Origin of the sequence: [Clostridium] scindens (assembly GCF_019597925.1) — a bacterium.
Lineage (GTDB): Bacteria > Bacillota > Clostridia > Lachnospirales > Lachnospiraceae > Clostridium_AP.
Map to the genome: position 1 here is coordinate 799,387 of NZ_CP080442.1, position 230,686 is coordinate 1,030,072.

The window sequence follows — 230,686 nt, forward strand, 5'->3', positions numbered from 1 at the left end:
TTCCGGCTGCGGGGGCTGCGGCGTTACCCGGTATTCCTCCGGCACGTCGCGCCCGTCGTACCATTCTGTAAAGGTGTTGCGGTTGTTGTAGATATAGCCCTTTTCGGTAAACATACCGTCGTCGTTAATGGAAGCGTCCCGCCCGTATTCCTCATACATGAAATACTTTTTCGCTTCTTCGGGAAGTTCCGGTTCTTCCAGTTCATCAACCAGATAACGCCCGTATTCTTCTTCATTGTGGACGGACGGATAAATCCAGTAGCAGTCAAGGTTCTGTGCAAGGTTGATAATGTCCTGTAAGCTGTCGGCATGGTCGCCGTATTCAATGGCTGCAATGAATTTCTCCCGGTCGTCGTCAAACTGCATTTCCAAGAGCTTCCCTAAATAGTTCAGCTCGTCGGGGTGGGAATACTCGCTTAAATGCTCCGTCAAGCCGGGGATAGTGGATTGAAATTCTGTGAAATGCCATTCCTCATAGTGCTTGAAGTCAATCCCGATACGGTCAAAGACTTCTTTCAGATGTTCGGCAGTCGTGGGGAATGTCACCCATTCGCCCGCGGGTCTGCCCTCGGTGTACTTCCCAAGATTGGAAAGATAGCCGCTTAAAATCGGTTCTGCCATTTGTTCGCTCCTTTCTTTTTCAATCATGCGGTGCATAAGCTCAAAATCCTCAATGCTCATGCTCCCGTCAAATACATAGGGGTTAAAATCCTCCCCGTCCCGGTAGGGCTTTTCGGAAAAGGGAAGCCCCGCTTCATGGGCGGCTGCCCTCGCTTCCTCGATAACCTCCGGGGGAAGCCTGTCGTCATGCGCTCCGATAAAACCGTCAATGTCGTTCATGCTGTTTTCGTAGTGGTAACGCACTCCGGCGGTCAGCTCGTCAAGGCTCATGTCCTCGCCTAAATACCCGCAATAGTAGCCGTTTAAGATAACGGCGGCGGGGTCAATGCTTTTTATTTCCTCTAACCGGCTCCTGTCCTCCGGGTAGAGCGTATCGTCCATATCAAGATGAAAATATTCCGCGTTCCATGAACGCCCCTGTTTCCAGAACGCCACCCATGCGATACCGTCCCTAAGCTCGTCTTGATAGTCCTTTACGGTGTCCCGTAAACTTGCCATAGTGAAAAACCTCCTTTCTCTGCGGCAGCGTCATAAGCTGCATTTTTTGGCTGCATGGTCTACTACGGGTACGCCCGCATTTCTGCCAAATATTTTTGAAAATTTTTAGAGGGTGAAGCCCTCCGCAAAAGAGGGTTTGGGAAACTTCCCAACAAGCAAAATCCCCGTCCGGCGCGTCAGCGTCGCAACGGGGATTTACGGAAGTGGGTACCCGCTTCCTATGCTTGCTATTCAAGTTTTTAGTTCTTCTGCACTTCGATACGGTAGTTGACGTATTTCCCGCCAGTGTCAGCCAGAACGATAGTTCCGTCGTAGGTCTTGCCTGTTTTCGGGGAGTAGAGCTTCTTCACATTCGCCTTGCCGGATTTAAGGAGCGCGGCGGCAATCTTCGCGGAAAAAGCGGTCTTGCGTTCCTCGAAAAAGCGGTCATTCTTCCACATGACAAAGGCACATTCTTTGTTGCTGCAATAATAGTTTTTCTTCCCCTCATGGACGGGGGAACCGCAACGGGGGCATTTGCCGACAGAGGGCTTTTCCTCCCGGAACAAATCCTTTTTCCCGTCCAGTGCTGCGGCGTGTGTCTGCACAAGCTCCCGCGCCATAGCTTCAATGCCGGACAGAAATTCGCCGGGGTCTGCGGCTCCCTTTGCTATCTGCGTCAGATTGTTTTCCCATTCTGCGGTAAGCTGTGGGGAAGTGAGTATATCCGGCAGAATACAGATAAGGCTGTTCCCGTTTTTGGTAGGGATAAGCTGCTTCCCCTTGCGCTCCGCAAAGCCGCCCTTTACCAGTTTTTCAATGACGGCGGCGCGGGTGGCGGGAGTGCCAAGCCCCCGGCGTTCCGCGTCCGGGTCGGTGTCCCCGTTCCCGGCGCGTTCCATAGCCGACAAAAGGCTTGCTTCGCTGTGGGGCTTCGGCGGCGTTGTGGTATGCTCCGTTACTTTTGCGGCGGGGTTAGGAAAGCCCTGTCCCTCGGAAAGCTCCGGCAGCGTCACGTCTGCATTTTCCCCGTCCTCCGCTTCGGGCTTATCTTTCAGCGTCGCCCGGTATCTGCGTTGAAGCTCTTTCCAACCCTCCGCAAGTACGGTCTTTCCCCTTGCGGTGAAGTCTGTCCCGGCGCATGAGAAAACCGCCGTAACCGCTTCATAAATATGCGGCTCGGCGGTGGCAAAAAGCAGACGCGCCCCCGCAAGGGTAAGGATATTCTTCTCGCTTTCCGGCAGCGCGTCCGGGTCAGCCTTTGCAAGCTCCATAGTGGGAATGATTGCGTGGTGGTCTGATACTTTTTTACTGTCTAATACCTTTACAACCTCCGGCGTGAAGTCCGCGCCCGCCATAAAGGGGAGTTTTTCGCAAAGCAGCGCGATAATGCCCGCTGCGGTGCCGCCCATGTCGTCAGTAAGAAAGCTGCTGTCCGTCCTCGGATAAGTAAGGAGCCGCTTTTCATAAAGGGATTGTGCAAGGTCAAGGGTCTGCTTCGCGGTGTAGCCGAAAATGCGGTTCGCTTCCCGCTGCAAAGAGGTAAGGTCAAAGAGCTTCGGCGGGGCTGCGGTTTTCTTCTCTCTGGTGAGGGAAACGCATACCGCCGTTTCCGCTTCGCAAGCCCCTTTCAGCGCGTCGGCTTCTGCCTTGTCGGAAATCCTCCCGCTTGCCGCTTCCGCGCCGGATAAATCAAGGCGCACATGATAATATTTTTCTTTCTGGAAATGGGAGATAGCCGCGTCCCGGTCGGTGAGCATTTTTAAGGTCGGGGTCTGGACGCGCCCCACGTTCAAGGTCTTTCCATACAGGCAGGAGAAAAGCCGGGTGGCGTTAATGCCGATAAGCCAGTCAGCCTTTGCGCGGCAGAGGGCAGACGCAAAGAGCGCGTCGTATTCCTGCCCGTCTTTGAGGGAAGCAAAGCCCGCCTTGATTGCCCCGTCCTCCATTGAGGAAATCCACAAGCGGCGCATGGGCTTCTTGCAGCCCGCCGCTTCGTAGACAAAGCGGAAAATCAATTCTCCCTCGCGCCCCGCGTCACACGCATTTACCACTTCGGAAACGTCGGCGCGGTGCATAAGCTCTTTTAGGGTTTTGAATTGCTTCCCCTTGTCCGGGTCAACGGCGTACTGCCATTCCTCCGGCAGAATGGGTAAGCTCTCAAAACTCCATTTTTTATATTGCTCCCCGTAGGCGGCAGCTTCCGCAAGCTGTACCAAATGCCCGACGCACCATGAAATGAGGTAGCCGCCGCCCTCGATATATCCGTCTTTCTTTTCCTTAACGCCAAGCGCGGCGGCGATAGTCTGCGCCACGCTCGGCTTTTCTGCAATAATCAGTTTCATTTTCTGTTCTCCTTTCGGTTGTTTTAGGTTTGAAATTGGTTTATACTTTAAGCATTACTATAAGAAACAGGTGACAATATGAAATCAATACATACTTTCGATGTTTTTGCTCCTACTGATGAACAGGAAGAAGCAATGAATAAAAAACGTGGCGGGCATTACAGGCGCGGTAAAAACAAAGAAATGGATTACTTTATTGAGTGTGCTACTTCGCTATTTCCCAACAACCATTATTCAAGGTTCACACCTATATATGATACGACAAAAGAGTTTTATCAACTGATTACTTCTTCCGATACAACAGAAAGAGCTATACTAAATTGGATAGCTTCTAATCGTGCATGGAATTATTTGTTTGGCTTATTACGGCATTATTACAGAACAGGACACCATGACGATAATTATATCTTTCCAGAGTTCAAAATCGGGTCGGCTTATGTGGCTGATTATCTGCTCATAGGTAATAGTTCAGACGGTTATCAATTTGTCTTTGTGGAATTAGAAGCTCCCAACGGGCGGATAACAAAAGAAAAAGGTACTCGTTTCGGGGAAGTAATCAATAAAGGGATTGAACAGGTTAGGGATTGGCAAATGTATATTGCTGCAAATTGGAATGTAATTGTAGCAGAATTGGAAAAGCACTCATTCTCCAATACAAAGTTACCCAGACAATTATACAAATATTGCCCTTATCAAATCTACTATGCTGTGATAGCCGGACTCCGTAAAGATTTTGAGAATATTCGTGATAGAAAGCTCCAACTGCAAAATGAAAATAACATAACACTTTTGCATTACGAAAATCTCATAGATGTTGCAAACGAAAATTAAAAGTCCATTTTCAGCGTTCCGGCTCACTTGCCTTTTTCTCCTGTACCTGTTTCAGACAGTAGCCCACACAAGGGAGCTGCCCTTTGTACGGACAGGAAGCGCAAGCCGGGGAATGGGGAACGGGCGGCGCATTGTCACGCCGCCCGCCCGGTCTTTGTATCATCATCTTTTCAAAGGGATTGTCGGTAAACAGGGTCATGCTTCCTCGTCCTCCTGTTCTTCATCAGAAAGCCCGTCCCCCTCGTCCGGCTCGTCCTCGTCGTAGTCGTCAAAATCGAAATCTTCAAGGTCGGTGCCGCCCTTGACGTTTTGCTTCGGCTTCATAAACTTAAAATAATAGAACGCGCCCCCGCCGCCAAGAAGTGCCACGACAAGGAAAAGCACAAGCCCGCCCGCATTGCCTTTCTCTTTGGGCAGCTCCGGCGGTTCCTCGGTTTCCGGCTCTGCTTCCTTGCCGCTGCAAGCGGTCATGTTGTCCTTGCAGACGGGGCAGCTCACATTTACCTTTCCGGCTTCGCATTTTTCGGTGCAACTGCAAACGGCGGGCGGGGCTGCTTCGGTGCTTCCGTCCTCCATAAGTGCTAAGAGGTCGGCTTCGTCCACTTGATTAAGGAAATGTACGGTGTTCTCGCCCTCGTCGTCCCGGTCAATGAGGATATAAAAGTAATTGCCGTTTTTGGTCGTTACGGTGATAAGCTGCTTGTTGCCGCCGAAATCGTCTACAAGGGTCGCGTTCCCGTCCGGGGTAAGGGGTTCTTCCTTTTGGGGTTCCTCGTAGACAACGCCGCTGTCGTTGGTGTCGTCCTCTCCCTCCGGGGTCTGTGCAAAAGCGGTGACGGAAAAGCCGCCCGAAAGCATAAGGGCGGCGCAAAGTGCGGTCAGTGTTCTAAGGATTTTCTTATTCATTCTCGGTGTCCTCCATTTCTTCGGTGTCGTGGTCTGCGGGTTCTGCGGGGTAGCCCGGCGCGGCTTCCATGCCCGGAATACCGCCCCCGGAAAGCATAGCGGAAAGCTCATGCGGGGAAAGGCGCATGGAGCGCACAAGCTGTACGATTTGCAGGTTTTCCGCTTCGGTTTTCTGCGCTTCAAGCCCCCTTAATTTATTCTGGTACTCGGTGATTTTCTCGCGGGTCTTTGCAATCTCCTTGTCGATACGTTCAATTTTGTTCATAGCCATCAATAAATTTCTCCTTTCAGATTTTCATTTTTTTGTTGTCAGTTCCAATTCATTAAGCCGTAGCCCTTGATACAGGAGTAATTGACGGGGTAGCTCTTTATCTTGCAGGCGTCGCCGGAATTGCCCTCGACGGTATAGACGCGCTCCCCGTCCGTCCCGATAACAAGCCCTACATGGTCTGCGCTCCCGTCCCCGTCCCAGTCGAAAAAGATAGCGTCGCCGGGGGCGATATTCTCATAGCCCCTCGCGCCCCATTGCCCGCGTGACTGGAACCAGGGTACGCCCTGCGACTGGCACCCGGCAAAGCGCGGCTCGCTTTTCCCGGCTTGATTGTAGCACCATGAAACAAAACAGGCGCACCATTCCACGCGGCTGTTAAATCCGTACCAGCTCCAAAAGGGTCGCCCGCCTACGTTGCCGACTTGCCGCTTCGCAAGGTCTACAACGGCGGTGTTGCCGGGGCGTGTGCCGTTTACAAGCTGTACGCCGCTTAAATCCTCGGACGCGCCCATATCGGGGGAGCCGCCGCCGAAAATCAGCGGCTTGTTTCCGCTTGTTTCCAGATAGACGCGGTACATTTCAAGCTGCTGTGGCGTTAGAAGTTCCTCCGCAATCTCGGAAATGGGCTTGTTCGTCAGCTTCACGTTGAGGATATGGTACTCGTAGGGTACTTCCTCGCTGGTCGTTTCCCCTGTTTCCGGGTCTGTGCTTGTTTCTGTGCGGTAGCGGATTTCCGTTTCTTCCGTCAGCGTCAAAGTGTACTGCATGGCAAAGACGCGGTTTAGTTCTGCCTGTGCGCTCTGCGGGGTGTAGGTCTGTAAAAGGGCGGTGAGGTAGGACGCTAACTCATGGGGGTTATGCCCGATACTGTCAAGGTCATAGCGGTATTCGTCATAGCCGGGGTGGGTGCTTTCGATATTGTCAATCTGCTGCTGAAGCTCGTTTTCCTTTGCGGCGTAATTATTTTCCGTCGCCACAAGGTCGCTGTCCTCCGACGTGTAGGAAGTCCCAAGTATGCCGTTCATCAAGCCGGAGAACATGGAGCCGCAAGAGGAAAGCCCCGCCGATACCATGATGAATAAGAGCAGCGCGGCAACGGCGATACATACGCCCGCCGGGTGCCGCCCTACAAAAGCGATTGCCTTTTTTGTTTCCTCGGCGGTCTTTTTTGCCGCCTTGCGGGTGTTCTCTGCGGCTTTCTGCGCCGTTTTTGCGCCGCCTTTCCTTGCCGACTTTGCATACTGCCGCTTGATTTGCTGCTTCTGCATGAAGCGGGAAAGGGGATTGCCCGCAATCTGCGGATTGTCATGTAGGGATTTATGGTACTGGAAATCCACATTCGCCTTGAACGCCGCTTTCTCTGCCTTTGCCGCCGCCCGGTAGGGTTTGAGCTTGTGGCTGCGGTAGCCCTCCTTGACTTTCCGCGTCCCGTACTTTGCGCCGCGCTCTGCCAGTTCTTCGGATTTGTGCGCCCCCTCAACGCCGGAATTGTCCTTTTCAACGGAATGTATCTTGTTGTGGACGAAAATACCCGCTTCCTGTGCGGGGCGGGATAGCGGGTTATTGTGGGGCTTATTCCTTCCTATGGGCTTTTCCTGTTCCTCAAAATGTAGGCGGGTCTTGCCTTTCCCGGTGGCTTCATCAAAGGTGCGCTCCCGTACAAGTTTCTTTTCTTTGGGGATAGCCGCCTTTGCCGCGTCCAGACGGTCGGCTGCTTTGTCCGATTTTCGGATATACCTTTCAAGCTCCGGCGTTGCCCGTTCCTCGTCGGTAAACTGCAAGCGGGAAGATTTTTCTTTTGCTTTGGCTTCTGCCTGTGCTTTCCTCGCCGCCTTTTTGCTCGCCTTTCTGGTACGCGCCCCGTCGATACGCTCCAAGACGCGCTCGGCTGCGGCGGTGTCCTGTTCCCGTTCTGCCCCCGGCGCATGGGGAAGCGGCGGCGTGTCGGTTAAGGGCGGGGAAGTTGCGCCGCCCGGTAGGGGCTGCGCTGCCTGTTCCGGCTGCGGTGGGGCTTCGGTCTTTGCAAAGTCCGCGTCCCTTATCCGCTTGCTGATACGTTTCTTTTTCCCGGTAGCGGCGTTTACCTCGACAGCCCCCTCGCGGGTCATTTTCTGCGTGACTTTTTCACGCGCCTTATATTGTTTTATGTGTCTGTCCCTCCAATCCGCGCCCTTGCAAGGGCGCAATACTCGGCGTTTATCTCAATGCCTATATAATGCCTGTCAAGCTGCTTTGCGGCTGCCCCCGTCGTGCCGCTGCCGAAAAAGGGGTCAAGCACAACGCCGCCTTTCGGACAGCCCGCCTTGATACAGGTTTCGGCAAGTTTTGGCGGGAACGCGGCGAAATGCCCGCCCTTGTAGGGAACGGTATTGATAAGCCACACGTCCCGCCTGTTCCGCATGGTCGGCATGAGGGCTTCGTCGTAGTAGCTGCCGCTTCGCGCCCGGTTAAGCCCCTGTACGTTCCCCTGTCCGGGTACTTCGTCCGCATATTTCTGTCCCGCGCTGCGCCCGGTGCGGTACCGCGCCGCCGTTGTGGGGGCTAACGGCTCGGCTATGGCGGCTGCGTCATAAAAATACTTCTTTGACTTCGTAAGCAGAAAGATATGTTCATAGCAGCGGGTAGGGCGGTCTTTCACGCTCTCCGGCATGGGGTTTTCTTTCTGCCAGATAATGTCGCTCCGTAAATACCACCCGTCAGCGCGTAGGGCAAAGGCTAAAAGCCAAGGGATACCGATTAAGTCCTTTTGTTTGCAGCCGGAAACGCGGTTGTTTCTTGCAATCTGCTGTCCGTTTCTGCCTTTCGGGTTCTTCGGGTCTGCATGGTAGCCCTTGTTCCCTGTGCCGCAGTAGGTGTCCGCGATATTCAGCCAGAGCGTACCGTCAGAACGCAGTACCCGGCGCAGCTCGCGGAAAACCTCGGTCAGCCTGTCAATGTACTGCTCCGGCGTGTCCTCCCGCCCAATCTGCATATCAAGCCCGTAATCCCTAAGTGCATAGTAGGGCGGGCTTGTGACGCAACAGTGTACGCTTTCCTCTGGAAGCTCCCGCAAGGCATAGAGCGCGTCCCGGTTGATGATGGTGTCAGTTTTCAGCCCGTTCATGCTTCGCCCACTTCCTCCGGCTTCGTCGTCATTACCCGGTAAAGCTCGGTGTCTTTCGGGAAGCGGTCTACAAAGGGCAGCACCACGTTTCCGTAGAAGATAAGCCCCTCGCCCGCTTCGGTGTGGGTGACATACTTCATCTGCTGCGGGGAGATGTTGAGCTGCTTTGCAAGGATAGCCCGGTCGCCCGCCGCCTGATTGAGCATGAGGACAAAATCAGAGTTTTCAAAGATATTCTCCACTTCGCGGGAAGCAAGCAAATCCTTGACGTTCTGCGTAATGGCTGTGGGTATGCCGCCCCATTTTCTGAAACGCTTCCAGATTTCAACGGAATAGGCGGCGGTCTGTTCCTCTTTCAAGAGAAGATGAAATTCGTCCATAAAATACCGGGTGGATTTCCTTTCTGCCCGGTTGACGGTGACGCGGTTCCATACCTGGTCCTGCACAATGAGCATACCTAATTTTTTGAGCTGCTTCCCAAGCTGCTTGATGTCAAAGCAGACAAGGCGGTTTGAAAGCTCTACATTCGTCCTGTGGTTAAAGACGTTAAGGCTCCCGGAAACATAAAGCTCCAACGCCGCCGCGATACGCGCCGCTTCCGGCTCCGGCTGCTTCAAAAGCTCGTCGTAGAGGTCGCCCAAAATCGGCATTTTCTCCGGGTCGGGGTCTGCAAGGAAAGGGCGGTACACGTTCCTAACGGCGCGGTCAATGACGGTCTTATCGACGGGCTGCAAGCCCTCCTTGCCGCCTATGACAAGCTCGCAGAGGGAGAGGATAAAGTCGGATTTCAGCGCAAGGGGGCTGTCGTCCTCGCTGTAATTGAGGTTAATATCCATAGGGTTCACATACTGGAGCTTCCCGTCAATGCCCTTGCCCGTAGGCGACAAGCGTATCACTTGCCCGTCAAGCCGCTGCACAAGGGAAAAATACTCGGCTTCCGGGTCGCAGATGATAATATCGTCGTCTGTAATGAGGAAAGCGTTTGTCATTTCCCGTTTGGCGGCAAAGGATTTCCCGCTTCCCGGCGTTCCTAAGATTAAGCCGTTGGGGTTTTTAAGCTGCTTGCGGTCGCAGAGTATCATGTTGTTAGAAAGGGCGTTCAAGCCATAGTATAAAGCCGCGCCCGTCTGGAAAAGCTCCTGTGTGATAAAGGGGATAAAGATAGCGGTGCTTGACGTGGTAAGCCCCCGCTGTATGGCGATAAGGTTCTCCCCAAGCGGTACAGAGGACATAAGCCCCGCTTCCTGTTGGTAGTCAAGGCGGGTCAAGGCGCAGTTGTTCTTCTGTGCAATGCCCGCCGCCGCGAACACGTCATTTTCCAGTTTCCTTTTTGTGTCTGCCATGTTCACCACAAGGAACGTGAGCAGAAACATACGCTCGTTGCGGCTCTGCAAGTCCTGTAAGAGATTTTTCGCTTCGCTGCCGAACGTGGCAAGGTCGGACGGGATTATATCCATGTCATAGCCGCTGCGTACCGCCTTTTTCTGTTCCTCGATTTTCATTTTGTCAAGGTCGGTGATTTTCCGCTTGATTGTCTTTATGGCTTCGGTCTGGTCGATACTGTGGATATGCAGATTGACGATAACGCCCGTTTCCAAGTCCAGAATGTCGGATAAGATACGGTCGTTTAATTCCGGCGCAAGGATTTCAAGGAATGAAACCGCGCCGATTTTGCGCCCCATGCGGAAATACCGCCCCTCGCCAAAACGGAAAGAGGACGGGGCGATAAAGTCCTTTGTGGAAAGCCCGGACGGGGCAAGCCATGAAAAATCAAAGGCAAACTGCCCGCCCTCCGGGTGGAAAATGCCATGCAGCATTTTAAGGCGTTCATAGCCTGTCATGGGGCGGGCAGACACGCCCAAGAGCTTAAAGTTGTTGAGTACGTCCGTTTCGATACGGGCAAGGCGGGATTTCGCCGCGCCCAGACTGTCGGCTTCAATGGCAAAGGTGATGTATTTTGCCTTGACAAGCCCGTTGTTGCCCTTTGCAAGCTGGTTTTTCAGCATATCCCGGTATTCTGTGCGGATAGAATTGAAAGCGTCCTCCTGTGCCGGGATATTGACCGCTTTCTCCGCTTCGCCCCGCTGCGTCCCCTGATTGATGAAAGAGAGCTGCACCGAAACGGAAGCGTCAAAGTAGTTGAGGAAGTCGCACCAGTTCTCAAAAATGGCGGTCTTGTCGTCTGCCTGTGCAAGCTGATAGTTAATATCTTCAAAGGCGACGGTCTTTGAGTATTTCCGTCCCGTAACCTTGCAGATACCGTCCGGGTACATCTGGATATAGGGGATTGTCTGCTGCGCGGTGTGCGCTTTCCCGTCGCCCTTTGCCTGTCTGATGATTTCCGCAATCTGCTTTTTCTCGGCGCGGGTGAGCTTGCGGGGCGGGTTAGGCTTTGTGCTTCCCGCCGCGCTGTTTCTTCGTGTTTCCTTTTGCAATCGCTGATACCTCCTTTTCAAGTTTTCTCTGCCGTTCTAAGACGGAATAAAAGTTGTCTGTCCTGTATGGTCGTTCTTTGGGGGCTATGAATTTCGTCTGAATGATGTTCTTCACCACCACTTCAAGGGGCTGTCCATGCTTCTCATACATGGCAAAGAGGAAACAGGGCAGCATGACGGCAATCATAGCCATAGACGCAAGGCTTGTGCCTGTGCTGTCTTTGAGCAGAAAGAAAAGCGGCAAGCCGAACAGGAGAGCCGCCGCAAAACATACAATCTGCCGTTTGGTAAGGTTGAACGCTACTTTTGTCTTGACTTTGGATAAGTCTTTGGGTACGGGTACATACGCCAAGTGAAAACCTCCTTTCTCTGGGTTTGGTGTTGCTGTAACTTCCCATAAGGGTAATCAAGGCAAAGGTCAATCTATGCCCTTTGCCCGCCCGTATTATATGGGGTTATCCGCGTCAAGGTCGGGTAGTATTTTCGCCGCTTCGCTCTGAAAATCTCCACCCTGCCCTTGACACGCCGCTAATGCGCGGAGAATATCGACTTCGCCAGTGCGCCGGATTTGAACAGGGAGAAACAGAGGATAACGGTATAGGCTGCAAGGGAGAATATCGCACTGTGCAGATTGTCCGCTATTATCATGTTGTTTACCAGAACCGCGTAAATGCCGACGCATATCATAATGAGGAAGCCTTGAAAACCGATAGCGAACAGGGATTTGAGGTAGTTGTTTCCTATCTGCCCCCATTCCCGGTTCGTCATTGTTGCAAACGGGATAGGCGATACCGAACAGTAAAGGTAAATCTCTATCATGCGCCCGTAGAGGATAACGGTTATCAGTACGGACATGATTTTCATGCACAAGCTCACAAGGCTTGTTTCCATGACAAGTAAGAGCAGTTCGGGGATTTCCATAGCGTCAAGCCCGTCCTGCATGGAAGCAAGGGCGGCGGCAACATCAATCTCTGTGCTGCCGCCGATTACCCCCGCCGCGCCGGAAACAACGTGCTGCGCCATATCGAACACCGCCATAGTGATGTCAAAGGTGTGCGTCACAAGGTAGACTGCCACAAACGCCTTGAACACCCACTTGAAGAACATGGAAGTGTCAACGTCGTGCATATTGTTCTTTTCCGTTACCATGCTGATAAGCTCATAGCATAGGACGTAGGTAATGACAAGCCCCGCAATGGGTACGATTACATTCTCACTAAGGGTCTGTATCATGGAGAATATATTTGCGTTCCACCCTTGCGGGGTCTGCCCTACCTCTGCGGCGATAGTGCCGACTTTCTCGTTTACGTCCCCGAACATAGTTGACAGATTACCGTTTATGGCTCCTATGAGGATTTCCTTTATCCATTCGTTAATCGCGTCAAGTATGCTCTGCATAAGCCTTTACCCGCGCTTCTTAACCGAACAAGCTGGAAAGCAGCGGTACAAGGGTCATGCCGATAAGGGCAACGCCGCCGCCCGCCATAAGCTGCTTCATGCCCTGGCTCTTCGCGCCCGGATTGTCATTGCCGTAGCCCTCCATCAGATTGATTACGCCCCAGATACCAAGCCCGGCTCCAAGTGCTACAACAAGGGTCTGCAAAACGTCTACTGCGCTATTGAAAAATGCCATAAATATATCCTTTCTGCCGCGTCTGCGGCTGTCCGGCAAGCGGACAAAAGGCGGTCAGCGTATGGTCGCCGCCGCACAAAAAAACCGCCCTCTGGTAAAGGCGGCTGTCCCCGCGCTGCGTAAGTTCTGCGGCGCGGCGGTATTCAGTTGTAAGGGGTGCGGCTCCTGCCGCTGTGTACTGCGCCGGAAAGTGGGGGCGCGTATCATGTAGCCGGTATGGATAGATGTGATTGCTTCAATCGCTCCTTTCTGTGTCCCGCTGTGCTGCCGGACGTTTTTTTCAGACTTGCGGGAAGTGAATAGCTTGCGTAGCAAGGTGTTCGCTTCCCGCAAGTTCACAAAGGGGTAGCTGCCGCAAGGCAGCGTAGGGGAAGTGTAGCTTCCCCTGTCCCCCGGCGGTCTGCCATGCTGTCACTGTTGCGGGATAAGCCCCCGGCGCGTGACATACTCCGTTGCAAAACGGCGGTGTTCCGCTTCCTTTTCCCGCCAATACTCCCATAATGCAGCGTCGGCGGCTTCCGCAACATTCATTAAAAACCGTTCAAGCTGCTTTTGTTTTTCCTCTGCGCTACGTTTCCTCATGGTCTGCGTCCTCCTGTAAGTCTGCCGCGTCAATCTCGTAATAGTCAAAAACCTCGTCGGGCTTGACAATGGCGGGGCGGCGTTTAAGGTGCTTTTCCATGTCAAAGGCGTTCTTCGGGTCTGCGTCGGACAGGTACTTGTATTTCGGGTGCTTCGTTATGTCGAATTTGTCCGAAAAGAACGGGCGCACCCCTCGTAGCTGCAAGATACATTTCCCTCCGTCCATGACTGCAATTTCATCTTCCGTCATAAGCTGCTTTCCCAATTTCTGATAGTTCAGCCCATGCGAAAGCTCCCGCCCCCTTGTTTCGGAAGTGTTAAAGCTGTCTATCGTTTCTTTTCCTAAAATTTCCGATATTTCTTTAAGGGTGGTTTTCTCCTTGCCGCCCAAGAAAAGCGTGGTGTCGCAGTTGCCGACTATGGTATCGGCGTTGTCCTTGTAGATTGCCTTTAGCTGTGACTGGCTCTGCAAGATGATTGACGCGGATATTTCCCGGCTCCGTATCGTTGCAATGAGCTTTTCAAACTTTGGTATCTGCCCGATATTCGCAAATTCATCAAGTAAGCACCTAACATGGACGGGAAGCCGCCCGCCGTATTCATCATCTGCCTTGTCACAAAGCAAGTTGAATAGCTGTGTGTAAAGGATTGAAACGACAAAGTTAAAAGTGTCGTCGGTGTCGCTGATGATGACGAAAAGGGCGGTCTTTCTGTCGCCTATGGTGTCGAGCTCCATTTCGTCGGTTTCCATAAGCTCCCGCAGCTCCTTAATGTCGAATGGGGCTAACCTCGCGCCGCATGAGATAAGTATGCTTTTTGCGGTCTTGCCCGCCGCAAGTTTATATTTGCGGTACTGCTTGACAGCGAAATGCTCCGGGTCTTTTTCTTCCAGACGTTCAAACATGAGGTCAACCGGGTTCTGGAAATCCTCGTCGTCCTCGCGGGCTTCCGACGCATTTATCATCTCAAGCAGCGTCGTGAAGTTCTTCTCGTCCTCCGGGGCTTCATACCAGATGTAGCCGATTAGCGCGGTGTAGTAGAGCTTTTCCGCTTTCACCCAGAAATCCTCGCCGGATTTTTCCCCGTCGCCTTTGGTGTTGGCGATAATGGTATTGACTAACTTCAAAATGTCCTTTTCGCTCCGCAGATAGGCAAAGGGATTGTATTTCATGGATTTTTTGAAGTTAATCGTATTTAGCACTTTGATACGGTATTTGTACCGCTGTAACATTTTCCCGGTTTCCAAAATCAGTGTTCCTTTCGGGTCAGTGACGATATACGACGTTGGAAAATCCTTTGACGTACATTGCATGAGCGACGGTTTCACAAAGAACCGGGTCTTGCCGCTGCCGGAACCGCCGATTACAAGGATATTTTTGTTTCTTGCGTATTTCGGCTGCTTCGGGCGGCTGTTCATGGTGAGCCGTTCCGTCTGCGTAAGCGGGATATTGTTCTCAAATACCGGGTCGGTGTACGGCTTTATGTCGTCAGTCCCGCCCCAACGCGCCGAACCGTATTCTGTCCCGCGGCGGTATTTCTTCGCGTTCTTGCCTTTGGTGTAGATAATCAGCCGGACAATGACCGCCCCCGCAATGCCGATAAGTAAATCTATCGGGTGGAAGCTCGGCGCGATACTGGAAAAGGCGGCGGTAAAACCGTCCCCAAGATGTAGCAGCTTTGCGCTCGCGTCCGCGCCGGGGGAGAGCCGGACAGCCGCGCCCACTTTATCAAAGAGCCAGACAAAGAGCAGATACGGGAGATTTAAGATAAGCAGCTTCTTGATTTCCGGCTTCATAGCGATACCTCCCTGTCTTTGTTCTTGACCTTTGCCCGTTCCGCGTTCTTGCCCTGTGCAGCTTCTTTGAGGGTAGAGAGCAGCTTTCGGATTGAGGGCTTTTTCTCCTGTGTCAGCTTTTTTGCGGAAAATTCCTTAAAGGCTGCGGTCAGCACGTCCGCGTCCCGCCCCTTGAAGAAAACCAGATAGCGGGGCGGGCTTTCCGTCGCGTCCTTTTTCAGCGCAAAGTCGATACCGTACTTTTTCGCCGTACTCTCAAAGGCTTTGATATTGCCCTCGGTAATCTCAATGTTGGAAACGCCCGCGTTCTGCTTCATAAGCTGCTTTAAGCTCTGCTTGCCCTGTGGCGGTTTGGAAAGCTGCTTTTTTCCCTTTGACAGTATGGCTTTCATTGCCTTTTGGAGCGTCTGCGCGGTCAGCTTCCCGGTCTTGATGTAAAGGGCTATGGTCTTTTCGTTTACTTCGTCCTGCAATTTGTCGCGTCCTCCTTTCGCGTTTCTTTATGGGGCGGCGGTCAGATACGCACCCGCAGCCCGTTCAAGTCCTCGGCTCTGATACCCACAAGATACCAGTTGTCGCCGTACTCAATCCGGGTCGGCTTCCACTTGCCCCGCACGAATACGTCAAAGCACTCGCCGCAATGCAAGCCCCCGTAGTAGCTGTTTAAGTCAAAGCGGATGTCGTAACGGTCGGTGCGCTCGTCAAATACCAATGCTCCTGTCATTTTCTGTGCCATAATAAAATCCTCCTTTTGTTGTTTTACAGGCTTTCGCCCGGTTTGAATGAATAATAGTCCGGGTCGCCGTACTGCGGCTTCTTCGGTGACAGTGCGCCGCTTGCCATGTCATGGGCGACAAGGGAAGTGTAATAATTGCCGATAGTGGACGGGGCGTTGAAAAGGGCTGCTTTCAGATATTGCTTGATGTTGCGGATTTTCGTTGTGTTCTCCCGCATACAGTCAAGCACAAAGCGGATATGCTCGCCGTCCAGTTTCATAAACTTAGATTTCACAAGCTCTGCCGGGTAGTCGTCCCCCGCAATCCGTACCCGCTTTCTGGCGGTGCATACCGTTTCAAGCATGAGGTCTACAATCTCGTCAAGCCTGTCACTGTCAAACTTCATGTCCTGTTTGAGAATGTGGTAGTCGATATTGTCCTTGATGATTTCCCGGTATATATCAACTGCGCTCTGTGCTGTCGCTTCCGTTCCTTTCCGTTCCGGCGGCGTAGCCGCTTCTCTGCAAGGAGAGGGGTTAGGGGAAAGGATAGGAATGGAATGGGTACTTTGTTCATCAGTAATTATTTTTTCTTTTTTTGGTAAGTCAGTTCTTTGTATATCTTTATTTAATTGCGTTGGATTTTCCAACGTAGGTTTTTCCAATGTTGGTTTTTCCTGCGTTGGATTATCCAATGTTGGATTTTCCAATGTAGGTAAATCCGGCGTAGGCGGCTGCGGCTGCTCGAATATCACATAGTCTGCGCCACGCAAGCGTCCTTTCTCGTCGCGCTCCCTTGAACGGACGATATACCCGGCGCGTTCAAGCTCCTTAATGGCTTCGCGGATAGCGTCTATCTTCTCCCGGTTGATAAGGGATAAGCCTTTCAAGGTGTAGTCCCAATCTTCGGGGAGTGACAGCATTTGCGACAACAGCCCCTTTGCCTTTAGGGAAAGCTCCTTGTTGCGTAGGTGGTGGTTGCTCATTACGGTGTAGCCCTTGTTCCGTTCCACTCTGAAAACTGCCATAGTTCATAGCTCCTTTGCTTTGGATTTGTTACGCAGTAGAAGCGCAGTTTCGGGGGATAAGGTATAAATCCCTTGCCGCGCCAGATACACACCCGCAAAACCGCTTGTAGCAAGGCTTTTTCTGCCCCTACTGCGTAACAAGGGCATGAAAAAAGCGGCGTTCCTGTTCTCCCGTATAGAGAGTAAGAAACGCCGCTTCTGCGTCGTATTCAGTTTTTAGTACAATACCCTGCTTGTCCGTCGCTCGAAAAACCTTGATTTTCCAGTGTTTTCAAAAGTATCGTTATCTAACGTCAGCTTTTGACCGCCCCGGTTTCCAAGCCATGCTTGCGGACATAGAGGCCGGGAAAGTCGGCACCGTCATCGTAAAGGACATGAGCCGGTTAGGGCGAAACTACTTGCAAGTGGGATTTTATACGGAAATGCTGTTCCCTCAAAAGGGTGTGCGGTTTATCGCTGTCAATGACAACGTGGACAGTGAAAACGGCGGCATGGACAACGACTTTACCCCGCTGCGAAATCTGTTCAATGAATGGCTGGTGAGAGATACGAGCAAGAAAATCAAGGCTGTCAAGAGAGCCAAAGGCATGAGCGGCAAGCCCATTACCAGTAAGCCGGTATATGGCTACCTCATGGACGAGGACGAGAATTACATCATGGACGAGGAAACCGCCCCCATAGTGCAGAAGATTTACCAGCTTTGCCTTGCGGGGAACGGCCCGACCAAGATTGCCCGTATGCTTACGGAGCAGCAAATCCCCACGCCGGGGACGCTGGAATACCGCAGGACGGGCAGCACCCGCCGCTACCACCCCGGCTATGAATGTAAGTGGGCGACCAATACCGTCGTGCATATCCTTGAAAACCGGGAGTACACCGGCTGTCTGGTAAACTTCAAGACGGAAAAGCCCTCTTACAAGACCAAGCACAGCGTAGAGAACCCCATTGAAAAGCAGGCGATTTTCCCCGGCCACCATGAGCCGATTATCGACGCGGAAACATGGGAGCGTGTGCAGGAGTTACGCAAGCAGCGCAAACGCCCCAACCGCTATGATGAAGTGGGCTTGTTTTCCGGTATGCTGTTCTGCGCCGACTGCGGCAGCGTCCTCTATCAGCAGAGATACCAGACGGACAAGCGGAAACAGGACTGCTATATTTGCGGCAGCTACAAAAAGCGCACCCGCGACTGTACGGCGCACTTTATCCGCACCGACCTTTTGACCGCCGGTGTCCTCTCCAATCTCCGGCAAGTGACGGAATACGCCGCCAAGCATGAGAGCCGCTTTGTCAAGCTGCTTATCCAGCAGAACGAAATCGGCGGCAAGAGAAAGACCGCCGCAGCCACCAAGCAGCTTGAACAGGTACAGGAGCGCATTTCCGAAATCAGCCGCATTATCAAGCGTCTGTATGAGGACAACGTAAGCGGGAAAATCAGCGACGAGCGTTTCATGGAACTGTCCGCAGACTACGAGCAGGAACAGCGGGAACTGAAAGACCGCGCCGCCGGTTTGCAGGAAGAACTGGACAAGTCGCAGGCCGCTACCGTCAACGCGGAGAAATTCATGGGGATTGTGAAAAAGCACCTTGCCTTTGAGGAACTTACCCCCACCCTCTTGCGGGAAATGATTGAGAAAATCGTTGTCCATGAATCGGAATCCCTTGACGGGAAACGTCGGGGAAAACTCCGCAGACAGGAAATCGAAATCTATTATTCTTTTGTCGGCAAGATTGACTTGCCGGAATAAACGCCCGACCTATCCGACGTAATCGCGAAACGCCGGATAGGAACGGCAAAATTTTTTACACTTCTATTACTTCTTTATCGCACATCAGCAAATAGAACGGGAATCCAGCATCTGCAGCAGCATATTGCTGCCGTCTACGGTCAGCGAATAGGAGATGCCAGGATAAATACGGTGATAATCCGTAAGGATATGAGAAAGATTCAGATAGCTGGCAACCCATAAAAGCCCGATGCGGAGCGTTCCATTCTGAAGCTGGCTGTGCTTTTGCATCAGATCCGACAATTGATCGACTTCATTTACGATACGCCTGGCAGACAAATCTGTATGGAGCAGGGAGGATCGTTTCTTCAGAAGAAGCGGCATTTGCGGCAGTGCGCGTTATGGGTACCTGCTTTGCCACCGGACATGCAGCTGGCGTTGGAGCGGCAGTACAGGCCAGGACTGGGCAGGCAGATATCGAAGAGATACGCCGGGAACTAATGGAACAAAATGCATTGATATAGACAGATGGAGTAAGGAGGAAACAGTATGACGTTAGACGAGATCCGTGTACGGATAGATGCAATAGACACGCAGATGAAGCCATTATTTGTAAATCGTATGGAATGTGCGGCACAGGTAGCGGCAGCAAAGGCGAAGACGGGAGGAGACGTATTCGTATTAGAACGCGAGTTGGCGATTATCGAAAAACGCGCATCTGATATTGACGCTGATATCTACGATGAATATGTAGCATTTCTTAGACACATGATGAGCGTTAGCAGAAGATATCAATATGGGATACTTACGGATATGCAGGAGAGAGTCCTTAAGGACGCGCTTGAAGAGTCCGGGTTAGACGGGGCCAAACCTCATGATCAGGTAGAGATTTCATTTACCTGTAAAAAAGAAGCAAGCGATCTTAACCTGTTTATGAATATGATCAGATTGAATAAGGTTGAGATAGACGGTATGAATCTTACGTCAAAAGACGCCATTCAGACGATTGTTATGACACTTGACGGCAATATTCATGACGGCAATATGAAACGCCTGCTCTGCCAGATTGGAAAAGAGGCGGATGGATTCAAAATCCGGGATTTGAAGTAGTATCCTGCCGTATCTACGCAGCGTAGGTTGTAAGTAAATAACTCCTGAATTAAGATAAAGACAGCGAAAGAAAGGAGCGAATATATGAACTACGTTACAGGATATACCATCAGAAGGTTAAGAGAGAAAAAGGGAATTACCCAGAAGCAGCTGGCAGATATGCTGGCAGTCAGTGACAAGACAGTATCAAAATGGGAAACAGGTAAAGGCCTGCCTGATATTGGAATTATCAAGGAATTGGCCGAAGCGCTGCAGGTATCTATTGCAGAACTGCTGACAGGAGACGTGGTGAAAAACGAGAACACTTCAGGGAACATGAAGAAAATGAGTTTTTACGTGTGCCCCATCTGCGCGAATGTGATACAGTCGGTTGGCGAAGGCGCTTTCTGCTGCTGCGGGATCACGCTTCCCAGGCTTGAAGAGGAAGAAAAGGATGATATCCATATGCCGCAGGTGGAAGTTATGGACGGTGAATTCCATGTATTCCTGGAGCATGAGATGACCAAGGAGCACTACATCTCATTCTTTGCATATGTGACATCCAACTATGCCCAGTTTGTAAAACTGTATCCCGAGCAGAACGCAGAATGCCGCTTTACCAGACGGGGGCATGGCGCTGTCTATGCTTATTGCAACAGGCACGGGCTCTATAAAGTGCTGGTCTAATGTGTCTATAAGGCATCCGGAGGGACATTCCGGATGCCTTTTCGTTATAGATGGCTAATAGCAAAACTTATTTTTATACGAATCGTAAATTATGATAGAATAAAAGTAGAAATGATAGATTTTGCATCGTTTTCTGAACACTATTGGCAGTTAGGGATCTTAGAATGGAGATGCATCCTATGAAAAAGATGAAAATGGAATATAAGAAGGCTATGGCAAATGATACGGGAAGGATCGTAAGCCTGGTACATCATACGATCATGACGGTCTATCCCCAGTATTATCCGGAAAAAGTGGTGGATTTTTTCTGCGGCCTTCACTGTGAGAAAAACATCAGGCGAGATGTGGAAAAGGGCAATGTTGGCGTCGTATATTCCGAGGAACGGCTGGCGGGTACGGGCAGTTTTGATGGAAATCATATCACAAGGGTATATGTGGCTCCTGAATTTCAAAGACAGGGATACGGCAGTTTTATCATGGAGCAGCTGGAGGCGCGGATCGGCAAGTATCATGATGAGATTATTCTGGATGCCTCGCTTCCGGCAAGCACAATGTACGAAAGTCGCGGATATAAAACACTGAGGCATGAACGTATAGACGTTGGCGGCGGGGTTATGCTAGTCTATGAGGTTATGAAAAAAGAGCGCAAGGAAAGATGGCTTACATGGGCGGTCGAATTGCAAAGTCTTGCCCAGGCAGGCCTGTACTATGCGCAGGATCGGTTCGATGTGGAGCGTTATGAGAGAATCCGGGAGATCTCTGCGGAAATGGTTTCTTTTAAATCAGAAGTGGGTATAGAGAAGGTAAAGAATTTATTCTGCAGCGAGGCAGGCTACCAGACACCCAAGCTGGATACGCGCGCAGCGATATTCAAGGAGGATAAAATCCTGCTTGTCAAGGAAATGAATGGGACGTGGGCGCTGCCCGGCGGATGGGTGGATGTGGGGCTATCCGTGAAGGAAAATGTAATAAAAGAAGCAAAAGAAGAGGCCGGGCTTGATGTCACGGCGGATATGATCATTGCAGTACAGGATCGGGAGAAGCATAATCTTCCGGCATATACATACAAGATATGCAAGATATTTGTACTGTGTACCTCCATTGGAGGAACATTTAAGGAGAATAATGAGACGATAGACAGCGCCTGCTTTTCCTTGGATGAACTGCCGGAGCTGGCCATCGACAAGAATACGGAAGAGCAGATCGCCATGTGTTTTGAAGCATACCATTCAAAGAATTGGAAAACCTACCTGGACTAACGCCAGGATAAAAGCAAGGAGGAGACTAAAATGTCCCAGGATAGAACCTACATCTGCATAGATTTGAAATCTTTCTATGCTTCCGTGGAGTGTCGGGAGCGTGGGCTGGATCCGCTGACGACGAATCTTGTGGTCGCCGACCCTGAACGCACGGAGAAGACCATCTGCCTTGCGGTCTCTCCTGCGATGCGTGCCAGGGGCGTACCCGGGAGGTGCAGAGTATTCCAGATACCGCCGGACATCGATTATATGATGGCGCCTCCCAGAATGCAGCTTTATATTGACTATTCTGCCGACATTTACGCGATATACCTGCAATACATTTCCAAAGAAGACATCCATGTCTACTCCATTGACGAAGCCTTCATGGATGTCACGGACTATCTGCCTATGTACCGGATGTCTGCCAAAGAACTTAGCATGAAGATTATGGAAGATGTGTATGCAGCAACCGGAATCACAGCCGCATGCGGGATAGGAGCCAACCTGTATCTGGCCAAGATCGCGCTGGATATCACCGCAAAGCATGTGGAGGACCATATCGGAATCCTGGATGAAGAATCCTACAAAAGAACCTTGTGGAGCCATAAGCCGCTGACGGATTTTTGGAGAATCGGGTCCGGCATTGCCAAACGCCTGGAGGGGGCGGGAATCTACACGATGGAGGGCATTGCGAAAGCGGATGAGAATATGCTGTACCGGATGTTCGGCATAGACGCAGAATTGCTGATCGATCATGCCTGGGGAAGGGAAACGACCACCATAGCCGACATCAAAGCCTACAGGCCCAAGGAAAATTCTATCTCAAGCAGCCAGGTGCTGGGATGCGACTATGACTTTGAGGGCGGAAGGCTGATCGCAAAGGAAATGGCGGATCTGCTCTGCCTGGAACTGGTGGAGAAAGGGCTGGTTACAGACTCTATTTCTTTATATGTAGGATACTCCAGACGCCTGCAGAAGAAGTCCGCCCATGGGACTATCACTATGCCCGTAACTACAAGTTCCGCGAAAAAGATCATGGGCTATACCCAAGAACTATTCGAGCAGATCGTCGATAGGAATGCGCCAATCCACAGAGTGACGCTGGCATTCAACCGCGTGGTGGATGAGATGTACCAGCAGTATGATTTATTTACCGATCCTGCGGAGATAGAAAGAGAGCATAAGATACAGAAAACCATGCTTGAGATCAAAGAGAAGTTTGGGAAAAATGCTATCCTTAAGGGAATGAATCTGGAAAAAGGTGCAACCACGATAGAACGGAACAGGCAGATTGGAGGACATAAAAGTGGAGAATAAAATGAGCCGGGAAGATCGGGCAAAACAGTTTATGCCTTTTGCCGCATTAAAGGGATATCCGGAGGCGCTGCGCAAAAAGGAAAAGGTGGTTGTTCAGAAGGTAGAACTTTCCGAAGAATACCAGGAAGAATTAAACGTTAAGCTCTGCCAGGTGCGAAAAAATGACAGGGTGACGGTGGTCTATTTTTGCAAGGATGAATATTTGAAACTGACGGGAATGGTTACAAGGATAGATGAGACGGCCAGAGTGCTGAAGATTGTCAATACGAAGATTGCGTTTGAGGATATCTATGAACTGATCTGCGAGGAGAAAGCGTCCGAAATATAAGGCGGCATAAAATGGGAAGAATAAGAATATATGTTCGAAAAACAATTGAGTTGTTCCTGGTTCTATGGTATTCTAGGGATATGTAAAAGATTCTACATATACTGGGACTTGTAAAAGCGTGCAAAGAAATGATGAGGGATAATGAACAGTAGACTGTGGGGATTAAAGATAACAAGACTCCGCAGTCTTTTTATATTTATCGGAATAGGAATCTGCTAATAAAGGAGGCGGCATATGCATTTAAAGAAGTTGGAACAGAATTTTTCTGTCTGCAAGGTAGAGAATCTGTCAAAGGTGAATTTGGATAGCGAATTCTGTTTTATTGGAAAGACGGATGAGGAAAGATCGGTCGTATGCGTAACGACGGACGTCCCCTGTAATGTCGTAGAGAGGGAGTATGGCTGGAAAGCCTTTCGCATAGAGGGAACCAATACGGACTATATCCTGACTAAGTCAGATAATTATGACAGAGCCATAGAAGTGCTTGAACAGGCAGGATACCAGTTTATATAGACGGGAGAGACAGAATGATCAGGAACGGAGGTGATTTCCATGTCCATGTGGAATCCCTGGCGGGGCTGCCACAGGCATAGCGAAGGGTGCAGATATTGTTATATCCATAAGGGGGATAAGAGGAAAGGGATTGATACCGGGCAGGTGGTGCGTACGGAGCAATTCTATGCGCCTGTGGAAAAGACCAAGTCCGGCATCTATAAGATGAAACCTGGGCAGACGGTGTATCTGTGCTTTTCTTCGGACTTCCTGGTGGAGGACGCGGACCCCTGGCGCAAGGAGTGCTGGGAGATGATGCGGGAAAGGCAGGATCTGCAATTTCTCTTCCTGACAAAGCGGATCGAGCGGTTTGCCGCCTGTATGCCCGCTGACTGGGGCGACGGGTATGAGAATGTAACGGTGGGATGTACCGTTGAAAATCAGGAGATGGCAGACTACCGGCTTGCGATTTTCCAGGAACTGCCGATTAAGCATAAAAATATTATCTGCCAGCCTTTGATTGAGGCGATCGATATCAGGAAATATCTGGGCGGAGTGGAATTGACGGTGGTAGGAGGAGAATCCGACAAAAATGCCCGGCCCCTTTCCTATGAATGGGTACTATCCATCCGGCAGCAGTGTATCAGTCAGAACTGCGCATTTGAATTCCGGCAGTGCGGTACTCATTTTATAAAAGATGGAAAACAATATACGCTTAAGGTAAAGGATTTGGGAAGCCAGGCGAGGAAGGCGAATATTAATTGGAAGGGATGTTGAGATATGAGTAATAAGTATGAACTGATTGACGAAAAGAACTGGAAGCGCGCTATGCATTGCATGGTATTTAGGGATAGCGTTGAACCGGCATTCTGCGTCACGTTCGAATTGGACATCACGAAGTTTTTAAGGAAGATAAAAGAGAGCGGGTATTCATTTACCATGGCTATGATCTTTGTTGTGTCAAAGTGCGCCAATGAGATAGAAGAATTTCGCTACCGTTTTGTTGATGGCCAGGTAGCGCTGTTTGAGCGGATTGATACGGCGTTTACCTACCTTGATCAGGATACGGAATTATTTAAAGTAGTCAATGTGCCTATGCAGGATACCATGGAGGATTATGTAGAACTGGCAGCCAGTACGGCAAGAGAACAGAAGGAATATTTTACCGGACCGCTTGGGAATGATGTATTCCAATTCTCCCCAATGCCTTGGGTATCCTATACGCATATCTCTCATACGAATTCGGGAAAGAAAGATAATGCGACGCCCCTGTTTGACTGGGGAAAATATTTTGAACGGGATGGAAAGGTGCTTCTTCCATTCTCTGTACAGGCGCATCATTCTTTTGTGGACGGCCTGCATGTGGGACGGCTGGCAGAAGCAATCCAGGACTATCTGGATCAGTAGAAGGTAGAGAGGAGGTAAGAGGGATGTGTAGGGAGTGTTATGCAGATGACAACAGAGTCACGCCTCTATTGAATCCGCAGGATTGTCTCAGGAACCATACCCAGTATATCTGTGGATCCTGCGGCCGCTGTATCTGTATCGAGCAAGACGGCAAGCGAGGGCTTCGGAGGTGGAATTTTCCTTTTAAGACGCTGGATATTGCAAAACTTTATCTGCGCACTGCGGATTATACTATGAAAAAGCCCTGCGGGATTTATGAGATCACGAATGCAAAAGGCAGAGTCTCTTATAAGATATTTCCAGGGGAGGAAGAATTGCAGGCTTTTTTGAAAAAGAACAAGGATAAGTCCTGCAACGGCATGGCGCCGGTATTCCGACAGAAGGAGTATCACGAATTCCCGGGCACGCAGGTGCGCAAGATGACAGCGGAAGAGATCGAAAGGTATATGGATGAACGGCAGGCAGCTGGGACTTATATGCCAGGATTAGCAACACAAGAATAAAATGCAGACAGGAGGATCGCACAATGATGAAAGATCCGCAACAGACGATTGGCAATATGGCCGACAAATACAGCACTGCCCTGATTAGTTATATAGACGAAGAGGGGTACCCTGTCACAAAGGCAATGCTTAAGCCCAGAGAACGCCGGGGAATTAAGGAGTTCTGGTTCACCACCAATACTTCTTCCAACAAAGTCAAATGCTTTCGGAAGAATCCAAAGGCAAGTATTTATTTTGTAGATAAGCGGTACTTCCGCGGAGCCAGCCTGGCTGGCACGGTAGAAGTGCTGGGAACTCCGGAGGCAAAGGAAAGAATCTGGCGCGATGGGGATACCATGTATTACCCGGAAGGCGTGACGGATCCAGATTACTGCGTGCTCAAGTTCACAGCAGTGAAGGGCAGATACTATAGCAACTTTAATTCAGAGGACTTCGAAATACAATAACGATTACAGGAGAAACGGATAATATGGACAAGAAGATCGTATGTCTCGGAGACAGTCTGACATTTGGAAGCGTAGGATATTCTTACATACGTTTTCTCAGGCATCCCTTGGAGGTAATTAACAAAGGGGTGAATGGGGATACGACCTATGGTGCTTTGAAGCGGCTAAGGAGGATTGTCGCTTATCCAGAGTATGAAGCGGCAGACACCTATATTGTCGGCATTGGGACGAATGACGTATTGCTGCCATATCTGACCCGGATATCATGGCTGTGGAAACTACAGATGGGACCAAAGTGCAGGCGGCTTCAATGCAAGACGGATATGAAAGAGTTTGCCGTTGAATATGAAAAGTATCTGATACTTCTGGCTAAGAGGCAGAAAAAGGTAATATTGATAGGAATGCCTTATATTGAGTTGAAAGGTTATCCTCATGAATCGATAAGAATCAGAAATAAGATCATTGGGCGCCTGGCAAAAAAGTATGAGGTGCCATTTATTGATATTTATGCTTTGCAGATGGAATTAGCTTCGCAGCCAGGGGAGTATACGTGGAAGCATAGGAATCTGACCCGCTTGACCGAAGGTATATTTATGGCAGTACTTCCATTTACAAAGGACTGGTTTGGACGGATGCGAGGACTAAAACTTACGGTGGACGGCGTCCACTATAATACGGCATCAGCCAAGGCCCTGGCCGGGGAGGTACAAAGACGTTTGGACGAATTGGAGAAGGAGAGAAATCATTGATTAATCAGAAAGAAATGAACAATATTTATGATAACGAACAGTTCTTCGAGCAGTATGCGCAGATGTCGCGCAGCCGTCAGGGACTGTCCGGGGCAGGAGAATGGCATCAGTTTAAGGATATGTTTCCTGATTTGACGGGAAAGCAGGTGCTGGATCTGGGATGCGGATATGGATGGCACTGCAAGTATGCCGTAGAATGCGGCGCAAGCCAGGTACTGGGCATTGACCTGAGCGAAAAGATGATTCAGGAGGCGCAAGGAAAGAATGCAGACCCTAAGATTCAGTACGAAGTCTGCGGATTAGAAACGTATGGCTATCCGGCGGACTCCTTTGACTGCGTGATCTCTAATCTGGTCCTGCACTATGTCAGGGACCTGGATGAGATCTATGGAAGGGTCTATAGAACCCTGAAAGAAGACGGCGTATTCCTGGTGAACATCGAGCATCCGGCTTTTACGGCGGGGATCAATGAAGACTGGGAATATGATAAGAACGGAAATCCAACATGCTGGCCCATTGATAATTATTTTTATCCGGGAGAGCGTACGACCCACTTCCTGGGGCAGCATGTTGTGAAGCAGCACCATACGCTGGAGCAGATCTTAATGGGACTTTTGAATGCGGGATTTCAACTGGAGGCAGTCAAAGAGGCCTATCCTTCTGAAGATATGATGGAGATTCCCGGCATGAAGGATGAGATGCGAAGGCCAATGATGCTGCTGATCAAGGCGGTGAAATAAAGGCTGGATTCGATACGGGAGGTGTCATGAGATATAGTATAAGGCAAATGAAAACTTCGGAGTATCCGCTTCTTGCGGAGTTTTTATACGAAGCAATCTTCGTAAGAGAAGGAGAAGAGCCAGCTCCAAGGAATATCATAGAAAAGCCGGAACTTCAAGTATATATAAAGGACTTTGGCTCGGATAAGGACGATCACTGCTTCCTGGCACAAGCGGATGGAAAAGTGGTCGGCGCCGTCTGGGTAAGGAATGTAAAAGGGTATGGAAATATTGACAATTCGACGCCCGAGTTTGCAATTTCCTTATATAAGGAATACCGGGGATGCGGCATTGGAACGGCATTGATGGACAGGATGCTGCAACATCTGCGGGAAGTCGGTTATGAGAGGGCTTCCCTGGCAGTACAAAAGGATAATTATGCCTTAAAGATGTATCAGGCAGCGGGCTTTTATGTGGTAGGAGAGAACGAAGAGGAATATATTATGGTGAAGGATCTACAGGCTGATTATGAAGCGGATATCCGGGAGATATTGTCCCACAGGAAAGATAATGGCGCGGATCTTTGGACTACGCCGGACAAGAAACTCTTAAAAGGCGCGCCGTTTACCACGCTGGAGAGCGTGCTTTATCTGCGGGAACTGGGCGTTCCCGCAGATGATCCAGTGCTGGAAGATGCGGCGAACCTGATCTTTAGCACATGGAAAGAGGATGGAAGATTCAAGATCTCCCCAAACGGCGGGATCTATCCTTGCCAGACAGCGCTGGCAGCGGTGGCGCTTTGCCATATGGGGTATGCCGCCGACCCGAGGGTGCAGAAGACATTCCGGCATTTTCTTGATACGCAGCAGCCGGATGGCGGATGGAAGTGTAACAAGTATAGTTTTGGCAGAGGGCCTGAGACAGAGCATTCTACTCCCTATACCACGTTAGAGATACTGGACGCATTCCGCTTTACGGATAGAAAAGAAGCAGGTCCCGCGCTTGATCAGGCGGTAGAGTTTCTGTTAAAGCATTGGCAGATCCGAAAGCCCATAAGCCCCTGCCATTATGGCATAGGGACGCTGTTTATGCAGATCGAGTATCCGTTCCGCGGATATGGCCTCTTCCACTATGTCTATGTGCTGTCATTTTATGAATCTGCGAGAAAGGATGACAGATTTAAAGAAGCGCTGGGAGCATTGGAGTCCAAACTAGCGGGCGGGCAGATTGTCGTGGAGCGGGCAGTTCCTAAACTTGCGAAATTATCTTTTTGTAAGAAGAACAAGCCAAGCAAGCTTGCCACGTACCGGTATCAGGAAATATTAGAGAACCTTGAATAGCAAGATTGCAAGGGCCTATGGGAAACGGGAAGAAATAACGGGGGTGTTGAAAGTTGACGGAGAGAAAAGACGTTATCTCCCACTGTCTGACATATAAGAGCGTCTATGAGGATTATCCTTTCCGGGATAAGAATTGGTGCGTGATCCGCCACAGAGAGAATCGGAAGGTCTTTGCCTGGATATTTGACAGGGAGGGCTATGTGTGGGTCAATGTAAAATGTGATCCCCAGTGGAGAGACTTCTGGAGGACGGCCTACAATTCTGTGGTTCCGGCTTACCATTTAAATAAGGCGCACTGGAACTCGATCATTCTGGATGGAACGATTCCGGAAAAAGAGATCAGAAGGATGATCGGGGAGAGTTACGACCTGACAAAGAAAGAGAGGAAGGGATAAGAAGATGTATGAATCAAGATGCGGGATTAGATGCGAGAAGTGTGAGGGAAGAGAAGAAGTGTATTGTAACGGATGCCTGAATATGGAAAAGCCATTCTGGGGCGGCGAATGCAGTGTGAAGAGATGCTGCGAGGAGAGAGGATTAAACCATTGCGGCGAGTGCGAGGATTTCCCGTGCGAAGTTCTTTCATCGATGGGAGTGGAGAAAGGGTATGATCCAAAGCCGAGACTTAGGCAGTGCCGGGAATGGGCAGGCATCCTGGAAACCGAACGTCTATTCCTGCGGCCTTGGAGGGAGTCAGATGCGGAAGAATTATATAAATATGCGAAGGACCCCGAAGTGGGGCCTATCGCAGGGTGGCCGATACATACCAGCATAGAGGACAGCCGGGAGATCATCAGAACGGTGCTGTCTGCGCCCGGAATCTATGCTGTGGTATTAAAAGAAACGAACCTGCCGGTGGGAAGTATTGGACTGACGGCAGGGGCTGCCAGCAATATGGATCTGGGACCGGAAGAAGCCGAGATAGGATATTGGATTGGAGTACCCTACTGGGGACAGGGACTGATTCCAGAGGCTACGAAAGAAATCATGCGGCATGGATTTGAGGATCTAAGGCTTAAGACGATCTGGTGCGGATATTTTGAAGGCAATGAAAAGTCGAAGCGGGTACAGGAAAAATGCGGATTTCATTCCCATCATATGGAAAAGGACAAACTCTGGCCTCTGATGAATGACATTCGGACAGAGTATATTACTTATATAACCAGAGAAGAATGGGAAGAACAAAAAAGACAAGGAGGAGTGACAGGATGTTAGAACTGCCAGAGGTGATACATATTTCCAGACAGTTAGGCGAACAAGTGACCGGCAAAAAAGTCATCCGCGTACTGCCGCCTACGAAGAACCATAAGTTCTGCTGGTATAACGGCGCTCCGGAAGAATACGCAGAGATGATAGAAGGGGCGGCTATAGAAGGCGCGGAAGGCTTTGGGATATATGTGGAAATCAGATTTTCCAATGGCTGTAAATTGTGCTTTAATGATGGAGTAAATGTCCGTCTGATCAAAACCGAGGCGCTGCCAAAAGCCTATCAGCTGGCGATAGCCTTCGAGGATGGGGAGGCTCTTGTATTTACCGTGGCTATGTATGGCGGAATCATACTCCACCGAGGAGAGTATGATAATGAATACTATCAGAAGAGCCGGGAGGCACTGTCGCCATTTTCCGGAGAATTCCGTGCCTATTATGATAAAGGGATGGCTCAAAGCAAGCAGACACTGAGCGCCAAGGCATTCCTTGCTACCGAGCAGAGATTCCCCGGAATCGGGAACGGAGTGCTCCAGGATATCCTGCTGGAGGCGGGAATCCATCCGAAGCGCAAGATCAATACGCTTGAAGATACGGATAGAGAAAAGCTATTTTCCTGCACTTTATCCGTACTTCAGGAGATGATCGACCAGGGAGGAAGAGATACAGAGAAGGATATCTTCGGCAATCCTGGGGGATATAAGACGAGGCTGTCGAAGAATACCTATAAGTCCGGCTGTCCGCATTGCGGGGGAGAAATTGTAAAGGCGTCATATCTGGGAGGGTCCGTCTATTTTTGCCCGAAGTGCCAGCCCCTTTGATTGAAGGCTCTTAGCAGATATCCAACAAAATTTCAGTTGCTGTATTGCAGAATCGGGCAAGATAAATTACAATAAATATGATTATATAAGTTCATAATAAGGTTGAGCGTTTCTACCAGCTGCCGTAAATAGTTGATTATGATCCCAGCAGGATTGTAATTGGCTATTTACGGCAGATTTTATTTTAAGGAGGAGAAAAAATGGAATACAAGAGTCTGGATATGGAAGCCTATAATAGGAAAAGTCATTTTGAATACTTTAGCAGCCTTTCATACCCTTATGTAGGAACAACGGTAAATGTAGAGATTACCAATGCATTTGAGAAAATTAAGGAGAGAAGGCTGCCCTTTTTTCTTACATTTTGCTATTTGGTATCAAGGGCGGCAAATAGTGTAGTCCAGTTCCGGCAGCGTATAATGGACGGCGGTATTATTGAATTTAAAGACTGTATGACTTCTCATACGGTTGCATTAGAGGATGAGACCTACTGCTATTGCACCCTGGACAGTTCTATGCCGTTTTCTGATTATCTGCCTTATGCTGTCAGGGCGCAGGAAAGCGCAAAAATGCAAATGGGCATTAAGGAGGAAAAAGAAGAGACGCTGGATAAGATATTCATCACAACGCTGCCATGGATCTCCTATACATCCCTGCTACAGCCGGTCCCCATGCCGGCGGACAGCAATCCGAGAATATCCTGGGGAGGATACTTTAGGCAGGAAGAAAAGGTTATCATGCCAGTTTCCGTATTATGTAATCACGCTTTGGTGGACGGCAGGCATATGGCAAGATTTTATGAGTCTTTGAATGAACAAATTTTAATGTTTTGAATTTCTGGTTTTATGGCACACTAATCTGTACAAGCATTTCAAATTTGTATATAATAAGCACGGAGGAAGTATGATGGAAATAAGGGAAGGATATATGCCTTTCATGGGGTATCGGACATATTACCGCATGGTAGGAACGCAGACGGGGAATAAGAAGCCGCTGATTCTGCTTCATGGAGGTCCAGGCTCGACCCATAATTATTTTGAGGTTCTGGATCGGCTGGCAGAGGAAGATGGCCGCCAACTGGTGATGTATGACCAGATCGGATGCGGGGAGTCATATGTAGAGGACAGGCCGGATCTGTGGAATGCAGAAGTCTGGATACGGGAACTGGAAGAATTGAGAAGCCATTTGGGCCTTTCCCAGGCGCATCTGCTGGGACAATCCTGGGGTGGGATGCTTCTGCTGGAGTATCTATGCAATCATGAGCCGGAAGGAATTAAAAGCATCATTCTTTCCAGTACGCTGCCGGCATCCTGGATGTGGGGCCAGGAGCAGATGAGAATGGTCAGATACCTGCCGCAGGAAATGCAGGACGCTATTGAAAAGGCAACGGCATCCGGAGACTATAGTGATCCCGCATATGTTGAGGCAGAGGCAGAATATATGCGCCGCCATGCGGCGGAAACGCCCAAGGAGGATGCGCCGGATTGTCTGAGGCGTCCGGTCAGGAAAGGATTAGAGGCTTATATCACCGGGTGGGGGCCCAATGAATTTACGCCTCTTGGGACATTGAAAGATTATGACGTGACGGGACAGTTAAGGGATATCAAGGCGCCAGCGCTGATTGTAAGCGGCGGGGATGATCTTTGCACGCCATACATTGCCAAGTATATGTATGACAGAATCCCTGAATCCAGATGGGAGTTGTTCCGCACTTGCCGTCATATGTGCTTTGTAGAAGAAAATGAGCAGTACATCAAGCTGTTGAAAGATTGGCTGAATGCCAATGACGAATGAGAAAATAGTTAGAAAAAGGTTAGGGAATGAGACTATGGAAAGAAGAAAAGGCTTTATTGCCGCATTTATGGCGGGGCTTTTGTGGGGGGCGTCAAGCCCGATCGCCCAGTTTTTATTTGAGAGCAAAGGGGTCGTATCAGAATGGCTGGTGCCTTACCGCCTGGTAATGGCAGGCATCCTGCTGCTTTTGTATGCAGTCATAATTAAGAAGCAGAATCCGGTTGAGATATGGAAAGACAGAAATGAGGCAATCCGCCAGATCGCGTTTTCTGTTCTGGGAATGATGGGCATGCAGTACACGTTTTTTGCGGCCGTTCAGGAGACAAACGCAGGTACGGCAACCATCTTCCAGTATCTGAATCCGGCAATGCTGATCTTATATTTCGCGGTAATATACAGAGTCGCGCCGAAGGCAAAGGAGATCATCGCGGTTTTATGCTCTGTATCGGGAATCTTCCTGGTGGCGACTCATGGCAATATCCACGCGATGTCCATCTCGCCGAAGGGAATCATCATAGGGCTTCTGGTGGCACTTACCACTTGCTTCTATGGCGTGATTCCCGGCCCGCTTCTTAAGAAGCATCCGGCGGAGATGGTGTGCGCCTGGGCAATGGTGATTGGCGGTGCGGTCTTAATGGTCGTGACCAGGCCGTGGAGGATGACGGTCCAGATTGACTGGCAGGTAGCGGCAGCATTCCTGTCCATCGTAATCCTTGGAACCATCTTCCCATTCTGCTTCTACCTGGCAGCCCTAAAGAGCATAGGCTCGGTCTACGCGGGCCTGCTATCAAGCGTAGAGCCAGTAGCCGCGACGGTGCTGGCAGCCCTCTTCCTTGGGACTACCTTCCAGGCCATTGATGTGGTGGGATTCGTGCTGGTACTGTCCACCATGTTTATCTTGAATTATAAGAATACATAAGAAATTATAATACATTCCAAGGATTTGGCTTGCCCTGATCTACCAAAAGACAGCTTTCCAGGGAATGCTTTACCATATCGCTGATCGCCTGATCGGTATAGAAGGCCATGTGGGGAGTCACGATAACATTGGGGAATCCCCGGAGGATGTAGAGGTCGCGTTTGTCCAGGATGTCGGACTTTCGGTCAAAATAGTACATGCCGAATTCGTTTTCGATTACATCCAGGCCTGCAGCGCCTATTTTGCCAGATTCGATATTTTCGATCAGCGCCTTGGTATCAATCAGGCCTCCACGGGCGGTGTTGATCAGAACCACTTGATCTTTCATCTGCGAGATGGAAGATTCATTGATCATATGGAAATTGTCATCGGTCAGGGGCATATGAAGCGTGATCAGGTCAGATTGGGCATACAGAGTATCCAGATCCACATAAGTGGCGCAGGCCTTTGCTTCTTCATTTTCATGTAAGTCATAGGCAAGGATGCGGCAGCCAAATCCCGTAAGATTACGAATGACAGAACGTCCGATTCTTCCGGTGCCAACTACGCCTACCGTAAGGTTGGGCAATTCCCGGCCCTGGATTCCCTGTAGGGAGAAATCATTGAGTTCGGCCCTCTGCATGATGCGTTTCATTTTCCGTAAGGACATCAGCATAAGCATCAAGGTGTAGTCTGCCACGCAGTTGGGAGAATAGGTGGCGTTGCCAACCTGCATTCCAAGTTCTCTTGCCTTATCCAGATCGATATGATCATAGCCGACGGTGCGGGTAGAGATCATGCGGACGCCTAAGTCATGGAATCTCTGGACCAGCATGGCGTCAACCTTGGTGGTGATAATACTGATATATTCATAGCCTTTTGCAAGGCTGGCATTTTCAAGAGTCGGGGCGTCGGGGCTGGTACCCAGTTCGATGCCGTACTCATTGCTGAAATGGGTAAACCATTCGGCCTCGTCAAATTCTCTGTAACTATACACAAATACTTTCATAACGGTTGCTCCTTTTATCATATATTTCTTATGGACGGGCATATCGATACGCCGATCCACAACGCTATTATAGCACCAAATAAGAAAAGCGCGAAAATAAATTGACTTTCAATTCCTACAGTTGTAAGATGTATACAAATATGTATCTGAGTATAAGTGTTCTAAGGAGGTATCCATGAAACGTAAAAAGATTATAGGGACAATGGCCGCGATACTGATCCTGCTGATCGTAGGAGCCGTGGCAGTCGTGCTGGTAAGAAGGCCCTTTGATGCGGGAAAGCCAGATGAGTTGCTGGCTGATTATTTTGCATGTATTGAAAAAGGCGCTTATGACAAGATGTATGGCATGCTGGATGAAGAGAGCAAGGCCAATATCTCTAAAAAAGATTTTGTTACCCGGAATCAAAAAATATACGAAGGCATTGAAGCAAAGAATGTGAAGATCAGCGTAAAGGATGCCAAGAAGACGGATGGAGGTGAGAAGGTATCCTACCTTACATCCATGGACAGCGTGGCAGGAAAGATCGAGTTTGAAAATCAGGCGATGTGTACCAGAGACTCCTATTTTGATGAGTTCAAACTCTCCTGGGATGACAGCCTGATCTTCCCGGATATGAAGGATACGGATAAAGTGTCCGTATCCACCAGCCAGGCGGTCAGAGGCCAGATACTGGATCGTAATGGCAATATGCTGGCAGGTCCTGGTACAGCGCCGTCCGTCGGGCTGGTGCCAGGAAAGATGTCCGAGAACAAAGAAGCGGATATCGCCCAGCTGGCCGGCCTCCTGGGAATGACAGAAGAGGAGATTAACAGCCAGTTATCAGCAGCATGGGTTACGCCTGACTCTTTCGTGCCATTAAAAACCCTGAACAGCCAGCAAAGCCAGGAATTGACGGAACAGCTTCTGACGATTGCCGGGGTTCTGATCAATGATACGGAAGTAAGGACCTATCCTCTGGGAGAAAAGGCAGCACATCTGATCGGCTACGTGCAGAGCGTGACGGCAGAGGATCTGGAAGAACATAAAGGAGAAGGCTATACCAGTTCAAGCGTGATTGGCAAGAGCGGGATCGAAGGACTGTATGAGAAGGAACTCAAAGGCGAGAACGGCGTCAAGATCTCTATTATGACGGAGGATGGCGTGGAAAAGAACGTAGTTGCATCCGTGGATAAGCAGGATGGAGAGAATATCCGGCTGACCATTGATTCGGATCTGCAAGGGCTCGTCTATGACCAGTTCAGGGAAGATAAGAGCTGCTCGGTGGCCATAAACCCGTTTACCGGAGAAGTGCTTGCACTGGTCAGCACGCCTGCTTATGATGACAATGAATTTATTCTTGGCATGTCAGGCGAGCGTTGGGATCAGCTGAACAATGATGAGAATAAGCCTCTGTATAACCGGTTTCGGCAGGTATGGTGCCCAGGATCTTCCTTCAAGCCGATCACGGCGGGAATTGGCCTTACCACCGGAACCATCAATCCGGATGAGGACTATGGAAGCGAGGGGCTTAGCTGGCAGAAGGATGAGAGTTGGGGGGATTACCATGTAACGACGCTTCATGAGTATTCTCCTGTGAATCTGGAAAACGCGCTGATTTATTCAGACAACATCTATTTCGCTAAAGCGGCCTTAAATATCGGCGCGGACAATCTGATGAAGTCGCTGAAACTGCTGGGATTTGGTCAGGAACTGCCCTTTGAGATCAAGATGTCCCAATCCCAGTATGCCAATGACGGGGGAACCATCGATTCAGAGATACAGTTGGCGGACAGCGGCTACGGGCAGGGACAGATTCTTATCAATCCACTGCATCTTGCCACCTTATATACTTCCATCCTCAATGACGGCAATGTGATCCGGCCTTATCTCACCTACAGCGAGACGCCAAAGAGCGAAGTATGGATCGCCCAGGCGTTTTCATCCGATGCGGCCTCCAGAGTGAAGACTGCGCTTGAAAAAGTGGTCAATACCCCGGAAGGAACCGGGTATGGGGCACACCGGGAAGATATCGCATTGGCGGGCAAGACGGGAACTGCCGAGATCAAGGCAGACCAGAACGATACGACGGGCACGGAGCTTGGATGGTTCGGCGTATTTACAGAAGATGCTGCCGCACAGAAGCCAGTTCTTCTGATGAGCATGGTGGAGGATGTAAAGGACCGGGGCGGAAGCGGCTATGTAGTGGATAAAAGCGCGGCCGTCCTGCAGGGATATCTTCCATAATAAATATTTATTTATGAAGTAGGACGAAACTCCGGAACATATACTGTCAATAAAGGCATATGTTCTGGAGTTTTTCATATGAAGGAAGAGAAAAAAAGAAAATGGAAGAACCGAAGCGTTCTGGCATTGGTGCTGACGGTGGCCCTGGCAGGGTCGTACAAATATATATCCGGATATGTAACGGTCTCCAGCAATGTAAACGGAAGAGAATTGCCCATCTATTCGGTGGAGACAAAGGAGAAGAAGGTAGCCCTTTCATTCGATGCGGCCTGGGGCAATGATGATACGCAGAAAATTCTGGAAATATTGAAAAAGCATGGACTCCACGTGACCTTCTTCATGACCGGAGGCTGGGTGGAAAAGTATCCGGAGGATGTAAAGGCAATTCAGGCAGCAGGCCATGATCTTGGAAACCATAGCGAGAATCATAAGAACATGGCGCAGCTATCCACGGAGGAACAAAAGACAGAAATCATGACAGTCCATGAAAAGGTAAAGCAGCTGACCGGAGTAGATATGCAGCTGTTCCGCCCGCCTTATGGAGAATATAATGACAATCTGATCCTGACGGCAAAGGGCTGTGGATATTTTCCAGTAGAATGGTCGGTTGACAGTTTGGACTGGAAGGATTATGGTGTAGACAGCATCCTTGATATGGTACTTAAGAACAAGGAATTAAGGAACGGGGCTATCATCCTGTGCCATAACGGCGCAAAATACACTCCGGACGCGTTAGAGCAGCTGATTACCGGACTTGAAGACAAGGGCTATCAGATCGTTCCGGTATCCGAACTGATCTATAAGGATCATTACCATATGGATGTGACGGGACGACAGATCAAAGACTAGTGTACGGTATGCCCGGGCATACGGGAAGGAGAAACGATACATGGAGTATATGACTATCATAGCAATGATCCTGTTTGGTATCGCATATGGCTGCCTTAGGGAACGGGCAGGGAGACGGGCACTGGCCCTAAAGGCTCTTGCTACTTCCATGGCGGTTACCGCAGGCCTATACGGCGCAGTGCAAAGTCAGGATACCGCTGGATGGCTGATTGTGGCTGGGCTTGTACTATGCATGATTGCCGATGTGGTGCTGGAAATTAGGATGGTGGGAGGAATCGGCATATTCGGGGCAGGGCACCTGTGCTTTATCGCCGCTTTCTGGCTCATGTCTCCTCCCACCCCAGGCACGCTGCTGCTTTTCCTGGCCATATACGTCGCTGCCATAGGAATGTTCCGGCATGAGATCGCGGGGCTTGGCGGGCTTAAGGTTCCGGCGTTCCTCTACATGGCGGTTCTGGGATTCATGGTATCGATGGCTGTGACGTCGGGCTGGCACATAGGCGGCAGCGAGGGCATGCTTCTTGCGGCAGGGGCCTGCCTGTTCCTGGCATCGGACTGTATGATCGCGTGGCGCACGGTGAAGGATATCCGGCAGAATGCTTACGGAGCCATCCTGCTTATCCTTTATTACGCGGCCGTATATCTGATTGGAAGCGCATCCTGGATCTGATTGTGGATTATATGCAAAAAAATTGATGGTCAGCGACTGAATTTCTCTGATTATTGAAAATGAACTATGTTATAATAGAACTGCGCTGCCTGGATAGAAGGTAGCTGCATGACAGTATATGATAGACAAATATTGGTACAATATTACATGATAGGAGGATTATAGAGACATGCAGAGTACAAGAAAGGTAACTGAAGACATTAGGTGGGTAGGATGCAACGACAGAAGGCTTGCTCTTTTTGAGAACTTGTTCCCGATACCAAGAGGCGTATCCTATAATTCTTATCTGATTATGGATGAGAAGATTACTCTGATGGACACGGTTGACGCATCTGTAACCCATCAATTTATTGAGAATCTGGATTACGCGCTGGAGGGCAGAAGCATAGACTACCTCGTGATCCAGCATATGGAGCCGGACCACTGTGCCAACATCGAGGAACTGATGCGCAGATATCCGAATATGCAGGTGGTTGCAAACCAGAAGACAATGCAGATGATCGGCCAGTTCTTTGATATCAGCACGGAGGGAAGAACGGTTCTTGTGAAAGAAGGGGACGAGCTTAATACCGGAAGCCATACGCTGCGATTTTTGATGGCGCCTATGGTTCACTGGCCGGAAGTCATGGTGACTTATGATGAAAAGGACAAGGTATTATTTTCAGCAGATGCGTTTGGAACGTTCGGCGCATTGAACGGGAATATATTTAATGACGAGATAGATTTTGAAAAAGACTGGCTTTTGGATGCCAGAAGATACTATGCGAATATTGTTGGAAAATATGGAATGCAGGTTCAGGCGCTGCTTAAGAAAGCGGCTGCGCTGGATATCCGGATGATCTGCTCCCTTCACGGGCCGATCTGGAGGACCGATCTTTCCTACTTTATTGACAAGTATGACAAGTGGAGCAAGTATGAGCCGGAAGATCAGGCTGTGGCGATCATTTATGGGTCAATCTACGGGAATACAGAGCAGGCAGTCAATGCGCTGGCAATGCGCCTGGCTGAAAAAGGCGTTAAGAATATCTCGGTTTATGACGTATCCACTGTCCATGTCTCCGACCTGATCGCGGAGATATTCCGCTGCAGCCATCTTGTGCTGGCATGCTCTACCTATAACGGCGGAATCTATCCTCCAATGGAGAACCTGCTTGCGGATATGAAGGCCCTGTCTGTAAAGAAACGTACGATAGCGGTGATGGATAACGGGACTTGGGCGCCTTCGGCTGGAAAGCAGATGATTAAGATGCTGGAAGAAATGAAAGATATGACCATTCTGGACATGCAGCTGTCGATCAAGTCTACTCTGAAACAGGAACGGGCGGAGGAACTGGCAGCATTCGCGCAGCAGATCGTAGATGCCATGTAGCGGGCAGATGACAGAAGAGAAAGAAGGATGGCTATGGATAACAGAGTATCGGTAATCAGCATTATTATAAAAGAAGAGGAATCCATCGGGGCAGTCAATGAACTGCTCCATGAATTCCGTGAGTATATCGTGGGACGTATGGGAATTCCCTATAGGGACCGCGGCGTCTCCATTATCAGCGTCGTGCTGGACGCGCCAGGCGATGCCACCAGTTCCCTGTCCGGGAAGCTGGGCATGCTGGAAGGCGTAAGCGCAAAGACGCTGACTGCGAAACTATAGCCGATGGATGCCACTTTGCAGTTCCTCAGCCCATTTCTGAAGGTTATAGGTTCTGCCTCCGAAGAGTTTGAGAATAACGCCGGTGGGATGATTCTCATTGGCAAATGCATTGGCTTCGTCCGTATCCACATGCATGGCAAGCGCAAATTGGGGACTGACGCGGACGATGACATCCGCGAAAATGAGGGAGCGCTCATAACTTTCCATGATCACGAACACCTCGTCATTGTCTTTTACATTCATCTGGACAGCCTGTACAGGCGTCATATGGATGTGCCTTTTGGCCACGATGACGCCGTGATCCAGCTCGATGCTGCCCTTCGGGCCGATCAAGGTACAGCCAGGCGTGTCTTTCGTATCTCCGGACTGGCGTATGATTCCCGGAACCCCAAGTTTGCGGCTATCCGTCATAGATATCTCTAGCTGGGTCTCCTTGCGAAAAGGCCCCAGTATGGCAACATTCTCAAACAATCCTTTTGGCCCCCGGACGCTCAGCCGCTCCTTGGCCACGAACTGCCCAGGCTGGCTTAAGTCGGCTTTGTAGGTCAGTTCGCTGCCCTCACCGAACAGTGCTTCAAAGTCATTGCGGCACATATGGATATGCCGCGCGCTGGTTTCAATTGGTATTGCAACGCCCATATATGACAACTCCTTTCATTGCGCGATCCTAGTATTCCTATTTTAGCAAAGAGCGCGGGCTTTTTCAATCGAAAGGCTTTCCTTTCTTCCTCAAAAGTCATATAATGGGAACATGGAAACTATTAGGCGAGTATAGATTGCAAATAAGGAGGATGCGATTATGCGTGATATCTGGGAAAATATTAAGGATTTCTTTACAAGGGACTGGACGATGACGGAGAAGGTGCTGGTAATTCTGTGCTGCATACTGCTTGGCATGGTGAAGGGATTCTTACTGGCCCCCATCAAGAAAGGCATCAGCTGCGGCAACAATAGCGGAAATACTTATAACCAGCTGGACGATCAGTACTGGCTGGATGACGAAGAATAAGGCAAATTCTACAGGAATGTTTGGCATTTTGTCACGTTGACAAAGCGCCTTTTTCTATCTATAATTTAATATTGTAAAACAATGGCGTTTTCATCATGGCATGAGAACGCCCATTTTTATATGCGAAAGTAACTAATAAGGGTAGGCAGGTTCTGAAAAAGATACATATATCAGGAGGTTGAGGCAATGAATTATTATACGAGAGCAGATATTTTAAGAATAGTAGAGGAAGAAGATGTGGGCTTCATACGCCTTCAGTTTACCGATATCTTCGGAGTCATGAAGAACGTCGCGATCACTGCCAGCCAGCTGGAAAAGGCGCTGGATCATCAGATTATGTTTGACGGGGCTTCAATCGAAGGCTTTGCGAGGATTGAAGAGTCTGACATGTATCTATATCCGGATCTTGATACCTTTGAAATATTTCCATGGAGGCCTCAGCAAGGGAAGGTAGCCCGATTGATCTGTGATGTATATAAGCCGGATGGAACCATCTTTCAAAGCGATCCCAGATATGTGCTGAAAAAGGTAATGTCTCAGGCAAAGTCAATGGGACTCGAATTCGATGTGGGGCCGGAATGTGAATTCTTCCTGTTCCATACGGATGAAGATGGACTGCCAACGACTGTGACCCATGAAAGCGCGGGCTATTTCGATCTCGGGCCTCTGGACTTAGGAGAGAATGCGCGGCGTGATATGGTGCTGACACTGGAGGATATGGGATATGAGATTGAGGCATCCCATCATGAATCCGCGCCTGCGCAGCACGAGATCGATCTCCACTATGACGAGGCATTGGCTTCAGCGGACAGTATTATGACTTTTAAGCTGGTCGTAAAGACCATTGCCAAGCGCCATGGACTGCATGCAACATTTATGCCGAAGCCAAAGTCCGGTATAAATGGCTCAGGAATGCATATTAATATGTCTATGAGAAAAGACGGCATCAACATATTTCATGATTCAAAAGATCCTGCAGGATTAAGCAAGGAAGCCTATTGGTTCATTGGCGGACTTATGAAGCATATGAAGGCCATCTGCTTTATCACCAATCCGGTGGTCAATTCTTATAAACGTCTGGTTCCAGGCTATGAGGCTCCGGTATACATTGCCTGGTCAGCCAGGAACAGGACGCCGCTGATCCGGATCCCCGATACCAGGGGAGATGCCGTAAGAATCGAACTCAGAAGCCCTGACCCATCGGCCAATCCTTATCTGGCACTGGCAGTTTGCCTGGCGGCAGGACTTGAGGGAATCCAAAATGAGATCATGCCGCCCAAGAGCGTTGACTGCAACATCTATGAGATGTCCGAGGAAGAGAGGAAGGCTTCCGGGATAGAGATGCTTCCGGGAAGCCTTCTGGAAGCGGCCAGGGAATTTGAGAAGGATGCATTTATACAAAGCGTACTGGGAGAAGATCTGTCTAAGAAATATATCGAGGCGAAGACAAGAGAATATGCAGATTACCGCGCCCAGGTCACGGATTGGGAGATAAGCAGATACCTGCACCGCCTGTAGACATTCCTGCTGGAACACGTAGACAAGGAGCAAAACAGGAGGTATCAGCTTGGTAGGTATTATTGTCGTATTTCCCAATAAGGGCAATGCAGCCAATATTCGGAACCTGCTGGTTCGCGGCGGCATGGATGTGACAGGAGCATGTACCACAGGCGCCCAGGCACTGAACTATGCGGATGCCTTGGATGAAGGAATCGTGGTATGCGGTTATAAGTTAAAAGATATGATGTATACGGAACTGCGGGAATATCTTCCAGAGCAATTCGAGATGCTTCTGATCGCATCTGCGGATAAATGGAGCACAGGCCTGATCGACGGCATCGTGGGGCTGTCAATGCCTGTTAAGGCATATGATCTGATGAATACGATGGATATGATGCTTCGCAATATGGGGCAAAGGAGAAGAAAGCGAAGGCTGGATCGAAAAACCAGAGACTCCAGGCAGCAGGAAGTGATCAGTCAGGCGAAAGAACTGCTAATGGCGCGCAACAACATGTCGGAAGCCGAGGCCCACAGATATCTGCAAAAGAGTAGTATGGACAGCGGGACGAATATGGTAGAGACGGCCCAAATGGTGCTAAGCATCATGGCCGAATAAGAAGAGTAGTCATAAAGGAGAGTATTGGTATGAGATTTACAAAAATGCATGGTTTGGGGAACGATTATGTCTATGTGAATTGTTTCAAAGAGAAGGTGGAACATCCATCCGAGGTAGCCAGGTTCGTAAGCGACAGACACTTTGGGATTGGCTCGGATGGGTTGATCATGATCAATCCATCCAAAGTAGCGGATTTTGAGATGGAGATGTATAATGCGGATGGATCCAGGGGGGAGATGTGCGGCAACGGCATCCGCTGCGTGGCGAAGTATGTGTATGATTATGGGCTTACGGATAAGACCAGCATATCTGTGGAGACCCTGGGAGGCATCAAATATCTGGATCTTACCATTAAGGATGGCAAGGTCGCTCTTGTAAAAGTAGATATGGGAAAACCAGAGCTTAAGCCGGAGAGAATTCCTATCGTATCAGATGAAGAGCGCGTGGTGAACGAGCCGATCATCGTGGGAGGCATGGAATACCGGATGACCGGGGTTTCCATGGGCAATCCCCATGTAGTCGTCTATGTGAAGGATCTTGAAGGAGTGAAAATCGAACATGTAGGCCCCAAATTCGAGAATCATGAGAGGTTCCCAAAAAGAGTCAATACGGAGTTTGCCAAGGTTCTGGACCGCAAGACCGTAGAGATGCGCGTGTGGGAGAGAGGCTCCGGCGAGACTCTGGCCTGTGGAACCGGCGCCTGCGCAGTGGCGGTAGCCAGCATATTAAACGGGATGACGGAAGACCAGGTTACCGTGAAGCTGCTGGGCGGTGATCTCTTGATCGAGTGGGATCAGGAGGCTGACAGAGTCTATATGACCGGGCCCGCTACCGTTGTATACGATGGGGAGATTGCAATATAAACAGAAAACATTACAAAAAAGGAGACGGGAAGATGTTTAAAGTAAATGAAGATTACTTGAAGTTACCAGGAAGTTACCTCTTTTCCACGATTGGCAAAAAAGTGGCGGCTTTTCAGGAAGCCAATCCAAAACAGGACATTATCAGGCTTGGAATCGGCGATGTGACTCAGCCGCTGGCGCCGGCGATCATTGACGCCCTCCACGGCGCGGTAGATGAAATGGCCCATGCAGAGACCTTTCATGGATATGCCCCGGACTTGGGATACGAGTTCCTAAGAAGCGCCATGGCAAAGAATGATTACCAGGACAAAGGATGTGATATAAAGGCCGACGAGATATTCATCTCAGATGGAGCAAAGTGCGATTCCGGAAATATCCAGGAAATATTCGCGAAGGATAATAAGATTGCCGTATGCGACCCAGTCTATCCCGTCTATGTAGATACGAACGTAATGGCCGGGCGTACCGGGGTCTATGACCAGAAGTCGGAGACATGGAGCGATGTGATCTACATGCCTTGTACGAAAGAGACCGGATTCGCGCCCCAGCTGCCGAAAGAAACGCCGGATATCATCTATCTGTGTTTCCCGAATAACCCTACCGGATCTACTATTACCAAGTCTCAGTTGCAGGAATGGGTGGACTATGCCAATAAGGCGGGCGCGGTCATCATCTATGACGCAGCCTATGAAGCATACATTAGTGAAGTGGACGTGCCTCACACCATCTATGAGTGCGAAGGCGCAAGAACCTGCGCGATCGAGCTTCGAAGTTTCTCCAAGAATGCCGGATTTACAGGCGTAAGGCTTGGCGCCACCGTGATTCCCAAGGATCTGAAATGTGGAGACGTGATGCTGCATTCCCTGTGGGCGAGGCGGCACGGGACCAAGTATAACGGAGCCCCCTATATTGTCCAGAAGGCCGGGGAGGCAGTGTATTCCGAAGCTGGAAAGGCACAGTTAAAAGAGCAGGTTGCCTATTATATGAAGAATGCCTCCGTCATCTACGAAGGGCTGAAGGAGGCAGGCTACAACGTGTCGGGAGGCGTGAACGCGCCGTATATCTGGCTGGAGACGCCAAAAGGGATGACTTCCTGGGAATTCTTTGACTATCTGCTGGAAAAGGCCAATGTGGTGGGAACGCCCGGTTCAGGATTCGGGCCAAGCGGCGAGGGATATTTCCGTCTCACTGCCTTTGGATCTTATGAAAATACAGTCCGTGCGATTGAGCGGATCAAGAAGATATAGCGAGGATGAAAAAAGGGATGCCAGCATGTATCGCATGCGGGCATCCCTTTTTTACCCTTTTATGGAAGGTTCTCTTCGATATATTTGTAGTAATCTGTGCTCAAGACTTTCTCCGAAACGGTAAACCGGTTATAAATATCGGTGGACATGGAATCCAGGTACTCCTGGGATACGGATTCGTCCGCAAGAGGCGTGGCAGAGCCGGTGGAAGCATTGTAGATGCATTTGTCCGATATAAAGCTCCTGTCAGGGAAACAGACCAGCGAAGGGGCGTCTGAGAGGATATCCTGTCCAATCATAAGCCGGGAATCATAATCGAGCCCCAAAAGATTGGAGATGGTAGGAAGGATATCCACGTCGTAACAGTACTTGTCTACTTTCACGGGCTCCTCCATGCTGCCGGACCAGATGATCAAGTCATTCTGGTACCATTCTATAGATGGCTCCAGTTCATGTCCCGCCAACTCATCACAAACTGGCTTGTCATTGTAGGGGATATGGTCTGCTCCCAATACGATTACGGTATGATCGGCTATTCCACGCTCTTCCAGTTCCGAGACCAGTAATTTCATCCCCTTTTCCAGTTCCAGCTGGCAGGCCAGATAGCCTTTGGTGGTCTCCGAATAAGGAAGATCAGCCACTGCGTCATAGTTGCGGTACGCCATCTGGTTGCCGCTTACATCATACAGCATATGGCCGCTGACCGTCATGTAGTAGGTGTGGAATGGCTCGCTGTCCATATAATCGGGAATGCTCTGCTCCATAAGCTGAAGATCCGACTGGGGCCAGTAATCCTTTCCGCTGTCTGTTTTCTCCGGCTGGAACCAGTTTCCGGTGCCATGCCAGTCATAGCCCATATTCGGATGGGAGAGATCCCGGCCATAGTAGGTATAACTGTTATTGTGGTAGCCATTGACCGTGTAGCCAAGCCTCTTTAATTGCTGCCCAAGAGTAAAGCGCATATCATTGTTATGCTCTCCTGCGACCTTCATAGATACGATGCCATCCGTAGGAAGCAGGCCCGTCAGATTGGCATACTCCCCGTCGGAAGTACTGGCATACCAGCCGGGCGTATAATAATGCTCGAATACAAATCCCTCATTCTTAAGCCGGTACAAAGTGGGCGTACGCTCCTCATCAATCACGAACCGGGAGAATCCCTCCGCGGTGATAAAGATGACGTTATATCCCTTGAACATCCCGGTATACTCATTCTTGGAAGTGCCGGGACGTTCCTTGAAATACTGCGTCAGCTGGCGAACGTCGTCATCCGGGGCGGCATTAAGGATCGCGTCAAAATCAATGTCCAAGGCATTGGGCGAGGTATCCACGGAAGCCTTTGTCACGGAGGCTGCACCGGAGGAAGCCATATCCGCCAGCTGGAGCGTCTTCTCTGGCTTGCCGGCAATGGCATAGATTCCATCCAGGCGAGTCATGGAAAGCACGCCAAAATGCTCTACCGTCATATCAGTAGACACGTTATGATAATAGATGTCATAAGGACTGTAAGGCGCCTGGCTGCCCATATTCAACAGGAGAAATGCGATCAGGAAGCATTCGCAGGCGGCGCCCAGGCAGGCAAGGCCGCTTCGAAGCCTGACTTTTGAAAATGTAAGGCGTCTCTTACGATAACCGATGATAAGCAAGGGAATGGGAGCCAATAAGAGCAGAATCCCCAGAAGGCTGCCCAGCACGTTCTTGGATATGACTTCCATGAAGTCAAAGGCCTGATCCGCCACGCCCAGCATGCTGAAAAGGGCGAGGAACTTCTGGAAGACCGCATGGTAAACCAGTTGGGCGCAGAAGAATACACACAGAAGGACTGTTGCGGACAGGCTTAGAATGTAATTCGTCCCGGGGCTTAAGCGGCTGCACGCAAAGCCCAGAATAAGGGCGATGGACAAAGAGAATAATACAATGTACACAATATCCTTATTAAGGGAATGGAACATAACTACATGGAACGCCAGTTCCAGATATAGGACCAATGCCATAAAATAGCAGAAAGGCATAAAGGCGGATATTCTATCTTTCATAGCGCAAAACCTCGATCTATAATGATGTCTATATTCTACCACAAATCGACATCTTCCGACATAGGAATATATTTAAGGGATAGATTTTAGCACGCAAAAAAAGGAACTGCATTTTCATGCAATTCCTTTTTTAGCCTTGGCTTTAAGTCGGAGTGACAAGATTTGAACTTGCGACCTCTACGTCCCGAACGTAGCGCTCTACCAAACTGAGCCACACTCCGGAAATATAACCGGACATCTTGTCCTGCAAGATACCCGGCGCCCCTGCCAAGGAACTACGGATAGAGGACTCGAACCTCTACTAACAGAGTCAGAGTCTGCTGTGCTGCCATTACACCAATCCGCAATGTTTTTTCCAGCGAACATGTTATATTATACCAAATATTTATCAAAAATCAACCCCTTTTTTCAACTTTTTTTATTTTATTTTTTATCCTCAAGAGTATAGCCCCGTTTGATCTGATTTATGCTGTCTATAAGTACGTTTTTTTGTAGAAATTATTGATTAGGCATAAAAAGTGGGGCGTGATATTCTATTAACGAAATTATGGAAAAGAGGGAAATTATATGAAAAAAACACTATTAACGTCTTTATTGTGCGTAGCAATGGCCGTCACATTGATGGCAGGCTGCGGCAGCAAGGCCGAATCCAAGGACTCAAAAAAGCCTGAGAAAAAGAGCAGCGTCGAGACAACGGTGGATGTAGAATCTGCCACCGCTTCGCAGGTAGAGGAATTTTTGAGCGATTCTGATGAAAATACGATGCTTGTCGATGCACGTCCGCAGGAGGCTTATTCAGGCTGGGCGCTGGAGGGAGCGGCAAATGGCGGACATTTGAAGGACGCGGCTCTATTTTCAGCCCGCTGGCTTGACTGCGAGTATTCTGAGTCTGCCTCCCGCGAGGCTTATCTTGAAAGAGCGCTCAAGGATCAGGATATCACAGAAGATAAGGAAGTGATCGTTTACGATTATACCGGAGAACAGGCACCCGCTGTGGCTGGCTATCTAAAGGAGCAGGGAATCGAAAATGTATCCGTATTCAAGGCAAATGAACTGATTGATGCAGGAACGGATCTTGAATCCTACGAAAACTATGACAGATTCATCCCGACGGAAATCGTCAAGAGCATCTCCGATGTAAAGACGGGAAAAGAAGAGACTCTGAGCGATGAGGCAAAAGCGGTAGTTGGCGACGACGTCAGCAATGTCGTGCTGGTTGACGTAAGCTGGGGAAATGCGAAGCAGTCTACATATTTCTCAGTTGGCCATGTGCCGGGAGCAGTCCATATTAATACGGACTCCTATGAAAGGCCGCGCGTATATGTGCCGGAGAAGAGATCTGAATATGCAAAAGAATGGCGTCTGATCTCTTTGGAAGAATTCCGCGACGAAGTCTGCACGCAGTACGGAATCACGAAGGATTCCACGGTAATCTTAACAGGAACAGTAACGGATCCCCAGGGACGTCTTGGATTTATGCTGAGATCGCTGGGGGTTAAGGTCTATGCTATGAGCGGAAGCCTGACGGTTTGGAGTTATAATGGCTATGATCTGGATACAAAAGAGAGTACTCTGGTAACGCCGGAACCGGCAGACAGTTTTGGAGCGGATACGATCCAGAATCCGGATGAGATACTTTGGATGGATGACATCAAGGCTATTTTAAATGGAGAGGTGGAAGGACAGGTTGTAGACAACCGCGGAAAAGCGGAATGGAACGGCAAAGAAACCGGATATAGTTATCATGATCTGGCAGGACGTATCGATGGATCCATCTGGTGCGCGCAAGGCTCTGAAAAAGAAGGAGAATTTTTTGAGAACGTAGACCATACGCCGAGAACCCAGAGCGAGCTGAAATCCTACCTGGAGAGCAATGGCCTTGATGTTTCTAAGACGATGGCGTTCTTCTGCGGTGACAGCTGGGGCGCTGCTAAGATAGCCTACTGGTGCCAGTCCGCTGATCTTAATACGGTAAAGGAATGGGGCAATGGCTGGATCCCATGGTCAAATGAAGGAAACGAATTTATTGATCATAATGGAAATAAAGTACACTATGACAAATATCAGGATGCGCTTCTGGATAAAGATGAAAAGGATGTAAGCGACGGGACGAACATTCTTGACGATGCAACAGAAGAATAATATGACAATGTGCTCTTGTTTTTACAGGAGCACATTTGCTGATATAAAAAGGTGGGAAAGAACAGATGGACAAGAAACGAAGAAATAGATTTTTAATTGCCCTGGCCTGTATGGCTCTGGTGATCGGCGTGTTCGCGCTGATTACCGTAGTCGTAACGTCAACAACGATGGCGGAAGCGCAGACACAAGCAAATGGAGAAACACAGACAGACGGCGGCGAAAAGGAAGAAGCATCCTCCGATTCTTCAGAGAAAAAGGCTGCAAAAAAACTGATTGACAAAACCGTTTCAAGGGAAAAGGTAAAGAAAAACGTAGGCGAATGGGAGAAGTTCGAAATGAGCAGCGATGGATGCGAGCGGGGAGTTTACGCCGGAAAATTCTACTATAAAGATTTTACCATTTTTTCCAGAACCTATGATAAAGGAAAGACCTTCCATATCGTATCTGTAAATTAATGAAAGAAAGAGAGAAAATAGCATGAATAAATTATTAGGGAAGATTGGAGTCAGAGGCAAGCTTGCTGAAAATTTTGGCGCGATCGTTATCCTGGCGCTCAGTGGATCCGTAATCTTCGGACTTCCTTTCTTCCGATTCGACTATTATGACGCATATATCACGACGTACCATCTGACGAACACGCAGATGGGCGTATTTGGAACGGTAATCGGAGCCTTTGGCATCGTATCTTATCTATTCGGCGGAGTCGTCGCAGATGGCATGTCCGTTAGAAAAATAATCGTAATATCGCTGTTCGGCACAGGGATCGGAGGCCTCCTACACCTTCTGCCGCTGGGATTTGGAGGCCTTCTGTGCATCTATGCGCTTTGGGGAGTCTCCACGACATTTGCTTTCTGGCCAGCCTGTGTGAAAGCAGTGCGGGTAATGTCCGACAAGGACAGCCAGGGGAAAGCCTATGGGTTCTTTGAAGGAACGCAGAATATTGGCGGCGCCGTCGTCGCGCTGATTGCAGTCGCCTTTTTTAACTGGGGCGCAGGAAGGATGGAGAATGAGGTACTGGCAATGAAGTATGTCATCCTGTTCTATGCATTTGTAAATATCGCAATGGGCGTATTTGCATTTTTTGCGGTAAAGGATGAGAAGATGATACTAAATGCGGACCGGGTATCGTTCAAGGGACTTGCAAAAGTACTGAAGAATCCTGCCGTATGGATTATCTGCCTGGTATCGTTCTGCAACCACGTGTTCTGCCTGTCAATTTATTACTATATTCCATATGTGACGGATATCCTTGGAGCCAGCGTCGCGTTCGGAGCGATGCTCGGCGTCTTCCGTAAGTTTGGCTCCATCAGCGGCAACATTGTGGGCGGATATCTGGCAGATAAATTCGGCACAGCGCGCTTGATGCTGCTGGCTTTTATCGTAATGTTCGCAGGCCAGGGCATGATGCTTATGATGCCGGCAAAGCATTCCAGCGTCGTGGTTGTGGCAGTCTTGTTTGTCACGATCCTCATTTTTTTCCATATGAATTATGCAATGGCGTGGACTATGATGAGCGAGGGCGCGGTACCTGTGGAGTATTCCGGCACTGCGGCAGGACTGATCTGCACGGCTGGCGCGATTCCGGAGACGTTTGTGTCCATCCTTGCCGGGAATATGATCGATCATCATCCGGGCGTGACAGGATTCCGTTACTTCTTCTATTTCCTGACGGCAGTGATCGGGGCAGGATTTGTCCTGATCCTAATCTGGCGGAAATATCTGAAGCACGCCAAAATTGACAAGTCTAAATTTGACGACAAGGCTATGGAAGACCTGAAGCAATATGTATAGGCATTAAGAGCGGTATTTCTCTGTATAGACTTCCCAAAAGCAGCGCAGACTAAGAATAATAGTATGCGTGGACGCGGCATATTGCGCCCATGGCGGGAGGTATAGGAAAGTGAGCGATAGAATCATAGTAATCGGGGCGAACCATGCAGGTACGGCAGCTTTGAACACCATTCTGGACAATTATACGGATAAGGATGTGACTGCGTTTGACGCCAATTCCAATATCAGTTTTCTGGGATGCGGCATGGCATTGTGGATCGGGCGGCAGATCAGCGGGCCGGAAGGCCTGTTCTACTCGGACAAGGAGACACTGGAGGAAAAAGGGGCGAAAGTGTACCTGGAAACAAAGGTGTCCCGGATCGATTTTGAGAAAAAGACGGTATACGCAATGGATAAGGAAGGCAAGGAGATAGAGGCGAATTATGATAAGCTGATCCTTGCCACCGGTTCTCTTCCCATCCAGCCAAAGGTGAAGGGAATGGAACTAAAGAATGTCCAGTTCGTCAAACTGTACCAGAATGCGGCGGATGTAATTGAGAAACTGGAAGATCCGTCCATCCAAAGAGTCACGATTATCGGAGCCGGCTATATCGGCGTGGAACTGGCAGAGGCGTTTGCAAGAAACGGGCGCAAGACCACCCTGGTGGACTGTGCGGATACCTGCCTTTCTGCCTATTACGATCCGCAATTCTGTGAGATCATGGAAGAAAACTTAAGGGAAAACGGCGTAACAACAGCATTTGGAGAGATGGTCCAGGAAATACAAGGCCAGGGACGCGTGGAGCGGGTAGTGACGGACAAGAATTCTTATGATACGGACATGGCCGTTTTTTGCATCGGATTTCGTCCCAATACCCAATATGTGGATGGCAGCCTGGAACTTTTCCGTAATGGGGCATTTCTGGTAGATCTGCATCAGCAGACCAGCAGGCCGGAAGTATATGCCATCGGAGACTGCGCGACGGTGTTCAACAATGCAACCCAGAGAACGGACTACATTGCCCTTGCGACCAATGCCGTGCGCTCCGGCATCATCGCTGCCCACAATGCGTGCGGAACACCACTTGCATCAGCAGGGGTGCAGGGCTCCAACGCGATCTGCATCTGGGGGCTTAATATGGTGAGCACGGGAATATCTTTGAAAAGGGCGCTGGAACTTGGCTATGAGGCGGCTGCGGCCGACTATGAAGACTGGCAGAAGGCAGGGTTCATAGAAAGCGGCAACGAGAAGGTGCGGATCCGGATCGTCTATGACAAGAAGACGCGGATCATCCTGGGCGCCCAGATGTGCTCGAAATATGATATTTCCATGGGAATCCATATGTTCTCCCTTGCAATACAGGAACAGGTTACGATTGACAAGTTAAAACTTCTGGATTTGTTCTTTCTGCCTCATTTTAATCAGCCATATAATTATATTACGATGGCGGCGCTGAAGGCAGAATAGTGGATAAGCAAAATTTTTGAACTACAGCACTTCCCGTTATAAAATAGAATTTGTATAATTTTATGGCGGGGAGTATGGGGTTCATGCAATTGATAAAGGGAATCTATTTTGACATGGAAAAACAATGATAAGGTTAAAAAAAGTGATAAAAGCAGAAATGATAAGAAAAATTCCGAAAAATCAAATTGACAAACGATAATTATGATGCTAAAATCAAATTAAACCTACAGATGTACATCTATTTTTTTACCATTGCTGATATTATCAGAGATAATATCAAAAGGAATAATAGTAATAATGACAAGAAAGGAAGTAAGAGAGATGAATGGCAGAGAACGCGTGATAGCGGCGATTAGGAAAGAACCATTAACGGAAATTCCGTCAAGTTTTTCACTTCATTTCCCAGAAGGATGTGAAAATGGAGAAGAAAGCGTGAAAGCGCATCTGGAATTTTTTGAAAAGACAGGCACGGATATTTACAAGATAATGAACGAGAATCTTATGCCTGCATGTGACGGCGTAAGGTGCGGGGATGATTGGAAATTGATACCCAAGTTTTCCCGGAACGATGCGTGGCTAACAAAGCAGATCGATCTTACCAAGAGAATACTGGACCGGTGCGAGCCCGGACATTTTACCATGGGAACGCTGCACGGAGTCGTGGCATCCAGCCTTCATTTGATTGAGAAAAGATACGGTTATGACGGAGGGCGTCTGGCACAGCCAGAGCATCTCAGGCAGAATAAGGTGGCTGTGGCGGATGTATACAAGCGGATCGCGGATATCTTATGCGTGCTGGCGGAGGAATACATAAAGGCTGGATTGGATTCGGTTTACTACGCGGCTTTAGGCGGAGAATACCGCTACTATACGGATGAAGAATTTGAGACATTTATAGCGCCGCTGGACAAGCAGGTTATGACGGCGATAAGAGAGAGCGGCGGCTACTGCGTGTTACATATATGCAAGGACAGGCTGAACATGCGTCGGTATCAAAGTTACAACGACTACGCGGATATTGTGAACTGGGGAATCTACGAAGCGCCATTCTCTCTTGAAGAAGGAAAGAAATTGTTTCCTGGGACAGCTATCATGGGCGGGCTTGCGAATAGAAGCGGCGTGCTGGTAGAGGGAACGAAGGAAGAGATAGAAGACAGGGTAAGGCAGATCATAGAAGAGAATGGTAAGACAGGATTCATCTTAGGAGCAGACTGTACCATTCCTACGGAGATTGAATACTGGAGGGTAAGAGCAGCGGCAGAGGCAGCCAGGAAATAAGGAGGAACGTGTATGTCATACAGATTAGCAGCGGATGTGGGCGGAACCTTTACGGATATTGTTTTATTAAATGATGATACCGGCGTCTACGAGACGACCAAGGTGCTGACGACTCCTGAGGCGCTGGAAAAAGGAATACTAAAAGGCTTTGATGAATTGGCGGGAGATAAATATGATCAGATAGCCAGTATTGTCCATGGAACTACTTCTGGACTGAATTCCGTGATCGAACGAAGGGGAGCTCACTGCGCGCTCGTGACGACAAAAGGATTCCGCGACGTGTATGAGATTGCCAGAGCCAACCGTCCGGAGATTTATAATATCCACTATCACAAGCCAGAGCCACTGATTCCGAGAAAAGATATATATGAGATCGATGAGCGGGTTGCTTTTGATGGAACCATTGAAAAAAAGTCACAAAAGAAATGATGCAGGAAGTGACGGAGGCTTTAAAGGGAAAGTATGATTCCATAGCCGTATGCCTGATCAACAGTTATGCAAATACGGAGAATGAAAAGGAAGTATGCCGGATTCTGGAAGAGGAACTGGAAGAAGGGACGATCATCACTGCGTCCCATGAGATTGCGAAAGAATCCAGGGAATACGAAAGAGTGAGCACTTCCGTACTGAATGCATATGTAGCCCCAAGCACAAGAAGGCATGTATTTGCACTGTCGGAAGAACTTGAAAAAAGAGGCTTTACCGGCACGCTTTATATGATGCAGTCAAGCGGTGGCGTTATACGGGCAGAGATGGCGTCCTCTACCGCCGTATATACGCTGATGTCCGGCCCGGTCGGCGGAGCAATCGGTGCCAGCGTGATCAACCGGGATAATTTGATCGGATTTGACATAGGCGGTACGAGTTTTGACGTGAGCATCATCGTGAATAACCGGATGGAGACCACGGTAGAGGCTGAGATCGAGGGATTCCCGGTACTGGCGCCAACCGTCAATGTATTCAGCATTGGCGCGGGAGGCGGAAGCATCGCATGGAATGAAGCAGGGGGGATGCGTGTAGGCCCACAAAGCGCGGGCGCGATGCCAGGCCCGGTATGTTATGGAAGAGGCGGCGATAAGCCAGCACTTACGGATGCCAACCTGGTACTGGGACATATGTCCGCTAAGCATTTTCTGGGCGGCAGGATGGAGATGGATACGCAGAAGACTCTAGACGTATTTGAAGAGTACGGAAGGCAGTTCGGCCTGGATGCGGTCACTGCCGCGGAAGGCGTCTGCGAGATTGCCAACCACAAGATGGCGGATGCCATCCGGGAACTTACGGTAAAGCGGGGAATCGATCCAAGGAACTTCTCGATTCTCGCGTTTGGCGGAGCAGGCCCAATGCATGCGGCGCTGATCGCGGAGATGCTGGATATTAAGGAAGTCATCGTACCGGCTAATCCGGGAGTGTTTTCCGCGTGGGGCATGTTGCATGCGGACATCCGGCATGATACCGGCCGAACCAGGGTATGCCTGCTGTCTTCGCTGAATGAGGAGGAATTCCACAAGAACTTTGCCGAACTGAAGCAGGAACTGGACGAAGTACTGGAAAAAGAAGGAATCATAGATGATGAAAGAAAATATATCTGTGCTCTGGATATGCGTTACTTTGGCCAGGAGTACACCATTTCTGTGGATATTCCGGACGAGTCCGTGTTTGATAAGGATGAAATCGAGAAGTCTTACAGCGCCATTTATGAGAGGCTATACGGACACCATTCATCCGATAATGTGGTAGAACTGGTGAATTACCGCATGACAGTGCTGGTACCCGTGAACAAGGCGGCTTCGGGGAGCCGTGCCAGCGATAGCCAGGTTGAGCCTATTGAGAAGATTCAAGGCTACTTTGACGGCAGAAAATATGAGATTGATGTCTATTCCCGGGAATGTCTTGTAACCGGAAGCGAGATCTCAGGTCCGGCCATCGTGGTCGAACTTACGTCCACGACGATCGTTCCGCCGGGATGGAGGCTGACGGTAGATGAAGCCGATAGCATGATAATGAAAAGGATGAACGGAGGTGCGGCAAATGACTGATAGAGTGAATCCAATCGTGGTAGAGATTATTCGAAATGCGGTGAATTCTGCCGCAAGGGAAATGAACAGCTGCCTAATTAAGAGCGCATTTGGCCCGGGCATCTATGAGATGAAAGACTGCAGCGTCGGAATCTTCGACAGGGAGGCCCGGCTGTTGGGACAGTCTTCTGGACTGCCCATCTTCCTTGGGAATCTGGAGATCTGCATTCAGATCGTGACGGATAAGATCGGACTGGATGGATATCAGAAAGGCGATGTGTTCGTAATGAACGACCCATATCTTCAAGGAACTCACGCTGCTGATATTACCGTGTTTTCACCGATATTCTATGAAGGAAGGCTGGAAGGGTTCTCCGCGGTCCGCGCAGCAATGCAGGATATGGGCGGAAAGAATCCCATGGGATGCGCGGACAGCACAGAGGTCTATCAGGAGGGATTAAGGATACCGCCGGTCAGGCTATGCAGCGCAGGGACGATTTGTGAAGATGTTATGGACCTTCTCACGATTAATAGCAGATATCATGCAATGATGAGAGGGGACTTAAATGCCTGCATATCCGCCTGCTACACAGGAGAGACCAGAATGGGAGAACTGTTTGGGCGTTACGGTACAGAAACAGTCCATCAGGCGGCACTGGAGATATTCCGGCAGTCCGAGCAGCTTGACAGACAGGCGGTGGCGGAGATACCAGACGGAGAATACTATGCGGAGGGCTGTCTGGACAATGACGGAATCACGCCAGAAGAGCGGCCGCTTAAGGTAAAAGTGACGATCCGGGGAGAAGAGATGACGATTGATCTAAGCGGAAGCGCCAGAATGGGCGTAGGGCCGATCAACTGCGGAGAAGCACAGACGATCGCCGCATGCCGTGTAGGTTATAAAGAGGTGATCAATCCGGATAGCCAAGTGTCCGGAGGAACGTTCCGCAATCTCAATGTAATCGTAGAGAAAGGGAGTTTTCTGGCGGCAGAAGAGCCGGCGCCGTGCGGCTGGTACTTTACCGGACTGGGACTTTTGATCGACCTGATTATCAAAGCACTGGCTCCGGTCATTCCTAAGCAGGCCGCGGCAGCCCATTACGGAGACTCGAATGTCATCCTGTTCAGTGGCTACGACAGCATCCGGGAAAAGCAGTTTGCGATCTGCGAGGCCACGGCAGGAGGCTGGGGCGCGTATGACGGGGATGACGGACAGAATGGCATGATCAATGTAGTCAACGGAGATTTAAAGAACTGGGGAATTGAGTTTATTGAAAGCAAATATCCACTCAGAATCCTGTCTTATAAGGTACGGGAAGATTCCGAAGGCGCGGGACAGTTTAGAGGCGGCCTTGGGCTGGAACGCACCTATCGCGTAGAGACGGATGCGCAGTGTAATCTGATGCTCTGGGTGGAACGGTCTAAGACGACAGCTTGGGGGCTCTTGGGAGGACATGCTGCACAGGCGCCTGATGTGGTGGTCAATCCGGGCACTCCGGAAGAAAAGCATTATCTGAAGACCAATATGCTTCCTGTGAAGAAGGGAGATATTATAAGGATAAGTACAGGCGGAGGAGGTGGATACGGAGATCCCAAAGAAAGAAGCCGGGAAGCAATCGCGTCAGATATTGAGAATGGATACCTGACATTGGAACATGCCCAGAAATTGTATTGTTATCAGTAATAGGAGGAAAATTTATGAAAAAGAATTTAAAGAAAGCAGTTTCCCTGTTGATCGTATTTGCTATGATTATCAGCCTTGCTGCCTGCGGGAAGTCCGGGGATAAGAAGGAAGGTACCCAGAAGGCAGCCAGTGACGAGGATAAGACGTTTACCGCCGCATTGGGCGTCATGCCGTCTAATTTCGACCCGACGAATCTTGTAGGGGCCGGAGACATGAATGCATCCAGAACCTGTTATGAGCCGCTGGTGGAAGAGGTCCGCGGATCGACGGAACTGGAGCCTTGGCTGGCAGAAAGTTATGAGGTTCCCGATGCGAAGACCTATATCTTTAAACTGCGGGAAGGCGTGAAATTTGCCGACGGAACGGATTTGAACGCGGAGGCGGTGGTGTATTCCTATAACCGCGCCATGGCTTTTGTAAGTTCCATCTCCACGCTGGTACAGGAAATAGAGAGTGTGGAAGCTACAGATGAGATGACGGTAACGATTAAGTTAAAAAGCGATAATTCAGGATTCTTATACAATGTTGCAAAGATTGGAATCATCTCTCCAACTTGGTGCAAGGAGCATGAGGAGGATGGAGATTGGGCACAGGCATATTGCGCAAGACATTCCTGTGGAACCGGCGCTTATCAGATCTCCGGCTTTGAAGAAGACCAGTACTATACTATGGAAAAATTCGACGACTACTGGGGCGGATGGAAAGATAATCAGATTGATAAGATCCAGACACTGATCGTAAAAGACAATGCAACACAGATTCAGATGCTCAATTCCGGCGAAGTAGACAAACTTCAGATTCCAATTACTGAGAATCTGGATATTCTAGAGGCAAATGAGAATATCGACGTTCTGACGGAACAATCTCTGCAGACAAATATTTTTACCTTCAATACTAAGAAGGCTCCGTTCGATAACTTGCAGGTAAGGCAGGCGGTGACGCTGGCTATGAGCTATGAAGGAGTAAAAGATAATGTATATAACGGAAAGGCTACGATTCCAAGCGGATTTATGCCGGCAAAATTTGCGGAGCATGATGACAGTATTCCGGAACAGTCACAGAATCTTGAGAAGGCTAAGAAATTAATGGAACAGTCCGGCGTAGGCGAATGCAAAATCTCAGTTCACCTTTGCGAGGGAAGTGACGACCAAGTGCAGATGGCACAGATCCTTCAGGCTAATCTGGCAGAAATCGGCATCACGCTTGAAGTCAAAGTTATGCCTTGGCTCTCCATGGTAGAAGAGAATTCTTCACCAGATACCGCCCCGGAAATGTCAGCGCTTAATATGGGGGCATTTACAGGCGACTCCGTGTTCTTCCTGAAACAGAATTTCCACAGTATGTACAGCGGGCAGCCATACAACTGGAGTTTTTATGAGAACCCGGAATTTGACGAGGCGATTGACAAGGCAACGGCAACCGTAGATGAAAAAGAGAAGAAGGAGTATCTCAATACAGCGCAGAATATTCTCGTGGATGACTGTGCGGCACTTTATATAGCATCCCCGGATTCTGTGGAGGCGATCAATAACAAATATCAGGGATTTAAGATTCATCCGTTGGACTACTATTATTCCATCCGTTTCTATCAGTTGACAATTGGAGAATAAGAATCGTCCGGAAGATTAAGGGGGCAGGTTATGGTTAAATTTTTGGCGAAAAGAATATTATCTTTGATATTCGTCGTAATAGGGATCACGCTTGTCGTGTTCATAGCGACACACTGTCTTCCGGCTGATCCGGCGCGGGCGGCTGCGGGGCCGTCCGCCTCCAAGGAACAGGTCGAAGAAAAAAGGGTGGAACTGGGACTGGACCGGCCGCTGTATGTCCAATATCTGGATTATATGAAGGGGCTTGCGCATTTTGATATGGGAAAATCCTACAAAAGCAGGCAGCCGGTGACACAGGAGATTTCTTCAAGGCTGGCAGCCACGATGGAACTTACAGTCCTGTCTCTTGTGGTATTTTTCATTATTGCGCTGCTGATGGGAAGCATTGCGGCGCTGAAGAGGAATAAGATCATCGACCATGTCATCCGGTTCTTTTCGGTGGGAAGCATGGCAGTACCGCCTTACTGGCTGGCTCTTCTGCTGCAGTATTTTCTGTTCTATAAAGCGCAGCTGCTGCCGTCAGGCTACCGGCTACCGGCGGGCGTGACCGGCCCGGATACCGTGACCGGATTCTATCTGCTGGACAGCGCTATTCAAGGGGACTGGGCCTTGTTCGCGCTGTGCGCGAAACATTTGCTGCTGCCGGTATTGAGCCTGGTTATCGGGTATTGCGGAATCACGACAAGGATGATGCGCACACAGCTTTTGCAGGAACTGCGGCAGGATTATATCCGCACAGCCAGATCCAAAGGCCTGCCTGAGCATACGGTAATAAGACGCCATGCAATGAAAAACGCCATTTCCCCCATATTGACTATGCTGGGGATGCAGGCCGGCGGCATGATCGGAGGAACCGTTTTGATCGAGAAGATATTTAGTTGGCCGGGACTGGGCTCCTATGCGCTGGAGGCGATCATGTCGATGGACCTTTTAGTGATCGCCGGAATCACGACGGTGATGGCTGTCATTTTCATACTTATTAACCTGATTGTTGATATTTCCTATGTACTCATAGATCCGAGAGTGAGGTTATCATGATGAAGACGATAAAAAAATACTTTTTCCGGGACATTCCATCCACCATAGGAACCGTGATCTCTCTGGGAATTCTTCTATTTATGATTATAGGCCCCTTTGCCACGAAGTATGACCCTCTTACGGTGGATATGGGCGCAAAACTTGTGAAGCCGGGAAGCATACATATCTTTGGAACAGACGAGATGGGGCGGGATATTTTTTCCAGGCTTGCGTATGGCTCATGGTATTCAATGGGGACGGCGCTGGCGGTGGTTCTTCTTGCAGCCATAGTGGGAATCATCGTGGGCGGAATCGCCGGATATGTGGGCGGCTGGTTCGATAACCTGGTTATGCGGATATGCGACGTATTCCTGTCTTTCCCGCAGGTATTCCTGGCTATGATCATCGCTGCAGCCATCGGTGCAGGGATCGGACCGACGATATTCGCGCTGGCAGTCTCGTGGTGGCCGAATTATGCCAGGATGGTGCGGGGGATGGTAATCGTGATCAAAGAAAAACTTTATGTAGAGTCGGCGAAGGCGATAGGAATGCATCCTCTGCGTATTATCTTCACCATCATCATCCCGCAGACTATGTCAATGGTAATCCCCCAGATTACAATGGGAATTGGAAACGCGTTGATCGCGGCATCCGGATTCTCGTTTATCGGCCTTGGCGCGCAGATGCCGACGCCGGAATGGGGGGCGATGATATCCCAGGGCAGCAGATTCATCTTCAATGCGCCATATTATGTTATCATTCCGGGTATATTTATTTTTCTTGCAGTGCTGGGATTCAGCCTGCTTGGCGATTCGCTGCAGGAGGCAACCAACCCGGAACTTAAAAATTTGTAAACGTTCGTTAGGAGAGCAATTATGGATATCAGCAGAAAATTTGAAGAAGCAAGAAGCGTGATGAAAAGTTATGGGAAGGACTGCATGATACTGGCGCCTTCTACGGATCTTCGCTACCTGAGCGGATTTCATGGGATTTCCATGGAACGCCCGATTTTACTGATATTAACGCTGAAAAAGGCGTTTTTCGTCCTGCCGGAGTTTGAGCTGGACAACCTGAGAGAGGAATTGAAGGCTGCCGTTACCTGCATTTCGTGGAAGGAACAGGAGGACCCCTATGCAAAGGCGGCGCAGGCTTTGGAACAGGAGAATATTTGCCACGCGGTTTTTGGAAACCAGATGCAGGCGGTGATGTTCTACCGCCTGAAGGAGGCATTTACAAACTGGCGGTGGGAGCCGGCAGGGCCGCTGATGGCAAAACTCCGCTCAAGAAAAGAGGAAGAAGAATACCAATGCCTCAAAATGGCCCAGAGGCTGTCTGGCGAGGCGCTTTTAAGACTTCTTAAGGAAGGCCTGTCCGGCCGGACCGAACTGGAGGCGGCTGTAAGGCTCAATGAGTATATGCGCGAAGCGGGGCTGGAATGTATGGGTACGCCGCTGGTGGCAGCCGGGGCGAACGGCGCGCTTGCACATCATGGCGCCGATGATACCGTTATTCGGAGAGGAGATCCTGTCATCATTGATTTTGGAGGATGCTGCAAGGGATACTATGCGGACATTACCCGAACCGTGGCGGTGGGAGACATATCGGAAGAGTTTGCCAATGTCTTCCGGATTGTACGAAAAGCAAATGAAGCCGCTGCTGCTGCTGCGAGGCCTGGCATGACCGGGGAAGAACTGGATGCAGTGGCGCGGAAGATCATAGATGAGGCAGGATACGGCCATATTTTACACATAGGCTTGGCCACGGGGTTGGACTTGACGTGCATGAGGAGCCTTACATCGTAGCAGGAAACGAAGCGCCTCTTTTGGCAGGAAACGTCTTTTCCAATGAGCCGGGGATCTACTTGCCGGGACGGTTTGGAGTCCGACTTGAGGATGTGCTTTATCTGAAGGAAGATGGGGCAGAGTGCCTGACTGGCCTTACGCATGATATCCTGACGACGGAATAAGGAAGAGGTGGGGATATGGCAAAGGAAATATTAAGAGTGGAGAATCTGGTCACGGAATTCTGGGGTGAAGATCACCCTACAAAGGCAGTGGACGGAGTATCCTTCCACGTGAATGAAGGCGAGATACTGGGAATCGTAGGCGAATCGGGCTGCGGCAAAAGCGTGACCTCCATGTCCGTTATGCGGCTCATTCCGGAACAGGCCGGAGGCGTTACCAGCGGCACAATTACATTTGACGGCAGGGATACGCTGTCCATGGAGAAGAAGGAATTCTCGAAGATTGAAGGAAAAGATCTGACGATGATCTTCCAGGAGCCTCTTTCCTCTCTGAATCCGCTGCTGACCTGCGGCTACCAGATTGTGGAAACCTTGCGGTACCATGAAAAGATAAGTAAAAAAGAAGCCTGGGCAAAAGCAGAGGAACTACTGGAGATGGTAGGGATTCCGATGCCTGCAAAGAGGGCCAGGGAATATCCGCATCAGCTGTCCGGCGGGATGCGCCAGAGAGTCATGATTGCAATGGCCATAGCATGCAACCCCAAACTTCTGATTGCGGACGAGCCTACGACAGCCCTGGATGTAACGATTCAGGCGCAGATTCTGGACATCCTAAAAAGACTTAGGCAGGAGCGCAATATGGCAGTAATGTTCATCACCCATGATATGGGCGTGATCGCGGATGTCTCTGACCGGGTCATCGTAATGTATGCGGGAAATGTGGTAGAGGAAGCGCCAGTTACGCAGTTTTTTAAGAATCCCCTTCATCCATACACAAAGGGGCTTCTAAAAGCGATTCCAAGACCCGATATGAAGAATGAAAGGCTGTATATGATCAAAGGCACCGTGCCGGGACCGGAGGAACAGTATGCGATGAAGGGCTGCAAATTCTGCGACAGATGCGAGCACGCCCTCCCAAAATGCAGGGAGGAAAGGCCGGCTATGAAAGACATGGGCAATGGCCAGAAAACCGCGTGCTGGCTATATGACGACGGCGAAGGACCTGCAAAGGCACGGCAGTAATCTGCGGCACCCCAAATCAGGAGAGGAGAAAGAGAGAATGGAACCACTTTTTGATATCCGTCATGTTTCAAAATATTATTCGGCAAAGTCCGGAGCATTTTCCCTGGACAAGCGTATGGTCAAGGCCGTGGATGATATCAGTTTTCAGATACATAAGGGTGAGACGATCGGCATTGTAGGAGAATCAGGCTGTGGGAAAACCACTCTTGGTAAATTAATCCTGCATTTGTTCGAGCCGACAGCGGGAGAAATTATATTTCGGGGACAGGACATCCTGAAACTAGAACGAAGAGAACTGAGGCAGTTTCGAAAACACGCCCAGATCGTCTATCAGGATCCGTATACGTCGCTGAATCCCAGAATGCCAATAGGAGAGATCATAGGAGAACCGTTGAAGATTCAAAAACTGGGAAATAAAGACGAGATAAAGGAAAAAGTCCTTAATATACTGGACGTTGTAGGTTTGGTAAGAGATTTCTATGACAAGTACCCTTTTGAATGCTCAGGAGGCCAGAGGCAGAGAGTGGGGATTGCTAGGGCGCTGATCTTAAGACCGGAACTGATCGTGTGCGATGAGGCGGTATCCGCGCTGGATGTCTCCACACAGTCGCAGATCATCAATCTTCTGGAAGATATCCAGAAAGAGTTCGGCCTGACTTACTTATTCATTTCCCATGGCCTGTCTGTAGTGCGCCATATCTGCAGCAGGGTGATCGTTATGTACCTGGGGCAGGTCGTAGAGATGGCGGAATGCGAGGAACTGTATGAAAATCCTCTTCATCCATATACGAAGGCCTTATTTTCCGCAATTCCGCTGCCGGATCCAGAGCAGGAGAAGAACCGGATCATGCTGGAGGGTGATGTGCCAAATCCGGTGAACATCCCACAAGGATGTGCCTTCCACACAAGATGCAGATATGCCACGCAGCGGTGCAGGACAATGCGCCCAATACTTAGCGACGTTAAGGATGGGCATCAGGTATCCTGCCATCTGTACAGTAAAGAGGCATCCGGGAATAAGGAAGAGAATCCTGCGCCAGCGGAGGTATGAGTATGGACAGAAAGAAAATAAGAGAGGATACGCCCTGTGGAAACATCTATATGAATCACGCCTCTACTTCAGTTCCGCCATTGCCGGTGATAGAAGCGGCACAAGACTATTATCGCATGATCATGCAATATGGAGCCACAAGCAGGAAAGCGGAAGAGATAACGATCCGTACCTGCAGGCAGGCTGCGGAAAATATGGCAGCCTTTCTGAACGCGGATGCCGGGGAGATAATGTTCGTGCCCAATGGTACGGTGGGGATTGGCATGGTAGCGCAGGGAATGCCATGGAAGCCAGGCCAGAATATATTAATAGATTCTATGAGTTTTATCAGCAATGTCGCGCCTTTTATAGAGGCGGCTAAGTCACATGGGCTTGAGATCCGCTATATACCGGCCAGGCTGCCAGGCTTTCTCGACTTAGAGAAACTGGAGGAGCTGATCGATGAGAATACGGCGCTGATCAGCGTGACGCATGCGGCCAACAGCCTGGGCGTGCTCCAGGATATTGAGCGGATCGGAAGTCTGGCAGGGAAGTACAAGATCCCCTATCTTGTTGATGCTGCGGGGACATTGGGCGCAGTATCGCTGGACGTACAGAAAATCGGCTGCGATTTCTTAAGCGCATCCGGCCGAAAGTATTTAAGAGGCCCATCAGGCACAGGCATTCTCTATGTCAGACAAGAAAGGATCGGGATGCTAAAAGGGTATATGCCAGCCTGGAACAGCGGTACCTGGGATTATGGGACTGAGGAGTTTACGTATCACAATGATATCCGCAGGCTGGAATTCGGAGAGAAAAACTATCCGGGGATATTCGGCCTTTCTAAGGCTGTTGAATATATCAGCGAAATCGGCGGAATGCGCAGGATAGAGGCCAGGATCAGAGAACTGACAGGCTATCTGCTTGACAGGCTGGAAGCCGTTGACGGCATCCGGATATTAGGACCTGGGGAGGCCGCCTGCCGGTGCGGCACAACCGGATTCATAGTAGAAGGAAAAGGATGTGAAGAGATTGCCGGATATCTGAATAAGAACGGCGTCGGGATGATGGCACATCATTTCTTCTGCCCTGGAGTCAGCGAACTGTTCGAAATAGAAGGAACAGCCAGACTGTCCGTACATTATTGGAATACAGAGGAAGAGATTGATGCAGTAATAAATCTTTTGAAGAAGATGCAGGGTGAATAGTTATGGAAAGATATTATCAGCAATATATCAAGCTGCTTGAGAAAGAACTGGTTCCGGCTTTTGGCTGTACGGAGCCGATTGCGATCGCCTATGCGGCGGCGTATGCGAGGAATATTTTGGATGCAATGCCTGAGGAAGTCGATATCAAAGTCAGCAGCAATATTATAAAGAATGTAAAGAGCGTCACCATACCGAATACCGGAGGCCTGAAAGGAATAGAGGCCGCCGTGGCGGCAGGGATTGTCGTAGGAAACCCGGAAAAGGAACTGGAAGTTATCGCCGGGGTATCTAAGGAGCAGATCCCGATGATCAAAGAATATCTAGAGAGGGTACCGATAAAAGTCTCTGCCAGCGAAAGCGATGAAGTCTTTGATATCAGGATCATGGTGAAGTGTAAAAAGCAGTATGCGCTGGTGAGGATTGTGAAAGAGCACCTGAATATCGTGTACGTTGAGAAAAACGGGAAGGAGATCTTTGAAAAGGATGAAGAGGACCGGCAGGAGCAGCCGGAGGCCTCTTTGACGATTCAAAGAATCGTGGAATTTGCAGATCTGGCAGCCATTGAAGATATCCGGGGACCAGTCCGCAGGCAGGTGGATTATAATATGGCGATTGCCAGGGACGGACTTGCCAAAGAATATGGAGGCGCAGTGGGACGAACCATCCTGTCTCATTCACAGCAAACTGCCGCTGACAAGGCCAGAGCCTATGCGGCAGCAGGTTCAGATGCCCGCATGAGTGGATGCACGCTTCCTGTCATTATTGTATCCGGAAGCGGAAACCAGGGTATCACGGCCTCGGTTCCGATTGCCGTATATGCAGAGGAAAAGGGCTATGGAGAAGAGAAGATGCTCCGTGCGGTAGCGCTGTCAGACCTTCTTACCATTTATCAGAGGCAGTTCATTGGCAGGCTGTCTGCCTATTGCGGGGCAGTAAATGCAGGGTGCGCAAGCGCAGCTGGAATTGCTTATCTGGAAGGAGGAGGCTTTGAAGAAGTAGCACATACTCTAATCAATTCGCTGGCGGCTATTTCTGGCGTGATCTGTGATGGGGCGAAGCCTTCTTGTGCGGCGAAGATTGCTGCGTCTGTGGAGGCGGGCCTTCTGGGATATGATATGTTTATAGATAAGAAAGAATTTGTCGGAGGCGATGGAATCGTTACCTGTGATGCGGATGAAACAATTAAAAACGTAGGAATCCTGGGAAAAGAGGGAATGAAGCAGACGGATCGAAAGATTGTAGAAATTATGCTTAAGAGAACCGCATGCAGAAATAAGATGTAGCCGTATGGTAAAATATGGTATAATAAAAGTGCCTTAAGCCCGGTCTGTCTGGCAATATACTTATACAGCATGGAACGGGCTAATAATTAAGAAAGAGCAGGGGGGATAGGTATGTCTGAAACGATGAAACTGAAAGACCAGATATATGAGAAGGTCCTGAATGAAATTACGGAAGGCCGCTATCTGCAGAATGAAATTATTACGGAAAGAGAATTGATAGAAAAATATGGAGTCAGCAAATCCCCTGTCAGAGAGGCGCTCATTGAACTTTGTAATGAAAATGTGCTGGTAAGCCGTCCAAGAATGGGATATCAGATACGCCCTATATCTATGAAGGAAATTTCAGATATTGTAGAACTGCGGGTAATTCTGGAGCTGGCTGCGCTTAGAAAGACGTTTACAATTTTGGATGATCATCATATACAGCTGCTAAAGGAAAATCTATCAAGGGCTTCAGAAATCCATGAAGGGAAAAATATGATGAAGCATTGGAAGAGCAATATCAGTTTTCATCTGCTGCTGTGCAGTTTCTGCGGCAATTCCCAAATATATTCTGAAACGGAGAGGGCATTAAAGTTCTCGTATAGAGGCGCTATTCAGTATTTTTCTGTCTCATGGAACCGCCGTCATGATACAAAGGCTCAGAGGCATAAAAAATTGATCGAGGCTATGGAGATGAGGGATCTGGAAAAATCGTTGGAGATATTAAAGGAAGATATAGAAAATCTGAAGCAGGAGATATTAGAAGAGTTTTGTTAGGATTTTAGCAAGGAACTGCCCCGGCAGTTCCTTGTTTCATTTTATGCCTGCATATGATATAGTTGTCATAGATTATAAAAAGGAGAGCAAAGAGGGGATATGAAAAAGAAAGGGAAAATTATTTTATCAGCGGTGCTGATACTTCTAATTATCCTGATCGTGGGAATGTCATACTTTATAGGCACCCAGGTGTTCGAAGGATCCACGCAGCTGGTGACGAATGAGGACACTAAGGGGGTAAAGGATTCTTTTTGGAAGAAGTACGGAATAGATTACCAGGCATTTCAGCGCACATACAAGATAGAGGATCTGGAGTTGAAATCCACGTTCGACGGCCATAAGATTCCGGCAGACTATATCTATGCACCGGGGATGGAGGGAAACAAAGAGAATCAAACGGTTATACTGGTCCATGGGCTGGGAGGAAACCGGTACTCCAATTACCCATTGGCGGAATTCTTCCTGGAAGAGGGATACAATGTAATTACTTACGACCAGAGAAGTTCCAATGAAAATACGGCCCGGTATACGACCTTTGGATATTGGGAAAAATATGACCTGATTGATTGGATCGCATATGCCAAAGAGCAGGCCAATGAACAGACGCTGGGAGTATGGGGCACGTCCTTTGGAGGGGCAACGGCCGGACTGGCGGCAGGATATGAGGATACTGCTAAGATGATTGACTTTCTGATTCTGGACTGCCCGGTAAGCAGTATGGAATATATGATAGAGCAGGAAATGAAGAGCATGGATACAGGCATTCCGGTGTCCTATATGACTTGGTGCGGCAATATTGCCAATAAGCTGAAACTGGGATTTTCGTACAAGGATGCCGATGTAAGCAAAGCGGTAACAGATGTGGAGACTCCGATTTTAGTCATTAACAGCAAAAAGGATGAGTTGACGCCGTATTTTATGGGGAAGGATATCTATGACGCGATAGAAGGAGGCAATAAGAAGATATGGACCGTGAAAGACAGCAAGCATGCGGAGGTATGGCTGGATCATAATCCGGAGTACCGCAGCGTGGTGAAGGAATGGATAGAGTTTGAATAAGCAATGCAGTCAGTTCGCCACCGGGTGAACTTTAAAGTGTCTGGCAGTCCGTTAGGTCTTAGAAGGAGTGCCATGGCACTTTTTATTATGCAATAGGAGGAGCAGACAATTATTATGGAATTAAGGAGAGACTTTTTGAAATATGTAAGCCTGAATGTGATCGGGATGATCGGAATATCCTGCTATATTCTGGCGGATACATTCTTTGTAGCCAAAGCTCTGGGGGCTACGGGACTGGCAGCCCTGAATTTCTCCATCTCATTTTTCAGCGTGATGCAGGGCTGTGGGCTGATGATCGGAATTGGCGGCGCTACGGACTTTTCACTTCGCAGGCAGGAGGCAGATGGGAAGAATGGGGATATTTCCTTTGTCCATACCGTAATGCTGGGGAGCATTGCAGCAGCCCTCTTCTTGCTGATCGGGATATTCCTGGCAGAGCCGCTGGGACGGGTCTTAGGTGCGGATGCGACGACGCTGCCCTATACGAAAGTGTATTTGCAGACGATCTTATGTTTTGCGCCGGCGTTCCTCCTGAATAATATTCTTCTGGCATTTGTCCGCAATGACAATGGACCCCGGCTATCAATGACGGCTATGCTGGTGAGCAGTTTTTCCAATATTATTCTGGATTATATATTCATGTTCCCGCTCTCTATGGGAATCTTCGGGGCCGCCTTTGCAACCGGGCTATCCCCGGTGATAAGTATTGCGATCCTTCTGCTGCATTTTAAGGGGAGAAATCAGGGTTTCCATCTGATGCGGTGCAAATTGGAGATCAGAAGGCTTGGAAGAATTATGGCACTTGGCTTTTCTTCCCTGATTGGGGAACTGGCTTCTGCCATCTCCCTTCTTACGTTTAATTTGATCATACTGGGAATCTCAGGCAATATCGGGGTAGCAGCCTATGGCATCATTGCCAACATCGCGCTGGTTGCCACCTCGGTATTTACAGGAACTGCACAGGGATTGCAGCCACTGGCAAGCAGATGCTATGGGCAGGGAGAACGTGAGGGAGTAGGCAGGCTTTCCGGCTATGCGGTAAAGACGGCTGTTTTTTTCGCAGTGGCCATTTATGCCGTCATCTGCATCTTTGCACCAGCGATCGCATCCATCTTCAACAGCGAGGGGAACCGGAGGCTGTCGGAACTGGCAGTCGAAGGAATGAGAATCTATTTTGCAGGATATTTCTTTGCCGGGATCAGCATTGTGACCACCGCCCTGTTAAGCGCTACCGCCCATGTGAATAAAGCGATGGCCATCGCCTTATGCAGAAGCTGCGTGATTCTGGTGCCATGCGTGTTCTTGCTAAGCAGGCTGTTTAAGATGACGGGAGTATGGCTGTCATTTGTCGTGGCGGAAGGGCTGGTATTTGTGCTCACGGTAGTTTTTCTGGCTAGATTCCGCCGCCGCTAGTACGGGCATATGCCGGAAGTATTAAATTTTGCGTTTTAGAAGGCCCTATGCTACACTAGAGGCAATGAAACGGCAGGAAGGTTGAAAGCATATGCTGCAGATTGCGATTTGCGATGATGAAAAGTATTACAGGGAAGAGATACGGAGACTGGTGGAAGACTGGCTGGAAGAAAAAGGGATGGAATATGCCATCCATTTATTTGCTTCGGGAGAAGAATTCCTGATACAGAATGAGAATCTGGTAAGATACGATTGTATCTTCATGGATATCAATATGAACGAAATAGATGGTATTGAGGCGGCCATGCAGATCCGCTCTTATCATTCCAAGACCCAGATTGTATTCGTGACCGCTTTTATCCAATATGTGCTGGAGGGATATAAGGTAGATGCAGTCCGGTATATCATGAAGGATACGTTAAAGACAGCAGTGCCGGAATGTATGGACGCAGTGTGGAAGAGACTGAAGCTTGCCCAGGTGACATTTCACTTTGTCGAAGGGGAGAAGACGCTTTACACGGATAATATCCTCTATGTGGAGAGCCGCAGGCATAAATCGATCTTTCACTATATGGAATCCAGCATGACGGAGTATCAGATATATAGCAAGCTGGATGAGATCGAGCAGAAGTTATACGAGCATGGATTCCTTCGGATTCATAAGAGTTATCTTGTGAATATGAAGCATATGCGAAGAGTCAGTAATTATGAAGCCATGCTGGATAACGGAGAATGCCTTTCTGTCCCGCGCCTGCGGTTTCAGAAAGTGAAAGAGGCATACGTAGGGTACAAAGGAGCGTTGTAATGAGTGTCATATTAAAATGCCTGGCGCTATCGTTTATGACGGGGATCGCCTGTAAGATATTTTTTGAAACGCTGATACCAAGGCGTAAGATGAGATATGGCTGGATGGAAAATACCTTTCTTCTGACGTTTGCCCTTGGATTTATGATCATCAGCATGACCCCGGTTCCCCCTTATATGCTCAGGCCGGTAAGGGTGGTTATCGTCATCTTCATTGTAGTACAGATTTATTTTAAGATCAGGCCTTTGCATAATCTGATTTTGTCCATACTGGTATGCAGTTTGATGTGGCTAATGGAAATGCTTGTTCTTTGGGCGATTTTTGCACTGCCCGTCAGATACAGGACGCTTGTATATCTTGAGGAAGAGATCGCATACAGCCTGCTCTTTGGCTTGATGTTCCTATTTTCTGTCTGCTATAAAGGGAAAAAGAATATGCTGTCTGGCACAAACTGGATTCGTTATGGGTATGTTCCTATCGTAGTAATGGTCATGATTATGGTTTTGAGCAGTATTCCCTGGAATGAGCAGGAACCTGACGGAAAAGCAGGATTTCTGCTCTTTGCCATGTTTGGGATCATGATGATGTTTATCTTTTACTTTATCTGGAACATTCTGCAAAAGGAAAGAGAATTGCAGGAACTGCGGATGATTCAGGAGCAGACGCAGAATCAGATGGCGATGTACCAGAATATGCAGAGAAATTATGAACAGCAGAGGCGCTATCTGCATGATTACAAGAACCAGCTGGCCTGCATCCAGGGGATGCTGGCAGAAGGCGAAGTAGAAAGAACAGCAGGATATGTGGCTGAATTGACGGGGAATATCCATAAAAGCGCAGACTATGTAGATGCCAATCATATGGTGGTGAACGTGGTCCTGAACCAGAAGTACAGGGAAGCCATGGAGAAAGGGATTACCATGCTCATTACCATAGGCGATCTGTCAAAACTTGCGCTGAAGGAGGAAGATACCGTCACGCTTCTGGTCAATCTGCTGGATAACGCCATAGAAGCATGTGAGAAACAAAAGACTGGTAAAATGATCCACTTTAAAATGGTACTGGAAGACGGGCAGCTGGTTCTATCCGTGCGCAATCCTGTGGAAGAGCCGGTCAAGATAAGGGGAAATACGGTAATTACCACGAAGAAGGATAAGTCTGCCCATGGAATCGGGTTGAAAAACGTTGATTCCGTTATCCAAAGAAATAACGGAACCAGCGTGATTCAGTGTAAGGACGGAATGTTCAGTTTTTCTGCCATTCTATCATCTTAAGGTTTTGGTGTTCCGGCATACATAAGATAGCCGCCCTTTTCCCCGCCGACTGGCCCAAGATCGATCATCCAGTCGCTATGTGAAATGAACTGCTGGTTATGCTCCGCCGCGACGATGGTATTGCCAGCATCAGCCAAACGGTCAAGTAGCGCCAGGAAATGCCGGATATCACTGGGGTGAAGGCCCGCTGTGGGCTCATCCATCAGGTAGAGGCATTCTTTATTGGAAGCGGTCTGGATCAATTCCTTGGCCAGCCGAAGCCGCTGGCATTCGCCGCCGGACAAGGTGGTAAGGGACTGCCCCAGCTGAAGGTAGCTAAGACCTACATCCATAAGAAGGTTCAAGATCCTTAAAATCTTGGGGACGTCGGCAAAGAGTTCTGCTGCCTCCTCAATGGAGAGGTTCAGAACGTCTTTGATGGAAGCTCCTTTATAGGTGACTTCCAGAACTTCAGGGCGGAACTGGCTTCCATTGCAGACAGGGCAGACGATCTCGGTATTGGCAAAGAATAGCATGTTGTTGTCGATGTATCCCAGCCCTTCGCAGTTTTCGCATCTGCCTCCTGAAGAGTTAAAGGAAAAATGCCGCGCACAAAGGCCATTCTTTTTTGCGGTTCCGGTTTTGCCGAAGACAGACCGGATATCGGTGTAGACATCGGCGTAGGTAGCCACATTGGAACGTTTCATCCGGGGAATTGCCGCCTGCTCGATCCTGACAATCTTATCAAATCGCTCAAGGCCGGCCACACGGCCATTCTTTGATGACCCGCCTGTAGACAAAACCTCGAAAAGCAGGGTTGACTTCCCAGAGCCGGAAGGACCGGTAACAGAAGTAAGGCATCCAACGGGGATATCGACGGCAAGGTCCTTAAGATTGAACGCATTTGCATGTTCTATGCGAATCATAGCTGTAGGCTCCCGGAAAACGGATTTGCCGGGATCAGGGTTCTTAAGATACAAGCCGGTTACGGAAGCAGGATTTCGCATTAGTTCCTTTAACGTGCCGGAGGCAATAATCTCGCCGCCAACTCTGCCGGCTCCAGGCCCCATGTCAATAATGTGGTCCGCAGATTCCATGATGTCCGTGTCATGCTCTATGACAAGTACTGTATTTCCCAGATCCCTAAGTTTCTTAAGAATTGCCACCAGCCCGGGCGTATCTTTGGAGTGCAGCCCGGCGGTCGGCTCATCCAGAATATAGATGATGCCGGTAAGTTCGCTGTCCAGGGCGGCGGCCAGCCGGAGCCGCTTGAGTTCTCCGCCTGACAAAGTGATGATCTGCCGGTCCAGGCAGAGATAGCCAAGACCGACTTTTTGATAACGGTCAAGCTTCGTTTCTATGTCAAGCAGATAGGACTCTGTCATATCCAGATGCTTGGGGGAGAGGGAGGCGCGTAATTCCTTGATCCATTGCCAGAGATGTTCCAGAGAATAAAGATTAAGTTCGGGAAGCCGGGTGCCATGAACGGTTACGCTGCGGCTTAATGTGCCAAGCCTTTCTCCGCCGCAGTTGGGACAGGCTTCGGTAGTGAAATAGGGAGTCAACGAACCGGCATCCCCGAATCTTTCGGACAGTCTTCTCCAAAGAATCGGAAATACGCCTTCGAATCTTCCGGAAGCCGTTGTCTCAGGCGGTTTTAGGCCTGGAAATGCCTCTCTTGCCTGGGCGCATTGTGTTCCTTCGTATAGGATTGCTTTCTGTAGGTCCGTGAAATCCTTTACCGGCATACTGGCCTCGTATGGAATCCGGTAATACTGGAAGGCTTTAAAAAGGAGCGAAATCTGATACTGCCCATATCGTTTCTCCCAATAGCGCACGGCGCCATCTTCTAGAGAGAGGTTCTCGTCTATCACCTGCGACTTGTCGATGGCATGGATATGTCCAAGCCCCTCGCAGGCCGGGCAGGCTCCTTCCCTGGTATTGAAGGAAAAGAAGGTGCGGGTGATCTTGTCCATTCTTTGGCCGCATTCACTGCAATACATATATACATGAAAATCAGTTCCTTCTTTCCTGGTCTCTTCCCGGCAGTCGGCCGCGCAGATCTGATGCCCGCAATAAGGGCATGTCCGCATGCCTAGTTTTTCGTATATCATCCGCAGATCCGTATAGATATCCGACAAAGTCCCGACTGTGGAACGGGGGTTTCGATTGGCGTCTGTCTGGGTGATGACGATGGCCGGAGAGGCCCCTCTGATCCGGTCTACTTTCGGCTTGCGGATTCCCTGGAAAGACATCGCCTCCAAGTATTGCCGCTGGCATTCGTTGAAGAGGACGTCAATAAGCAGCGTAGATTTTCCGCAGCCGGACAGGCCGGTGAATACGACCAGCTGATTCTTTGGAATCTCTAATGATACGTTCTTTAAACAGCCTTCCCGTGCATTGCTGATTTTTATATAATCCATAGGCATCTCCTTTGGGCGGATGACTTTGCTTTGTCTTTCTATTATAGCCAGATGAGCATGCTGTGGCAACCGTGTGTTTATACTGGTCTTTTTTTGCCGGGCCACCATATGTTGGTGCTCTCCTTCTTGTGTAAAATACATGACTTTCATAGAATGAAGGGGAAGCTAGTTAATTATGTCAGAACCTATTCGAATTGGCTTGGGCTTCCTAAGGGCAGAGAGTATCGAGTGTTTGGCGAACTTTTGCAGCCAGGAGTGATTAAAGGAAAGCGGTATGAGGATAACAGGAAGTTTGCCGAAGCAATCGTCAAGAACCTGTCTTGGGACATCGAGGATGTACACATCAAAGGAGATAAGGCAGAAATAGATCTGAAGGTTACGAACACGGATATGTCTGATGTGACAGGATATTATATGATCCAGGTAATGGAGGATATGGCTGGCAATGATGACACAGGCATTTCAGGGACGATTTCGGATATTCTTGAAAGCGCATATGAAAGCGAGAGCCTCCTTCCGTATATGGAGAAGGCAGACGGCATTATTACGATGAATGTGACCGTTGCCGCAAGCAGAAGAAAGGGAGCGTGGAAGGTACACGTAAGCGATGAATTCGTCAATGCGTTCATGGGAAATTTAGATTCTGAGGACTATTCGCAGGAGGTAGAGGAACGCCTGGACGAACTGGAGGCGGAGATGGAATCAAAGGCAGAATACAAAATTTCCTTGACATCTTTGGCAGAATTATACAGAATGATAGAGTAAATGGTTATGATGTATCATACAGAAAAAAGGAAATGATGATGGCAAGTAAGAAGAAAAAGATGATCCCGCCAGTTCTGCCGGAGGAGTTTCGAAGAGTCGAGAGTACCGGACGGATACTCAAGGAGTTTAAGTACAGGGAAGAAAGAGTGACGGAAACCGTGCTGGAAGAGATAGCGGCAGAAGAGGAGGACTATTCCCATCTGGTCTTTTCGGCGGTGAAGTTCGTAAACTGCCGGTTCTGGAACTGCTCATTCGAGCGCTGCGAGTTTACGGATGTGATATTCGAATCTTGCGATTTTTCCGGCTGCAATCTGTCGAATACATATTTTAACAGGGCAGAATACCTATCCTGCAAGGGAGTGGGCACGAAGTTTGCTGGAAGCGTATGCAAGAATATGGTATTGCGGGAATGTAATTTGAATTATGCGAATTTCGATGCATGCAAGCTGGAGAATCTGCTGGTTGATAAGACAGAACTGAACAGCAGCAATCTTACCCAGTGCAAATGCAAGGATATACAGTGGAGGCAGGCGGCACTTACGAATGCCAGTTTCTTCAAGACTCCGATGCGGGGCATGGACTTTTCAGACAGCGAGATCAAGGGACTTGTGCTATCCGATGACAATCAGGAATTAAAAGGCGCAGTGGTGGATTTGTACCAGGCCGCGCAGCTGTCCAAAAGACTGGGAATTATTATAAAAGATATAGAAGGGATATAAGGAGGAATTATGGAAGAAGTTACGTTTAGAAAGGCGGTCAGAGAGGATGTGCCGCTTATTTTGGAATTTATCAAAGGACTGGCGGAATACGAGAAGATGTCGGATGAAGTAGTCGCCACGGAAGAGATACTGGATGAGTGGCTGTTTGACAAAGAAAAGGCAGAAGTTATATTTGCGATAGCAGAAGGGGAAGAAGTAGGATTCGCCCTGTTCTTCCACAATTTTTCCACCTTCCTTGGCCGTGCGGGCATTTATCTGGAAGACTTGTTCGTGAAGCCAAAGTACAGGGGAAATGGATACGGGAAGGCAATCTTGAAGCGTCTGGCCCAGATCGCGGTGGAGCGGGGCTGCGGGCGGCTGGAATGGTCCTGCCTGGACTGGAATCAGCCAAGCATTGATTTCTATCTGTCTCTGGGCGCAACGCCGATGAGCGGATGGACGGGCTATAGGCTGACAGGAAAGACATTGGCCGATGCAGCTGGCGTGCAGGATTGATGGATTTTGTCAGCAGGACGAAGGGAAGGGGCCTTAAGAAGGGCGCCTTCCCTTCATTCTGTCAGGAATAATCTTTGCTATTTCTTCGCCAGAATACACAAAGTCTGCTCCCCTTTATCATAAGGCTTACCCATGACATTTCCATATACGGCAATCTCGCTGAAGCCAGCGTCCTCTAAGTCTCTTTTTATCTCTGGAAACGTAAAGACATGTTCCCAGACATTATAGAAAGAAATGGTATCTTCGCTGGCAATTACATAGCGGTTCAGAAAGGTACTGTCCTCGTCATAACGATAGAAAGAATGGAGCAGCAGGTGAGGCTCTTCTTTCCAGAAGCCGTTCTCGCAGACATCCCAATGCCTGAATTCCCTGGCGCCTTCATATCTCAAAGGCGTAAAGACATCAAATAAGAATACGCCTTGCGGCAGCAAAGAATCGTGTATTTTTAACAGAAGTTCTTTGCGGTCGTCATATGGAAGAACTCCAAAATCACAATAGATAAGCGTGACTAAGTTATACTGGGAGTCAAAAGCCATCTTTGTATAATCGCCTTGCTTATATTGGATTTTCAAACCGAGGTCATTTGCCGAATTACGGGCGTATGCGATAGACCGGCGTGACAGGTCAAGGCCGGTGACGCGGTATCCTTTGCCGTAGAAACGTTCTGCATATATGCCGGGCCCGCATCCAAGATCCAGGAGTAGAGGATAGTCATGAGGAGGAAGGGTGGATGCTATCCATTCGACAGATTCCTTCACGGTCGCCAGTTTTCTTGTAGCGGACTCCAGGTCTTCATCCAGATGGGCTTTCAGCATATTTTTGGAAATATACGGTTCATCCCACATGTTTTGGGGGCCTTGTTCATATAATTCCGGCTTTTTACTTGCAATCTTTATTAAATCTTTCATGCGTGTTCTCCTTTTGATTTGTTATGGGTACGGCAACTGGCTGATTTATATACGCCTTGGCGGCATTCTATTATTTGAAAAAAACTAAACCGTGGATTTCTCCACGGTTAGAAATCCACGGTTCACTCATGTTGCCGATTATACAGCATCAAGTGCGCCGGATCTTACCATCTCCTTTGCAGTTACCGTAACCTCATTATAGGGCGGACTGGATCAAATATCAATCATAAAACAGCGTGTCACGCAATGCATTGCATACGCAGAAATAATCTGCTAGAATCAGGGGATGGGAAACAGAGGATTCCACTGTTGGATAAGGAGCATGAATTTGAAGAACAAAACATTTTACAGGAATTTCTTTTCTATTTACATAGCCCTGGTATTGCAGAATGTGGTGACGCTGAGCGTCAATCTTGCGGACAATATGATGCTGGGCGCATACAGCGAGACTTCTCTGGCAGGCGTTGCGGCGGTCAACCAGATACAATTCGTCTATCAGCAGTTCCTGCTGGCCTTAGGAGACGGGCTTGTAATCTTTTGCAGCCAGTATTGGGGCAAGAGGCAGACCGCTCCGGTGAAGAAGATTGCCGCGACGGCTATGCATGCCGGACTTTTGATTGCCATTGCGCTGTTTGTCCTGGTCAGCCTGTTTTCCCGGCAGGCGGTTGGAATCTTTACGACGGACGGCCCGATCATTGGGGAAGGGGTAAGGTATCTTCGGATTATCCGTTTTACCTACCTGTTCTTTGCGGTGACCCAGCTCCTTCTGGCGGCATTAAGAAGCACCGAGACCGTCAGGATCGCGTTCCAGCTCTCCATCCTTACATTTTTTATAAATTGCGGCATTAATTATGTACTCATATTCGGGAATTTCGGAGCGCCGAGAATGGGCGTATGCGGGGCGGCCGTGGGGACGCTTATCGCAAGAATGATAGAATGCGCCGTGCTGATCGCATATATCGCAAAGAAGGATAAGAACCTGAACCTTAAGCTGAAAGATTACCTTCAGTTTGACCGGGTGCTGGCAAAGGATTATTTCAAGGTGACAGCCCCGATGCTGTTCGTCCAGGGACTCTGGGGCGTCAATACGGCATTGCAGACGGTGATTCTGGGACATATGAAGGCAACAGCCATTGCGGCAAACAGCGTGGCATCCACTTTGTTTTTGATGGTGAAGTCAACGGCGGTAGGCGCATCCTCGGCAGCATCGGTAATCATTGGAAAGACGATAGGCACGGGGGACATCGCAAGGGTCAAGGAGTACTCCGGCCGTCTTCAGAAGATGTTTATCGTAATCGGCGTGCTATCCGGCATCTTCCTGTTCTTTATCCGGATTCCGGTCCTGGGGCTGTATGATCTCCAGCCTGCCACCAAAGAGATGGCCAACGCCTTTCTCATAATTCTAAGCGTCGTCTGCGTCGGCATGTCCTACCAGATGCCGACCAACAACGGGATCATCCGGGGTGGCGGCAATGCTATGTTCGTGGTCAAGATGGACCTTGTCAGCATCTGGATGATCGTATTGCCATTGTCGTTTATTATGGCATTCGTGGTAAAGGCATCGCCAATCGTGGTAGTATGCTGCCTGAACGCAGACCAGATATTCAAATGCGTGCCAGCCTTCCTGGAATCCCATTATGGAAACTGGATCCGCAAACTGACCCGGGAGGCTTAATGCACTATAGGCTTTCAACAAAATGCCTTAGTTCCGGCGTCAGTTCTCCCTGTTTCCAAACGGCGATGATTTCCTCGGCTTCTTCCTCGCCGATTAGTGGTATGAAGACCAGGTTGTCCGCGTTGGTCAATTTATTAGTAATGTAGGAAGGCATGACGGAGATGCCTTCTTCTGCCGCTACCATCATCAGAATACTCTCCACATCGTTGGAGCGGAACAGGATGTTAGGCTGGTAGCCGGCCTCTTTATACAGGTCCATAAAATGGCTGTCTCCGAAGGAGTCGCCGGTGCTGGATGGAGTCATATATAAGATGGCTTCATTTTTTAATTCCCTGCGGTTAAGGGCAGAGCGCTGGGCGAAGGGATGTCCGCTGTAGAGGGCCACCACCAGAGGGGCGCGCTCGATGATCTTATGGCTGATGGCATGTTCTTGCAGAATATTGGTACTGTCCCAGGTGAAGATGATGTCATATTCATCGTTAAACAGGCCTGCCGCCAGCCGGTCGGTATCACAGCGATAGCAAGTAAGAAGAATATTGGGATATTCCAGATGAAAGGCCCGCAGCTTATTGGAGAGATCGCTTCGCTCGTAGCCTTTGGTATAGCCGATGCGAAGGGTTCCTACCAGGCCGGTAGAAGCATCCTTGACTTTGCTGACCGCAGTCTCCATCCGCTCCAGAATGGCTTTTGCCTCCAGGAAGAATATCCTTCCGGCAGGGGTAAGCGCTACCGGGCGGCTGGAACGGTTGAACAGCTGGACGTTCATCGATTCCTCTAAAGCGTGAATCTGCTGGGTGATGGCGGTCTGGGATATGTAATACTGGTTTGCGGCCTTGGTAAAACTTCGGTATTCCGCGACTGCTACAAAGTATTTTAATTGATTGGTATTCATAAAGGGCTCCTGCTGAAATTATTTGATTGTTTTTTTGTATTATAACTATATCTTATATTAATATGAGAAATAAGAATTTGCAATCCTGATAAGATGTAATTATAATAATAAATTGTTATGGTACAAAGGAGAGGTGTAAAATGAAGAGAGAAAAATTTGGTTCGCGTCTGGGATTCATCCTGGTGTCTGCCGGATGCGCCATCGGAATCGGGAACGTATGGAAATTCCCTTATATGTGCGGTGAATTCGGAGGGGCCGCATTCATATTGATTTACTTATTATTCCTGGTTATTCTGGGAATCCCAGTGCTGGTGTGCGAGTTCGCGGTAGGACGCGGCAGCCGTCACAGCGTGGCGGCGAGCTTCGAGGCATTGGAGCCGGAAGGAACCCGCTGGCATATGACAAAGTGGATCGGAGTGATCGGAAGTTATCTGCTGATGATGTTCTATACCACTGTAGGCGGATGGATGATGTATTATTGCTACCGGAGCATACGGGGAGAATTTGCCGGCGCTACTACGGACGAAGTTACGGCAGGATTTTCGAATATGCTGGGCAATGTGCCGGTGATGATTTTCTGGACGGTACTCATATGCATAATTGGATTTGCGGTATGCCTGTTTGGAATCCAGAAAGGAATCGAGCGGGTATCCAAGATTATGATGTCCGCGCTTTTGATCATCATGGTAGTCTTGGCGATTCATTCCTTCTTTATGGAGGGAGCCGGGGAAGGCATCCGCTTCTACCTGATTCCGGATTTTGGAAAGATGCTGGATCAGGGAATCGGAAATGTGATCTTCGGAGCATTGAGCCAGGCATTCTTTACGCTGTCCATTGGTATCGGCGCGATGTTGATCTTTGGAAGCTACATGGATAAGGAAAGAAGTCTTACTGGAGAAGCGGTGAGCATCACGGCCCTGGATACGTTTGTCGCGCTGATGGCAGGGTTCATTATCATACCGGCATGCTTTTCCTTCGGGATCGAGCCGGGATCAGGACCGAGCCTGGTATTTATCACGATTCCGAATATATTTGCCCAGATGACAGGCGGACAGCTATGGAGCGCCTTGTTCTTCCTGTTTCTGACGTTTGCGGCATTTTCAACGATTGTTGCCGTGTTCGAGAATATCATATCCTTCGATATGGATTTATTTGACTGGTCAAGGAATAAGAGCGTCCTGGTCAGCGCCGTGCTGATCATTCTGCTCAGCATGCCCTGCGTCCTGGGATTCAATATCCTTGCGGGATTCGAGCCATTAGGAAGCGGAACCAACATCATGGATCTGGAAGACTTTATCGTCTCCAACAACCTTCTTCCACTTGGAAGTCTGGGATACGTGCTGTTCTGCACCAGAAAGAACGGATGGGGATGGGATAATTTCCTTTCGGAAGTCAATACCGGAAAAGGATTCCATTTCCCAAAAGGCCTGAAGAATTATGTGGGCTATGGAATACCGCTGATCATCATTATCATCTACCTGAAAGGCTATTATGATAAGTTCATAAGCCAGGGAACGACGGTACTGCTGGTGTGGATGGCGATCGCGATCCTTCTGCTTGGATTCGTGCTGTATTGCTCCGGGTCAAAAAAGAAGCAGTCATAAACTAAAATAGTACAAGAAAACGTGATAATTCTACAGGAGTCTGTGGCAATGTAATCCTTAAGATTACGACGCAGGCTCCTGCTTGATTTTTCATAGTCTGTTTGCTATACTGGCACTATATCATATCAAGGACAGAACCTTATCGAAAATTCTTAACTGTCCTATCTATCCGTTTTTCAGGGCGAGTCAGCCAGGAAATTCAAGTTGATGGCAACAAAATAAGTCTTATATTCATTGAAAGCACACTGGGAAAATATTATAATGAAAGGAAGAAAGTGTATGAGGGAAATGGAAAAACTGAATATGCAGATGCCGGAAGCGCCACAGGATATTATAGCACCATTAAAGAGGCTGAATCTTATGGATGATTTCCTGTTTGATGTGACTACGGTAAGCCTTGAGGCTTGTAAGATCATTCTGGAATTGTCTATACGCAATGTAGGAAATATCCCAAAGCGAACCCGCTTTTATCAGGCTTTGGTTGATGCCCCGCTGCTTAAGAGTGGAGAACAGAAGTTTGATAATCTGAATACCACATATATAGTGGTGATCTGCGGTTTTGATCTCTTCGGCTTGGGGAAATATAAGTATACATTTGAGAATCGATGCGAAGAAGTGCCGGAACTTGTGCTAGGGGATGAATGCAAAAAAATCATCCTGAATACAAAGGGAAGAAATGATGAAGAAGTAGATTCATCGCTGGTAGATTTCCTTCATTATGTGGAAAACAGCACGACTGAAAATGTACCCGAAGAGTGTGATGACCGATTGAAACGTCTGCATATGATGGTTGAAGAGATCAAGGCCAGCGAGCAGATGGGAGTGACATATATGAAGATGGAAGAAAGAGATCGGCTTCTTAGAGAAGAGGGAAGAGAAGCCGGGAGAGAGGAAGGAGAAATGCGAGTTTTAACTACACAGGTGTGCAAAAAACTTGGAAAGGGCCTTGAGGTTCAGGCAATTGCCGAGATGCTTGAGGAGGAAGAGCCTGTGATTCGAAGGATTTATGAGGCTGCGATTCCGTATGGGCCGGAATATGATGTAGATAAGATTCTGGAAAGATTAAATAACGAGAAATAAAAAACAGGAATATAAACTCCACTGTACATTCATTTGGCGTACAGTGGAGTTTTTGCTTAGTCTAATTCATGGCTCCAGTCTTTGACATAATCCAGGAACTTAAGGATGGCCAGAGAAGGAGGCGCGTCCTTGGAGTATGCGACGCCCAGGACGCGGGAGTAATGCTCGGTAAAGGAGCGGATGCATACATCAAAAGGCGCATTATATAATAAAAGTCTCGGGAGGATCGTGACGCCGAATCCCTTTTCCACCATTTTCAATGTGGCAAAGTCTTCATTCAGGCGATAGCGTATCCTGGGTTTGATATTGTTAAGCTCGAAGATCTTTCCGGTTTCATAATCCAGTCCGTCGGAAGACAGCACGAAGTCTTCATTATTAATATCGGACAGTGATACGGCCACCTTTTCGGACAAAGGGTGGTCTTTGGGAGTCGCCAGCATCAGTTCGTCTTTGCCGATGGGGACAAAAGGAAGCCCCGGCACCGAGTAGCGGGATACAAAGATGCAGTCCAATTTCCCTGCGCGTATTTTTTCTCTTAGCGCGCTGAATCCGTCAACCGTCATTTCGAAGCGGATATTAGGGTAGGCCTTTGAAAAGTTTTTCAGGATATCCGGCAGCCAGTGGTAGGAGATGCTCTGTATGGTGCCAATTCGTATGTAGCCGCTGTCCAGACTGGTAAGATTTGTGGCGATCTGGGTGATTCTATTTTCTTCCCGGCAGATAATCTTAAGCGCTTCGATAATTTCTTCCGTGTTGGGCATCAGTTCCATTCCATGCTTGGAGCGTTTGAACAGCTGCAGGCCCAGATCTTTTTCAAATCCTTTGATTGCCTGGCTGATTGCAGATTGGGTATAGCATAGTTTTTCGGCTGTTTTAGATATACTGTGAGTCTCGCAGACGCTTAGGATGATTTCATATTTGTTCATGGCAACTCCTTTACATTAGAAAAATTAATGCCTTCGTTAAGTAAAACTGAATTAAAGGACCAAAATCGGGCTTTTCCTCAAAACATAAGTAAAACTGAACATTTCCTTCAGTAAAACGCTCTTTTGAAATTCCTTCGGATTCTATATTATAAACACAAGTGATAAATTTTTGTCAAGGTGATAAAGGGAAGAACCGGACAAATCAAGAAAAAGGAGGAAACAAAAGTATGGGTACAGAATATTGGAACGGAGCAGAAGCAGCGCACAGGCGGGTTATGATGAAGGCAGCCGGGTATTCGGATGAGGATATCCGCAGGAAGCCGCACATTGGCGTGCCTAATTCATTTATGGAGGGATCACCGGGAACGGCGCATCTTAGACGCATCTGCGATGCGGTGAAGGAAGGAATCTGGGCAGCAGGCGGCGTTCCGGTGGAATTCGGAATTCCGGCGACCTGCGGAAACGTGGCCAATGGAAGCGATGAGATGAAATATGAGCAGGTTGGAAGAGACATTGTGGCGATGTCTGTGGAATTCGTCTCCCGCGTGCATCATTTCGACGGGCTGGCTATGATCGCATCCTGCGACCTTATTATTGCCGGGTGCTACATGGCGGCAATGCGGCTGGATATTCCATCCATGGTCGTAACAGGAGGCTCCATGACGGCAGGCCAGCACTGTGGCAAGACGGTGGTAGAGGCAGACCTGGACGCCGCACGCTTTACAGGCGCGGACGAAAAGGAACTCTTTGAATTAGAAGAATCCGTATGCCCTTCTTACGGTGCTTGTCCTTCCATGGGGACGGCCAATACGATGCAGATGCTGGGAGAGGTGATGAACCTGGTGCTTCCTGGGACGGCGACGACTCCGGCCAGCGATAACGCAAAGATCCGCCTGGCAAGGAGCGCGGGCAAGTATATCGTAGAAATGGTTAGGACCAATAGAAAGCCTTCCGAATTGATTACAAAGGAAGTACTCTTGAATGCGATTATGTTTGATATGGCAGTTGCAGGATCGACCAACGCAGTGCTGCATCTTCTGGCATATGCTTATGAATTGGGAATCAAGCTGACATATGAAGATTTTGATAAATATGCAGAAGAAATAAAATGCATCAACGCCGTTATTCCAAGCGGGCCTTACACCGTGGTAGACTTCCACTACGCAGGCGGCGTTATGAATGTAATGAAGCAGCTGGAAGGCAAGCTATTTACGGATGCCCCAAGCATCTATGGTACCACTTGGGGAGAAATGCTCTCCAAGATAGAGGCGAAAGAGAATAAGGTTATTCACTCTCTTGAAAATCCAGTGTCTACCCTTCCGGGCCTGAAGATCATGCGGGGCAATATTACTCCGAATGGGGCAATCGTGCGCCCGACAGCCGTATACGAGGAAGTAAAATATATCAAAGGAAAAGCCAAGGTATTTGAAGGAGATTATCCGGCCTTCGAGGCCATTCAGAACGGGGAGATCGTTCCTGGCGATATTATTGTCATCCGCTACGAAGGATGCAAGGGAGCGCCGGGCATGAAGGAATTGATGCTCAGCATCGACGCCCTCATCGGCAAAGGGCTTGACAAGAGCGTTGGCCTTGTGACGGACGCAAGATTCTCAGGATTCAATTATGGAGCCATTATCGGCCATGTATCGCCCGAGGCATATGACGGCGGCGTGATCGCGCTGGTAGAAAATGGAGATGAGATTGAGATCGACATTCCAAAAGGAACGGTTGACCTTCTGGTATCCGATGAGGAACTGGCGGAAAGAAGAAAGAACTGGGTATGCCCTCCGTTAAAGCAGCAGAAGGGATGTCTCAACATCTATGCCCAGATGTGCCGTCCGGCAGAAGAAGGCGGAGCAATGCAGCCGTGGCCGCTGGATGCCAAGTATTACGTGTAATCGGAGAGAGGAGGATATGACATGGTACTATTTTTCAGGGTTGTTACAATTACTATTTTAATTGCATATGCAATCTATATGTATCGCGATATCATTAAGCACAAAGAAAAAGACTCCTTTTTTCATATGATACTGTACGGAATTATGGGATTTGTCCTGAATCTTCTGGATACACTTGGCGTTGGAAGCAATGCAACACAAATGGCATTTTTCAAACTGACCAAGCTTAGCCCGGACGATCACCTTCCCGCGAATGGAAATGTTATATTTGCAATTCCAGTCGGAGTAGAATTCCTGCTATTCCTTGATATTGTAGAGGTAGATACAGTCACATTAATAACCATGCTGGTTTCATCCGTGCTGGGCGCGATTGTAGGGGCGAGGATTGTCAGCAGGCTGCCGGTGAATACCTTGAGAAAGATCCTGGCTGTCATACTGCCTTGCGTAGCGGTGATTCTGATCTGCAAGTTAAACGGATTCGGTCCTTTTGGCATGATGGGGGAAGAAATAGGACTTACGGGAGGCAAGCTCGTTATAGGCATTGTAGTCAATTTTGTATTAGGAGCATTGATGACCTGCGGAGTAGGGCTATATGCACCATGCATGGCGCTATGCGCGCTCCTTGGAATGAACATTTCCGTTGCATTTCCGATTATGATGGGCTCCTGCGCGTTTCTGATGCCGCCCGCCAGCGTGGAATTTGTTAAAAGCGGGAAATATAACAGGCCTGCAGCGGCAATTGCGACGATCACGGGAATCTTTGGAGTATTAGCGGCGTACTATATCGTAAAATCCATGCCAATAACGCTTCTTACATGGATTGTCGCGGCTGTGCTGATTTATATGTCCATTTCATTTGTATTGACTTTGAAAAAAGAGAAGTAATGATCAAGAACAAGTTGAATCGTACATATAAGTAAGGTATTATAAAATATAAGGATATTAAAGAGGAGGATAATGGTATGTTACTATTGTCAAGAGAGGACATTAAAAAAGTATTTACAATCAAAGATGCCATTGAGGCAGACAAAAAAGCATTTCAACTGGTAGTAGAAGGAAAATGCGACGCGCCGCTTCGGACGAACATCCAGGCGCCAAAGCATGACGGATGCTTCCTGTTCATGCCTGCATACGTAGAGGACATGGAGACCGCATCCTTAAAGATCATCAACATTTTCCCGCACAATATCGATAACGGGATTCCGTCATCTCCTGCACAGGTACTGCTGATTGACGGAAAGACAGGAATCGTGATAGCGGTTCTGGACGGTACCTATGTTACCCAGCTTCGTACAGGGGCAGCATCGGGGGCTGCCTTTGACGTGCTGGCGAAGAAGGACTGCAGGATTGGAGCATTGATCGGAACTGGCGGACAGGCAGCAACCCAGCTTGAGGCAATGATCGCTGCAAGAAAACTGGAAGAAGTCAGAGTATACGATCTCAACTTTGAAAGGACAAAAGATTTTGCAGCCCGCATGCAGGAAGAATTAAAGGATTACGGAACCAGGATTGTCGCAGTAGAAACTTCTGACGCGGCCATTGACGATGCAGACCTTCTGATTACGGTTACGCCGTCATCCAAGCCTGTATTCGATGGAACCAAGATTAAGAAAGGCGCTACCATCAGCTGCGTGGGGGCTTACCAGCATCACATGCAGGAGATGGACCCAGCCATCCTTCCAAGAGCATCCAAGATCTACTTTGATTCCGAGGACGCAGTATTGTCCGAGTCAGGAGACATCCTGATCCCACTGGAAGAAGGAATCATTACAAAAGATGATTTTACAGGAGACCTGGGCAATGTCATCAAGGGCGAGCTGGTAGGACGCGAGAATGACGACGAGATCATCGTATTCGAGACCGTAGGCGTAGCCACGCAGGACCTTGTGGCAGCAAGAGAAATCTACGACAAGGCAGTCAAGGCCGGAGTCGGCACAGAGTGGAACTAGAAGTTCATTAAAACTATATTTATAATAGGAGGAAGCCATTATGCCACATATTTCAATTAAAATGTATCCGGGAAGAACGGAAGAAGTAAAGAAGGATCTCGCAGAAAAGACAAAAGATTTTATCTGCCAGGAAATGAATATGGAAGAAAAGTACATATCCGTCTCTGTGGAAGAGATTGAAAAAGATAAATGGAATGAAGAAGTTGTAGATAAAATCAATCCAGACGATCTGTATGTAAAAGCCAACTTCTAACACGTAACATTTTTCACTTTGACACGTAACAAAATGCAAAAATGTTACGTGTCAAACCTACACAACTGGTGTGCCAAACTGGCAAAAGCCATGTGTAAAATTGAAAAACTGGTGTGCAGAATTAAAAATCACCTTAATAAAAGACAACTTATCAGGTAAAATATATACTAAAGGCCTTGATAAGTTGTTTTTTTGCTGCATTAGGTTCCTATGCCTCATTTTGAGACGGGATTTTTTCATTTTGACGCGGGGGTTTTGTTAGTTCAACGCACCAGTTGTGTAGGGATAGCACGTAACAAAATGCAAAAGTGTTACGTGTCAAAGTGAAAAATGTTACGTGTCAGGTTAAAAAAATAACACTTCGCGCAGTCAAACCAACGTTTTGAACAAAAACCATTGAAACATTGTTAAAAAAGTATAAAATATAGACAAACATTTGAAATGGCCATTTCAAAACCGGAACGAAAATCTAAAATGGAAAAGGTGAAGAGAATGGAGAAGAAGAAGGGACTGTCAATATCGCTTACGACCCAGATTCTGATAGCGACAGTTGGCGGAATTATATTTGGCTCGATTGTAGGGCCATGGGCTGCAAATTTAAAATTTATTGGGGATATTTTTATCCGACTGATTCAGATGTCCGTAGTGCTTCTGGTAATGTCTGCGGTAGCGGCAGCAGTAGGAAGCGGAGACAGCCAGGATGTTGGAAAGATGGGATTCCATACGTTTAAATGGATCATATTTTTTACCGTAATATCAGCCGGACTGGGCGTTTTACTGGCCATGCTGATACAGCCAGGCGTAGGCATTGAGATAGCAAGCGCCGAAGAAGTGGCAAATGCAACGGTTGAGTCAACCTCGCTCCAGGAGACAATACTTGGATTCGTGCCGACGAATATCATCGGCTCTATGGCTGACAGCGCTATGGTGCCATGCATCGTCTTCGCGTTATTCTTCGGAATCGCGATGGGCGCATATACCAGACAGAGCGGCAACCGCAATATGGTGGAATGGGTTACCGGACTCAATACGATCATTACCAACATCATTAAGACGGTCATGCACATCGCACCAATCGGAATCTTCTGCCTGCTTGCAAATGTTGCAGGCTCGACAGGACTGAAAGTAATCATTCCGATGATGAAATTCCTGGGCGTGCTTCTGATTGGAGATTTGATACAGTTCTTGATCTATGGTCCGCTCACAGCAGCGCTTTGCAAGGTCAATCCGGCCAAGATGCCGAAGAAGTTTGCCAAGATGTCTATGATGGCCGTAACGACTACTTCAGGAGCAATCTGCCTTCCTACAAAGATGGAAGATGCAGTGACGAAGTTCGGTATCAGCCGCAAGGTAGCAGATTTTACTGGACCGATTACTATGTCCATGAATAGTTGCGGCGCAGCGCAGTGCTACGTAGTTGCGATCTTCTTTATGGCCCAGTCTACCGGCATCAACATGACGGTATATCAGATGGGAATGGCAATCCTGCTGTCCTGCCTGATGTGCATGGGAACCATTGCAGTACCGGGAGGCTCCGTAATCGTATATACATTCCTTGCTTCATCTTTGGGACTTCCACTGGAAAGCATTGCTGTCCTGATTGGAATCGACTGGTTCGCCGGCATGTTCCGTACGCTGATGAATGTGGATGTAGACGTTATGGTCGGCATGCTTGTGGCGAATAAGCTGGGAGAACTGGACCGGGATGTATACAACGACAAGAAGGCAGTTACATACTAGGCATAAGCATAGTTCAATAAGTAAATGAGATTACACATGACATTTCCCAACTATTAATCATACATTATTTTCAAGGACCCCTGGCATATTTTAAATATGCCGGGGGCTTTTGAGGCTATATTTGGAAACCATTTGAATCCTGTAATGGATTGCAATGGGATAAGCGACGCTACGTATTCGCAGGAGGCGCAAGAGAAGAGGTGCAAGCGGGCCTATGCCCGTTCTTGTAACCTTCCCCAGGCTGTGATAAGATAAGGATACGAGAGAAAAAGGAGAAGGGATATGCAGACGAATCAGCTGGTATTTGAGTTAATTATGAACATTGGGCTTATGGTACTCGTGGCAAGCCTGCTGTCGAAGCTGCAGCTGGTCCAGGATATCATCCTGCAGGAGAAGAGGAATTGGAAGAGCCAGGCGCTTCTGTCGGTGATGTTTGGGGCCATCATTATTCTGTCTACGTATACCGGAATCGATATCGGCTCTTACAGCCTGAATACCCGGGTGATCGGCGCTATGGCGGCGGGCCTTCTGGGCGGGCCGCTGGTAGGCCTGTATGCCTCCATGATAGGAGCGGTCTATGTCTACCTCTTTTCCGCTCCCCAGGCATTTGCCATGGCATCCGCTTTCTCCACAGTGCTGTTCGGCCTTCTGGGCGGAGGCTTCTATCCATATTTCCAGAGAGGGAAATGGAAGTACAAGGATCTGTTTTTGCTGGCTTGCTTTGCGGAAGTCTGCGATATGGTATCCCTTCTTCGCTTTACGGTTCCGGTACAGATGGCGCTCAAGACCATATTGGAGATCTCAGGGCCGATGATTCTTCTGAATGCCGGCGGAATCCTGATCTTTATCTCCAGCTTCAACAATATTTTCATCAGGCAGGATTTGGAAAGCAGCCGCCAGCTGCAGCGGGCGTCAGATTTGTCGAAACGGTGTCTGCCCCTGCTGGTGGAGGGACTGCACAAAGGGGAAAATATGGAGGAACTGGCTTCTGTCCTGCTGGAAGGGACGGACTGGGCAGGGGTAATGGTGACAGACGCCACATCCATTCTGGAGTGGAAGGCCAAGGAGGTGGATTACCAGCCCGAAGATGATGCCATTCCGCCGGTGGGCAAGGAAGCCCTTAAGACGGGACAGGTGGCTGCCGTATATCAGGCATCCAGGGATAGTTCCGACTATGAATGGCTGAAGAATTATTCCATGATAGCGGCGCCGTTTATCATAAAAGAGCAGCCCATCGGCTGCCTGATCGTGTGGGTCAAGAAGAAGTGGGTGCTGCGCCAAAGCGAGATGGAACTGCTGCAGCATCTGGTAACCATTGCATCTTTCCAGATTGCCATGGCGGAGCTGGAGCACCAGAAGACGATGCGCCAGAAGGCAGAATTCAAAGCGCTGCAGTTCCAGGTGAATCCGCATTTCCTGTTCAATGCGCTGAATACCATATCCTGCGTATGCAGGGAGAACCCGGAGAGGGCAAGAGAGCTGCTGGTCACGCTGGCCAGCTATTTCCGCTATAATCTGGATTATGAAGCATACATGGTTCCCATGGAAGAGGAACTGGATCATGTAAGGGACTATCTGGAACTGGAAAAGGCAAGATTCGAGGACAAGCTTCTGGTGACCTATGACCTTCCGGAATGTATGGACATACAGATTCCGACCCTTATACTGCAGCCCATCGTGGAAAATGCGGTGCGCCATGGAATCGACCGGAAGGGAAAACGCATCGTACATATAAGGATAGAAGAAGCAGAAGACGCGTTTATCGTGCAGGTCTGCGACCAGGGGCAGGGCTTTAAGCCGGAGGTTCTGGAGAAATTAGAAAATGGAGAGCCTATCGGCAAGAGTATTGGATTAAGCAACGTGCACAAGCGGATGAAGAGTACCTATGGCGAGGATGGAGGACTGAAGATTGAAAGTTCGCCGGAAGGCTCCTGCGTGGAACTTCAGTTCCGGAAGGAAAGAGTGAAGGAGAATATTTATGAGGATCGCGGTAATTGATGATGAGAGACCGGCAAGAAGCGAATTAAGGCACCAGCTTCTGGAACTTCTTCCGGATGCGGTGATCGAAGAAGGAGACTGCGGGGCAAAGGCCCTGGAGATTGCCGGGGAAGAGAAGTACGATATCTGCTTCCTGGATATCAATCTGGGTGATATCAATGGCACAGTCCTGGTCAATGCGCTGCGGACCATGCAGCCGGAGATGGAGATCGTCTTTGTGACTGCCTATTCGGAGTATGCGGTACAGGCATTCGAACTGGGAGTGGAAGACTATATTATGAAACCCTTTGACAGGAAGCGCCTGGAGAAAGTGCTCCGCAGATGCATGGCCCAGCCGGATGCTGCAGCCCGTACTGAAGCGCCATCGGATCGGGCGGCTGTAAAAAGGCTGGCTATCAGCAGCAATGGGAAGACTGTCTTTGAAGATATCAAGGATATCGTCTATATCGAGACGTACAACAGAGGCTGCCTGATTCATACAGTAGGCAATGAGTACCGGGAGAATAAGCCCATCGGCGAGTATGAAAAGAAGCTGGAAGACATGGGGTTTTTCAGGATCCATAAAAGTTATCTCATCAATCTGGACAAGGTAAAGGAAGTCTTTCCATGGGGAAATAACAGCTTCAGCCTGAAAATGAAGGGGTACGAGGAGAATATTCTTCCAATCGGGAGAGACAAGACAAAGATCCTGCGGCAGAAACTGGGATATTAAGGGAGCAAATTGACAGGCGCACGCTTACCCTTTATGATTGGAAATAAGAAAAGACAGGAGGTACTAAGAAAATGAGATATCAGATACAAGGCGAGACGCTTCCGGTAGTAATCTGCGAGCTGGAAGGCGGAGAGAAGATGATCACCGAAGGCGGAGGCATGGCATGGATGTCCCCCAACATGCTGATGGAGACCACCACCAATGGCGGCATCGGCAAGGCGTTTGGGCGGATGTTTTCCGGTGAGCGTATGTTCCAGAATATCTATACTGCGCAAGGAGGGCCGGGAATGATTGCGTTTGCGTCCAGTTTTCCAGGATCTGTCCGTGCATTCCAAATTGCTCCTGGGCAGGAGATGATTCTTCAGAAGAGCGCGTTCCTGGCAGGAGAGATGGGAATCGAACTGTCCGTATTCTTTAATAAGAAGTTTAGTTCCGGCCTGTTCGGCGGAGAAGGATTCATTATGCAGAAGGTAAGCGGCCATGGGATCGTGTTTACGGAGTTTGACGGCCATGTGATAGAATACGAGCTTCAGCCCGGGCAGCAGATCGTGGTGGATACGGGCCATCTGGCAGCTATGACGGCCACCTGCAGCATGGAGATCAAGAGCGTGCCGGGCGTAAAGAATATGCTGTTCGGCGGAGAGGGAATCTTCAACACGGTAATCACAGGGCCGGGAAGAGTATGGCTCCAGACCATGCCAATCAGCAACGTGGCCGGAGCATTAAGGCCATATATTCCAACCGGTGCATAATCCGGCCAGGAGAAGGAATGGGGCTACAGATTTTCATCCATATGCTGCCTGCGGTACTGGCTGGGCGAGCAGCCCATATATCGCTTGAAGATCTGGCCATAATAGGCCGGCGTGGAGAATCCGGCCATGCCGGCTGTTTTTGTAACGCTTTCCCCGTTTTTCAGAAGCAAAAGGCTGTTCTGGATCCGTAAGAACATGACATACTCAAAGATGGTCATCTTCATATACTTTTTGAAGAACCTGCAGCATTCACTCTTGCAGATATTGACATGGCTGGCTACATCATCCAGGGTGATCTCCTGGGCATAATGCTCCTGCACGTAAGTCAGGATGTCTTTCAGGCGCTTTAGATGCTTCTGGGGATGAAGAAGGCTTACGGACGGCTGGGAGACATAATGCAGATAAAGCTTCTGCCAGATGGAACACAGGATCATGTGTACCTGAAGCTCATAATCCTCAGGTGGCTCCTGGGCCATCTGGCAGATGTCCTGAATCTGGCGGATGATGTCCTGGTGCCAGGTTACATCTTTTTCAAATTTCAGGGAATGCCATAGTTCATTGGAAGTAATGAAGTCCACATACTTGGTTTGAAGCAGGCTGTTCTCATATCCGTAGATGAAGCGGGGATGAAAGGTGACGGACAGATAGTCGCAGTCCTGCCCGTCCTTCATGTAGCCGGAATGGAGGGTGTTGCTGTTGCCGAACAGCCCCTCTCCCTCAGAAAGAAGGTATTTCTGGTCGTTGACATAATACTCCATCTGCCCGGATATGATCCAGGTAAGCTCGATCTCCGGGTGCCAGTGCCACAGGAAATACCCCTGCTCGTAGGACTGGATGGATTCCGGGCTGATGTTGACGGGAAATTCATAATTTCCATGACGTTTGATCTCTTTTTGGTTTTTTTCGGTATGTATCTGCACCATAATCACATTTCCTCAATATCCTTATAATTTTATCAAATATTCTTATTGTACGCTGGGATTCATCTCATTATAATCATAAATTAGATAAGAGGGATATGCAAGGAAAACATAAAAGCGAATAAGGATAAATGGAGGTTAAGAAGATGAAAGAGCGTTTCATTCAGAAGTTTCAGGAATTGTATGGGAAAGAAGACGGGATACGGGCCTATTTCGCGCCGGGACGCGTGAATCTGATCGGAGAGCATACGGATTACAACGGAGGCCATGTATTTCCCTGCGCGCTTACCCTTGGAACCTACGGGATTGTAAGGGATCGCAAAGACCGGAAGCTGCGGTTCTATTCCATGAATTTTGAAGGCCTGGGAATCATAGAGACCAGCCTGGATGAGCTGGTCCCGGACGAGGCGGCCAATTGGACCAACTATCCCAAGGGCGTGATGTGGGCGTTTGAAAAGCGGGGTTACAAGCTGACTCATGGGATGGACATCCTGATATACGGCAATATTCCCAGCGGTTCGGGACTTTCATCTTCCGCATCCTTAGAAGTCCTGACAGGGCTGATGCTTAAGGATACATTCGGCTTTGAGGATCTGACCATGGTGGAAGTGGCGCTGATCGGGCAGGATTCTGAGAATAATTTTAACGGCTGCAACTGCGGAATCATGGATCAGTTCGCAAGCGCCATGGGAAAGAAGGATCATGCCATCTTCCTGGATACCAATACCTTGAACTACGAGTATGCTCCCGTGCTGCTTAAGGATGCCAAGATCGTGATTACCAACAGCAAGGTAAAGCACAGCCTGGTAGATTCTGCCTACAATGACAGGAGAAAGGAATGCGAGACGGCGCTTAAGGAATTGCAGGAAAAACTTCCCATTCAGAGCCTTGGGGAACTGACGCAGGAAGAGTTTGAATTACATAAAGGGGCGATCAAGGACCCGGTAAGACAAAGGCGGGCAAAGCATGCGGTATATGAGAACCAGAGGACGATCCGGGCAGTGGAGGCGCTTCGGGGAAATGACGTGGAACTCTTCGGAAGGCTGATGAACGAATCGCACCAGTCTTTGAAGGAAGATTACCAGGTATCCTGCCAGGAGATCGATATTCTGGTGGATCTGGCGCAGGCGATGCCGGGAGTTCTGGGATCCCGTATTACCGGAGGCGGATTTGGCGGATGTACCGTGAGCATCGTTAGGAATGATGCGGTGGATGGCTTTATCAGCCAGATTGGAAAGACTTATAAAGAAAAAGTGGGCCATGAGGCGGAATTCTATGTAGTGGAGATCGGCGATGGAGCGAGGATCATATAGTCCCGCTGTGGATAGAAGGAGAGAGGATTATGCTATTTGAAAATATTAAGAAACTGGTAGAATATGGCGTCCAGACAGGATTGACGCCGGAATCGGAGCGCATCTATACCACCAACCTTCTGCTGGAAATGTTTGGCGAGGATAATTATGAAGACTGCCCGGTGGAAGATACAGAGATTGAATTAGAGTCCGTGCTGAAGGAGCTGCTGGATGAGGCAGTAAAAAGAGGGATTATCGAGGACAGTATCGGATACCGGGACCTCTTTGACACGAAGCTTATGAACTGCCTGCTTCCAAGGCCGGCCCAGGTACAGGAGACATTTGCGAAGAAATATGAGATATCCCCGCAGGAGGCCACGGACTATTATTATAAGTTCAGCCAGGACAGCGACTATATCCGGCGCTACCGCGTGAAGAAAGATATGAAATGGAAAGTGGATTCCCCCTATGGAGAGATCGACATCACCATCAACCTGTCTAAGCCGGAGAAGGATCCCAAGGCCATTGCCGCGGCAAAGAACGCCAAGGCCAGCAGTTATCCCAAGTGCCTGCTGTGCATGGAGAATGAAGGATATGCGGGCCGCCTGAACCATCCGGCAAGGGAGAATCACCGGATCATTCCGGTTACGGTCAACGACAGCAAGTGGGGATTCCAGTATTCTCCTTATGTATATTACAATGAGCACTGTATCGTGTTCAACGGGCAGCATGTGCCTATGAAGATCGAGCGGGCTACATTTGTGAAGCTGTTTGACTTCATCAAGTTCTTTCCCCATTATTTCCTGGGCTCCAATGCAGACCTGCCCATCGTGGGAGGCTCCATCTTAAGCCATGACCATTTCCAGGGAGGCAATTATACATTTGCCATGGCAAAAGCGCCAATCGAGAAGCAGGTAACGATACCGGGATATGAAGACGTGGAGGCCGGAATCGTCAAGTGGCCTCTGTCCGTACTGCGGATACGAAGTACCGACGAAAAACAGCTCATCGACCTGGCGGACCATATACTGGCAGCCTGGAGAGGCTACACGGATGAGGCCGCATTCATCTATGCCTGCACAGAAGGAGAGCCCCACAATACGATTACGCCAATCGCAAGAAAGGTGGGCGATACGTTCGAACTGGATCTGGCGCTTCGGAACAACATTACCACCCAGGAGCACCCCTTAGGCGTGTATCACCCGCATGCGCAGTACCACAATATCAAGAAGGAAAATATCGGCCTTATCGAGGTGATGGGACTTGCGGTCCTGCCTTCCAGGCTGAAGGAAGAACTGGAGATACTGGCCGGATATCTTGTGGAAGGCAAGGACATCCGAAGCAATGAGAAGATTGAAAAGCATGCAGAGTGGGTCGAGCGGTTCCTTCCGGATTATGACAGGATTACCGGGGAAAATGTCATGGATATCCTGAAGAAGGAAGTGGGCAATACATTCGTCCATGTACTGGAAGATGCCGGAGTATACAAGTGTACGCCGCAGGGACGGGAAGATTTCATGCGGTTTGTGAATACCTTATAAGCAGAATGATAGAAAAGAATAATAGAAAAGCAGGAAGGACACGCAGGGCATTAAAAATGCCGCGTGTCCTTCTTTAATGAGATCCTTTTACCCTAGATCAATGACTGGAATAATGCTGTAATATCCTCCACAGAAGTTTCCTTTGGATTTCCCGGACGGCATGCGTCTGCATAGGCGGATTCAGCCAGGAACGGAATATCCTCTTCTTTTACAATGCCTTTTAGGTCCTTAGGGATTCCGACATCCTCTGCCAGCTTCCTTACAGCGTCTACGGCAGCCTTGCGGTATTCCTCCTGGGACATGTCCTCGGTGCCTTTTACGCCCATGGCGGCAGCAATATCCTTATACTTTGTGCCCGTGGCATCCGCGTTATATTCCATTACGGCAGGAAGCAGGATCGCGTTGGCAATGCCGTGAGGCGTATCGTATTTTGCGCCCAGGGTATGAGCCATGGAGTGAACGATTCCAAGTCCGACGTTGGAGAATCCCATGCCTGCCACATACTGTCCAAGCGCCATGTCGGCACGGCCTTCTGGCGTGTTCTCTACAGCGGCCCGAAGAGAGCGGGCAATGATTTCAATGGATTTGATGTGGAACATATCGGAAAGTTCCCATGCGCCTGCGGTAATGTATCCTTCGATGGCATGAGTCAGGGCATCCATTCCGGTGGAGGCTGTCAGGCCCTTTGGCATGCTGGACATCATATCCGGGTCAATGATGGCAACGACAGGGATGTCATGGGGATCTACGCATACGAATTTGCGGCTCTTTTCTACGTCGGTAATGACATAGTTGATGGTAACCTCGGCAGCAGTGCCGGCAGTGGTAGGAACCGCGATGATCGGAACTGACTTATTCTTAGTATCGGCCGCGCCTTCCAGGCTTCTTACATCCTCATGCTCCGGATTGGCAATGATGATGCCGATGGCCTTGGCGGTATCCATAGAAGAGCCGCCACCGATGGCGATCAAGTAGTCCGCGCCGGAGTTCTTGAAGGCCTGTACGCCGGTCTGCACGTTTTCAATGGTAGGATTTGGCTTGATATTGGAATAAAGCTCATATTCCAGGCCGTTCGCGTCCAGTACATCCAGCACCTTCTGGGTAACGTTGAATTTGACCAGGTCCGGATCAGAACATACAAAAGCCTTCTGGAAGCCTCTGGCCTTTGCCTCTGTGGCGATATCATGGATGGCGCCCGCGCCGTGATAGGATGTTTCATTCAAGACGAATCTGTTTGACATAAGTATCTCTCCTTTTCTCTGTGAAAATTAACTTTGTTATAATTATAACGATCTATTGGCGCCGAGAAAAGTTACAAAAAAAGCAAGATGTCACAAAAGTGACAACTTGCAGAAAGTGTAACATCCATTCCCTTAATTCAGATCCGTCAGCAGTTCCTATAAAGGCTCCGGTAGAGCCAGGATCAGAAGATCAGCCATCTCTTCGGGCTCTAAGTCCATATCTTTTCTGGCCCATTCCACAGTCATGTAGATGGATCCGCGGCAGTACATCTCTAACAGGAACTGAATCTTTTTATCCAGGGGCTTTCCGGTCTTGCGCCTGATGATGCCGGTGTAAAATTCAAGGATGCATTCATAATCATACTGGAGCAAAGAGTTATAATCCTGGGACTGGAACGCGGAGGTGAAGAAGCAGCGCTCATTCTGGATAAAATGGAACTTTTTGACCAGCCCCTCCCGGAGAGTGAGGCTGACGCCCATCTGGCGGAAAGACTTGTCGGCCAGCTGCTCGAAATGCCAGTTCACCAGGTCATACTTATCCTTAAAATTGCGGTAGAAAGTCTGGCGCGTCATCTCGCTGTTTTCCACGATCTCCTTGACGGTAATCTTATCCAGGGGCTTGGCCTCCATAAGTTTTTTCATAGAGGCAACGAACTTGTTTCTGGTTTTTTCGCTATTATCCATTCCATCTACTCCTGTCGTAAAAAGGTATCCGATTACTGCTGTATAGTGTTTATTATAAAAGTTCCCGGAGAAAATCACAATCATATTTTGGAAAAAACTGTTCATTGAAAACGAACATGTGTTCTGATATGCTTTGGGATATAGAAGGGGTGAAAAAATGGAAGAGAAAACCGTATATCATATTGACGTGAATTCTGCGTACCTAAGCTGGGAGGCGGTCTACCGCCTGAAGTTCCTGGGAGCCCGCACAGACCTGCGCCGGATTCCTTCTGCCATTGGCGGGGATATCAGCCAGAGGCATGGGATTATCCTGGCAAAGTCCATCCCTGCGAAAAGATATAAGATCCATACAGGAGAACCCGTCCCCCAGGCAAGGCAGAAATGTCCCGATCTTCTGATCACGCCGCCCAATTATGGCCTGTATGAAAGGTGTTCCAGGGCATTTGTGAAGATCTTAAAAGAATACTCCCCGGATGTGGAGCAATATTCCATCGATGAAGTATATATGGATATGACGCAGACCATCCATCTGTATGGCGATCCCGTCCAGACGGCATTCGATATCAAGGACCGGATAAAAAAGGAACTGGGATTTACCGTGAATGTGGGCATCTCAACCAACAAGGTTCTGGCCAAGATGGCCTCGGAGTTTAGGAAGCCGGACCGGGTGCATACGCTGTACCCGCCGGAGATTCCCAGGAAGATGCGGCCTTTGCCGGTGGAGGAACTTTTCTTTGTCGGAAAGGCCAGCGCGGGCAAATTAAGAAAACTTGGGATTGAGACCATAGGGGAACTGGCAGAAGCGGACCCGGAACTATTAAGGCGGCATCTGAAGTCCCACGGGGAAGTCATCTGGAACTTTGCCAATGGCCGGGATTTTTCCGTGGTGCAGCCTGTGGAAGCGCCGAACAAAGGCTACGGCAACAGCACGACCATCAGTTTTGACGTAAAGGATGCGGCCACGGCTAAGATCGTGCTGCTTGGCTTGGCGGAAACGCTGGGGATGCGTATCCGGAAGGATGAGGCAGAGATACAGGTGGTGAGCCTTGACATCTGCGACTGTGAATTCAACCGGATCTCCCACCAGAGGGTGCTTGAGAATCCCACGGATATTACGAAGGAAATTTACCAGGCGGCAGCCAGGCTTCTGGATGAGGCCTGGAACCAGATGCCGATCCGCAAGCTGGGCATCCATACCGGCAAGGTGGGGGAGGCCGGGTGGAGCCGGCAGATGAGCCTGTTTGATTCCGGAGACTATCTGAAGGAAAAGAGATGGGATAGAACCATCGACCATATCCGCTACAGGCATGGGATGGATGCGATAAAGCGGGCGGTGTTCCTGGGACAGCCCAGGATTGACCATCTCTCAGGGGGAATTTCCAGGGAAAAGAGAAGCGTAGACTATACAAAGATCAAGATTGATTAGAAAGGAAAGGGGCGAAGAGCATGGCATTCGGAGTCGGAGTAAATACCGGGAAGGCAGATGGAGGGAAGATTAAGGGAAGGCAGGAGGCAGTCGCCTGTGGCTGCTGGTTCACCAGTCAGGGAAACACGCTTCCAAAGTATATCAAATACCAGGACGAGGAAGGGATGATCCGGGGAATATCAGACATAGAAGTGCTATATTCCCAGAAGCAGAATTACTGCGGAATTCCCATGGTGGAGTACGTCTGCCGCGGAGTGACACAAGGGATGCGGCGCGGCTTTAGGCTGTTCTTTCATCTGGAAGAATGTATATTCAAGATTGTATGGGAGTGACATTGCGTGCAGCCAGAAGCCCGGTTTTTTGAGGTCAATGACAAAAAGCCGAGTTCACAGAATAAACATACATTTACCACATACTTTTCAAAAACTGCCCTTATACTGTTAAGAACTATTATGATTGACAGGAGGAAGCGCATTGATTGAAGTAAAGAATCTAACCAAACGTTATGGAAAGCACCTGGCCGTGGATGACTTAAGCTTCACCGTGGAAAAAGGCCAGATCTATGGATTCCTGGGGCCAAATGGCGCGGGCAAGTCCACGACGATGAACATTATGACCGGATATCTGGGAGCCACATCAGGCGAGATCCTGATAAATGGACATGATATTCTAAGAGAGCCCCAGGAGGCGAAAAAGTGCATCGGCTATCTGCCGGAACAGCCGCCCCTCTATATGGAAATGACCGTATGGGAGTATCTGAACTTTGCGGCTGAATTAAAGAAAATTCCCAAAGATGAAGTAAAAAAACAAATAGAGAAGGTTGCAAAGCTTACAAGGCTTGAGGAGGTGCAGAACCGCCTGATCCATAATCTGTCCAAAGGATACAAGCAGAGAGTGGGCCTTGCCCAGGCAATCCTGGGATTCCCGGAGATCATCATTCTGGATGAGCCTACGGTAGGTCTGGATCCTAAGCAGATCATAGAAATCCGGGAACTGATCCGTACGCTGGCCAAGAATCACACGGTAATCCTGAGTTCCCATATTCTGGCGGAAGTCCGGGAAGTCTGTGACTATATCATGATTATTGCCAAGGGAAAGCTGGTAGCCAGCGACACGCCAGAGAATCTGGAGAATCTTATGAGCGGCACAGGCCATGTGGAACTGGAGGCTAAGACATCCATGGAGAAGGCAAGGGCTATCCTAAAGGAGATTCCCCAAATCAGCAAGGCCGAGTACCAGGAAGAGACGAAAGAGAGCGTTACCGTGCGGATAGAGTCAGAAGGGCAGTCAGACATCCGGGAGCAGTTATTCTTTGCGTTCGCGAAGGAAGGGATTCCGCTTCTGACTCTGAAGCTGAACAAGTCCACGCTGGAAGACATCTTCCTTGAACTGACGCAAGGGGATAAAGCGCAAGGCAGCGATTCTGCGGAAAGCCAGGACTTCCAGGAAAATATAGAAGACAGCAAGGAGGAAGAGACGGATGAGAGCGATATATAAAAGAGAACTAGGCGCCTATTTTCATTCCATGATCGGCTATGTATTTATTGCATTTCTGGTGGCATTTACAGGAATTTACTTTATGGCGTACAACCTGAATTATGGGTATCCATATTTTTCTTATGTCTTATCGGGAATTCTTTTTGTGTTCATGATAGTGATTCCCATTCTTACGATGAGAAGTTTCGCGGAGGACAAAAAGAGCAAGACAGACCAGCTGCTTTTGACGTCGCCGGTCAGCCTGTTTAAGATCGTGATGGGCAAATACCTGGCGATGGCCTCCATTCTGGCAATCCCGTGCGTAATATATCTGATATTCCCATGGATTATCAAGGCCCAGGGCACGGCGTATATTCTGGTTGATTACTTGTCCATCCTGATGTTCTTTCTGCTGGGATGCGTCTACATCTCCATCGGCATGTTCATCTCGTCTTTGACGGAGAGCCAGATTATCGCGGCGATCGGGACCTTCGGAATCCTGGTTCTTCTGTACTTATGGAATGGGATCCTGGATTTCCTTCCTTCCTCAGCGCTGGCAAATGTAATCGGAGCCATCCTGATCCTGACCCTTGTGGCGGCAGGAATCTGGCAGATGACGAAGAACTGGATGATCAGCGGCGCGCTGGAGGCTGTGGTCATCGCAGGGGGCGTGATTTCCTATATCGTCAAATCAAGCCTGTGGGAGAATGCCCTGTCACAGATTCTGGGAAGACTGGATCTGACAAAGGCCTTTGCCAGTATCGCGTCCGACCGTCTGCTGGACATCAGCGGCATTGTCCTGTACTTGTCGCTGATTGGCATATTCATCTTTTTAACTATGCAGATGATACAGAAAAGACGTTGGAGTTAGGAGGGGCTTATGTTAGAAAAGATAAAAAAGACATTTCAGAATCGGACTTCCAGGAACGGCAGTTACAGCGTAGGACTGATCGCGCTGGTCGTAGGCATTGTAGTGGTTATCAATCTGATCGCCGCCCAGCTGCCGGAGAATATCCGCAAGATAGACATCAGCGACAACAAGATTTATGAGATATCCAAGACGAGCAAAAAGATATTGGAAAAATTGGATCATAAAGTCACTTTCAAAGTATTTGCAGAAAAAGATTTCGCGGATGAAAGAATCCGGACATTTCTTAAGAAGTATGCCGCTCTTTCAGATCAGATCAAGGTGGAATGGGTAGACCCGGTGCTCCATCCTTCTGCACTCAAGGACAACAATGTAGAAGCCAATACGATACTGATTTCCTGCAAAGATACCGGAAAGACCACGACGGTGGCCTTTGATAAGATCATCGTGGTGGATGAATACTCTTACTATACGACTGGAAGCGCTACCGAGTCAGAGTTTGACGGGGAAGGGCAGCTTACCAGCGCCATTCATTATGTGACCAGCGATACCCAGAAAAAGATGTATTATACCACGGGACACGGGGAGAGCACATTTTCCTCCTCGGTATCAGAACTTCTGGATAAGAATAATATGTCGGAGGAAGAAGTGAATCTTCTGATGGCCGGAAAGGTACCAGATGACTGCGACCTTCTGTTCCTCTACGGGCCGGTCAAAGATATTACAGAAGAAGAAAGCGCAATGCTTGCGGACTACATGTCCAAAGGCGGAAAGGTATTTCTGATTCTGGGAGATGCAAAAGAGGATACGCCGAATCTGAAGAAATTCCTTGCGGAGTATGGCATGGAGCAGGCGGACGGGTACATTGCGGATATGCAGAGGTGCTACCAGGGGAACTATTACTATATCTTCCCGGAAATCAGCGCATCCGGTGATATGGCGGAAGGACTGGATACGGACATGGTGCTTCTTTCCAATGCCCACGGGATGAATCTGACGGATCCGGCAAGGGATACCATTTCCGTGACGCCGTTTATGAGTACTTCCTCCAACGCATATGCGGTGACCCAGGAGGCGCAGAAGGAAGGATCCTATACGCTGGGGGCGGTTGCCACGGAAAGCATTTCGTCTGATGAAGGAAGCGATGCACACAAGGATGAAAGCGTCGAAGATGAAAGCACATCCGGCAGCGGCGGGGAGGAAAAGCAGGCAAGGCTGACCGTCATATCCGCGGAAAGCCTGATTGACGCGCAGATTACGGACGCATTTACGACGCTGGAGAATCTGGACCTATTCATGAACGCAGTGTCAGCCAACTTTGATGACGTGCAGAATGTGGCAATTGAGCCAAAGAGCCTGGAGGTAACTTATAATACCATGCAGCATGCCGGCCTCATCAGCCTTCTATTGATATTCGGCATCCCGTTTATCATACTGGTCTATGGATTGGTAAAATGGTGGAAGAGAAGAAAAGCATAGGGAGAAGGTGGGGCGTTATGAAGCAGAAAAAGACGATGGTAATATTAATCCTGATCCTGGCAGTCCTGGCCTCCATATATGGCGGCCTGAAGGCCTGGGGCAAGAAGGCTGCCGAAAAAGAAGCAGGAGCGGCAGCAGAAAAGATCACGGTCACGGATCTTAAGAATCTGTCCTCATTTTCTTATTCGAATGGCCAGGAGACCATGAGTTTTGTCAAGGAAGATGGAACCTGGAAACTGGAAGATGATAAAGAAATACGGCTGAACCAGAGTGCTGTAGAAAGTATCGGGGAGGCCGCCGCGAGCCTTGCGGCAGTCCGGGAGTTAAAAGAGCCGGATGATCTGGATGATTATGGCCTTACGAAGCCTTCTTATACGATTGACCTGACGACAGAAGACGGCGATAAGGAAACCTTGTATGTAGGGGATGCGGCGGGAGAGGATTACTATGCCATGACAGAGGGGACGCAGAAAGTATATACCATTTCTAGCAGCCTGGTATCCGCCCTCCAGTTTGACCTGTCTGGCCTGGCCCAGCTGGATGTGGTGCCGGCTATCAGCAGCGGCAGTCTGAAGAAAGTAAAGATCACGGAAAATGGGGAGACGACGACCTACAAAGAAGAGGATGAACTGGCGGAACTGGCTGGAGGATTCGGAGCATTGACCCTGACCGAATGTGCGGACTATCATGTGACGGACGAAGAATTAAGCGCCTATGGGCTGGACGAGGCAAGCCGCGTCACGGCAGAGGCGGCCTATAAAGATGCCCAGTCAGGGAAAAAGAAAACATTTACCGTCTACATCGGCAAAATGAGTGAAGATGGCGCCAGCAGATATGTAATGGTGAAAGATTCCAAGATGGCCTATAAAGTAAGCCAGGATGTGGTATCCAACATGATCACTGTGAACCAGGAGGACGCAAAAGAATAAAAAATACTGGATAATAAAATCCCTTCCTGTATAATAAAGGAGAGAGAATATACGGGAGGGAGAACATTGAGGAAAGATACAACCAGCACCATCAAGCGCGCGGAGCGCTTTCAGATCATACTAATTGGAGAAGGAATACTGGTAGGCGGCATTGGAGGGCTGGTGGTGCTTCTGTACCGGATGTGCCTGGAATACGCCGGCAAATGGCTGAATATGATTCTGGAATATGCCAGGCAAAGCCCGATAAGAATTGCCGCATGGTTCCTGATCCTGATTGCGATGGCGTGGCTTGTCGGGAAACTGGTGAACTATGAGCCGATGATATCCGGGAGCGGCATCCCTCAATTGGAGGGAGAGATGGTAGGCAAGCTGGAGCAGAAATGGTGGAAGGTCCTTCCTGCCAAGTTTGCAGGAGGATTCTTATGCCTGCTGGGAGGACTTGCGCTGGGAAGGGAAGGCCCGTCCATCCAGCTGGGCGCTATGGTAGGAAAAGGAATCTCCCGGGGGATGGACAGAGGGAAGACAGAGGAAAGGTTCCTCCTGACCTGCGGGGCCAGCGCCGGCCTTTCAGCTGCGTTCCATGCGCCGCTTGCCGGGGTCATGTTTTCGCTGGAAGAAGTGCACAAGAACTTTTCCGTGTCCGTGCTTCTGTCGGTCATGACGGCCTCGCTGACGGCGGATTTCCTGTCTTCTACCGTTTTGGGCATAGATTCTGTCTTCCAGTTTGACATTGTAAAGGCCCTGCCACAGGAGTACTACTGGATGATCGTGGCGCTTGGGATCGTTCTTGGCGCTACGGGAGCGTTCTATAACTGGTTTACGCTGAAAGTCCAGTCCCTTTATAACAATGCCAAATTTTTAAACACTACGACAAAGCTCATTATTCCGTTTGTCTGTGCCGGAATTCTCGGATTTACGGCGCCAGAACTTCTGGGAAGCGGACATGCCTTGATTGAATATCTTACCAATACGGATGTGATGCTGGGGACGGTCCTGTTTATCCTGATAGGCAGATTCCTCTTCTCAGCCGTCAGCTTCGGCTCAGGCGCCCCGGGAGGCATCTTCTTTCCGCTGCTGGTGCTGGGAGGATTCATTGGAGGAACCTTCGCCACCGTAGGGGTGCAGTTCTTCGGACTGGATGCAATGTATATCAACAACTTCGTACTGCTTGCCATGGCCGGATACTTTGCGGCGATCGTGCGCGCGCCCCTTACCGGGATCATCCTGATCTTTGAGATGACCGGCTCCTTGAGCCAGATGCTGTCCCTGTCCATCGTATCCATCGTGGCCTATATTGTGGCTACGCTTTTAAAGTCCAAGCCAATCTATGAAAGCCTGCTGGAACGCCTGCTGGAGCGGCAAGGCCAGAAAGTATCCAAAGACCATGGCCAGAAAGTACTGACAAACTTCGTGGTGCGCCAGGGCTCCAGGCTGGAAGATACGACGATCAGCGAGATTGAATGGCCCAACAACTGCCTGCTTGTGGCAATCCAGAGGGGAGCAGATGAAATCATTCCCAAAGGCAGGACCAGGCTGCAGGTAGGTGACGTGATCGTAACCATGACGGACGAACGAGACATCAGCACCGTGCATGATCGAATGGAACGGCTGTGCAGCGATATGTTCTAGGGGAGTGTTTATAGAAAAATACAATTCTATAATATTTTCTCCTTGCAATCGAGAAATCGGTGTGCTAACATATAAAACAAATTTTAAACAATAAAGCGATGAAAGAGACTCTGTTCTTTGGAACTTGACAGGAATGAGGCGTCACCGACTGAGAGCGCCGCTTGAGGAATAAGAACAAAAGGGAACACTCTGGAGCAGACCGTCTGAACCTAAGTAGGCCGGTACGTAGGCACACGTTACGTGCAAGAGAGGAGCCAAGTCACATAAAAAGTCACAAGGCTCAAAGCGGGTGGTACCGCGGATAGCAAAGAAGATATCCGTCCCGGGAGAGATACAAACAGTATCCCTCCTTGGGACGGTTTTTTTCGCGTTGGCAATGAGGACTGCGTTCTAAAACCAACATTGCAATTCGTCCCGGAAAAGAAAAGGAGGACAAAATGGAATATTTAACAGGAGTAAGACACAAGGACACTTTAGAAATCAGCGAATTACGGAAGCAGGCGCAGCCAGGCCAGACAGTCAAAGTAAACGGCGCCGTGCATGCCATCCGGAATATGGGGACAGTGGCATTCGTCATCCTGAGAAAACGGGAGGGGCTTCTTCAGGGAGTATACGAAGAGGGCACCGCAAAGTTTGACTTGAAAGATATCAAGGAGGCTGCCACAATAGAGGTAGAGGGCGTGCTTGAAGAAAATGAAAAGGCTCCGGGCGGCATAGAGATACGGATGGAGAATCTGAAGATCTTAAGCCAGCCCAAGGCTGAGATGATGCCGCTGGCCATTTCTAAGTGGAAGCTGAACACGTCTTTGGAAGCAAAGTTAAATTACCGTTCCATTTCTCTTAGAAACATAAGAGAGCGTGCCAAATTCAGAATCCAGGAAGGATTGACGCGTGCTTTCCGGGACTTCCTTTACAGTCAGGGTTTTACGGAGATTCATACGCCAAAGATTGGAGCGAAAGGCGCGGAAGGCGGCGCGAATATCTTCAAGCTGGAATATTTCCACAGGCCTGCGGTTCTTGCCCAGAGCCCCCAGTTCTATAAGCAGATGATGGTTGGCGTATTCGACAGAGTATTTGAGACAGCCCCGGTATTCCGGGCAGAGAAGCACAATACCAAGCGTCACCTGAATGAATACACCAGCCTGGACTTTGAGATGGGCTATATCGATGGATTCGAGGATATTATGGCGATGGAGACCGGGTATCTGCAATATGCAATGGAACTGCTGAAAAAAGATTATGCGCAAGAACTCAAGATCCTTGGCATCACGCTTCCAGAGGTGGAGAAAATTCCAGCGGTAAAATTCAGCGATATTAAAGAAAAGGTGTCTGAGAAGTATGGTCATAAGATGAGGAATCCTTTTGACCTGGAGCCGGAAGAAGAGCAGCTGATCAGCCAGTATGCCAAGGAAGAATGGGGCAGCGACTTTGTGTTCGTGACACATTACCCGTCCAAGAAGCGCCCCTTCTATGCGATGGATGATCCAAAGGATCCCAGATATACGCTGAGTTTTGATCTGCTGTTCAGAGGAATGGAAATTACGACAGGCGGGCAGCGCATTCACGATTATGAGATGCTGGCTGAGAAGATTAAGGCAAGGGGCATGTCCCAGGAAGGAATGGAGCAGTACCTGGATACTTTCAAGCATGGCATGCCGCCGCACGGAGGAATCGGCATTGGCTTGGAGCGTCTGACCATGAAACTGATTGGGGAGGACAATGTAAGAGAGACTACGCTCTTCCCAAGAGACTTGAGCAGGCTGGAGCCATAAGAGAGGCTTCAGAGGTATAGGAGAGGAAAAATATGTTTGGCAGAAAGTGTACGTTATGCGGGGGGAAGCTTGACGGAAGAGGGATCTGTACAGAATGCGGCTTGGATAATAATAAGGCGGATAAGAATTATAAGATTAATGAGAGCAGCTGCGACGATATGCCGCTTACGCATGTCCATGAGGAGCCAAAAAGGCAGAAGGCAAAGCCTCGGCAAGAGAATATAAAACAGCGGGCTCAAGGGATGCAAAGCCAGAATACGCAGAGCCGGAATCCACGGCAGGATCAAGGACAGCATGAGGTACCATATGGCTGGCAGCCTCAGAGAATGGAGGAGACGCAGCAGAGGAAGATCAGCAGCCGGCAGGCCGCAGAAGCCAAAAAACAGAACAAAGGCAAGAAGATTTTCACGATCCTTACGATTATTCTTACGGTTGCGGGAATCTTGATTGGCATAACGGAAGACCGAAGCAGCGAGACATTAGAGCCATCGGGAACGGATGCGGCAGATAATTATGATCCTTACGCCTATGTGACGAGAGAACTCTCCGAGCAAGGCGAATCTGTAGAATATAGCCTGACATCCGGGAATTATATTGTAGGGGTGCATATTCCGGAAGGAACCTATGAGGCATTTCCAAAGGATGATTTTGACGCGGTCAGGGTAGATGATGATGAAAACGGGATCTACTTGTTTGAATATACACAAGGAGAAACGGACACGATTAAGGATATCCGTCTGTATGAGGGCGCGACCCTGACGATCACGAGCAAGGATATCATCACCTTGAAATCCAAGAATGCCCAGGACTTAGATATGGCAGTCGAGGCGAACCCTCTGACAGAAGGAGTTGAACTGGCATCCGGCGAAACCAAGACCGCAGGGGTGGATTTCGCTCCGGGCATCTACGATGTGGAATTGACAAGCGGCTATGGAATCGTAGAAGTACAGATCTATGGTGAAGGCGGACAAGAATGGGACTATGTGGGGCTTGATCTCGAAGAAGATGGAATGGATGGAAGTTCCTTCCGATATCTGGTGCTTCCGGAACAGGCAACCATATTCTGCAAAGACGACCTCTCCGTGACACTGACGCCAAGCGAAAAGATAAAGTCAACAGATTATTTCAGTTTTTATCAATGATAGAAGGAGGCAGTTATGGCACATAAAATATCAGACGAGACCATTGAATATGTAGGAATTCTGGCAAAACTCGAATTGTCGGGCCAGGAGAAGGAAGACGCGAAGGCCGATATGGAGAAAATGCTGGATTATATAGATACGTTAAATGAACTGGACACGGAAGGGATAGAACCGATGTCCCATGTATTTCCTATTAAAAACGTATTCCGCGAAGATGTGGTGACGAACGAGGACGGAAGCAAGGATACGCTGGCCAATGCGCCGCTTCAGAAGAACAACAGTTTCAAAGTACCAAAGACAATCGGTTAGGAGGGTGCGGATACAATGAATATTATGAGCATGACAGCAGTGGAAATAGGAAAAAAGATCAGATTGAAAGAAATATCGGTAGCAGAGGCCGTAAAAGCATCTTTGAGCCAGATAGAAAAGGCAGAGGAAAAGATTCACAGTTTTGTGACGGTTGACAGGGAAGGCGCCCTCAAACGTGCGGAAAAGATCCAGAAGCAGCTGGAGGAAGGCAGCCTTACAGGCCCTCTGGCGGGAGTGCCAGTGGCGATCAAGGATAATCTTTGTACCGAGGATATGCTTACTACCTGCAGTTCTAAGATTCTGGAAAACTTTAAGCCCACATATACAGCAGAGGCAGTCAGGAATCTGGAAAAGGCGGGGGCAGTGATCATTGGCAAGACCAATATGGATGAATTTGCCATGGGAAGTACGACAGAGACCTCTTATTTTGGAGAGACCAGGAATCCATGGAATCTAAAGCATGTACCGGGCGGCTCCTCCGGCGGCTCCTGCACAGCGGTAGCAGCGGAAGAATGCGCGTTTGCGCTTGGTACTGATACCGGCGGGAGCATTCGCCAGCCTAGTTCCTATTGCGGCGTTGTGGGGATCAAGCCTACGTATGGCACGGTATCCCGTTATGGTCTGGTGGCCTATGGCTCATCTCTGGACCAGGTTGGGCCGATCGCGAAGGATGTGACGGACTGCGCGACGATTCTGGAAGCGATCGCTTCTCATGACCCGAAGGATAGCACGTCGATTGACCGGAACACATATGCCTATCCGGGAAGAGAAGAAGGAATCAAGGGCTATGATTTTACCGGCGCTCTGGTGGATGATGTGAAGGGGATGAGAATTGGCATCCCACAGGATTATTTCGGAAAAGGGCTGGATCAGGAAGTCAAGGAACGGATTCTGAGCGCAGTAAAAGTATTGGAGGAAAAAGGCGCGGTTGTGGAAGAATTCGATCTCAGCCTTGTACAGTATGCAGTCCCTGCCTATTACGTGATCGCTTCAGCGGAGGCAAGTTCCAATCTGTCCCGCTTTGACGGAGTGAAATATGGATACCGCACGGAGGAATACAAAGGACTTCATAATATGTACAAAAAAACCCGCTCGGAGGGATTTGGCTCCGAGGTAAAGCGAAGGATCATGCTGGGTTCCTTTGCGCTTAGTTCCGGCTATTATGACGCTTATTATCTGAAGGCATTGAAGACAAAGGCTCTTATTAAACAAGCGTTTGACAAGGCTTTTGAGAAATACGATGTGATTGTGGCTCCAGTTGCGCCTACAACAGCGCCGGAATTAGGAAAGAGCCTGAGCGATCCGATGAAAATGTATCTGGCGGATGTCTATACTGTTTCCGCTAATCTGGCCGGCCTTCCTGGAATCAGCGTACCGGTGGGGATGGATTCAAAGGGGCTTCCCGTGGGAATGCAGCTGCTTGGCAACTGCTTTGAGGAGCATAAGATCCTTCGGGCAGCATACGCATACGAACAGACGAGGCCTTATGAAAGGCCTGGCTTTGTAAAGGACATGGCAGGGCAGGAAGCTGCCCGGGCGGATGAAAGCAAGAAAGGGGGCAGATAATCATGACCAGACAGTATGAAACGGTGATCGGACTGGAAGTCCATGTGGAATTAGCAACTAAGACCAAGATCTTCTGCTCCTGCAGCACGCAGTTCGGGGGCGCGCCCAATACGCACACCTGCCCGGTGTGTACTGGCATGCCGGGGTCTCTTCCGGTTCTGAACAGGCAGGTGGTAGAGTATGCTATGGCAATCGGCCTTGCCACCAACTGCGAGATAGCCAGGGAATGCAAATTTGACCGCAAGAATTATTTCTATCCGGACAATCCGCAGAACTACCAGATATCCCAGCTGTATCTGCCGATTGCAAGAAACGGATATGTGGAGATCGAAGCAGGGGACATTAAGAAAAAGGTACGCATCCATGAGATGCACATGGAAGAAGACGCAGGAAAACTGATCCACGACGAATGGGATGACACCTCGCTGGTGGATTATAACCGAAGCGGCGTCCCGCTGGTGGAGATCGTATCCGAGCCGGATATGCGCTCAGCGGAAGAGGTGATCGCTTACCTGGAGAAACTGCGCACCATCATCCAGTATCTGGGGGCATCCGACTGCAAGCTGCAGGAAGGCTCCATGAGAGCGGACGTCAACCTGTCTGTCCGGGAAGTCGGCAGAGAGGAATTTGGCACCCGGACGGAGATGAAGAATCTGAACTCCTTTAAGGCCATAGCCAGGGCGATCGAAGGCGAACGCCGGCGCCAGATAGAACTTCTGGAAGAAGGGAAAGAAGTAGTCCAGGAAACACGCAGGTGGGATGACAACAAAGAGGCCTCCTATGCCATGCGTTCCAAAGAAGACGCGAAGGATTACCGCTATTTTCCAGAACCCGACCTGGTTCCCGTGACCATCAGCGATGAATGGATCGAGGAAGTAAGATCAAGACAGCCGGAACTGCGGGCAGAGAAACTAGAAAGATATAGGAAGGAATTTGATATTCCTCAGTATGACGCGGAGATTATCACAAGTTCCAAGCATATGGCGGATATCTTCGAAGAGGCCACGGCTATCTGCAAAAAGCCAAAGAAAGTATCCAACTGGCTGATGGTTGAGACCCTCCGCCTCCTGAAGGAGCATGATATGCAGCCGGAAGATATCCGGTTCTCGCCGGAGAATCTCGCAGCGCTGATCGAACTTGCCGACGCGGGAACCATCAACAGTTCCGTGGCAAAAGAAGTATTTGAAAAGATATTTGAAGAGGACGTAGATCCAAAAGACTACGTAGAGAAGCACGGACTTAAGACGGTGAATGACGAAGGCGCGCTTATGGAAGTGCTGACGCAGGTGATCGCAGAGAATCCGAAGGCTGTCGCTGATTTTAAGAACGGGAAAGAAAAAGCCCTGGGAGCCCTCGTGGGACAGACGATGAAGGCCATGAAAGGCAAGGCGGATCCGGGACTGGCAAGCCAGAAGTTAAGAGAGATGTTAAGTTAGTATTAGACAGAAGCGGCTGCCATGTGTTACAATTCTTGAGTAATATCATGGAATATAAAATACGATGAATAGAAAAGGAGAAGTCATATGGGAGGTTTTTTTGGCGTAGCGTCAAAGAATGATTGCGTATTAGAACTTTTTTATGGAGTAGATTATCACTCGCATCTTGGAACCAGACGAGGAGGTATGGCAACACACGGCAAGGCTGGATTCAACCGTGCGATCCACAACATTGAGAACTCGCCGTTCCGTACGAAATTCGAGCGTGATGTGGAAGAGATGGAGGGAAATCTTGGAATCGGCTGTATCTCGGACTTTGAGCCGCAGCCCCTGCTGATACAATCCCATCTTGGCAGTTTTGCCATCACGACGGTCGGCAAGATCAACAATTTTGATGAATTGCTGGGGCGTGTTTATAAGGATGGCCATTCTCATTTCCAGGAGATGAGCGGCGGGCAGGTCAATGCCACGGAACTGGTGGCATCCCTTATCTGTAAGAAGCCAACGATTGTGGAGGGAATCCAGTATGTACAGGAGATCATAGACGGCTCCATGACGCTTCTGCTCATGACAGAGGACGGGCTATACGCCGCGAGGGACCGCTATGGAAGGACTCCGCTTGCTATCGGGCATAAAGAAGACGCGTACTGCGTTTCTTTTGAAAGCTTTGCTTATATCAATCTGGGCTATTCGGACTATAAAGAACTAGGCCCAGGGGAGATCGCATTTATCACTCCGGAAGGGGTGGAAACCCTGAGCGCTCCAAAAGAAGAGATGAAGATATGCTCCTTTTTGTGGGTATACTATGGATATCCGACCTCCTCATATGAGGGAGTCAATGTAGAAGAGATGCGCTACAAATGCGGGAGCATGCTGGCAAAAAGAGATGGAGATTCCGTACATCCCGACGTGATCGCCGGCGTGCCGGATTCTGGTATCGCGCACGCGATCGGATACGCCAATGAGGCAGGCATTCCATATGCAAGGCCTTTCATTAAGTATACACCTACCTGGCCGCGGTCATTTATGCCGCAGAACCAGAGCCAGCGTAATCTGATCGCCAGGATGAAGCTGATTCCGGTACCGGCCCTGATCGAGGATAAGAAACTATTGTTGATCGACGATTCCATCGTGCGTGGAACCCAGCTTCGGGAGACTACAGAATTCCTGTACAATAGCGGGGCAAAAGAAGTGCATGTCCGTCCGGCGTGCCCGCCTCTTCTATACGGCTGCAAGTATCTGAACTTTTCACGTTCCAAGTCAGAATTGGAACTGATAACGAGACGTGTCATAAAGGAACAAGAAGGAGAAGACTGCCCTCAGGAAGTATTGGACGAGTATGCGGATCCTTGCTCCTGCCGCTACGCAAAGCTGATCGAGGAGATCCGCAAGCGGCAGAACTTTACGACGCTGCGCTATCACAGGCTGGATGACCTGATCGCATCCATTGGCATCGAGCCGTGCAAGTTATGTACTTATTGCTTTGATGGAAAAGAATAGAAGAATAAGAAACATTTTAAGGGAGAGCAATAGAAGGCTCTCCCTTTTTAACGCGTGATCAGTTAATTGCTAATGGCATAGGTCAATATATAATCATCCATGACAAACCCATTTCCGATGTCCGCCACCTGCTCATCCGTAATCTTAAATCCCAGATGATCATAGATGGCCAGGGTATTGTCATTGTGCTTATTACAGGTGAGGTAGATCTTAGAAAGGCCTCTTTCACGGCAAAGATTTACAAGGAACTGGAAGGCTTCTGTTGCCAGATGGCATCCGCGGAATTCCTTTTTGACATACAGCTTGCTTAGGAAAAGCGCGTCCGCTTCCTGGTGAATGCCGGTATAGCCTGCCATGGCATGCGAACGATAGATCTGAAAATATTCATAGCCGTCATGTTCTATCTGCGCTTTGATGGCAGGATAGGATTGGAACTTATCTACCATATAGTCCACCTGCTCCTTGCCGATGATTGGCGTAAAATGCTGATGCCATATCTCTTCCGCTAATATGGCGATGTCCTGTATCTCGCTGTCAGACTTGGCGGGACGTATTTCTGTCGTGTTCATATTCTTGGCTCCTGTTCTTTAGAATAGTTTTATAAATAAGTCAATTCTCTTCTGCTATTATAAGTGATATAATAAAAAGATACAATAATGAATTCAGAGGTCGGAGGAAGGCAATGGACAGGTTTGTGTCATTAGAGGGCGTGAAAAAGATATACAATATGGGCGAGGTTAAGATCATGGCCGCCGCGGGAATCGACTTCCAGATCAAGAAGGGCGAATTCGCGGTAGTGGTAGGGCCAAGCGGCGCGGGCAAGACCACGGTCCTTAACATTCTGGGGGGGATGGACACGGCGACGGAAGGAAAGGTCCTGGTGGACGGACAGGATATTGCGACCTATTCCCAGAAGCAGCTTACCGCGTACCGAAGGGATGATATTGGCTTTGTATTCCAGTTCTACAATCTGATCCCCAACCTGACCGCGCTTGAGAATGTGGAACTGGCGCTACAGATATGCAAGGATCCTATGGACGCGGCAGACGTACTGGAAGAAGTGGGATTGGGGGAGCGGCTGAACAACTTTCCGGCACAGCTTTCCGGAGGGGAGCAGCAAAGAGTATCGATCGCCAGGGCTTTGGCGAAGAATCCGAAGCTTCTGCTGTGCGACGAGCCTACAGGGGCGCTGGATTACAATACAGGAAAGGCTATTCTTAAACTGCTGCAGGATACCTGCCGCAACAAGGGAATGACGGTCATACTCATTACGCATAATTCAGCGATAGCGCCGATGGCGGACCGCGTGATAAAGATCAAGAACGGAAAAGTTTCGGACATTATAGAGAATAAATATCCTGTATCGGTTGAGACGATAGAGTGGTAGAGGTGGCGCATGGGAACAAGGTCTACGCGAAAAGATTTTTATATGGAGATAAGAAAGAGTTCAGGGCGTTTTATATCAATCCTGTTTATTGTGGCGCTCGGAGTTGCTTTCTTTTCTGGGATACGCTCCTCCGAGCCGTCAATGCGGATAACCGGAGATGCATATTTCGATGGCGCGAATCTTTTTGATATTAAGACGGTAAGCACGCTGGGTATTACGAAAGATGATATCCGGGCGCTTCAAGAGGTAGACAATGTGGCGAAGGCCGAAGGCTCATACAGCGCGGATTTCCTAAGCAATACGGAAGATGAGCAGTATGTCCTTCACGTGATGGCGCTGCAAAAAGATATGAATGAGGCGGCGGTGACGGATGGCAGGCTTCCAAAGAAGATTGGGGAATGCCTGGCGGACGACGAGATGGGATACAAGGTGGGCGATAAGATTACGCTAAAGTCGGGAACCAGCGATCCGGTCTCAGATACGTTAAAGACAGAGGAGCTTACGGTAGTCGGAACCGGAAGCAGTCCTTGCTATATCTCCTTTGGCAGAGGCAGCGCCACCATCGGGACCGGAAGCATAGATGGATTCCTGATCGTCCCGGAACAGACGTTTGACATGCCGGCCTATACGGAAGCCTATGTGCAGGTGGCAGGGGCAAAGGAATTGACGACCTATACGCAGGCCTATGATAAAAAGATCGAAGAGGTTATGGATGGGATAGAAGACATTACCGGGGACCGGGGTAAGATACGAAGGCAGCAGCTGCTGGATGATGCCAATGCCGAACTTGACAAAGCCAAGGATGAACTTGCGAAAGGAAAAGAAGAATCTGATCAGAAACTAGGCGATGCGGCCAATGCTATTGCCGATGGCGAGCAGCAGTTAGGCGATGCCCGGGCGAAGATAGAGGACGGCAAGAGCCAGATTGCCGATGCAAAGGCAACCTTGAATTCCAAGCAGAAGGAACTGGACAATGCAAAGGCAGAGTATGAGGCTGGCTTGGCAAAGTTTCAGGAGGGAAAGGCCGCCTATGAGCAGGGCGCGGCAGAGTTTGCCGCAGGCAAGCCGGCGGCGCAGGAACAGATCCGGCAGGGAGAAGAAGGGCTGGCTGTGTTCCGCCAGCAGCTGGATCAGGGATGGAGCGGATATAACCAGCTTCTGGAGAACATAAAAGGGATGGAGGACAATCCCATGGATCCATCGGAGCCCGGATATGATGAATGGCTCCAGACCTTGGGAGGACTAAAGGAGCAGGCAGATGCGACAAATCAGCAGCTTAGCGCGCAGGAAGAAGAATATGCCAAGCAGTCTGCCAAACTTGAAGGGGCGAAAAAGCAGTTAAGCGATGGCGAGCAGAAACTTCAGGATACGAAGGCCGCTCTGGATGGCAGCGAACAGCAGCTTAGCCAGGCCTCTGCCCAGATAAAGTCTGGGCAGGAGCAGATTGATGCCGGATGGCAGGAACTCCATTCGAAGGAGGCTACGCTGACCGATGGCGAGAATGAACTGAACGCTAAGGCTGCGGAACTGGAAGATGCCAAGAAGGAATATGAAGACGGCAAGGCCAAAGCCGAGGCCGAGATAGAAGACGGCGAGAAGAAGATCAGCGATGCGGAAAGGGAGATTGCCGATATCGAGAAGCCCAAATGGTTCGTCTACGACAGAAGTTCTCTGCCGGAGTTCTCCGGATACGGAGAGAATGCTGACCGGATGCGGGCCATAGGAAAGGTGTTCCCGGTCATCTTCTTTCTGGTAGCCGCGCTGATCAGCCTTACCAGCATGACCCGCATGGTGGAGGAGCAGCGCACCGCGATCGGAACCATGAAGGCGCTGGGCTATGACAAATTCGCCATTGCGTCCAAATATCTGGGCTACGCCCTTCTGGCGACGGTGGGCGGAAGCGTGATCGGCGTGCTGGTAGGTGAAAAGATCCTTCCCTTCATCATTATCTATGCGTACGAGATTATGTATCACCATATCCCGAAGATATTGGTGCCATATAACTGGCAATATGCGGCAATCGCTTCCTTTGCGGCGATCATCTGTACCATGGCGGCTACATTCCTGGCTTGCTACAGGGAACTGGACGCGCAGCCAGCGGAATTGATGCGTCCGCCATCGCCGAAGAATGGAAAGCGGGTATTTCTGGAACGGATAAGGATAATATGGAAGCATCTGAACTTTACATGGAAGTCTACCGTAAGGAATCTGATGCGATATAAAAAGCGTTTCTTCATGACGATATTCGGGATCGGAGGCTGTATGGCCCTGATGCTGGTTGGTTTTGGGCTTAAGGATTCCATCTTTGATATCGCGGACATCCAGTATGATGATATCCAGGTATATGACGGAAGCATCTATCTTCAGGAGAATCTGACGGATGAGCAGAAGCAGGATTTAAGGGGATTCCTTAAAAAAGACAAGGACGTGCAGCGCTTTATTGATGCTAATATGCAGAGTGTGACGCTGGTCAATGGCAAGAAGGAGCGGGAGACCTATGAATGCGTATTGGAAGATCCGGGAAAAATGGATCAGTACATCCATCTGCGGGACCGCAAGACCAAGAAAGCCTACGAACTATCGGATGAGGGGGCGATCATAAGCGAGAAGACCGCCAAACTGCTGGATGTAAAAGTGGGGGACAGCGTCTACATCAAGGATGAGAAGGATGGAAATAAAGAAGTAAAGATCGAGCATATCTGTGAGAATTATATGGGGCACTATCTCTACATGACGCCAAAATATTATGAGAAAGTGTACAATGAGAAGCCGGATTATAACAGCATATTCTTTGCCGCCAAGGATTCTTATACGAAGAAGCAGCTGGAGAAGGCCGGAGAAAAGATTGTAGCGGAGGATGCGGTGCTCAGTGTTGGCTATATGCATGACATAGAGAAGCAGCTGGACGATATGCTAAAGAGTTTGAACCTGGTAATCGTTGTCCTCATCATCTCGGCAGGAATGCTGGCCTTTGTCGTGCTTTATAATCTGAATAATATTAATATTACGGAAAGGCAGAGGGAGCTGGCCACGCTTAAAGTGCTGGGATTCTACAATCCGGAAGTGGCAGTCTATGTGTACAGGGAAAATATCATCCTGACATTTGTGGGAGCGGCTGTCGGGGCAGTTCTTGGAAGGATTCTCCATTTGTTCGTGATCCAAACGGTAGAAGTGGACGCTGCCATGTTCGGACGCAACATCAATCTGCCCAGCTATCTGTACAGCCTGGCGTTTACCGTGGCGTTTTCCTTTATCGTCAATGGAGTGATGTATTTTAAACTCCGAAAGATCGATATGGTTGAGTCATTAAAGAGTGTTGAATAGGATTATATTTTAAAAGGACTCTTAAAAGAAAATTTATGTTTTCACGGAAATTGTTAGCACTCTTTTTAAAAGAGTGCTAATTTTCTATTGACTTTTGAATTTCTCCGTATTATCATAACTGATAGATAATCAAGCGGGAGATAGCCGCAAAAAATATTACAAAGAATTAGGAGTGATAAAGATGGCAGCAAAAAAAGGCAGTTTATCTATCAGCAGTGAAAACATATTTCCAATTATAAAGAAATGGGTGTACTCAGACCATGACATTTTCGTGCGCGAAATGGTATCCAATGGATGCGACGCGATCACGAAACTTAAGAAGCTGGATATGATGGGGGAATACCAGCTTCCGGATGGCTATAAGCCCAGCATCAAGATTGAGGTAAATCCAGAAGAAAAGACGCTGAAGTTCACAGACAATGGTATCGGAATGACGGCTGACGAGGTAGAGGAATATATTACCCAGATCGCGTTCTCCGGCGCTACAGAGTTCCTGGAAAAGTATAAGGACAAGACGACGGAAGATGATATGATCGGCCATTTCGGATTGGGATTCTATTCAGCCTTCATGGTAGCGGATGAAGTGCATATTGACACGCTGTCTTATAAGGAAGGCGCTACCCCGGTTCACTGGGCAAGCAATGGCGGCACGGAATATGAGATGGAAGATGGCACCAAGGCAGAGGTAGGATCCACCATGACGCTGTACCTGAATGAAGACAGCCTGGAATTTGCCAATGAGTACCGTGTAAGAGAAGTCATTGAGAAATACTGTTCCTTCATGCCGGTTGAGATCTTCCTTTCCAAGGAAAATGCGGAACCGGAGTATGAGACCATCGATGAGGCGTATTTGAAAGAAGATGATGTAGTCATCGAGCATATTCACGAAGATGCCAAGATGGAAGAAAAGGAAAATGAAGACGGCGAAAAGGAAATGGTGGAAGTAGAGCCGGCTAAGGAAAAGGTAAAGATCCAGAAGCGTCCGGTATCCTTAAGCGACATTCAGCCTCTGTGGACGAAGCATCCGAATGAATGCACGGATGAGGACTATCTGGAATTCTACCGCAAGGTATTCCTGGACTATAAAGAGCCTCTGTTCTGGATCCACCTGAATATGGACTATCCATTTAATTTAAAGGGAATCTTATACTTCCCAAGAATCAACACCGAATATGATTCTATAGAAGGAACCATCAAACTGTATAACAACCAGGTATTCATCGCCGATAATATCAAGGAAGTCATACCGGAATTCCTGATGGTATTAAAGGGAGTCATCGACTGCCCGGACCTTCCGCTGAACGTATCCAGAAGCGCACTGCAGAATGACGGATTTGTCAATAAGATAGCGGACTATATCTCCAAGAAAGTGGCGGATAAGCTGTCCGGAATGTGTAAGACAAAGAGAGAAGATTATGAGAAATACTGGGACAGCATCAGCCCGTTTATCAAATTCGGATGCCTCAAAGACGAGAAATTCTGCGATAAGATGAAGGATGCAATCCTCTTTAAGAATATTGATCACAAATATCTGACGCTGAAAGATTGTATAGAAGAAAACGGCGGAGAGGTAGTTGAGCCAAATGACAAGAAGGAAGAAGAGAATACTGATGGCAGCGATGAGAACAAAGTAGAAGAGATTAAGACGACGATCTACTATGTTACCGATGAAGTGCAGCAGAGCCAGTACATCAACCTGTTCAAGAGTCAAGGACAGGATGCGGTAATACTGGGACATAATATTGATTCTCCATTTATTACGCAGCTGGAGCAGCGAAACCCGGCCATCCGCTTCCAGAGGATCGACGCTGACGTGACGGATACCATTAAGGAAGAAGTGGCGGAAGAAGAGAAAGAAGAATTTAAGAAGACCTCTGACAGCCTGATTGAAATCTTCCGCAAGGAACTGGAAAATGACAAGCTGGATGTAAAGATCGAGAAACTCAAGGATGACAATATGGCAGCCATGATCACTCTGTCAGAGCAGAACCGCCGTATGCAGGAAATGATGAAGATGTACGGCATGGACGGAATGAATATGGGCGGAGAGAGCACCCTGATCCTGAATGCGAACCATCCGCTGGTACAGTACGTGGTAGATCACAAAGACAGCGAGAATACCAGCATTATCTGCAAGCAGCTCTATGATCTGGCAATGCTGGCGCACAAGCCGTTAAGCCCGGAAGAGATGACGGCATTTGTAAAGAGAAGCAATGAGATCATGATGCTTCTGACGAAGTAGGAGAATAGAATTACAGTCTTTGGCTATTTTTCTAAACGATAAGAGTCTGAGACAGTCGGCTTAATTAAGCCTTCTGCCTCAGACTCTTACATTTCATTTTATTTTTTGTATTTGCCAAATGCTTTTTCTTCATCCAGATGTACATCCTTAAAAAACATGATCAGCCATACAATAAATGCGATCACTCCCATATACTGCGATATAAAGTACGAAAGGATAGCGCCAATTCCCATAATGCCCGACCAGATTAAAAAGGCATTTCTCTGGTCCCTGCTCATCCAGTCCTGGTCATACAGTTCTCTTTGATATTTGGGAATCGTATTAAAGCCGCTGATCAATATCGCGGCCCTTCCCTTCAAAATCGTAAACAGCAAAGCCAAAAACAAAAACAGCAAACAAGAAATCCCCAAAGTAATAAATCCAACATTCATAAGAACACCCCTAACTTTGTATTTTATCTATACTAAACACAATGAATTTCAAGCCTTTTTAACGAATGAAATCTATGTAATATCACACAATCCCGGCAAACCCCCATAACTTTCTGCCCGCACTCTACGTAGAATTGCCAACAAATTGACGCAAGCCCGGGAGGGGAGGAGGGAATTCTGTAGGTAAGCGTTTGAGACGCAGAATCCATGCCTGAGATGTTGGGACGCAAAAGAGGAGTCAGCCGACGACTCTTTCGCGGCCTTACAGATCAGTGCATTAGTCGGAGTCTCAGAAAGCGTCGGAAGAATCCCCTCCTCCCCTCCCGGGCGCCCGCCAATCACCACAATTCCTACAACTCCCGCCAGTTCCCCAGCATTTTCCCTACATAAGCATCCCATTCCCGCTCCAGCGTCTTATCCATGGTAAAGGTGTGCATGGAGGTGCCGGTGATGCATTGCAGCGTTGTCCCGTCATAGTGGAAGTTCAGGTACAAGCCCTGAATGTCTTCGGCCCGGCAGGCGCCAATCTGGTGCTTCTCCAGGAAAGCGGCAAAGTTTTCCGGGGCCAGCGACAGGATAATCTTGAAGCTTAGCGGGGTGCGCCTGCCTCGTATGATGGCAAAGCAAAGCTCGCGCACCTCCTTCCAGTAGGAGTGCGAGCGCGTTGGGGCGTCATCGAAGAAATCCTTCTGAAGGAAGCCATCCAGGGTGAATTTATTGAATGTGGTGATCTCGCCTTCAATAAAGGAAAACTGGTCAAAGGTTTCCTTCAGGAGAAGGTGGGCCATACAGGTCTTTGCTGATAATGTAATAACGTCCATATGAAAACTCCTTTTCTAACTCTGATTAATAGTATAGCATAGGTTTGACTTTTATAGGGAAAAACAGTACAATATTCCTATATGTGCAAATAGGGAGAAGGCAGCAGCCGTGGGAGATAGAGACAAAAGAAAAGTAAAAGAAATTGAAGAGAAAGATGCGGTGCTGCGTATCGCGGTGACGGTAGCCGTCATCCTTTTGGTCATAGGAATCATTGTTGTCGTAGTAAAGGTCCTGAATCCAAAGGCAGATACGCAGAAAGGGCTCCAGAAGCTAAAGCAGATGGAACAGACGGATGTAGCGAAGGTAGATAAGAAGATCCAGAAACTGGAGGAAGCGGAGCGGCAGGCAGACGAGGAGTGGGCCAGCCGTCCGGCAAGCGAGAAGTTTGCCAATGCGCTCGTACTGGGGGATTCCGTCACGCAGGGGCTGTCTGAATTCGGAATCCTGGACGCGGCTTATGTGCAGGCTGACCGCGGAACCGGGGTAAGCGAGGCGGCGGATAATAAGATTGAGGAACATCTTGCCAAAGCAGAAGAATTAAAGCCCCAAGTGCTGTTCCTGGCATACGGGATGAATGATATCGAGGCGACCAGGGGAGATGCCAAGGCTTTTGCCAAAACATATAAGGCGGTGCTTGACCGGCTGAAGGAATCATTGCCAGATACGAGGATATACGTCAACAGCATACTTCCTGTGAAACAGTCAGTGATCGATGAGAACGAATGGTATGGCAACATCGGCGAGTATAATAAGGCGCTGGAGGCGCTGTGCGAAAAAGAGGATGTGACGTTCATTGACAACGGAAGCCTGGTAAAGGAAGAATACTATACGGAAGATGGAATCCATATGCAGCCGGATTACTATACGGAATGGGTGAACCATATGGCGGAGGTCGCAGGTTTGTGATGAAGAAGCGGAAGATAGATTTGCTTAACATATTAAAATATGGAATGGTCGTCGTATTTATCGTCTACATCGTATTTCTCCTGTCACGGGAGGGCGGTAATGAGGTGCCGGTAAAGACGATAAGCAAGAATATCCTGGCTGTTGCCAAGACAGAAGGGATGAAGAAGGGGACGACCCAGGATTTAAAGAAATATTATAGGCTGAATGCCAGCGATTATGACGGGGTCATGCTGTATATTCCGGATGATGTCATGAGCGTGAATGAGATTCTGGTGGTCAAGCTAAAGGACAAGTCCCAGGCCGAGGCCGTGGAAGAAGCCGCAAGAAAGCGTCTGGACACCCAGAAGACAAGTTTCGAGGGCTATGGAGCGAAGCAGACAAAACTAATTAATTCGGCGGTACTGGATAGCAGAGGCTATTATCTTTTAATGGCTGTTTCGGAGGATGCGGACAGCATCTATAGGGCTTTTAAGAAAAGTATGTAGAAGAAGGGTTAGGACGGCATGTTATTCAGTAGTATCGTTTTTTTATTTACATTTTTACCAGTGATATTAATCTTATATTATCTTGTACCAAGACGGCTGAAGAATGTGGTGCTTCTTCTTTGCAGTCTTGTTTTCTATGCCTGGGGAGAGCCAGTATATATATTCCTGATGATATTTTCCATTATATTCAACTATATCAGCGGACTTGACATTGCGAGGAATCTTAAGAACCAGCGCGCGGCCCGGGGAAGCCTGATCTTCAACCTGGTCGTGAACCTTGGAATTCTGGGATTCTTCAAATACGAAGGCTTTCTGCTGGACAGCCTGAACCGCGTGCTGCCGGTGGATATTCCGTACAGGGAGTTAGCGCTGCCCATCGGGATCTCTTTCTATACCTTCCAGATCCTTTCCTATATTATAGATGTATATCGCCAGAATGTGAAGGCGCAGAAGAATTTTATGGACTTTGCCCTGTATGTGACCATGTTCCCACAGCTGATCGCAGGCCCGATCGTAAGATACTCGGATATTGAGAGGCAGCTGCATTCCAGACAAGAGTCCTTTCGCAAATTCGGCGACGGCGCCATGTTCTTTATCCGGGGTCTGGCAAAGAAGGTACTGCTGGCGAATACCATTGGCATGGTATTTACAGAAGTCACTTCGCTGGAACCGGGGAAGATGTCCGTACTCAGCGCATGGCTTGGGTGCGCTGCGTATACCTTCCAGATATACTTCGACTTCAGCGGATATTCGGATATGGCAATCGGACTTGGCAAGATGTTCGGGTTCGAATTCCTAAAGAACTTTGATTATCCGTACATTTCCAAAAGCATTACGGAATTCTGGCGCAGATGGCACATTTCTCTGAGCACCTGGTTCAAGGAATATCTATACATACCTCTGGGGGGAAACCGGGTAAGCACGGCGAAGCATATCCGCAATCTGCTGGTTGTCTGGTTCCTCACAGGACTATGGCATGGGGCAGCCTGGAACTTTGTGGCGTGGGGACTGTATTATGGAATCCTGCTGATTATTGAGAAGTATTTTCTTGGGAGATTCCTTGAGAAACTGCCAGGAGTATTGCGCCATATCTACAGCCTGCTTCTGGTGATGATCGGCTGGGTATTCTTCTTCAGCCCCGGCCTTGGAAATGCATTCGGGTACCTGAAAGTAATGTTTGGGGCAGGCGCCCATGGCTTTATCGACAAGGAAGGCCTGTATCTATTCTTTACGAATGCAATTCTGTGGGTAGTCCTGGTTCTTGGCTCTACCCCTTTGGTGCACCGGACGTACGAAAGACTGCTTGAACGCAAAGGCCAAGTAAGAATGGCTGTAGGATGCATCCTATATGGCATGATGTTTTTGCTGTGTGTGGCATATCTGGTGACAGAGACTTACAACCCATTCCTGTATTTTAGATTTTAGGAGACGCAATGAAACAGACGAGACAGCGAAAGAAGGGAAAACTGTATAATAGGAAGGCCATGGCGATACTGTTCATCGGGTTTTTGATGTTATTCTGCCTGGTGAACGTGCTTGTCAGAGATAAGGAATTCTCCGAGAAGGAGAACCGCATGCTGGAGCAGAAGCCGAAACTATCCTGGACGGGAATCGAGAGCGGGAGATATATGAAGCAGTATGAATCCTATAAGTCGGACCAGTTTGCCGGAAGGAACTTCTGGGTGGCATTTAAGACGCGGGTGGATCTGATAGCCGGAAGACGGGAGTCTAACGGCGTGTTTAAGGGAGATAAGAAGTATCTTCTGGAAGATATCGCCAAGCCTAATCAGGAGCAGATGAAGCAGAATCTGAAGGCTATCCGGGAATTTGAAAAAGAGTATAAAGATATTCCCATGTATATGATGCTGGTTCCCAATGCCGCCAATATTCTTTCAGAGAGGCTGCCTAATTTTGCGGTAACGGAGAATCAGGAAGCTACATTTGATGCGATCAAAAAGACTTTGGGAGATAAGATCACCTGGGTGGATGCAGGCAAGGCTCTGAAAGCCCATAAGAAAGAAGAGATCTATTATCATACGGATCATCACTGGACCACGCTTGGGGCATACTATGCATATGAGGAATTGGCCAAAACGATGAAGCTGGATACCGGGAAAAGCCCGAAACTGAAAGCATATGCAGTGACCAATGCGTTTAACGGAACTCTGTCAGCCACCAGCGGATATGAGACAGGCTACGAGGAGCCTATCTATATCTATGTTCCTAAGAAAGAAAAAGAGGCGACGCAGGTGGTGGTCAGTTATGTAGACGAAAAGAAAAAGACCGCCACATTGTACGACCGATCGAAGTTGCAGGAAAAGGATAAGTACGCGTTATTCCTGGGTGGCAATTATTCCATGATAGATATCAGGACTACGGCGGATACCACGGACCGGCTGCTGGTGATCAAGGATTCTTATGCCAACTGCCTGATCCCATTCCTGACGCCTTATTACAGGGAGATAATCGTTCTGGATCCCCGCTACTATTACGGCGATATCAAGGAAGTCATGAAGGAAAATAAGATAACAAGCGTGCTGTTTCTGTATAATGGAAATACTTTTGTAGAAGATAACAGTATAAGTGGAGTATTGCAAAATGGTGAGACTGAATAAATATCTAAGCGACGCTGGCGTCTGTTCCAGAAGAGAGGCCGACCGGCTGATCGAGAGCGGCCAGGTGAGGGTGGATGGACAAAGGGCTGTTCCGGGCATGAAGGTTGCGGATGGCCAGGAAGTAAAAGTCGGAAAAAAAGTAATAAAAAGCAATACGGAAAAAATCGTCCTGGCGGTGAATAAGCCTGCCGGGATTGTTTGTACGGAAGATGTCCGGGAAAAGAAGAATATTATCCGGTATCTGAAGTATCCGGTCCGAGTCACTTATGCGGGACGGCTGGATAAAGATTCGGAGGGACTGCTGATCATGACCAATGACGGGGACCTGATCAACGGGATGATGCGCGCCCGGCATGGTCATGAGAAGGAATACAAGGTGACGGTGAACAAGCCGGTGACGGAAGATTTCATCAGCAAGTTGAAAGAAGGCGTCAGGATCGTAGATAAAGAGAAGCAGCTTGACGTGGTCACCCGGCCATGCAAGGCGGAAAAACTTGGAAAATATACCTTCTCGATAACGCTGACCCAGGGGCTGAACCGCCAGATAAGAAGGATGTGCGAGGCTCTCGGATACAAAGTGGAAAGACTGGTAAGAGTAAGGATTATGAATATAGAACTGGGCAGCCTGAAGCCAGGCGCCTATCGAAAATTGACAGAGCAGGAGTTAAAGGAATTATATGGACAAGTCAAAGAAAGCCAGAATGCAGGAATTAGTAGAACTTCTTAATAAGGCAGGACGCGCCTATTATCAGGATGCCGAAGAGATCATGAGCAATTATGAGTATGACCGGCTGTACGATGAACTTCTGAAGCTAGAAGAAGAACTTGGACTCACCCTGTCCAACAGCCCGACAGCGAATGTCGGCTACGAAGTATTAAGCGAGCTGCCAAAAGAGCGGCATGAAAGACCCATGCTGTCCCTGGATAAGACGAAGGACGTCGAAGAACTGAAAAGATTCGTGGGAGATCAGAAGGCGCTGATGTCCTGGAAGATGGATGGGCTGACCATCGTCCTGACTTACCGGGAGGGCAGACTTTTTAAAGCGGTTACCCGGGGAAATGGAGAGGTAGGCGAAGTAGTCACCAACAATGCCAGGGTATTTAAGAATATTCCTCTGCAGATTGCCTACCAGGGCCAATTAATCTTAAGAGGCGAGGCAGTCATCGGATATAAAGACTTTGAGAAGATCAATGAGGAAATCGAGGATGTGGATGCCAGGTACAAGAACCCAAGGAATCTTTGCAGCGGCTCCGTCCGGCAGCTCAATAACGAGATAACGGCAAAGCGTAATGTGAAGTTTTACGCTTTTTCTCTTGTGGAAGCAGAAGGGGTAGACTTTTATAATTCCAGAGCCAGGCAGATGAACTGGCTGATGGAGCAGGGATTTGAGGTGGTAGAGTTTCAGGAAGTAACCCAGGATACGGTGGAGGCTGAAGTTCTTAAATTTTCAGAAAAAATCGCCCAGAATGATTTCCCATCCGATGGACTTGTGCTAGTATATGATGATATAGCGTATGGGCAGTCACTGGGCAGGACATCCAAGTTTCCAAGGGATTCGTTCGCTTTTAAGTGGGCGGACGAGTTAAAGGAGACAAGGCTTTTGGAGATCGAATGGAGTCCGTCACGGACAGGGCTTATTAATCCCGTCGCTATATTTGAGCCTGTTGAATTAGAAGGAACCACCGTAAGCCGTGCCAGCGTCCACAATATCAGCATTATGGAAGAACTGGAACTAGGCGTAGGCGATACCATTGAAGTATATAAAGCAAATATGATCATTCCCCAGATTGCCAGGAACTTAACGAGAAGCGGAGTCAAGGATATTCCAAAGAACTGTCCGGTCTGCCAGGGGCAGACGGAAGTCCGGCAGGTCAGCAACGCCAAGGCATTATACTGCATCAATCCAGACTGCCAGGCAAAGCATGTCAAGTCCTTTGCCCTGTTCGTCAGCCGGGATGCGTTAAATATTGAAGGATTATCTGAAGCAACACTGGAAAAATTCATTTCAATGGGGTATATTAGAGAGTATGCGGATATTTTCCATCTGGACCGCTATCAGGAAGAGATTCAGACCATGGAAGGATTCGGCGAAAAGTCATACCAGAATCTGATAGACAGCATTGAGAAAGCCAGGACCACAACCCTTCCAAGGGTAATCTACGGCCTGGGAATCGCGAACATCGGGCTTGCCAATGCCAAGATGATATGCAAAGAATTCCAGTATGATCTGGAGGCAATGCTCAAGGCTACGGTAGAAGAGTTGAACGCCATATCCGGCATTGGGGAGGTAATCGCGACCGCGTTCGTGGATTATTTTTCCGACAATGTTCACAGAGAAAGACTGCGCAATCTTCTTGCGGAACTCATAATTCCAAAGGAGGAAGCAGACAGCGCTGCCCAGATATTTAATGGGGTCAACTTTGTAATTACAGGCAGCGTGGAGCATTTTGCGAACCGCAATGAAGTAAAGGAATTGATCGAAAGCCTGGGAGGCAAGGTGACAGGTTCGGTTACTTCCAAGACCAATTATCTGATTAACAATGATGTGACAAGCACATCGTCCAAGAATAAGAAAGCAAACGACCTTGGCATTCCGATCATATCGGAAGAGACCTTCCTTAAGATGGTGGAAGAAGGCCGGGACAAGTAGAAAGAAGGGAAGAAGATGTCTGATCAGGACAATAAGAACGAGAATGAAGTTGAGAAAGTAGAAGATACGCAGGTAGAAGTAGAAGATACGAAGAAGGATGACGATGAATATGAGAAGGTATGCTTCATATGCAGGCGTCCGGAGAGCGTTGCAGGCAAGATGATAGAGCTGCCAAATAATATCTGCGTGTGCAGCGACTGTATGCAGAAAAGTTTCGACGCCATGAGCAATGGGCAGATCGACTACAGCCAGCTGATGAATATGCCGGGGGTGCAGATACTGAATATGGCTGATATGGAGCAGAATATCCCCAAGCAGCAGAAAGTTAAGAAGAAAAAAGAAGGGGAGGAGAAAAAGCCTTTGATTAATATCAAGGACATCCCTGCTCCTCACAAGATCAAGGCAAAGCTGGATGACTATGTGGTGGGACAGGAATATGCCAAGAAGGCTATGTCCGTCGCGGTCTATAATCATTACAAGCGGGTTGCTACGGATACGATGGATGATATAGAAATTGAGAAGTCCAACATGCTGATGATCGGGCCTACCGGTTCCGGCAAGACCTATCTGGTCAAGACGCTGGCAAGGCTTCTGGATGTGCCTCTTGCTATTACGGATGCCACATCTCTAACGGAGGCGGGCTATATAGGAGATGATATCGAAAGCGTCGTATCCAAGCTCTTGGCGGCAGCTGAAAATGATGTAGAGAAAGCAGAACAGGGAATCATCTTTATCGATGAGATTGATAAGATTGCCAAGAAGAAGAACTCCAGCCAGCGGGATGTAAGCGGCGAGTCTGTACAGCAGGGAATGCTCAAACTGCTGGAAGGAAGCGATGTCGAAGTGCCGGTAGGCGCCAACAGCAAGAACGCTATGGTGCCGCTTACGACGGTGAATACGAAGAATATCCTGTTCATCTGCGGAGGAGCGTTTCCGGATCTGGAAGGTATTATCAAGGAACGTCTGACCAAACAGTCCTCCATTGGATTCGGAGCGGATCTTAAGGATAAATATGACCATGACAAGACGATACTTGAGAAAGTGACGACGGAGGACCTTCGCAATTTCGGAATGATTCCGGAGTTTTTGGGGCGTCTGCCAATCGTATTTACGCTTCAGGGCATGAATGAGGATATGCTGATCAAGATACTCAAAGAGCCTAAGAACGCAATTTTGAAGCAGTATCAGAAACTTCTGGCGCTGGATGAAGTGAATCTTCTTTTTGACGACGGCGCGCTGGAGGCGATTGCCAAAAAGGCAATGAAGAAAGACACCGGGGCGAGGGCGCTTCGGGCAATTATAGAAGAGTTCATGCTGGATATTATGTATGAGATACCGAAAGATGACAGCATTGGCCAGGTGACCATAACGAGAGAATACATAGAAGGGACGGGAGGGCCTCTTATCATGCTGAGGGGCCAGGACGTGGCAAGGATACAGTAATGAGTGATTATAGTTATCTATTGGATTTGGCAGTTATATTGCTGTGTACAAAATTATTGGGATTGGCAACAAGAAAGGTACAGATGCCGCAAGTCGTGGGGGCGCTTATGGCCGGACTTATCTTAGGCCCGGCCATGTGCGGCGTGTTGACGGAGACAAACTTTATCAAGGCAGTGGCGGAACTGGGAGTAATCGTCCTGATGTTTTGTGCCGGCCTGGAGACAGATATTAAGGAATTGAAGGCCAGTGGAAAGGCATCCTTTATCATTGCGCTCTGTGGCGTGCTGGTGCCGCTTGCCGGCGGATTTGCCCTGGCATATTTCTTCAACAAGCCGGGCATGATCGCATCGGATGCAGGTGGAAGCATCTTCCTCCAGAATATCTTTATTGGTATCGTGCTGACGGCTACTTCCGTAAGTATTACGGTTGAGACGCTGAAAGAATTAGGAAAGTTAAAGACGCGATCTGGAAATGCGATCCTTGGAGCGGCGATTATTGATGATATCCTTGGAATCATAGCGCTGACGATCGTTACAAGCCTGGCAGATTCCTCCGTGAAACTTTGGGTCGTGCTGCTGAAGATCGTGGGCTTCCTTGTCTTTTCCGCAGTTGTCGGCTTTATATTCTATAAGGTGTACAAGGAATGGACAGAGTCCGCGCCCAAAAATCTGCACAGGCATGTTATCATTGCTTTCGTATTCTGCCTTCTGATGGCATATACAGCGGAAGAATTCTTTGGCGTAGCGGACATTACCGGCGCGTTTTTGGCAGGCCTTATTATATCCAATACCCAGAGATCCGTATTCGTGGAGACAAAGTTTGATACGCTGTCCTATATGCTGCTTTCTCCCGTGTTTTTTGCCAGCATAGGACTGAAGGTAGTATTGCCCAAGATGTCGCTTACCATCGTCATATTCTCCCTGCTGCTGATCATCGTAGCGGTAATTACGAAGATCATTGGCTGCGGGCTGGGGGCTAAGGCGTGCGGGTACAAGCCTTACCAGTATAAGCGGATTGGCGTGGGAATGGTCTCCCGTGGAGAGGTGGCTCTGATCGTGGCAAGCAAAGGAGCCTCACTGGGACTGCTTGGGACGGCCTTCTTAGGACCGGTCATTATCATGGTGGTAGTTACAACGATTATTACGCCTATATTGCTGAAGATTGTATTCAAAAAAGGCCCGGATCTGCCTGTCCCGAAGGAACAGGAGGTATCCAGCTACTACGAAGACGCGGCCATCCTTCGCGGAGAAGCCAAATAATCTGACATATGGAATAGAATGCCTCATATACTTATTAAAAAGTATATGGGGTATTTTTATGGATGGAGAAACATGCCGGGATAAGATTCTGTCAGAGGATTACTGGGATTTTCTGATCCCAAATTTTCGGATGGATGACTTGGACCAGGTGCCGCCGGAACGGTCCTGCTACCAAGAGATGGACTTTGGCTATCGCGCGGTTTATATTGATAACAGCATACTGCCTCCGCTTACAATCCGGGAATACTGGTATAATTCTATCCCGAACTGCTATGCGCTTCTGGATATGGAGACTTTGAACATAGCAGGAATCAGTGCGGTTCAGAACTATCCGACGCTTCAGCTGATGGGGAGCAACGTGATGATTGGTTTTCTAGATACAGGTATTGACTATAGGAACCCGGTATTTACAAATATTGACGGATCAACAAGGATCGCAGGGATATGGGATCAGACGATCCAGGATGGTACGCCTCCGGAAGGACTTGATTATGGGAGCGAATACACGGAGGATAGGATCAATGAGGCTCTCCGCTCCGAGAATCCGCTGGATATTGTGCCCAGCATGGATATGAATGGACATGGGACCTTTCTTGCAAGCGTGGCAGCTGGAAGCGCGGACGTTCCAAACCGCTTTCTTGGAGCTGCGCCCGAATCCACGATTGCCGTTGTAAAATTAAAGCCTGCAAAGAGTTACTTGAAGGATTTTTATGCCATACGCAGCGATGCGGTCTGCTTTCAGGAGAACGATATTATGCTGGGACTGAAGTACTTGAACGATCTGGCGCGGGAAAGGAATCTGCCTCTTGTCATGTGCATTGCCCTTGGAACCAACTTCGGAGGGCATAATGGGACGTCTCTGCTGTCTGGCATGCTGGATGCCTATTCCTATATATTAAACCGCAGCGTAGTAATTGGCACTGGAAATGAGGCGGCCAAGCGGCATCATTTTTACCATATGCTGGATGGAATTAACGAAGAGACTAGCGCGGAGATTCGCGTAGGAGATGGCGTGGAAGGCTTTGTTACCGAATTATGGACGATGCTTCCCAATGTGGTGACGATTTCCATCACTTCGCCCTCCGGGGAACGGACAAGGCAGATATCCATAAGGCAGGGAGACCGGTATAATCTGAGATTTGCCTTTGAGAAGACGGAGGTATCGGTCGAGTACCGTCTTCTTTTGGAAAATAACGATTCCCAGCTGATATTTCTGCGGTTTCAGAATCCTGTGCCAGGCATCTGGCAGATCAATGTGGAGCCTGTTCAGATTGCAGAGGGAGATTTTCATATCTGGCTTCCAATTCAGGAGTTCCTGTCCGGCGAAGTCTATTTTCTGGAATCCAATCCCGACACGACGCTTACGGAACCAGGAACCAGCAGATCAGCAATGACGGTGGCCTATTATAATGGGCGGGAGAATGGAGTTGATATTAATTCAGGGAGAGGTTATACTAGAGATGGATTAGTCAAACCTGATTTCGCAGCGCCTGGGGTGATGGTTACAGGTGCGGGATTAAACGGACGATTCGTTACCAAAAGCGGTTCAAGCATATCTGCCGGGATCACGGCAGGAGCGGTGGCGCTTCTGATGGAATGGCTGCTGAATGAGCCGGGAGCGCGCGGCGTGAACTCCAGCCAGATAAGAAGCATCATTCTGCTGGGCGTAAACCAGAGGCCGTCAATGGAATATCCGAACAAGGAATGGGGATATGGAACACTGGATCTGTATCGTGCTCTAGATACGCTGCGGAGAATATAAATGATAATATCAAAGGATAAAAGGAGAAGAAAAGATGGCAGATTTTTTTGAAGAATTAGGGAAACGAATCTCAGATGTGGCAAGCGATCTGGGAAAGAAGACGGAAGATACCATTGAGATCCAGAAGATCAAAGGAGACATCCGCTCTTTGAAGCGTGCGAATGACAGGGATCTCATGGATCTGGGACGCATGGTATATGACAAGTTCCAAAAAGGAGAGATTCCGGATACCGATTATATCGAACTCTGCGGCAACATTGAGAAGCGCGAGGAAGAGATTGAGAAACAGGAAGAAGAGATTGTAAGAATCAAAGAGGATATATAGATGCTATCATTAATAGTTGCCGGCACATTTACAATACTGCTGGGCCTGGATGTGCTGCTTAAGCAGCACGTAGAAGAAACTATCAGGCCCGGGGAAGAAAAAGAACTGCCGGGAGGAAAAGTGGTCATACGCAAGGTGTATAACAAGGGATTCCTGCTGAATTCCCTGGAAAGCCATCCTGCGCTGATTAAGACGGTATCCATCCTGGCGGGGGCAGGCGTGCTTGCATGCGGCGCGTGGACATTTGCCAGAAAAGGACATTTCACTGAGAAACTGGGCATGGCTATTCTGGGGGCAGGCGCTTCCAGTAATATATTTGATCGGCTATCAAGAGGGAAGGTCATTGATTATATCGGAATCAGGAGTAAAAATCAGTTTCTTGCAAGGCTGACGGCCAATCTGGGGGATTTCTATATCCTTCTGGGGGCAGTCTTGCTGGCGCTGAAAAATGGAAGGAAATAGGGCGTACGTACATATGAGACAGGGAAAGATATTCTGGTCGATATTAAAAAGAACCCATGCTGATAAGATCGTAACGGGATTTGGAATGTATTTTTTGATAAGCGCGCTTGTCATTATGCTGGCGGAGCTGGGGATCCATCGGTATGGAGAGTCTATCTGGTACTGCTTTTCCGTAATTACGACGATTGGATTCGGGGATTTTACGGCAGTGACTGTCATTGGAAGGACTGCCTCAATCATACTGGGCCTGTATGGGGTCATCGTGCTTGCGATCATACCAGGGATTGTCGCCACTTATTACATGGAAGTGGTGAATTTCAAAAATGGGGACAGCGGGGAAGCTTTTATGTACAAATTGGAACATCTGGATGAATTGTCCAAGGATGAATTAAAAGAGATATCCGAGAAGGTGAAGAGCCGTAAGTTTAAATTATAAGAGGCAATGGCGGCATTGCCTCTTTTCTTTATAATCTGCTATAGGCAGAAGAATTCTTTTACCTGGCCCAGTATAATTCCCATAAGCCTGGTTCTGGACTCGACGCTGGCCCAGCCCACGTGAGGAGTGATGAAAAGTTTTCTGCTGTCTGTAATGCGAAGCAGAGGATTGTCCGGACTCATTGGCTCCGTACAAAGTACATCTAAGCCTGCGGCGGCAATCTCGCCTTGCTCCAGGGCGGCAGCAAGATCCTGCTCGACAACGATGGGACCTCTGCCAAGGTTCAGAAAGATGCAGGTTTTCTTCATCTTCTGAAATGCCCGGGCATCAATCAAATTTTCCGTATGCGCATTGAGCGGCGCGTGTACGGAGATAATATCGGAAGAGGCAAGCAAAGTATCGAGGTCTACCTGATGGTAGCCATCCTGTGGGGCGCTGCCGGAGGGAGAGGCGTAGATGACATTTAGCCCAAAGGCCTCCGCAATAGAGGCTACCCGCCTGCCGATATTGCCAAGCCCGATGATCCCAAAGGTCTTGCCATGCAACTCATAAAACCGTTCTTCAAAGTGCGTAAAGATCGTATCATTGGTATAGCGGCCTTCTTTTACATAATCATCATAGTACCGAAGTTTCTCAAGCAGGAAGAGCAGCATTGCAAAGGTGTGCTGCGCGACGGATTCCGTTGAATATCCGGCAACATTCCTCCATGCAATATTGCGGCTTTTTAAATAGTCCTTATCCAGATTATTGGTTCCTGTGGCAGTCACGCAGACCAGCTTCAGGTTTCGGGCCTTCCCAATAGTAGATTTATTTACCTGTATCTTATTTACAATTATTACATCGGCATCTTCGACCCGCCCAGGGACTTCCTCGGAAGTAGTGAAAGGATACTTCACCACCTCGCCTAGCTGGTCGTAGCCGGACAAGTCGATGTCTTCGCCAATGGTCTTTACATCCAGGAACACGATTTTCATAAAACAAGCCTCCCTTACATATTCATTTATCAGTATATTGGAAAATTATATCACAGGAAACTGATTAGGAAAATAGAATACTTAGAATCGGGTATGAAAAAAGCGGGTGATGGGAATCGAACCCACGTATCCAGCTTGGAAGGCTGGTGTTCTACCATTGAACTACACCCGCATATCGGGGTGACAGGATTCGAACCTGCGACCTCCTGGTCCCAAACCAGGCGCTCTAGCCAAGCTGAGCCACACCCCGTAGTAACTTATCTGATTGTGAACGTTTCACGCTGTGAACGAAATAAATAATACCATTTTTGGAAACAAATATCAAGAGTTAATTGCAAAGAATGTTAAAAAAATGCCAGCCATGAAGTATCCCATGGCTGGCATTCCCTCTTATTCTCCTCCCGGGCCGTCTTTCCTAGGCCGCTCGGATTCTGGCAGCGGTTCCACTGCCTTTGTAGGATTCAGACGTTCGTCATTGGATTCCTTATCCTTCTGCTTGTCTGAAATCGTTGGAATAGGTGCTTCAACTATCTCTATCATGCGTAATCCTCCTTGCCTATTCTGCCTCTCCCTCTGCCACGATATCTTCCAGAACGTGAATTAAGTCGTGGATGGATTCCAGCCTTACATCCCGTTCCAGGATACAGTTTTTAAGATTAATAGACAGTGATTCGAATTTGTCCCGGATTGCCGGGGATACATAGGATGCCATATAATCACCTCGCTATAGTATGTGCAGAAAGCGGCCGGTTTATTAATTTTGAATTTGGCAGGGGCCCTAAGTTGAAGTGAAGGATACCCGTGTGACGGGTTATCCTTCAGGAAAGAATTTCAGATAATTATACAAGATGTCCAGGAATTCGCTGTTAGTAGGTTTATCGCTGAGCGGATATCCAGTGATATCTATTAGGAATCTGCGATTGCCGTGATACCAGCAATAGGAAATGACAGTTCGCAGGCAATGTTCAACATTATCCACGGTAGTGCTGAACTTTTTGGCAATATCTGGATACAAGAACTTGCAGATCGATCTAAGATATTCATCATTTTCCAAGCACAGCAGCAAGGCGTACTGCAAGTACCGGAAACCTTGATAGGTCGAGCGGATTCCCAGATTCAGCAGAAGTTTTCTTATGTACTTTTCCATACTTTTTCTCCTTTCCTCCAATAGTCGGCATATAGATTTTATATGGAAAAGTCCGGGAATTGGGAGAAATGACAAAAGTATATTGAACTCGTCGAGATTCGACCGGCTTGGAAATAGGAAATAAAAAAATGGAGTATACGGGACTTGAACCCGTGACCTCCACACTGCCAGTGTGGCGCGCTCCCAACTGCGCTAATACCCCATACCGAGATTATAGCATGGAAACTGGCAGATGAAAAGCAGTAATTTTACTATTTCCGTTCTGAATCATCAATCATCTTCTGAAGATTGATACGCATTGCGTCTTTATCCTCTGTGGAGAGGCGAAGAGTGTCTTCCTCTTTCAACTCTTTTAATGTTCTGTCTGCCTCCTGGACAAATGCTGTTTTAATAATTTTTTTAATATCATCCATAGAATGCACCTCCTATTACTATCATAAACCAGATAGAGCACTGTTGGGAAAGGAAATATATGGAATATAAGTATTTTTAATATTTGGGCACTACAATTTAAGGAGTTCTTAAAAATGTAATAGAAAATCAGGAGAACAGTATGGTTTCCATGGCGAATATGCATCCTAATCTCATTGCGCGTTCTTGAATTTAAGAATTCCTTAAGTTGATACTGCCATACCATTATTGTATAATAACTACTATACCATGAGATGAATAATTGTATATTTATGATAGATAATCTAGTTTGAACATGAGAGGATGAGCACATAGATGGCACAAAGGAAGAGGACAAGACAGTCCAGAAGGAGGCAGCAGGTTCGCCGCCAGCTGCTGATCGTGCTGGTTTTAATTGTGGCGGTCGTCTGCGCGGCAGTCAGCTGCCATATACAGGAGGCAAGGCACAAGGCAGAGGCAAAAGCAGCTGTCACGACAGGTCAGCAGAAATCTGCGAAGGGGAAGAAGGAGAAAGCCAAGGTAAAGGTAGAGACGCCAAAGCAGAAACTCAAGAGGGTGGAACTTACAGCGAAGCAAAAAGGCTATCCCGACAGCGTAGTCGGACTGCTGGGAAAAAATAAAGAGACCGTGGATTTCGTGGAGGACTATGAGGCGAAGAAGGATGTTCCGGCGGCCGATAATATCGGGGAGAGTTACGTGGAGGGACAGATCCCGCAATTGCTGCAATGGGACGAGCGCTGGGGCTATGCTTCCTACGGCACCAGTATCGTGGCGGTGAGCGGATGCGGGCCAACCTGCATGGCTATGGTAGCGGCAGGGCTTAATAAGGATCCGTCCATAACCCCGGCAAAAGTAGCGGCATATGGAACAGAGAATCATTATGTAGACGAGGATAATAACACGTATTGGGCGTTTATGCGAGAGGCAGGGAGCAACTGGAACCTGTCCTCCTATGAGGGCGTTCTTACGGAAGAACAGGTAGGCGCAGAACTGGCGGCAGGACATCCGATTATCTGCAGCGTAGGACCTGGAGATTTTACCCAGAATGGACATTTTATCGTATTGACCGGATATGAGAATGGCGTTGTCAAGGTAAATGATCCCTTCAGCCAGAAAAACAGCGAGGCAACCTGGGTGTTTAAAGACATCGCGGACCAGATCAAAGCGATGTGGGTATACTCTTTGAAGCAATAGATGGAAGGCAGATACTGCCTTCCTTTTCTTTGCCTGAAAATGATTTTGCCTGTATTGATCTGTCGGAATATATTTCCGGTAAATATCACGACACTGTGACAATTGTTGAATTGAAGTCCAGCGTCAATATGGATATAATAGAGTCAATAATAAGCAGCAGAGGTGTATTATGCGGAAAATACTGATCGTCGAGGATGACAGGGAACTTAATCAGGGAATATCTTATGCCCTCGGGCAGGGCGGCTACCTGGCAATTCCTGCCTATTCTATCCAAGAAGCACAAGAACTCTATACAAAGGAAGGGGCGGATCTTGTGCTCCTTGATGTGAATCTGCCGGATGGGGAAGGATTCGAATTCTGCCGTTTTCTGAGAGGGAAATCGGAGACTCCTGTAATGTTTCTTACGGCAAGAGACTTGGAGGAGGATGTTCTGAAAGGGTACGAGCTGGGAGCGGATGATTATATTACAAAGCCTTTTTCCATACATGTCCTGCGAAAGAAGATCGATGTGATCCTGAGAAGGCTGGAAAATCATCCAAGGAAGTCATATGATGATGGATTCCTGCGGATTGACTTTGACAAGGCGCAGGTGAGCGCGGGCGATAGGATATGCAGCATTACTCCTACGGAATTCAGGATGCTGCGGCTGTTCATCGACCATGCAGGCCAGCTGATGACCTATTCGGTACTGCTGGAAGCATTGTGGGATATGGGCGCCCAGTTTGTGGATAAGCATGCCCTGGCCGTGAACGTCAATCGGCTCAGGGGCAAGATTGAAGACGAAGAACACAGATATATATCAAATATTTATGGGATGGGTTATCAATGGCTGGATTAGCGGTGATTATCATATGCCTGACGCTGGCGCTCATATGGATGTGGAAGCGGATGGAGAAGATGAAGCAAGAGATCTATACATTTACGGACAGGCTGGAAGAGTGTCTGGACGCAATGGCTTCCGGCGAGGAGATTAAGAATCCGGGGAATTGCGAGGACTCCCTGTGGGATAAGGTCTATGAGAGGCTGCGGAGGATTGAGAATATCTGGAGCAGGCGGGAGGAAGAAAGCGTGGCAGGGAAAAAGCAGATCGAGGAGCTGATCTCCGATATTTCCCACCAGACCAAGACGCCGATAGCCAATATAAAGATCTATCTGGAACTATTGGATAACGAGGAAGAAAATACTGAGAAACAAAGGGAATACCTGGAAAAAATAGAAGGGCAGACGGAAAAACTGGATTTCCTGCTAAAAAGCATGGTGAAGATGTCCCGGCTGGAGACGGGAATCATCGAGATCCATAAGAAGCCCTGCAGCATCCATGAAACTTTGGGACGCGCTGTGGCAGCCATTGTCCCGAAGGCCGAGAAAAAGAAGATTGGCATCTATGTGGAATGCCCGGAGAATCTGATGCTATGCCATGACAGCAAATGGACGGAAGAGGCGATCTTCAATATTCTGGATAATGCGGTGAAGTATACGAAGGAAGACTGCCCGCCTAAGAGTAGAAATATTCAGATCGGCGTAACTGTCCAAGAGTTTTTTACGAAGATCTCTTTCAAGGATTCTGGCAAAGGGATTGCCATGGACCGGCAGGCGGAGATATTCAGGCGATTCTACAGAGAGCCGGAAATACATGACCAGGAGGGAATCGGGGTAGGCCTGTATCTGGCCAGGAAGATCATTACCATGCAGGATGGATATATTGATGTGCAGTCAGAGCCGGGGAAGGGGTCCTGCTTTCGCATTTTCCTCCCCAATAACAGCAAGGAGTCATACGAATAGAATCACAGTATTGTGAAAATCCTGGATTGTGAGCAGTTTGTGATATTTGCCAGATATGCTTGAAGTATCAAAGAAAGGAGAATCAGCAGATGGAATCATGGATTGTACAGACACAGGCATTGAGAAAATATTACAAGTTGGGGAACAATACGGTGAAGGCTCTGGACGGCGTGGACTTTAAGGTAAGAGAAGGAGAGTTTGTAGCCATAGTAGGAAAGTCCGGCAGCGGAAAAAGCACGCTTCTTCATATGGTCGGCGGGTTGGATAACCCTACGGATGGCGAAGTATACGTAGATGGAAGGAAACTGTCCAAGATGAATAAGGAGCAGCTGGCGGTATTCCGAAGAAGAAAGGTGGGATTCGTGTTCCAGAGTTACAATCTGGTGCAGGATTTGAACGTATATGAGAATATCGTACTGCCCATAGAACTGGACGGAGGGCATATTAATGAAGAGTTTATCAATAACATTCTGAATCTGCTGAAACTTATGGAGAAAAGAGAGGCACTTCCTTGCACCCTCTCTGGAGGGCAGCAGCAGAGAGTTGCCATAGCAAGGGCGTTGGCCAGCAAGCCAGCGATCGTTCTGGCGGATGAGCCTACCGGGAATCTGGATACGGCCACCAGCCATGACGTTCTTGGCCTTCTCCGGGTGGTGGCAAAGCAGTACCGGCAGACTATCATACTGATTACCCACGATCAGGATATCGCCCAGCTGGCAGACCGGATTGTCCGCATTGAGGACGGGCGGATCGTGAAGGGAAGTGGCGCGGATGATTAAGAATAATAATACACGGATCATCAGCCGGATGGCGAAGCGCAATCTTGTAAGCGGCAGGCGGAAGAATCTGATTATGATATTCGCGATCCTGCTGTCCACCTTCCTGCTGTTCACCATTCTAACGGTAGGGAGCACATACTTTAAGATGCAGCGTATCCAGGATGTCCGTATGAATGGCGGAGATATGGATGCCTATATTTATGGGGGATTTACCGAGAAGCAAAAGAGCGTATGCGAGGAGAATCCGGATATAGCCCTGGTAGGACAAGAAGCGATTGCCGGATGGGGAGTAAAGACTGATCAGGATGATACGCTGCATACGGTATTCGTATGGGCGGATGAAGTGATGTGGGATAAGTTACAGGAACCGGCGCGTGAATGGGTAAAAGGCACATATCCCAAGAAAGACAATGAAGTCATGGCAACGAAGGAGGCATTGGAAGATTGCGGGCTGGAGGGCCTGGATGTAGGAGACTCCTTTACCATAACCTATGGAGACGGGACGGGGGAGCATACGAAAGAATTTACCATAACCGGCATGTGGGGCGGATTCGGCACTAAAAAGGTATTCAATGTGTCACGATCCTTTTTTGACCAGTCTGGCTTTCAACTCACAGACTATGGAAGGGGCTTCCTTTACCTGAAGTATGCATCTTCCATCATTCCGCAAAAGACGCAGGATGTGCTGGAGAAAAGCCTGGAACTGGGTGAGAAGCAGCGCCTGATCTATATGTCAGATTCGGCAAGTTCCGTGAAGATTATGGCAGGCATGGCAGACCTGATCCTGATAACGTGCATCAGCGCCTACCTTCTGATTTATAATATTCTTTACCTGTCTGTTTCCGGAAATACCAGATACTATGGCCTGCTTCAGACGGTAGGGATGACAGGACGCCAGGTATACGCGCTGATGAAAAAGCGGATGCTGTATATAGGGGCAGTGGGAATGACCCTGGGTATCCTGCTGGGAAGCGCCGCGTCATTCCTGGTGATACCTTGGGTGGTAAAGACCCTTGGCATCCATGAGGAAGATATTGCCGTGGCATTCCACCCTGCCATATTCCTTCTATGCCTGATCCTCATCAGCCTGACCATATGGCTGGGGGGCAGGAAGCCAGCGAAGATAGCCACGTCAGTCTCTCCTGTGGAAGCGCTGAACTACCGCCCAAATAAGACAAGCAAGGAATCGCATAAGACTGGGAAAGGCAATCTAATATGGCGTATGGCAAGAGAGCAGTTTCAGAAAGACAAGAAAAAGTCGACCATCGTCATACTGTCCCTTGCAGCCAGCCTGTCCGTGTTCCTGTGCCTGATTGCTTTGATTGCGAGTCAGGGGCCGCGTACTATGGTGTCCAGCTTTATGGATAATGATCTGACCATATTGGACGATACGGTGAGAAAAGAAGACCAGGGGGAATGGAAGGGTCTTTTGGACAATGAATTCCTATCCGAAATCCAGAGCAACCCATCCGTTAAGGACGTCCATCCGCAGATGACGGAAAGGATCGTGGTTCCCTGGGAACCGGAATTCTCAGAAGTATATATGGAGAAAATGTATGAATACTGGATGGAGCAGGATTACGAGGAGATTAAGGAAGAGTATCAGCAGCATCCGGAGAAGTTTTACTCTTATATGACGGCGATCGATGAGACAGAGTTCGACTATTTGAATGGCATGCTGGATGACCCGGTAGATAAGGAAGAATTTATGGCAGGGAAATCTTGTATCCTGTATCAGGATGATCTGGATATTGACAAGGAGATGCTGAAAGGAAAGAGTATTGTTTTTTCCAGGTATAGCCAGAGGGATACGCCCCAGGAACTGAAGATCGCAGGCATGACTCAGGAGCGTTACTACGCTGGAATGATCGGCATAACGCCGAATATTATCGTGAGCGACGCTTATATGAAGGAGACGGTGGAACATCCCTATGTGTTCAGGGTGGGGATTGACTATCAGGAAGAATACGATGAGACGGTGGAAAATGAGATGAAAGAAATGATGAAGTCCAGTCCTTACTCCAAAGATTTTTCCTATGATTCCAAACTGGAGGCTATGAAAGAAGTAAAAGAGGCTCAGGGAAATATGCTGGGCGTAGGCATTGGCATCATAGTGGTTCTTGAGCTGATCGGCATTATGAATTATATTAACACCGTATCAGGGAATATACAGAGCCGCCAGATAGAATTTGCGATTATGGAGAGTGTAGGAATGACGGACCGGCAGGTTAAGAGGATGCTGGTAAGAGAAGGCATCCTCTTTGCGGCAGCGTCGCTGCTTCTGACGGCGACGGCGGGCATGGCAGTCACTTATATGGTCTACCAGTCCATGAATTATATCGGCGTTCCATTCGCAGTGCCGGTCCTTCCGGTAATGGCTATGATTCTGTTCATATTTGCCGTATGCGTAACAGTGCCTTTGGCTTCCTACCATATGCTGGCTGGAAGAAGAACCATTGTCGAAAGAGTAAGAGACATATAAAATGGCTGCCTGTATTATATGGAATGTCTCTGAAAAATGGGAAAACTACAGCCCATAGGGGGCTTAGGGCGTCGTAAGAGGATTCGTTCGGCCATTTGTATGCTCCTGTAAACTGTAGCCCATTTTTAACAGGCTTTCATCTTCGCCAGCAGGAAGGGTTAAGGTAGCTCCCTGTGGTACCCCGCTCTTATCCTTCCCAAGAGGAATCGTAAGTTCCGGGAAGCCTGCTGCTGCAGGCAAGGTGGAGGCGGTGCTGTTCAAAAAGGCAATGCCGTCCAGATTATGCTTAGTAAAGGCTGTATCTAGAACAGATGCGGCCTTTTCTATACTTTTGCTGATTTCATCATAATCTGCGGTTTCAGTCTCCGCGGCTTCTTCGAGATAGTCCTGACCGTATTTAGCATTTGTGTCTTTTTCATTATTGTTAAAGGCTATTAAGTCATCCAGGGTCTTGACGGGCAAGCCATAGGCGCTGGCAAAATCTTTATAATCATTTTTGAAGGTCAAGTGGATATTGCCGAAGATAATGACCTCTTCCTGGCTGAGTGTTATATCAATGACTTTTGCCCCTGCATTCTGGAGCATCTCTTTCAGGATGCTTACCTGCGTTTTGTCATTATATTCATAACTGGCTAATCCAATCGTTTTACCCTGCAGATAATCTTTATCCCATTCCGGATTGAGAGACTGGCCAGACATGGCATTGTATACAACGGCTGCATCCTGGACACTCTTTGCGATCGGGCCAGGGGTATCAATCAGCCGTATGAGGGGTAGGATGCCTGTAGCGGAGACGGTGGAACGGGTTGGCTTAAAGCCCACTACAGAACCCGCGGATGCGGGGGCAGTGATAGAACCGTCTGTCTCTGTGCCTATGGAGGCCGGGGTCAGATTGGCAGTTACGGAAACAGCGCTTCCGCTGCTGGAGCCAGATGCTGAGATTTTTAAAGGCCCGAACGGGCTGATGGTTTGCCCTTTCACGTTACTGTATCCGGCGGGAGCTATACTGGACATGTATCCGGCAAGTTCAGAGAGATTATTCTTTCCTAAAATAATCGCGCCGCAGTTTTTTAAATTGGCCGCAAGATCAGCATCCTTGGCAGGGATAAAATCTGCCAGCGCAGCAGCGCCGGCGCTGGTAGGGATACCGGCAGTATTGATGTTATCTTTTAACAGAACGGGAATTCCGAATATATCAGAAGGGTTTTCTGTCCGGCTTTTGCGCTCAGCGTCCTTTTGGCGGGCTTCTTCCATCGCGTTGGGATTAATCGTCAGGACGGAATTAAGACCATGTTCATTTTGATCCAGAGTCTTGATCCTGTAGAGACAGATTGCCGTCAGTTCCTCATAGGTGAGGCTGCCATTTTTTATTGCATTCTGGATATCCGCAATCTCTTTTTCAATTACAAGTTTTTCCTTTTTCTGGACAATACTCTCAATATCCAGACCGGAAAGCTGGCTGTCAATATTCGATATCAGTTCTTCATTATGATAAGCCAGCCATTCTTCCCCCGGCGGGGCAGCCATTTTATAATAGAGGAAGCCACCGGCTGCTATACACAACAAGAGGATAAGGGCTCCAATAATAATCTTCTTTTTTTTGGTCATTTCGTTTTCCTCCAATTGATTGTAATAATTTTGTATATCTGAAATGCAATCTTAATAAAAAAGAAAAATCCGCTGTATCGTAGAGTTTGCGCTTTTGTATGGAATTATACGACAGGCTCTGTATATTTGATTTTAACAGAATTGTTTCATGGCAAGAGCAGTCCCAACACCTGCTTCGCCTCTTCCTTTTTATAAGATAAGCAGATTATGGCATAGTTTATGCCGGATTGAGCCTGGATTTTGAAAAAGGCTTTCAGTTTTTAACAGCCTAATAGGCGTGCGTTTCATAGGGAATACACGCCATATTATTCGAAAGAGGGGCTTCTGCTTTTTAGAATGCTTTTGATTTCTAATACAAAACGTTTTACATCATCCGGCGGCGTAAGGGAATACAGCAGCCCATAAGGGACGCTGTATTCCCAGTCTACCGGGATGGTAACCAGCCCCGGATGGATATCCTTCCAGCATTCCAGGGTAAGCAGCACATTTCCTGTTTCCGCACAGCGGTTAAAGACGGAGATATCATAGAAATGCGGCGTGTCTTCAATCTGGATTGCGGGATGGTCCCGCTTCAAATCCGCTCGGATGCGATCGTTTGCGGAAGAATCTCCTTCTGCCACCATCATTAGTATCTCCCCATACAAATCAGATATTTCCAGGCGCTCTTTTTTAGCCAGAGGGTGCTCTCTTGATACGGCGCACATTTTTTTATAGTGCCCCAAAGGAAGCATATTGCATTTGTCCAGCCACATTTTGGAGTCACATACGCCTACCAGAAAGTCAAACTTTTCCCCAAGCCGCGAGATTTCAGAGAGAATGTCTTCATGATTATCTTCAAAGGGAACAAGATGCAGTTTATAGTTGGAAAAACTCCGGCTGGCCAGATACCATAGATCCATGAACGGCTTGGCAGGATTGAGCATGGAAGTCCCGACACAAAACGTATTGTCGTCAACAGCCATTGCCTGCCTGGCATTTTCAATAGAACGCCTGGAATAGTCAAATAGAAAACGCGCATCCTTATAAATTACTTCGCCTGCCGGTGTCAGGCGGATTCCATGGGAAGTCCTCACCAGAAGTTTTAAATTCAGGTGCTTTTCTAGTGTGTTGATCTGCTTCATCACAGCGGTGGGTGATAGAAACAGAGCCTCAGCCGCTTTTGTAAAACTTCCGCAGTCAGCGGCGCAGACAAAGGCGCTTAGCAAAGGATTAAACATTGTCAGGCCTCCTTGTATGAACTATATGTTAATACTAATATAACGAACCGGAGATTCCGTGTCAAGAGAAATGGTTTTATAATGAAGATAGATAACGGAGAGGAGGAATGAAAATGGCGGATTTAATCGTTTATTTTTCAAGAAATTATGAAAATTATGTCAGCGGAGCGATTCGAAACCTGGATGTAGGCAATACAGAGGTAGCGGCATGCATTATCCAACAGTTGACGGGGGCAGACCTGTTTAAACTGGAGCCGATTCAGGAATATTCCAGGAATTATAATGAATGTATCGCCGAGGCGCAGGCAGATCAGAGACGGAATGCCAGGCCGGAACTGAGATCTTATCCGGAGAATCTGGATGGCTATGACACTGTTTACTTGGGATTTCCAAATTATTGGGGGACAATGCCTATGGCGGTATTTACCTTTTTGGAACATTTTGACTGGAGTGGGAAGACGATCCGTCCTTTCTGCACCCATGAGGGCAGCGGCATGGGACGAAGCGAAGTGGATATCCGGCGACTTTGCAGGGGAGCGGATATAAAGCCTGGCCTGGCTATCCAGGGTGCAAAGGCGAGTCTCGCGCGTAAAGAGATTGAAGGATGGATTTGATGCAGGCAATAGCGGAGAGCAAGGAGGGTGTAAGAAAATGGCAGTAAAACAGACGGCAGGGAGAAATGCGCTTGGGGAATTCGCCCCAAAATTCGCGCAATTAAATGATGATGTGCTATTTGGAGAAGTATGGAGCAGGGAGGATAAATTATCCCTTCGCGACCGTTCTTTGGTGACGGTTGTGGCATTGATGGCACAAGGATTAGTGGATTCCTCATTCAAGTATCATTTGACTACAGCGAAAAAGAATGGAATCACAAAAGCAGAAATTGCAGAGATTCTGACACATGCGGCATTCTATGCAGGATGGCCGAAAGCATGGGCAGCACTTTATATGGCAAAAGAGGTGTGGACGGAAGAACGTGACGGCGATGAGGCTGATCATGCAAGAAAGGCCCATGAAGATTCCATGGTTTTCCCGATCGGTCAGCCCAATGATGGTTTTGCACAGTATTTTGTTGGACAGAGTTATCTGGCGCCAGTCTCGACAGATCAGGCGGGGATCTTTAACGTCACCTTTGAGCCGGGCTGTCGGAATAACTGGCATATCCACCATGGGGACAAAGGCGGCGGACAGATCTTGGTCTGCGTGGCAGGACGAGGATATTACCAGGAAGAAGGAAAAGAGGCACGGGAACTTCATCCAGGAGATGTAGTCAATATTCTGGTGGGCGTAAAGCACTGGCATGGCGCAGCGCCAGACAGCTGGTTTTCACATCTGGCGGTGGAAGTGCCGGGAGATAATACAAGTAATGAATGGTGTGAAGCGGTATCGGATGAGGAATATGGAAAACTGCGGTAATCTGTTATAATGAATACAGATTAAAAGAGGAGGAGGAAATCCAATGATTTATAGAGAGTTTAGAGAGAAAAAACTATCAGGGCTTGGTCTTGGCATGATGCGCCTGCCGGTCATTGAAGGAGATGATGCCAGCATCGATATGGCCCGTACTGCTGAAATCATCGATTATGCCTACCAGAATGGAATTAATTACTTTGATACTGCATGGGGCTATCATAACGGCAATTCTGAACTTGCAGCAGGGCAGTGTCTTAGCGCTTATCCAAGGGAAAGCTACTATCTGGCCAGCAAATTTCCCGGCTATGATAATTCCAATATGCCAAAAGTAAAGGAAATCTTCGAAGAACAGTTAAAAAAGTGCATGACTCCATACTTTGATTTCTACCTGTTTCACAATGTATATGAAGGGAATATCGACGATTATCTGAACCCCAAGTTCGGTATTTTCGAATACTTGATGGAACAGAAGAAGAATGGCAGAATCAGGCACCTTGGCTTCTCTGCCCATGGCAGTATAGAAGTCATCAGGCGATTCCTGGATGCTTATGGGGAGCAGATGGAATTTGGGCAGCTTCAGCTTAACTATATGGACTGGCATTTTCAGAAGGCAAAGGAGAAGGCGGAACTTCTTCAAAAATCCGGCGTGCCAATATGGGTGATGGAGCCTCTGCGAGGCGGAAAACTGGCAAAGGCAGATGAGCATATGACGAAGGAACTAAGCACAATGCGCCCGGAAGAAACGGTTCCCGCATGGGCGTTTCGATTCCTGCAGACAATCCCCGGCGTTACCATGGTATTGTCCGGAATGTCTGATATGGAACAGCTGAAAGAGAATATTGCCATCTGGCAGGAGGATAAGCCGCTTTCCAAGGAAGAATTTGACCGTCTGACGGAACTGGCGGATGAAGAGACAAGAAAAGGCGGGCTGCCCTGTACATCCTGCCATTACTGTACCAGCCATTGTCCGCAAAAACTGCCGATTCCTGAATTGATTGCTCTTTATAACGAGCATAAGATTACAGGCGGCGGATTTCTGGCGCCGATGGCAGTGGGCAGCATGCCGGAGAAAGAACGCCCGGCAAACTGTGTGGGCTGCCACAGCTGCGAGCAGGTATGTCCACAGCAGATCAAAATCTCTGATATGATGAGAGATTTCTCTTCCATGATAGGCATGTGATTGAAGGTCAGCAATTCTTCCTGATCAGATCTAGAAAGGCTTTTACCGCAGGCGAAAAAGTCTGGTATTTTTTCGTTACAATGTATAAATCTACAGATAGTTCAGGGGTTATAGGGCGGAAGGCCAGGTTCCGCCCTTCCGTATTGACTAGTCGGTCAAGGCAGAGTGCATAGCCGATGCCATGCTCCACCATGAATGTAGCATTGTAAATCAGATTATAGGTTGCGATAACATTCAGGGAAGAGTAATCTAATCCGAACCATTCTAATTCCTGATGACCGGAAAATGTCTGCTCTGACAGAATCAGGGGCAAGGATTTCAACTGGCCGATATTTACGGAATTCTGTTTGGCCAGTTCGCAATCTTTCGGAATCAATAGACCAAACGTATCCTGCTGATGAATATTTAGGTAATCATATTTTTCCTGCCGTAACGGCCCCAGCAGGAGTCCCATATCTACAAGCCCCTTATCCAGCCGTTCTAATACCGTATCAGCATCACCGCTGTGCGTGTGAAACCGGACATCGGGGTATCGTTCATGAAATTCTGTAAGGAATCCGGTAATCCAATCCATAACGATCGTTTCCCCGCAGCCGATGGAAATGTCTCCGCTCAAGACTTCCGCATCTGTATGAAGGGCAGACTCGGTATTGTCGAGCAGTTCCAGAATCTCCTGCGCGCGGTTGCGCAGGAAGGTCCCCTCCTCGGTTAGAGTGATTTTTCGTTTTCCTCTGATAAAGAGCTGCTTGCCAAGCTGCTTTTCTAAGTCCATCATCTGCTTTGACAAAGTGGATTGCGTTACAAATAGTGTTTCTGCCGCTTTGGTTATATTCTGTTCTCTTGCTATGGCAAGAAAATATCGTAAAAGTCTCGTCTCAATCATCGCATTGTATCCTTCCGTTTTCAAATTTCTTCCTGTAGATTCCCTTGTTACCATTATATACTTTTTATCATTCCTGTCAACGATGATAAATTATTATTAATAACTGTTTGTAATTATCTGTTGCCAAATATACAATTAGGTTGAACTTGAAAGGAGGGTTCCGGTTTGAAATCCGAAAATGAATATTTGAAAAGCAGTCTCAAGGACTGTGGATTTCAGGAAAAAGCAGCGGCAAGGTATATGTATTATGAAGAGGCAAGCCAGATATCCGATATGCTGGGTCTTTTGAAGCAGCAGCGCAGAAAATTGATGGATGATCTTCATGCCGCACAGAAAAAAGTTGACACGATAGATTTTATGATTCGTTCTGTGGAACAAAAGAAGGAGGAGAACCATGAGCAACTATATCTGTAGATTAAATGAAAATGTAAAAAGAGAGCATGTCCGTTACTACAACCGATACGGTATAGCCTTGGCGGGCGATCTATATACGGCAAAGGCTATGGATCAGAAACAGAAACATATGGCAGTCATAGTAGGGGCGCCATATGGCGGCGTCAAGGAACAGGGGCCTTGCGTCTATGCAAACGAACTGGCACAAAGAGGATTTATTGTGCTGACTTTTGATCCCTGCTATATGGGAGAATCTGCGGGGGAACCCCGCCATGTTTCCTCTCCAGACTTGTTCAGTGAGAATGTCAGTGCAGGTGTGGACTATTTAGGGCTTCTGCCCTATGTTGACAGGGAAAAAATTGCAGCCATTGGAATCTGCGGCAGCGGTGGCTTTTCCTTGTCAGCAGCCCAGGTCGATACAAGAATTAAAGCGGTGGTTACGGCAAGCATGTATGACATAAGTGCAGCCTCCCGTCTGGGAGCCGATAAGGAAAGTCTGCAAAAAACCAAGGAGAGGCTCAGTGAACAGCGCTGGGTGGATGCTGAAAATGGCTATCCTGAATGGATTCCATCTTATCCGGAGGAGCCTGTGGAAAAGGTGCCGGAAGGACTTGATCTTGTTTCAGATGAGTTTTATCGTTTCTATGGCGTTAAAAGAGGACACCATCCAAATGCAAGAGCCGGTTTTACCACAACAAGCGATCTGTCATTTATCAATTACCCACTCCTTGACCATATAGATGAAATCTCCCCACGCCCGATTCTTCTGATTATCGGCGACAGGGCTGCTTCCCGTTTCTTTAGCGAGCAGGTCTATGAAAGAGCCGCAGAGCCCAAAGAACTTTATGTCGTGGAGGATGCAGAACATATTGACCTGTATGACAGAACAGATAGGATACCCTTTGATAAGATTGAAGGATTTTTAAAGGAAAACCTGAAATAAACAAGAGGATGGAATATGAGAAGAATCGTAATTTTCATCTCTGCTATATTCCTCCTGCTGGGCATGACCGGATGCGGAAATTCAAGCAGCGTCCAAACCCCTTCTGATGCTTCCGAGGAAAGCAGTACGGCACAGCCGGAACAGAATGAGAGCGGACCAGTAGACAGAGAGGAGAACGAAACTATGAATATATCTGTAAAATCAGCGGATCATGAACTGATTTATGAACTGAATAACAGCCAGGCAGCCAAAGAGTTGTATGCTCAACTGCCGCTGACCATGGAGGTGGAGCCTTTCAGTAATAATGAGATGACTTTCTATCCTCCGCAAAAGCTAGATACATCAGGTGCCCCATTAAGCGGCGGCGAGGCCGGTTCCCTGTCCTACTATGAACCGTGGGGAGACGTAGTGATGTTCTATGCTCCCTGTGACCCCAATGGCAACCTGTATGAACTTGGAACGATTCTTTCCGGTAAAGAGGATATTGATAAACTGAATGGTTCCATTACGATTTCAATTTATGAGGAATAGGAGGATTAATGGGAAATGAACAAGTACAGCAGCAGGATGATCCTGATCTTAACGCTTGGGGTTTTCGGGATTCTGAATACGGAAATGGGAATTGTAGGAATTCTTCCCATGATCGCAGAACAATATAACGTAAGCATTGCCACCGCGGGGTGGCTGGTCAGTGGTTTTGCGCTGGTGGTGGCAGCTGCCGGACCGACGATGCCGCTGCTTTGTTCCAAGATGAATCGAAAGGCATTAATGCTGGTAGCGGGCGGCATTTTTATGATCAGCAATATCATATCGGCATTTGCTCCGAATTTTATCATACTGCTCATCGCAAGGGTGATCCCGGCGGCTTTCCATCCTGCCTATGTATCCATGGCCCTGACCGAGGCTGGAAAAGCGGTAAAGCCGGAGGAATCGGCCAGGGCTGTAGCGAAAGTATTTATTGGAGTTTCCGCGGGAATGGTACTGGGGGTTCCGGTTACCAGCCTGATCGCCGTCCGGACTTCTTTTACGGTTGCAATGCTGTTTTTTGCAGCGATTAACATTGTGGTATTTGCCTTGACGGTCTTCTTTATTCCGTCCATGCCGGCCACAGAAATCATCTCCTATGGAAAGCAGATTGGCGTATTAAAAAATCCATCTATGGTTTTGTCCATCATCATTGTCATTTTCCTGAATGGCGCCATCTTTGGCTTTTACAGCTATATATCCGATTTTATGGGAACTATTACCGACATCAATGCGGAATCCATCAGCCTGTTTTTGTTGTTCTATGGTTTGGCAAATATTGTGGGGAATATGATCGCAGGCAAGGTTCTGACGGTTGATGCGAAAAAGTCTACATTTGTTCTGCCGTTTGCATTGTTTGCGGCATATGCAGGGCTGTTCCTGACAGGCAGGCTGGCCATAGGTACGGCAGTCTTTTGTATTGTGATTGGGGCATTGGCAGGAATCAACTCCAATGTAAATCAGTATCTGATCACAGAGGCCGGGCCCCAGGCGCCTGAGTTTTCCAATGGCTTATACCTTACCTCAGCAAATCTGGGAACCACCTTTGGAACATTTATCTGTGGATTGTTTATAACGGCAATGGGTACAAGATATTCCCTGTATGGAACATTTACTTTTATTGTAATAGGGCTCGCGGCGATTGCATTAAAGATGAAGATGGAAAGACAGGCAATAGATCAAGGAAGAAGCAAAACGAAAGGAGAAATGATTTTTGGCAAGTAATGTGAAATTGAGCAATGGAATCGAAATGCCTATGGAGGGCTTTGGCGTATTTCAGGTGACAGATCCTGATGTCTGTGAGCAGACGGTATTAGATGCCATTGAAACGGGATATCGCCTGATTGATACGGCGAGTTCCTACCAGAACGAGGAAGCGGTAGGAAGGGCAATCCAGAAATCTGAGGTTCCACGGGGGGAACTTTTTATCACAACAAAGGCTTATATCCAGCAGATGGGATATGACAAGACCATGCAGGCTTTTGAGGAGTCCCTTCAGAAGCTGGGACTGGATTATCTGGATTTATATCTGATCCATATGCCCTTTGGCGATTACTACGGTTCCTGGAGAGCCATGGAAGAATTATATAAGGCAGGAAGAATCAGAGCCATCGGTGTCTGTAATTTTATGCCGGATCGTTTGCTGGACCTATGCTATAATGCGCAAGTTATTCCCCAGGTGAATCAGATAGAGCGCCATCCCCATTACCAGCGCTCGGAAGATCTGCAGATCATGAAAGAACTTGGAGTGCAGCCCCAGGCATGGGCGCCTTTTGCGGAAGGATTAAAAGGGATGTTTACGGAGCCGGTTTTGATGGAGATTGCAGCCAGGCACAGTAAGACGCCGGCACAGGTGATTCTGCGCTGGAATGTGCAGCAGGGCGTGATCGTCATTCCGAAATCTGTTCATAAGGAGCGTATGGCAGAGAACCTGGATATCTGGGATTTTGAATTGGACACGGAGGATCTGGATAAAATCAGCGAACTTGACAAAGATTGCCCGTCTATGCTGGATACCAGAAAGATCAGCGAGGTAAAAAGGGTATATGACTACCTAATAAATCCAGTTTTAACCAGTTTATAAATTGAGTCGTACGGAGGAAGAGCCATGAGTAAAAACATTTTGATTATTTCTACAAGTTTAAGAAAAGGGAGCAATTCTGAAATGCTGGCAGATGAATTCATGCGTGGTGCGAAGGAAGCAGGACATCAGGCAGAAAAAATCAGCCTGAGAGATAAAAGAGTTGGATTCTGCAAAGGGTGTCTGACGTGCCAGAAAACAGGGTGCTGTGTCATCCAGGATGATGCGATTGCTATCGCGGAGAAAATGCGTACTGCAGACGTGATTGCATTTGCCACGCCGATTTATTACTACGAAATGAGTGGGCAGATGAAAACATTGCTTGACAGAGCCAATTCCCTGTTTTCATCCAAGTACGCATTCCAGGATATTTATCTGCTGACAGCAGCCGCAGAGAACGAAGAAACGGCCGCAGACGGCGCAATAAATGGTCTGCAAGGATGGATTGACTGCTTTGAGAAAGCCCACCTTTCTGGAACTGTATTTGCAGGAGGAGTTGATGCGGCGGGAGAAGCAGAAGGTCATGCGTCGCTGAGAAAAGCGTTTGAATTAGGAAGAAATATATAGAAGATGTGTATCAGGAAAAGGAGAATTAAATATGTTAGGAAATTTTGTGTTTTCAAATCCAACGAAACTCTATTTTGGGGAGGATTCTTTGAATTATCTCAATGAGGAATTGCCCAGATACGGAAAAACTGTGCAGCTTGTATACGGAGGCGGCTCTATCAAGAAAAATGGAATCTATGATAAGGTTGTGGATATCTTAAAGGCGAATGGCAAGGTGATTGTAGAGGATGGCGGTGTCATGCCGAACCCTACGGTGGAGAAACTATACGAAGGAGCAAAACTTGCAAAAGAGGCGAATGTGGATCTGATTCTGGCAGTAGGAGGCGGCTCCTGCTGCGATTACGCCAAGGCAGTGTCTATTTCAGCCCATTGCAAGGAAGATCCGTGGGAAAAATATTATTTGAAATTTGAAGATGTAGATGCAGATACGAAGATCATTCCCGTAGGATGCGTGCTGACAATGGTGGGAACCGGGTCGGAGATGAATGGCGGCGCGGTTATCACCAACCCTAAAAGCAAGTTGAAGATCGGTCATGTTTTTGGGGACAGAGTATTCCCCAAATTTGCAATATTAAATCCGACCTTTACCTATTCCTTGCCAAAGTATCAGATGGCAGCAGGCTTCTATGACATTCTGAACCATATTACAGAACAGTATTTTTCCGGGAAGGATGACAATACATCCGACTATATTATGGAGGGATTAATGAGATCCCTGATTCATAGTTCAAAAATCGCGGTTTGCGATCCTGAAAACTATGAGGCAAGAAGCAACATTATGTGGACTGCGACTTGGGCGTTGAATACGCTGGTGGCAATGGGAAAAGAGACGGACTGGATGGTGCATATGCTTGGCCAGGCAGTGGGAGCCCATACGGATGCCACCCACGGCATGACGCTTTCAGCGGTATCGCTTCCCTATTACCGGCATATCATGCCTTACGGACTGGCGAAATTCAAACGGTTTGCGGAAAATGTGTGGAATGTGGATCCCAAAGGCAAGAGCGAGGAAGAAATAGCAGAAGAAGGGCTGGCGGCTATGGAGGCCTGGATGAAGGAAATCGGCGTAGCAATGAACATCCGGGAACTGGGCGTGACGGAAGAGATGCTGGACGGCCTTGTATCATCAACCTTGATAATGGAAGGCGGCTATAAAGTACTGAAGAAGGATGAGATACTGGAAATCTTTCAAGAGAGTATGTAAATGTACAAAGGAATAAAAATGCCGGGGTATGAATGTAACTTCATATCCCCGGCATTTTTTACGCGGACTATCAGAATGGAAACTGCGCTGGCGTATACTGGATCGTGCTCCATTTTAATTCGGTAAATTCATCAATAGAATAAGAGCCGCCTTCCCGTCCCACGCCGCTGTTCTTGACGCCTCCAAAAGCCACGGTAGAGTTATCCGATACGGTCGCGTTATTAATATGGACCATGCCAGCCTCCATATCAAGCGACAAGGCCATGGCTTTAGACAAATCGTTGGTCAGCAGGGAGGAAGAAAGCCCATACTCATTGTCATTGCAAAGCCGTACAGCATCTCTTTCATCCTTAGCCTTAATGATAGAAGTCACCGGCCCAAAACTTTCCTCATAAAAAATTCTCATATCCGGTGTTACATTTGATAGTACGGTAGGCTGAAAATAGTTCCCTTCATGGGTTCCGCCCGTCAGCAGCACCGCCCCTTTAGAGACAGCGTCCTTTATCTGGCTGTCAATTATCTGGCATTGCTCCTGCTTGATAAGAGGCCCGATGATCGTATCCTGCTGGTGCGGGTCTCCAACCTTCATAGTCTTTGCATAGGCGGTGAATTTTTCACAGAACTGATCATATACTGGTTCTTCTACAATCATCCTGGAAGTACACATACATATTTGTCCCTGATGGAAAAATGCTCCAAAGCCTGCAATCTTAACTGCCTGCTCCACATCAAAATCTTTAAGAAGGATCAGTGGATTTTTGCCGCCCATCTCCAGAGTGTATTTCTTAAGACGCTGTGACGCCTTTGCCGCAATTCCTTTGCCAACAGCAGTAGAGCCGGTAAAGGCAACCATGCGTATTCTTTCATCCTCAACCAGCATTTTTCCAACCGCCTCGCCAGAACCAGGAACCAGATTAAACACGCCTTTTGGAAGGCCTGCCGCGTCCAGCGCCTTGGCGATCATGACGCCGGAGACCGGCGTAGCACTTGCGGGCTTAAGTACAAAAGTGTTGCCAGCCGCCAAGGCAAAGGCAACCTTTTTAAGGGCCAGAAGCAATGGGAAATTAAATGGCGCGATGCCCGCGACGACCCCCAGAGGGAGTCTGCGGATCATGGAGATCTCTCCTGGCGCCTGCTGCTGTACTTCGCCGAATACCCGCCGGCATTCGCCCGCTGCTGCCCGAAGGATATCCACTGCAAATCCTGCTTCAAAATACGCTTTGCCAAAAGCGGAGCCGCTTTCTCCCATCAGCACGTCTGCCACTTCATCTATGTGCTCCTGCATCCAGTCTGCCGCTTTAAGGAGAATCCGTTCCTTTTCATCAGCCGCCGTATCAGCCCACGGCTTCCATGCCTTTTGAGCAGAGGCAATAGCCTCGTCGACCTCTTCCCTGCCTGCAAAATGAACCTGGGCGAATATGGAATCATCCGCCGGATTCTTATCCTGAGAAATATATCCGGTTACGGTATTCTTCCATTCTCCATTGATGTATAGTTGATACTCCATCCCTGGCACCTCCTTTATCTCATCTTTAACAAGGCTTTGATTGCGTTCCCGCTGTGAGATGCCTCAAAAGCCTCATTGATTTCGTCAAATTCAAATACGCGGATCAATCGATCAAAAGGAAATTTTCCCTCTTTATAGTATGAAATTAATTGTGGAATAAATAATTTCGGGTTAGAGTCTCCCTCTACGATGCCTATAAGAGACTTTCCTTCTCCCATAAGTTCTTCCTGGACTTGTATGGTCAGTTCTCCAGTAACTCCCAGCACTACGGCTGTTCCCAGGAATTTCACGCAGGCTAATGCTTTTTTTACAAAATCAGGCACGCCGCTTGTGTCGATCGCATAGTCTGCACCGCCTCCCGTTATCTTCTTGATTTCACTTACGATACAGTCGCACTTTTTCCGGTTGATGGTGTGGGTGGCTCCCAGTTCTTTCGCCAGGGCAAGGCTCTTCTCATTCCCCCCTACTGCAATAATATTTTTGCAGGGGCACAGATGGGCTGCCATAATGGCGCTCATGCCCACGGTACCACAGCCGAATACGACCAGGCTTGAGCCTGCTGTTGGTTTCAGCCGGTTTAAGACAGCGCCTGCGCCTGTCTGGATTCCGCACCCCAGAGGCCCCAGTATATCCAGATCCAGATCTTTATCTACTTTAATAATGCTGTTTTTGTGAACAACGGAATAGGTCGCGAAGGAAGACTGCCCGAAGAAGGAAGAGATCTCCTGCCCATCTTTCGAAAGCCGCTTCGTACCGTCACTCATAACGCCTCCGAAATTAATGGCATTAAAATTCTCACATGCATACGGCCTGCCTGCCAGGCAGCTATTACAGTGACCACAGTATCCGAAAGAAAATAACACATGATCCCCCTTCTGGAATTCCGTCACTCCTTCGCCAACCTTCTCAACAATTCCGCATCCCTCATGTCCTAATACGGCCGGAAGAGGTACGGGGATCATCTGCTGCTGTGCAACTTCGTCCGTATGGCAAACGCCGCTGGCCGCTATCTTTACCATCACCTCCCCTGCACGTGGATCCTGCAGGTCTAACTCTTCAAATTGGAAAGGCTTCCCCTTCTCCCGCACAACTGCTGCTTTTATCTTCATATGCTATGTCTCCTTTCTATAATATAATTTTATCATAGCACCAAATATAATAAGTTTAAATAATAGTTTGAATCTTAACGATATTATTAATATTTTAACTATTTTTACTGGGAAACGATATATTTTGTCAGACATTAATATGCGAGTACATAAAAAGAGATGAAGAAATGTTTTTTGGTATTAGCGCAATAGAAGGATAGAAAAAAGGAGAGTCCTTATAGTTCAGGACTCCCCGCTAAGTCTATGTGCTGGATTCATTCTTTGTCACCTCGGGTTCTTTGGCGGCAAGAATAAACGCATCCCAGTCATCTGCGAAGGTTTCAATATTGCTGCTGCTGTTTTTTAAATGTGCTTCCATTAGCGCCTGGCAGTCGTTGGCAAATGCTTCAATATCATGGCTGCTTAGATGAATCTCCATTTGCTGTATGCCTTTATCGTGCATAGTAGTAAATCGTTCTGATTTCAGCAGCGGCAATACCATAATGCATCCCCAGACAATAAATTCTTCTAATTTTGAATAGCATTCCCGTACCATTGCAGATGGGCACTCTTCGCAGATAAAGTCCAAGATTATGCCAAAGCAAAGAAAGCCTTGCTTTTTTTCACGAACCTCGGACAGATCCTGCGCTAATTTCTGATATCGTTCATTTGGCATTGCTTCCAGCGTAAAGAGCAGAACTCCTCGAATAGTCAAAGCCAAGAATTGCAGACTTTCCCGATGAAGTCTTAAATCCTCCTGAATGTCAGATGTAGATAAGTCAATTGGTTTGGATTCCATGCAGACTTTTGTCCCGCTCCCCCGATAAGAAGTAGTCACGCCTAAAGAGTTAAGCACTGACAGCGTACGTCTTACGGTAATCAGCGACACGCCATATTGTTCCGCCATATCTGTTAGTGGTGGCAGAAATGAGCCAATGGGATATCTGCCCCAGAAGATTTCGCCGATAATTTTTGCCGCCAGGGAATATCGGACTTGGGGGCGCTGCCGGTAAATATTCCATTTAAAAGGAATGGGCTGGATAGACTCCAAATGATACTTCTCGCGGGTCACATTAATAAATTCCATTAGTTCCTGTCTTTTGATGGAATAGTATTTCTCCTCTAATTGAAGAATCTGGCTTAACGTCAAACTGCTAGGCATAGGGGTTCCTAACGCTTGAGCAAGATCCTCGGCCTTCCAATCAGAGTGTAAAAAATTTACGTATCTCAGGCACTCCCAGTAAAGGTTTGATAGCAGGCCATTATTCATTGGGAAAATGTTTTCAACACAGAATTTGACCATAGAGGGTGCCTCATCCATAAATTTTTCGTATTTCTTTCGATAGGGAATTATCTGATTCAATTTGGATGAATTTTTTAGTTCTTTCTCCCAAACAGGCAAAAACAATAATTTAGCGGCAAAAGAAAAGTCTCGGATTCCATCCTCCCGCGGCACAAAATAACTTGCCTGGTTTTTCTCAAAATCTTCCAGAGTTCCCTGATATACAACGATGGATGCTTTTCGTTCTTCTGATAGGATATATCCTTTTTCTTTTAAACGGCTAAACGCAGCACGAACCGTATTACGTCCAACTTGGAAGATATCGCAAATCTGCGAAATTGATGGAAGGGGATCTCCGTATTTATAATGTCCGAATAATATTCGCGACTCATAATAATCGTAAATTAATTCATTAAGCCCGATATTCTTTTCCAATACATCAGCCTCCCATAACTTTTATGTGATGGTTTTAATCATCATTGCGCCGGAACAGTCTGAGCGATCTGTTTTCTAACACTTGCCATTAGTTTATCATAAATAGTCCGTGGAAAATAGAAGAAGATTTCATAATTGGGAGATTGGGATCTTTTTGTTGATTTTATAGATGGGTGTGCTATAATATATAAATAAAATTGTGACTAACATGAGCATAATTTTGGTTCTAATATGCACATACATGCGTTCTAATGGCAGGCTTGGCATGCATGTCCTGCAGACAGAAGCGGATAAAAATTTAAAAATGAAAGAAGGTACAGAGGCAACGCGATGAACGAAGAAAGAAAATCTAAACATAAGATATCGAAAATAGCAGCCATTATATGTATCGTAGCTTTTTTGCTTTCCGCCGTCAGTATTTTTATTACTTATGTAATGAATAGAAATGCCCAGAGCATGTATGAGCATCCGTATACAGTGTCCAATAGCGCGCGTGGTATGCGATCGCGTCTATGGGATATGAAAAGTTTTTCCAGTATACTTATAACGCATGCTTTTGATTCTAAGGAGGATAAAGACTCCTTTTTTCAGGAACGTTATGATATGCAAAATGCAGATATAGAGATTATTGACGAACGGTATCTGGGCCCAGTTGAAGATGTGGATGACCTGCGCGCTGCTATGGATGGCTTGATCGAAGCCCAGACAAAAGCCTGCAATTATGCAGATAACTACTCAGTGTATGAGATACAGGAATATATGGATAACAAGGTTTATCCCTGGTATGACCGGGTAAGCGATTCCCTGACGACGATCATTGATTTTGCGGATGGCAAGATATGCAGCCTGAATGAACAGGTTCAGAAATCAGGGATTACGTCAATGGTCTTTTCTTTGATTCTTGCTTTTTCAGTAATTGGCTTAACGATTCTGTCAAATAAACAAGAACGAAAAAGTATTGAGGAGTTATCCCGCAGGGAACATGATCTACAGGATGCTCTTTATCTTGCGCAACAGGCCGGCAATGCTAAGAAGGATTTTCTTTCGCGCATGTCGCATGAAATTCGGACGCCTATGAATGTTATAGTGGGCATGACTACGATAGCGGGGGCAAATCTGGATGATAAAATCCGAATAAAGGACTGCCTGTCAAAAATAGAATTTTCCTCCAAACATTTACTTTCATTGATAAATGATGTACTCGATATGTCAAAAATTGAGGAAGGAAAAATATCTGTTAATTACGAACCGTTTCGACTTCCACAGATGTTTGAGGCAATCATCCCTGCTATATATTCGCAGACATCTGCCAAAGGTACCGTGTTTGAATGTAAAATGACGGATGTTGTATCGGAGACCGTGATTGGAGATTCTCTTCGCATCAATCAGATTCTGCTCAATCTACTATCAAATGCGATTAAGTTTACGCCTGCCGGCGGAACCATATGCCTGACTGCTAGGCAGACTCCTGTGAAAAACAGACGCACGAAACTAATTTTGATCGTGGAAGACACGGGTATTGGCATGAGCGAAGAATTTTTACATCGTCTTTTCACGCCGTTTGAACAAGAGGATGGCACGTTATCAAGAAAGTATAGCGGAACTGGCCTGGGGATGGCTATCACGAAGAATTTAACCGACTTGCTGGGAGGATCGATCCATGTAAAAAGCAAACTTGGCGAAGGAAGCACATTTACAGTGGAATTGCCATTAGAAGTTCCGGAGGATGCTATGGAGGCAAAAGAATATAAATTAGAAAATCTCAAAATACTGGTAGTGGATGATGATGTAAATACATGCACGCACGCCAGTCTGCTGCTAAAAAAGATGGGGATTGACGCGGACTGGGTTCAGCATGGCAGCGAGGCCGTACAGATGGTACGAAAGGCTCATGAAGCTTACTGCGATTATGATGTATGCCTGATCGATTGGAAGATGCCGGATATGGACGGTATTGAAGTGACAAGGCGTATTCGGGAAGAACTGGGGACGGATACATTGATAATCATTATCTCTGCATATGATTGGAGCGACATTAAGGGAGAGGCAAGAAAAGCAGGAGTCAATGCATTTGTTGCGAAGCCATTGTTTGAATCATCTTTGTATCAAACTTTATCATCCGTAATTTCTTCGGATTCAGATGTGAAGGAAGAGTCAATATGTTCTACACCGCTATTATCAGGAAAGCGTATACTCCTGGCTGAAGATAATGAATTGAATCGGGAAATTGCAGTAGAACTGCTAAAAGAAACTTGTGCAAAGATAGATTGTGCAGAAAACGGAAAAGAAGCAGTCGAGCGTTTTGCGACTTCTCCTAGTGGCTATTATAATATTATTTTAATGGACATCCAGATGCCTGTTATGGGAGGCTACGAAGCGACAAGACATATTCGATCCAGTCATCATGCGGATGCACTGAATATTCCGATCCTGGCTATGACAGCTAATGCCTTTCGGGAAGATGAAGAAGAGGCGCTGGCATCTGGAATGAATGGACATATCGCGAAGCCGATTGATGTGAACTTGCTCTATGGAACCGTATCGGAACTAATAAAAAAGCAGCATAGTTTGTCGTCAGATAAAAGGAGGATATAATGTTACGAAACATGAAGATAAAATCCAGAATGCTATTGTCATACGGAATCATAATTGGCATGTGCCTCATTGCAAGCATTATCGCGCTGATTATGCTGAATAAGATTGGCAATAACCTATCCTCTTTTTATAACAACAATTATACGGTTACCGTCAATGTATGGTCTGCAAGAAGGGAAATGCAGTCAGCAAGAGGAGACATTCTAAATGCTATACTAGACTCCGATGAGAGTACGAGGAAGAATTACATAGAAAAGGCCAGCGATAGCCTTGCAGATATGCGTGCTGCATTTCCTGTTATCCGTAAAACCTTTAAAGGAGACATTCAGCTGGTGGATAGAGTGGAGACACTTTTGCAGCAGGCAGTCGTATATCGGGACCAAGTGTTTGAATTGATAGAATCCGGTCAGGGGGAAGAAGCTTACCGGGTCATGAAAAACAGTTACATACCTTTGCTGGATCAAATGGCGGATACGCTACAGCAGATAGCGGATGTAGCGGGACAGAATGCGCTTGTCATGGTGCAGGAAGGCGAGCAGGCGCAGATATCGGCGGTGATCGCAGTAATTGTAATTATTATATTCAGCGCGATACTGGCAGCCCTGATTGGGCTACGTATCTCCAACAGTATCCGAAAACCTGTAGATGAAATAGAACATGCTGCCCAGGAACTGGCAAAGGGAGAATTGGATGCAGCATTCGTTACCTATAAGTCGGAAGATGAACTAGGAGGACTATCCGGCAGCATTCGCGAACTGATAGATTATCAGAAGGCTGTCATTGACGATATTGACCATATTCTAAGATCTATGTCCAAAGGAAGCTTTATCGTCAGATCAAAGAAAGAAGAGTATTATAAAGGCCGGTATAAGCGAATTTTAATCTCGTTGAGAGAGATGCGCAAGAATCTCAGTAATACTCTGTGGCAGATAAGCCAGTCGTCAGAACAGGTCTCTTTAGGCAGCGAGCAAGTATCTTCAGGAGCGCAGAGCCTCGCTATGGGCACGGCTGAGCAGGCAAGTTCGATGGAAGAGCTTGCAATTGCCATAAACAGCATAGCATCCCATGTACAAGAGACAGAAGAGAATGCCAATGGCGCCCGGATACAGACGGATCAGGCAGGCGTGCAGGTGTCTATGAGCAATAGGCATATGCAGGAGATGATGGGAGCGATGGAGGAGATTAGTGACAGGTCTGACCAGATTGGCAAAATTATAAAAACCATAAACGATATTGCATTCCAAACGAATATACTGGCTTTAAACGCTTCAGTTGAAGCCGCAAGGGCGGGCAGAGCCGGGCAGGGCTTTGTTGTCGTTGCAAAAGAAGTCCGTTCCTTAGCCGATCAAGTGGCTGCCGCGTCGAAAGATACGGCAGAATTAATAGAAGAGACGGTCCAGGCGGTAGAAAAAGGGAAAAAGGTCGCAAGCATGACTGCAGAATCTTTAATAAAAGTTGTGGAAAGTATAAGACGGGTGGTATCAACTGTGGACAAGATTGCTGTTTCCTGTAAAGAACAGAGCAATTCCATTGTACAGATTAAATCAGAAGCGCATCAGATATCAGGCGTGGTACAGAGTAATTCAGCCACATCTGAAGAATTGGCGGCCGCCAGTGAAGAACTTTCCAGCCAGGCGCTGGTGCTGAAACGTTTATTTGGTCAGTTTGAATTAAAAGAGAATCTATAGTTTGCAGTTTCTGGAACTATAGACAGATTCCAGGCCTAACTATAGGAAGGGGGCAGGAGTTTAGTAACTCCTAGCCCCCAATTGTCCCATTCTCTAACTGGATAATTCGATCGGACTCTTTTGCCAGCCGCCTGCTATGCGTGACAACGATCACGTATTTTCCAATTTCGTGGGCGGTACGCTTTAGCAGATCGATGATTCCCTCTGCCGTGCCCTCATCCAGGTTGCCGGTAGGCTCATCTGCCAGCAGGACTTTGGCTTCGCTGGCCAGCGCCCTGGCTATGGCTACGCGCTGCTGCTGGCCGCCGGATAATTGCAGGATGCTGCGGTTCCAGTCCTCCTTTGGAATGTTTACTTTTTCCAGCAATTCTTCCGGGTTCTTTCGCCCGCCCAGGATCACGTTTTCTTTTGCGGTGAGATAGTCGATTAGATTGTAATTCTGGAAAACCAGAGAAACATGATGCTTCCTGTGATAATTTAATCCCCGCTTTTGAATATTTTCTCCGTTGTACAGGATATCGCCTTCGGTGGGCGTATCCAGTCCGGCCAGAAGCGACAAAAAAGTTGTCTTGCCTGCTCCGCTTTCTCCAACGATCGTATAAAATTTTCGTTCCTCAAATATCAGGGATACGTGCTCCAATATTTGTTTTGACTTTTGAGACTTATACGCATAACTTAGATTTCTGGCTTCTAAGATCATCTTTTAACCTCCTAATTCATCTGGCTTAATATGTCTCTGGGATGCTTCCTCAGAATTATGATGCCTGCCGTTGTGATGGATATGGCAATCAGGAGTGTCACCCCTACGGCATCAAGGAGAATGATTTCCCACGTGATATCAGCTTGTACGTCGACAACTTTCTGTTCTGCCTCTTCATAAGGCTTTGCGACCTTCCCTTCGTCCGCCATATCCTGTTGCTTTGCCTGCTCTATCTGCTGTTCCACCAGATAGTCAGCAATAAAAGAGGACAGAACAGGCGCGGCTGTATAAGAAAGGACAAGCGCGAGCAGGGAGATCATGAGGGCCTCCAGCAGCATCTGGCGGAGAATACGGATTTGGGACGTGCCGAGAGCCAGCAGTATGCCTGCCTCCTGCACGCGGCTTTTCATCCAGAAGACGAAGATCAGGCATAAGATTACAAAGCTTGCGCCTGCGATGATCCAGATCAAAACATTGCTTATGCTTTGCAGATCGTGGAAATTAGATGACATCGTGTCAAGGTTTCCATGATTGTCGATCAGATCATAGCGCTCCCAATTAATATCCACTTGCTTTATGGCCTCCTTTACGGAAGCGTATTCATCTACATCCGCCACTTTAAAATATGCTTTTGCAAACAGAGGATTATTTTCGTTTCCTTCCGCTTTTTCAGGAAATCTTAAATCTGTAAAAATAACGTTTTCAGAACGATAGGTATCCCCGGACATATAGGGGGCCATTTTTTGCCGTGTCTGATAGATGCCTATAATTTCCGCCTCGTAAATAGCCGAGCCTTCCCGGTCATGGCAGTCGTTAAATGCAAGATTATCTCCAATCGTCAGGCTGTTTTTTGCGGCCAGTTCTTCCGAGATGATGCAGACATCGGAATCTCTGCCTGTGATCATCCGTCCTGCTTTCAACGACAGATTGCCAGACAAGACATTGGAATCCATAGCCATATCGAGATTGCCGATCAGGCTTACTCCCTGGATATCTGCATTCTGATCTACGTCAGCGTCTTCAATCCGCTCAAAATTCACAGGATTTACCGCCATAGTGCCCGTTGTAATGTTGTAAGCAGATATTCCAGGGACGGCGGCAATTTTCCGGATATCTTCCAGCAATAATGTTTCAAAAGAATTATCGGTGCCGGACTGCCAGTTCTCGGTTCCGTTTATGATGGTCTTTTTCTGGTAATATCCTCCTAAGCTTCCTTCTTTATTCTCACCGATTTTTCTTGATAATGCCTCGATCCGCGCATGACGGTTTGCCTCGTTTTCTTCCAGCAAGAAGCCTGCGCCAATCGCCTGCCTTGCGGTGTCCGAGGTTGCGATGCTGGCGTTCTTGCTGGCCATGCCAGCGGTAAGCGAGAGGCTTATGATAAATACAGTAAGAAGTAGCAATATGCTTTTTACAGGCTTTCGCAGAACACAGCGCCAAGCCATTTGAATACTATTCATGATTCATCCCTCCATTTTGGCCAATGTATCTTTGGGATTGGCTCTCAGAATTGGAAATGCTGCGATTGTGACCGCGATCAAGATGATCAGGCCGCCCAGCCCGAGCAGGGAGAGTACATCACTGGCTTGCAAAGCCGTTTCCAAAGCAATGTCTGGCGTAGCGTTGCTGATGAATAGCGTCTGCAAGGCGTTCGCCAGAAAACTGCCCAGAGCGCAGGCTCCGGCAGCCGCCAGAATCAATACGGCGAATGCTTCTATAAGCGCCTGCAGGAAGATGCCGCCTTTGCTCCTTCCCATGCTTATATAGATTGCGGCTTCTTTCCGCCTGGATCTCATCCACATGCACAGCAGCAGGGACACGACGATTATTCCCGTGGCGGTGGAAAGGATGAGCATCAGCCGGATTACCCTGGCAGCCTGGTCAAGGGGTGCCTTCAACTGTTTATATAGGAGATCTGAAGCCGTGACTGCCGCCTTGTCCTGCAGCATTGATTCTAGCCGGATCCGCAGGCTTGCAAGTTTTTGGGGATGCCTCGTATAGACCGCCGCTTTGTCGTACCCATGGCTGCCAAATAATTTGGCATAAGTGGCATTGTCAATAAATATCTGATTTTCAATGCGATGAACGGAATCGGTCTGAGACGTTTGCTTCTGCTCATTTCCCGATCGGAATAATCCAACAATCTTTGTGGTAACTCCAGTCCCATCTTCGGTTATGAATCCTATGGCATCTCCGACCGCTAGACCGTTAGCATCCGCCAGAAGCGCGTTGACAACCGCGCCGCTAACCGTATCCGGGCCAATGTATTTCCCCTTCGTCAGATGATACTGGCCTTCCGAAAAAGCGCTGTCTTTTTCCAGCCGGTCGTAAGAAATGACCGCGGCTTTTTGATTGTCCTCATTGCCGGAAAGACTGTTCGTGATAGGGACGAATCCGTCAGGCAATACGCTTGCGTGGGCTGAACGGTTCACAAAAGCGACATCGTCAAGGGAAGATATCTGCCGCAGTTCTTCTTTTGTAATCCGGTGGTCTTGATCTGTTATTTCCACAATGACCTTTGAGCCTGTCTTTGCCTGAATTGTCTGTTCGGAATCCCCGAAGGCGCGCAGTATGATGGCCGCGCTTAATATCATACTGCTTACAAATAAGAGGACAAAGAACAGGAGAATGGATTTTCCCTTTTTACGGATCAAATATCGAATTGCAAGTTGATAAAAAGTCATTCTAATCACCACTTCCTGTTCCGGTTGCGTTAGCCGTCTGCCAGATCACTATCTTTGTGGCTGTAATAGTCCCGGAATCCTGATTCTCGCCAAAGACAAGTATGGAGGTCTGCTTTTTGATATCGGATAAGGATGCAGGACGAAAAGCAGTCTCTCCGGTAGAGGCATCCGATACAGCAATTTGAACCTCGCAGCCCTCTTGGTACTGGATGGTGATTTTTTCTGTCTCATCCATATGCTCCGGAGCAGCGATTATAGAGGTATCGCCATCGTCCTGCACGGGAGAAATAATGCAGCCGCTTTCTGTGAATTCCACGACATCTCCGTGCGCAAGCGCAGAAGCTGCCAGGCTGTCGATATCGCTTCCTGTATCAGGACTTTGCTGGGATTGTGAAGTGGCAGAGTCCGTTTCAGGCCTGCGGTCTTTCCCCGGAGAGGAAGTCTGGCATCCTGAGAGCATGACTGCGCACAGAGCGATGAATAGACCTTTTGCTAGTTGAGAACGTTTCATGTTACATTCCACCTTTCTTGATGAGATTGTGCCATAATTGTAGTGCGGATCCGCTCTAAAAATCCTCTATGACCGGATGCATTTCAGAAGGCTTTTTAGAGGATTTTTACAGGATTGTCTGATATACTTATTGATACCAGTATAATTAGGAAGTAAAGGATAGGATGAGACATGAAGATACTTCTTTTAGAGGATGATTTAGAACTGTGCACGTCTATTCGAGCAGAACTTGAAAAAAGCGGATATGTGGTGGACTGCTGTACAGATGGGGAGACCGCGATGCTCTATGCTCTGAATGCCGAATATGGATATGACCTGGCGATCGTCGACAGGATGCTTCCGATCATTGACGGGCTGACCATCATAAAGGCAATGCGTAGAAAAGGAATCCGCATTCCGATCATCATCACAACAGGCATGTCGGCAATCGATGAACGGATTGAGGGGCTGGATGGAGGCGCGGATGACTATCTGGTCAAGCCGTTCCATATCCGCGAGCTTCTTGCCAGGGTAAGGGCTTTGACAAGACGTCCGGCGAAGATACAGACAACGGATATCTTAAACTATGCGGATCTGGAACTTGATAAGTCAAGCCGAAAGGTATCAAGTCCGGACAGGACAATAATACTGACGGCAAAAGAGTCCGAATTACTGTATGTGCTGATGCGTAAGCCGGAAACGCTATACACAAGAGAGCAGCTGATTTTAAAGATATGGGGTGCAGACTCAGAGGTAGAATTAGGAAATGTTGATAACTATATTTCATTCCTGCGGAAAAGATTAAAAGAACTGAAAAGCAGCTGTGAGATAAAAACAGTTTATGGTGCCGGATATAAATTGGAGAAGAAAAATGTTAGATAAATTATATAAAAAATTAAATCTGATTGCCGTAAGTTTTACAATGCTGATCATTACAATGGTGATGGCGATCATAGGCTTCAATTATATCAGCACGGAAAAAGGGAACCAAAGCAGTTTCTTCCAGAGAATGGCCACCTTGCTTATCTATCAGCTGGAAGAGCATCCGCGGGACTATGAAGAACTTATGGAAGAATATGAGGACAGGTATGAGATTGCAGGCGTATTAAAAGACGAAAGCGGCCGGATATTATATCAGGGCCATGCCGCTTCTTTGGCCAATGCAGACAAGCAGCTGGCAGATCTGCAGAAGCAGACGATTGTGCAGACGCCGCCAAATAAAGAAAGACTCGGTTCGACACAGCAGGGAGGCATCTATGAAGTTCAAGGAGAATTCCATGAAAAGTATTAGGGAATACCTGCATCGATCGATTCCAAAGAAGGCAGTTTCTATCAGCTATCTCTTATTTACAGACAGAAAAGCCCGCTGGAAATAATGAAAAAACATCTGCCGTTCTATCTTGGAGTCTGGCTTGCGTCTTTGCTGGGGATTGCCTGCCTGATAAGTCTTGTGTTAAAAAGAGCCTTTAAGCCAACGGAAAATGTATTAAAAAGTCAGAAAGAATTTATAGCATCGGCATCTCATGAATTAAAATCACCACTTGCCGTAATCATGGCAAATGTAGAGAGGATCAGTGACTTGAGCACGATTGATCCCCAGGCCGGCAGCGCATTAAAAACGATAGATTCTGAATGCATGCGGATGTCAAAACTGGTCAGGGATATGCTGCTTCTAGCCGCATCTGACGCAGGAACCTGGACTCTGAATAAGGGACCCGTTGATGTAGATACGTTGCTGATCACGCTATATGAGGCATATGAATCCATCTGCAGGAAGAATCGCATTACTTTGAAGATGGATTTGTCAGATGTAAGTTACCCGGAACTTTATACGGATAAGGAACGTATTTTTCAAATACTGAATATTTTTATGGAGAATGCTCTCGAGCACTCTATAAAAAATACTCTGATTCAAATACAATGTATGGCAACTGGCAGGGAAATCACGTTTTATATCATAGATCATGGGCAGGGAATCGCAGAGGAGGACAGGCCTTATATTTTTGACAGGTTCTTTTGCGCAGATAAGTCCCATGCGGCTAAGTCTCATTTTGGACTGGGACTTAGCATTGCCGCTGAACTGGCAAAGATGCTGGGCGGCACGGTTGGCTTTAAGGATACGAAGGGTGGGGGCGCAACATTTTATGTCACCATTCCGGCCAGATCTTAATTCTTGCGTATGTCGGAATTATGAACTATATTAATAGCATGTGGTGAAAGATTCGGAAGCGTTGGGCGCTTCTTTGCATGGCAGCGGCTGTGAGGAGGAAAGGGATATGGACAGAAAGATAAAACATGGGCGGGGGATGGCGCAGATACGCCTGATTGTGGAGGTGGCAGCCATCGTGGGCTGCATCGCCTTTATAATTCGTGTATCGAACCGGCTGGAGTCAGCGGGAGAGTCAATGGGAGTCTCCTTTCTTTTTATGGCTCTGCTTTTTGTGGGGATGTATGTGGCCTTTTTCCTGCAAATATTGATTCATGAGGCGGGACACTTGATATTTGGACTTCTGACGGGATACCAGTTCCGCTCTTTTGACATTGGCGGCTTTACGTGGGTCAAAGAGGGAGAGAAAATCCGCTTTCAAAGGACAGCGCTTTTCGAAGCGATGGGACAGTGCCAGATGTACCCGCCGCAAATAAGAGATGGACGCAGTTCCTGTCTGCCATATCATCTTGGGGGAGTTCTCTTGAACCTTGTATCCGCAGCCGTATTTGCAGTGGGGGCATTGGGGCTTAAGGAGCACCTTGTCCTGTCCGCCTGGCTAGCGATTATCGCAGTATTTGGCGCATTATCGGCATTTAGCAATGGAATCCCAGTCCCAGGCGGCTTGGTTCATAATGATGGATATAATGCGGCCTGTCTGTGGAAGAATCAGGAAGCCCTGGATGCTTACTATATTCAGGGGCAGATCAGTCGGCAGCAGGCGGAAGGGATCCGTATGAAAGAGATGCCCGGGGAATGGTTTGAGATGCCGAAGCAAGAAGCCCTAAAGAATGGCACGATTGCCGTAACAGCAGTGCTTGCCTGTGCCCGCCTGATCGATCAGATGAGATTCAAAGAGGCTGGGCAGACGATAGAAAGACTGCTTTCTATGGAGACAGGCATAACCGGGATGCACCGCGGCCTGCTGACTGTCGAGCTGATATACTGCGAGCTGGTTGGGGAAAATCGGCAGGATCGGCTGGAAGCCCTGCTGGACGAAAAGCAGGAAAAGTTTATGGCACACATGAGAAAGAAACTGCCTGTACTCCGTACGGAATATGCCTATGAACTGCTGGCGGGGAAGGATGAAGCAGAAGCGAAGCGTTTCCGGGAGCAATTTGAAAGCGCTGCCGCCGAATATCCTTATTTGGGCGAACTGGCAGGAGAACGGGAACGAATGGATTATGCCAGGAAGATTGCCAAAATAGAACAGGGAGGTTAAAAGAATGCAGGAGATCTTAGTGCTGGAAGATGACCGGGAACTGGCAGAGGGAATAGAGATGGCCCTGATAAGCGATGATCTTTCTTTCACGCTTTGCGGAACAGTTATGGAAGCAAAGAAGATGCAAAGAGAAAAGCGGTTCGATTTGCTGATTCTGGATATTAATCTTCCGGATGGAAGCGGGCTGGAACTTTGCAGAGAGATCAGACGGGGAAGCAAAGTGCCTATCATGCTTCTGACCGCCAGGGATATGGAACTGGATATTGTAAAGGGCCTGGAGTGCGGCGCGGATGACTATATCACGAAGCCCTTCAGCCTGATGGTGTTAAGGGCGAGGATCCGGGCGCTGCTTCGCCGCAGTGCAGGCGGCTCAAAGCAGGAGTATGTAAAGGAGCCGTTTCGTTTCTGCTTTGAAACTATGGAATTCTATAAGGATCATATCCCGGTGGAACTTAGCCGCACGGAACAGAGGATCCTGTATCTTCTTGTCACTAACGCAGGCAGGATACTTACCAGGGAGCGGCTGATGGAGTGGGTCTGGCCGGAGGGAACGGAATACGTGGAAGACAATGCCCTGTCCGTTGGAATCCGGCGTCTGAGGGACAAGCTGGAGGATAGTCCCTCCAAGCCAGAATATATAAGAACCGTATATGGGAAGGGATACATATGGCAGGAATCGCAGGAACTATAATATTACTGTTGAGTGCAGTCGCTTTTTTGCTTGCAAGGGATTGCAGGAATAAGAAGAAAGAGATGGAAGTCTTGCTGCAGCGTCTGGATGATGCGCTTAATGGAGAAGTAGAAGCATCTGCGTATGACGAATCCTTGGATTCGGCAATTACAGAACGGCTGGACAAACTACTTAGAAGTTCCAGTATGGGCAAAGAAAGGGCATACCAGGACCGGGACAGGATAAAATCCCTGATTTCCGATATCTCCCATCAGATTCGCACGCCCCTTTCTAATATTATGCTATATACCGGACTGCTGCAGGAAAAGAATCTGGATGGACAATCCCGGCTGCTTGCGGATAAGATACAGGGGCAGGCAGAGAAACTGGATTTCTTCATGAAAGAACTGGTAAGATCATCCTATATGGAGACGGATATGATTGTTGTCACCCCGCAGACAGCCTCGGCAGAAGAACTGATCGACAGGGCCTGCCAGGCAGTAGAAGTGGAGGCGCTGAAAAAGAGGATTCTGATCAGGAAGCCAGAAGGGGAGCGGATCTTCTGCAAGTTCGATATGGAGTGGACGCTGGAAGCGGTGAGGAATATTCTGGAGAATGCGCTAAAGTATTCGCCGGAAGGTTCGGAAGTGCGTATAGAGATTGCTCCAAACGAAGCCTTCACCTGCATCAGGATTCAGGATGAGGGAATCGGGATAAGGGAAGAAGAACAGGGGCTGATATTTGAACGGTTCTATCGTTCCCGGGATGTGAAGAAAGAGCCGGGAATGGGGATCGGCCTATATCTGGCCAGAGAGATTATAGCCAGGCAGGGAGGGTATATCGAGGTCCGGTCCGAGTATGCCAAAGGAACCTGCTTTTGCATCTATCTTCCCAATTTTTGATGGGACACCGCAGGAATGTGCTTCGGCACATTCCTTTTCTGTCAGAATTGTCACATTTGAGAAAGATTTGAGAAAGAAGCATTTGCTATATTATTTCCAGGCGCCGGATGGCGCGAATATAGAGATATGGAGGTACGATATGGACATATTGGTTACAGAGAACTTAAAGAAGTACTACCGGATGGGAGAAAATGTAGTAAAGGCTTTGGATGGCGCCAGTCTTTCGGTCCGGCAAGGAGAATTCCTGGCGATCGTGGGTAAGTCCGGAAGCGGCAAATCCACGCTGCTTCATATGCTGGGAGGATTGGATTGGCCGACCAGCGGGAAGGTGATGATTGGACAGAAAGATATATCTCCCATGGATAAAGATGAACTTACGATATTCCGCCGGAGGAAGATAGGCTTTGTATTCCAGAACTATAACCTTCTTCCGCTGATGAATGTATATGAGAATATCGTCCTGCCCATCAAGCTGGACGGCATCCGTCCACAGAAGAGTCATGTCAATGAGATTATTAAAATGCTGGGCCTGGAGGACAAAAAGTCGGCTATGCCCTCCCAGCTCTCCGGGGGCCAGCAGCAGAGGGTGGCGTTAGCGAGGGCTCTGGCAGCCAAGCCGGCCATCATTCTGGCGGACGTAAACTGAACCCCATGTGCTTACTGTACATAGAGTGTACACAGTAGGATTACATGACAATATAGGTACATGATACACAAGTAATGAGAAAAAATGTGTATGGAGTAGGAAGAAAGTATTAATATCTGGTATGAGGGAAGAGAGCCTTGTAGCAGTTTTTTTATTGTCAATAATAGACAGGTTTACAGGAGGTATTTTGGTGGTATGTGTGAATAGCTTTCTCGTGGAAAACAAGGTAGTGTTGTGGTTGAAAAGGAAAGGAGAAGCATAAAATGAGTAAAAAATTTACAACACAACAGAAACTTATGCAGGCAACGCAGTATGGAATACGGGTGTATGCACAACAACGAGGAAACGGTAATGATAGTGAACGTTTAAAACTGGAGAAGATTGCAAATGAAATAGGAGAGTATTGGGGATTGGAGAAATCTGTGTCAGGTTATCCGAAACTTTTTGAGGAAATTATGCTTCAGGGGCTTTGGAGATATGCCAGTGAAATGCAATATACGCATGGAGAAGCGGAACAAGAACGGATCAAAGAAATATTGGATTTGGTGCATGAAATCCAGAATCAATAGTTTGGACCAATATAGCCAGGCAGCAAAAAAGGAGAAACCGCAAGACATACTTTCAAAATTAAAGGGAATGAAAGAAAAGTCACAGCCTCATGTGATTGAAGCTATGACCTTTCTTTTCCCTCGATGAGATATTCATAGGAAACATTAAAAATCTCAGTAAGCGCTTTTAATTCCACATCTGTGACGTAACGCTTATTGGTCTCAATTCTGGTGATCACATTTTTATCCATATCATATCCATTCAGCTGAAGCTGGTAGGCTAAGAGCCGCTGTGACATATTATGCTGGCGACGGAGTTCAATGAGCCTTTGGCTGATCAGGTTTTTCTCCCCGGTGGATGTTTTCGGTTTCGGCATATTTCTAATCCCTCCTGCAAATAGTGTTGGCAGGTTTGTCTCACTTTTTGCACTTTTTCTATTGATTTTACATGGGATTAGGAATACAATCGGTTGTAAAAGTGAGACAAGAAATATACGGAAATAGGATGATGGAATCGGTTGAAGAAAAACGGAGAGAATAAGAAAGAGCAATAGTACAAGAGAAATTTAAGAAGTGGCTGCTTTTCCGGTTTAGAGAAGCCCGGAAAAGAATGCGTTGATATCGGTATGGAAGATTTTAGCAAGGGCAACAAGTACCGAAACCTTGATGTTCATACGGTTAGTTTCCAGTTTGGCATAGGTACTTTTGGACATAGAAATTCCCATCAGGTTCAATTTTGCGACAACCTGATCCTGGGTAAGTTTATTCGCATAACGGATTGCCTGTATATTTTTTCCGATATCCATATCTGGTCTGATTTTCTGTATCATAAAGTCCTTCCATTTCTTGAATATTTCGCAATAAAGAAACTTTATATTGATTTTACTGGTTTCGCTTTTTATAATGTTTCGTAATAAGGAATTATTTGCAAGAAGGGTGATAGGTATGCACCAAAGGGATATAGAGCGGTTTGCTTTCCTGCTTTTATGCGGAAAGCGTGACAGGGAAATCCTGCTGGGAAAGGAAAAAATGACGTTTTCAGATTTGGACAGGCTGACGTATGTTTCTGATTTTCTAGGATTGAAGCTGTATAACTTAGAAATCTGGAATGAATATGCAGGACAGTTCAGTGAACAGTTTCGGCAGTTGGAATTGCTGTATGATGAAACCTGCAGCATTGTGTCCTGGGATCCGACAGAAGCAGATGAGCATTTACATGATAAATGGCTTCAGGAGTTTTGTACTCAGGTAGCGGATCAGGAAATGCGGAAACAGCTGGAACAGATCATCAAACAACAGTATCAGGAAAAAGAGATGGTAGATCCCACGGAGACAGACATCGTGTAGGTGTTTATCTTTTTTACAGAAAAGTGAAAAAGAAATTATAAAAGATAAAGAATGGAGATCCTGATAATAAATTTCAATTACTCATTAAAAATGGGGGATTTATTACTTGGTGAAAATATCATTTTTTGAAAGATGTTGACTCATTGATGTAGCAGTATTCTATGCAACTTTATACTTAGTTATTCTATAGCTAGAGATAGGAAATTTTTTCAAATTAAATAATATGGAAATGTAAAAAGTAGAAAACATACAGGAATATCGAAAAACATAGTTAAACTATATATAACAACACAAATGCAGAAAAATAAAGAATAATATATTGACATTGAGAAATATATGAGTTATTATATCGAATGAAAGGAGAAGGAAAGATGAATAACACAATCCTGAAATCCTTATCTGTAGAGAATTTTACTTCGTTTGCAGATAGGATTACATTTACAACAGAGACAGACATTAGTAAAAAAGAATTTCTTAATAACACATTTGAAAGTAGAGACATGATGTTTAATAAAGTGTCTTTTCTGTATGGTGCAAATGGTTCGGGAAAGACTTTCTTCTGTAAAATCATAAGAGAGATTCAAAGATTATTAGACTGGTCACCATTGTTGGCAATGAACAATTCTCAATTACTCTCTTTACCACAATTTAAAGAAATTGATGCTCCGGTAAAGCAATTTATGTTTGATGTGGCTTATCAAGAGCGTCCATCGAAGTTTGCAATAGAGATTGTTCTTGATGAAACTACATATTATTATGAGTTTTCGGTACGAGAAAAAAAGATTGAATCAGAGTTGCTCACAAAAAAATATCGTAGAACAGAAAAATTACTTGAAAGAACATCTTCCTTGTATAAAGATATTGTTTTACGCTCTGAATTAAAAGATTTTGAAAATAAGAAGCAGGCAGTTAAAGAAGAGGCTCTATGTCTTCCAGTAGCCGCATTATTGAACAACAGTTTGGCGTCTAAAATTGTTGACGCTATACAAGGAATACAAGTTGTTAGTATGACTGCAGCGAGATTAAAGCCTACGAAATCGAAAGAATCATTTTCAGAGGAGCGATTAAGAAAATATATTAATATTCTCCAGAAAGCAGATCCTACGTTAAGAGATATAAAGGTTTCTTTTGAAGAAGAAGAGATTGACCGTCAAAAAATTGAGACGGATGATTTTGAAAATCGAGAAATCATAGCTACTAAAACGACGGTAGGGGTAGATACGGCACATGCTGTTTATGAGAATGGAAAGGAGACAAGTAGTACACCTATGACTTTCTTTGCAGAAGAATCATTAGGTACTGTAAAACTTTTCACGGCATTACCATATCTGTATGATATTTTGGAATCAGGAGGGGTGCTTGTTATTGATGAGATTGAAAATGGATTGCATCTTTCTCTGGCTAAGGAGATAATTGGGCTTTTTACTAATGAGGAGAGTAATCCAAATCATGCACAACTTATATGTACATCGCATCAGCCACTTCTAGTTTCCGGTGAATATAGACGAGACCAGGTTTGGATTACGAGTAAAGATTTATATGGAAAAAGTTCATTACATAGAATGAGTGATTTGAAGACATCACGTGCAAAAGTTAATTTAACTAATCGAATTATTGAAGGGGCATTTGGATGTAACCCAGAAATGTTTTTTGAAAAATAACACATAAAATATGAAAAAGAAAAACACCGAGTTGCAGCCCGGTGTTCTGCAGGACGACAAAAGCAGCAGCCGTCGCTACAATATTAATAACCGTAACCATTGTATCACGCTTAATTGCTGTTTGCAATATGAAATTTGTGTCCAGAAAGGCAAAAAAATGCAGACTTTTTCTAAAAATGTGATTGAATATAGTAACTGTAAATTAAATTTTTAGAAAGAGGTATTTTTATGAGATTAAAGTACAAATATTACATTTGCCAATGCGGTAGAAAAGTTATTCCGTTTACCAACCCATGTAAATGTCCACATTGTGGGCGTATTACCCGTTTGAGATAAGGTAGGTGGGAAGTATGGGAAAAAATCAACATGTGACACCTCATCCAGATGGTGGATGGCAGGTAAAAGGACAAGGAAATAGCCGTGCAACGCTGAGGACTACAACTCAGAAAGAAGCAATAGATCGTGCACGTAGTATTTCACAAAACCAAGGATCTGAATTAGTTATTCATCGACCAAATGGACAAATTAGAGATAAAGATTCTCATGGAAGAGATCCATTTCCACCAAGAGGATAAATAGCTGAGAGGTAGTATGCCTGGATAGGGCATACTATCTCTGGTTTTAAGAGAAATGATGAAAACAAAAATTACAGCGGAGGTAATGATGTCAGTCGAGCAGTATCAAAAAAGTGTAAATACATTGGATAAAGAAATAGCAACTCTAGAAAAGAAGAAAGTAGAAGCTGATAAAAAATGTGCAGATATCCAATCGAAAATTAATTCGATTCAGAAGAATATTGCATCTAGAACTTCAGCTAATATGGTAGCTAGTAAAAAGAAACAAATAGCTAGTTTACAGGCGGAATATTCTAAAAAGATGTCTTCTAGTGCAGATGTTGGGAGAAAAATATCAGATAAGCGAAAAAAAGAAATGATGCATATTTGAAGTTACAGAAAGCACAGAAGGAAGAACAAAAAAAGCAAGAAATGTCATTAAAAAAGATGCAGAAAGCATATGAAAATAAAATAGAAGAACTTAATAATCAAGCAGTATTGCAGTTGCGTACAAATGATAATATCGAAAAAACGAACAATCAGCAGGAAATGGAAGAATATGATGTATTCGTTTCCCATGCATGGGAGGATAAAGAATCTTTTGCGGATGAATTTGTAGAATCTTTAAGAGAGTGTGGAGCTAAGGTATGGTATGATACAACCCAAATAAAATGGGGCGACTCTATGAGAAGCAAGATAGATGACGGGTTAAGGAAGTCTAAATTTGGCGTAGTAGTATTATCACCTGATTATATCAAGGATGGAAAATATTGGACAAAGACAGAATTAGACGGATTATTTCAGATAGAGAGTGTTAATGGGAAAATGCTTCTTCCAGTCTGGCATAATCTTACTAAAAAAGAGGTTATGGAATACAGCCCAATTGTTGCGAGTAAATTAGCAATGACAACGGCGAATATGACTCCGCAGGAAATGGCAAAAGAATTGTACAAATTATTATCTGAAGAATAAATATTGAATAAAAACAATATAACAATCGGAATAAACAGTTTTATTGTGCTCCGATTGTTCTTTAAATAATAAATTCCGATATGGCAGACATGGTGAATGGATATTCTCCGAGTGTTATGTTAGTGTGCAAGAGATAATGATAAATACCAGCATTTAGGAGATATGGAAGATAAACTATAACTTTCACAATTGTATGAGAATACAAGAAAAGAGAAATCTGCGACAGCAAAAATGCTTTCTTAGATTTTCTACCATTTCAATATGATGTTCTGTAAAATGAAAGCGATAACAAATTAGAATTGAGTACAACTCTATATAATAAAATGATTGTTTACAGAACTGGAAGGTGTAATTATGTGAAAGTTGAAGATATAAGTAGAAAGTAGGAGTTTAGAAAATGCTACTATATCATGGAACTCTACTAGAAAGTGGAGAAAAGATTATTCAAGAAGGAAAAATACGATGCCAAATTAAAAGAAGTCATGAAGGATATGAGAATATTATTGAAGGTACGACAGATGGATTTGTGTATTTGACACAGAATTTATATACTGCATATTATTATGGAAATATTCTACTTTTGGATCAGGATGACTATAATAAAAAGTATGTTTACATATTCAAAATAGAAATACCTGATGATAATATTTTATTAGAACCTGATTTTGACGAGTTAAAAGTAAGAAATAAGGTATATTCTAAAATATTACATGGAAAGAATGTTTGGAAATGTGCGGTTGTGCAAGAATAAGACAGGATATTACTATTAAAGGATTAGAATACATTAAGTTACCGGGAACAGGGAATAGACTTGAAGATATACAAGATGTAAAAATATGTTGTGAATTGTCCAAAATGCAATTGGGATATGCAAGAAGTTATGGAGAATTGGAAAAAGAGGTAGAAACACGTTGGAAATGGAAAAAGTTTGATGAATAAAGCAAACTTATAAGGATAGCAAAAAATAATGGAAGAAAGAGAATGTAACATGGAATCATCTGTTGCAAGTAGGTATTCCATGTTATTTATTATAGTTAGATAAAAAAATCACTGGAGAGGTAGTAGAAAGAATTGGAATAAATTGGAACAGATCATCAAACAACAGTATCAGGGAAAAGGGATGGTAGATCCCACAGAGACAGACATCGTATAGGTGCCTGTCTTTTTTCGCAGAAAATTAGGAAAAAGATTTCGAAGGGAGGTGATAGGAAACGTGAGTATCAGTATCCATGAGTTGCTGGCAGTAGCCAGGGAATCGGAAGGTGTGAAGGCAGTTAAGGGGGATGACATATTGTGTGAGAAACGCTTTGCGCCAGATACCCGGTATATGGTGGAGTTTTTGCTATTGGAACAAAAGGAACAGTTTGGAGAAAAGGGAGAGTATCATCGTTATTTTTTGACTAAGGAATCATATCGTGAATTGATCGATCTGCAGAATCAGGGAGTCCTGCGCTTTCAAAAGCAGGCGCTTGTTTTAGAGGGGACGCTGCATTATCTTCCAGCCCAGGCATTTGTCCGGGACCGGGAGTAGGAAGCTTAACAGGCTGGAAAAGAAAAAGTCTTTGCAGGAGCATGGCTCCGAGTCCGGGAGCTCTTTTACCGGAAATTTTTATAGAACGAGAAAGAAGGGAGTGGTAAGCGATGATCATTGGAATCGACCACGGGTATTACGCCATTAAAACAAAACAGGTGTGTTTCCCAACAGGGCTGATGCGATACACCTATGAACCTTATACTATGCAGAATGTTCTCCAATACGGAGGCGCTTATTATGTGTGTGGAACTGGGCGGCAGACTTTAGTGAAGGACAAGACTGCCAATGACAATTATTATCTTTTGACTCTGGCTGCACTGGCACAGGAGATTCGGAAGCGGAAAGGGGAGAAATCTGCCAAGGTTGTTCTTGCAGCCGGACTTCCCCTTACCGGATTTGGAAGGGAAAAACAGAAATTTAAGGAATATCTGTTTCGGAAGGAACAGCCTGTCCGCTTTTTCTACGAAGGGGAGCGCTATGAAATCCAGATTGAAGATGTGAAACTGTTCCCCCAGGGATACTCGGCTCTGGCTCTTTATCCGGAATACTTAAAAGATGAACCCTCTGTTCTTCTTGTGGATATCGGAGGATGGACGGTGGATCTGATGCGCCTTGATAATGCTGTTCCTAATGCAGCTACCTGCAGGAGTCTGGAACTGGGTGTCATTCGCTGTATGGATGAGATTCTGGAACAAGTGCGCAGAAACACCGGGCTGTCGATAACAGAGACACAGGTTGAGCGCATCTTACAGGGAAAGTCATGCAGCATGCCTGCGGAAGTGGTGTCTTTGATCGAGAAACAGGGCAGGCTTTACATTGAAAAGATATTGTCTGCGATCACCGAGGCGGGCTTTGATCTGCGGGCAGTTCCTTCCATTTTCATGGGAGGCGGGGCTACTATTTTTCAGCACCGTGTAAGCACCCAGGACCGCCTGTGTCGCCCGATTTACCTCACAGACATCCATGCCAACGCAGCCGGATATGAACGGATTGTGGGGCAGATGAGGACGCTGTGAGCCGCCCGGTCTTTTCCTTTCGCCCAAACCTTAAGAACCCGGAGCATGAAAAAGCGTGGCGGCTTTTGCTGGAAGTTCCGGCAGGACAGAGGAATCAGTATCTAGTGGATGTGATCTTAGAAAAAGACGAACGGGAAACTTTACGGAAATTGATTCAGGAGACTGTTCGGGAAGAACTGAAAAGTGGCGGTATGGAACAAATGCCAGCATGTGAAAAGGAAGAAATTCCCGGTCAGATGCTGGATTTTTTATTTCAGATGGAGCAGGAGTAAAGGGGGTGAGGCCTATGGACAAAGAAAATATGGCATTGTTGGATCTGCTTGGGTTTTGCATACATTTGACATGGATTCTTTAGTGGGTATTGTGAATAGCTTTCTTTCAAACTTTGGAGTATGTTGTGTATAACAAAACGAAAGGGGAAAACGCTTATGGCAGAGATGAAGAACATATGCGGAAAGATTCCGGTGGAATTACATGAGAAGGTAAGAGCCGAGATCGAAGAGAAAGAAACGAGTACACAGATATTTATCCGGCAGGTGATTGAAGAACACTTTAACAGACTGGAAGGCAAAGGAGAAGAGAGCATGGAAAAAAGAACATTAGCAGTACAGGTCACAGAGGAATTATTCCAAAGAGTCAAATGGGTAGTCGCGAAGGAAGGTATCAAACAGAAAGATTTTATCATCCGCATCATCGAGAAAGCGGTGGAAGAGGTAGAAGCCAAATGGCAGGAGCTAGAGCAGCCGGAAGAAACCGCAGAAGCAGACAGAATGGAAGAGTCTACAGAAGAGACTGATGAGGAAGAGATTATCGAAGAGGAAATTGAAGAGATGGAAACTGCGGAGGAAGAACCTGACGATGAGAGCTTCGAAGAATCCACAGAACTGGACGAGGAAGAACCAGATCCAGAACTTCCCGAAGATGCAGATGAGGAAGAAGAACTGCCAGAATCCGAGGAAGAAACCGAAGAGATTGCATAATGCCAAACAAATAGAACTATAAAACTTGCAGGCGGTGTGGGAAAGAAACCATGCCGCCTGTTTTTTCTCAGCAAAGGAGGTTGATAGCCGCAACCATTCGATTTTTTGATTTATTCAGCGGGATCGGGGGATTCCGGGAAGGGTTAAGACGTGCAGACGGTTTTACCTGTGTGGGGCACTGCGAGGTGGATGCTTATGCGGATAAGAACTACCGATTGCTGTTCGACACAGAAGGGGAGTGGTTTTGTAATGACGCAAGAAAAATCGAAACAGACCGAATGCCAGACTTTGATCTTTTGTGTGCAGGATTTCCTTGCCAGGCATTCTCTATCGCCGGAAAGCGGGGAGGATTTGCAGATGCCAGAGGAACTTTGTTCTTCGAGATTGCCAGACTGGTTGCAGACAAGCGACCTGCGTATTTCATCCTTGAAAATGTTCCCGGACTGCTTTCGCATGACAAAGGCAGGACGTTTCACACCATCCTCAGTACGTTATCTGAGCTGGGGTACGGTGTGGAATGGAAAGTGCTTAACAGCAAGGATTTTGGAGTCCCCCAATCCAGAAAGCGGGTGTATCTTGTCGGATATCTTGATCGAAGATGTGCCGGAAAAATATTACCTTTCCCAACAGCAAATGGAACGCCTCTTGTTCAAGTCCAGACGGGCAGACAGGGGAAACGGATCTACAAAGCCGAAGGCTTAAGCTGTACTCTGACTTCCGGAGCCGGAGGTGTGGGTGGTAAGACAGGGTTGTATGAGGTAGGTATTCCTATTAAAGAGAATACCAAGCAGGGTTATAAGATGGCGTATCCGAGAGATAGCATTGACTTAGGCTATGCAGGAATGAACACACGGAGAGGGCGTGTGGGGCATCAGATTGCCCATACCCTGACCACCGGAATCCAGCAGGGAACGCTTCATTTTGTGGATCTGTCTCCACCTCCTCTTATCACAGAGCATTGCAGATGTCTGAATACCAGACAGTCTGGCATCCATAATCACAAAGGGGAATGTTCCGGTGTCTTAAAAGAGGAAGGTGCCAGGGCAGTGCTGACTCCGGGAAGGGAAGAAACCCGGCAGAATGGCCGGAGGATGAAGGAACCGGAAGAGCCGATGTTTACCATTACTGCCACAGACCGCCATGGAGTTGCCTATCGGGGCAGAATCCGAAAACTGGTGCCAAGGGAGTGTCTGCGGCTGCAGGGTTTTTATGACTGGCAGATTGACCGTACCGAACAGGATACTTCGGACAGCCAGCTTTATAAACAGGCGGGAAATGGAGTGACCGTCAACGTGATCGAAGCCATAGGAACACTTCTTCGGCAGGCAGATGCGGAAATCCGGGCAGAGGATGAAAAGACAAAGAGGTAAGGCGGTATGGCAATTGGAATTCAGGATCAGTACTTCGGTACAGAAATTGAAATGACAGGTATTACCCGTCAGAGGGCTGCAGAGGTAGTCGCAGAACTATTTGGAACAAGGGCAGTTTGTGATGGTGGGTATTATGGAGTCTGGTCTGTGACAGATCAGGAAGGGAAGAAGTGGAAGTTTATGTATGATGGCAGTATCTATACGGAACGCAGGGAGCGTGGACGCATGGTTCGTGCCGGAAGTGAATACAGTACCGAAATGGTCAGTCCCAAACTTTCCTATGGAGAGATGGGCAAATTGCAGGAAGTAGTGCGGTGTTTGAGGCGCCATGGGGCAAAGGTGAATGCGTCCTGCGGGCAGCATGTTCATGTGGACGCTTCCAACCATACCCCAAGAAGCCTCAAAAATGCTATGACCATCATGTATTCCAAAGAGGATATTCTGTTCAAGGCATTGAAAGTACAGACTTCCAGAGAAAGCAACTATTGTCAGAAAGTACGCCCCATTGTGCTGGAAAAAATCCGCAGAATGCCAAACAACACCATTTCCATGGAAAAGCTGAAACAGATCTGGTATGGAGGCAGGGATGGAAGTCATAATCATTATGACAGTAGCCGATATTATGCCTTAAACCTTCATGCGGTGTTTTCGAAGGGAACGCTGGAATGGCGGTGTTTTGAAAGCACTCTCCATGCAGGAAAAGTACGGGCAAATATCACGCTGGCTCTTGCCATTTCCGCTCAGGCCATCAATCAGAAATGTACCCAGATGCGGAAAACAGAGATTACCGAGAATCCTGCGTTTACATTCCGTACCTTTTTACTGCGGTTGGGGCTTATCGGACCGGAATATAAGAATGTCCGGGAACATCTGCTTGCCAACCTGGAAGGGGATCGGGCGTGGAGATATGACCGCAGTCAGTATGAATGTTTGAATAGAAATCATCGGGCAGAGGATGCCCGATAGGAGGTAGAGATGAAAGAAACGTATTATTTTGCCTATGGCAGTAACATGAACTTAGACCAGATGGCGTACCGCTGTCCGGCAGCTTTTGTTGTGGAGAATGTCAAGCTGGACGGGTATCGCCTGACTTTCTGTGGCAGGGGAAAGGGAAGCGGTGTTGCTACCATTCTGCCAGAAGAGGGAAGCCGGGTGGAAGGAGTGCTTTGGAAACTCACACCGGAGTGTGAAAAAAGACTGGACTTTTATGAAGGATATCCACACCTGTATGGAAAGGAGCCTGTTCTTGTTCAGGGAAAGGATGGTGTGAAACGGGAAGTCATGGCATATACCATGAATGCACCCTATAAGGATCAGCCTGCCATTCCCTCAGACCTTTATTTTATGGGGATTGTGGAAGGCTGCCATCAGAATGGGATTTCCAGCCGCTCTGTGACCGATGCGTTAAAGCGTGTCCGGGAGGAAGTGGGCAGACAGAAACCCAGCCAAAAGAAAACAGAAGTCAGCAGATAACAAAGCCGCAGGGGAAAGCCTCTGCGGTATTTTTAACGAAAAAAGGAGAATGCAATGAAGAGTAGGAATATCAAAACAAGACTTGCAGCCTTTGGGCTCGCATTGCTCATGGGCATTAGTCCGCTTGGAAATTTGGCGGATGTCCATGCGGCAGAAATGCAAAATCTTTCAGAACCAGTAACAGAGAATGCAAAAATATTTGAAACGGAACAGACAGAGGAGGTTTCAGAGGTTACCGGACAGCTGGTAACAGCAGAAGATATCACGAAAGACATTTCCGACAAGGATTTTATGGCAGAGACTTGTATGGAAGGCATCCATTACGATTTGGAAAAAGAGGATGTTACCTTAGAACGGATCGAAGCAGAGGATGGAAGTGCCTACCATCCAGACCAGGCAGGGACTTATATTGCAACTTACTGGGTTGTGCCAAAAGATGCGCGTGACAGTTATTCAGTTACTCGTAAGATTATCCTGACGGATACGGAAGGACAGGCCCATGCAGAAGAAAACGGTGGGCAGAAACAGAAAGAGGATACGAAATCCGAAGAAGATTCGGAGACGCCTGTGCAGGAGATCCCGGATGTGGAAGTAACGGTATCCGGGGAAGATGCAGATGCACAGGCAGCAAGGGAACTGGAAGAAAAGATTGAGGATGGGGAAGTGATGATGCTTTCCGGTGCAGAAAATACCTTTACTGCAAGGGAAACCGTACATCTGGAAAAAGGAGAGACCATTTACTATCCAAGTTATATTGGAAATTATCTGACCTGCTGGTTTACGGTGAATGGAAAGATTGCCTACTGTCTGGAATCCCATCGCTCTTCACCGCCGAGTGGAGATTATATAGCACAGGTGCTTGACAGCAATAAGAATTTGCAGAAGGTGCTGTATTATGGCTATGGCGGCGCCGGGGATATTACCGGAAGTTATCTGTCCGGGAAAAGTGCAGAAGAGAAATATGTATATACCCATATCGCAGCCAGTTATGCTTACGCAGGTGAGGCAGGATTTACGGGATGCAAGTATGAGGATCTGGTAAACGCAGGGGTGATCGCTTATATTGACCATCTGTTTGCTATGGAAGAACCGCCGAAAGGGGAGATTTCTCTTTCTAAAACATCCGTAAAAGCAGTCCGTGATGGAAAGGTGCAGAAAACACCGGATATCACATTGTCCGGGAATCACCGAAACTACATTTCAGTCCATGTACCAAAAGACATCACCATTTATAACAAGACAAAGGGAACTTCCGCAGAGAATGGTGCGCTGAAGATCTATGGCGGGGATACCTTTTATTTGACTGCCCCAATGCTTCATACCGGAAAATATTCCTCCGGGGAGCTGCATGGCTCTGTAGGGGAAACCTGGAGAACGTTGGTATTATCTACAGGAAACAGCAATCAGGACATTGGAGTCTTTGAATCGGAGAAAGCCAATCCGGTAAGTTTTACGGTAGACTGGCTGGAGATGACAAGGATCGAGCTTTTAAAACAGGATGCGGATACCAAGAATCCTTTAGACGGTGCAGTGTATGGCATTTATACAGACAGCAAGTGTGAGCATCTTTTGATGGAAATGCCAGTCACCGGGGAAGAGGCAAAAGCAGTCAGTGATTATTTTGAGGCAGCCATCAAAACAGTATATGTGAAGGAGATCAAGGCTCCAGACAAGTATGCACAGAGTGATGTGATCCATAAGGTGGATGTGAAAGCCGGAAAAACGGTCACCATCTCAGCAACCGATGAGAGGGTGAAAGGTGCTGTCCATATCCAAAAGATCGATAAGGAGACACAGGCCTTTCTTCCCCAGGGGGATAGTTCCCTTGCCGGGGCTGTGTATGGTCTGTATGCCAGAGAGGATATCGTCCACCCGGATGGAAAGACGGGGGTTCTGTTCAAAAAAGACAGCCTCATCGCACAGGGCGTGATCAAGGAGGATGGTACCTTAGATTTTTCCGAATTGTATCTGGGAAAAATGTATGTGAAAGAGATCACTCCGCCGGAAGGCTATACGGTAGATCCAACAGAGTATGAGGTGGATCTTGCCTACGAAGGACAGGAAGTGGCAGAGGTAACCAGGGATCTGACGGTACAGGAACAGGTGAAAAAGCAGGCGTTCCAGCTGATCAAGATCAGCGAAGATGGAGACCAGACAGAAACAGACCTTGTGGAAGGGGCAGGTTTTAAGGTGTATCTGGTCAGCAGCCTTTCCAAAGTAGAGAGTGGGGAATTACAGCCATCCAATGGGGAACAGTTTACTGCGGAAGATTTCCGAGGTTATGATTTCAGTAAGGAAGAGGGGGCAGTGACCTATGTGGATGGCAAGGCTGTCCCGGTACCGGAGCTGATCACAGATAAAAAGGGATATGCCCTCAGTCCGGAACTTGCGTATGGTCTTTATGTGGTAGAAGAGAGTACGGTGCCGGAGAATTTAAAAGCCATCGATCCGTTTTTGGTAAAGGTAGATGAGGACAGCAGAGAACCGATGGTATGGAGGATCTTCGATGACCGTCCGTTTGAGTTTTTGTTAAAGATCGTGAAAAAGGATGCACAGACAGGAAATCCGGTCTTGAAGGCAGGCACATCCTATAAAATCTTTGATATGGAAAAAGAGGAATATGTAGAGCAGACGGTATTCTATCCGAAGAAAGAGACGATTAGTGTTTTCAAGACCAATGAGGAAGGCTATCTGGTAACACCGGAAGAACTGAAATGTTCTACTTACCGGATCGAAGAAGTGAAAGCACCGGAAGGGTTTGTAAGACAGGGATATGAGAGTTCCTTGTATGAAGGGGAAAAAGTAATTTCTCCATTGGAGGTGACCGGAAAAGGCAGTTACAAAGAGAACCCGAAAGAGGGAGTCGTGATCACTGTTTCTTCCGATACCGCCCATCAGATCGATCCAGATACCGGGGCAGTCATCGTGGAAGCCTGGCAGCCAAACGATGAGCAGGTGGGAAGCCTGACACTGACCAAAACCGGGGAACAGCCAGTGGAAGTGAAGGGGGATTCCCTGCTTGCAAAGGCAAAGAGACTGGCAGGAAAGATCAAAGATGCAGTGACCGGAGAGGATACCGATACCGGAGTGTTCCATGATTTTGTCTATGAAGAATCCGGTGTGGAAGGGGCAGCCTTTGAACTGTATGCCAAGGACACCATTTATTCCCCGGACGGAGCAAAGGATGAGCAGGGCAATCCGGTCATCCGTTATGAAAAAGACGATCTGGTGGCAACTTTAGTGATCGATACAGAAGGAAAGGCAGTGGTAAATAATCTTCCATTGGGTTCTTATTATATGAAAGAAACCATAGCAGGCGACCATTTCGTATTGAACCCGGAACAGAAAGAATTTACCCTGACCGCAGAGGATGATACGCAGGCAGTGGTTTATGAAGGGGTTGCTTATAAAAATGAGCGACAGAAGATTTCCATTTCTGTAGAAAAGAAGGATGCAGCCACAGAAGAGAAGCTGGAAGGCGTGATTTTTGGTTTGTATGCCAAAGAAGATATCCTCTCCCAGCAGGGTGAGATTCTTGTAGAAAAGGACACTCTGCTGGAGAAGAAAGCAACGGATGAAAACGGTCAGCTTACCTTTGACAGCGACCTGTATCATGGAAAATATTATGTAAAAGAGGAAGTGAGAAAACCGGGATATCTTCCAAATGAAGAAATCTGGGAGATTGATGCCTCTTACACAGACCAGAACCTTGCAGAAATCAAGCTGACAAAAGAAGTGGAAAACCAGCCGACTGAGAGCCAGTTTACGAAAACCGATGCAACAACCGGGGAAGAACTGGAAGGCGCGAAGCTTCAGATCATCGATAAAGAGGGCAACATCGTAGAAGAGTGGATCAGTACAAAAGAACCGCACGTAGTCTATGGATTGCCAGAAGGAACGTATATCCTTTACGAAGAACTGCCGCCTTATGCAGAAGGGTATGTGTCTGCAGAAGATATCGAGTTTGAAGTAAAAGAAGATGGCAGTGTGACCAAGGTGGAGATGAAGGATGATTATTCCAAAGTGGAAATTTCCAAGACGGATATTACCACAGGCGAGGAACTGGAAGGAGCCAAGCTGCAGATCTTAAATAAAGAGGGTGAGATTCTGGAAGAGTGGGTAACGGATGGAAAGCCTCATCTGGTAGAGAAACTTCCGGTAGGGGAAGAGCTGACTCTGCGTGAGATCACAGCGCCGGAAGGCTATGAGATTGCAGAAGATGTGGAATTCACATTGGAAGATACCATGGAAATCCAGAAGGTGGAAATGAAAGATGCAAGAACACCGGAAACACCAGGTGTACCGCAGACAGGGGATGACCACTGGAAACCAATCCTGTTGTTTGTTCTTCTGGGAGCATCAGCAGCCGGACTCATGGCAACCATGATTTATAAGAAGAAACGTGGAAAGACAGAAAAAGCAGATGAAACGAAAAAAGAAGAATAAGCTGTGGATGTTGCAGGCAGCCTTGTGCGGTGTCTGTATCCTCAGTGCAGCTCTGCTTTATCAGGATTATGTGACCGTTCCCCGGAAGAATCGGGAACTGGTGGAGGCGTTAAAAACCTGCTTCCCGGAGGAACTTCCTCCGGGCGGTGGTTCTCTGGGACAGAAAGAGGAACAGGCTGGAAGAGAAACGGAAGTGTCTGCGGTTGATCTTCGCTCTCTCCAGAGTCAGTATCCGGATGTTCGGGGCTGGCTTACAATCCCGGAGAGTGGCATCGATTATCCGGTACTGCAGAGCAGCCCGGAAGAACCGGAGTATTATCTGCGGAGAGATTACCGGGGAAACTACGACATCAATGGAAGTTTGTTCCTCCAGGCAGACTGCATTCTGGGAGAATCGGGGAAGCTGACCATCTACGGTCACAACATGAACAGCGGTGCAATGTTCGGGAATCTGGATCAGTACGCCTCCTATGAGTACTGGAAAGCACATCCCAGCGTGTTCTTTCAGACACCGGAAGGCATGGAGGAGTACCAGATAGCGGCAGTTTTGAAAGCCGATGTGTCCATGTTCGACTTCCAGCAGATTTCCTTTCAGAACCAGCGGGAAGCAGAGGCATATGTAGAACAGGCAAAAGAATTGGCGCTGTTCGAGACTGGGGTAGATGGTACAGGTTGTGAAAAACTCTGACGCTGGTGACTTGCTCTTATGAGTGGAAACAAGCCCGGAACATCCTTGTAGCAGTAAAAGCAGGGGCTTAAAAGGGAAAAGTGTTCAACAGTGGGAACTTTCTTCCAGTCTCTGGATATCTACAGTACTCTTCAGAGTCAGTAATGTCAGGAAGTGTTCAAAACTACCAGAAAAGTGCAGAATGTGAGACGAACTGTAATGGGGAGTGGCACTGCAACACAAAAACTGTTCGAAGTTAGGGAAGATGCAACGAATTATGGCGGCTTGTGTAGTCCTGTAGTGTTGGAAAAGTGTTCAACAGTGGGTGCTTTTCCAGCTCTTTGGTGGCTTTCTGGAACTGAAGCTGCCGGGAAGTGTTTGAAAGTACCCCAAAAGTGCAGAATGTGAGACACGACTGCATAAAAAAGACAGTACCATCATATACAAAAGTGTTCGAGGATATAGGATGTGCAACGAAATGTGGTGTGATGTAGTGTTAGAAAGTGTTCAAAGACTGGGACTTTTGCAACTATCTGGATGTATCTGCCATCTATTGGAAGAGTATTTTTGAGAAGCATTTAAAAGAAAATCTCTGTTCAATTGCCTGAAAAAGCGTTACAATCATTCCATAAAGACAGGGAGGTGTTCCATGGATCAGAAAGAACAAACAAAGTGCATGGGTTCAGACGGAATGCAGAAAATGAACGGCGTTATCAATGCCGATCTCATGACTGTGGAAGAGATTCATCAGAAACTTTTGCAGAATTTCGCCGGAGGCATGGAAAAAATAAATGTGAAAGGAGGAAGAAGATGCAGGTTGTCATCGAGATACCAAAAGAAGTATTGTATGATACAAAGCAAACGATAGAACAAGCAACAGACTTTGCAAAAAGAGCAACTGCATTGGGATTTTATAAGCAATATGGGGTATCGGTGGAATTGTGTTCTCAGATTGCTGGCATAACAGAGAAAAAATTTATATCAGAAGCAAAACGTAGTTTTATAGGATAGCAAAAACCAGATGCGTAGAATGTGAAATACAAGATCTTTTGTGCTTGACAAGTGTGTCAGAAGCGGTTACACTATGCCTAGTGATCGCACTACAGAAACTTGTGAAGCCTGTAGTCCGGAGAGACTCCTACGGGGGTCTTTTCGTTATTATAGGACAGATAAGAAATGGTTTTGAGTGGTGTAAGACTTATTGAAAAGCCTAAAAAGTAGTTGAAGATACACACTGGGTGAATTATAATGAATTTTATCATATATGAGTAGGTGATGCGAATGAATCAGGAAGCACAGGAATATTATAATATTGCCAGTTGGACAAAAGATAAAGTAAATTACAATCGGATATCAAAATTTAATACGAATAAACATAGACAGGTTTTACATGGACAAATATGGTTTTGTGATTTGGGATACAACATAGGAACGGAGAAAAATAAAATGCGTCCGGTACTGGTGATGTCCAATAATAAAATCAATAATTCTGAAAAAGTGGTAGTTGTTTGTATTACCGATGCAAAAGGAAAAGTAAACGCAAGATGTTTGCCGATTCAGGATTCATGGTTTTTGTTATATTCTGATACAGAAGATGAAGAAAAGCAAGTGATTCCGGGAAGAACGATACCAGCGTCTATGCATACTTATGAATTTTTGGATAAAGACAGTATGATTCAGTGTGAGGAGATACGTGCAGTTAGTAAGGCAAGGCTGGATGCAAATCGAGGATGTATTGGTACTTTAACACCGGAAGATTTTGATCTTGTAAAAGGAAAATTCAAAAGAGCATACAATCTGTAAAATGTGACTGCTAAAAATTTGTTGACAAAGAGAAGGTAGTTGCATATAATAAAGAAGAACAGAGATACTATGATTAAGTCCCACACTTGAGCAATCAAGATACAGTGGGTACTTTATAAATGTTTAAACGAAGCCGTAGGACCGTAAGGTATAGCTTCTGGAGGCTCCCCAGTTTATCTGGGGAGTTTTTCTTTGGAAAGATTTATGATAATAAAAAATGAAAGTAATAAGAAATCAGGCAGGATATGTTCCCGTAAAAGGAAGGTATCCTGCCTTTTTTGCATGAAAGAGAGGACATTCATATGAGAAAATTTTATACAGCAGAAGCAGTAACTGAAGGACACCCGGACAAATTATGTGACCAGATTGCAGATGCAATCTTGGATGTGTGTCTGAAGAATGATGAAAATTCCAGAGTAGCCTGCGAAGTGCTTGCTACAAAAGGAAATATTATTGTGGCGGGAGAGATTACCAGTGCCTATGAACCGGATGTGTTTGCAGTCGTGCGAAAGGTACTATCTGATGTAGGTTATTCCAGCGAAGGGGTTACTATGGATACCTTTGTCCATCGACAGAGTCCCGATATCGCAGAAGCGGTCAATGCTTCAAAAGAACGAAGGGGAGGAGTGTCTGACAATCAGATAGACTGGTTCCAAGGAGCAGGGGATCAGGGTGTGATGATCGGATATGCTTGTGATGAAACGAAGCAGCTCATGCCCATGCCCGTGGTGTTGGCCAATCGGATTGTCAGGGAATTATCTGCCTGTAGACAAAGCTCTTATATTCAGGGAATCTTACCAGATGGGAAAGCACAGGTGACGGTAGAATATGAAAATGGAAAGCCTGTTCGACTGGACAGTGTAGTAGTGTCTTGTCAGCATAAGGAAGAAAAAGATTTGAAAAAGCTGGAGGCAGAGATCCGAAAGAAGGTGTTGCTGCCGGCTCTTCGTCCCTTGCCACCGGATGAGGAAACTAAGATTTATATCAATCCATCGGGGCGTTTTGTCTGTGGAGGGCTGGATGCAGATACGGGACTGACCGGAAGGAAGCTAATGGTAGACAGTTATGGAAGCATGGTTCCCCATGGTGGCGGTGCATTTGCCGGGAAGGATTGTTCAAAAGTAGACCGCTCTGCAGCTTATATGGCCAGATATATCGCTAAGAATATCGTAGCTGCGGGGCTTGCCAGCAAGTGTCAGGTGTCTTTGGCTTATGCAATCGGAGTGGCACAGCCAGTTATGGTGCAGGTGGACACGTTTGGTACGGGAAACGTGTGTGCGGATGACTGTTTGGAGCTGGCAATCCCCCTGGTGTTTGGGCTGACTCCGAAGCAGATCGTGGATACCCTGCGCCTTACCCGTCCTATTTTCCGACAGACAGCTGCCTTCGGGCATTTCGGGAGAAAAGAGTTTCCGTGGGAGCATACCGATAAGGCAGAAGCTCTTCGCAATGCGGTGATCTGATGGCTTGGGTTACCGAAGAAGAATATCGGGCAGCCAAGCAGGTGAGAGCCTATGAGTATCTGCAGACATATCAGCCGGGGAGACTGAAAAAAACACGGACAAGAAATGAATGGCAGCTTCAGGATCATGACAGTTTCAAAATCAACGAGATTACCAGCAAATGGCATTGGAAGTCCAGGAATATTGGCGGAATGTCTGCTCTGCGGTTTTTGATGCAGGTAGATGGCATGGAATATACGGAAGCAGTAAAAATCTTGTGTGAGCAGACGCCTGTGTATGTTCCCAGAGCAGAACCAGCCCCTAAGAAGAACTTTTCCCTGCCTTTACCCAACGACAGTTTTTACCGGGTGCGGAGATATTTGAACCAAAGGGGAATCCGGGATGAGGTACTGGATTACTGTGTACAGCTGGGAATCCTTTATGAGAGCGCCCCACACCATAACGCTGTTTTTGTTGGAATGGATGAGCAGGGGCAGGCAAAGTATGCGTTTTTACGGGGAATCTATGACAACCGGGGAAAGAACTTCCGGATGGAACAGGAAGGCAGTGAAAAACAATACAGCTTTTGTGTTCCACCTCTTGGGAATAGCTGTCGGGTGGCAGTATATGAAGCCTGTATTGACGCCCTTGCCCATATGACGCTGGAAGATGGACCGACAGATAAGTACCGTCTGTCTCTAGGGGGCATTGCAGCACCAAAAGAAGGAGAGGAACGGGCAACGAAGAAGATGAAACGTCCAGATGCATTGGAACATTTCCTAAAAGAGCATCCGGAGGTGACAGAAATTGAGATCTGCACCGATAACGATTTTGCCGGACGATGGGCGTGTGCGCAGTTAAAAGAGCAGTATGGAGAAAAATATACCGTAGTTTGTAACTTACCGCAGATGGAAGGTGCAGACTATGGAGACCTGGCAAAACAGGCAGGGGAAAAACAGAAGAAACAGCAAAAGGAAAGAGGGAGGTGAGGCAAATGGAAGATACGATCAAAATAGAATTATTGACACCGCTGACAGGAACCTTTATTCCAAATGAGATGGAACAAGATTGGGAAGAAGAGGATTACAATGACTTTGAAGAAGAACAGGTATTTTTTGAAGGAGATGATTTAACGGAGTATGCTTCTGTGATTCAGGAAAAGATTGCAGAATACAACCGTGTCGGACATGACGATGATAAGACCGATAATCTGATGGATTATTTTGACGGAAGTGTTGCTATTAAAGAAAAGGTGGTGTCTGCAGTTCCATCGGTGAAAGAATCGGATGGTGTGTTATATGGCTGTACAACTTTAGAATTGAAGGAGTATCTGGAAACGGAAGAATTATCGGAACTGTGTGAATATCTCACCGGACAGTATAGTGATGGATGGGGAGAAGGGTTTGAACAGCAGGAAATTCAGGTTGATGGTGGAGAACTTCATGTCCATTTCTGGCAGCCGAGGGACTATCTTTTTGAACAGGTCAAGCCGGAGATACAGAATAAGCAAGAACCGGAAAAGAAAAAGCCGAAGATGGAGGTCTTAGGAAGAGATGGAAATGTGTTTATTATTTTAGGAGCTGTGGCAGGTTTGTTGATTAAAGAAGGGATGGATCAGCAGGCGAATGAAATGTATAAACGGGTGATGCAGTCAGGTAATTATTATCAGGCTTTGCATATCATCAGTGAGTATGTGGAAACTGAATTGAGTGTATCAGATGAAAAATCGCAGGCAAGAAAATCGCAGCTTTTGGAATGTATTCAGAGCAATAAAAAGAAAAGTAAAAAACAGCCGGAGCGCTGATAAGAAAGGATGATGCCTATGGAAAATACCCTGCAGTTAGGGAACTTATTGAAAGAAGGAACGTACCCGGAAGAATATACCGGAGGGGAGAAGTGGACAATTTTACATGGAGATACGCTGAAGCTGGTGAAAGCATTCCAGCCGGGAATCTTTGATGCAGTGATTACCGATCCGCCTTATGCGTCCGGGGGAACAAAGCAGAATGAAAGAAACCGTACCACCAATCAGAAATATAGCAGTATGAAGGCAGAGAATGCACTGCCGGATTTTGATGGGGATAACAAGGACCAGCGTTCCTGGACCCACTGGATGACAGAGTGGCTCTACGATGTGCGGAAAGCCTGTAAAGTCGGTGCACCAATCTGCCTGTTTATTGACTGGAGACAATATCCCTCTATTACCGATGCACTCCAGTGGGCAGGCTGGATCTGGAGAGGAACTGCGGTGTGGGATAAGGGAAACTCCCGTCCGCAGAAAGGACGTTTTCGCCAGCAGGCTGAATATATTGTGTGGGGCAGTAACGGACCCATGCCCATCAGCCGTCCGGTGTCTTGTCTTCCCGGTGTGTTCCGTTATGGGAATACCCAGAACCGTATCCATGTGACAGAGAAACCGTTACAGCTGATGAAAGATGTGATCCAGATCTGTGAGCCGGGCGGCAGGATCTTAGATCCCTTTGCCGGAGCCGGAACGACGGTCCTCGCAGCTGTAGAGGAAGGCTATGAGGCAGTAGGTATCGAGGTAACAGATGCCTATTATAAGCTGGGCAGTGATCGGGTGAAGTTTGCACTGGAAGCAAAGGAAAAAGAAGAGAGCGAAAAATAGCAAGGGCATCCACATGGATGTCCAACTTTGTTTCAGAAGAAGAAAGGTGCATCCACATGGATGCAGGAAAGGGGGCTTATGGACAGAGTCTATGATGTAACCATCCGAGAAGTGCGTGAAAAGACCGTTGCGGTGAAAGCATCCAGCAAAGAAGAAGCAGAAAAAGGATGCCGTATGTATGGCCCTGGTACCAGCGAATATGACATTCAGTCTGTTCAATATGAAGCCGTGGAACGGAAACAGGAACAGACATTTGAGATTGAAATCCGAAAAAGTTGTACCATCCGCAAATCTATCTCTGCACATTCCAGGGAAGAAGCGGTAGAACGGGCAGAGATACTGTATGAGGACGGTGGCTTTGATGCTGAATTTGATGAAAGCACGATGGATGTGAGTTTTGAGGTAAAAACAGAAAGAGCAAAGAAAAAGGAACAGGTACGATAGGAGATGAGGCGATGGAACAGGCGATGGCCTATGTGTGTTGTCCGGCAGAAGAAAGCAGGGTGAAGGTGCAGCGATATTGCCGGAAGATTTATGAGTTGGGATATGTTCCCATTTGTCCAAGGTTTGGATTTCTGCCATTTTTGGAGGAAGGGGAAGCTGAGGATCAGCAGGCATATAATCGGATGTCCCATTTGATCTTAAAGCGGTGCCGGATGGTGGTGGTCTGTGGAAAAGAGGTGACTGGAACCATGAATACCGATATCAGTACCGCAGACCGATTGCATATCATCTGCACCACATTAGATGGATTGATCAAGATTAAAGAAAAGGAATCATAATCGATTCTGCGTGGGGGAGTCGATGGAAATCGGTGGAACTGGTTTTGCAAGCATAGCGTTTGGATATCCAAACGCACTTTGGGGAGAACCCCAATCCCCCGGCAGTCGAGAAAGGAGAGAAGTGAAATGTTTTTTGCAGGAATGGCGCTTGGGGCAATGGCAGGTGCAGCCTTTGGCATTGGACTGATGTGCTGTGTGGTTGCCGGAAAGAGAGAAGATCAGCAGATGGAGCAGATGCGGATACGCAGACAGAAACAGGGAGAACCAAAACAGATCCAGTTCCGAGATATGGAAGGGACAAAGCGGTTCATCCTTTTGGATGGGGAAAGTCTTTGCATGATGGCAGAGGACGGAACGAAAGAGATTGGGCTTTGCCGCTTTGTGGATGAAAAGCAGGTAGATGTGAATGGGCAGGTCTGGGAGATCGGGGAATTCCTCTGGCAGATGGAACGCAGGGGAATTCAGGTGTATCCCTTAGAGACAGCAGAAAAGAAGAAAAGGTAGGCGGTTGAATGAGAAAACGAAACCATGTAGTTCCTGTCCGTCTGAATGCGAAAGAACTTCGCCATCTGGATGGGCAGGTAGCAAAGAGTGGACTAAGCAGGGAGGAATTTTTACGTTCTCTGATCTTAGGTGCACAACTGCAGACAAAGCCCTGTGAGCATCACGCAGAACTTCTTCGAAAAATCGCGGGGCTTTGCAACAATGCGAACCAGCTGGCTCATGTCGCCAATGGAACAGGGAGGGCAGGGGAAGCCAGCATACAGGAAATGCTTCGGATTTCCAAAGAGACCTGGCGTCTGGTGAAAGAGGAATGGTAGATGGCATATACCAGCGTTCTCCCCGTCCACCGCCTGGACCGTTCCATTGAATATGTGAAAGACCGGGCAAAGACAACCAAGAGTGCCGGATCCCTGGAAGAAGCCATTGATTATGCATTAAACCGGGAAAAGACGGAACAGACCATTTTTGAAGATGCCATTGGGTGTACCTGTGAGAATGCCTATGTGGACATGGTAAAGACAAAAGAGCGTTTCCATAAAAAAGAAGGGGTACAGGGATACCATTTGGTACAGAGTTTTGCGGAAGGGGAAGTATCTCCGGAACTGGCCCATCTTATTGGACAGGAACTGGCAGAGCAGCTTTTGAAAGGGCAGTATGAGGTCGTGATCACTACTCACTTGAATACGAAGCATTACCATAATCATCTGGTGTGGAATTCAGTGAGTATGGTAGATGGGAGAAAATACCACAGCAATGCCAAAAGTTATTTTACCGAAGTGCGTCAGATTTCCGATCAATTATGCAGAAAATATGGTCTTTCGGTGATCCAGACGAATCAGGGAAAAGCCATGCATTATGCCCAGTGGAAAGCAGAAGCAGAAGGGAAGCCCACTTGGAGGACTGCCATCCGCATGGATATCCGGGATGCCATTGGTGTGAGTTTTTCCTGGAGTCAGTTTGTAAGAGAAATGGAGAAACGAGGCTATGCGTGGAAATTAAATCGGAAGTACCCATCATTAAAGACACCGGGGGTGGAGCGGTATATCCGTCTGCGTTCCTTGGGAAAAGGATATGGGGAGGCAGAAATCCGGGAGAAGATCCTGCGTCCAAAGATTCAGCGGGTGTATGGAAACACGCAGATGCAGTCTCCAAGACGGAAACTCACCGGACTTCAGAGACTTTATTATTCTTATTTATATCAGATGGGGGTATTTCCGAAGAAGCCCAAGCGGATTCCCTATGCAGTGCGTTCTGATATCCGGAGACTGGAGAAACGAATCAGTCAGATGGAGTTTTTGCAAAAAGAAGAGATTACCACCAGGGAAGAGCTGGCAGCATACCGGAAACCCTTGGAAGAACAGGTACTTTCTTTGATGAAAGAGCGCAGAGAATTATACCGGAAAAAACTGGGAGGTATGCGCATTCAGGAAATCAATGGGGAATTAAAAGAACTTCGTAAGAGAATCCGCTTAAGCCAGCAGATTGAAAAACAGTCCTTGGAAATGGAAGAGCGGTTAAGGCAGGCAAAAGAACAGGAGGAGGTACAGGAAGCGTCCAGGAAACAACGAAGAGAGGCAGAACGGAATCGGTAAGGAGGTGAGAGCGTATGAACTATGGCGGTGATGCGGCGGATCAGATTGTCCGGTATTCCATGGAAGGCATGGAACATACCTTACGGATCAGCGGGAGCATTGCAAAAAATCTGGCGGTGCTAATCGTAGCGGTGATGAAGGATCAGAAAAAGACCAGGGGAAAGACCAATCTGCTTCGGATGTTAAAGGAACAGCGGGCAATGAAGTTTTTCACCATTCCCCATGACAGGTTACGGGAATTTGCAGGGGAAGCCAAATCCAGAGGGCTGTTGTATGTGGTCATCCGGGATAAGAAAAATCCCAAGTCAGCAGAAATCATGGTGTTTGCCGATGATGCAGCGAAGGTGAACCGGGTGCTGGACAAGATGAATCTGGACTTTGTAAAATCCGAAGCCGGGGAAGCGGTTGTGGAGCAAGCACAAGTCCGGGAAGCAGAGCGTGTGATCGATGCAGAGTTTACCGAGAAAACCGAGGCAAAAGAAGAACTTCCGGTGAAGACCGAAAAGGTGGTGCTGCCGGAAGGGATCATTGAATTTGAACTGGATGAAGAAGAGCATCTGTTTGATGTAGGGGAAGTTTCTCCTTCGGGGGAAAATTTTACCCAGGCGGAGAAGGCAGAGAATCTGTCCGAACCTTCCTCTCACAACAGCGCTTCTTTTTCCGGGCAGGAAACTAGCTGGAAAGGGGACAAGCCCTCTGTCCGGCAGGAACTAAAGAAGATTGAAGCCGAGCAGAAACAGCGCAGGCAGACACAGAAGAGTCGGAGAAAACCGAGAAACCAGCAGAGAAAAAAGAAAAAAGTGAAAGGCAGGTAAGGCGATATGGATTTAACGAGTATGATCCCAGGTGGAGCAGGGGAAGAACAGGCTTCAGAACAGCGGTTGTCAAAAGAAGAGTATGCAGCCATGAAAAAACAGCAGAGGGAAGAAGTGTGGGCAGAGGTTGACGCCCAGGCACAGGCGGTGTTCCAAAATGGAGAATCTTTAAAAGGATTCTTGGATTTTATGGCACAGTGCAACACTCAGAAAACGCCCAACCTTCTGCTGATCTACGGACAGAATCCACAGGCAACTGTGGTAAAGTCTTATGATTACTGGAAGGCAGAGAACCGTTCTCCAAAATCCGGGGTGCATGGATACACTTATATGGTCAGCACCGAATATGAAAAAGACGGAGAGATGCGGACAGGCTATACCATCAGTAAGGGCTTTGACATCAGCCAGATGAGTGGAAAGCCTCTGGAGGAACGTCCGCAGCGTTCCATGGAAGAACTGATCCATGCAGTTTTAAAGGATCAGCCAGTGCGGATGCAGATTGCAGACAATCTGCCGGAAGGCATCCAGGCACAGTATATTCCAAAACAGCGCACGGTCTATGTGCAAAACGGAATGGAGGAGAATACAACATTCCATGCAGTGAACCGGGAACTGGCGTGTGCAGCATTAGATCAGCATGATGGGAATTATGTCAGGAAGAAAGTCAATGCCCAGGCATACTGTGCCACCTATGTAATCGGCAAGCGGTATGGGGCAGAGGTGTCCGGTTTCCAGTTTGGAAAAGTAGCAGAGATGCAGGCGGATGGGCAGAAAGATCCCCAGGAACTGCGTGGCTTTTTAAATGATGTGCGTCAGGCAGCCTATACCATCCGCAACCATATGGAACGGAACTTCGGGGAACAGGAGCAGACTTTTACGAAGGATGATTTTTCCTTTGCAGAACCGTCAAAGCAGGCACCGAAGAAGGAGAAAAAAGAGAAACAGCCGGAGCGGTAAGTTCTGAAAGAAGTTCCGCCTTTGGGATAGCTATTGTGGGGGTCTTGTGGTATGTTGGGTGTAACAAAGGAGGTGCCGAAGATGGCAGATTACTATTTGAAAACAGACAACATCATGAAAAACATGTTTACGGTGGCACTCAAAGATGAGTTAGCAGCCCAGAGTCAGATGGGAAAGGTTCGCCCTGCGACAGAAGCAATGCTGCAGAAAGTCTGTTCCTATGAACTTTCCGAGAAAAGGCTTCCCATCACCACAGAGGAACAACGGGAACTTCGCAATGCCCTCAATCGGCTGCGAGACAAGTATTTGGCCATGGGCAGATACAGCGATGGCATTGACAGTGTGATCTTAAAGGTCATGAAACCAAACACCAGCAGGCGCTTCTTCTGGTAGCAGAAGGGAGGGATGTCTATGAAGATATATGATCAAAAACAAGTGGAACAATTACGAAAGCGGTATCCGAAAGGAACAAGGCTCTGCCTGGACTTTATGGATGAGGCAGGGATGCCGCCGGGATTGCAGGGAACGGTAGCATTTATCGATGATGCCGGACAGATTCACATGCATTGAGAGAATGGGCGGAGTCTTGCCATCGTTCCCGGTGTGGATTCTTTTCATAGGGTAGACGGACCAGCAAAGGAAGTGCCAAAAGACGAAAAAGCGAAGAAGGAGCGAAGCCTGCAGAGGTAGCATGCAAACGTTCTGACTTTTGGGTATGGCTGTTGTTCCTGCCTGTTGTCTGGTGGGCAGGCGCCATCACTGCCTGTGCCATCGAGCCGGATACCAATCTGTTACAAATCTTACAAGTGCTGACCGAAAAACTGGATCAGCCATTTTCTATCACCTATACACCGTACACACTGCGGTGTGTGTTCACATTCACTATCGCCTATGTGTTAGGCATCGGTATTTATTATTCCCAGAAGAGAAATTATCGAAGAGGGGTGGAGCATGGCTCTGCCAAGTGGGGCGATACAGCTTCCATCTGCAAGCGTTATCGGGACAAGCGGTACACCCAAAATCTCATTTTAACCCAGAACTTCCGTATGGGGCTGGACTGTTATAAACACAAACGCAATTTAAATGTATTGGTCGTGGGTGGCTCCGGCGCGGGAAAAAGCCGGGCATACGCCGTAGTCAACATTATGCAGTGCAACTGTTCCATGGTGATCACCGATCCCAAAGGGGAACTTCTGCGGAAAACCGGAGGGCTGCTGGAACGGGAAGGGTATGAAGTGCGGGTGTTTGATCTGATTAACCCGGAGACATCCTTTTGTTATAATCCCTTTGCTTATGTGCGGGATGACAAGGATGTGCTAAAACTCATCAATAACCTGATCCGAAATACCACCCCGAAGGGGGCGCAGAGTTCGGATCCGTTTTGGGAGAAAAGCGAAACCGCGCTGTTGCAGGCACTGATGCTGTATCTGTTACATGAAGCGCCGCCGGAGGAACAAAACTTCTCCATGATTATGGAAATGTTAGGTTCTGCCCAGGTGAAAGAGGACGATGAGGAATACCAGTCGCCTTTGGATATCCTGTTTGAACGACTGGAGATGCGCAATCCGGAAAGTATTGCAGTCAAGCAGTATGCCATTTACAAGCAGGCAGCTGGAAAAACTGCAAAGTCGATTCTGATTTCCGTGGGTGTCCGTCTGGCAGCCTTTAACTTAAAGCAGATCGCCAATTTAACCTGCACCGATGAACTGGATCTTTACAGCATCGGGGAGAAAAAGGTGGCGTTGTTTTGTTGTATCCCGGATGCAGATACCAGCCTCAACTATCTGGTGGGCATGATTTATAGTAACCTCTTCCAGACCCTTTATTATGTGGCAGACCGGAAATACCATGGGAAACTGCCCATTCCGGTACACTGCATCATGGATGAGTGGCCCAACGTGGCATTGCCGGATGATTTTGACAAACTTCTGGCAACCATGCGGTCGCGCGCAATTTCCTGCAGTATCATCATTCAGAATATTGCCCAGATGAAAGCTTTGTTTAAGGACAGCTGGGAAAGTCTCATAGGAAATTGCGATGAATTTTTATACCTGGGTGGTAATGAAAAAGAGGGGCATAAATATGTCTCAGAACTACTGGGAAAAGAAACGTTGGATACCAATACCTACGGGCAGACCAAGGGAAGAAGCGGAAGTTATTCTGTGAATTTCCAACAGTCTGGAAGGGAACTTCTTACCCCGGATGAAGTGCGACTTTTGGATAACCGGAAAGCGGTGCTGCTGGTGCGTGGGGAACGTCCCATTTTGGATGAGAAATATGATCTGCATAAGCATGTGAATGTGAAATATACCGAGGATGGCGGTGCGCCTCCCTATGATTATGCGAAAGCACCGCTGTCCCATGAAGATGTAACCATTGATACCAGGAGACTGGATGATTATGAACTGCTCTCAGCTGAGGAAATCCTCGGAGGGGAGCAGTCTTTTTGATTGGAGGAATGCCATTGAAGAAAACAAATGAAATGCCAAAGAATCAAACAGGAAGCCATGCCTTTGTACCGAAACGGATGGGAAAAGGGCCCAAATATCCCTTTGCCTTTTATGTGGCGCTGGTGCTGTCTATGACGGTAGGGGCAATGCCGGTGCTTGCTGCCGGAGATCCGCTGGCGGTCATTAATAACCTGTCCACCTTTATCTTTTCCCTGATCCGGGCCATTGGTCTGATCTTATTGGGATTTGGTGTGGTACAGGTAGGCTTGAGCCTAAAGAGCCACGATCCCAGCCAGAGAGCCAACGGGTTTCTGACGCTGGCAGGCGGCGTCATCATCACCTTCGCAAAAGAGATCCTGGACCTGATTGTTGGGTAGCAGGAAGAAATGGAAAGGGGCGGGGAGAGATTCTTCCTGCCCCGGCAAAGGAGGTGAAGCTGTTTGAGTGATAACTGGATCGTGCAGAACCTAAACTCTGCACTGAACACCTGGAATGAGAAACTGGCAGAAATCTGGACACTGCTTACCCAAAGCCCGGAATCCTTTAAGGGGGGGGGAGATATTTGGAGTGTCATCACTGGAATCAACGGAGCGCTGACTGCCATTGGATATGGACTGTTAGTCTTGTTTTTTGCTGCCGGGATTGTAAAGACCTGTGGCAGCTTTACGGATATGAAGAAGCCGGAGCATGCCCTCAAAGCCTTTATCCGGTTTGCTCTGGCACAAGGCGCCATCATGTATGGCATGGAACTGATGACAGCCTTGTTCTCCATTGTGCAGGGGATTGTGTCCACCATTATGGCACAGTCGGGCATGGCAAATGGGGGTGTTACAGAACTTCCGGCAGAGATTGTGGAGAAGATTGAAGCGGTGGGAATGCTGGAATCCATTCCCTTGTGGATTGTGACCTTGCTTGGAAGCCTTTTGATTACGGTGCTGTCCTTCATTATGATCCTTACCGTATATGGAAGGATGTTCAAGCTGTATATGTACACTGCCATTGCACCCATCCCCATTTCCACTTTTGCGGGCGAACCCTCTCAGTCGGTGGGAAAGAATTTTATCAAGTCTTATGCCGGAGTGTGCTTGGAAGGGGCGATCATTGCACTGGCTTGTATCATCTTTTCCGTGTATTCTGCCAGTCCCCCGGCCATTGGGGATACGTCCTTAAGTGCGGTGACCATTGTGTGGAATTATATCGGAGAGTTGGTGTTTAACTTATTGGTACTGGTTGGGGCGGTAAAAGCATCCGACCGGATTGTAAAAGAAATGATGGGATTATAGGAGGAAGTAAAACCATGAATGAGAAGAACAACGAAAATAGAAACGGAAGAAAGATTTTGCCATTCTCTTGGGAATACGGGCAGGAAGAAATTACTTTGAAGGTATCCAGCTATGCTTATGGAAACGGGCTTGCAATTTTAATGTACCGCCAGGAAGAAGGGGAGTTGGAATTGTTTGATGATCTGACGGTGAATCTTCCGGGCGGGTATGGTCTGAAACCGCAAGAGGCATTTATAAGCGGTGATTTTACGAAGGACAAGCTGGCATTCATCGAAAAGAACAGGCTGGGAAACATACTGCCGGGACAGGCCCGGTCAGGCTTTGCTACCTACACCCCAGTGGCGTTTGACCTTGCAAGGCTTGCCCAGTATGACCGGGAAGGGGTGGAAGAATTTTGCAGACAATGGGGACTGGATGTGCCAAAAGAGCCGGAAAAAATCCAAGGGAAACCTGCAGGCAACAAGAAAAGAGAAAGAGGGAGATAAAAATATATGGAAGTAAAAATGAATAAAGAAATCCGTAACTATCAAGAGTCCATGTTTATGGGGCTGAATTTGCGCCAGTGTATCTTTTCCCTACTTGCCATCGCTGTGGCAGTAGGGATTTATTTTGGTCTGGGAGACTATGTGGGGCAGGAAATGACCGGGTGGCTGTGTATCTTAGGGGCTGCTCCTTTCGCAGCCTGCGGGTTCTTCCAGTATCATGGCATGAATGCGGAGCAGTTTGCCTGGGCATATATCAAGTCCGAATTTTTATACCCCAAGCGATTGCTGTTTCAAAGCGAGGATCTTTACCATGCCTGCATGGAAGAGACTATGATCTTTGGAGAAAAGACCAGGGGAGATGGTGCTGCCCTTTTGAAAAAGCGGGAACAGCGGGCAAGGAAAAAACAGATGAAGCAGAAAAAGAAGGCAGGAAGGAGTGGTGCGTTTGATTAAAACCTTACAGCAGGCATTAAAAATGGACCGGGAGAAGTTTAAAGTACCAAGGTCTGTCCAGCAGGCAATTCCCGTTCAGCGGATCTGGCCGGATGGGGTGTTCCAGTCCGGGACGAAATTTTCCAAATCCTTTCGGTTTTCGGATATCAACTATGCCATTGCAAGCAAAGAAGATAAAACGGAAATGTTCTTAGATTACAGTGAGTTGTTAAATGCTCTGGATTCCGGCGCATCTGCCAAGATTACCCTGAACAACAGAAGAATCAATAAGGAAGAGTTTGAAGCCTCCCTGCTGTTGCCGATGAAAGAGGACGGGCTGGATGAATACCGCAGGGAATACAACGAAATGCTGTTATCCAAGGTCAGCGGCACCAACAACAGCATCTATCAGGAACGGTATCTGACGGTCAGTGTCCATAAGAAGAATATTGATGAGGCAAGGACGTATTTTGCCCGTGTGGGAACGGATATCATTACCCATCTGAGCAAGCTGTCCTCCATTGGGGAAGAACTGGATGCAGAACAGCGCCTGCAGATTTTCCGTGATTTCTTCCAGGCAGATGAACCCCAGTGTTTCCCGTTTGATATGAAGGCGTTTGCCAAACGGGGGAGCAGCTTTAAGGACTGGATCTGTCCCCAGTCCATGGAGTTTTCCAAAGACTGTTTCAAGATCAACGAGCGGTACGGACGGGTGCTGTATATGCAGGATTATGCCAGTTATGTAAAGGACGACATGATTTCGGAATTGTGTGACTTGAGCCGGGATCTGATGCTGTCCATCGACATTCTCCCAGTGCCAACAGACGAAGCAGTGCGTGAGATCCAAAACCGTTTGCTCGGCGTGGAGACGAACGTGACCAATTGGCAGAGACGCCAGAATGCCAACAATAACTTTTCCGCCATTGTGCCCTATGATATGGAACTACAGAGAAAGGAAACTAAAGAGATGCTGGATGACCTGACCACAAGGGATCAGCGGATGATGTTCGGCATCCTTACCATGGTGCATATGGCAGACAGCAAGAAACAGTTGGATTCGGATACGGAAAGCATCTTATCCGTGGCAAGAAAGCATTTGTGCCAGATGGCAACTTTGAAGTGGCAGCAAGTGGATGGACTCAATACGGTACTGCCTTATGGCATCCGAAAGATCAATGCCCTTCGTACCCTGACCACAGAATCTACCGCAGTGCTGATTCCATTTCATACTCAGGAGATCATGCAGCCGGGTGGGATTTATTATGGGCAGAATGCAGTGAGTAAAAATATGTTGGTAGCAGACCGAAGGAAGTTATTGAATGGAAACTCCTTTCGTCTGGGTGTCAGCGGTTCGGGAAAAAGTTTCTCGGCAAAAGAAGAGATTGTGGATCTTGCCCTGTCTACGGAAGATGACATCCTCATCTTAGATCCGGAGTCCGAGTTCGGTTCTTTGGTAGAAGCACTGAATGGAGAAGTGATTACGATTTCCGCTACATCCAACACCCATCTGAATGCACTGGATATGGATTCTGCCTATGGAAATGATAAGAATCCGCTGATTGAAAAGTCGGAATTTATCCTGTCTTTGTTTGAGCAGTTAGTAGGGGCAGGAAATCTGTCTGCCAAGGAGAAATCCATCCTGGACCGCTGTACCGCAGATGTGTACCGGGAATATATCCGGAGCGGTTACCAGAGCGAAGCGCCCACCTTGAAAGACTTGTACCGCCAGCTCATGCTCCAGCCAGAAGAAGAGGCCAGAGGACTTGCATTGTCTTCGGAACTGTTTATCAATGGAAGTCTCAATACCTTTGCACAGAAAACCAATGTGGATACGAAGAACCGTATCATTGCCTATGATATCCGGGAACTGGGAGAGCAACTCATGCCTCTTGGTATGCTGGTCACCTTGGACAGCATCTTCAACCGGGTGATCCAGAACTGGAAGAAGGGAAAGACCACCTGGATCTTTGCCGATGAGTTTTATCTATTGTTCCGGTATCAGTACAGCGCAGACTTTTTCTACCGGCTCTACAAGAGAATCCGTAAATACCAGGGATTTGTCACAGGTTTAACGCAGAACGTAGAAGAACTGTTAAAATCCGATACCGCAAGGTTGATGCTGGCAAACAGTGAGTTTTTGATCCTTTTGAATCAGGCAACCACAGACCGAGATGAACTGGCTTCCCTTTTGAATATTTCCGAGAACCAGTTATCCTACATCACGAATGTAGGCGCAGGAAAGGGACTGATTCGGTGTTCCGGGAATCTGGTGCCATTTGAGAATAGCTTCCCGAAGAATACGAAGCTGTACCGCTTGATGACAACGAAACCGGGAGAGTGTTAGTCGAAAAGATATTTTTAGGGTGCTGTTGGAATTTCTTCGGCAGCATCCTTTTGGGAAGGAGGGAATGTAAATGGAAGAAGGACAAACAGTGGAAATCCAGGAAACGAGAGAACCGCTTCGGGAGCAGGGCAGTATCCGGGCATTGCTGGAACTTTTGGAACAACAGGGCATGGAGCAGGAAAAAGGGGATGTGCTCCGTATGGCAGACTATATTGATTCTATGGAAATGCAGCTGGGAACTGTCCTAAAGGAATTGGGAGAGGTGAAGAAGCAATTGGGTGTGATGCAGGAAAGCAAGGTCAAACTCTTTGCGGTGAACACAATCCAGAGGGCGGAACATCAGGTGCAAACACTTCGTTCTCAGGTGGGAGAATTTAAGACAAAGTTTGTGGGACGAGCAGAACAGGCAGTTATGGACTTTAAAGAAAAGGGGAAAGATGCCCTTGCCTGTGCGGTAAAGGGAATGCACCTTACTCAAGGCTTGCAAAAAATCCAATCGTCTCTGCATACGGTGATGCTGTCGATGGATCAAAAGATTGACCGTCTGGGAAGTATGGCGGAGGAACTGCATGTTGCCAAAGGGCATTTGAACAACGCATTTTGGGAAATGAATGGAAAAAATACAGCAAAGATCACAGAGCGAAATCCAGAACAGGGGATCATCTTTCAAACCCAGAAGGTGTTATTCCAATCCATGCGGAGTATCCATAAGCTGGAACAGAAAACAGAGCGCTGGAAACAGCAGGCTGAGAAACTGGAAGCAAGAGAAGGAAAACAATTGTCTGTGAGGAATACCTTGCAGGAACTTCGACAAGAACAACACCCTCTGAAGCTAGGCAAAGAAGAAAAACGGAAGGTGGCAGTTCGATAAAAAACTTTTCAGAGAGAGGTGAGAGCCATGAAAGAAGAAACAACCATTACCTTTTTTGCATCCGAGTGCGGGGAGTTCCATGGGATGGGGGAATGTATCGAATGTACATCTTTAAAAGAAGCATTCCGGCATTACCAGAGATTTTGCAAACGTTCCCCTCAGATGCTCCCATCTTTGGAATTTTCCCTGCACCATGCAGACGATCCTTTGTATAACGAGGGAGAATATCCATTGGCTACCGGGGAGAAGGGAAAAGAGTTATTGTCCTATGTTCCTTATTATGCCAATCATCCGCTGGTGCAGGAAGCAGTAAGGGAACTGGAACAGCTGGAGAGCCAGCAGAAGAAAACAAAAAAACGGGGGAGAGAACGCTAGAAAGTACAGAAGATGGGAGGTGTGTGATTGAAAGATATCAAAGAAAAAGTGCGGAATGACAGTCCAAAGATCCGCAATCCTGCCTCCCGGCTTCCAAAGGAACTGGTACGTTCTGCCATGCTAGGAGCGAAAGAGAAGTCCAGCATCATGGCAGATAAAATCGGAAGAGAAACGGGAGAGGAATCCACGGTGGAATATGCCGGAAACCGCATCCAGCGTGTGGAACAGCGGGCTGGAAGGGAAAGTGCTTCGGCAGCCTATCGTGGCGGTAAGAAGCTGGCAGTGAAACACTATGAGAAGTTAAAGGAGCAGAAACAAAAGCAGAGAGAAGCCGCGACAACCCCGTTGGGAGGGGGAAATGCAAGAGGTGGCACATCTACCCAGGCAGGGCAGACAATGGCGAAGAAAGGGCGAACAGAAGCCACAAGAAGCATTAAGGTCAAGCCAGAAGCAGGGAAAACGATCAAGGAAGCTGGAAATCGGACGGTAAAAACAGCGCCCCGTATGGTGAAAGCCTCTCCGGTTTCTTCCCAGAAAGTGAAAACCCAGGCAGTCTTACAGAAGAAACAAGCACTCAAATCCATGAAAGCAGTCAGGGAAGCGAAACGGGCTGCCATGCACTCTGTTCAGACTGCCAAGCAAAGTGCAAAGACTGCAAAGGCAACCGGAAGAGGATTGAAAGCCATGGCAGAAGCCGCTACTCATGCAGTGAAAGCTGCATTTACAGCGCTGATGGCAGGTGGAGGCGCAGTGTTTGTTGTTCTGATTCTGATTGTGGGGATTATTGGGGGTGCAGCCTTTTTGGGAAATTCCCAGAGTAGTGAGGCTTTAAGCGCAGAAGTACTGGCGCATACACCTGTCATTCAAAAGTATGCCAGCGAGTTTGGTATCCCGGAATATGTTTCTGCCATCCAAGCCATTATGATGCAGGAAAGCGGCGGCAGGGGAACGGATCCCATGCAGGCCAGTGAGTGTCCTTATAACACCCAGTATCCCAATACTCCCGGTGCGATTCAGGATGCAGACTATTCCATCAAAGTGGGGATACAGTATTATGCGGATTGTGTCCGGGAAGCCGGATGTGAAAGTCCTCAGGATATGGAGAAACTGAAACTTAGTTGGCAAGGCTATAATTACGGGAATGGGTATATCTCGTGGGCATTGGAAAAGTTTGGCGGTTATAGTGAAGCCAATGCATTACAGTTTTCCCAGAAACAGGCAGCCGTCCATGGCTGGTCTGGGTATGGGGATCCGGAGTATGTGCCTCATGTGATGCGGTATTATTCCGGCGGAGGTTGGTTTACCGGACTCTTTGGAAACGGACAGTTTGTCACCATTGCAAAAAGCCAGCTTGGAAATGAAGGCGGAGAGAAGTTCTGGTCATGGTATGGATTTGACAGTCGGGAAGAATGGTGTGCCTGTTTTGTCAGCTGGTGTGCGGATCAGGCGGGGCTCATTCAAAACGGAGCTGTGCCAAAGTTTTCCCTTTGTACGGCAGGCGTGGACTGGTTTCAGGCACAGGGGAAATGGCAGGGGGCAGGAAGTGTCCCAAGTCCCGGCATGATTATTTTTTTTGATTGGGATTATGACGGATGCAGTGACCATGTGGGAATCGTGGAAAGCTGCGATGGAACTACGGTACATACGATTGAAGGAAACAGCGGAGATGCAGTAAGGCAGAATAGCTATACGGTGAATTCCCAGTCGATTCTGGGGTATGGGCTGGTAGCTTATTAAAAAGTAAAAATCAAATGGATTGCATTGTGGGAGCCGAGAAACAATGTTATAATGTAAAGGAAGGCAGGGCTGATGTCCTGCCTGTTAATGAATACGAAAAGTACAATCAGGAGATTGATAAAATAGAGTAATTGGGAAGTGAAATGATTGAAACGGGAAGAAATTTTTGAATATGTAAAAAACCAATATGGAACAGTTCCAGAGTATCTCTGGGAAACATCACCGAAAAGTGCAGTGCTTCGGCATAAAAATGGAAAGTGGTATGCAGTGCTGATGCAGGTTGAAAAATCTAGGTTGGGATTAGAAGAAGAGAGCATGGTAGATATCATCAATGTGAAGTGCGAACCGGATATGGTTGGACTTCTGACACAGACTTATGGTTTTCTTTCGGGATATCATATGAATAAAAAGTACTGGATTACAATGTTGTTGGATGGAAGGGTGAGCGAAGCAAAGATATTGGATTTTTTGGATCTGAGTTATGATTTGATAGATCAGAAGAAAGATTGATTTGTAAATAAATTTGAATGGTGTGCAGGGGATGAGAAAATATGAAAGCAATAAATATATATATTCAAGAATACAAGAGAATATGGCCACTGAATTTGAAAATATTTTCTCACAAAGATCAAAAAAGTTAAATGTAAAAGTATAGGAGTTTCTTGCGATAAAAACTCTTGTTGACTTGTTGCTGGATATAAATATAGAAATAAAGCATTTTGAGAATATTTTTGCTTCCTTTACGATAGAACAGATTGGAAAAGAAACAGAGTAGATACCTTACTCATGAGGGAATATCTCTGTGGTTGGAGACAGGAACTATAGAGGCAGGTGGAAAACAGGCAGAGCTTACAAAAAATGAATTGCGGATCATGTATTATCTTTTTGAGCATGACGGAGTCATCTGTACAAGGGCAGATTTGATTGAATACTTATGGGATAATCGGCTCTACTCAGATACATCTTACCACAATGAGGAATTAAAGTCACTAACCCGTTATCGTTTTGATAAGGTCAAAGAACGGGCAAAATTGAAAAGTTCTGTTTCAAGACTTGTCTGTATTCTTTTCCCGGAGCTGGAAAGACTTGTTCCTACGCTTCATATGGCATCCGTCTATGCTTTGCTTTGTGGATTTCCAAGTGCAGATGCTGTTGCAAATGCACATCTCACAAGGCTTTCCAACCTACTCTTTGATAGTTCGAAAGGCAGATATGGAAAAGATACTGCTGTCATGTTTCGTGACGCTGCAAGAAGTTCTATCGGTTCTCATATGCCTGCCAAGTCTTTGAAACTAAAGCACACCATAAAACTTATTCGGGAATTAGCGATTGAGATTGACGAGATTGAAGCAGCCATCAAACGAATCATGGATGAAGAAATCCAATCGCCAATCTTTACCATTCCCGGTATCAGTTACCGGATGGGCGCAATGATCATCGCTGAGATTGGGGATTTCTCTCGTTTTATTCCGCAGATAAGATATTCGCATATGCAGGAATGTCTCCCTCCACTTATCAATCCGGACAGTTAGACAACTGTTATTCCCATATGGAGAAACGAGGTTCCAGATACTTCCGGTATGCCCTTTACAATGCCACAAAATATGTCTGTCACTGGGATAAATCTTTTGGTGCATATCTTGAAAAGAAACGATCGGAAGGCAAGCATTATAATGTTGCCATATCCCATGCCGCTAAGAAGCTTGTGCGATTGATTTTTGCAATGGAGAAATCAGGAAAAGCATATCTGCCAACTGCTTAATTTTTTTCTGTAAATATCTCCTTTTAGAGCACCTATAAAGATGCTCTTGTTGTCATACAGTTTTCAAGGTTCAAATATATCTGAAATGCATTTCTGCAATTCATTCAAAAAACTTTCATTTTAGACTTGACTTTTAATAGTTAGTCTTTCTATACTCATTTTCACTTCAAATGTCGTTCCGCCCTGCTCATTTCCATGAACCTCAATCTCCCCGTCATGCACCTGCACGATCTCGCGTACCATTGCAAGTCCAAGACCTACACCGCCAATTTTTCGGCTTCTTGACTTATCCACCCGGAAGAATGGTTCAAAGATCCGCTCTCGGAATGTCTCATCGATTCCATTTCCTGTATCTGCAATCGTCAGAACAACTTCTTTCCCCTTTCGTTCTGCCGATACCGTAACTTTTCCATCTGTATGGTTGTATTTAATCGCATTTTCAACAAGGTTATAAAGCATCCGATAGATCAGTATATCACTTCCTGTCAGCATCAGACCCTCGCCTGCATTCTCTTCTTTTTCATCTACTGTACTCTGCGATTTCTGTATCAGTGTAACACCTTTTTCCTGTGCCAACGGTTCCAGATCTGCCAGCACTTCCTCGATTAGTCCACAAAGTTCGATCTTGTCATTGCGCGCTACTGTCTGTAACTCACTCATATCCAGAAGTGTTCTGACCAACTTGCTGAGACGCTCGTTCTGCTCTGTCACCATCTGGATCGTCTCTTGCGCCGCTTCCCCATTCTCCGGATTTTCTGACGCATGATAGAGGTCCAGTTGTGCTTGAATTAATGCCAAAGGAGTCCGCAGCTCATGTGCTGCATTCCCGGTAAACTGGCGCTGTGTCTCGAACGATTCCGACAGTCGCAAAAGCATCTTATTATAAGACGTACGAAGTATGTCCAGCTCTGCAATCTTATTCTCTTCGATCGTATAATCCGTCAGGTTCTGTGCCTGTACTTTTTCAACTGTCTCAGAAAACTCTCTGAGCGGTTTTAATGCACGGCCACTAATAAAATATGTCACCGCTCCACCAAGTAACGCTACAACACCTGTGATCAGTAGACTTCTGTTTCTATAATCGGATTTCGAATTATACACCTCCGTAGCAAATTGTGATGCAAAATTGTCCCACTCATTATCCGGAATCTCAATGTATAGTGCTTCCGGTGTTTTTCCCTGATCTGTAACTGTTTCCTGAAGTGTATCGATATAATAGACTCCATTCTTATATAAGAAAAATGTAAGGCATCCGCACAATACTGTGATCAACACTGTAGTAAGGATTGTCAGTCTCCACTGGAGTGATAATTTTCTCATGCTTTGCTATCTCCTCCTATCTTATAACCCTCGCCAATCCTATTTACAATCGGATCATAGCCAAGTCCCGCCTTGAGTTTTCTCCTCAGAGAAGACATATGCACACGAATAGAGCCGCTAAAACTATCCACAGAAGAATCCCAAACATGCTCAATCAACTCTTCCTGGCTGACCGGCCGGCCCTGATTCAGAAGAAGATACTCTAGAATCCCATTTTCTTTTCTCGTCAACGCAACCGGATTCTCTTCTGCATACGCCACTCGTTCTCTTATATCAAACCGAATGCCGTTGCATTCTAGGCAGACATTTTTCTGTATGAATTTTCGTCTCGTCAGACTTCTCACGCGTGCCTCGAGTTCCTGCAAATGAAATGGTTTTTCCATATAATCATTCGCACCTGCATCCAACCCTTCAATTTTATCTGCAATCTGACTTCTCGCAGACAAGATCAATACCTTTGTCTCTTCATCTTCTTTACGAAGTTCCCGAAGAATCTCCATCCCATCCACCCCAGGAAGATTAAGATCAAGCACGATCAGATCATACATTTCAGCATAAATCATATCCAATGCTTCTTCTCCGTCATTGCATACATCCACCTCATAGCCGCTCTGGTGCAGACTTTTCGCGATCATGTCACATAATTTCTTCTCATCTTCAACGACTAATAATCTCATTTTATTTTTCTCCATCTTCTTAACAGAAATTTTACACCTCCTATTGTATAATGCCAACATCGAAAAGTCAATAAACTGACTTTGAACATTGAAAGGAGTATTTTATGAAATCTGAAAAAGCATCACAGATTCTTTTACTTACAGCCGGTCTGGTTCTTTTCTTTGGCGGAATTTTCCGCGGCGAAGCCGCTGTAGTACTCAGCAAAGCAATAAAATTATGTATGGAGTGTGTCGGAATTGGATAAGAAAATGAAATCAAACAAAAACCCTCTGGTCCGCTTCCGCGGATGGATTCAGGCAGCTGCTACACTACTGACCAACATTCACATCCCGAATCTGTTTAAAGGGAAAATTTATCAGGGAAATGTAAAAACGATGTGCGTCCCGGGACTAAACTGTTACTCTTGTCCTGCCGCCACAGGTGCCTGTCCGATTGGAGCTTTTCAAGCCGTGGTCGGTTCTTCAAAATTCAAATTTACCTACTACATCACCGGATTTTTCATCCTGTTAGGTGTTCTGTTAGGACGGTTTATCTGTGGATTCCTCTGTCCGTTTGGATGGTTCCAGGATCTGCTGCATAAGATTCCGGGCAAGAAATTTTCCACCGCAAAACTGAAGCCTCTGCGGTATCTGAAATATGTGATTCTGGTCGTCTTTGTTATACTACTTCCGGCATTTGTAACCAATTCACTTGGTATGGGAGATCCTTTCTTCTGCAAATACATTTGCCCACAGGGCGTACTTGAAGGCGCAATTCCGCTGGCACTTGCCAACTCAGGAATCCGTGCCGCACTCGGACATTTATTTACATTTAAGTTCACAATCCTTGCGCTTTTCATCATCCTGAGCATCTTGTTTTACCGTCCATTTTGTAAATGGATCTGCCCGCTGGGTGCTATTTATTCACTGTTTAACAAGGTATCTTTTCTTAAGATTCAGGTTGATCATGAGAAATGTGTTGGCTGCCAGAAATGTAGTCGTGTCTGTAAGATGGATGTCAATGTAGTAGACACACCAAACCATCCGGAGTGTATCCGATGCGGAGAATGTATGAAAGCCTGTCCGACTGATGCAATCTGCTATCATTACGGATTTTCAAACAAAAAAAGGCTGACAATAAATAAACTAAAACGAACAAAATAAAATTGAAAAGGAGATTTAAACTCATGAAAAACAAAACACTTAGAACAAACTCAATGAAATTAAAAAAGGTAATTGCTGCATCCCTTGCCATTTCTGTACTTTTTGCGTTTACAGGCTGCGGAAGCTCTTCCTCAACAAACAATACAAACACAAAACAGGAATCTTCTTCCACAACAGAAACTGGCAGCGCAGACGAGCTGAACGAAAAACTGAACGACCTTTACCAGCAGGAAAACCAGCTTTTTGCTGATCACAAAGATGCATGGGACAAAGCCTTTGGTCTTATGAACAAGAACGCTGCCGGTGATGCCATGAGCGAAAACTATGCTGATTCCCTCGCAAGCACAGTGGAATCTAACAAAGACTCTTTCTCTGAAGAAGAATATGAAACTCTGTGCAAAGACATCGAGACAATCCGCGGAATTGAAGAAGAAATTGCCAAGCTTGAGAAAGAGATTGCTGCATCCGATTCCTCTGACAGTTCTTCCTCCAAATCAGACGAATCCACAGCTGTATTCAAAGCTTTCAAAGGAAAAGATCTGGATGGAAACGATGTAGATGACAGTCTTTTCGCTAAAAACAAAGTTACAGTTGTAAACTTCTGGTTCAGTGGATGCAAGCCATGTGTCGGAGAGCTCTCTAAGCTGAATGAATTAAATGAGAAACTCAAAGAAATGGGTGGCGAAGTTGTTGGTATCAACACGGATACTTTAGACAACAATGAAGCGGGAATCAAAGAAGCAAAAGAAATTCTGAAAGCTCAGGGCGCTTCCTACAAGAACCTGACTTTCGATTCTAATTCAACAGTTGGAAAATATGCTGGAAACATCATGGCATTCCCTACAACCGTTCTCGTAGATAAAGACGGAAATATCATTGGCGAGCCATTCATGGGCGGAATCGATGATCAGTCAAACTACGATCAGCTGATGAAACAGATCCAGTCCGTACTTGACCAGAAATAATTTATCTTATAATTAAGGATTGTCAATTTTTACGTATAAATTTTGGAGAAATCTGTGGGTAGGGATGTATCCCCCAGTTTTAAGAAAAATGGATTAGATTATCAAAATATTGTTATTTTTGTAGGATATAATATCGATAGTCTTTCGTTAATGAAAAGCCTAATCCCCTAGCTATGTTGGGGAGAATGGAATAAGCAGAGGTGTGTGGGGGCAATAAAAAAAGGATCCTATGTGCTTGTGATATCCGTCTTTTAGGACGAGCAGTAACAGTAACCTTAGGAGAGCTGATAATAAACCACCATTGAATTGTGGGTGTAACTGGAAATTGAATTAGCAGGCCTCGATTTTGCTGGGCCGAAGATTCCAAGAGATTGTGATATATTTTGGAGGTAAGCTATGACGAAAATAGAAGAATTTGTAAAACTGATAACAGGACGATTTGATAATAAGGAGCAATTTGATGCAATGAAAAAGGCAGGAAAGACATACCCTTATGCACAGCACGTAAATACGGTTTGCAATGATAAAATTAAAAATCTTCCTGCTGATTTTAAGGGCATGTTTATTGTAGAAGAAAGTTATTATGAAAATGAAGGAAAGCGTCATGCGTCACCGCATCTTTTCTTGATTACAGAGAAAGAAGATAGAATTTTACTTTCATCCTATGAAATTCCAAATGGGGAAGATAAGAACACGTTTTCATATGAATTTATGAAAGAGGTGGAATATATTGAATTAAAAAAATCCAAAAAATTTACTCCTGCACTATATTATGAGAGAAACGGTGTCTGGGAGGGAGGCAGTACTAGTCAGTTCTCACCCGTTATGATATTTAAACTATGGGAAAAGTTTTCGGATACGTGTTTGGAAGTATTCGAAAGTATGGAAGTGAATGGAAAAAGAACATTTGGATATGACGTTCCGATTATCTATAAGAGGGTATAAAGTCTTTGTTTAACGGTTCGAAAATTCTGAAAATAAAGGAAGCAGTTCGAGTATAGCTAGTGTGCTGTATCGTTGATATTTAACATAAATTAAGTTGTTGATAGTTTAAATAGTTGCTGCTTCATCAGGATCAATTTCATCCATTTTATATGTCCAATGATAGACGATTGGCTCAGCATTGATTTCATCGAAGTAGCGGTATATTCGCTCTGCCAATTCATCCTTTGAATTAACACGAATGCCCTTTAACATCTGTTTTGTCATCTTGCTGAAGAAGCTTTCGATCATGTTCAGCCATGAGGTGTGTGTCGGTGTAAATACAAACACAAATCTGTCTTCCGGTAACCCTGCAAGATACCGGCGTGTTTCCTTTGATGTATGCGCTGAATGATTGTCCAGTATCAACCGTATTGTGTCACTTTTTGGGTATTTTGCATCGAGAATCTTTAGAAACTCGATAAAATCAGAACTTTTGTGTGTCTGGCTGACCAACGGAATTGCATTCCCCGTCAGAAGATCAATTCCTGCAAGCAAAGACAGCGTTCCAAGCCGCACATACTCATAATCCCGGCGGATATACCCCTTTTCCTCTGTCGGATTATGATCGGGATATTTGTTGGCAACAGCCTGAATGCCGGGTTTTTCATCATAGGAAATAGTATGTGTCAAATGCCCATTTTCTGGTATGGTGATCGTTCCATCATCGCCAAACTGCATCTCAACCTGTTTGTAAACTAGGAGAACGTCATGCATCTTATTCTCAAAATCAGGGTCTTTCCGCTCAAGATAATACTTGATTTTGAATGGCTTTATATCCATCTTTTTGAGATATTTTTGAAGCCATGGTTTGGTAACTGTCTTTAAGCGTGGATAGCCAGCTTCTTCCGCATGTGCCTGTATGTGTTTGTGCAGTGCCGCCAGTGTCCATAATTCCGCGGCATAACCAAGATCGCAGGGCTTTTGGCAGGCTATACTGATAATCCATGATTTTGCATCGTCGGTAATCTCAACCGGGCGACCGGAACGGTCGTTATCAAATATGGCCAAATTAATTCCACCGTTGAGATAACGGTCAATACAACGCCGGACAGTATTTACACTAATGCCCAGGCCATCTGCAATGGCTTTGTCTGTTTTGGCTTCAGACTTCCATAGCAGGATGCGTGCACGGTCAACAACCTGTGCTTGGATAGTCCTGGTTTTAATCAGTGATTTCAGATAGGCAGATTCCTCATCTGATATTGTTATACTATAAGATAATGCTGGCATAATTGACCTCCGTAATTGTATTCATTAAGTCCATTATACCAGATATCGAAACTATCAACAACTTAATTTATGTTATACTAGAGCGGACATCGGACGCTATATCCACACTTACAACTTTGAACGATGTCATTCTGCCCTTGATTATAAAACACTGGCTGAATGCTACTATCCAGCAATGATTCTGCCTTATGTAGCTTAATGCATATATGGGTCAGGCAAATGTGATACCATTCTCCCTGGTTCCTTAGTAACTATAAACCATATCAGTTCATTATAAGAATCTTAGATTTTTGTCTTGACAACTAAACCACTATAGAGTATATTTGTGTGTTAAAGGAATTAAATATGAACATCACTGAAATAGAAACATATCGAAAAGCTCCATCACCTGCAAGTTTTTTAGCAATCGATGATGCCAAAGAAAAAGAAATTGATCGGCAAATTCAAAAGTTAAAAAATATTAAAACCGTAATGCAAGAAAAGAAAGAGAAAATTGTTCTTTGTGAAACTTTATAAGATCAGGAAATCAGGGTTGAAGTATGCAAAGCAGAAAAACTATTACTTTATCCATATAATTTTTCAGAAGATGATATATCAAAAGCCATTTATCACTTAAAAGATACATGGGGAATTGAACAGATCCGGATGGGAATGGGAAGTTTTATTTCTCTTGATAATGTGTATAAGACGAATTTCTACAGATACGAAGGACTCTATACAACTACTCTGAACGCAAAAATGTCTTCAGATTGTTTTACAAAGTCTGGAAGAAAATATCTCTGCAGATACCAGAAAGGTACTTGGGATAGATTGCCGGTTCTATATCAAAAAATGCTGGATTATGCCAGAAAAATAATTTACAGCTTAATGGTTATGCTTATGAAGCAGGATTAAATGATTTTGTAATCTCTGACGAAGAGGATTATATAACTAAGATCATGATTAAGATTGATGAAATTTCATGATGGATGATTATGTGTGAATTTGAAACAAAACAAAAGAAGTGTGCTATACTATTGTTCAGCAAAAATCTTATTGACATATTTCGAATTATTTAGGAGGATAAACGTTTATGTGTACAGCAGCAACTTATAAAACAAAAGATTTTTATTTTGGAAGAACACTCGATTATGAATTCTCTTATGGTGATCAGATAGTAATTACACCACGTAATTATTCGTTTCACTTTCGTCATGTTGGTGATATGGAACATCATTATGCAATTATTGGAATGGCCCATGTAGCAGAGGATTATCCTTTGTACTATGATGCGATGAATGAAAAAGGAGTAGCAATGGCAGGATTGAATTTTGTCGGAAATGCTGCTTATTCTGAGGTTCAGTCTAATGTGGAAAATATTGCACAGTTTGAATTTATTTCGTGGATTTTAAGTCAGTGTGCTTCTTTAGTAGAAGTTCGTGAGCTTCTTGATCGAATTAATATTGTTAATACTCCTTTCAGTGAACAACTGCCATTAGCACAATTGCATTGGATTATCTCTGATGAAAATGAATCAATTACTGTAGAATCTATGTCAGATGGTCTGCATATTTATGATAATCCGGTAGGAGTGCTTACGAATAATCCGCCATTTCCACAACAGATGTTTCAATTAAACAATTATATGTATTTATCCCCAAAGCAACCAGAAAACACTTTTTGCGAAAATTTGGCTCTTGATGCATATAGTAGAGGTATGGGTGGATTAGGTCTTCCGGGAGATCTTTCATCTTCCTCTCGTTTTGTGCGTGTAGCTTTTACAAAAGTAAATGCAATTTCAGGTGAATCAGAGGCAGAAAGTGTTAGTCAGTTCTTCCATATTCTTGGATCTGTGGATCAGCAACGTGGATGTTGTGAGGTGGCTGATGGAAAATGTGAAATCACTTTGTATACGTCTTGTTGTAATGTGGCAAAAGGTATCTATTATTATAATACTTATGAAAATCATCAGATCAGTGCAGTAGATATGCATGTGGAAAATCTGGATAATAACAAATTGATTTGTTATCCGGTAATTCAAGGAGAACGAATCAATTATCAAAATAAATAGTATTATAATGGTCTCATAAATTAAGACACTTTTTCGGAAATTTTTTAATGAATCTGATATACTAAAATCAGTATGAAAGAGAGGATTCATAATTATGTCCAGACAAAGAAGAAACTTTAGTGCCAAATTTAAATCTGTCCTAGTAATCTAGTGTGCTGTATCGTTGATATTTAACATTACTACTGCATCTTATTCAGATGCAGTAGTAAATGTCGGATACAAGGAATTCAATTTAATTCTTGCATCCTCCGTTCGAAATTGCCAGTTTACCTTTGCGGCTACGGTATTTCGTTCAACTTCCCATGCTGATAATTCCTTACGAAGATTTGAAATATTATCAATCCTTCTGTTCAAACATTGTCTGGTCATGACGTTAAGTTCGATTTCTGCAATATCAAGCCAGCTGCCATGTTTTGGTGTGTAGTGAATCTCCAACCGTTTCATGATTCTTCTGGCTTCATCAGCAGGTATTATAGCACTACAAGGGTAACGTTTGTACAATGATGCTGGTTTATGTGTATTAAGATTATCCATTACAAGAATTATTTTTTCTACATCTGGATACATGACATCGGCAAGATATTTGATTTCTTCTGCCCAGTCAATTGCAGTCCGATGTTCCCGAACACTTACATGATGAGCTCCACCAAGCGGTTCTACGAATGCAAAAATGCTGCATGTACCATTTCTGACATACTCAGAATCTACTTTCTGGTCATTGCCGGGGCGCATAGGAAGTGGGGATCTTGCCTCGCCAAGTAACTGATATGGTTTTTCGTCCATACAAACAACGGGGCGTTGTGGGTTATATGGAAGTTCGTATACATCGAGAACATCCTCCATACAAGCTATAAATTCTGCGTCCTCTCTTGAGGGAATGCACCAGTATTCATTTTTGTGAGGTCGAAGTTTGTTTTTTTAAGGCTCTACGGATAGCATCTTTGCTAACCGGTGTATCAAGCACTACTTTGGCTTCTTTTTCCAGCAGACGCAAAGTCCATCTGGAATGACCTTCTGGAACAGGACCGCAGGCAAGTTCAATAATACGTGCTTCTGCACGTCCATCAAGGATACGCCTTGCATTGTCGGAATTGATATTTCTTTTGAACTCGGTAACCGCTTCAATGCCACCGGAAAAATATTTGGTCACTGTATTCGTTACAGTTGTCAGGCAAACACCATTTGATCTTGCGGATTGCTCATGGGTTAATACTTTCCCATGAGCCTCATCCAAATCAATAATAATCTGGCATCTGCTTCGAATAGTTTTAGATGTATTACTTTTGCGAATTATAGATTTTAATGTATTCAATTCATCATCTGTAAGTTTAATGACATATTTTCTTGGTCTTGCCATATAAATCACCGCTGTTTTCTTTTATTTTAACATGAAGCGGCTATAATAGCTATAAATATTTAGTTAAATGTCAACAATACAGTACACTAGTGGGTTACTGAAAGAGTCGATTCATTTGATTTTTGCAGATAAAATTTGTATTATCATAACGCATGATTTAGAAATGGCATCTATTGCGGATACAAGTATAAATTTATCAGATTAATGGTTAAAAAGGATTTTAATTACTTCTTTTTAAAAGGCAATAAATATTTCTTTAGGTCTTGTAAAGAGATGGAAACTATTTTTTATCATTATGCAGAAAATCATGTGGAAGAATTAAAATTTAGGAACGAATGTGTAGTAAGTGGAAATGAGTTCAATGAGTTTATACTACGAAAATTCGATTATAACCTTGGAAGAATATATAGACCTTTTTTGCAGTACATACGTTAAAACGTTAAGTTTGGTAGAATGCCCATTATATTCTAAGCAGCTTATAACTTGGAAAAAATGAAAAAAGTAGTTTTACAAGGGGATATATAAAAACTTAAAAAAATCCACGGTGTTACGAATTGTACAAATCTTTTTGGAATAATTTGAAGTTTTTAATCGGAAACGGGAATTGGGCACCAATAGAGTATTTGATGCTTCCAACAAGTACTTATAATTGTCTTAAAAGACAAAAGTTTTGTTTTATCCAGAATTTAGAACAAAAATATAATTCTGTTGAAAAATTATGCTGTATCCGAAAAATGGGTGTGCATTCTTCTGAAATTGTGATAAAGGCACTGTAAAAATGGGATGATAAAGCAAAAAAACTATAGGTCACTCAATTCTGGAGCAGGAAAAAGATTTTTTGTGTCCGTGGGAAAATCGGTTTATGATGTAAAATGTAGATATTACAATACCGCTTTAAAAATAGTTCTGGGAGAATATGAAGAATACATATATAGGTGTTAAATTCAAATGCAGACAAGGAAAGATTTAACTATTCGTATATATATCAAAGACTTTTTCGATATGGAAATGTTTATTGGCTTATGGAACATCAATTGCGGGACTTGTAAGTAAATGAGGATAGGTCTTTGATGAAACTCATTTTATACCGGATGAAGCAATAATTCATGTGAAGTGCAGCAAATATTTTTTCTGGCGTTATTAAAAAATGAAAACTATTTTTATCATTATACAGAAAGTCATGTGGAGGAATTGTAATATGAGAAACAGAGAGATGGGGGTGTGAAGAAAAACAGAATTATAGTAATTGCTGATGAAGGAGAAATGACATGGGAAAGTTTGATTTTGTTGGAACAACGAGCAGAGTTTTATCAAATGAAAAGTATCCAGGATGCCCTTTCCAACCTGACAGTTTTCTCTTATCATTTGATTTTAATTGCAGTAAAACGAGAACTGGAAATAGTATGCCAACTTGTAGAAGCAATCCGAAAGCTGGTGATAACACCTATGATTGTTTTATTACCGGATCATTCTGAAATGCGAAATAAAATCATTTACTTGGGGGGCAGATGTGGTATTGACACAACCGTATACAGCGGAAGAAGTCAGTCTGCAGTCGTATGCATTGATTCGCCGCTATACAGAATGGAAATCGGAAAGAAAAGAAGAAATCCCTGTTATGGTGGGAAAACTGAAAATCCTTCCACTTCAAAGAACAGTAGAATGGGAGCATAAAAGAATCCCTGTTGTAAAAAGGGAGTTTGATTTTCTGTATCTGTTAGCAACTACGCCGGGAAGAGTATATACATACAGTCAGATCTATCAACTGGTATGGCAGGAGTACCCACATGGGGATATTACAAATATTATTTACTGCATGGTACATCGACTGAAACAGAAATTGAAAAAAGTAGATGTAAATGCAGAGCATATAATCAGCAGTGTAAAAGAGGTTGGATATTGTTTAAAAGTATATAAGGAATCATAGAAGGCGGGTTTCTGAAAATGGAGCCTGCTTTTTATATGGCGAGATTTGGTTGTAACTGTAATAGAAAAGAAATGACAGGAAAACTGACAGTTATTTGACAGACAACTGACAGTCTGATGACAGATTCGTTTTGTATACTACTTCTTTATGTAAAAAATGGGCTTCGTTCCATGACATAAAGGAGCAGTGTATGTGCCGGAAAGAGCTACAAAAGAGAAAAACCTAACTTCATATGCAGCGTTTGGTGGTGTCGCAATTCAAAACAGGATTGCGGCATCTTTCTTTTTGTGGAGAAAACTCCGGTTCATACAGTCTTTTGCCTGTGAGAAGGCAAGGTCACCGCCACTCCGATTTGATTTCAAAAAAATTCAGATCGGAGGAAAAGAAAGGTGACATTTCATAAAGCAAAAGAAGAATCTAAATGGAAACAGTGGAAGGAGCAGGAGGAACGGATTTTGCGAAAATCCGGTGTCAGTGAAGAGGTAATCCAAAGACTTCGTGAATTAGACTGGCAGGACTTTAATGCGGAGCGGAGATTCTGGGAACATTTTTCTTCTAATCAAGAAGAATTATACACCAGGGAATTGGAAGAACCATCTTCAGTGGTGCTTAATATTCAACAGTTACTTGACAGTGTGGAAAATGAGCAACTGTTACAGGTTCTTTTGGAGTCGGATAAGAAAACACTGCAGATTTTACTTCTGAAGATGTGGGGATTTTCAGTTCATGAAATTGCAGGCCAGATGGGACTGCCGGAAAAGACCATTTATACACGGATTGAGCGATTAAAGAAAAAAATTAAAAAAGTTTTGAAGAAGTGAAGAAAAATGGGGTATCTCATCGGCTCTATATATGAAAGGGGTAATTGCCCCTCGTTCCTTGATAACCACATACCAGCATTACAGGTACGTTCCCAAAGATAGAAGCGTGACAGCATAAGCGCCAGGACGGATGGGGACAAGCACTGCTGGATTGTTATGGAAAGGTCTGTCCAAAGACTATGGCGGATCATTTCGTGAGAAAACTGTCAGTGCCTGTTCTCATTCTGAGCGACTCCTTATAGCTGTGAATGGACTTTCGCAGGTCTTTCGCCAGGAGCATCGGAGGGGGATAATGATACGAATTTCTTCCCATAAGGAAGAGGATGGACTCTAAGTTGTAATCAGCAAGACTTTCAGAAAATCTGCGAGAGGTGCCAAGCGAAGCATCCGCCTGTAATGTTCCCTACCATAGATGTGGTGTGGCAGCCGGGGAGTCGAGGACAAATACGGTACCAAAGAAAAGAAGAAACGATAAGAAATCAAAAAAGAGTGTGTCGTTGATATCAGATACATGCGGCTGTGGGAAAATGTCACAGCCGTATTCTTGTGGTATTAACGCCATGCGGAAAGAAGTACTATGTTTTATAAAGTTGAATATCAAAAAAGAGCGCATCAGGAAGTGGAGAAGATCTTCCGGGTGCTATTTCCGGAACAGGGACTGGCAGTCAGGGAAGAGCAGATCCGTCTATGCCATGAAATGCTGGATACTCTGCTGGGAGAACAGATTGCCTTGTGTGATGCAGGGGTAGGAATTGGGAAGACCTATGCCTATCTGGTAGCCTGTGTATTATTGCGGAAGTATTCCATGCTGACAGGGCGAGGAAATCCATTGGAACAGCGCCCGGTGGTGGTGTCCACCTCCAGCATTGCATTGCAGAAAGCCATTTTAACAGAATATATTCCCTTTTTGTCCAGGGTGCTGCTGGAGCAAGGAATCATTCAGTCCCCGCTTCGGGCAGTGGTGCGAAAAGGGAAAGAACACTTTGTCTGTGACAATAGGCTGGAACAACGAATCGAAGCAATCCGCCATAAACAGAAGAATGCTGTTCAAAAAGCAGCATTACTGTCCTTGCGAAAGCATTACGATATGGATAGCGTAAAGAATCTGAGCGGGTTTGACAGAAGGCTGGTCTGTGTGCCGAAATTCTGTCCAAGAGAATGTCCGGGCAGGCAGATGTGCCGCTATCAGAGATATCTGGAAGAATCCAGGAAACAGGATGTGTTCATTCAAATCTGTAATCATAATTATTTACTGGCAGATGCATATCACAGAGCAGAAGGATACAAGCCTTTATTGTCTGATTATCGGACGTTGATTGTAGATGAAGCTCATAAGTTACCGGAAGCGGCAAGGCAGATGTTTGGAAAAAACCTGTGTATGGATGATATCCGGGAAATAGCATATTATCTGGAACGGGAGCATCAGAAAGAAGAGGCAAAAATCCTGCGGACAGTCATGCATGACGCATTGCATGTTGTTGGTGCAGAACACCGAATTGGAAAAGGAATCCGGGAAACATTCCGTCATACAACAGATAGTGTGGTTTCTCTGTGGGAAGGAGTAGAAATGTTGGAATTTCTTTTGGACAAGCTGGAAAAATGTGTTCCAAAGTGGATACGGAATCGACTGGAGGATGCAAAAGAGGTGCTGAAGTGTTTTTGTAGCAGCGATGAAAAATATGTCTGCTATCTGCAATTCGATACAGAGCAGCTTCCCATTTTATGCGCAGCCAGCCGGGAAATCCCAGAATTGCTTCAGAAGATGTTATGGGATCGGGAAGAAGGGATATCCGCCATCTTAACCAGCGGAACGCTAAAGGCAGGCGCAGGCTTTTTGCGCACACGGCAGATCACCGGGCTGGAAGGAAGAGCAGGAGTGCAGGAATATGTGGCAGAGTCCCCATTTTCTTATGAGAGGAACTGTCTGTTATACTTGCCAAAGACGCTGGAACATTGCAGGAGAGGGAGCAGGGAAGAGGCAGTAATGGTGGCAAACCAGATCCATTCCCTGATCTGTTCCACTTACGGACATACGTTGGTACTGTTTACCTCTTATACATTGATGGGGAGTGTGTACCAGATTTTAAGAGACAGTCTGCCATTTCCCATGGTGGAAGTATGGAGGCATTCCCAGGAAGAAATTCTGCGGTTCAAGACCATGGAGAATGGGGTGCTGTTTGCAGCCGGCTCCTGCTGGGAAGGGGTAGACTTTCCGGGAGACATGGTATCTTCACTGATTATTGTGAAACTGCCTTTTGCAGTACCAGATCCCATCAGCGAGGCAGAGAAGGAAACCTATGATTCCCTGGAAACCTATATTCAGTCCATCATTGTGCCGGATATGCAGAAGAAACTACGCCAGGGATTTGGGAGAGCCATCCGGACAGAAACCGATACCTGCGTGGTGTCTATTTTAGATATCCGGGCAGGAAAAGGCGGCAAGTATCACAAAGATGTGATGTGTGCGCTTCCGCCCTGCCGGATAGCAGAGGAGTTGAGAGAGGTGCAGGATTTCATCCGCAGCCGGAAAGGTGTAGAGTATTATTTATAATAGGAAAAATCTGCTTTCCAGCCTTGTTGCTTGTGCTTATTTTCCAGGCACTTTTAAAGGGAAAATTTAGTACAGTTTTTGGAGCGGTTTTGGAGGGATTGTTGGTATTGCTGAATAGCTATTTGAACATGAAGTGGGTATAATGTGTATAGCGTTAGAGGAAAGGACGGTGAGCAAAATGGCACGATATGCAGTGGAACATATCTGGGAAGGAAAACAGGAATATTTCTTGATCCGGGATCATCAGAGCTGGCAGATGGTGCTGCTCCCGTCCAAGTATCTGACGCATTTGATTCGAGCAAACCGTTCCCCGAATACCGTTAGCCGCCGGGCAAAATCCATCCGGTTCTATCTGGAATATTTGGATGAAAAGGAGATGGAACTGTCTCAGGTAGCGGAACTGGAATTCCAGGAACAGTATGAACATTATGTGGGATTTCTCCACTGGCTGAAAGCCGGAAATCATTTGCATGAAAAGACAGAGAAACTGCCAAGCAATAAAACCTGCAATGCGTACTTAAAAGACGTGTTCAGGTTTTTCTGTTTTTTAGAGCTGGAAACAGATATGGAAAGATTAAAAGTGTTATATTATGACAGTTTTACCACTCATGATTCCATCGGCGTAAAACGGAAGCTGCGGTTCCGGTCATTCAATGGCTATCTGAAAGAGGAAGAACGAAACGTCCGTCCAGCAGAGCATCAGGAGATTTTGGAACTTTTGAAGCAGTGTACCAACTGCAGGGATCAGCTTCTGATCATGCTTCTGGCAGAGACCGGATACCGGATCGGCGAGATCTTAGGGGTAGATTATACCAGAGATATTGATTATGAAAGACACACCATCCGGGTATTCTTCCGGGATGACAATGAGAACAAGGCAAGGGCGAAGAATGCGGCGTACCGAAGATCCAAAGTCAGTGATGCCACCTTCCAGTTTTTACTGTTTTATCTGTCCAAGTACCGGGAATTTCTGCAGCACCAGCCGATGCTGTTTGTAAACATCGAAGGAGAGACGAAAGGGAAGGCACTGCAGGTAGACGCAGTTTACCGGATGCTGGAACGGATGGAGAAAAAGACAGGCATCCATACGACGCCCCATATGCTGCGGAGATACTTCGGAAATATGAGGCGGGATGCCGGATGGCCGCTGGAAATGATCAGCGAAGCGTATGGACATAAGCACATCGACACAACCATCAAATATCTGAACCTTGTAGATGACCAGCTTATGGAAGCCAGTGACCAATATTATGCAAAACATTCTGCTCTTTATGATGTGGAGAAACTCCTGTAGGAGGTGAAGAACATGCCCGCTTATCAATTATATGTATATGAAGATCGGGAAAAGCGGGAAGCACTGGAACAAAAAATCTGTGAGCAGGTGGATGCCTGTACAGAGGTAAATGGAACCATACGAAACCGGATAAAGAAGTTCCTGATAGAAGAAGGGATTACTGATATTTCAGAGATGGACGCAGTCCTAAGGGTCCGCTACGAAGAATATCTGGAAAGGAACGAAACCGTTCTTGCACCGATTACCTGCTTGCGGGGATTTGATGGAATCGTGATTCATCGGATGAAAGAAGAACTGCAGACACTGGCAGGGAGAAGAAACTATACTACAGAGTATCAGGAACAGTGGATGTGCCTTACCCATTATCCGGAGATTGAGATTGCGGAATCCTTTCTATCAAGTAAAGACGGAAAAGAACTGTTGTGGAATTTTACCCTGGAATGTCCAAGAAATTTGAAGGTGCAGATTTTTACAGTACTGAAAGAGGTGATCCATACCTACCAAGGCTGTTATAGAAAAGAGAAACTGCTGGCACTGCAAAGGTTCTACCAATTCTGTGTGAAACATCAAGTGGCTGATATTGAGACCATGACATTGGACAAAGAACAGCGATTTGAACAGGAACTCTCGGAAGAGTTTCGAGGGAAAAAGAGAAGTACTATGTTTGGCATCCTGCAGATGAGCAGAAAAATCCTATTTTTACAGGCGCCGGAAATTCATTGGCAAGCGAATGTGTGGTTTTTGGAACGTTTCCATTTTTCCAGGGAACGGATGAATCCAAGTAAGCCTGTGGAATCGGTATCCTTTAAAGAGGTGACTAACATGGAAAATCAAAAGATTTTGCAAAAATATCTGCGGTATCTGTTTGGAATCACAGATTTATCTATCAGTACCATCCGAATCAAGCTGCTGGAACTTCGTACATTCCTGGCACACTTCAATGGAGAAGAAAAGCCGATCTATGAAGTGGAGGCAGAGAAGATTCAGAGATATCTGGAATCCGTTCAGAGACAGGATACCCGTGAAAAAACAGCAAATGGAAGAATCTTTATGATTTTACAGTTTTACAATTTCCTTGTAGTCAAAGGATATTTAAAGAAGATTCCCTTCCGGCATGCGTATTATCTGCAGAAAGAAGTGCATGTCCACAATGACCGCAGTGTACCGGAAAGAATCTATACGGAAATTTTATCGAAGCTGACAGAGTTTCCGGAACATCTGCGGTTGATGTTCCTGCACTTATGGTGTACAGGAATCCGGGGGAGCGAAGTATGTACCCTGACAGGTGGTGATTATGAAGAAAAGAATGGAGATTACTGGCTGAAAGTATATCAGGTGAAAATGAAAACGTATAAGCGGATTCCCATTCCGGAAGCATTGTATAAATTAGTGCAGGTGTACAAAAAGAAATATCAGATCGGACCAGAAGAATACCTGTTTAAAAGCAAAAAAGGTGGAGCATTCCAGTATGCTACATTACGGTATCAAATGTTGAAATACTGTGAGAAAAATCAGATTGCAGATGGGGAATATATTTTCAGATCCCATGATTACCGCCATAACCTGGCTACGCTTTATTATGATAATGGTATTTCCATCCAAGCGGTACGAGATTACTTGGGGCATGAATATGAGGAAATGACCAGACAGTATGTGGACTATATGCCGAAGAAACTGGAAAAAGCCAGTGAAGCATATTTCCAGGAAGAAACCCACAGCTTTGCGACGGAACTGATGAAAGGAGAGTTCCATGGATGAAAAATTATATCTAATCGATTTGGACTGCTATGCAAGAGCAGAGGAAAACCAGAAAAAGAAGGTAAAGGAATCCCATTGCTTTGATTTCGGACTGCTTCCAACAAAGGGGCTTCAAAATGAATTCCGTTCCTTTATTGAGAATCGAAGCCGACAATGTGCATTGGCAACGATGATACAGGAACGAGTGCTCTATCAGAGATTTTGCAGAATGGTAAAGGATAAGCACATCCGGGCAGAGAGCCTGCAGGAACTGGAGTGGGAACAATGGCTGATCAAAATCCGAAGCTGGCTTCTGGAACATGGACAAAAACTGACCATGCAGGGAATCAACGTATATGGGAAAGAAAAGACAGTGCCATCGAGCCTCATCACATATGT

226 protein-coding genes, 5 tRNA genes, 8 pseudogenes and 1 riboswitch (2 of these 240 running past the window's edge) are annotated in these 230,686 nt (G+C 47.1%); of the genes and pseudogenes, 182 read left to right on the forward strand and 57 right to left on the reverse strand.

Annotation, left to right across the window (positions count from 1 at the left end; genetic code table 11):
- Both K0036_RS03720 and K0036_RS03725 read right to left on the reverse strand, forming a co-directional pair.
- On the reverse strand, nt 1-1,119 hold the start of the coding sequence (locus K0036_RS03720; protein WP_004607962.1) for an antirestriction protein ArdA. 2,208 nt of this gene lie to the left of the window's left edge; the window shows 1,119 of its 3,327 coding nt (coding positions 1-1,119); it begins with the start codon at nt 1,117-1,119; the stop codon falls past the left edge of the window.
- 239 nt (nt 1,120-1,358) lie between these two features.
- Nucleotides 1,359-3,443 carry a DNA topoisomerase 3 gene (locus K0036_RS03725; RefSeq protein ID WP_004607961.1) on the reverse strand — a complete coding sequence of 695 codons (2,085 nt, stop codon included), beginning with the start codon at nt 3,441-3,443 and terminating at the stop codon, nt 1,359-1,361.
- A 78-nt stretch (nt 3,444-3,521) separates the two neighbouring features.
- On the opposite strand from K0036_RS03725, the gene K0036_RS03730 reads away from it, so the two are divergent.
- Entirely contained in the window at nt 3,522-4,274 is a 753-nt protein-coding gene (locus K0036_RS03730; RefSeq protein ID WP_004607960.1) for a Shedu anti-phage system protein SduA domain-containing protein, read from the forward strand.
- Between the two features lie 10 nt (nt 4,275-4,284).
- Here K0036_RS03730 and K0036_RS03735 read toward each other — a convergent pair whose 3' ends face one another.
- The 9 genes from K0036_RS03735 to K0036_RS03775 form a co-directional block, all read right to left on the reverse strand.
- On the reverse strand, nt 4,285-4,473 hold the full coding sequence (locus K0036_RS03735; RefSeq protein WP_004607959.1) for a hypothetical protein: 189 nt from the start codon (nt 4,471-4,473) through the stop codon (nt 4,285-4,287).
- On the reverse strand, nt 4,470-5,180 hold the full coding sequence (locus K0036_RS03740; protein ID WP_004607958.1) for a DUF4366 domain-containing protein: 711 nt from the start codon (nt 5,178-5,180) through the stop codon (nt 4,470-4,472). Before K0036_RS03740 ends, K0036_RS03735 begins: the two co-directional genes overlap by 4 nt.
- A complete protein-coding gene (locus tag K0036_RS03745; protein WP_004607957.1) occupies nt 5,173-5,451 on the reverse strand; it encodes a DUF4315 family protein in 279 nt (92 codons plus the stop codon). Before K0036_RS03745 ends, K0036_RS03740 begins: the two co-directional genes overlap by 8 nt.
- Nucleotides 5,452-5,489: 38 nt before the next feature.
- Nucleotides 5,490-7,559, reverse strand: a complete 2,070-nt coding sequence (locus tag K0036_RS03750) for a CHAP domain-containing protein (protein WP_004607956.1) — start codon at nt 7,557-7,559, stop codon at nt 5,490-5,492.
- Nucleotides 7,560-7,594: 35 nt separating this feature from the next.
- Nucleotides 7,595-8,554: a DNA-methyltransferase gene (locus tag K0036_RS03755; RefSeq protein ID WP_002569173.1), complete on the reverse strand. Its 960-nt coding sequence runs from the start codon at nt 8,552-8,554 to the stop codon at nt 7,595-7,597.
- Nucleotides 8,551-10,989: a VirB4-like conjugal transfer ATPase, CD1110 family gene (locus tag K0036_RS03760; RefSeq protein ID WP_004607955.1), complete on the reverse strand. Its 2,439-nt coding sequence runs from the start codon at nt 10,987-10,989 to the stop codon at nt 8,551-8,553. The genes K0036_RS03755 and K0036_RS03760 overlap by 4 nt, the downstream gene beginning before the upstream one ends.
- Entirely contained in the window at nt 10,940-11,341 is a 402-nt protein-coding gene (locus K0036_RS03765; protein ID WP_004607954.1) for a PrgI family protein, read from the reverse strand. The genes K0036_RS03760 and K0036_RS03765 overlap by 50 nt, the downstream gene beginning before the upstream one ends.
- A gap of 176 nt (nt 11,342-11,517) precedes the next feature.
- Nucleotides 11,518-12,387, reverse strand: a complete 870-nt coding sequence (locus K0036_RS03770; protein WP_002595174.1) for a VirB6/TrbL-like conjugal transfer protein, CD1112 family — start codon at nt 12,385-12,387, stop codon at nt 11,518-11,520.
- Between the two features lie 19 nt (nt 12,388-12,406).
- Entirely contained in the window at nt 12,407-12,622 is a 216-nt protein-coding gene (locus tag K0036_RS03775) for a Maff2 family mobile element protein (RefSeq protein WP_004607953.1), read from the reverse strand.
- A 61-nt stretch (nt 12,623-12,683) separates the two neighbouring features.
- Here K0036_RS03775 and K0036_RS03780 point away from each other — a divergent pair, with 61 nt between their 5' ends.
- Nucleotides 12,684-12,833 (forward strand): hypothetical protein, encoded by a 150-nt coding sequence (locus tag K0036_RS03780; RefSeq protein ID WP_004607952.1) that lies wholly within the window; start codon nt 12,684-12,686, stop codon nt 12,831-12,833.
- A 200-nt stretch (nt 12,834-13,033) separates the two neighbouring features.
- On the opposite strand, the gene K0036_RS03785 is transcribed toward K0036_RS03780, so the two are convergent.
- Genes K0036_RS03785 through K0036_RS03805 form a run of 5 tightly spaced genes read right to left on the reverse strand, consistent with a single transcriptional unit; the run spans nt 13,034 to nt 16,742 of the window.
- Nucleotides 13,034-13,204 carry a hypothetical protein gene (locus K0036_RS03785; RefSeq protein ID WP_002569167.1) on the reverse strand — a complete coding sequence of 57 codons (171 nt, stop codon included), beginning with the start codon at nt 13,202-13,204 and terminating at the stop codon, nt 13,034-13,036.
- On the reverse strand, nt 13,191-14,999 hold the full coding sequence (locus tag K0036_RS03790; RefSeq protein ID WP_004607523.1) for a VirD4-like conjugal transfer protein, CD1115 family: 1,809 nt from the start codon (nt 14,997-14,999) through the stop codon (nt 13,191-13,193). The genes K0036_RS03785 and K0036_RS03790 overlap by 14 nt, the downstream gene beginning before the upstream one ends.
- Complete coding sequence (locus K0036_RS03795) at nt 14,996-15,472, reverse strand: PcfB family protein (RefSeq protein WP_004607524.1); 477 nt, start codon at nt 15,470-15,472, stop codon at nt 14,996-14,998. Before K0036_RS03795 ends, K0036_RS03790 begins: the two co-directional genes overlap by 4 nt.
- Nucleotides 15,473-15,513: 41 nt before the next feature.
- Nucleotides 15,514-15,735, reverse strand: coding sequence for a DUF5348 domain-containing protein (locus K0036_RS03800; protein WP_002569164.1), 222 nt, complete (start codon nt 15,733-15,735; stop codon nt 15,514-15,516).
- A gap of 23 nt (nt 15,736-15,758) precedes the next feature.
- Nucleotides 15,759-16,742, reverse strand: a complete 984-nt coding sequence (locus K0036_RS03805) for a DUF6017 domain-containing protein (protein WP_130574565.1) — start codon at nt 16,740-16,742, stop codon at nt 15,759-15,761.
- A 299-nt stretch (nt 16,743-17,041) separates the two neighbouring features.
- On the opposite strand from K0036_RS03805, the pseudogene K0036_RS03810 reads away from it, so the two are divergent.
- Nucleotides 17,042-18,487 (forward strand): annotated as a pseudogene (locus K0036_RS03810) (recombinase family protein); the annotation flags it as partial.
- 84 nt (nt 18,488-18,571) lie between these two features.
- Here the strand turns inward: K0036_RS03810 and K0036_RS03815 are convergent.
- Complete coding sequence (locus tag K0036_RS03815) at nt 18,572-18,850, reverse strand: hypothetical protein (RefSeq protein WP_259283385.1); 279 nt, start codon at nt 18,848-18,850, stop codon at nt 18,572-18,574.
- 8 nt (nt 18,851-18,858) lie between these two features.
- On the opposite strand from K0036_RS03815, the gene K0036_RS03820 reads away from it, so the two are divergent.
- From K0036_RS03820 to K0036_RS03925, 22 genes and pseudogenes are all read left to right on the forward strand, one after another.
- Nucleotides 18,859-18,990, forward strand: coding sequence for a hypothetical protein (locus K0036_RS03820; RefSeq protein WP_259283386.1), 132 nt, complete (start codon nt 18,859-18,861; stop codon nt 18,988-18,990).
- A gap of 25 nt (nt 18,991-19,015) precedes the next feature.
- Complete coding sequence (locus K0036_RS03825; RefSeq protein ID WP_220430778.1) at nt 19,016-19,576, forward strand: chorismate mutase; 561 nt, start codon at nt 19,016-19,018, stop codon at nt 19,574-19,576.
- 84 nt (nt 19,577-19,660) lie between these two features.
- Nucleotides 19,661-20,242, forward strand: a complete 582-nt coding sequence (locus K0036_RS03830) for a helix-turn-helix domain-containing protein (RefSeq protein WP_220430779.1) — start codon at nt 19,661-19,663, stop codon at nt 20,240-20,242.
- A gap of 260 nt (nt 20,243-20,502) precedes the next feature.
- Nucleotides 20,503-20,778: pseudogene (locus tag K0036_RS19505) on the forward strand (GNAT family N-acetyltransferase); the annotation flags it as partial.
- Nucleotides 20,779-20,874: 96 nt separating this feature from the next.
- Nucleotides 20,875-21,501 carry an NUDIX hydrolase N-terminal domain-containing protein gene (locus K0036_RS19510; protein WP_220431268.1) on the forward strand — a complete coding sequence of 209 codons (627 nt, stop codon included), beginning with the start codon at nt 20,875-20,877 and terminating at the stop codon, nt 21,499-21,501.
- Nucleotides 21,502-21,531: 30 nt separating this feature from the next.
- Nucleotides 21,532-22,800, forward strand: a complete 1,269-nt coding sequence (locus K0036_RS03845; RefSeq protein ID WP_220430780.1) for a DNA repair protein — start codon at nt 21,532-21,534, stop codon at nt 22,798-22,800.
- On the forward strand, nt 22,790-23,128 hold the full coding sequence (locus K0036_RS03850) for a YolD-like family protein (RefSeq protein WP_330592194.1): 339 nt from the start codon (nt 22,790-22,792) through the stop codon (nt 23,126-23,128). Before K0036_RS03845 ends, K0036_RS03850 begins: the two co-directional genes overlap by 11 nt.
- 234 nt (nt 23,129-23,362) lie before the next feature.
- The gene (locus tag K0036_RS03855; RefSeq protein ID WP_220430781.1) at nt 23,363-23,641 is read left to right on the forward strand and encodes a hypothetical protein; all 279 of its coding nucleotides are present in this window, start codon (nt 23,363-23,365) and stop codon (nt 23,639-23,641) included.
- A 39-nt stretch (nt 23,642-23,680) separates the two neighbouring features.
- Nucleotides 23,681-24,397, forward strand: coding sequence for a DUF5131 family protein (locus K0036_RS03860; protein WP_025645136.1), 717 nt, complete (start codon nt 23,681-23,683; stop codon nt 24,395-24,397).
- Nucleotides 24,398-24,400: 3 nt separating this feature from the next.
- Nucleotides 24,401-25,027, forward strand: a complete 627-nt coding sequence (locus K0036_RS03865; protein WP_220430782.1) for a CatA-like O-acetyltransferase — start codon at nt 24,401-24,403, stop codon at nt 25,025-25,027.
- A 23-nt stretch (nt 25,028-25,050) separates the two neighbouring features.
- Nucleotides 25,051-25,530 carry a hypothetical protein gene (locus tag K0036_RS03870; RefSeq protein ID WP_220430783.1) on the forward strand — a complete coding sequence of 160 codons (480 nt, stop codon included), beginning with the start codon at nt 25,051-25,053 and terminating at the stop codon, nt 25,528-25,530.
- Nucleotides 25,531-25,556: 26 nt separating this feature from the next.
- Nucleotides 25,557-25,976: a pyridoxamine 5'-phosphate oxidase family protein gene (locus tag K0036_RS03875; protein WP_220431269.1), complete on the forward strand. Its 420-nt coding sequence runs from the start codon at nt 25,557-25,559 to the stop codon at nt 25,974-25,976.
- A gap of 23 nt (nt 25,977-25,999) precedes the next feature.
- On the forward strand, nt 26,000-26,725 hold the full coding sequence (locus K0036_RS03880) for an SGNH/GDSL hydrolase family protein (protein ID WP_025645130.1): 726 nt from the start codon (nt 26,000-26,002) through the stop codon (nt 26,723-26,725).
- A gap of 14 nt (nt 26,726-26,739) precedes the next feature.
- On the forward strand, nt 26,740-27,465 hold the full coding sequence (locus tag K0036_RS03885; protein WP_220431270.1) for a class I SAM-dependent methyltransferase: 726 nt from the start codon (nt 26,740-26,742) through the stop codon (nt 27,463-27,465).
- 26 nt (nt 27,466-27,491) lie between these two features.
- Nucleotides 27,492-27,953 (forward strand): annotated as a pseudogene (locus tag K0036_RS19645) (GNAT family N-acetyltransferase); the annotation flags it as partial.
- Nucleotides 27,954-28,837: 884 nt separating this feature from the next.
- On the forward strand, nt 28,838-29,179 hold the full coding sequence (locus tag K0036_RS03895; protein WP_025645126.1) for an MmcQ/YjbR family DNA-binding protein: 342 nt from the start codon (nt 28,838-28,840) through the stop codon (nt 29,177-29,179).
- A gap of 4 nt (nt 29,180-29,183) precedes the next feature.
- Nucleotides 29,184-29,432 (forward strand): annotated as a pseudogene (locus K0036_RS19515) (DUF3795 domain-containing protein); the annotation flags it as partial.
- A 27-nt stretch (nt 29,433-29,459) separates the two neighbouring features.
- A complete protein-coding gene (locus K0036_RS03905) occupies nt 29,460-29,999 on the forward strand; it encodes a GNAT family N-acetyltransferase (RefSeq protein WP_244095205.1) in 540 nt (179 codons plus the stop codon).
- Nucleotides 29,993-30,811, forward strand: coding sequence for a DNA-formamidopyrimidine glycosylase family protein (locus K0036_RS03910; protein ID WP_220430785.1), 819 nt, complete (start codon nt 29,993-29,995; stop codon nt 30,809-30,811). Before K0036_RS03905 ends, K0036_RS03910 begins: the two co-directional genes overlap by 7 nt.
- Nucleotides 30,812-30,872: 61 nt before the next feature.
- A riboswitch (purine riboswitch) is annotated at nt 30,873-30,970 on the forward strand.
- A 41-nt stretch (nt 30,971-31,011) separates the two neighbouring features.
- Nucleotides 31,012-31,641: a CatA-like O-acetyltransferase gene (locus K0036_RS03915; protein ID WP_220430786.1), complete on the forward strand. Its 630-nt coding sequence runs from the start codon at nt 31,012-31,014 to the stop codon at nt 31,639-31,641.
- A 70-nt stretch (nt 31,642-31,711) separates the two neighbouring features.
- Complete coding sequence (gene pepI, locus K0036_RS03920) at nt 31,712-32,602, forward strand: proline iminopeptidase (protein WP_330627217.1); 891 nt, start codon at nt 31,712-31,714, stop codon at nt 32,600-32,602.
- 34 nt (nt 32,603-32,636) lie between these two features.
- A complete protein-coding gene (locus tag K0036_RS03925) occupies nt 32,637-33,521 on the forward strand; it encodes a DMT family transporter (RefSeq protein ID WP_044955594.1) in 885 nt (294 codons plus the stop codon).
- A gap of 4 nt (nt 33,522-33,525) precedes the next feature.
- Here K0036_RS03925 and K0036_RS03930 read toward each other — a convergent pair whose 3' ends face one another.
- A complete protein-coding gene (locus K0036_RS03930) occupies nt 33,526-34,509 on the reverse strand; it encodes a D-isomer specific 2-hydroxyacid dehydrogenase family protein (RefSeq protein ID WP_025645117.1) in 984 nt (327 codons plus the stop codon).
- Nucleotides 34,510-34,684: 175 nt separating this feature from the next.
- On the opposite strand from K0036_RS03930, the gene K0036_RS03935 reads away from it, so the two are divergent.
- From K0036_RS03935 to K0036_RS03955, 5 genes are all read left to right on the forward strand, one after another.
- A complete protein-coding gene (locus K0036_RS03935) occupies nt 34,685-36,733 on the forward strand; it encodes a penicillin-binding transpeptidase domain-containing protein (protein WP_220430787.1) in 2,049 nt (682 codons plus the stop codon).
- Nucleotides 36,734-36,811: 78 nt separating this feature from the next.
- Nucleotides 36,812-37,582, forward strand: coding sequence for a polysaccharide deacetylase family protein (locus K0036_RS03940; protein ID WP_173693672.1), 771 nt, complete (start codon nt 36,812-36,814; stop codon nt 37,580-37,582).
- Nucleotides 37,583-37,622: 40 nt separating this feature from the next.
- Nucleotides 37,623-38,252 carry a lysoplasmalogenase gene (locus K0036_RS03945; RefSeq protein WP_220430788.1) on the forward strand — a complete coding sequence of 210 codons (630 nt, stop codon included), beginning with the start codon at nt 37,623-37,625 and terminating at the stop codon, nt 38,250-38,252.
- A 169-nt stretch (nt 38,253-38,421) separates the two neighbouring features.
- Nucleotides 38,422-39,621, forward strand: a complete 1,200-nt coding sequence (locus K0036_RS03950; RefSeq protein ID WP_220430789.1) for an FprA family A-type flavoprotein — start codon at nt 38,422-38,424, stop codon at nt 39,619-39,621.
- Nucleotides 39,622-39,654: 33 nt separating this feature from the next.
- Nucleotides 39,655-39,900 carry a TM1266 family iron-only hydrogenase system putative regulator gene (locus tag K0036_RS03955; protein WP_009249045.1) on the forward strand — a complete coding sequence of 82 codons (246 nt, stop codon included), beginning with the start codon at nt 39,655-39,657 and terminating at the stop codon, nt 39,898-39,900.
- Here the strand turns inward: K0036_RS03955 and K0036_RS03960 are convergent.
- Entirely contained in the window at nt 39,895-40,539 is a 645-nt protein-coding gene (locus K0036_RS03960; protein WP_220430790.1) for a PduL/EutD family phosphate acyltransferase, read from the reverse strand. The genes K0036_RS03955 and K0036_RS03960 overlap by 6 nt on opposite strands.
- A 160-nt stretch (nt 40,540-40,699) precedes the next feature.
- Between K0036_RS03960 and K0036_RS03965 the strand changes: the two genes are divergently transcribed.
- The 5 genes from K0036_RS03965 to K0036_RS03985 all read left to right on the forward strand — a co-directional run bounded on the left by K0036_RS03965 (nt 40,700) and on the right by K0036_RS03985 (nt 45,135).
- Nucleotides 40,700-40,909, forward strand: coding sequence for a hypothetical protein (locus K0036_RS03965; RefSeq protein ID WP_025645104.1), 210 nt, complete (start codon nt 40,700-40,702; stop codon nt 40,907-40,909).
- 186 nt (nt 40,910-41,095) lie between these two features.
- Complete coding sequence (locus K0036_RS03970) at nt 41,096-42,427, forward strand: glutamine synthetase family protein (protein ID WP_173693675.1); 1,332 nt, start codon at nt 41,096-41,098, stop codon at nt 42,425-42,427.
- Between the two features lie 49 nt (nt 42,428-42,476).
- Nucleotides 42,477-43,025, forward strand: a complete 549-nt coding sequence (locus tag K0036_RS03975; protein WP_025645100.1) for an ANTAR domain-containing response regulator — start codon at nt 42,477-42,479, stop codon at nt 43,023-43,025.
- A gap of 29 nt (nt 43,026-43,054) precedes the next feature.
- On the forward strand, nt 43,055-43,888 hold the full coding sequence (gene dapF, locus K0036_RS03980; protein ID WP_173693677.1) for a diaminopimelate epimerase: 834 nt from the start codon (nt 43,055-43,057) through the stop codon (nt 43,886-43,888).
- A gap of 32 nt (nt 43,889-43,920) precedes the next feature.
- On the forward strand, nt 43,921-45,135 hold the full coding sequence (locus K0036_RS03985; RefSeq protein WP_220430791.1) for an LL-diaminopimelate aminotransferase: 1,215 nt from the start codon (nt 43,921-43,923) through the stop codon (nt 45,133-45,135).
- Between the two features lie 59 nt (nt 45,136-45,194).
- Here K0036_RS03985 and K0036_RS03990 read toward each other — a convergent pair whose 3' ends face one another.
- The 3 genes from K0036_RS03990 to K0036_RS04000 form a co-directional block, all read right to left on the reverse strand.
- Nucleotides 45,195-47,171, reverse strand: coding sequence for an LTA synthase family protein (locus K0036_RS03990; RefSeq protein WP_220430792.1), 1,977 nt, complete (start codon nt 47,169-47,171; stop codon nt 45,195-45,197).
- A gap of 147 nt (nt 47,172-47,318) precedes the next feature.
- Nucleotides 47,319-47,392, reverse strand: a tRNA-Pro gene (locus K0036_RS03995).
- Nucleotides 47,393-47,446: 54 nt separating this feature from the next.
- Nucleotides 47,447-47,517 (reverse strand) — tRNA-Gln (locus tag K0036_RS04000).
- Nucleotides 47,518-47,738: 221 nt separating this feature from the next.
- Here K0036_RS04000 and K0036_RS04005 point away from each other — a divergent pair.
- The 22 genes from K0036_RS04005 to K0036_RS04110 all read left to right on the forward strand — a co-directional run bounded on the left by K0036_RS04005 (nt 47,739) and on the right by K0036_RS04110 (nt 71,975).
- The gene (locus K0036_RS04005) at nt 47,739-49,313 is read left to right on the forward strand and encodes a sulfurtransferase (RefSeq protein ID WP_220430793.1); all 1,575 of its coding nucleotides are present in this window, start codon (nt 47,739-47,741) and stop codon (nt 49,311-49,313) included.
- A 65-nt stretch (nt 49,314-49,378) separates the two neighbouring features.
- Nucleotides 49,379-49,768: a hypothetical protein gene (locus tag K0036_RS04010; RefSeq protein WP_220430794.1), complete on the forward strand. Its 390-nt coding sequence runs from the start codon at nt 49,379-49,381 to the stop codon at nt 49,766-49,768.
- Nucleotides 49,769-49,790: 22 nt separating this feature from the next.
- Nucleotides 49,791-51,104: an MFS transporter gene (locus K0036_RS04015; RefSeq protein WP_025645086.1), complete on the forward strand. Its 1,314-nt coding sequence runs from the start codon at nt 49,791-49,793 to the stop codon at nt 51,102-51,104.
- Nucleotides 51,105-51,213: 109 nt separating this feature from the next.
- The gene (gene nox, locus K0036_RS04020) at nt 51,214-52,551 is read left to right on the forward strand and encodes a H2O-forming NADH oxidase (RefSeq protein WP_220430795.1); all 1,338 of its coding nucleotides are present in this window, start codon (nt 51,214-51,216) and stop codon (nt 52,549-52,551) included.
- Nucleotides 52,552-52,872: 321 nt separating this feature from the next.
- Nucleotides 52,873-53,829: a uroporphyrinogen decarboxylase family protein gene (locus K0036_RS04025; protein WP_029466492.1), complete on the forward strand. Its 957-nt coding sequence runs from the start codon at nt 52,873-52,875 to the stop codon at nt 53,827-53,829.
- Nucleotides 53,830-53,841: 12 nt separating this feature from the next.
- Nucleotides 53,842-54,258: a hydantoinase/oxoprolinase N-terminal domain-containing protein gene (locus K0036_RS04030; protein WP_220430796.1), complete on the forward strand. Its 417-nt coding sequence runs from the start codon at nt 53,842-53,844 to the stop codon at nt 54,256-54,258.
- The gene (locus tag K0036_RS04035) at nt 54,255-55,868 is read left to right on the forward strand and encodes a hydantoinase/oxoprolinase family protein (RefSeq protein WP_220430797.1); all 1,614 of its coding nucleotides are present in this window, start codon (nt 54,255-54,257) and stop codon (nt 55,866-55,868) included. The genes K0036_RS04030 and K0036_RS04035 overlap by 4 nt, the downstream gene beginning before the upstream one ends.
- Nucleotides 55,861-57,531 carry a hydantoinase B/oxoprolinase family protein gene (locus K0036_RS04040; protein ID WP_220430798.1) on the forward strand — a complete coding sequence of 557 codons (1,671 nt, stop codon included), beginning with the start codon at nt 55,861-55,863 and terminating at the stop codon, nt 57,529-57,531. The genes K0036_RS04035 and K0036_RS04040 overlap by 8 nt, the downstream gene beginning before the upstream one ends.
- Nucleotides 57,532-57,545: 14 nt before the next feature.
- The gene (locus K0036_RS04045) at nt 57,546-59,141 is read left to right on the forward strand and encodes an ABC transporter substrate-binding protein (RefSeq protein WP_025645080.1); all 1,596 of its coding nucleotides are present in this window, start codon (nt 57,546-57,548) and stop codon (nt 59,139-59,141) included.
- Nucleotides 59,142-59,171: 30 nt separating this feature from the next.
- Nucleotides 59,172-60,179, forward strand: coding sequence for an ABC transporter permease (locus tag K0036_RS04050; RefSeq protein WP_025645078.1), 1,008 nt, complete (start codon nt 59,172-59,174; stop codon nt 60,177-60,179).
- Nucleotides 60,176-61,012, forward strand: a complete 837-nt coding sequence (locus K0036_RS04055; protein WP_081724542.1) for an ABC transporter permease — start codon at nt 60,176-60,178, stop codon at nt 61,010-61,012. Before K0036_RS04050 ends, K0036_RS04055 begins: the two co-directional genes overlap by 4 nt.
- A gap of 21 nt (nt 61,013-61,033) precedes the next feature.
- Nucleotides 61,034-61,960, forward strand: coding sequence for a M24 family metallopeptidase (locus tag K0036_RS04060; protein ID WP_220430799.1), 927 nt, complete (start codon nt 61,034-61,036; stop codon nt 61,958-61,960).
- Nucleotides 61,936-62,124 (forward strand): M24 family metallopeptidase, encoded by a 189-nt coding sequence (locus K0036_RS04065; protein WP_259283387.1) that lies wholly within the window; start codon nt 61,936-61,938, stop codon nt 62,122-62,124. Before K0036_RS04060 ends, K0036_RS04065 begins: the two co-directional genes overlap by 25 nt.
- 15 nt (nt 62,125-62,139) lie before the next feature.
- A complete protein-coding gene (locus K0036_RS04070) occupies nt 62,140-63,144 on the forward strand; it encodes an ABC transporter ATP-binding protein (protein WP_220430800.1) in 1,005 nt (334 codons plus the stop codon).
- Nucleotides 63,107-64,195 carry an ABC transporter ATP-binding protein gene (locus K0036_RS04075; RefSeq protein WP_259283431.1) on the forward strand — a complete coding sequence of 363 codons (1,089 nt, stop codon included), beginning with the start codon at nt 63,107-63,109 and terminating at the stop codon, nt 64,193-64,195. Before K0036_RS04070 ends, K0036_RS04075 begins: the two co-directional genes overlap by 38 nt.
- Nucleotides 64,196-64,197: 2 nt before the next feature.
- On the forward strand, nt 64,198-65,382 hold the full coding sequence (locus tag K0036_RS04080) for an aminotransferase class V-fold PLP-dependent enzyme (protein WP_220430802.1): 1,185 nt from the start codon (nt 64,198-64,200) through the stop codon (nt 65,380-65,382).
- Nucleotides 65,383-65,384: 2 nt separating this feature from the next.
- Nucleotides 65,385-66,665, forward strand: coding sequence for a serine dehydratase subunit alpha family protein (locus K0036_RS04085; RefSeq protein WP_220430803.1), 1,281 nt, complete (start codon nt 65,385-65,387; stop codon nt 66,663-66,665).
- Nucleotides 66,666-66,776: 111 nt separating this feature from the next.
- Nucleotides 66,777-67,424, forward strand: a complete 648-nt coding sequence (locus tag K0036_RS04090) for a GntR family transcriptional regulator (protein ID WP_025645064.1) — start codon at nt 66,777-66,779, stop codon at nt 67,422-67,424.
- Nucleotides 67,425-67,523: 99 nt separating this feature from the next.
- Nucleotides 67,524-68,483, forward strand: a complete 960-nt coding sequence (locus K0036_RS04095) for an alpha/beta hydrolase (protein ID WP_220430804.1) — start codon at nt 67,524-67,526, stop codon at nt 68,481-68,483.
- 135 nt (nt 68,484-68,618) lie between these two features.
- On the forward strand, nt 68,619-69,896 hold the full coding sequence (locus K0036_RS04100; protein WP_259283388.1) for an MATE family efflux transporter: 1,278 nt from the start codon (nt 68,619-68,621) through the stop codon (nt 69,894-69,896).
- Between the two features lie 91 nt (nt 69,897-69,987).
- Nucleotides 69,988-70,701: a LytR/AlgR family response regulator transcription factor gene (locus tag K0036_RS04105; protein ID WP_220430806.1), complete on the forward strand. Its 714-nt coding sequence runs from the start codon at nt 69,988-69,990 to the stop codon at nt 70,699-70,701.
- A complete protein-coding gene (locus K0036_RS04110; RefSeq protein WP_220430807.1) occupies nt 70,701-71,975 on the forward strand; it encodes a sensor histidine kinase in 1,275 nt (424 codons plus the stop codon). The genes K0036_RS04105 and K0036_RS04110 overlap by 1 nt, the downstream gene beginning before the upstream one ends.
- On the opposite strand, the gene K0036_RS04115 is transcribed toward K0036_RS04110, so the two are convergent.
- Entirely contained in the window at nt 71,972-74,377 is a 2,406-nt protein-coding gene (locus K0036_RS04115) for an ATP-binding cassette domain-containing protein (protein WP_220430808.1), read from the reverse strand. The two genes, K0036_RS04110 and K0036_RS04115, sit on opposite strands and share 4 nt — an antisense overlap.
- A 153-nt stretch (nt 74,378-74,530) precedes the next feature.
- Here K0036_RS04115 and K0036_RS04120 point away from each other — a divergent pair, with 153 nt between their 5' ends.
- Genes K0036_RS04120 through K0036_RS04130 form a run of 3 tightly spaced genes read left to right on the forward strand, consistent with a single transcriptional unit; the run spans nt 74,531 to nt 76,356 of the window.
- Nucleotides 74,531-75,142, forward strand: coding sequence for a hypothetical protein (locus K0036_RS04120; RefSeq protein WP_173693700.1), 612 nt, complete (start codon nt 74,531-74,533; stop codon nt 75,140-75,142).
- Between the two features lie 38 nt (nt 75,143-75,180).
- Complete coding sequence (locus K0036_RS04125) at nt 75,181-75,861, forward strand: pentapeptide repeat-containing protein (protein ID WP_025645052.1); 681 nt, start codon at nt 75,181-75,183, stop codon at nt 75,859-75,861.
- Nucleotides 75,862-75,870: 9 nt separating this feature from the next.
- A complete protein-coding gene (locus tag K0036_RS04130) occupies nt 75,871-76,356 on the forward strand; it encodes a GNAT family N-acetyltransferase (RefSeq protein ID WP_173693701.1) in 486 nt (161 codons plus the stop codon).
- Between the two features lie 77 nt (nt 76,357-76,433).
- Here the strand turns inward: K0036_RS04130 and K0036_RS04135 are convergent, their stop codons facing one another.
- Nucleotides 76,434-77,264, reverse strand: a complete 831-nt coding sequence (locus tag K0036_RS04135; protein WP_220430809.1) for a class I SAM-dependent methyltransferase — start codon at nt 77,262-77,264, stop codon at nt 76,434-76,436.
- Nucleotides 77,265-77,586: 322 nt separating this feature from the next.
- Between K0036_RS04135 and K0036_RS04140 the strand changes: the two genes are divergently transcribed.
- Nucleotides 77,587-78,939 carry an MATE family efflux transporter gene (locus tag K0036_RS04140; RefSeq protein WP_220430810.1) on the forward strand — a complete coding sequence of 451 codons (1,353 nt, stop codon included), beginning with the start codon at nt 77,587-77,589 and terminating at the stop codon, nt 78,937-78,939.
- Nucleotides 78,940-78,943: 4 nt separating this feature from the next.
- Here K0036_RS04140 and K0036_RS04145 read toward each other — a convergent pair whose 3' ends face one another.
- On the reverse strand, nt 78,944-79,831 hold the full coding sequence (locus tag K0036_RS04145; protein ID WP_025645048.1) for a LysR family transcriptional regulator: 888 nt from the start codon (nt 79,829-79,831) through the stop codon (nt 78,944-78,946).
- Nucleotides 79,832-79,971: 140 nt separating this feature from the next.
- Here K0036_RS04145 and K0036_RS04150 point away from each other — a divergent pair, with 140 nt between their 5' ends.
- Both K0036_RS04150 and K0036_RS04155 read left to right on the forward strand, forming a co-directional pair.
- On the forward strand, nt 79,972-81,435 hold the full coding sequence (locus tag K0036_RS04150) for a sodium-dependent transporter (RefSeq protein ID WP_220430811.1): 1,464 nt from the start codon (nt 79,972-79,974) through the stop codon (nt 81,433-81,435).
- 279 nt (nt 81,436-81,714) lie between these two features.
- Nucleotides 81,715-82,515, forward strand: a complete 801-nt coding sequence (locus K0036_RS04155; protein WP_173693704.1) for an Rpn family recombination-promoting nuclease/putative transposase — start codon at nt 81,715-81,717, stop codon at nt 82,513-82,515.
- Between the two features lie 56 nt (nt 82,516-82,571).
- Here the strand turns inward: K0036_RS04155 and K0036_RS04160 are convergent, their stop codons facing one another.
- Complete coding sequence (locus tag K0036_RS04160; protein ID WP_025645046.1) at nt 82,572-83,441, reverse strand: LysR family transcriptional regulator; 870 nt, start codon at nt 83,439-83,441, stop codon at nt 82,572-82,574.
- 227 nt (nt 83,442-83,668) lie between these two features.
- Between K0036_RS04160 and ilvD the strand changes: the two genes are divergently transcribed.
- The 8 genes from ilvD (at nt 83,669) to K0036_RS04200 (ending at nt 92,743) form a co-directional block, all read left to right on the forward strand.
- Nucleotides 83,669-85,339 carry a dihydroxy-acid dehydratase gene (ilvD, locus tag K0036_RS04165; protein ID WP_173693705.1) on the forward strand — a complete coding sequence of 557 codons (1,671 nt, stop codon included), beginning with the start codon at nt 83,669-83,671 and terminating at the stop codon, nt 85,337-85,339.
- Between the two features lie 21 nt (nt 85,340-85,360).
- A complete protein-coding gene (locus K0036_RS04170; RefSeq protein WP_173693706.1) occupies nt 85,361-86,224 on the forward strand; it encodes a TSUP family transporter in 864 nt (287 codons plus the stop codon).
- 77 nt (nt 86,225-86,301) lie between these two features.
- Entirely contained in the window at nt 86,302-87,288 is a 987-nt protein-coding gene (locus K0036_RS04175) for an ornithine cyclodeaminase family protein (RefSeq protein ID WP_025645041.1), read from the forward strand.
- A 40-nt stretch (nt 87,289-87,328) separates the two neighbouring features.
- Complete coding sequence (locus K0036_RS04180) at nt 87,329-87,541, forward strand: tautomerase family protein (RefSeq protein WP_025645039.1); 213 nt, start codon at nt 87,329-87,331, stop codon at nt 87,539-87,541.
- A 492-nt stretch (nt 87,542-88,033) separates the two neighbouring features.
- Complete coding sequence (locus K0036_RS04185; protein ID WP_173693708.1) at nt 88,034-89,281, forward strand: dicarboxylate/amino acid:cation symporter; 1,248 nt, start codon at nt 88,034-88,036, stop codon at nt 89,279-89,281.
- A gap of 282 nt (nt 89,282-89,563) precedes the next feature.
- Entirely contained in the window at nt 89,564-91,279 is a 1,716-nt protein-coding gene (locus tag K0036_RS04190) for a LytS/YhcK type 5TM receptor domain-containing protein (RefSeq protein ID WP_029467264.1), read from the forward strand.
- Nucleotides 91,260-91,991 carry a LytR/AlgR family response regulator transcription factor gene (locus tag K0036_RS04195; protein WP_220430812.1) on the forward strand — a complete coding sequence of 244 codons (732 nt, stop codon included), beginning with the start codon at nt 91,260-91,262 and terminating at the stop codon, nt 91,989-91,991. The genes K0036_RS04190 and K0036_RS04195 overlap by 20 nt, the downstream gene beginning before the upstream one ends.
- 71 nt (nt 91,992-92,062) lie before the next feature.
- Nucleotides 92,063-92,743: a TIGR00266 family protein gene (locus tag K0036_RS04200; protein WP_220430813.1), complete on the forward strand. Its 681-nt coding sequence runs from the start codon at nt 92,063-92,065 to the stop codon at nt 92,741-92,743.
- A gap of 23 nt (nt 92,744-92,766) precedes the next feature.
- On the opposite strand, the gene K0036_RS04205 is transcribed toward K0036_RS04200, so the two are convergent.
- The gene (locus K0036_RS04205) at nt 92,767-93,666 is read right to left on the reverse strand and encodes an AraC family transcriptional regulator (protein WP_259283389.1); all 900 of its coding nucleotides are present in this window, start codon (nt 93,664-93,666) and stop codon (nt 92,767-92,769) included.
- Nucleotides 93,667-93,809: 143 nt separating this feature from the next.
- Here K0036_RS04205 and K0036_RS04210 point away from each other — a divergent pair, with 143 nt between their 5' ends.
- Together K0036_RS04210 and galT are read left to right on the forward strand one after the other, a co-directional pair.
- Nucleotides 93,810-94,976: a galactokinase gene (locus tag K0036_RS04210; RefSeq protein WP_025645031.1), complete on the forward strand. Its 1,167-nt coding sequence runs from the start codon at nt 93,810-93,812 to the stop codon at nt 94,974-94,976.
- A gap of 29 nt (nt 94,977-95,005) precedes the next feature.
- A complete protein-coding gene (gene galT / locus K0036_RS04215) occupies nt 95,006-96,496 on the forward strand; it encodes a UDP-glucose--hexose-1-phosphate uridylyltransferase (RefSeq protein WP_220430815.1) in 1,491 nt (496 codons plus the stop codon).
- A gap of 92 nt (nt 96,497-96,588) precedes the next feature.
- Here the strand turns inward: galT and fucO are convergent, their stop codons facing one another.
- Nucleotides 96,589-97,737, reverse strand: a complete 1,149-nt coding sequence (gene fucO, locus K0036_RS04220) for a lactaldehyde reductase (RefSeq protein ID WP_025645029.1) — start codon at nt 97,735-97,737, stop codon at nt 96,589-96,591.
- Between the two features lie 156 nt (nt 97,738-97,893).
- Nucleotides 97,894-98,421, reverse strand: a complete 528-nt coding sequence (locus K0036_RS04225; protein WP_220430816.1) for a TetR/AcrR family transcriptional regulator C-terminal domain-containing protein — start codon at nt 98,419-98,421, stop codon at nt 97,894-97,896.
- Nucleotides 98,422-98,578: 157 nt separating this feature from the next.
- Here K0036_RS04225 and K0036_RS04230 point away from each other — a divergent pair, with 157 nt between their 5' ends.
- From K0036_RS04230 to K0036_RS04290, 13 genes are all read left to right on the forward strand, one after another.
- Nucleotides 98,579-99,847, forward strand: coding sequence for a DNA polymerase Y family protein (locus K0036_RS04230; RefSeq protein ID WP_220430817.1), 1,269 nt, complete (start codon nt 98,579-98,581; stop codon nt 99,845-99,847).
- A 20-nt stretch (nt 99,848-99,867) separates the two neighbouring features.
- Complete coding sequence (locus K0036_RS04235; protein ID WP_025645026.1) at nt 99,868-100,179, forward strand: hypothetical protein; 312 nt, start codon at nt 99,868-99,870, stop codon at nt 100,177-100,179.
- A gap of 142 nt (nt 100,180-100,321) precedes the next feature.
- On the forward strand, nt 100,322-101,344 hold the full coding sequence (locus tag K0036_RS04240) for an ABC transporter ATP-binding protein (protein WP_220430818.1): 1,023 nt from the start codon (nt 100,322-100,324) through the stop codon (nt 101,342-101,344).
- A complete protein-coding gene (locus K0036_RS04245) occupies nt 101,328-102,194 on the forward strand; it encodes an ABC transporter permease (RefSeq protein ID WP_220430819.1) in 867 nt (288 codons plus the stop codon). Before K0036_RS04240 ends, K0036_RS04245 begins: the two co-directional genes overlap by 17 nt.
- Before the next feature lie 9 nt (nt 102,195-102,203).
- A complete protein-coding gene (locus tag K0036_RS04250; protein WP_220430820.1) occupies nt 102,204-103,670 on the forward strand; it encodes a GldG family protein in 1,467 nt (488 codons plus the stop codon).
- A 17-nt stretch (nt 103,671-103,687) separates the two neighbouring features.
- Nucleotides 103,688-104,599, forward strand: a complete 912-nt coding sequence (locus K0036_RS04255) for a DUF4340 domain-containing protein (protein WP_220430821.1) — start codon at nt 103,688-103,690, stop codon at nt 104,597-104,599.
- A gap of 66 nt (nt 104,600-104,665) precedes the next feature.
- A complete protein-coding gene (locus tag K0036_RS04260; RefSeq protein WP_025645018.1) occupies nt 104,666-106,228 on the forward strand; it encodes a ClC family H(+)/Cl(-) exchange transporter in 1,563 nt (520 codons plus the stop codon).
- Between the two features lie 437 nt (nt 106,229-106,665).
- The gene (gene aspS / locus K0036_RS04265; protein WP_025645016.1) at nt 106,666-108,000 is read left to right on the forward strand and encodes an aspartate--tRNA(Asn) ligase; all 1,335 of its coding nucleotides are present in this window, start codon (nt 106,666-106,668) and stop codon (nt 107,998-108,000) included.
- A 32-nt stretch (nt 108,001-108,032) separates the two neighbouring features.
- The gene (locus K0036_RS04270; protein WP_220430822.1) at nt 108,033-109,142 is read left to right on the forward strand and encodes a hypothetical protein; all 1,110 of its coding nucleotides are present in this window, start codon (nt 108,033-108,035) and stop codon (nt 109,140-109,142) included.
- Between the two features lie 15 nt (nt 109,143-109,157).
- A complete protein-coding gene (gene gatC / locus K0036_RS04275; RefSeq protein ID WP_025645012.1) occupies nt 109,158-109,451 on the forward strand; it encodes an Asp-tRNA(Asn)/Glu-tRNA(Gln) amidotransferase subunit GatC in 294 nt (97 codons plus the stop codon).
- 15 nt (nt 109,452-109,466) lie between these two features.
- Complete coding sequence (gene gatA, locus K0036_RS04280; protein WP_220430823.1) at nt 109,467-111,017, forward strand: Asp-tRNA(Asn)/Glu-tRNA(Gln) amidotransferase subunit GatA; 1,551 nt, start codon at nt 109,467-109,469, stop codon at nt 111,015-111,017.
- Between the two features lie 2 nt (nt 111,018-111,019).
- Nucleotides 111,020-112,453 carry an Asp-tRNA(Asn)/Glu-tRNA(Gln) amidotransferase subunit GatB gene (gene gatB / locus K0036_RS04285; protein WP_220430824.1) on the forward strand — a complete coding sequence of 478 codons (1,434 nt, stop codon included), beginning with the start codon at nt 111,020-111,022 and terminating at the stop codon, nt 112,451-112,453.
- A gap of 87 nt (nt 112,454-112,540) precedes the next feature.
- On the forward strand, nt 112,541-113,953 hold the full coding sequence (locus K0036_RS04290) for an amidophosphoribosyltransferase (protein ID WP_025645008.1): 1,413 nt from the start codon (nt 112,541-112,543) through the stop codon (nt 113,951-113,953).
- Between the two features lie 62 nt (nt 113,954-114,015).
- Here the strand turns inward: K0036_RS04290 and K0036_RS04295 are convergent, their stop codons facing one another.
- Complete coding sequence (locus K0036_RS04295; RefSeq protein WP_220430825.1) at nt 114,016-114,522, reverse strand: GNAT family N-acetyltransferase; 507 nt, start codon at nt 114,520-114,522, stop codon at nt 114,016-114,018.
- 113 nt (nt 114,523-114,635) lie between these two features.
- On the opposite strand from K0036_RS04295, the gene K0036_RS04300 reads away from it, so the two are divergent.
- The 3 genes from K0036_RS04300 to htpG all read left to right on the forward strand — a co-directional run bounded on the left by K0036_RS04300 (nt 114,636) and on the right by htpG (nt 120,906).
- Nucleotides 114,636-115,340 carry an ABC transporter ATP-binding protein gene (locus K0036_RS04300; RefSeq protein WP_025645004.1) on the forward strand — a complete coding sequence of 235 codons (705 nt, stop codon included), beginning with the start codon at nt 114,636-114,638 and terminating at the stop codon, nt 115,338-115,340.
- Nucleotides 115,341-115,349: 9 nt separating this feature from the next.
- The gene (locus tag K0036_RS04305; RefSeq protein WP_220430826.1) at nt 115,350-118,664 is read left to right on the forward strand and encodes an ABC transporter permease; all 3,315 of its coding nucleotides are present in this window, start codon (nt 115,350-115,352) and stop codon (nt 118,662-118,664) included.
- Between the two features lie 181 nt (nt 118,665-118,845).
- Nucleotides 118,846-120,906, forward strand: a complete 2,061-nt coding sequence (gene htpG, locus K0036_RS04310; protein WP_220430827.1) for a molecular chaperone HtpG — start codon at nt 118,846-118,848, stop codon at nt 120,904-120,906.
- 98 nt (nt 120,907-121,004) lie between these two features.
- On the opposite strand, the gene K0036_RS04315 is transcribed toward htpG, so the two are convergent.
- A complete protein-coding gene (locus K0036_RS04315) occupies nt 121,005-121,337 on the reverse strand; it encodes a DUF3784 domain-containing protein (protein ID WP_220430828.1) in 333 nt (110 codons plus the stop codon).
- A gap of 350 nt (nt 121,338-121,687) precedes the next feature.
- A complete protein-coding gene (locus K0036_RS04320; RefSeq protein ID WP_220430829.1) occupies nt 121,688-122,158 on the reverse strand; it encodes a DUF5721 family protein in 471 nt (156 codons plus the stop codon).
- 109 nt (nt 122,159-122,267) lie between these two features.
- Between K0036_RS04320 and K0036_RS04325 the strand changes: the two genes are divergently transcribed.
- Genes K0036_RS04325 through K0036_RS04380 form a run of 12 tightly spaced genes read left to right on the forward strand, consistent with a single transcriptional unit; the run spans nt 122,268 to nt 134,503 of the window.
- Nucleotides 122,268-123,065, forward strand: coding sequence for a GDSL-type esterase/lipase family protein (locus tag K0036_RS04325; protein WP_025644994.1), 798 nt, complete (start codon nt 122,268-122,270; stop codon nt 123,063-123,065).
- Entirely contained in the window at nt 123,065-123,550 is a 486-nt protein-coding gene (locus K0036_RS04330) for a DUF4358 domain-containing protein (protein ID WP_173693795.1), read from the forward strand. The genes K0036_RS04325 and K0036_RS04330 overlap by 1 nt, the downstream gene beginning before the upstream one ends.
- A gap of 18 nt (nt 123,551-123,568) precedes the next feature.
- Nucleotides 123,569-124,975: an MBOAT family O-acyltransferase gene (locus tag K0036_RS04335; protein WP_220430830.1), complete on the forward strand. Its 1,407-nt coding sequence runs from the start codon at nt 123,569-123,571 to the stop codon at nt 124,973-124,975.
- Nucleotides 124,976-124,983: 8 nt separating this feature from the next.
- The gene (locus K0036_RS04340) at nt 124,984-126,165 is read left to right on the forward strand and encodes a DHHW family protein (protein ID WP_220430831.1); all 1,182 of its coding nucleotides are present in this window, start codon (nt 124,984-124,986) and stop codon (nt 126,163-126,165) included.
- Nucleotides 126,149-126,892: a pseudouridine synthase gene (locus tag K0036_RS04345; protein WP_220430832.1), complete on the forward strand. Its 744-nt coding sequence runs from the start codon at nt 126,149-126,151 to the stop codon at nt 126,890-126,892. The genes K0036_RS04340 and K0036_RS04345 overlap by 17 nt, the downstream gene beginning before the upstream one ends.
- Nucleotides 126,843-128,816 (forward strand): NAD-dependent DNA ligase LigA, encoded by a 1,974-nt coding sequence (gene ligA / locus K0036_RS04350; protein ID WP_244095198.1) that lies wholly within the window; start codon nt 126,843-126,845, stop codon nt 128,814-128,816. The genes K0036_RS04345 and ligA overlap by 50 nt, the downstream gene beginning before the upstream one ends.
- A 15-nt stretch (nt 128,817-128,831) precedes the next feature.
- A complete protein-coding gene (gene clpX, locus K0036_RS04355; RefSeq protein WP_025644983.1) occupies nt 128,832-130,259 on the forward strand; it encodes an ATP-dependent Clp protease ATP-binding subunit ClpX in 1,428 nt (475 codons plus the stop codon).
- A complete protein-coding gene (locus K0036_RS04360; RefSeq protein WP_220430833.1) occupies nt 130,259-131,518 on the forward strand; it encodes a cation:proton antiporter in 1,260 nt (419 codons plus the stop codon). The genes clpX and K0036_RS04360 overlap by 1 nt, the downstream gene beginning before the upstream one ends.
- A gap of 58 nt (nt 131,519-131,576) precedes the next feature.
- Complete coding sequence (locus K0036_RS04365) at nt 131,577-133,280, forward strand: S8 family peptidase (protein ID WP_025644979.1); 1,704 nt, start codon at nt 131,577-131,579, stop codon at nt 133,278-133,280.
- A 34-nt stretch (nt 133,281-133,314) separates the two neighbouring features.
- The gene (locus K0036_RS04370) at nt 133,315-133,605 is read left to right on the forward strand and encodes a hypothetical protein (RefSeq protein ID WP_025644977.1); all 291 of its coding nucleotides are present in this window, start codon (nt 133,315-133,317) and stop codon (nt 133,603-133,605) included.
- On the forward strand, nt 133,606-134,067 hold the full coding sequence (locus K0036_RS04375) for a signal peptidase II (RefSeq protein WP_173693728.1): 462 nt from the start codon (nt 133,606-133,608) through the stop codon (nt 134,065-134,067).
- Nucleotides 134,068-134,080: 13 nt separating this feature from the next.
- Nucleotides 134,081-134,503, forward strand: coding sequence for a potassium channel family protein (locus K0036_RS04380; protein ID WP_220430834.1), 423 nt, complete (start codon nt 134,081-134,083; stop codon nt 134,501-134,503).
- Nucleotides 134,504-134,541: 38 nt separating this feature from the next.
- Here the strand turns inward: K0036_RS04380 and K0036_RS04385 are convergent, their stop codons facing one another.
- The 8 genes from K0036_RS04385 to K0036_RS04420 all read right to left on the reverse strand — a co-directional run bounded on the left by K0036_RS04385 (nt 134,542) and on the right by K0036_RS04420 (nt 137,037).
- Nucleotides 134,542-135,477 (reverse strand): D-2-hydroxyacid dehydrogenase, encoded by a 936-nt coding sequence (locus K0036_RS04385; protein ID WP_025644973.1) that lies wholly within the window; start codon nt 135,475-135,477, stop codon nt 134,542-134,544.
- A gap of 101 nt (nt 135,478-135,578) precedes the next feature.
- Nucleotides 135,579-135,649 (reverse strand) — tRNA-Gly (locus tag K0036_RS04390).
- A gap of 3 nt (nt 135,650-135,652) precedes the next feature.
- Nucleotides 135,653-135,727, reverse strand: a tRNA-Pro gene (locus K0036_RS04395).
- 140 nt (nt 135,728-135,867) lie between these two features.
- Nucleotides 135,868-136,017: a hypothetical protein gene (locus K0036_RS04400; RefSeq protein WP_173693729.1), complete on the reverse strand. Its 150-nt coding sequence runs from the start codon at nt 136,015-136,017 to the stop codon at nt 135,868-135,870.
- A gap of 16 nt (nt 136,018-136,033) precedes the next feature.
- The gene (locus tag K0036_RS04405) at nt 136,034-136,189 is read right to left on the reverse strand and encodes a hypothetical protein (protein ID WP_004608390.1); all 156 of its coding nucleotides are present in this window, start codon (nt 136,187-136,189) and stop codon (nt 136,034-136,036) included.
- Between the two features lie 99 nt (nt 136,190-136,288).
- Entirely contained in the window at nt 136,289-136,624 is a 336-nt protein-coding gene (locus K0036_RS04410; protein ID WP_025644971.1) for a sporulation initiation factor Spo0A C-terminal domain-containing protein, read from the reverse strand.
- 129 nt (nt 136,625-136,753) lie between these two features.
- Nucleotides 136,754-136,826: transfer RNA gene (locus K0036_RS04415), tRNA-Ala, on the reverse strand.
- Between the two features lie 49 nt (nt 136,827-136,875).
- The gene (locus K0036_RS04420) at nt 136,876-137,037 is read right to left on the reverse strand and encodes a hypothetical protein (RefSeq protein ID WP_173693730.1); all 162 of its coding nucleotides are present in this window, start codon (nt 137,035-137,037) and stop codon (nt 136,876-136,878) included.
- A gap of 313 nt (nt 137,038-137,350) precedes the next feature.
- Here K0036_RS04420 and K0036_RS04425 point away from each other — a divergent pair, with 313 nt between their 5' ends.
- The 5 genes from K0036_RS04425 to K0036_RS04445 all read left to right on the forward strand — a co-directional run bounded on the left by K0036_RS04425 (nt 137,351) and on the right by K0036_RS04445 (nt 143,272).
- Nucleotides 137,351-138,229 (forward strand): C39 family peptidase, encoded by an 879-nt coding sequence (locus tag K0036_RS04425; protein ID WP_025644969.1) that lies wholly within the window; start codon nt 137,351-137,353, stop codon nt 138,227-138,229.
- A 169-nt stretch (nt 138,230-138,398) separates the two neighbouring features.
- A complete protein-coding gene (locus K0036_RS04430; protein WP_220430835.1) occupies nt 138,399-139,067 on the forward strand; it encodes a response regulator transcription factor in 669 nt (222 codons plus the stop codon).
- Complete coding sequence (locus tag K0036_RS04435; protein WP_220430836.1) at nt 139,055-140,011, forward strand: sensor histidine kinase; 957 nt, start codon at nt 139,055-139,057, stop codon at nt 140,009-140,011. The genes K0036_RS04430 and K0036_RS04435 overlap by 13 nt, the downstream gene beginning before the upstream one ends.
- Nucleotides 140,012-140,100: 89 nt before the next feature.
- Nucleotides 140,101-140,790: an ABC transporter ATP-binding protein gene (locus K0036_RS04440; RefSeq protein WP_220430837.1), complete on the forward strand. Its 690-nt coding sequence runs from the start codon at nt 140,101-140,103 to the stop codon at nt 140,788-140,790.
- Nucleotides 140,783-143,272, forward strand: a complete 2,490-nt coding sequence (locus K0036_RS04445) for an ABC transporter permease (protein WP_220430838.1) — start codon at nt 140,783-140,785, stop codon at nt 143,270-143,272. The genes K0036_RS04440 and K0036_RS04445 overlap by 8 nt, the downstream gene beginning before the upstream one ends.
- A gap of 63 nt (nt 143,273-143,335) precedes the next feature.
- Here K0036_RS04445 and K0036_RS04450 read toward each other — a convergent pair whose 3' ends face one another.
- Together K0036_RS04450 and K0036_RS04455 are read right to left on the reverse strand one after the other, a co-directional pair.
- The gene (locus K0036_RS04450; RefSeq protein WP_220430839.1) at nt 143,336-144,880 is read right to left on the reverse strand and encodes an amidase family protein; all 1,545 of its coding nucleotides are present in this window, start codon (nt 144,878-144,880) and stop codon (nt 143,336-143,338) included.
- A 305-nt stretch (nt 144,881-145,185) separates the two neighbouring features.
- A complete protein-coding gene (locus K0036_RS04455; protein WP_173693734.1) occupies nt 145,186-146,097 on the reverse strand; it encodes a LysR family transcriptional regulator in 912 nt (303 codons plus the stop codon).
- Between the two features lie 113 nt (nt 146,098-146,210).
- On the opposite strand from K0036_RS04455, the gene K0036_RS04460 reads away from it, so the two are divergent.
- The 3 genes from K0036_RS04460 to K0036_RS04470 are packed head-to-tail and all read left to right on the forward strand — an operon-like array spanning nt 146,211 to nt 148,690.
- Nucleotides 146,211-146,711 (forward strand): flavodoxin, encoded by a 501-nt coding sequence (locus tag K0036_RS04460; RefSeq protein ID WP_025644963.1) that lies wholly within the window; start codon nt 146,211-146,213, stop codon nt 146,709-146,711.
- Between the two features lie 37 nt (nt 146,712-146,748).
- Complete coding sequence (locus K0036_RS04465; RefSeq protein WP_220430840.1) at nt 146,749-147,513, forward strand: carboxymuconolactone decarboxylase family protein; 765 nt, start codon at nt 146,749-146,751, stop codon at nt 147,511-147,513.
- Nucleotides 147,514-147,556: 43 nt separating this feature from the next.
- The gene (locus K0036_RS04470; protein WP_220430841.1) at nt 147,557-148,690 is read left to right on the forward strand and encodes an aldo/keto reductase; all 1,134 of its coding nucleotides are present in this window, start codon (nt 147,557-147,559) and stop codon (nt 148,688-148,690) included.
- A gap of 7 nt (nt 148,691-148,697) precedes the next feature.
- Here the strand turns inward: K0036_RS04470 and K0036_RS04475 are convergent, their stop codons facing one another.
- The gene (locus K0036_RS04475; protein WP_310593075.1) at nt 148,698-149,597 is read right to left on the reverse strand and encodes a LysR family transcriptional regulator; all 900 of its coding nucleotides are present in this window, start codon (nt 149,595-149,597) and stop codon (nt 148,698-148,700) included.
- 141 nt (nt 149,598-149,738) lie between these two features.
- Between K0036_RS04475 and K0036_RS04480 the strand changes: the two genes are divergently transcribed.
- Genes K0036_RS04480 through K0036_RS04510 form a run of 7 tightly spaced genes read left to right on the forward strand, consistent with a single transcriptional unit; the run spans nt 149,739 to nt 155,285 of the window.
- Entirely contained in the window at nt 149,739-149,987 is a 249-nt protein-coding gene (locus tag K0036_RS04480) for a hypothetical protein (RefSeq protein ID WP_025644955.1), read from the forward strand.
- Nucleotides 149,968-150,909, forward strand: a complete 942-nt coding sequence (locus K0036_RS04485) for an alpha/beta hydrolase (RefSeq protein ID WP_025644952.1) — start codon at nt 149,968-149,970, stop codon at nt 150,907-150,909. The genes K0036_RS04480 and K0036_RS04485 overlap by 20 nt, the downstream gene beginning before the upstream one ends.
- Before the next feature lie 15 nt (nt 150,910-150,924).
- A complete protein-coding gene (locus K0036_RS04490) occupies nt 150,925-151,440 on the forward strand; it encodes a cyclophilin-like fold protein (protein ID WP_227036054.1) in 516 nt (171 codons plus the stop codon).
- 15 nt (nt 151,441-151,455) lie between these two features.
- On the forward strand, nt 151,456-152,658 hold the full coding sequence (locus K0036_RS04495; protein ID WP_220430842.1) for an MFS transporter: 1,203 nt from the start codon (nt 151,456-151,458) through the stop codon (nt 152,656-152,658).
- Complete coding sequence (locus K0036_RS04500) at nt 152,648-153,517, forward strand: aldo/keto reductase (RefSeq protein WP_271262875.1); 870 nt, start codon at nt 152,648-152,650, stop codon at nt 153,515-153,517. The genes K0036_RS04495 and K0036_RS04500 overlap by 11 nt, the downstream gene beginning before the upstream one ends.
- Nucleotides 153,518-153,541: 24 nt before the next feature.
- A complete protein-coding gene (locus tag K0036_RS04505; protein ID WP_220430843.1) occupies nt 153,542-154,081 on the forward strand; it encodes a flavodoxin family protein in 540 nt (179 codons plus the stop codon).
- A 31-nt stretch (nt 154,082-154,112) separates the two neighbouring features.
- Nucleotides 154,113-155,285, forward strand: coding sequence for an iron-containing alcohol dehydrogenase (locus tag K0036_RS04510; protein WP_220430844.1), 1,173 nt, complete (start codon nt 154,113-154,115; stop codon nt 155,283-155,285).
- 70 nt (nt 155,286-155,355) lie between these two features.
- Here K0036_RS04510 and K0036_RS04515 read toward each other — a convergent pair whose 3' ends face one another.
- The 3 genes from K0036_RS04515 to K0036_RS04525 all read right to left on the reverse strand — a co-directional run bounded on the left by K0036_RS04515 (nt 155,356) and on the right by K0036_RS04525 (nt 159,597).
- A complete protein-coding gene (locus tag K0036_RS04515) occupies nt 155,356-156,792 on the reverse strand; it encodes an aldehyde dehydrogenase family protein (RefSeq protein WP_220430845.1) in 1,437 nt (478 codons plus the stop codon).
- Between the two features lie 14 nt (nt 156,793-156,806).
- Nucleotides 156,807-157,901 (reverse strand): NAD(P)-dependent alcohol dehydrogenase, encoded by a 1,095-nt coding sequence (locus K0036_RS04520; RefSeq protein ID WP_220430846.1) that lies wholly within the window; start codon nt 157,899-157,901, stop codon nt 156,807-156,809.
- Nucleotides 157,902-158,142: 241 nt separating this feature from the next.
- The gene (locus K0036_RS04525; RefSeq protein WP_220430847.1) at nt 158,143-159,597 is read right to left on the reverse strand and encodes a GntR family transcriptional regulator; all 1,455 of its coding nucleotides are present in this window, start codon (nt 159,595-159,597) and stop codon (nt 158,143-158,145) included.
- A gap of 603 nt (nt 159,598-160,200) precedes the next feature.
- Here K0036_RS04525 and K0036_RS04530 point away from each other — a divergent pair.
- The gene (locus K0036_RS04530) at nt 160,201-162,192 is read left to right on the forward strand and encodes a response regulator (RefSeq protein WP_259283390.1); all 1,992 of its coding nucleotides are present in this window, start codon (nt 160,201-160,203) and stop codon (nt 162,190-162,192) included.
- Nucleotides 162,192-163,880, forward strand: a complete 1,689-nt coding sequence (locus K0036_RS04535) for a methyl-accepting chemotaxis protein (protein ID WP_220430849.1) — start codon at nt 162,192-162,194, stop codon at nt 163,878-163,880. The genes K0036_RS04530 and K0036_RS04535 overlap by 1 nt, the downstream gene beginning before the upstream one ends.
- A 70-nt stretch (nt 163,881-163,950) precedes the next feature.
- On the opposite strand, the gene K0036_RS04540 is transcribed toward K0036_RS04535, so the two are convergent.
- The 4 genes from K0036_RS04540 to K0036_RS04555 are packed head-to-tail and all read right to left on the reverse strand — an operon-like array spanning nt 163,951 to nt 167,775.
- Complete coding sequence (locus K0036_RS04540) at nt 163,951-164,580, reverse strand: ABC transporter ATP-binding protein (protein ID WP_220430850.1); 630 nt, start codon at nt 164,578-164,580, stop codon at nt 163,951-163,953.
- Between the two features lie 11 nt (nt 164,581-164,591).
- Nucleotides 164,592-166,040, reverse strand: coding sequence for an ABC transporter permease (locus tag K0036_RS04545; RefSeq protein ID WP_220430851.1), 1,449 nt, complete (start codon nt 166,038-166,040; stop codon nt 164,592-164,594).
- A 3-nt stretch (nt 166,041-166,043) separates the two neighbouring features.
- Nucleotides 166,044-167,264 (reverse strand): ABC transporter permease, encoded by a 1,221-nt coding sequence (locus K0036_RS04550; RefSeq protein WP_259283391.1) that lies wholly within the window; start codon nt 167,262-167,264, stop codon nt 166,044-166,046.
- A 1-nt stretch (nt 167,265) separates the two neighbouring features.
- Nucleotides 167,266-167,775 (reverse strand): hypothetical protein, encoded by a 510-nt coding sequence (locus K0036_RS04555; RefSeq protein ID WP_025644926.1) that lies wholly within the window; start codon nt 167,773-167,775, stop codon nt 167,266-167,268.
- A gap of 171 nt (nt 167,776-167,946) precedes the next feature.
- On the opposite strand from K0036_RS04555, the gene K0036_RS04560 reads away from it, so the two are divergent.
- The 8 genes and pseudogenes from K0036_RS04560 (at nt 167,947) to K0036_RS04595 (ending at nt 173,969) form a co-directional block, all read left to right on the forward strand.
- Nucleotides 167,947-168,636, forward strand: a complete 690-nt coding sequence (locus tag K0036_RS04560; protein WP_220430852.1) for a response regulator transcription factor — start codon at nt 167,947-167,949, stop codon at nt 168,634-168,636.
- Nucleotides 168,626-169,045 carry a hypothetical protein gene (locus tag K0036_RS04565; protein ID WP_220430853.1) on the forward strand — a complete coding sequence of 140 codons (420 nt, stop codon included), beginning with the start codon at nt 168,626-168,628 and terminating at the stop codon, nt 169,043-169,045. The genes K0036_RS04560 and K0036_RS04565 overlap by 11 nt, the downstream gene beginning before the upstream one ends.
- Nucleotides 169,046-169,129: 84 nt before the next feature.
- Nucleotides 169,130-169,924, forward strand: a complete 795-nt coding sequence (locus tag K0036_RS04570) for a sensor histidine kinase (RefSeq protein ID WP_220430854.1) — start codon at nt 169,130-169,132, stop codon at nt 169,922-169,924.
- Between the two features lie 106 nt (nt 169,925-170,030).
- Entirely contained in the window at nt 170,031-171,182 is a 1,152-nt protein-coding gene (locus K0036_RS04575; RefSeq protein ID WP_220430855.1) for a hypothetical protein, read from the forward strand.
- Nucleotides 171,183-171,186: 4 nt separating this feature from the next.
- A complete protein-coding gene (locus K0036_RS04580; RefSeq protein WP_025644921.1) occupies nt 171,187-171,873 on the forward strand; it encodes a response regulator transcription factor in 687 nt (228 codons plus the stop codon).
- Nucleotides 171,849-172,754 carry a sensor histidine kinase gene (locus K0036_RS04585; protein ID WP_173693744.1) on the forward strand — a complete coding sequence of 302 codons (906 nt, stop codon included), beginning with the start codon at nt 171,849-171,851 and terminating at the stop codon, nt 172,752-172,754. The genes K0036_RS04580 and K0036_RS04585 overlap by 25 nt, the downstream gene beginning before the upstream one ends.
- 139 nt (nt 172,755-172,893) lie before the next feature.
- Nucleotides 172,894-173,391 (forward strand): annotated as a pseudogene (locus tag K0036_RS04590) (ABC transporter ATP-binding protein); the annotation flags it as partial.
- A 272-nt stretch (nt 173,392-173,663) separates the two neighbouring features.
- A complete protein-coding gene (locus K0036_RS04595; RefSeq protein WP_118188688.1) occupies nt 173,664-173,969 on the forward strand; it encodes a hypothetical protein in 306 nt (101 codons plus the stop codon).
- Nucleotides 173,970-174,070: 101 nt separating this feature from the next.
- On the opposite strand, the gene K0036_RS04600 is transcribed toward K0036_RS04595, so the two are convergent.
- Nucleotides 174,071-174,325, reverse strand: coding sequence for a helix-turn-helix domain-containing protein (locus K0036_RS04600; protein ID WP_118188687.1), 255 nt, complete (start codon nt 174,323-174,325; stop codon nt 174,071-174,073).
- Between the two features lie 213 nt (nt 174,326-174,538).
- Nucleotides 174,539-174,775: a helix-turn-helix domain-containing protein gene (locus tag K0036_RS04605; protein ID WP_220431276.1), complete on the reverse strand. Its 237-nt coding sequence runs from the start codon at nt 174,773-174,775 to the stop codon at nt 174,539-174,541.
- Between the two features lie 118 nt (nt 174,776-174,893).
- Between K0036_RS04605 and K0036_RS04610 the strand changes: the two genes are divergently transcribed.
- From K0036_RS04610 to K0036_RS19525, 41 genes and pseudogenes are all read left to right on the forward strand, one after another.
- Complete coding sequence (locus tag K0036_RS04610) at nt 174,894-175,295, forward strand: hypothetical protein (RefSeq protein ID WP_118188686.1); 402 nt, start codon at nt 174,894-174,896, stop codon at nt 175,293-175,295.
- 371 nt (nt 175,296-175,666) lie between these two features.
- Nucleotides 175,667-176,956, forward strand: a complete 1,290-nt coding sequence (locus tag K0036_RS04615) for an AAA family ATPase (RefSeq protein WP_118188685.1) — start codon at nt 175,667-175,669, stop codon at nt 176,954-176,956.
- Between the two features lie 350 nt (nt 176,957-177,306).
- Nucleotides 177,307-177,531 carry a DUF2188 domain-containing protein gene (locus K0036_RS04620; RefSeq protein WP_118188684.1) on the forward strand — a complete coding sequence of 75 codons (225 nt, stop codon included), beginning with the start codon at nt 177,307-177,309 and terminating at the stop codon, nt 177,529-177,531.
- Between the two features lie 58 nt (nt 177,532-177,589).
- A complete protein-coding gene (locus K0036_RS19000; protein ID WP_259283392.1) occupies nt 177,590-177,901 on the forward strand; it encodes a hypothetical protein in 312 nt (103 codons plus the stop codon).
- Nucleotides 177,898-178,482, forward strand: a complete 585-nt coding sequence (locus K0036_RS04625) for a toll/interleukin-1 receptor domain-containing protein (RefSeq protein WP_259283393.1) — start codon at nt 177,898-177,900, stop codon at nt 178,480-178,482. The genes K0036_RS19000 and K0036_RS04625 overlap by 4 nt, the downstream gene beginning before the upstream one ends.
- A 397-nt stretch (nt 178,483-178,879) precedes the next feature.
- Nucleotides 178,880-179,233: a hypothetical protein gene (locus K0036_RS04630; RefSeq protein ID WP_118188683.1), complete on the forward strand. Its 354-nt coding sequence runs from the start codon at nt 178,880-178,882 to the stop codon at nt 179,231-179,233.
- 462 nt (nt 179,234-179,695) lie between these two features.
- Nucleotides 179,696-180,013 carry a DUF5720 family protein gene (locus K0036_RS04635; protein WP_118188681.1) on the forward strand — a complete coding sequence of 106 codons (318 nt, stop codon included), beginning with the start codon at nt 179,696-179,698 and terminating at the stop codon, nt 180,011-180,013.
- A 110-nt stretch (nt 180,014-180,123) separates the two neighbouring features.
- A complete protein-coding gene (locus K0036_RS04640) occupies nt 180,124-181,032 on the forward strand; it encodes a ParM/StbA family protein (protein ID WP_118188680.1) in 909 nt (302 codons plus the stop codon).
- On the forward strand, nt 181,029-181,304 hold the full coding sequence (locus K0036_RS04645) for a hypothetical protein (RefSeq protein WP_118188679.1): 276 nt from the start codon (nt 181,029-181,031) through the stop codon (nt 181,302-181,304). Before K0036_RS04640 ends, K0036_RS04645 begins: the two co-directional genes overlap by 4 nt.
- A gap of 156 nt (nt 181,305-181,460) precedes the next feature.
- Complete coding sequence (locus K0036_RS04650; RefSeq protein WP_187305832.1) at nt 181,461-182,012, forward strand: hypothetical protein; 552 nt, start codon at nt 181,461-181,463, stop codon at nt 182,010-182,012.
- 80 nt (nt 182,013-182,092) lie between these two features.
- Entirely contained in the window at nt 182,093-183,382 is a 1,290-nt protein-coding gene (gene dcm / locus K0036_RS04655; protein WP_330414529.1) for a DNA (cytosine-5-)-methyltransferase, read from the forward strand.
- Nucleotides 183,383-183,388: 6 nt separating this feature from the next.
- Complete coding sequence (locus tag K0036_RS04660) at nt 183,389-184,348, forward strand: amidoligase family protein (protein ID WP_118188677.1); 960 nt, start codon at nt 183,389-183,391, stop codon at nt 184,346-184,348.
- 9 nt (nt 184,349-184,357) lie between these two features.
- Entirely contained in the window at nt 184,358-184,855 is a 498-nt protein-coding gene (locus tag K0036_RS04665; protein WP_118188676.1) for a gamma-glutamylcyclotransferase family protein, read from the forward strand.
- Between the two features lie 54 nt (nt 184,856-184,909).
- Entirely contained in the window at nt 184,910-189,301 is a 4,392-nt protein-coding gene (locus K0036_RS04670; RefSeq protein ID WP_220430857.1) for a SpaA isopeptide-forming pilin-related protein, read from the forward strand.
- Nucleotides 189,279-190,060: pseudogene (locus K0036_RS04675) on the forward strand (class B sortase). The gene K0036_RS04670 and the pseudogene K0036_RS04675 overlap by 23 nt, the downstream one beginning before the upstream one ends.
- A gap of 718 nt (nt 190,061-190,778) precedes the next feature.
- Nucleotides 190,779-190,979: a UPF0175 family protein gene (locus K0036_RS04680; RefSeq protein ID WP_177968239.1), complete on the forward strand. Its 201-nt coding sequence runs from the start codon at nt 190,779-190,781 to the stop codon at nt 190,977-190,979.
- 270 nt (nt 190,980-191,249) lie between these two features.
- Entirely contained in the window at nt 191,250-191,771 is a 522-nt protein-coding gene (locus K0036_RS04685) for a type II toxin-antitoxin system PemK/MazF family toxin (RefSeq protein WP_118188671.1), read from the forward strand.
- A 302-nt stretch (nt 191,772-192,073) separates the two neighbouring features.
- Nucleotides 192,074-193,234 (forward strand): methionine adenosyltransferase, encoded by a 1,161-nt coding sequence (gene metK / locus K0036_RS04690; RefSeq protein ID WP_118188670.1) that lies wholly within the window; start codon nt 192,074-192,076, stop codon nt 193,232-193,234.
- A complete protein-coding gene (locus K0036_RS04695) occupies nt 193,234-194,202 on the forward strand; it encodes a DUF3991 and TOPRIM domain-containing protein (protein ID WP_118188669.1) in 969 nt (322 codons plus the stop codon). The genes metK and K0036_RS04695 overlap by 1 nt, the downstream gene beginning before the upstream one ends.
- A 5-nt stretch (nt 194,203-194,207) precedes the next feature.
- Nucleotides 194,208-195,017, forward strand: coding sequence for a hypothetical protein (locus K0036_RS04700; protein ID WP_243035254.1), 810 nt, complete (start codon nt 194,208-194,210; stop codon nt 195,015-195,017).
- Between the two features lie 18 nt (nt 195,018-195,035).
- Entirely contained in the window at nt 195,036-195,842 is an 807-nt protein-coding gene (locus tag K0036_RS04705) for a DNA-methyltransferase (RefSeq protein ID WP_330627226.1), read from the forward strand.
- 27 nt (nt 195,843-195,869) lie between these two features.
- A complete protein-coding gene (locus K0036_RS04710) occupies nt 195,870-196,286 on the forward strand; it encodes a hypothetical protein (protein ID WP_118188667.1) in 417 nt (138 codons plus the stop codon).
- Nucleotides 196,287-196,297: 11 nt separating this feature from the next.
- The gene (locus tag K0036_RS04715) at nt 196,298-196,624 is read left to right on the forward strand and encodes a hypothetical protein (RefSeq protein ID WP_118188666.1); all 327 of its coding nucleotides are present in this window, start codon (nt 196,298-196,300) and stop codon (nt 196,622-196,624) included.
- A 126-nt stretch (nt 196,625-196,750) separates the two neighbouring features.
- The gene (locus tag K0036_RS04720) at nt 196,751-197,128 is read left to right on the forward strand and encodes a hypothetical protein (protein WP_009248016.1); all 378 of its coding nucleotides are present in this window, start codon (nt 196,751-196,753) and stop codon (nt 197,126-197,128) included.
- A gap of 8 nt (nt 197,129-197,136) precedes the next feature.
- Nucleotides 197,137-197,445: a plasmid mobilization protein gene (locus tag K0036_RS04725; RefSeq protein WP_009248015.1), complete on the forward strand. Its 309-nt coding sequence runs from the start codon at nt 197,137-197,139 to the stop codon at nt 197,443-197,445.
- Entirely contained in the window at nt 197,446-198,720 is a 1,275-nt protein-coding gene (locus tag K0036_RS04730) for a relaxase/mobilization nuclease domain-containing protein (protein ID WP_118188665.1), read from the forward strand.
- A gap of 14 nt (nt 198,721-198,734) precedes the next feature.
- A complete protein-coding gene (locus K0036_RS04735) occupies nt 198,735-199,535 on the forward strand; it encodes a PcfB family protein (RefSeq protein WP_220430858.1) in 801 nt (266 codons plus the stop codon).
- Nucleotides 199,536-199,541: 6 nt separating this feature from the next.
- The gene (locus tag K0036_RS04740; RefSeq protein ID WP_220430859.1) at nt 199,542-200,492 is read left to right on the forward strand and encodes an ArdC-like ssDNA-binding domain-containing protein; all 951 of its coding nucleotides are present in this window, start codon (nt 199,542-199,544) and stop codon (nt 200,490-200,492) included.
- 81 nt (nt 200,493-200,573) lie between these two features.
- Nucleotides 200,574-200,885: a hypothetical protein gene (locus K0036_RS04745; RefSeq protein WP_220430860.1), complete on the forward strand. Its 312-nt coding sequence runs from the start codon at nt 200,574-200,576 to the stop codon at nt 200,883-200,885.
- Nucleotides 200,886-200,903: 18 nt separating this feature from the next.
- Nucleotides 200,904-201,182, forward strand: a pseudogene (locus tag K0036_RS19520) (DUF4314 domain-containing protein).
- Between the two features lie 32 nt (nt 201,183-201,214).
- Nucleotides 201,215-202,942 (forward strand): VirD4-like conjugal transfer protein, CD1115 family, encoded by a 1,728-nt coding sequence (locus K0036_RS04755; protein WP_259283394.1) that lies wholly within the window; start codon nt 201,215-201,217, stop codon nt 202,940-202,942.
- Between the two features lie 8 nt (nt 202,943-202,950).
- The gene (locus tag K0036_RS04760) at nt 202,951-203,319 is read left to right on the forward strand and encodes a glutamyl-tRNA amidotransferase (protein ID WP_187305841.1); all 369 of its coding nucleotides are present in this window, start codon (nt 202,951-202,953) and stop codon (nt 203,317-203,319) included.
- Nucleotides 203,320-203,382: 63 nt separating this feature from the next.
- The gene (locus tag K0036_RS04765) at nt 203,383-204,225 is read left to right on the forward strand and encodes a hypothetical protein (protein ID WP_220430861.1); all 843 of its coding nucleotides are present in this window, start codon (nt 203,383-203,385) and stop codon (nt 204,223-204,225) included.
- Between the two features lie 14 nt (nt 204,226-204,239).
- Nucleotides 204,240-204,710 carry a DUF4313 domain-containing protein gene (locus K0036_RS04770; RefSeq protein ID WP_220430862.1) on the forward strand — a complete coding sequence of 157 codons (471 nt, stop codon included), beginning with the start codon at nt 204,240-204,242 and terminating at the stop codon, nt 204,708-204,710.
- Nucleotides 204,711-204,716: 6 nt separating this feature from the next.
- A complete protein-coding gene (locus K0036_RS04775) occupies nt 204,717-205,163 on the forward strand; it encodes a PrgI family protein (protein ID WP_220430863.1) in 447 nt (148 codons plus the stop codon).
- The gene (locus tag K0036_RS04780; RefSeq protein ID WP_330627228.1) at nt 205,156-207,486 is read left to right on the forward strand and encodes a VirB4-like conjugal transfer ATPase, CD1110 family; all 2,331 of its coding nucleotides are present in this window, start codon (nt 205,156-205,158) and stop codon (nt 207,484-207,486) included. The genes K0036_RS04775 and K0036_RS04780 overlap by 8 nt, the downstream gene beginning before the upstream one ends.
- A 70-nt stretch (nt 207,487-207,556) precedes the next feature.
- Complete coding sequence (locus K0036_RS04785; protein ID WP_118188768.1) at nt 207,557-208,357, forward strand: DUF6674 family protein; 801 nt, start codon at nt 207,557-207,559, stop codon at nt 208,355-208,357.
- A gap of 27 nt (nt 208,358-208,384) precedes the next feature.
- Entirely contained in the window at nt 208,385-208,732 is a 348-nt protein-coding gene (locus K0036_RS04790; RefSeq protein WP_118188769.1) for a hypothetical protein, read from the forward strand.
- A gap of 27 nt (nt 208,733-208,759) precedes the next feature.
- Entirely contained in the window at nt 208,760-210,469 is a 1,710-nt protein-coding gene (locus tag K0036_RS04795; protein ID WP_220430865.1) for a lysozyme family protein, read from the forward strand.
- Between the two features lie 147 nt (nt 210,470-210,616).
- Entirely contained in the window at nt 210,617-210,979 is a 363-nt protein-coding gene (locus tag K0036_RS04800) for an MmcQ/YjbR family DNA-binding protein (RefSeq protein ID WP_009320161.1), read from the forward strand.
- A gap of 440 nt (nt 210,980-211,419) precedes the next feature.
- Nucleotides 211,420-212,231, forward strand: a pseudogene (locus tag K0036_RS19525) (transposase); the annotation flags it as partial.
- 120 nt (nt 212,232-212,351) lie between these two features.
- On the opposite strand, the gene K0036_RS04815 reads toward K0036_RS19525, so the two are convergent.
- Together K0036_RS04815 and K0036_RS04820 are read right to left on the reverse strand one after the other, a co-directional pair.
- On the reverse strand, nt 212,352-213,551 hold the full coding sequence (locus tag K0036_RS04815; protein WP_118188771.1) for a sensor histidine kinase: 1,200 nt from the start codon (nt 213,549-213,551) through the stop codon (nt 212,352-212,354).
- Nucleotides 213,548-214,228, reverse strand: coding sequence for a response regulator transcription factor (locus tag K0036_RS04820; protein WP_009245990.1), 681 nt, complete (start codon nt 214,226-214,228; stop codon nt 213,548-213,550). The genes K0036_RS04815 and K0036_RS04820 overlap by 4 nt, the downstream gene beginning before the upstream one ends.
- Before the next feature lie 104 nt (nt 214,229-214,332).
- On the opposite strand from K0036_RS04820, the gene K0036_RS04825 reads away from it, so the two are divergent.
- The 4 genes from K0036_RS04825 (at nt 214,333) to K0036_RS04840 (ending at nt 217,281) form a co-directional block, all read left to right on the forward strand.
- Nucleotides 214,333-214,473: a CD1871A family CXXC motif-containing protein gene (locus K0036_RS04825; RefSeq protein WP_004058840.1), complete on the forward strand. Its 141-nt coding sequence runs from the start codon at nt 214,333-214,335 to the stop codon at nt 214,471-214,473.
- The gene (locus K0036_RS04830; RefSeq protein WP_118188772.1) at nt 214,466-215,371 is read left to right on the forward strand and encodes a 4Fe-4S binding protein; all 906 of its coding nucleotides are present in this window, start codon (nt 214,466-214,468) and stop codon (nt 215,369-215,371) included. The genes K0036_RS04825 and K0036_RS04830 overlap by 8 nt, the downstream gene beginning before the upstream one ends.
- A 23-nt stretch (nt 215,372-215,394) precedes the next feature.
- A complete protein-coding gene (locus K0036_RS04835) occupies nt 215,395-216,336 on the forward strand; it encodes a TlpA disulfide reductase family protein (protein WP_004614573.1) in 942 nt (313 codons plus the stop codon).
- Between the two features lie 396 nt (nt 216,337-216,732).
- A complete protein-coding gene (locus K0036_RS04840; RefSeq protein WP_004614572.1) occupies nt 216,733-217,281 on the forward strand; it encodes a hypothetical protein in 549 nt (182 codons plus the stop codon).
- Nucleotides 217,282-217,386: 105 nt separating this feature from the next.
- On the opposite strand, the gene K0036_RS04845 is transcribed toward K0036_RS04840, so the two are convergent.
- Nucleotides 217,387-218,550, reverse strand: coding sequence for an IS630 family transposase (locus K0036_RS04845; protein ID WP_004615245.1), 1,164 nt, complete (start codon nt 218,548-218,550; stop codon nt 217,387-217,389).
- Nucleotides 218,551-218,877: 327 nt separating this feature from the next.
- Between K0036_RS04845 and K0036_RS04850 the strand changes: the two genes are divergently transcribed.
- Both K0036_RS04850 and bsh read left to right on the forward strand, forming a co-directional pair.
- Nucleotides 218,878-219,066, forward strand: coding sequence for a hypothetical protein (locus K0036_RS04850; RefSeq protein ID WP_118038717.1), 189 nt, complete (start codon nt 218,878-218,880; stop codon nt 219,064-219,066).
- A 556-nt stretch (nt 219,067-219,622) separates the two neighbouring features.
- On the forward strand, nt 219,623-220,600 hold the full coding sequence (gene bsh / locus K0036_RS04855; RefSeq protein ID WP_004614568.1) for a choloylglycine hydrolase: 978 nt from the start codon (nt 219,623-219,625) through the stop codon (nt 220,598-220,600).
- A gap of 189 nt (nt 220,601-220,789) precedes the next feature.
- Here bsh and K0036_RS04860 read toward each other — a convergent pair whose 3' ends face one another.
- Nucleotides 220,790-221,479 (reverse strand): IS630 family transposase, encoded by a 690-nt coding sequence (locus K0036_RS04860; RefSeq protein ID WP_117787421.1) that lies wholly within the window; start codon nt 221,477-221,479, stop codon nt 220,790-220,792.
- Nucleotides 221,480-221,489: 10 nt separating this feature from the next.
- Nucleotides 221,490-221,957 (reverse strand): helix-turn-helix domain-containing protein, encoded by a 468-nt coding sequence (locus K0036_RS04865; protein ID WP_220430866.1) that lies wholly within the window; start codon nt 221,955-221,957, stop codon nt 221,490-221,492.
- Nucleotides 221,958-222,580: 623 nt separating this feature from the next.
- Between K0036_RS04865 and K0036_RS19650 the strand changes: the two genes are divergently transcribed.
- The 9 genes from K0036_RS19650 to K0036_RS04910 form a co-directional block, all read left to right on the forward strand.
- Nucleotides 222,581-222,733 carry a hypothetical protein gene (locus tag K0036_RS19650; RefSeq protein WP_369123812.1) on the forward strand — a complete coding sequence of 51 codons (153 nt, stop codon included), beginning with the start codon at nt 222,581-222,583 and terminating at the stop codon, nt 222,731-222,733.
- Between the two features lie 445 nt (nt 222,734-223,178).
- On the forward strand, nt 223,179-223,631 hold the full coding sequence (locus tag K0036_RS19010; protein WP_259283395.1) for a hypothetical protein: 453 nt from the start codon (nt 223,179-223,181) through the stop codon (nt 223,629-223,631).
- The gene (locus K0036_RS19530; RefSeq protein ID WP_259283396.1) at nt 223,576-223,884 is read left to right on the forward strand and encodes a winged helix-turn-helix domain-containing protein; all 309 of its coding nucleotides are present in this window, start codon (nt 223,576-223,578) and stop codon (nt 223,882-223,884) included. The genes K0036_RS19010 and K0036_RS19530 overlap by 56 nt, the downstream gene beginning before the upstream one ends.
- 192 nt (nt 223,885-224,076) lie before the next feature.
- A complete protein-coding gene (locus tag K0036_RS04885; protein WP_004614560.1) occupies nt 224,077-224,277 on the forward strand; it encodes a hypothetical protein in 201 nt (66 codons plus the stop codon).
- The gene (locus K0036_RS04890; RefSeq protein WP_004614559.1) at nt 224,274-224,705 is read left to right on the forward strand and encodes a LuxR C-terminal-related transcriptional regulator; all 432 of its coding nucleotides are present in this window, start codon (nt 224,274-224,276) and stop codon (nt 224,703-224,705) included. The genes K0036_RS04885 and K0036_RS04890 overlap by 4 nt, the downstream gene beginning before the upstream one ends.
- 577 nt (nt 224,706-225,282) lie before the next feature.
- Nucleotides 225,283-227,256 carry an ATP-dependent DNA helicase gene (locus tag K0036_RS04895; RefSeq protein WP_118188773.1) on the forward strand — a complete coding sequence of 658 codons (1,974 nt, stop codon included), beginning with the start codon at nt 225,283-225,285 and terminating at the stop codon, nt 227,254-227,256.
- A 178-nt stretch (nt 227,257-227,434) separates the two neighbouring features.
- Nucleotides 227,435-228,550 carry a tyrosine-type recombinase/integrase gene (locus K0036_RS04900; RefSeq protein ID WP_118188774.1) on the forward strand — a complete coding sequence of 372 codons (1,116 nt, stop codon included), beginning with the start codon at nt 227,435-227,437 and terminating at the stop codon, nt 228,548-228,550.
- A 12-nt stretch (nt 228,551-228,562) separates the two neighbouring features.
- Nucleotides 228,563-230,308, forward strand: coding sequence for a tyrosine-type recombinase/integrase (locus K0036_RS04905; RefSeq protein WP_118188775.1), 1,746 nt, complete (start codon nt 228,563-228,565; stop codon nt 230,306-230,308).
- On the forward strand, nt 230,301-230,686 hold the 5' end (the start) of the coding sequence (locus K0036_RS04910) for a tyrosine-type recombinase/integrase (protein WP_118188776.1). Its footprint extends 1,111 nt past the window's final position; 386 of the gene's 1,497 nt are visible here — the first part of the coding sequence; its start codon is at nt 230,301-230,303; its stop codon lies beyond the right edge, outside the window. Before K0036_RS04905 ends, K0036_RS04910 begins: the two co-directional genes overlap by 8 nt.

Bases quoted from the DNA above. Each gene is read 5' to 3' on its own strand.
- K0036_RS03725 (WP_004607961.1), bottom strand. From the start codon at position 3,443: ATGAAACTGATTATTGCAGAAAAGCCGAGCGTGGCGCAGACTATCGCC.
- K0036_RS03730 (WP_004607960.1), top strand. From the start codon at position 3,522: ATGAAATCAATACATACTTTCGATGTTTTTGCTCCTACTGATGAACAG.
- K0036_RS03735 (WP_004607959.1), bottom strand. From the start codon at position 4,473: ATGACCCTGTTTACCGACAATCCCTTTGAAAAGATGATGATACAAAGA.
- K0036_RS03740 (WP_004607958.1), bottom strand. From the start codon at position 5,180: ATGAATAAGAAAATCCTTAGAACACTGACCGCACTTTGCGCCGCCCTT.
- K0036_RS03745 (WP_004607957.1), bottom strand. From the start codon at position 5,451: ATGGCTATGAACAAAATTGAACGTATCGACAAGGAGATTGCAAAGACC.
- K0036_RS03750 (WP_004607956.1), bottom strand. From the start codon at position 7,559: ATGACCCGCGAGGGGGCTGTCGAGGTAAACGCCGCTACCGGGAAAAAG.
- K0036_RS03755 (WP_002569173.1), bottom strand. From the start codon at position 8,554: ATGAACGGGCTGAAAACTGACACCATCATCAACCGGGACGCGCTCTAT.
- K0036_RS03770 (WP_002595174.1), bottom strand. From the start codon at position 12,387: ATGCAGAGCATACTTGACGCGATTAACGAATGGATAAAGGAAATCCTC.
- K0036_RS03775 (WP_004607953.1), bottom strand. From the start codon at position 12,622: ATGGCATTTTTCAATAGCGCAGTAGACGTTTTGCAGACCCTTGTTGTA.
- K0036_RS03780 (WP_004607952.1), top strand. From the start codon at position 12,684: ATGGTCGCCGCCGCACAAAAAAACCGCCCTCTGGTAAAGGCGGCTGTC.
- K0036_RS03785 (WP_002569167.1), bottom strand. From the start codon at position 13,204: ATGAGGAAACGTAGCGCAGAGGAAAAACAAAAGCAGCTTGAACGGTTT.
- K0036_RS03790 (WP_004607523.1), bottom strand. From the start codon at position 14,999: ATGAAGCCGGAAATCAAGAAGCTGCTTATCTTAAATCTCCCGTATCTG.
- K0036_RS03800 (WP_002569164.1), bottom strand. From the start codon at position 15,735: ATGGCACAGAAAATGACAGGAGCATTGGTATTTGACGAGCGCACCGAC.
- K0036_RS03805 (WP_130574565.1), bottom strand. From the start codon at position 16,742: ATGGCAGTTTTCAGAGTGGAACGGAACAAGGGCTACACCGTAATGAGC.
- K0036_RS03815 (WP_259283385.1), bottom strand. From the start codon at position 18,850: ATGCCGCTTCTTCTGAAGAAACGATCCTCCCTGCTCCATACAGATTTG.
- K0036_RS03825 (WP_220430778.1), top strand. From the start codon at position 19,016: ATGACGTTAGACGAGATCCGTGTACGGATAGATGCAATAGACACGCAG.
- K0036_RS03830 (WP_220430779.1), top strand. From the start codon at position 19,661: ATGAACTACGTTACAGGATATACCATCAGAAGGTTAAGAGAGAAAAAG.
- K0036_RS19510 (WP_220431268.1), top strand. From the start codon at position 20,875: ATGAAAAAAGAGCGCAAGGAAAGATGGCTTACATGGGCGGTCGAATTG.
- K0036_RS03845 (WP_220430780.1), top strand. From the start codon at position 21,532: ATGTCCCAGGATAGAACCTACATCTGCATAGATTTGAAATCTTTCTAT.
- K0036_RS03855 (WP_220430781.1), top strand. From the start codon at position 23,363: ATGCATTTAAAGAAGTTGGAACAGAATTTTTCTGTCTGCAAGGTAGAG.
- K0036_RS03860 (WP_025645136.1), top strand. From the start codon at position 23,681: ATGTCCATGTGGAATCCCTGGCGGGGCTGCCACAGGCATAGCGAAGGG.
- K0036_RS03865 (WP_220430782.1), top strand. From the start codon at position 24,401: ATGAGTAATAAGTATGAACTGATTGACGAAAAGAACTGGAAGCGCGCT.
- K0036_RS03870 (WP_220430783.1), top strand. From the start codon at position 25,051: ATGTGTAGGGAGTGTTATGCAGATGACAACAGAGTCACGCCTCTATTG.
- K0036_RS03875 (WP_220431269.1), top strand. From the start codon at position 25,557: ATGAAAGATCCGCAACAGACGATTGGCAATATGGCCGACAAATACAGC.
- K0036_RS03880 (WP_025645130.1), top strand. From the start codon at position 26,000: ATGGACAAGAAGATCGTATGTCTCGGAGACAGTCTGACATTTGGAAGC.
- K0036_RS03885 (WP_220431270.1), top strand. From the start codon at position 26,740: ATGAACAATATTTATGATAACGAACAGTTCTTCGAGCAGTATGCGCAG.
- K0036_RS03910 (WP_220430785.1), top strand. From the start codon at position 29,993: ATGTTAGAACTGCCAGAGGTGATACATATTTCCAGACAGTTAGGCGAA.
- K0036_RS03915 (WP_220430786.1), top strand. From the start codon at position 31,012: ATGGAATACAAGAGTCTGGATATGGAAGCCTATAATAGGAAAAGTCAT.
- pepI (WP_330627217.1), top strand. From the start codon at position 31,712: ATGATGGAAATAAGGGAAGGATATATGCCTTTCATGGGGTATCGGACA.
- K0036_RS03925 (WP_044955594.1), top strand. From the start codon at position 32,637: ATGGAAAGAAGAAAAGGCTTTATTGCCGCATTTATGGCGGGGCTTTTG.
- K0036_RS03930 (WP_025645117.1), bottom strand. From the start codon at position 34,509: ATGAAAGTATTTGTGTATAGTTACAGAGAATTTGACGAGGCCGAATGG.
- K0036_RS03935 (WP_220430787.1), top strand. From the start codon at position 34,685: ATGAAACGTAAAAAGATTATAGGGACAATGGCCGCGATACTGATCCTG.
- K0036_RS03940 (WP_173693672.1), top strand. From the start codon at position 36,812: ATGAAGGAAGAGAAAAAAAGAAAATGGAAGAACCGAAGCGTTCTGGCA.
- K0036_RS03945 (WP_220430788.1), top strand. From the start codon at position 37,623: ATGGAGTATATGACTATCATAGCAATGATCCTGTTTGGTATCGCATAT.
- K0036_RS03950 (WP_220430789.1), top strand. From the start codon at position 38,422: ATGCAGAGTACAAGAAAGGTAACTGAAGACATTAGGTGGGTAGGATGC.
- K0036_RS03955 (WP_009249045.1), top strand. From the start codon at position 39,655: ATGGATAACAGAGTATCGGTAATCAGCATTATTATAAAAGAAGAGGAA.
- K0036_RS03960 (WP_220430790.1), bottom strand. From the start codon at position 40,539: ATGGGCGTTGCAATACCAATTGAAACCAGCGCGCGGCATATCCATATG.
- K0036_RS03965 (WP_025645104.1), top strand. From the start codon at position 40,700: ATGCGTGATATCTGGGAAAATATTAAGGATTTCTTTACAAGGGACTGG.
- K0036_RS03970 (WP_173693675.1), top strand. From the start codon at position 41,096: ATGAATTATTATACGAGAGCAGATATTTTAAGAATAGTAGAGGAAGAA.
- dapF (WP_173693677.1), top strand. From the start codon at position 43,055: ATGAGATTTACAAAAATGCATGGTTTGGGGAACGATTATGTCTATGTG.
- K0036_RS03985 (WP_220430791.1), top strand. From the start codon at position 43,921: ATGTTTAAAGTAAATGAAGATTACTTGAAGTTACCAGGAAGTTACCTC.
- K0036_RS03990 (WP_220430792.1), bottom strand. From the start codon at position 47,171: ATGAAAGATAGAATATCCGCCTTTATGCCTTTCTGCTATTTTATGGCA.
- K0036_RS04005 (WP_220430793.1), top strand. From the start codon at position 47,739: ATGAAAAAAACACTATTAACGTCTTTATTGTGCGTAGCAATGGCCGTC.
- K0036_RS04010 (WP_220430794.1), top strand. From the start codon at position 49,379: ATGGACAAGAAACGAAGAAATAGATTTTTAATTGCCCTGGCCTGTATG.
- K0036_RS04015 (WP_025645086.1), top strand. From the start codon at position 49,791: ATGAATAAATTATTAGGGAAGATTGGAGTCAGAGGCAAGCTTGCTGAA.
- K0036_RS04025 (WP_029466492.1), top strand. From the start codon at position 52,873: ATGAATGGCAGAGAACGCGTGATAGCGGCGATTAGGAAAGAACCATTA.
- K0036_RS04030 (WP_220430796.1), top strand. From the start codon at position 53,842: ATGTCATACAGATTAGCAGCGGATGTGGGCGGAACCTTTACGGATATT.
- K0036_RS04035 (WP_220430797.1), top strand. From the start codon at position 54,255: ATGATGCAGGAAGTGACGGAGGCTTTAAAGGGAAAGTATGATTCCATA.
- K0036_RS04040 (WP_220430798.1), top strand. From the start codon at position 55,861: ATGACTGATAGAGTGAATCCAATCGTGGTAGAGATTATTCGAAATGCG.
- K0036_RS04045 (WP_025645080.1), top strand. From the start codon at position 57,546: ATGAAAAAGAATTTAAAGAAAGCAGTTTCCCTGTTGATCGTATTTGCT.
- K0036_RS04050 (WP_025645078.1), top strand. From the start codon at position 59,172: ATGGTTAAATTTTTGGCGAAAAGAATATTATCTTTGATATTCGTCGTA.
- K0036_RS04055 (WP_081724542.1), top strand. From the start codon at position 60,176: ATGATGAAGACGATAAAAAAATACTTTTTCCGGGACATTCCATCCACC.
- K0036_RS04060 (WP_220430799.1), top strand. From the start codon at position 61,034: ATGGATATCAGCAGAAAATTTGAAGAAGCAAGAAGCGTGATGAAAAGT.
- K0036_RS04070 (WP_220430800.1), top strand. From the start codon at position 62,140: ATGGCAAAGGAAATATTAAGAGTGGAGAATCTGGTCACGGAATTCTGG.
- K0036_RS04075 (WP_259283431.1), top strand. From the start codon at position 63,107: ATGACGACGGCGAAGGACCTGCAAAGGCACGGCAGTAATCTGCGGCAC.
- K0036_RS04080 (WP_220430802.1), top strand. From the start codon at position 64,198: ATGGACAGAAAGAAAATAAGAGAGGATACGCCCTGTGGAAACATCTAT.
- K0036_RS04085 (WP_220430803.1), top strand. From the start codon at position 65,385: ATGGAAAGATATTATCAGCAATATATCAAGCTGCTTGAGAAAGAACTG.
- K0036_RS04090 (WP_025645064.1), top strand. From the start codon at position 66,777: ATGTCTGAAACGATGAAACTGAAAGACCAGATATATGAGAAGGTCCTG.
- K0036_RS04095 (WP_220430804.1), top strand. From the start codon at position 67,524: ATGAAAAAGAAAGGGAAAATTATTTTATCAGCGGTGCTGATACTTCTA.
- K0036_RS04105 (WP_220430806.1), top strand. From the start codon at position 69,988: ATGCTGCAGATTGCGATTTGCGATGATGAAAAGTATTACAGGGAAGAG.
- K0036_RS04110 (WP_220430807.1), top strand. From the start codon at position 70,701: ATGAGTGTCATATTAAAATGCCTGGCGCTATCGTTTATGACGGGGATC.
- K0036_RS04115 (WP_220430808.1), bottom strand. From the start codon at position 74,377: ATGGATTATATAAAAATCAGCAATGCACGGGAAGGCTGTTTAAAGAAC.
- K0036_RS04120 (WP_173693700.1), top strand. From the start codon at position 74,531: ATGAAGGGGAAGCTAGTTAATTATGTCAGAACCTATTCGAATTGGCTT.
- K0036_RS04125 (WP_025645052.1), top strand. From the start codon at position 75,181: ATGGCAAGTAAGAAGAAAAAGATGATCCCGCCAGTTCTGCCGGAGGAG.
- K0036_RS04130 (WP_173693701.1), top strand. From the start codon at position 75,871: ATGGAAGAAGTTACGTTTAGAAAGGCGGTCAGAGAGGATGTGCCGCTT.
- K0036_RS04135 (WP_220430809.1), bottom strand. From the start codon at position 77,264: ATGAAAGATTTAATAAAGATTGCAAGTAAAAAGCCGGAATTATATGAA.
- K0036_RS04140 (WP_220430810.1), top strand. From the start codon at position 77,587: ATGAATTTGAAGAACAAAACATTTTACAGGAATTTCTTTTCTATTTAC.
- K0036_RS04145 (WP_025645048.1), bottom strand. From the start codon at position 79,831: ATGAATACCAATCAATTAAAATACTTTGTAGCAGTCGCGGAATACCGA.
- K0036_RS04150 (WP_220430811.1), top strand. From the start codon at position 79,972: ATGAAGAGAGAAAAATTTGGTTCGCGTCTGGGATTCATCCTGGTGTCT.
- K0036_RS04155 (WP_173693704.1), top strand. From the start codon at position 81,715: ATGAGGGAAATGGAAAAACTGAATATGCAGATGCCGGAAGCGCCACAG.
- K0036_RS04160 (WP_025645046.1), bottom strand. From the start codon at position 83,441: ATGAACAAATATGAAATCATCCTAAGCGTCTGCGAGACTCACAGTATA.
- ilvD (WP_173693705.1), top strand. From the start codon at position 83,669: ATGGGTACAGAATATTGGAACGGAGCAGAAGCAGCGCACAGGCGGGTT.
- K0036_RS04170 (WP_173693706.1), top strand. From the start codon at position 85,361: ATGGTACTATTTTTCAGGGTTGTTACAATTACTATTTTAATTGCATAT.
- K0036_RS04175 (WP_025645041.1), top strand. From the start codon at position 86,302: ATGTTACTATTGTCAAGAGAGGACATTAAAAAAGTATTTACAATCAAA.
- K0036_RS04180 (WP_025645039.1), top strand. From the start codon at position 87,329: ATGCCACATATTTCAATTAAAATGTATCCGGGAAGAACGGAAGAAGTA.
- K0036_RS04185 (WP_173693708.1), top strand. From the start codon at position 88,034: ATGGAGAAGAAGAAGGGACTGTCAATATCGCTTACGACCCAGATTCTG.
- K0036_RS04190 (WP_029467264.1), top strand. From the start codon at position 89,564: ATGCAGACGAATCAGCTGGTATTTGAGTTAATTATGAACATTGGGCTT.
- K0036_RS04195 (WP_220430812.1), top strand. From the start codon at position 91,260: ATGAGGATCGCGGTAATTGATGATGAGAGACCGGCAAGAAGCGAATTA.
- K0036_RS04200 (WP_220430813.1), top strand. From the start codon at position 92,063: ATGAGATATCAGATACAAGGCGAGACGCTTCCGGTAGTAATCTGCGAG.
- K0036_RS04205 (WP_259283389.1), bottom strand. From the start codon at position 93,666: ATGGTGCAGATACATACCGAAAAAAACCAAAAAGAGATCAAACGTCAT.
- K0036_RS04210 (WP_025645031.1), top strand. From the start codon at position 93,810: ATGAAAGAGCGTTTCATTCAGAAGTTTCAGGAATTGTATGGGAAAGAA.
- galT (WP_220430815.1), top strand. From the start codon at position 95,006: ATGCTATTTGAAAATATTAAGAAACTGGTAGAATATGGCGTCCAGACA.
- fucO (WP_025645029.1), bottom strand. From the start codon at position 97,737: ATGTCAAACAGATTCGTCTTGAATGAAACATCCTATCACGGCGCGGGC.
- K0036_RS04225 (WP_220430816.1), bottom strand. From the start codon at position 98,421: ATGGATAATAGCGAAAAAACCAGAAACAAGTTCGTTGCCTCTATGAAA.
- K0036_RS04230 (WP_220430817.1), top strand. From the start codon at position 98,579: ATGGAAGAGAAAACCGTATATCATATTGACGTGAATTCTGCGTACCTA.
- K0036_RS04235 (WP_025645026.1), top strand. From the start codon at position 99,868: ATGGCATTCGGAGTCGGAGTAAATACCGGGAAGGCAGATGGAGGGAAG.
- K0036_RS04245 (WP_220430819.1), top strand. From the start codon at position 101,328: ATGAGAGCGATATATAAAAGAGAACTAGGCGCCTATTTTCATTCCATG.
- K0036_RS04250 (WP_220430820.1), top strand. From the start codon at position 102,204: ATGTTAGAAAAGATAAAAAAGACATTTCAGAATCGGACTTCCAGGAAC.
- K0036_RS04255 (WP_220430821.1), top strand. From the start codon at position 103,688: ATGAAGCAGAAAAAGACGATGGTAATATTAATCCTGATCCTGGCAGTC.
- aspS (WP_025645016.1), top strand. From the start codon at position 106,666: ATGGAATATTTAACAGGAGTAAGACACAAGGACACTTTAGAAATCAGC.
- K0036_RS04270 (WP_220430822.1), top strand. From the start codon at position 108,033: ATGTTTGGCAGAAAGTGTACGTTATGCGGGGGGAAGCTTGACGGAAGA.
- gatC (WP_025645012.1), top strand. From the start codon at position 109,158: ATGGCACATAAAATATCAGACGAGACCATTGAATATGTAGGAATTCTG.
- gatA (WP_220430823.1), top strand. From the start codon at position 109,467: ATGAATATTATGAGCATGACAGCAGTGGAAATAGGAAAAAAGATCAGA.
- gatB (WP_220430824.1), top strand. From the start codon at position 111,020: ATGACCAGACAGTATGAAACGGTGATCGGACTGGAAGTCCATGTGGAA.
- K0036_RS04290 (WP_025645008.1), top strand. From the start codon at position 112,541: ATGGGAGGTTTTTTTGGCGTAGCGTCAAAGAATGATTGCGTATTAGAA.
- K0036_RS04295 (WP_220430825.1), bottom strand. From the start codon at position 114,522: ATGAACACGACAGAAATACGTCCCGCCAAGTCTGACAGCGAGATACAG.
- K0036_RS04300 (WP_025645004.1), top strand. From the start codon at position 114,636: ATGGACAGGTTTGTGTCATTAGAGGGCGTGAAAAAGATATACAATATG.
- K0036_RS04305 (WP_220430826.1), top strand. From the start codon at position 115,350: ATGGGAACAAGGTCTACGCGAAAAGATTTTTATATGGAGATAAGAAAG.
- htpG (WP_220430827.1), top strand. From the start codon at position 118,846: ATGGCAGCAAAAAAAGGCAGTTTATCTATCAGCAGTGAAAACATATTT.
- K0036_RS04315 (WP_220430828.1), bottom strand. From the start codon at position 121,337: ATGAATGTTGGATTTATTACTTTGGGGATTTCTTGTTTGCTGTTTTTG.
- K0036_RS04320 (WP_220430829.1), bottom strand. From the start codon at position 122,158: ATGGACGTTATTACATTATCAGCAAAGACCTGTATGGCCCACCTTCTC.
- K0036_RS04330 (WP_173693795.1), top strand. From the start codon at position 123,065: ATGAAGAAGCGGAAGATAGATTTGCTTAACATATTAAAATATGGAATG.
- K0036_RS04335 (WP_220430830.1), top strand. From the start codon at position 123,569: ATGTTATTCAGTAGTATCGTTTTTTTATTTACATTTTTACCAGTGATA.
- K0036_RS04340 (WP_220430831.1), top strand. From the start codon at position 124,984: ATGAAACAGACGAGACAGCGAAAGAAGGGAAAACTGTATAATAGGAAG.
- K0036_RS04345 (WP_220430832.1), top strand. From the start codon at position 126,149: ATGGTGAGACTGAATAAATATCTAAGCGACGCTGGCGTCTGTTCCAGA.
- ligA (WP_244095198.1), top strand. From the start codon at position 126,843: ATGGACAAGTCAAAGAAAGCCAGAATGCAGGAATTAGTAGAACTTCTT.
- clpX (WP_025644983.1), top strand. From the start codon at position 128,832: ATGTCTGATCAGGACAATAAGAACGAGAATGAAGTTGAGAAAGTAGAA.
- K0036_RS04360 (WP_220430833.1), top strand. From the start codon at position 130,259: ATGAGTGATTATAGTTATCTATTGGATTTGGCAGTTATATTGCTGTGT.
- K0036_RS04365 (WP_025644979.1), top strand. From the start codon at position 131,577: ATGGATGGAGAAACATGCCGGGATAAGATTCTGTCAGAGGATTACTGG.
- K0036_RS04370 (WP_025644977.1), top strand. From the start codon at position 133,315: ATGGCAGATTTTTTTGAAGAATTAGGGAAACGAATCTCAGATGTGGCA.
- K0036_RS04375 (WP_173693728.1), top strand. From the start codon at position 133,606: ATGCTATCATTAATAGTTGCCGGCACATTTACAATACTGCTGGGCCTG.
- K0036_RS04380 (WP_220430834.1), top strand. From the start codon at position 134,081: ATGAGACAGGGAAAGATATTCTGGTCGATATTAAAAAGAACCCATGCT.
- K0036_RS04385 (WP_025644973.1), bottom strand. From the start codon at position 135,477: ATGAAAATCGTGTTCCTGGATGTAAAGACCATTGGCGAAGACATCGAC.
- K0036_RS04400 (WP_173693729.1), bottom strand. From the start codon at position 136,017: ATGATAGAGATAGTTGAAGCACCTATTCCAACGATTTCAGACAAGCAG.
- K0036_RS04405 (WP_004608390.1), bottom strand. From the start codon at position 136,189: ATGGCATCCTATGTATCCCCGGCAATCCGGGACAAATTCGAATCACTG.
- K0036_RS04410 (WP_025644971.1), bottom strand. From the start codon at position 136,624: ATGGAAAAGTACATAAGAAAACTTCTGCTGAATCTGGGAATCCGCTCG.
- K0036_RS04420 (WP_173693730.1), bottom strand. From the start codon at position 137,037: ATGGATGATATTAAAAAAATTATTAAAACAGCATTTGTCCAGGAGGCA.
- K0036_RS04425 (WP_025644969.1), top strand. From the start codon at position 137,351: ATGGCACAAAGGAAGAGGACAAGACAGTCCAGAAGGAGGCAGCAGGTT.
- K0036_RS04430 (WP_220430835.1), top strand. From the start codon at position 138,399: ATGCGGAAAATACTGATCGTCGAGGATGACAGGGAACTTAATCAGGGA.
- K0036_RS04435 (WP_220430836.1), top strand. From the start codon at position 139,055: ATGGCTGGATTAGCGGTGATTATCATATGCCTGACGCTGGCGCTCATA.
- K0036_RS04440 (WP_220430837.1), top strand. From the start codon at position 140,101: ATGGAATCATGGATTGTACAGACACAGGCATTGAGAAAATATTACAAG.
- K0036_RS04445 (WP_220430838.1), top strand. From the start codon at position 140,783: ATGATTAAGAATAATAATACACGGATCATCAGCCGGATGGCGAAGCGC.
- K0036_RS04450 (WP_220430839.1), bottom strand. From the start codon at position 144,880: ATGACCAAAAAAAAGAAGATTATTATTGGAGCCCTTATCCTCTTGTTG.
- K0036_RS04455 (WP_173693734.1), bottom strand. From the start codon at position 146,097: ATGTTTAATCCTTTGCTAAGCGCCTTTGTCTGCGCCGCTGACTGCGGA.
- K0036_RS04460 (WP_025644963.1), top strand. From the start codon at position 146,211: ATGGCGGATTTAATCGTTTATTTTTCAAGAAATTATGAAAATTATGTC.
- K0036_RS04465 (WP_220430840.1), top strand. From the start codon at position 146,749: ATGGCAGTAAAACAGACGGCAGGGAGAAATGCGCTTGGGGAATTCGCC.
- K0036_RS04470 (WP_220430841.1), top strand. From the start codon at position 147,557: ATGATTTATAGAGAGTTTAGAGAGAAAAAACTATCAGGGCTTGGTCTT.
- K0036_RS04485 (WP_025644952.1), top strand. From the start codon at position 149,968: ATGAGCAACTATATCTGTAGATTAAATGAAAATGTAAAAAGAGAGCAT.
- K0036_RS04490 (WP_227036054.1), top strand. From the start codon at position 150,925: ATGAGAAGAATCGTAATTTTCATCTCTGCTATATTCCTCCTGCTGGGC.
- K0036_RS04495 (WP_220430842.1), top strand. From the start codon at position 151,456: ATGAACAAGTACAGCAGCAGGATGATCCTGATCTTAACGCTTGGGGTT.
- K0036_RS04505 (WP_220430843.1), top strand. From the start codon at position 153,542: ATGAGTAAAAACATTTTGATTATTTCTACAAGTTTAAGAAAAGGGAGC.
- K0036_RS04510 (WP_220430844.1), top strand. From the start codon at position 154,113: ATGTTAGGAAATTTTGTGTTTTCAAATCCAACGAAACTCTATTTTGGG.
- K0036_RS04515 (WP_220430845.1), bottom strand. From the start codon at position 156,792: ATGGAGTATCAACTATACATCAATGGAGAATGGAAGAATACCGTAACC.
- K0036_RS04520 (WP_220430846.1), bottom strand. From the start codon at position 157,901: ATGAAGATAAAAGCAGCAGTTGTGCGGGAGAAGGGGAAGCCTTTCCAA.
- K0036_RS04530 (WP_259283390.1), top strand. From the start codon at position 160,201: ATGCAAAATGCAGATATAGAGATTATTGACGAACGGTATCTGGGCCCA.
- K0036_RS04535 (WP_220430849.1), top strand. From the start codon at position 162,192: ATGTTACGAAACATGAAGATAAAATCCAGAATGCTATTGTCATACGGA.
- K0036_RS04540 (WP_220430850.1), bottom strand. From the start codon at position 164,580: ATGATCTTAGAAGCCAGAAATCTAAGTTATGCGTATAAGTCTCAAAAG.
- K0036_RS04545 (WP_220430851.1), bottom strand. From the start codon at position 166,040: ATGAATAGTATTCAAATGGCTTGGCGCTGTGTTCTGCGAAAGCCTGTA.
- K0036_RS04550 (WP_259283391.1), bottom strand. From the start codon at position 167,264: ATGACTTTTTATCAACTTGCAATTCGATATTTGATCCGTAAAAAGGGA.
- K0036_RS04555 (WP_025644926.1), bottom strand. From the start codon at position 167,775: ATGAAACGTTCTCAACTAGCAAAAGGTCTATTCATCGCTCTGTGCGCA.
- K0036_RS04560 (WP_220430852.1), top strand. From the start codon at position 167,947: ATGAAGATACTTCTTTTAGAGGATGATTTAGAACTGTGCACGTCTATT.
- K0036_RS04565 (WP_220430853.1), top strand. From the start codon at position 168,626: ATGTTAGATAAATTATATAAAAAATTAAATCTGATTGCCGTAAGTTTT.
- K0036_RS04570 (WP_220430854.1), top strand. From the start codon at position 169,130: ATGAAAAAACATCTGCCGTTCTATCTTGGAGTCTGGCTTGCGTCTTTG.
- K0036_RS04575 (WP_220430855.1), top strand. From the start codon at position 170,031: ATGGACAGAAAGATAAAACATGGGCGGGGGATGGCGCAGATACGCCTG.
- K0036_RS04580 (WP_025644921.1), top strand. From the start codon at position 171,187: ATGCAGGAGATCTTAGTGCTGGAAGATGACCGGGAACTGGCAGAGGGA.
- K0036_RS04585 (WP_173693744.1), top strand. From the start codon at position 171,849: ATGGCAGGAATCGCAGGAACTATAATATTACTGTTGAGTGCAGTCGCT.
- K0036_RS04595 (WP_118188688.1), top strand. From the start codon at position 173,664: ATGAGTAAAAAATTTACAACACAACAGAAACTTATGCAGGCAACGCAG.
- K0036_RS04600 (WP_118188687.1), bottom strand. From the start codon at position 174,325: ATGCCGAAACCGAAAACATCCACCGGGGAGAAAAACCTGATCAGCCAA.
- K0036_RS04610 (WP_118188686.1), top strand. From the start codon at position 174,894: ATGCACCAAAGGGATATAGAGCGGTTTGCTTTCCTGCTTTTATGCGGA.
- K0036_RS04615 (WP_118188685.1), top strand. From the start codon at position 175,667: ATGAATAACACAATCCTGAAATCCTTATCTGTAGAGAATTTTACTTCG.
- K0036_RS04620 (WP_118188684.1), top strand. From the start codon at position 177,307: ATGGGAAAAAATCAACATGTGACACCTCATCCAGATGGTGGATGGCAG.
- K0036_RS19000 (WP_259283392.1), top strand. From the start codon at position 177,590: ATGAAAACAAAAATTACAGCGGAGGTAATGATGTCAGTCGAGCAGTAT.
- K0036_RS04630 (WP_118188683.1), top strand. From the start codon at position 178,880: ATGCTACTATATCATGGAACTCTACTAGAAAGTGGAGAAAAGATTATT.
- K0036_RS04640 (WP_118188680.1), top strand. From the start codon at position 180,124: ATGATCATTGGAATCGACCACGGGTATTACGCCATTAAAACAAAACAG.
- K0036_RS04650 (WP_187305832.1), top strand. From the start codon at position 181,461: ATGGCAGAGATGAAGAACATATGCGGAAAGATTCCGGTGGAATTACAT.
- K0036_RS04660 (WP_118188677.1), top strand. From the start codon at position 183,389: ATGGCAATTGGAATTCAGGATCAGTACTTCGGTACAGAAATTGAAATG.
- K0036_RS04665 (WP_118188676.1), top strand. From the start codon at position 184,358: ATGAAAGAAACGTATTATTTTGCCTATGGCAGTAACATGAACTTAGAC.
- K0036_RS04670 (WP_220430857.1), top strand. From the start codon at position 184,910: ATGAAGAGTAGGAATATCAAAACAAGACTTGCAGCCTTTGGGCTCGCA.
- K0036_RS04680 (WP_177968239.1), top strand. From the start codon at position 190,779: ATGCAGGTTGTCATCGAGATACCAAAAGAAGTATTGTATGATACAAAG.
- K0036_RS04685 (WP_118188671.1), top strand. From the start codon at position 191,250: ATGAATCAGGAAGCACAGGAATATTATAATATTGCCAGTTGGACAAAA.
- metK (WP_118188670.1), top strand. From the start codon at position 192,074: ATGAGAAAATTTTATACAGCAGAAGCAGTAACTGAAGGACACCCGGAC.
- K0036_RS04695 (WP_118188669.1), top strand. From the start codon at position 193,234: ATGGCTTGGGTTACCGAAGAAGAATATCGGGCAGCCAAGCAGGTGAGA.
- K0036_RS04700 (WP_243035254.1), top strand. From the start codon at position 194,208: ATGGAAGATACGATCAAAATAGAATTATTGACACCGCTGACAGGAACC.
- K0036_RS04705 (WP_330627226.1), top strand. From the start codon at position 195,036: ATGGAAAATACCCTGCAGTTAGGGAACTTATTGAAAGAAGGAACGTAC.
- K0036_RS04715 (WP_118188666.1), top strand. From the start codon at position 196,298: ATGGAACAGGCGATGGCCTATGTGTGTTGTCCGGCAGAAGAAAGCAGG.
- K0036_RS04720 (WP_009248016.1), top strand. From the start codon at position 196,751: ATGTTTTTTGCAGGAATGGCGCTTGGGGCAATGGCAGGTGCAGCCTTT.
- K0036_RS04725 (WP_009248015.1), top strand. From the start codon at position 197,137: ATGAGAAAACGAAACCATGTAGTTCCTGTCCGTCTGAATGCGAAAGAA.
- K0036_RS04730 (WP_118188665.1), top strand. From the start codon at position 197,446: ATGGCATATACCAGCGTTCTCCCCGTCCACCGCCTGGACCGTTCCATT.
- K0036_RS04735 (WP_220430858.1), top strand. From the start codon at position 198,735: ATGAACTATGGCGGTGATGCGGCGGATCAGATTGTCCGGTATTCCATG.
- K0036_RS04740 (WP_220430859.1), top strand. From the start codon at position 199,542: ATGGATTTAACGAGTATGATCCCAGGTGGAGCAGGGGAAGAACAGGCT.
- K0036_RS04745 (WP_220430860.1), top strand. From the start codon at position 200,574: ATGGCAGATTACTATTTGAAAACAGACAACATCATGAAAAACATGTTT.
- K0036_RS04760 (WP_187305841.1), top strand. From the start codon at position 202,951: ATGCCATTGAAGAAAACAAATGAAATGCCAAAGAATCAAACAGGAAGC.
- K0036_RS04770 (WP_220430862.1), top strand. From the start codon at position 204,240: ATGAATGAGAAGAACAACGAAAATAGAAACGGAAGAAAGATTTTGCCA.
- K0036_RS04775 (WP_220430863.1), top strand. From the start codon at position 204,717: ATGGAAGTAAAAATGAATAAAGAAATCCGTAACTATCAAGAGTCCATG.
- K0036_RS04785 (WP_118188768.1), top strand. From the start codon at position 207,557: ATGGAAGAAGGACAAACAGTGGAAATCCAGGAAACGAGAGAACCGCTT.
- K0036_RS04790 (WP_118188769.1), top strand. From the start codon at position 208,385: ATGAAAGAAGAAACAACCATTACCTTTTTTGCATCCGAGTGCGGGGAG.
- K0036_RS04815 (WP_118188771.1), bottom strand. From the start codon at position 213,551: ATGAGAAAATTATCACTCCAGTGGAGACTGACAATCCTTACTACAGTG.
- K0036_RS04820 (WP_009245990.1), bottom strand. From the start codon at position 214,228: ATGAGATTATTAGTCGTTGAAGATGAGAAGAAATTATGTGACATGATC.
- K0036_RS04825 (WP_004058840.1), top strand. From the start codon at position 214,333: ATGAAATCTGAAAAAGCATCACAGATTCTTTTACTTACAGCCGGTCTG.
- K0036_RS04835 (WP_004614573.1), top strand. From the start codon at position 215,395: ATGAAAAACAAAACACTTAGAACAAACTCAATGAAATTAAAAAAGGTA.
- K0036_RS04840 (WP_004614572.1), top strand. From the start codon at position 216,733: ATGACGAAAATAGAAGAATTTGTAAAACTGATAACAGGACGATTTGAT.
- K0036_RS04845 (WP_004615245.1), bottom strand. From the start codon at position 218,550: ATGCCAGCATTATCTTATAGTATAACAATATCAGATGAGGAATCTGCC.
- bsh (WP_004614568.1), top strand. From the start codon at position 219,623: ATGTGTACAGCAGCAACTTATAAAACAAAAGATTTTTATTTTGGAAGA.
- K0036_RS04865 (WP_220430866.1), bottom strand. From the start codon at position 221,957: ATGGCAAGACCAAGAAAATATGTCATTAAACTTACAGATGATGAATTG.
- K0036_RS19530 (WP_259283396.1), top strand. From the start codon at position 223,576: ATGGTGGGAAAACTGAAAATCCTTCCACTTCAAAGAACAGTAGAATGG.
- K0036_RS04895 (WP_118188773.1), top strand. From the start codon at position 225,283: ATGTTTTATAAAGTTGAATATCAAAAAAGAGCGCATCAGGAAGTGGAG.
- K0036_RS04900 (WP_118188774.1), top strand. From the start codon at position 227,435: ATGGCACGATATGCAGTGGAACATATCTGGGAAGGAAAACAGGAATAT.
- K0036_RS04905 (WP_118188775.1), top strand. From the start codon at position 228,563: ATGCCCGCTTATCAATTATATGTATATGAAGATCGGGAAAAGCGGGAA.